Raw genomic sequence first — 189,968 nt, 5'->3', positions numbered from 1 at the left:
CGTTCGGTGGTTATGGCGGAGGGGAAACACCCGGTCCCATTCCGAACCCGGAAGTTAAGCCCTTCAGCGCCGATGGTACTGCATGGGAGACTGTGTGGGAGAGTAGGACACCGCCGGACATTTTGTGAGGAAGGCCCCGCCGTTCACGGCGGGGCCTTTCGCATTTCCATCTGCATCGGCCCGGAGCCACGGGATATTGAGATGCGCTCCAGCCGCCGGCCCTGGCAGGCTGCGGATATGCCGATCGCCGACGTGTCGCCCGGGGTGTCCATCGCCTACGAGAGCTTCGGCGATCCCGCTGACGCCCCCGTTCTGCTCGTCATGGGATTCGGCGCTCAGATGATCGCCTGGCATGAGGACTTCTGCCGTGCGCTGGCAGCTCGTGGCCGCTATGTGATCCGGTTCGACAACCGCGATTGCGGGCTGTCGACCAGGTTCGACGATCATCCGGTCGACATGCGGCGCTTCATCGGTGCCGTGAGTTCGGGGGACATCGCCTCCGCGGTGGCGATGGTCCCTTACAGGTTGAAGGACATGGCCGACGACGGCTTCGGGCTCCTGACCGCGCTCGGCGTCGAGCGGGCCCACGTCGTCGGAGCCTCGATGGGCGGAATGATCGCCCAGACGATGGCCATCACCAGGCCGGAACGGGTGCTGACGCTGACGTCGATGATGTCGTCGACGGGCGAGAACGAGTACGGTCGATCCAGCCCCGAGGCCAGGGCGGTGCTCTTCGCTCCGAAGCCCCAGGACCGGGACGGATATGTCGCGGCGGCGGAACGGGAACTGGTGTGGGCCTCCAAGCGCTATGGCGACGCGTCCGCACTGCGGGAGCTGGCTGCTGCCTCCTATGACCGGGCCTACTACCCCGCCGGCGTCGGGCGTCAGCTCGGAGCGATGATCCTGAGCGGCTCACGTGCCGATGCCCTCCGGGAGCTCCGGGTGCCGACCCTGGTGATTCACGGCCTGGACGACACGCTCATCGATCCCAGCGGCGGCCGGCGCACCGCTGAACTCGTGCCCGGCGCGGAGCTCCTGCTGATTCCCGACATGGGGCATGACCGCCCCCGCGAGCTCTGGCCTGTGATCATCGATGCTCTGGATGCGCACACGAGATGAGTACGCCCGGCGCGGCGTCCTTCACCCAGAGGTGGGTTGAGTGCGTTCGGGTGGATGTGCGCCCGTCAGGCGCTGCCATTGCGCGAGCTGTTCCGCGTGGGAGCCCGTGGAGGTCGCCTGGGCGACGGCGTTGGTCGACGCGGCCGTCGGTTCGGCGCCGTCGCGGTAGAGGAGGGTCAGCGGCCAGGCGGGGGTGCCGGTGCCGCCGTCGAAGGGGCGCCAGTCCCAGGGGGCGACGAAGCGCCAGGCGCGTCCGGCGGCGTCGGCCAACTCGTCGTCGGGGCGCAGGAACGCGTACGGGCGGAAGACGAGGTCCATGGCGATCGGCTGATCGTCGTCGGGGTCGATGACGTATCCCTGGTACTCCGCGTCAGGGTCCTCGGATTCGCCGTGGTGGAGGACGACGACGTGCCGGTGCGGGCGCGGGAGGCGCCCCGTCTCCAGCGGCGGGTCGAAGTGCTCGACGGACATGACGTGGACGATCATCGGCGGTATCCCGACCTTGCAGCGGTCGCCGGCGGCGAGGGCGTCGGCGTCCGGGATCGTCGCGAAGAACTGGTGTTCCGCGTCCAGGGAGGAGCCGCGGGGGAGCGCGACGTCGCCGTTCCAGTGGAAGAAGTCGCTGTCGGGGTCCACCTGCCACCAGGGCCAGCGGACGGCGATGGTGTAGGGGTGGACGGCGGTGACGGTCGCGTCGGTGAACGGGCAGGAGATCCGGAGGACGTCGCCGGGACGGAAGTCCTGGAGAGGCTCGCCGGTCATGAACCGAACGGCGCCAGCAGCTCGGCGAGGGCGGGGTGGGCGCGGCCGGGGACGATCGTGGTGATGGTGTAGCGGCCGACGCCGGCGCGCACGAACGGGTCGTCGCCCGCGATCTTCTCGGCGGCGGCGCGGTCGACGCCCGCCGCGATGATGAGGCCGCCCTGCTCGGACGGGACCGTCTGCCCGGAGACGAGGAAGGTGCCGGCGGCGTGATGCCGGTCGAGGAACGCCACGTGATCCTTGACGTGGGGTCCGGCGGCCTCCTCCGACTCCGTGTACTCCAGCCTCAGCAGATGCAGCATTCCCGCCCTTTCGGTGAGCGTCCGGTGCGCCGGTCAAGTCTTCCAGCGGGCAGGCGGGCCGTCGACTTCGCGGTGCGCGACGGCCGGGCGCGGGGTTCAGCGTCCGGACAAGGCCATGTCGAGGGTCGCCGCCCACTGGCGCAGGAGCCCGCCGCGGCGGGCCGAGTCGTCGGTGAGCAGGTCGGCGAGGCCGAGGCCGCGGACGAGGTCGAGAGTGGCCTGCACGGTCTCCCGGACGCCGGGCACGGACTCGTCCGCGCCGAGGGCCTCGACGGTGAGGCGGTGGGCCTCGCGCCCCACGCGGGCCTCGAGCGGCAGGACCTGCGCGCGGAGCTGCTCGTCGGAGCTGGCGGCGACCCACAGCTGGAGCGCGGCGCGGAACAGCGGCGAGGTGTACATCTCGCCGAGCAGGGTGACGACGTCGAGGGTGGACGGCCGGCGGTCGGCGAGCGCGTCCAGGCGCTCGCGCATCTGCGCCATCCGCACTTCCGAGCCGTACTCGACCGCGGCGGTGACCAGCTCCTCGCGGGTGCGGAAGTGGTGCTGGGCGGCGCCGCGCGACACCCCGGCGCGTTCGGCGACGGTGGCGACCGTGGTGCCGGCCCAGCCGATCGACGCGAGGCAGTCGACGGCCGCCTCGAGGAGGCGCCGCCGGGTCGCGCGGCTGCGGTCCTGCTGCGGTTCTCGGGGGATCGCCTGCGTGGTCATCTCTTCCTCGGCTCGGGTGGCCCTCCAGTCAACCAAATCCTGCCGCCGGAAAACAATCAAGCGCGATTGATTTTTTCAAGGCGGGCTGGCAGGGTGCTGGCCATGAGTCGACCCTTGCGGATCGGTAACGCCTCGGGCTTCTACGGCGACCGTTTCAGTGCGGTGCGGGAGATGCTGGAGGGCGGCCCCCTGGACGTCCTCACCGGCGACTACCTGGCCGAGCTGACGATGCTGATCCTGGGCCGGAGCCGGATGAAGGACCCCGGGGCCGGGTACGCGTCCACCTTCCTGCGGCAGATGGAGGAGTCCCTCGGGCTCGCCGCCGAGTGCGGCGTCACGATCGTCACCAATGCCGGCGGGCTGAACCCGCGCGGGCTCGCCGAGCGGCTGCGCGAGCTGGCCGGCCGGCTCGGCGTCGACGTGCGGATCGCCCACGTCGAGGGCGACGACCTGCTGCCGCGCGCCGGTGAGCTGGGGCTGGCCGATCCCCGCTACGGTGACCCGCTCACCGCCAACGCCTATCTCGGCGCATGGGGCATCGCCGAGTGCCTGCGGGCCGGCGCGGACGTGGTGGTCACCGGACGGGTGACGGACGCGTCGCTGGTCGTGGGGCCGGCGGCCGCGCATTTCGGGTGGGCGCGCGACGACTGGGACGCGCTGGCCGGGGCGACGGCCGCCGGCCACGTCCTGGAGTGCGGGGCGCAGGCGACCGGCGGCAACTATGCCTTCTTCGAAGAAATCTACAATGTAAAGCCACTGGGCTTTCCGCTCGCGGAGATCCATGCCGACGGCTCCAGCGTGATCACCAAGCATCCCGGGACGGGCGGTGCCGTGACCGTCGAGACCGTCACGGCGCAGCTGCTGTACGAGATCGGCGTGCCGGCCTACGCCGGCCCCGACGTGACCACGCGCTTCGACACGATCGAGCTGGCGGAGGACGGCCCCGACCGGGTGCGGATCGGCGGGGTCGAGGGCTCGCCGCCGCCCGCCACGACGAAGGTGTGCCTGAACCACCTCGGCGGTCACCGCAACGAGATGACGTTCGTCCTCACCGGACTCGGCATCGAGGCCAAGGCGGCGTTCGCGAAGGCCCAGCTCGAGGCCGCGTTCGGCGACGCGCCGCCGGCCCGCGTCGAGTGGACGCTCATCGGCGCCCCCGCGACCGATCCGGCCTCGCAGGGGGCGGCGACCTCGCTGCTGCGGTGCGCCGTCCTCGACCCGGACCCGGAGAAGGTGGGGCGCCGGTTCAGCGGGGCGGTCGTGGAGCTGGCGCTGGCCGGATACCCCGGGTTCACGATGACGTCGCCGCCCGGGAAGGGCGGCCCGTACGGGGTGTACAAGCCGGCGTTCGTGCCCAACGGGGAGGTCGAGCACGTCGCCGTCCTGCCCGACGGGAAGCGCGTGCCGATCCCCGCCGCGCCGGTCGTCGCGGAGCCGGGCGTCGGGACGCCGGAGGAGCCGAGGGCCGGGATGGGGGAGGAGCCGGAAGTCGAGGCGCATGGGAGGCGGCCCCCGCCCGCCCAGGGGGGCGACCCCACTTCCAGTGTCCAGCCCGCCGGGCGCGCCCGGGAAGTCGAATCGCGTTCTGTGGAAAACCCGCCCCCGCCCGCCGGGCGGACGGTGCGGGTCCCGCTGGGACGCGTCGCGGGGGCGCGGAGCGGAGACAAGGGCGGGGACGCCAACATCGGCGTCTGGGCCCGCACGGACGCGCAGTGGCGGTGGCTGGAGCCCTTCCTCACCGTCGAGCGGCTGAACGAGCTGATGCCCGAGACCCGCGACCACCGCGTCCGGCGCTACGTCCTGCCGAACCTGCGGGCCCTCAACTTCGTCGTCGAGGGCCTGCTGCAGGAAGGCGTGTCCGCCTCGACCCGGTTCGACCCGCAGGGCAAGGCCCTGGGGGAGTGGCTGCGGTCCCGCCTCGCCGACGTGCCCGAAACTCTGCTCGCCCCGCAGGCCGAGACCAGGACTGAGGCCGGAGCCGGGGCCGAAGCCAAGGCCGAGGCTCCGGCGGCGGAGAACATCGAGAACCCGGAGGGAGTCCGTTGACCCTCAAGAGCACGCTCGACACCGGCGGCCCGGAGTACCGGGAGCGGCGCGCGGCCATGCTGGAGAAGCTGGCGGCGCTGGACGCCGAGCACGCCAAGGCGCTGGAGGGAGGCGGCGAGAAGTACGTCACCCGGCACCGCAAGCGCGGGAAGATGCTGGCCAGAGAGCGGATCGAGCTGCTGCTCGACCCCGACTCGCCGTTCCTGGAGCTCAGCCCCCTCGCCGCCTGGGGCAGCGACTTCCCGGTCGGCGCGAGCGTCGTCACCGGCATCGGCGTCGTCGAGGGCGTCGAATGCATGATCGTCGCGAACGACCCGACGGTGCGGGGCGGCGCCAGCAACCCGTGGACGGTGAAGAAGAGCTTCCGCGCGTCCGACATCGCGCTGGAGAACCGGCTGCCCGTGATCAACCTGGTCGAGTCGGGCGGCGCGGACCTGCCGACGCAGAAGGAGATCTTCATCCCGGGCGGCCGGATGTTCCGCGACCTGACCCGGCTGTCGGCCGCCGGGATCCCGACGATCGCGCTGGTGTTCGGCAACTCCACCGCCGGCGGCGCGTACATCCCGGGCATGTGCGACCACGTCGTCATGGTCAAGGAGCGCGCGAAGGTGTTCCTCGGCGGGCCGCCGCTGGTGAAGATGGCGACCGGCGAGGAGGCCGACGACGAGGAGCTCGGCGGCGCCGAGATGCACGCCCGCACGTCCGGCCTCGCCGACTACATGGCCGCGGACGAGGCGGACGCGCTGCGCATCGGGCGGCAGATCGTCAAGAACCTCAACCACCGCAAGCTCGGCCCCGCGCCCGGCCCCGTCGAGGAGCCGCGGTACGACGCGGAGGAGCTGGCGGGGATCGTCCCCGAGGACCTGAAGATCCCGTTCGATCCGCGCGAGGTGATCGCCCGGATCGCGGACGGCTCGGAGTTCGACGAGTTCAAGCCGCTGTACGGGACGAGCCTGGTCACCGGCTGGACCCGGATCCACGGCTACCCGGTCGGGGTCCTCGCCAACGCGCAGGGCGTGCTGTTCGGCGCGGAGGCGCAGAAGGCCGCGCAGTTCATCCAGCTCGCGAACCAGGCGGACACGCCGCTGCTGTTCCTGCACAACACCACCGGCTACATGGTCGGCAAGGAGTACGAGCAGGCCGGGATCATCAAGCACGGCGCCCTGATGATCAACGCGGTGGCGAACAGCAGGGTCCCGCACATCACCATCGTGATGGGGGCGTCGTACGGCGCCGGCAACTACGGCATGTGCGGCCGGGCGTACGACCCCCGGTTCCTGTTCACCTGGCCGAGCGCGAAGTCGGCGGTGATGGGGCCGCAGCAGCTCGCGGGCGTGCTGTCGATCGTGGCGCGGCAGGCCGCCGAGGCGCGCGGCCAGGCCTACGACGAGGACCAGGACCGCGCGATGCGCGAGCTCGTCGAGACGCAGATCGAGGCCGAGTCGCTGCCGTTCTTCCTGTCCGGCCGGCTCTACGACGACGGGGTGATCGACCCGCGCGACACCCGCACCGTCCTCGGCCTGTGCCTGTCCGTTGTCCACAACGCGCCCGTGCGCGGAGCCGACGGCTTCGGCGTCTTCCGGATGTGAGTCGCAGATGATCAAGACTGTGTTGGTCGCCAACCGCGGCGAGATCGCCCGCCGGGTGTTCCGGGCCTGCCGGGACCTCGGCATCGGGACCGTCGCCGTGCACTCCGACCCCGACGCCGGCGCGCCCTACGTCCGCGAGGCGGACGCGGCGGTGCGGCTGCCCGGGGCGTCGCCCGCCGAGACCTACCTCGCGGCCGCGAAGATGGTGGACGCGGCCCGCCGGGCGGGCGCCGACGCCGTCCACCCCGGCTACGGGTTCCTGTCGGAGAACGCCGCGTTCGCGCAGGCCGTCCTCGACGCGGGCCTGACCTGGATCGGGCCGCCGCCCGCCGCGATCGCCGCGATGGGCTCGAAGATCGAGGCGAAGAAGCTGATGGCGGCGGCCGGGGTGCCGGTGCTGCCGGAACTGGACCCCGCGCAGGTCACCGCCGCCGACCTGCCGCTGCTGGTGAAGGCGTCCGCGGGCGGCGGCGGGCGCGGCATGCGGATCGTCCGGACCCTGGACGAGCTGCCGGACGCCGTCGCCGGCGCCCGCCGCGAGGCCGAGTCGGCGTTCGGCGACCCGACCGTGTTCTGCGAGCCGCTGCTGGAGAGCGCCCGCCACATCGAGGTGCAGATCATCGCGGACGCGCACGGCACCGTCGTCGCCCTCGGCGAGCGCGAATGCTCCATCCAGCGCCGCCACCAGAAGATCATCGAGGAGGCGCCGTCGCCGGCCGTCGACGACGCGCTGCGCGACGCGCTGTGCACGGCCGCGGAGAACGCCGCCCGCGCCATCGAGTACGTCGGCGCCGGGACCGTCGAGTTCATGCTCGCGCCGGACGGCCGCTTCTACTTCCTGGAGGTCAACACCCGCCTCCAGGTCGAGCACCCGGTCACCGAGTGCGTCTACGGGGTCGACCTCGTCCGCATGCAGATCGAGTGCGCCGAGGGCGGCGCCCTCCCGCAGGACGGCGTGGAGCCGCGCGGGCACGCCATCGAGGTGCGCCTGTACGCCGAGGACCCCGCGCACGACTGGCGGCCCGCGAGCGGCACCCTGCACACCTTCGAGGTGCCCGGGGTGGACGCGGCGTTCGCCGTCCCGCCGTCCGGCGGGCTGCGGCTCGACAGCGGCGTGGAGAGCGGCAGCGAGGTCGGCGTCCACTACGACCCGATGCTCGCCAAGGTCATCGCCTGGGCGCCGACCCGCGCCGCCGCCGCGCGCCGCCTGGCGGCCGCGCTGCGCGGCGCCCGCGTCCACGGCCTGACCACCAACCGCGACCTGCTGGTGCGCATCCTGGAGGAGCCGGCGTTCTTGGCCGGGGACACCGACACCGGCTACCTCGACCGGATCGGACTGGACGCCCTGGCCGCGCCGCTCGCCGGCGAGGAGACCGTCGCGGTGTCCGCGCTGGCCGCCGCGCTCGCCGGCGCGGCGCGGGAGCGCGCGTCCGCCGCGGTGCTCGGCGGGCTGCCGTCCGGGTGGCGCAACGTCCGGTCGCAGCCGCAGCGCCGGTCGTTCGACGGCCCGCACGGCACGGTCGACGTCGACTACCGCCTCGGCCGCGACGGCCTGGTCAGCGAGCTGTGCCCGGGAACGGCGCTGGTGAGCGCCGGGCCGGACCGCGTCGTCCTCGACCGGGACGGGCTGCGCGAGACGTTCACGGTCGCCGCCGCCGGAGACGAGGTGTTCGTCGACTCCCGGCTCGGCGCCGTCGCGCTGCGGGCCGTGCCGCGCTTCACCGACCCGAGCGCGCAGGTCGCGCCCGGCTCCCTGCTCGCCCCCATGCCCGGGACGGTCGTGCGGGTCGAGACCGAGCCCGGCGCGGCCGTCGCCGAGGGGCAGACCCTCGTCGTCCTGGAGGCGATGAAGATGGAGCACCGCATCGCCGCCCCCGCCGCCGGGACCGTCGCCGAACTGAACGTCGAGGCCGGACGGCAGGTCGAGTCCGGCGCCGTCCTCGCCGTCATCTCCGTGGAAGGAACCCCCGAATGAGCTTCGTCGAGACCGAGGAACGGCAGGCGCTGCGCGCAGCGGTCGCCGAGCTGGGCGCCAAGTACGGCTCGTCGTACTACGTCGAGAAGGCGCGCGCGGGCGAGAAGACCGACGAGCTGTGGGCCGAGGCCGGGCGGCTCGGGTACCTCGGCGTCAACGTGCCGGAGGAGTACGGCGGCGGAGGCGGCGGCATCGGCGACCTCGCCGCCGTCTGCGAGGAGCTCGCCGCGGCGGGCTGCCCGCTGCTGCTGATGGTCGTCTCCCCGGCGATCTGCGCGACGATCATCGCCCGGTCCGGCACCGAGGCGCAGAAGAAGCACTGGCTGCCGAGGTTCGCCGACGGGTCGGTGAAGATGGCGTTCGCGATCACCGAGCCGGACGCCGGGTCCAACGCGCACCGCATCACCACCACCGCCCGCCGCGACGGCGACGGCTGGGTGCTGAACGGGCAGAAGACGTTCATCTCCGGCGTGGACGAGGCCGACGCGGTGCTGTTCGTCAGCCGCACCGAGGACCAGAAGGGCAATCTGCGGCCGTCGCTGTTCATCGTTCCGACCCGTACCGACGGCTTCACCTTCACTCCCATCGACATGGAGATCGTGTCGCCGGAGAAGCAGTTCATCTGCCACCTCGACGACGTCCGGCTGCCCTACGACGCGCTCGTCGGCGACGAGGACGGCGGCCTGCTGCAGCTGTTCGCCGGCCTCAACCCCGAGCGGATCATGGCGGCGGCGATGGGCGCCGGGATCGGCCGCCTCGCGCTCGGCAAGGCGATCTCCTACGCCAAGGACCGGCAGGTGTTCAGGACGCCGATCGGCGCGCACCAGGGCCTCGCGCACCCGCTCGCCGCCGCCAAGATCGAGCTGGAGCTGGCCCGGCTGATGGGGCAGAAGGCCGCCTGGCTGTACGACGAGGGCGACGACATGGGCGCCGGCGAGGCCGCGAACATGGCGAAGTACGCGACGGCCGAGGCCGCGATCCACTGCGTCGACCAGGCCATCCAGACCCACGGCGGCAACGGCCTCACCACCGAGTACGGCGTCGGGATGCTCGCCGGGGTCGTCCGGCTGATGCGGATCGCGCCGGTGAGCCGGGAGATGATCCTCAACTTCGTCGCGCAGCACTCGCTGGGGCTGCCCAAGTCGTACTGACCCGCCGCGCCTTTGCCTACTTATGGCGATGACGGTGTTACAGAGAGTGCCCGCAAGGGGACCATCGCGGGGCGACCGCCGCATAACGAACGAAAGGGATGATCATGCGGAAGTTTCTCTCTGCCCTGGTCCTGACCGTCGCCGCGCTGCTCGCCGGCTTCTTCGGCCTCTCCACGGCCGCGTCGGCCTCCACGGCGTCCGCCGCCGCGCCCGCGGCCATCGCCGGGGGCTGCCACCACTGCTGCGGCGACCACAACACGAACGTCAACATCAACATCAACGGTTGACGCCCGCCGTGCCCCGCCGTGCCCGTCCGTCCCGGGCGCGGCGGGGCACGGCCGGCTCCGGAACCACCGGCCCGTAACCCACCGGGCCGTGACGCGCGCGGCCCGTAACCCACGCGGCCCGTGACGCGCGCCGCCCGTGACGCGAGCGGGCCGTGACGCGAGCGGGCCGTGACGCGCGCGGGCCGTGACGCGCGCGGGCCGTCAGGCGAGCAGCGCGTCCAGCTGCGCCTCCAGCGGGCGCGGCGCCGCCAGCCGGTTGTCGACGACCGCGTGCGGGACGGGAGGCGGCTCCTCCGGCCGCATCCGCGCGACGAAGGCGTCGAACCCGGCCAGCTTCCCCGCGTCGCGGGGCAGGCCGCGCCGCTCCAGGCGGTGCCGGAGCGTGGCGGCGTCCGTGCGGATCCACAGCAGCCGCACCCGCGCGCCGCCGAGCGCCTCCACCCACTCCGCCCAGCGGGCGGGGGAGCGGATCTGCCCGGTGAACGGCGCGCTCAGCAGCACCGGGCAGCCGTGCCCGCGGATCTCCCGCGCCGCCGCGGTGAGCCCGGCGTACTCGTGCCGCTTGACGTGCTCGTCGTACCAGGGGCCCTCGCGCTCACCGGGGTCGCGGCCGTGCGCGGCCAGCGTCGCCGCGACGAACGGGCCGAACAGGGTGTCCTTGTCGAGCAGCGCCGGGACCGGGCGCAGCCGCGCCAGCAGCAGGTCGCACACGGTCGACTTGCCGCCGCCGGGCGGGCCCGCCACGATCCAGACGTCCGCGGGCATCAGGCGGGCAGCCGCATCCGGCGGGTCGCCAGCCGCCCGATGCGCGCCTCGTCGATCTCGTGTCCGAGGCCCGGCTGGGTCAGCGGCACCCCGACGACCCCGCCGGACGAGCGGACCGGCGGCGTCACGAACACCGGACCGCCCGCCGGGTCCGACACGTCGCTCGGCAGCGTGCAGCCCGGCAGCGCCGCCAGCGCCACCGCCGCCGCCTGCCCGATGCCGAACGCGCCGCACCCGCTGCACCACACGTCCCAGCCCGCCGCGTACGCCAGGTCGTGGGCGCTGCGCGCCGCCGTCAGGCCGCCGAGCCGGTCCAGCCGCAGGTGCAGCGCGCGGCCCGCCTCCAGCGTGATCGCCGCGTCCAGGGTCTCCAGGTCGCCGACCGCCGGGGCGACCGCCGCGCCGAGGCGCAGCTGGAGCCGGGCGTGCGCCGCGAGGTCGTCGGCGGCGAACGGCCGCTCGATCGCCACCGGCCCGTAGGCGTCCAGCGCCTCCAGCACCGCCATGTGCTCGGAGGACTCGGTGTAGGCGTGGCCCGCGTCCGCGACGAGCGCCAGCGCCGGGTAGGCCTCCCGCAGCGCCCGGACGGGCTCGACGTCCCAGCCCGGCCGGATCGGCAGGGTCACCCGGGTGTGGCCCGCGCCCACCGCCCGGTTGGCGCGGGACGCGACCGTGTCCAGGATCGGCTCGGGGCCGAGCCGGGCGCCGGTGACGATGGACGTCCGCGTCCCGCCGAGCGCGTGCGCGAGCGGCAGGCCCCGCTCCCGGCACCACAGGTCCCAGCAGGCGACGTCGATCGCCGCGGCGGCCTCGTTCGCGCCGAGGTCGGCGGCGGCCGAGACGTCCTCGGGGCGGTCCCAGTCCAGCCCGATCAGCGCCGGCGCCATCCGCTTCTCGATGTCGGCCCAGCCGGGCCCGGGGTTCGCCGTCCCGGTCGGGACGGCCATCTCGCCCCAGCCCGCCGCGCCGTCCCCGCCGGAGAGCCGCACGAGAATGCTCTCCGGCCGCCGCCCGCGCGGCATCGCGACGCGGAAGGCGTCGCAGCCAAGGATCCGGGGCACCCGCACCCGCCCTCTCGTGGTCGGAAGTGTTCTCCTTCAATGATCCCCCCTCGCGGGACCTGCCCGAACACCGGACGGGCGGGAGGTCAGCGGCGGCCCCGCAGGAACGGCCGCAGGAACGGGCGCAGCGGGCGCCGCTCGTAGCCGCCGTCCGCCAGCCCCGCGAGCCGCTCGAAGGGGTTGAAGGACGCCCAGTCGCCGCACAGCGCCATCGACACGCCCGCGCACGCGAGATAGAGGGGGATCATGACGATGCCGAGGCACCAGGCGTACTGCGTGGCGTGCCGGGCCTCGTGCCGCAGCAGCCGGGGGTCGGACGGCAGGCCGGACGCGTCGCCGCGGACCAGGATCACGTTGCCGACCGTGAACGCCGACGCCACCGGCACCGGCGGCCGGTAGCCGCCCGCCACCAGCAGGCCGTCCCCGGCACCGCGCAGCCGGGGGCCGCCGCCGGAGGGGCGCGCCGCCGTCAGCGCGAGCAGCAGGCCCAGCGGCGTCGAGAGGTTGACGACGTTGACGACCGAGCGGACACGGTATGCGGGCTTCACCCGGCCAGTGTCGCGCCACCGCCGCCGCGCGACCACCCGTGAAGGACCGCCCGTGAGGGACCGCTCGTGAAGGACCGGTGCGAAGGACCGGCGCGACGATCAGGACGGGCAGGTCGCCGCGAGGGACGTCGGCTTGCTCTCCGGCGCCGGCGGCCCCGACGGGCTCGGCGACGCGCCGTCCGACGCGCCCGCGCTCGGCGTCGCGCTCGGCGAGCCGTTCGCCGCGAGGTTGGACGAGCCGGTCGGCGACGGGCTCGTCGAGCCGGTCGGGTGCGCCTGCTCCGGGGCGACGGCCTTGGCGGTCAGCCGGCGGATCAGCCCGAAGTCCGGGTTCCCGGAGTTGATCAGCGGCGGGACGAACTGCAGGCTGTTGATCTGCGCGCCGTCCTTGACCTTGCCGGACAGCTTGATCAACGCGGGCAGCAGCTCCTGCGGGATGTCGGTGGACAGCGTCCGCTTCGCCGCGGCGGCGAGCTTGTCGAAGCTGGTCAGCACGGTCTGCGGGTCGGCCTGCTGCGCGATCGCCCGCATCAGGCACTTCTGCCGGCCCATCCGCACGTAGTCGTCGCTGTCGGTGCGGGACCGCCCGTACCAGAGCGCCTCCTTGCCCTTCAGCGTCCGGTAGCCGGGCTGCAGCACCTGGCCGTCGAGCCCGTACGGGATGGGCTGGGTGACCCTGATCTTGACGCCGCCCATCGCGTCCACGATGTCGGCGAAGCCGAACATGTCGACCAGGATGTAGTAGTCGACGCGCTGCCCGAGGATCCCGGCGATGGTGGCCTTCAGCAGCTCGGGGCCGCGGCGGTTCTTCGGCACGCCCGGCACCACGTCCGGGTGGTTCTCGGCGTACTCGTACACCTCGTTCAGCAGCCCCGGGTTCTCCGGGCCGTCGCCGGTGAAGCCGTACGGGAACCGGTCGCGCGCCGGGCCGGGCGGCATCTGGAACTTCTCCAGGTTGCGCGGCAGGCTCAGCAGCACCGTCTCGCCGGTCCTGGTGTTCACGCTGGCGAGCGTCATGCTGTCGGTGCGCACGCCGGTCCGGTCGGCCGCCGAGTCGCCGCCGAGCAGCAGGATGTTCACCCGCGGCTGCCCGTCCCACGGGTCCGAGGTGTCGATCTGCCGGCCGTTCTGGCTGCCGGTGCGGAAGATGCTCGTCAGCGCGTCCCGGTAGACGTAGGTGCTGTGCGCGCCCCACGCCACGGGCACCGCGACGGCGAAGCACATCACCGCGACGGCGGCGGCGCCGAGCGTCCGGGCGCTGATCGACTGCCCGGCGGGGCGCACCACCAGGTAGGAGCGGATCACCACGGCGACCCACACGACCCCGAGGACGACGATGCCGGCGGCCAGGCGCTGCAGCTCGTCCGGCCGGACGGCGAGGTGGACGAGGCTGGAGCGGTAGACGGTGACGGTGACCGCCAGGGCCGCCACCGCCACGACCCACAGGCCGAGCAGGAGCCCGCCGGCCACCCGGCGCCCCGCGGCGAGGTGCGCCACGCCCCAGACGAGCGCCGAAGCCAGGGTCAGCGCCAGCGCGCGGGGGAGGCCCCCCGCGCCGTCCGAGGAACGGTCCACGTCATCTTCCGGGACGCGTCCGCCCGCCGATGGACTCGACATGTAACGCTCCGTCCCCCACCCATGGTGAATTAAGCCCCTGGCTCACATTATGGACGCGCAGAACCGGACAAAGGTTGCGTGGGAGTCGACCGCATGCGAGCGCGACGTCGATCAGTTGCAGCTCTCGATCAGGATAGGCAATCCGCTCGCGGGCCGGGCGGCCGGGACCGGGTCGCCGGGCTCCCGCGCCGCCAGGGCGCGCAGTGCGGGGTGGTCCGCACGGGGCAGGGAGGCGGCTGCCGCCGCTGGTCGCAGGCTCGTGATCTCGGCTTTCTCGATCTTGGCGGCCAGCCCGGCGAGCGCCGGGAGCAGCCGGCGGGGCACGTCGGTGTTTACCGAATTGATGAGAACCCGGGCGAGTCGCTGGTATCGCTTCAGCACCGCCAATGGCCCGGTTTCCCGAAGATTTGCCCAAAAAGGACAGCCTTTCTTGGCAGGTGCGGCGCGTGAGGTCGTCCCGGCGAGTTCCCGGACCCCGCGCGCGTCCACCTTCACGTAGTAGGGGACGTCCAGCCCGAGCATGTGGGCGACCGTCCGCTTCAGCAGCTCGGCGCCGGGGTCCCGGACGGGCCCGCCGCCCGCGAGCAGCTCCGGATGCGCGGCGCCCTCGCGGTACACGTCGGCCAGCGGACGCCCCGGAGGGAACGGGACCGGCTCCGTGCCCGACCACACCGGGACGCGGCGCAGGCCGTCCGGCAGGCTCAGCAGCGTCGTGGCGCCGGACCGGGCGTCGACCGCGGCCAGGGTGATGCCGCCGACGCGTTCGGGGGCCTGCGGCTCGCCGGGCTCGGCGCCGATGAGCAGCACGTTGAGGCGCGGCGCGGCCGGGCGCCGGGCCGCGTCCCGCGCCGCCCCGTGCCGGGCGGCGACCTGGACGGCGGCGGGCGCCACCGGCCCGTCCGCGAAGACCGTCCGGATCAGGTGCCGCTGCACGTAGCCGTACTGGGCGAGGCTCAGCGGCGGCACGATCACCAGCAGGCACAGCACCGAGACGGTGGTGCCCCCGGCCAGCCGCCACAGCGGCGCGAGCCCCTCCGGCGCCAGCACCGCGTACGAGTGGGCGATCAGCAGCGCCCACAGTGCCGCCAGGGCCACGCAGGCGGCCGCCAGGGCCAGCAGCCAGGACGGCCGCGCCGACAGCTCCAGGAACAGCGCCCGGTAGCGCCCGGCGGCGAGCGCCGCCGCGGTCAGCAACGCCGCCTGAGCGCCGAGCAGCGCCCCGCCCAGCCGGACCCGCCCGGCCCGCAGATGCGCGATGCCCGGCACCACCGGCGACACGGCCGCGACCAGCAGCGCCTCGGCGAGCCGGACGGGCGCCGCGCGCCCGCCCGCCGGCCGCCGCCCGGCCCCGCCGGACGCGCCCGCCGGATCCCCGTCGACCATGCTGCCGCCCCCTCCGGGGCGGCGGACCCCCCATCCCCGCCCCGCACCAAGAGCGTGCAGGTCACCGGGGTGGTCGGGAGGCCGTTCCGGGGCCGTGTCGCGTAAATCCGGCGCCGCGAGCCGGTCAGCGGCGGGTCACCAGCTGGTGGACAGCGGCATCCCCTCGGCGTAGCCGGACGCGCTCTGGATCCCGACCGTCGCCCGCTCGTGGAACTCCTCCAGGGTGCGCGCGCCCGCGTAGGTGCAGGAGCTGCGCAGCCCGGCCACGATCGAGTCGATCAGGTCCTCGACGCCGGGGCGCCGCGGGTCCAGGAACATCCGCGACGTGGAGATGCCCTCCTCGAACAGCGCCTTGCGGGCCCGGTCGAAGGGCGAGTCCTCGGCGGTGCGCAGCCGGACGGCCCGCGCCGACGCCATGCCGAAGCTCTCCTTGTACAGCCGGCCGTCGGCGGCCCGCTGCAGGTCGCCCGGCGACTCGAAGGTGCCGGCGAACCAGGAGCCCACCATCACGTTCGCCGCGCCCGCCGCGAGCGCGAGCGCGACGTCGCGCGGGTGCCGGACGCCGCCGTCCGCCCACACGTGCCGGCCGAGCCGGCGGGCCTCGGCGGCGCACTCCAGCACGGCCGAGAACTGCGGCCGCCCGACCCCGGTCATCATCCGGGTCGTGCACATCGCGCCCGGGCCCACGCCGACCTTGACGATGTCGGCGCCCGCCTCGATCAGGTCGCGGGTGCCCTCGGCGGTCACCACGTTGCCCGCCACCACCGGCACCGAGGGGTCCAGGCCCCGCACGGCGGCCAGCGCGCCGATCATCTTCTCCTGGTGGCCGTGCGCGGTGTCCACCACGAGCAGGTCGGCGCCCGCCTCCAGCAGCGCCTTCGCCTTGCCCGCGACGTCCCCGTTCACGCCGACCGCCGCGGCGACGCGCAGGCGCCCCGCCGTGTCGACGGCGGGCTTGTAGAGCGTGGCGCGCAGCGCGCCCGTCCGGGTGAGCACGCCGGTGAGCCGGCCCTCGGCGTCCACCACGGGCGCGAGCCGGTGCCCGCGCTCGTGCAGCCGGTTGAACGCCTCGCGCGGGTCGACGCCGTGCGGCAGCGTCACCAGGTCCCGCGACATGATGTCGCGCAGCTGCGCGAACCGGTCGACGCTCTGGCAGTCGGCCTCCGTCACCACGCCGACCGGCCGGTCGTCCTCCACCACGATCACGGCGCCGTGCGCGCGCTTGGGCAGCAGCGCCAGCGCCTCGCCCGCGGTGCTGCCCGGGTCCAGCCGGATGGCGGTGTCCACCACCAGGTCGCGGCGCTTCACCCAGCCGATGACCTCCGAGACGACCTCGACGGGGATGTCCTGCGGGAGCACCGCGACGCCGCCCCGGCGGGCGATGGTCTCGGCCATCCGGCGGCCGGACACCGCCGTCATGTTCGCCACGACCAGCGGCACGGTGGTCCCGCTGCCGTCGATCGTGGAAAGGTCCACCTCCAGGCGGGACCCGACCGCGGAGCGGCGCGGGACCATGAAGACGTCGTTGTAGGTGAGATCGTGAGCGGAACGCTCACCGTTCAGCAGGTGCACGGCTGTACTACACACCAATCGCGGATCAGAGTGGCTGGGCCACCGTACATTGTGATCCATACCCGCGAGTGCTCCGGCCAAGCGCTCGCCCGGGGCCGCGCCGGGCCCCCGCAGGCCCGTGACCGGGGGTGATGGTCGTGTGTCCCCGGGGATCGTCCGGGTGATCTCCCGCGTTGTGTCCGCGCCCTTCCAGGCGTTACGGAAGTGTCTTCGCGGACGAGGCTGAAAAGCGTGCAACGTGAGGCTTGGCTCTCTGTAAAGTTACCTCTTGACGTAACTGCGCCCCCGATGCACTTTTCTTACATGTGCGTCACGCGGACGGCCGACCCGCCGTAGGGGGCGCGCACATCAGAACACCGGGAGAAGGCGGAATGCAGGTCACGCACTCGAACCCGGTCAGCACCGTCCGTCCGCGCCGCGGGCCGCCCCGCCCGCACCGTCCCCCCGGGAGTGACCATCGCCACCCCGCGCGCCCGCCGCCCGCCCCCGCACGGGCCCGCGCGCGCCCGGGGGCCCGGCCGCGTTGCGCTCCCGGACCGGTCGGCGCGGCGTCGGAAACGGCGCCGCCCGGAACCCGGCGCCGACGCTTCGACGGTCGCCGGGCGGGGCGAACACGAGCAAGATCAATATTTGACGCCATACCGTCTTGAAATGGAATGATCTTGCAGTTGCCAGCAGAACGATTCATCACATGTCGAGGAGGACAGCCGTGCTGGATGCGGTCGACGCCGTGCTCGTCCGCGAGCTCCAGCGGGATGGCAGGGCGACGTTCCAGGCGCTCGCCGACCGTGTCGGGCTTTCCCGCACGGCCGTGCGGGCACGGGTGCAGAACCTTCTCGAGACCGGCGTCGTGCGCGTCGTCGGCATCGTGCACGCCGCCGTCGTCGGCGCGGAGGCGATCGGGCACGTCTCGGTCACCGTGGAGGGCTCGGCCCGGGAGGTCGCGGACGCCGTCGCCGGCCTCCCCGCGGTCAGCTTCGCCGCGCTGACAGCGGGCCCGCACGACCTGGTCGCGCAGGTCCGCACCCGCGACGACGCCGCGCTCGCGACCGAGGTGGACCGGCTGCGGTCCGTCCCGGGCGTGCGCTCGGCGGAGGTCTTCCGCTCGGTCTGCACCGTCCGCGACACCCATGCGGTGGTGCGGGAGCTCGGCGAGGTCACCCTCGACGACATCGACTGGCGGCTGCTCCAGGAGCTGCAGCGCGACGGGCGCGCCCCCTACACCCGGCTCGCCCACATCATCGGGCTGTCGCAGGCCGCCACCCGGGCCCGCGTCGTCCGGCTGATGCGCACCGGCGTCATCCAGGTCACCGGGCTGGCCGACCCCCTCGCCCTCGGCGCCGCCGAGCTCGGCGGGTTCGGGCTCCTGGTGACCGGCGGGCTCCGCAAGGCCGCCGAGGCGGTCGCCGCGCAGGACGGCGTCCGCTACCTGGCGACCGGGTTCGGCCGGTACGACATCGTCGGCCAGGCCGAGGCCGCCTCCCGCGCGGAGCTGGTCGCCGTCCTGGACGGGATCCGGTCCGTGCCCGGCGTGACGGTGCGGGAGTCCTGGCACCACCTGGACGTGGTGAAGGAGTCCTACGCCGTCGAACTCCCCGAGCGGCCCCTGAACGGGGCGTGAAGGAGAGCCGCCGAGGGCGCCGTTCCCGGCGCCCCGGCGGCGTCGACCGCGACCGCGACGGCCACCGGGGCCGGCGGCCGCGCCGGCCCCGGGCGCCGCCCGGCCGGCCGCGTCAGTCGCGTCAGTCGCGGCTGAGCGCGACCTCCTCGAGGTCCAGCTCGTGCAGGACCCGGTTCAGCACCTCGTCGTCGATCCGGCGGTCGTCGCGCATCTGCACGAACACCCGCCGCTCCGCCGCCAGCATCTCCCGCCGCAGCCGCCGGTAGGTGGCCGTCGGGACCTCCTCGCCCTCCGGGCCCGTCCCGCCGCCGAGCCGCTCCCACGCCCGCAGCTGCCGGTGCTCGGCCAGCTGCCGCAGCCGCCGCACGACCGCCTCGTCGAGCTCCTCGGCCGCGTTCAGCTCCTCCAGCCGGTCCAGCGCCGCCTTCGCCGCCGCGTGCTGCGCGCCCGCCTCCGCCACCGTGTCGGTGTAGCGCTCCCGCTCGCTGCCGATGCGCAGCACCCGGATCAGCGCCGGGAACGTCAGCCCCTGCACCAGCAGAGTCCCGAGCACGGTCGTGAACGTGAAGAAGATGATCAGGTCGCGGCCGGGGAAGGGGGCGTGCGACGCCTCGAACGGGATCGCGAACGCCGCCGCGAGCGACACCACCCCGCGCATTCCCGCCCAGGACACGACGGTCGCGCCGCGCAACCCGACGTCCTCGCGGGCGCGCTGCCGGCGCGACAGGAGCCGCGGCAGCCGGGACGCGGGGAACACCCAGACGAACCGGGCCGCGACCGTCACCGCGAAGATCGCCACCGCCCACCAGGTCAGCTCCGGCCAGCCGTGCCCGGACACCCCGTCCACCACCGGCGGCAGCTGCAGCCCGATCAGCAGGAACACCACCGACTCCAGGACGAAGACGACGACCTTCCAGAACGAGTGCCCGATCAGCCGGGTCACCGGCGCCGACTCGGTGAACCGGTGGCCGAGGTAGATCCCGCTGACCACCACCGCGATCACGCCGGAGGCGTGCACGCTCTCGGCGATCAGGTACGCCGCGAACGGCGCGAGCACCGCCACCCCGTTCTCCACCAGCGGGTCGTTCATGCGGGTGCGCAGCCAGTGCAGCGGCGGCCCGAGCAGCAGCCCGACCGCCGCGCCGGCCACCGCCGCGAACAGGAACCGCCACACCCCGTCCGCCAGCGTGAAGCCCGCGCCCGTCGCCGCGATCACCGCGACGCGGAACGCGGTCAGCGCCGTCGCGTCGTTGAACAGGCTCTCCCCGACCAGCACCGTCACCATGCGGCGCGGCAGCCCGAGCCGCTGCGCCACGCTGACCGCCGCGACCGCGTCCGGCGGCGCGACGATCGCGCCGAGCACGAACGCCGCCGACAGGGGCAGCCCCGGGACGAGCGCGTGGGCCGCGTACCCGACGGCGAACGTGGTGAACAGCACCAGCCCGACCGACAGCAGCCCGATCGACCAGGCGTTCTCCCGCATGTTGGCGTACGAGCTCTGCCACGCGGCCGAGAACAGCAGCGGCGGCAGGAAGACGTACAGGACGAACTCCGGGTTCAGCTCGAACTCCGGAACGCCCGGCACGAACGAGAACAGCAGCCCCGCGATCACCAGGACCAGCGGCGCCGGCGCCCCGCCGCGGCGCGCCGCCGCGGCCACCATCAGCGCGCCGACCGGCACGGCCAGCAGCCAGAGTGCGTGCGTCGTCTCCACGCGCAGATCATGGCACGGCCGACCGGCCACTCCGAACCCGGCGGCCGGCCGGGGGAGGGACGTGATCAGCGGGGCTCGCGCCCGCGCGGCTCCCGCCCGTCGTCCTTCGCGAAGGCCAGGAAGTCGCGGGCGGACGGCGGGAGCCGCCGGTGCGCGTGCACCAGCCCGACCAGCCGGGTGATCGGCGGCATGAACGACCGGACGGCCAGGCCGTCGGTGTCCTCCAGCTGGTTGCGGTACCACAGCACCGAGCCGAGCCCGGCGCGCACCCAGCCCAGCCAGGCGGCCCGGTCGTCGGACTCCGCGACCGGCACCGGCTTCGCGCCGGTCCGCCGCAGCACCGCGTCGACCTCCGCGCGCCGGGCGCCGCCCCGGGCCGGCAGCACCAGCCGCATGCCGTCCAGCGCGGCGGGCGGCACCGGCTCGCGGACCCGCAGCGCCGGCGGCGAGACCAGCACCATCTCCCGCTGCTCGAACGGGTGCGCCGTCAGGTCGCCGGGGACCGGCAGGTCGGTGAGCGCGAGGTCGGCGCGCCCGGCCCGCAGCAGGGCGGCGACCTCCTCCCGGCCCGCGCACCGCACCACCCGGACCCGCACCGCCGGCTGGTCCCGGGCGAACCGGGGGAGCAGCCGCCCGGTCAGCTCCGGCTCCAGCGACGGCGTGGTGGCGACGCGGAGCTCGGCGCCGCGCCCGTCGGAGCGGGCCGCCGACATCCCCTCGATCGCGTCGACGGCGTCCAGTGCCGCCCGCGCCTCACGGACCACCCGCTCGCCGACGGGAGTGAGGACCACGCCCCGGCCGGAGCGCGCGAACAGCTCCACGCCGAGCTCCCGCTCCAGCTCGCGGACGGCGCGCGACAGCGCCGGCTGCGCGACATAGAGAGCCTGGGCCGCCGACGTCATCGTGCCGTGGTCGGCGGTCGCCACGACGTAGCGCAGCTGCCGCAGATTCATGCCACGACCGTATGACAACGAACCGCTCCGGTCCTGGACATAGCCGGAATCGGCCCGGAACGGCCGCGCGGTCACGACCGCGGCGGCGCCGCGTTCCGGTCGTCCGGCCCGGGAGAGCCGGCGGGGACGGCGTCCGGTTCGGGCTGGAGCTGCGGGGCGCCGACGGAGCAGTGCCGCCGGCACTCGGGTTCGACCTGCTCGCCGGTCGGCGCGCGCAGCGCGTCGCTGGACACGGTGAAGAACGTCAGGACGGCGCCCGCGGCCAGCAGCCCCGCGCAGGCCGTCATGGCGATGCGGAAGCCGTGCGAGAAGAGGGCGGGGTCGTTGTAGGCGTCGCCGGTCAGCCCGGCCAGCGGCGGGATCGCCGCGACCGCGAGCAGCCCGGCGGCCCGCGCGACCGCGTTGTTGACGCCGCTGGCGACGCCCGCGTGCCGGACGTCCGCCGTCGCCAGCACCGTCGCGGTCAGCGGTGCGACGACCGCGGCCAGCCCCAGCCCGAACACCACCACGGCGGGCAGCACGTCCCGCACGTAGGAGGAGTCCTTGTCGATCCGGCCGACCAGCAGCATCCCGAACGCGGCGACGACCAGCCCGGCGGTCATCGGCAGACGCGGGCCGATCTTCTGCGCGAGCGCGCCCGCCCGCGCCGACAGCAGCAGCATCAGCGCCGTGACGGGCAGCAGCGCGGTGCCCGCCGCGATCGGCGAGAACCCGCCGACGACCTGGAGGTTCAGCACGAACAGGAAGAACAGCACGCCCATCCCGCCGTACATGATGAACGTGACGACGTTGACCGCGGAGAACTGGCGGGAGGCGAACACGTCCAGCGGCAGCATCGGCTGCGGCACCTCGCGCCCGCCCGGCCGGACCCGCCCGCCGAACAGCCGCCGGCCCCGCCCGCGCGCCCGCTCCAGCAGGACGAACCCGGCCGCCGCGGCGACGCCCGCCACGGCGGCGACGGCGATCACGGCGCCCGGCGTGCGGCCGGCCGGCGCCTCGGTCAGCGCGTACGTCGTCCCCGCCAGGGCGAGGGCGGCCAGCGCGGCGCCGGGCACGTCGAAGCGCCCGCGGGCGGCCGGATCGACGCTCTCGGGGACGTGCCGGGCGGCGACGAGCACCACGACCACCGCGAGCGGGACGTTGAGCAGGAACACCCACCGCCAGCCCGCCGCCTCCACCAGCCAGCCGCCCGCGAACGGGCCGACCGCCCCGGCGACGCCGCCGAGCCCCGACCAGGCGCCGACCGCGCGCGGCCGGTCGTCGGACGCGAACGACGCCTGGATGATCGCCAGCGAGCCGGGGGTGAGCAGCGCGCCGCCCATCCCCTGCAGCGCCCGCGAGAGCACCAGCATCTCGACGTTCAGCGCCATCCCGCACAGCACCGACGCCACCGCGAACCACACCACGCCGATCAGGAAGATCCGGCGGCGGCCGTACCGGTCGCCGAGCGACCCGCCGAGCAGGATGAACCCGGCGAGGGTGAGGGTGTAGGCGTTGACCGTCCACTGCAGCCCCGCCATGTCGGCGTGCAGGTCCCGCGCGAGCCTCGGCAGGGCCACGTTGACCACCGTCGAGTCGAGCATCGCCACGCTCGACCCGAGGACGGTCGCCAGCAGGATCCAGCGCCCCGGCGCCGTGCCCAACCGGACGTCCGGCATCAGCGCCTCCCGCCGGAGGTCGCCCTCCCGCCCGGCTTCGCCGCCCGCATCACACGATCAGTTCGTCGGCGAAGCACCAGCGCCAGTCCTCGCCGGGCTCGAACGAGCGGACGATCGGGTGCCCCTCCTTCTGGTAGTGCGCCGTGGCGTGCCGCATGGGGGAGGAGTCGCAGCAGCCGACGTGCCCGCAGCTCAGGCAGAGCCGCAGGTGCACCCACCGGGTGCCCTGTTCCAGGCATTCCTGGCAGCCCTGCGGCGTGTTCGGCGCCGGATCCTCGAGCGGAATGGACTGCACGTGCTCACAAGTGGCCATACGGGCATCGTGCCACGCCCGCCGTCAACGGATCACCAGTGGTCGGGACTGAACGGCTCGTCCTCGGGGCGGGCGGACCCGGCGAGCAGCCGCAGGTCCGACTCGACCATCATGGTCACCAGGCCCTCGAAGTCCACCTCGGGCTCCCAGCCGAGCTGCTCGCGGGCCCGCTTCGGGTCGGCGCACAGCAGGTCGACCTCCGCCGGGCGGGTGTACCGGTCGTCCAGGACGACGTGGTCCTCCCAGTTCAGCCCGGCGGTGCGGAACGCGAACTCGACCAGCTCGCGCACCGACTGGGTCTGGCCCGTCCCGATCACGTAGTCCTCGGGGGAGTCCTGGGCGAGCATCATCCGCATCGCGCGGGCGTAGTCGCCGGCGAAGCCCCAGTCGCGGCGGGCGTCGAGGTTGCCGAGCCGCAGCTCCTCGGCCAGGCCGAGCTTGATGCGGGCCGCGCCGAGCGACACCTTCCGCGTGACGAACTCGGCGCCGCGGCGCGGCGACTCGTGGTTGAACAGGATGCCGCTGACCGCGAACATCCCGTACGACTCGCGGTAGTTCTGCGTGATGTAGTGCCCGTAGCTCTTGGCGACGCCGTACGGGCTGCGCGGGTGGAAGGGCGTCTTCTCGTTCTGCGGGGTCTCCCGGACCATCCCGAACATCTCCGAGGACGACGCCTGGTAGAACCGGATCTGCTCGCTGCCGGGGGTGCGGGACGGGCTGATGCCCGAGACCACCCGGATGGCCTCCAGCATCCGCAGCACGCCCATGCCGGTCACCTCGGCGGTGAGCTCCGCCTGCTGCCACGACATCGGGACGTAGGAGATCGCGCCGAGGTTGTAGACCTCGTCGGGCCGGACCCGCTCGACCGCGGAGATCAGGCTGCCCTGGTCCAGCAGGTCGCCCGTGGTGATCTGGACGTCGCCGATGTGCTTGCGCAGCCGCGACACGTGCGGATTCGCCTGCCCCCGGACCAGGCCCCACACCTCGTACCCCAGCTCAAGCAGATGCTCGGCCAGGTACGAGCCGTCCTGTCCGGTGATGCCGGTGATGAGTGCTCGCCTGGACAGCGGATCCTCCATGGGCTGGTCGGTGCGACGCGGGGCCCACCGCGGGGCGAACCCGGGCGAGCGTGAAATATGAGGTTAGCGACCCGGTGGTGATGCTGACGAGGGAGGGCGCCGTTTGAACCGAATTTGCTTCAGGTTCGATGTCCCGGCCCCGGCGGGCCGCCCGGGGAGGCGCTTCCGGGCGCCGTGCCGCATGGCGTCCGGGCCCCCGCATGTGCCACGGTGTGGGGCATCATGACCTCTCCGGACGCCGCGCCGCTGCGGCTGAACGGGCGCGACCTCGGCCGCCACGCGATCATGGCCGTGGTGAACCGGACGCCCGACTCGTTCTTCGACAGGGGCGCGACCTACGGCTTCGAGGCCGCGCTGGACGCGGTGGACCGCGCCGTCGCGGACGGCGCGGACATCATCGACATCGGCGGCGTCAAGGCCGGCCCCGGCGAGGACGTCGGGGTCGCCGAGGAGCTGCGCCGGGTGGTGGACCTGGTCGCCGCCGTCCGGGACCGGCACCCCGGCGTGGTGATCAGCGTCGACACCTGGCGGGCGGAGGTCGGCGCGGCCGTCGCCGAGGCGGGCGCCGACCTGCTGAACGACACCTGGGGCGGCCCCGACCCGGAGCTGGCGGAGGTCGCCGCCGCGCACGGCGTCGGGCTGGTCTGCGCGCACGCCGGCGGGCTCGACCCGCGCACCCGGCCGCACCGGATCGGGTACGACGACGTGGTCGCGGACGTGATCGGGCACGTCACCGCCGAGGCCGAGCGGGCGCTCGCGCTCGGGGTGGCGCGGGAGGCGATCCTCATCGACCCCGCGCACGACTTCGGCAAGAACACCCGGCACTCGCTGGAGATTACCCGGCGGCTCGGGGAGCTGACCGCGACCGGCTGGCCGGTACTGGTCGCGGTGTCCAACAAGGACTTCATCGGGGAGGCCCTCGGCCGTCCCGTCGACAGGCGCGGCGTCGGCACGATGGCCGTGCTGGGCGTCTCGGCGCTGCTGGGCGCCCGCGTCTTCCGCGTCCACGACGTGGCCGCCGCCCGCCGCGCCCTGGACGCCGTCGCCGCCATCGCCCCCGAGTAAGCGACCGAACGAACGAAAGGCGCCCTACGCACTAAGAACGGTCCACCTCCCACGCGAGGGCGAGTGCCCCGCCCCCGGCGCGCGAGCGCGACGGCCCCGGCCCTCGCGCGAGCGCGTTATCTGAGCGGTGGGGCGATGCCGGAGGCGAGCCGCACCGCGAAGCTCGCGAAGCGAGGTCGCGCTCGCCCAAGCACGGTCAAGGGCCGAGCCGCTAGGCGAGGCCCTTGGGCCGTGATTGCAGAATCACAGTGCCGCTTCGCGCTGGCGGGCCCGGTAGGCGGCGACGTGCATGCGGTTGCCGCACGTCCGGCTGTCGCAGTAGCGGCGGCAGCGGTTGCGCGACAGGTCCACCAGCACGCGCGAGCAGTCGGGGGCCTCGCAGGTGCGCAGCCGGTCCAGCTCGCCGGCCGCCACCACGTACGCCAGCGCCATCCCGCAGTCGGCCGCCAGGTGCTCGCCCACCGGCGCGCCCGGCGCGAAGAAGTGCACGTGCCAGTCGTAGTCGTCGTGGTCGGTGAGGTGCGGGGTGGTGCGGACCTCGCCGACGATCTCGTTGATCAGCCGGACCGCGGTGGGCACGTCGCCGGTCCGGAACACCGCGTGGAACCGGTCGCGCAGCTCCAGCACCCGGGCCAGGTCGGCCTCGGTCAGCTCGCCGACGTCGCTGAACGCGCTGCGCCCGACGAACGCGCGCAGCCCCGGCAGCCCGTCGAGCTCCTCGGTGCCGGACGCGGCGGCACCGGTGTTGATCAGGTCGACGACGACGGCGAGCGCGTGCTCGGTGTCATGGGTGAAGATCACTGTGGCTCCAGTCTCGGGGGACCGGGGTCGTACTGCTCCTGGGGGGCGACCCCCAGACCGCCCCGACGAGGGCAGGACGGTCGTGCGCCCGGCAGCGCCGCCGGGGCCGGAACGCGGCCCGGCCCCCACCATATGACGACCGGCGGCCCCGGTAACGCCGACCCTGCCGGCACGGCGCAGCCGGTTCCGGCCCCACTGCCTGCGGGAACGTTCCATATCGGGCCCGGCGCCCGCGGCGGTTCCGCCGCCGCGCGCGTACCGCGCCGCGATCCGGAGAGGATCACGGCGTGGAGGGGGACCGGCTGTTCATCGTCTTCCTGGTCGTCGCCGTCGTGGTGCTGGCGGCCCGGGCGCTCTCCGGGCGCCTGCACCTGCCGGACGCCATCCTCCTGGTGCTGCTCGGGATGGGGGCTGGGTTCGTGCCCGGGCTGCCCGCCGTCGTCGCCCCGCCCGATCTGGTGCTGATGGGTTTCCTGCCGCCGCTGGTGTACCACGCCGCGTTCTTCACCGCTCCGCGCGAGGCCCGCGCCGACGCCGTGCCGATCGTCACGCTGGCGTTCGGGCTGACCACCGTCACCACCGGGGCCGTCGCCGCCACCGTGCACGCGCTCCTGCCCGGGCTCGGCTGGGCCGCCGCGCTGGCGTTCGGCGCCGCGGTCGCCCCCACCGACGCGGTCGCCGCGACGGCGGTCCTGCAGCGGCTCGGCGCGCCCGCCCGGCTGGTCACCATCCTGGAGGGCGAGAGCCTGATCAACGACGGCGTCGCGCTGACGATCTTCGGGCTCGCCATCGAGGCGATCGGCGTCGGGTTCGCGCCCGCGCACGGCGCCGTCCGGCTCGTCCAGGTGGTGCTCGGCGGCGTCGCCTACGGGCTGGTGCTCGGCGTGGTGATCCGCCGGATCCGGCGCCGCATCCAGGACCCCATCAGCCAGGTGATCGTGTCGCTGGTCACCCCGTACGCGGCGTTCATCCCGGCGGAGAACTTCGGCGCGTCCGGGGTGCTGGCGACGGTGGTGGCGGGCTTCTCCATCGGCACCCACGGCGAGGGCGTGCTGCAGCCCGCGTCCCGGCTGGCGGGCGACACGTTCTGGCGGATCCTCACCTTCCTGCTGGAGTCGGCGCTGTTCGTGCTGCTCGGCCTCGAGATCCGAGAGATCATCCGGCAGCCGGGCGGGCACACCTGGCACGAGGTGCTGCTGACCACGCTCGCGGTGTCGGCCGTCGTCATCGGCGTGCGGCTCGCCTGGGAGCTCGGCAACGGCCCGCTCGCCGGGCTGCTGCCGGGCGGGCGGCGGAGCCAGGAGGGGCTCGGGTGGCGGCAGCGGCTGGTGATCGGCCTCGGCGGGATGCGCGGCGCGATCTCGCTGGCGATCGCGCTGTCGCTGCCGGCCGCGGTCGGCCCCGACCGGGGCGTGCTGGTGCTGCTCACCGCCCTCGTCGTGCTGATCACCCTGGTCGGGCAGGCGCCGCTGCTGCCGCCGCTGCTGCGCGGCCTCGGGCTGATCGAGTCCGACAAGCGGCGGCTGGAGGTGATGACGGCGCGCAAGGCCGGGCTGCAGGCCGCCCTGACCCGGCTGGACGAGCTCACCGACGACGAGCAGGTCGACGACCAGACCGCCGAGGCGTTCCGGCAGATGCTGGAGCTGCGGCTGGAGCGCGTCCGCTACCTCATGGACGAGGAGGAGGCCGGCACCGAGGCGCCGCCGCCCAACAGCCGCAAGGTGCGCGCCGAGCTGGTCAGGGCGCAGCGCGCGAAGCTGACCGCGCTCTACCGCAAGGGCAGGATCGGCGCCGGCACGCTCCGCCAGATCAGCCGCGAGCTCGACTTCGAGGACCCGGTCGTCATCCGCCGCAGCCGCTCCTAGGGGCCGTCACGGCCTCAGCGGGCGTAGTGGGGGTCCGCCACGACGGGGTAGTAGGCGTCGGTGTGCTGCACGCGCATGGTGACGGCCGACCCCTCCAGCGTGTAGTCCGCCTTCACCTGGCGGAACATCGAGTCGCTGGCCCACGGGTTGTAGAGCCGCCCCACGGTCGCGCCGTAACGCAGGTGGACGACGTCGTAGCCGCCGGACGGCATCGCCTCCAGGGCCAGGCCGTCGGCGAGGGACACCGGGAAGCGGAACTCCGAGGGGGCGTCGGGCCCGTGGACGACCGTGAGCAGCCGCACGCCGTTGTCGGTCGTCTGCGCGACGATGTCGGTGTCGACGTCCACGCCGACGAACACCCGCAGGCTGGGCCGCAGCACCTGGGCGACCGTGTCGGCCGCCGCCACGTCGATGCCGATGTGGATCCGCTGCCCGTCCTTGGTCGGCACCCACACGCCGTCCCGCGCGCGCTGTCCCCAGGCGACGTCGGGGTTCTCCATCTCCTGGGGCTCGTTCTTCCCCCGGGCGACGAGAATCCTCGAGGCCGCGCTCATCGCGGCGGCAGCCCCGTCCCGTGCGTGCCTCATGGCGGGCCCCCTCGCCTTCTTCTTTCATCACATACCGTGATGTCACGCTTGTCCTGGGTTTCACCACGGGGGCGCCCTGCAGGAAGTCCTCGGCCTGCCGTGCCTGCCAACGGGCGGGTTCGCGGTGTTCGCCCCGTGCGTCGTTGGACCTTACACCACGCTTATACGTGCCGTACGGGCGCATATTGATCGTTCCTCTCCGTGCCCGGACCGCCACTTACCGCGCCCGGACGCGTCGCCGCCGGCCGGGCGCCGTTCGCCGGTAAATGCATTGCGAGCGGGGCGCGAAAAGGCGCATGATCGAACATGTCGGACGGAAGTGCGAAGGGGCGAGCCACCGGATAGGCGGCCGGTCTCCAAAACCGGCGGAAAGTGGGTTCGACTCCTACCGCCCCTGCTGAGCACGATCGACGGGCCTGTGGTGCAACGGAAGCACACTTCTCTTGCAAGGAAGTGATCAGGGTTCGACTCCCTGCCGGTCCACGCGGTCCCGGCCGCCGCCGGACGCTCCCCCGTCCGCGCGAGGAGGGTTGGCCGAACGGTAAGGCAGCAGTTTCGAAAACTGACGTCGAGGTGAAACTCGAAGGGGTTCGACTCCCTTACCCTCCGCCATTCACGGGGACCGCCGCGGGCGGGATGGCCGAGCCCGGCCATCCCGCCCGCGGCGGTCCCGCGGTGTTCCCGCGCAGCCCTCTTCCTTTGTGCCCGCGTCCCTTCCGCGAGGCGGACGCGGATCGTGTCAGGCGAGCGCCGCCTGCCCGGCCCGCGCGCTCTCCCGCAGATCGGCGAGCACGTCGGAAAGGCGGTCCAGGCCGCCCGCGATCCAGGGCAGCGACGCCGGGTCGGGGGAGGCGAGCGCGGCGAGCCGCTGCTCGTCGGTCTCCCCGTACAGCAGGCTCGGCGCGACCCGCAGGCGCAGCGCCACGGGCGGCTCGCCGAACGAGCTGCCGGGCAGCACCCCCACCCCGTAGCGCTCCAGGAGCAGCTCGGACAGCTCCACGGACGTCCTCACCCCGTGCCCGCGGAGCAGCGCGTCACGGAGCGGGTCGAGGTCGGGGTAGACGTAGAACGCGCCCTGCGGGGCCGGCACCCGGGCGCCCGCCGCGGCGAACCGGGCCGCGACCGCGCGGGTGACCGCCCCGTGCAGCCGCCGGCTGCGGTCGATGTGCTCGACCAGCTCCGGCGGCTCGGCGAACGCGTACGCGGCGGCGTGCTGCACCGGGGCCGGCGCGCTGGACCAGACCTCGCTGGCGATCCCGAGCACCGAGGCGCGCAGCGCCGCGCCGAACGGGCCGTCCGGCAGCCGCGCCACCCCGAGCCGCCAGCCGCCGGCCGCCAGGCTCTTGCTCAGCGCGGTGGTCACCACCGTCCGCTCCGGCGCGTACCGGGCGGGGGTCGGCACCGCGCGGCCGCGGTCGTGCACCAGGTCGCGGTAGATCTCGTCAGAGACGATCACGAGGTCGAGGTCGCGCGCGGCCGAGCAGAGCCGGCGGACGGTCTCCTCGGAGGCGAGCGTGCCGGTCGGGTTGTCCGGCAGCGTGACGATCACCGCCCGGACGGTGCGTCCGGCGGCCCGCGCGCGCACCACCGCGTCGGCGAGCAGCGCGGGACTCGGCACCCCGCCCTCGCCCGGCGGGGTCGCCACCCGGATCGGCCGGACCCCGGCCAGCGGCGCCTGCGCGGCGTAGCTCACCCAGCTCGGCGCGGCCACCACCACGTCCCCGCCGATCGCCATCAGCAACGCGAACAGCAGCGGCTTGCTGCCGGGGCCGCACACGACGGCGGACGGATCGGTCGGCAGTCCCCGCCGCCCCCAGTACCCCGCCGCCGCCGCGCGCAGGGCGGCCGACCCGGCCACCGGGCCGTAGCCGCCGCGTCCCGAGGCGGAGGCGAGCTCGCGGGTCAGCGCGGGATGGATCGGTATGCCCGCCTCGCCGAAGCCGAGGGGCAGCACCCGCACTCCCTCGCGGCGCTTGCGGGCGAGCGCCTCGTTCACCGCGAGCGTCGGCGACAGCGGGACGGCACGCGGCGCGAACGACACCGGCCGGGCCGGGCCGCCCGCCGCCGACGGGACGGAGGGAGCGGAGGGGCCGGAGGGGCTAAGGGCGGAGGGGACGGGATCGGAGGGGCTGGTCGGGCGGCCGGCCGGGCGATCGTGCGCGGGCGGGTTCTGGGCATGCATCGACGCTCCAAAGGCATGGCGAAATAACGGTGGGTGTCGGAAAGATCCCCCTGCGTGACCCGGCCGGGTTCGCTTCATGCTTTCCCGCATTCAGCATCATCACAAGCGAGTCTCGGCGATGGTGACCGTAAGCTGAGCTGATGCTGGAACTGCGCCGCCTGCGGCTGCTCGCCGAATTCGCCCGCCGCGGCAGCATCGCCGCGACCGCCGCGGCGCTCGGCTACACGCCGTCGGCCGTCTCCCAGCAGCTGGCCGCGCTGGAACGGGAGGCGCGCATCCCGCTGCTGGACCGGACGGCCCGCAGCGCGGAGCTGACCGACGCCGGACGGCGCCTGGCCGCGCGCGCCGAGGAGATCCTGAGCCTGGTGGAGACCGCGGAGGCGGAGCTGTCCGCGCAGTCCGACACCCCCATGGGCCGGGTGGTGGTCACGGCCTTCCCGACCGCCGCCGTCGCCTTCGCGCCCGCGCTGGCGCACAGCCTCGGCGACCATCCCGGGCTGACCTTCGTGCTGCGGCAGACCCGCCCGGGGGACGGCATCCGCCAGGTCCAGAACGGCGAGGTCGACATCGCGCTGATCGACGACTGGACGGGCAAGGTCCCCGACCAGTCCCCGGCGGTGCTGGAGTTCTTCCACCTGCGCCGCGACCCGCTCGTCCTGGTCGTCCCGGACGGGCACCCGATGTCGGACCCGGACCGCCCCGTGGAGCTGCAGATGCTGCGGAACGAGCCGTGGATGGCGGCGCCCCCGGGGGAGCCGTCCCGGCAGGCCGTCGAGCGGCTGCTGGACACCGTGGGGGGCGCGCGGCCCGTCCCGTGGGAGTTCGAGGGGCTGCACACGATCCTCAGTCTCGTGGCGCGGGGGATCGGCATCACCGCCGTGCCCGCGCTGGCGCTGGCCGCCGGCGACCAGGGCGTGGCGGTCCGCCGGATCCCCGAATGCACGCTGGCCAGGGAGGTGTACGCGGTGACGCGGCGGGCGAGCGTGCGCCGGCCGTCGGTGGCGGTGACGCTGCGGGCGATCTACGCCGCCGCCCGGGAGGCCCAGCCCGCCGCGCCGGAGTCCTGACCGGTTCCGGCCGCGGCTCGGCCAACTGCGGGACAAATCCGAACTAAGAGACAAATCACCTCAATAGATCGCACTGTGCTGGGAAGTCGCAGATGAGAGAGCAATCCGGCGGACGGCCTGAACACGGACGCCTCCAGGTTCGTCAAAACGGGAGGACGCACGCGGATCATCACGTACGGTGGTGCGAATCGTGACGCCGTCCCAGGCCATGCAGCAGTCCATGCACACCGATCGGGGAGCGCAGCACTCGATGGAACCACCAGCGACGACGCCGGCCGTCTCGGCGGCCGGGCCCTCGGGCGCCACGGCCGCGGCCGTGGTCGCCGAGGGCGGCGGGCACCACTTCGAACTGCCGCGGATCCGGGCGCTGCTCCTGCACGCGCTGCCGCGCTTCGCCGAGGGGGTGGTCGCGCCCGTCGCGGTGTTCTACGCCGCCCTGGCGCTGCTGGGGCTGAACGGCGCGCTCGCCGCGGCGGTCGCCTGGGTGTACGGGGGCATCGTCTTCCGCTACCTGCGCGGGCACCCCGTCTCCGGGATGCTGATGCTGGCCGCGGTCGGCGTGACCGTGCGGGCGGCCCTGGCGGCGGCCACGCACAGCGCCGTCGTGTACTTCCTGCAGCCGACGCTCGGCACGCTGATGGTGAGCATGGCCTTCCTCGCCTCCGTCCCGCTGCGGCGGCCGCTGGCGATGAAGCTCGCCCGCGACATGGTGCCGATCCCCGAGGCGTTCTTCCGGCACGACAAGGTGCACCAGTTCTTCCTGCGGATCTCGCTGCTGTGGTCGATGGTGCTGTTCGTCAACGTCGCGCTCAGCCTCTGGATGCTGTTCAACGAGTCGATCGGCACCTACCTGTGGCTGCGCACCAGCATCGTCGCCGGGCTCGGCGCGCTGGGCGTCGGCGTCTCGGTACTGGGCTTCAAGCGGCTCCTGCGGCACATCAACCGCGAGCCCGCCCCCGCGGCCTGACCCGCTCCCGGCCGCTCCGGCCGCTCCGACGGCCTTGAGCTGCGATTCCCTGATCCCGGCCCGAACTTTTCCGGGTCCCGGACCATCTTTCTTTGCACAGGCGTTCGCCGAAGCAGGGTGAGTCTTGGGACTGGGGGAGTTTCGTGGCGATCAAGGGGCGGCCGGCAGTGGCGGCGGCGGGCGGAGCGGGCGCCGTGGCGCTGCTCGCGGCCGGATGCGGCATCGGCGGCACGGGGGTGCTGTCGGCGGGCGAGTCCGACACCACGGTGACGATCACGCCGGCGAGCGGGACGCAGCGGGTCGCGCCGGACGCGGTGATCCGGGTGAAGGCGTCCGGCGGCAAGCTGGCGAAGGTCGCCGTCCAGGGCAGCAAGGGCTCGGCCGTCACGGGCGAGCTCGCTGGGAACCGCAAGACGTGGCACTCCACCCGCACGATGACGCCCGGCGCGTCCTACACCGTGACGGCGCAGGCTAAGAGCGGAGGGAAGCTCCGCACCGTGACCAGCGCGTTCACCGTGCTGACCCCGGAGCGGACGCTGTCGATCAGCGACGTCACGCCGAACCTGCCCGGGGAGAAGGTCGGCGTCGGGATGCCGATCATGCTGCGGTTCGACCGGCCGGTCGCCGACAAGGCCGCGGTGGAGAGGGCCCTGCACGTCACCCCGGACAAGCCGGTCGAAGGCGCCTGGCGCTGGATCGGGTCCGACCAGGTCGTCTACCGGACGAAGACGTACTGGCAGCCGCACCAGACCGTCCGGTTCCGGGCGGACCTGGCGGGCGTGAACGCCGGAGGCGGCGTCTACGGCGCAGCGGACGTCGCCGAGACGATCACCATCGGCGCCGCGCAGATCACCACCGGCGACATCGGCGGCCACCACATGACGGTCACGCGGGACGGCCGGAAGCTGCGGACGGTCCCGTTCAGCGCGGGCAACGGCGAGACGCGGGAGTTCACCACCACCAGCGGCGTGCACCTGCTGATGGACAAGGGCAACCCCGTCACGATGACCTCGCCGGGCCGGCAGCCGGGTGACCCGGGCTACTACCAGCAGGTGGTCGACAACGCGGTGCGGTTCTCCGACAGCGGCGAGTACGTCCACTCGGCGCCCTGGTCGGTGGGGTCGCAGGGGTCGGCGAACGTCAGCCACGGGTGCCTCAACGTCAGCCCGTCCGACGCCGCCTGGTTCTACGGCATCGCCCAGCGCGGCGATGTGCTCAAGCTCACCGGCTCGAACCGCGAGGTCGAATGGGACAACGGCTGGAGTTTCTGGCAGCTGCCCTTCGCCAAGTGGAAGGAGGGCAGCGCCCTTGGCTGACCGCGCCTTCCCGCCCGGCGGCGGTTCCGGGCGCCGCGCCGCGCGGCCGGAACTACGGACCGTGTCCGCTTGCAACGCTTTGATCTCGGACTGCCGCCAAAACCCCGGGTCATGGCGTCATCACCCAAATTTGTCGCTAATGTCACTGAGATAGACGGCGGGGTTCTGGAGGTTTGAGGTGCAGCGGAGGGTTTCCGCGGGTGTCCGGGCCGGTGCGGGGATGGCGGGGGCCGTGCTGCTCCTCACGACCGCCTGCTCGGGCGGCGAGAAGGAGCACGGCGTCCCGGTGGGCGAGCAGGGCGACTCCGCCGCTCCGCAGGTGACGATCAACCCGGGCAACGGCAACGGGAAGGCGGCGCCGGAGGCGGGCGTCACCGTCACGGCGGCGGGCGGCACGCTGCAGCAGGTCACCGTCACCCGCAAGGGCAAGCCGGTGGACGGGGCGATGGCCGCCGACAAGAAGAGCTGGAAGTCGCGCACGCTGCGCCCCGGCTCGCAGTACCAGGTCTCCGCGGTCGCCGTCGGCCCCAAGGGCAAGTCGGCCACCGTCAACTCCACCTTCACGACGCTGAAGGCGGCCAACGAGCTGGACATCGCCGACGTCTCGCCGACGAAGGGGGAGAAGGTCGGCGTCGGGATGCCGATCATCGTCACCTTCAACCGCCCGGTCGGCGACAAGAAGGCCGTCGAGCAGGCCCTGGAGGTCACGTCGACCAAGCCCGCCACCGGCGCCTGGCGCTGGGTCGGCGACACCCAGGTGATCTTCCGGACGGAGAACGGGCACTACTGGCAGCCCAACCAGAAGGTCACCTTCACCGCCAAGCTGGCGGGCGTGAAGTCGGGCAAGAAGACCTACGGCATGACCGACTTCAGCCGCAAGTTCACCATCGGTGACGCGCACATCATCAAGGCGAGCACGAAGACCCACCACCTGACCGTCACCAAGAACGGCAGGAAGGTCAAGAGCTGGCCGATCAGCGCCGGCCGGGGCGGCCGCGTGGTCAACGGCGTGGACACCTACGCCACCACCAGCGGCATCCACCTGACCATGGGCAAGGAGAATCCGGCGATCATGACGTCGGAGTGGATGGGCGTGAAGCCGGACGAGCCGGGCGGCTACAAGGAGGTCATCCCGTTCGCGGTGCGGATCTCCAACAGCGGCGAGTACATCCACTCGATGGCCTCGACGGTGTGGGCGCAGGGCCACCAGAACGTCAGCCACGGCTGCGTCAACTCCCCGCCCTCCGCCGCCCGCTGGTTCTACAACTTCTCCTACCGCGGCGACCCGGTGATCATCACCGGCACCAGCCGCAGGCTGGAGCCGGACAACGGCTGGGGCTTCTACCAGATGTCCTGGAAGAAGTGGGTGAAGGGCAGCGCCCTGGACCGCACCGTCACCACCGGCTGACGGCGCGCTGAGACGCTTCGTGGCGGCGCCCCCCGCTCGGGGGGGCGCCGCTCGCGCTTCTCAGGCGCGCTCGATCAGGCCCCGGACGTAGGCGGCCTGCCCGGCGTGCTGGAGGTCGTCGGAGATCACGCTGATCAGCCGCACCGCGAGCGTCACGGGCGGGTCCCAGGCCGTGTCGACGATCCGCTCGAGGTCCTTGTCGGTCAGCGTGCCGACGTACTCGACGGTCCGGTCGTGCACCGCGTCGTGGTAGCCGGTGAGCAGGTCCGCGGAGTCGACGCGGACGGCCGCGACCTGCCCGGGGTCGTGGCCGTAGCCGGTCTCGGCCGTCGCGAGCGGCAGCGCGAACCGGTCCGCCCAGCCGCCGGACGTCCAGACCTGCTCGGTGCCGGCGGCGTCGGCGACGTGGTCGTCCTGGACGCGGGTGAGGTGCCAGACGAGCCAGGCGATCGTGTTGGCCTCGGCGTCGGGGCGGAGGACGAGCTGGTCCGGGGTGAGGCCGTCCACGGCGTCCCGGACGACCTCCTGGATGCGGTCGAAGGCGTCGGCGAGCAGTTGCGCACTGGTCATTTCCCCGACGCTACCCGTGCGCGTCCGCTCGATGCGGGGCGCCCGCCGAACGCGGAGGGCGTCCGCTCAGAGCGGAGGGCGTCCGCTGAGAGCGGAGCACGGGGTGCGGGGCGGCGGGGCCGCGCCAGGATGGGGCGATGGTGAGCACACGCCTCGAAGACGCGACCGAACTGCCGGGCGGCCTGCTCGTCAGGGGCCGGGGGCTGCGCCGGCCCGCGCCGGGCGGCTCCGCGCCCGACTACGGCCTGTACCTCGGCTCGGGCCGGCTCCGCGGCCGCCACGACGCCGCGCTGGCCTGGCCGCACGCGTGGATCGACTGGCCGGACTTCCTGCTGCCCCGCGACCGGGAGGGCGCCGTCGCGCTGATCCGGGACCTGCACGCGCGGGCCGCCGCCGGCGAGCGGGTCGAGGTCGCCTGCGGCGGCGGCGTCGGCCGCACCGGCACGGTGATGGCCTGCCTGGCGGTGCTGTCCGGGGTGCCGGCGGACCGCGCCGTCGCCTGGACCAGAGCGAACTATCACCGCAAAGCGGTCGAGACGCCCTGGCAGCGGCGCTGGGTGCTGCGCTTCCCCCTGGAGTAGCGGCCCCCTGGAGTAGCCGCCGCTGAGCGGGTACCTGTCCCGGCATGAGCACACCCGCGACCGGCCGGAGCGGCGCCGCGCCCGACCGCGGCTTCGCCGCGGAACTGCGCGACGCGGTGACGCTGCGCTCGTTCAGCCTGGTCGTGGGCGTGCTGATCCTGCAGCTGGCGTTCATCGTGTCCTACATCGGCGCGTTCCACTCGCCGACCCCGCACCGCATCCCGGTCGCGGTCGTCGCGCCCGGGCAGGCGGCGGGGCAGGTCGCCGCGCAGCTGAACGCGCTGAAGGGCGACCCGCTCAAGGCGCGCACCGCGCCCAGCGAGCAGCGGGCCCGGCAGCTGATCCTGGACCGGACGGTGGACGCCGCGATCGTCGTCGCCCCGCGCGGCGGCACCGACACGCTGCTGGTGGCGTCCGCGAGCGGCCCCGCCGTGTCCAGCACCACCCAGCAGATCGCGGCCGGGATCGAGCAGTCCCGGCACCGGCAGGTGCGGACCGTCGACATCCGCCCGCCGGCCGCCGGGGACGGCCGCGGCCTGTCGTCGTTCTACCTGGTCATCGGCTGGATGGTGGGCGGCTACCTGGCGGCGGCGATCCTCGGCGTCGCCGGCGGCGCGCGCCCGGCGAACCTGCGCCGCACGGTCATCCGGCTGGGCGCGCTCGCGCTGTACGCGATCGTGTCCGGGCTCGGCGGCGCGATCATCGCCGGGCCGGTCCTCGGCGCCCTGAACGGGCACTTCTGGGCGCTGTGGGGCATCGGCGCGCTGGTCGTCATGGCCGCCGCCGCGACGACCGTCGCGTTCCAGATCCTGCTCGGCATGATCGGCGTCGGGCTGGCGATCCTGCTGTTCGTCGTCCTCGGCAACCCCAGCGCGGGCGGCGCCTACCCGATGACCCTCCTGCCGGCGTTCTGGCGGGCCATCGGGGACTGGCTGCCGACGGGCGCGGGGACCACCGCCGTCCGCAACACCGTCTACTTCTCCGGCCACGCGACGGCGCAGGCCCTCGGCGTGCTGGCGGGCTACGCCGTCATCGGCTCGGCGGTCGCCCTCGCCGCGTCCGCCGCGCACCTGCGATACATGAGGCTCGTCCCGGACGCCCCGGCGACCAGCAGCACGCAGAGCCAGGCGAACCAGTCGCCGAAACGCGAGTAGACGGTGCGGACGCCGCTCGCCGGGAGCGTCGCGGTGACGGAGGCGAACCCGGCCCCGCCGGTGGCGCGCCCCGCGAGGACCCGGCCGTAGGGGTCGCTGACCAGGAGCGTCCCGGCCCGCGCCGCCCGCGCGACGGTCAGCCCGCTCTCGACGCCGCGGACGAGGGCCATCCGCCCGTGCAGCCGCCCGTCGCCGGTGAAGTCCCACGCGGGCGCGTACAGCACCGTCGCGCCGCGGGCCCGGTAGCTCCGGACGAGACCGGGGAAGTCCAGGTCCTTGCAGACGGCGAGGCCGCGGCCGGGAGAGAGGAAGGCGAACTCCGAGCCCGGCGCCAGGCCGTCCTCCAGCCCGGGGATCAGGTGCCGCTTGGCGTAGCGGACGGGCGCGCCGCCGTCCGCGCGGATCCCGAGCGCGACGTTGCGCGCGGTTCCCCCGGTCGTCAGGACGAGCCCGACGACGATGTCCTCGCGGCGTTCGGCGGCGAGCCGCCCCAGCGGTCCGGTGAGCGCGGGCAGGGCCGCCTCGTCCGCGGCGAAGGTCTTCTCCGGCAGGACGACCGTGCCGGCGGGCGGCGTCGCGCGGATCGCGGCGACGTAGCGGCTCAGCAGCTCGCGGCCCTGCGGCGTGGCGAGGTCGATCGTGTCGTCGGGACGGTCGGTGTCGAGCAGCGTGACGGCCGCCCGCGACGGGTCGTGGGGCTGCCGGAGCCGCCAGCCGCCGTAGGCCAGCGGGAGGACGAGGACGAGCGCGCCGGCGAGCAGCACCCGCCACCGCCGCACGGTGCCGGGCGCGGCGGCCGCCGCGACGGCGGCGGGCACGCCCATGACGAGGAACGTGATCCCCCACGGGCCGGTCAGCGACGCGGTCTGCACGACCGGCGGGACGTCCGCCTGCGTGTAGGCCAGGCTCAGCCACGCGCCGTGCGGGGCGGCCACCGACAGCGCGTACTCCAGCGCCGCCCAGCCCGCCGGGACGGTCAGCGCCGCGAGGAGCGGGAGCCCGCGCAGCAGCAGCCGCCGGAAGGCGAGCGCGAGCAGGCCGAACACCAGCGCGGTGCCGACGATGATCCCGGCCGCCGCGGGCGGCGGCATCTCCAGGGTGCCGAGGTAGTAGGGCCACATCCGGCTCTGCCCGGCGAGCCAGGCGAGGGACGCGGCGGCGAACGCGGCCCGCCCGCCGGCCCGGGGCGCGAGCCACAGGACGGGCAGCGGGCCGAACCAGGTGAGCCAGGCGACCGGGTGCAGCCCGGTGCCGAGCAGCAGCAGGACGGACGACAGCAGCGTCGAGACGATGGCGGTCATGGAACGAGCGTCGGCCGGGCGGGCCGTCCGCCGCGTCGCCGGGACGAGTGAAACCCCGCCTCACTCCTCCGGAGCCGCTCCGCCCGTCAGTCCGCGGGGTCGCCCGGGACGACCAGCCCGGACTCGTAGGCGAACACGACCGCCTGCACCCGGTCCCGCAGCCCGAGCTTGCCCAGCACGTGGCTGACGTGCGACTTCACGGTGTGCTCGGAGACGACCATCGCCTCGGCGATCTCCGCGTTGGACCGGCCCCGCGCCACCTGCCGCAGCGTCGCGGCCTCCCGCTCGGTCAGCCCGGCGAGCCGTGCCGCGAGCCGCGGGACGACGCCGTGGCCGGGCCGCCGCACCAGGTCCTCGACGAGCCGCCGCGTCACCGCGGGCGCGAGCAGCGCGTCGCCGGCGGCGACGACCCGGACGGCGTCCGCCAGCTCGTCGCGCCGGATGTCCTTCAGCAGGAACCCGCCGGCGCCCGCCCGCAGCGCGTCGTAGACGTGCTCGTCGGAGTCGAACATCGTCAGCACGAGCACCCGGGCGGGCAGCGTCGCGCAGATCCGCTCCGTCGCCTCGATCCCGTTCATCACGGGCATCCGCACGTCCATCACGACGACGTCGGGCCGCAGCTGCGCGGCGGCGCGCACGGCGGCGGCCCCGTCCGCCGCCTCCCCGACGACGGTCATGTCCGGCTGCGCGTCCAGGATCATCGTGAACGCGGCGCGGAAGAGGTCCTGGTCGTCGGCGACGAGGACGCGGAGGGCCGGCTCGTCCGTCACGGGCTCATTCAACCGGAAGCCGGGCCAGGACCGTGAACCCGCGCGGGCCGGGCCCGGCGCGCACGTCTCCGCCGCAGGCGGCCGCGCGCTCGCGCATCCCGGCCAGCCCGTGCCCGGACGCGGCGGGCCCGCCGCCCCGCCCGTCGTCGGCGACCTCGATCTCCAGCGCGTCCCGCCAGCGCACCGCGACGGTCACCGCGCCCACCGGCCCGGCGTGCTTGCGGACGTTGGTGAGCGCCTCCTGCACGATCCGGTACGCGGCGACCCCGGCGTCCGCCGCGACCGGGCGCGGCTCGCCGTCCACGGTCAGCGCGGCCGGCAGCCCGCAGTCGCGGACGAGGTCCGGCAGCGTCGCGAGGCCGGGCTGCGCGCCGCCGGGCGCCGCCGCGTCCTCGCGCAGCGCGTCCAGGATCGCGCGCAGCTGCGCCAGCGCGCCGCGTCCGGTGTCGGCGATCCGCGCGAACGCCTCGTCCGCCCGGTCCGGGCCGGCGAGCGGCGCCGCCTCGGCCTGCACCACCATCAGCCCGACGGAATGGGTGAGGACGTCGTGCATGTCGCGGGCGATGCGGGCCCGCTCGCCGGCGGCGGCCGCCGCCCGCTCCTGCTCCAGCCGGCGCGTCCGCTCGGCGTGCTCGGCGGCCTGCGCGCGGCGGGCCTGCTCGGCCGTCCCGAGCGCGAACGCGGCGGTGAAGGCGGTGCCGAGCAGCGGGTAGACGTCGGAGTCCTCGCCGGGCAGCACGATCGAGACGTACACGGTGGCGGCCAGCAGCGGGACCGACAGCAGCCGCAGCACCGGCCGGCTCAGCGCGGCGATCGTGTAGACGGCCACCAGCGGCCCCCACGGCAGCAGCAGCGGCTTCTGCCACACGACCAGCGCGGTCATCGCGAGGCCCACGACGAGGCCGACGCGCAGCGGGGCGCGCCGCCGCCACAGCACCGGGACGGACGCGAGCAGCGCCAGCGCCACCACCCACCACGGCCGCGCCGCCCACAGCGCCGGCGCCACGGTCGCGGCGGTGACGGCGGCGGCCACCGCCCGGTCGGCGGTCCTCGCGTCGCGCATGCCGCCAGTGTCGGGGACCGGGGCGCCGCGCACCTCACTCGCGCGAGTGAGACACCGCCTCGTCCCCGAGGAGGGGACGGCCGCCCTGGACCGGCCGCCCGCCCTGCGCGGGGGTGCCGTTCCCGGGTGCTCCGTGCCCGGACGCTCCGCTCCCGCGCACGCCGTGCGCGGCGAACGGGGCGGGCATGCGGGACGGCAGCCGGGCGGTGACGACGAGGCCCCCGCCGGGACGCGGCTCGGCCGTCACGGTCCCGCCGTGCGCGCCCGCGATCGCGCGGACGATCGACAGGCCGAGCCCCGACCCGCGGTCCGAGCGCACCCGGTCGTTGCCCAGCCGGCGGAACGGCTCGAAGATCGTCTCGATCTCGTAGCCCGGCACGGCGGGCCCGGTGTTGGCGACCCGCACCTCCGCCCAGCCGTCCCGGCCGCGCGTCGACACCCACACCTCGCCGCCCTCGCGGTTGTGCCGGATCGCGTTCTCCACGAGGTTCTGCACGAGCCGCTCGACCAGGACCGGGTCGCCGGTGGTCGGCGCCGGGCCGAGCCGCCGGTCCGCGGTGACCCCGTGCCCGCGGGCCTCCGGCGCGGCCTGGTCCAGGACGTGCCCGGCGACGTCCGCCAGGTCCAGCGGGTCCGTGCCGGCCTCGGCGTTCTCCGTCCCGGCGAGCGTGAGCAGCCCGTCGATCAGCCGCTCGTGCCGGGTGTTGACGACCAGCAGCGACTCGCCGAGCCGCTTGACGTCGTCGGTCGCGTCCGGGCGGCGGACCGCCACGTCCACCAGCGTCCGGTTGATGGCGAGCGGGGTGCGCAGCTCGTGCGAGGCGTTCGCGACGAACCGGCGCTGCCCGTCGAACGCGCGGGCGAGGCGGCCGAGCATGGTGTCGAAGGCGTCCGCGAGCTCCTTGACGTCGTCGCGCGGGCCCTCGTAGCCGATCCGCTCGGTGAGGTCGTGGCTGCGCGCCACCCGCCCCGCCGTCTCGGTGATCTTGTGGACGGGGCGCAGCGCCCGGTCCGCCAGCAGCCAGCCGAACCCGAGCCCGGCCGCGCCGACCAGGCCGAGCGCGATCCCGCCCTGCGTCAGCAGCGCGTTCAGCGTGTCGTCCTTGTAGTCGCGTTTCGCCCTCACCAGCACGCCCTGCAGCTGGCCCGGCGTCAGCGCCTTGCCCGCCTGGGGGGCGGTGACCCCGGCGGGCCCCTCCGTGAACACCCGGTCGGTGCCCCCGGTCGGCGCCGAGCCGCTGATCTCCGCCGGGCCGCCGCGCTGCGCCAGGTTGTTCTGCACCAGCAGGTACGTCAGCCCGAGCAGGACGATGCCGGCGCCGAGGAACAGGCCGGTGTAGAGCAGGGTGAGGCGCATCCGGATGGTGGGGCGGACGCGTTCGGCGAGGCGTGTCACGGGATCCGGTACCCCGCTCCCGGCACGGTCTCGATGACCTGCGGCTCGCCGAGCTTGCGGCGCAGCTTCATCAGCGTCACCCGCACGGTGTTGGTGAACGGGTCGGTGTGCTCGTCCCACACCTTCTCCAGCAGCCGCTCCGCCGACACGATCGTCCCGTCCGCGCGCAGCAGCTCGGCGAGCAGCCCGAACTCCTTGCGCGCCAGCCGCACGTACCGGCCGTCCCGCACGACCTCCTGTCGGGACGGGTCCAGCCGGATGCCCGCCCGCTCCAGCGCGGGCGGCGCCGCCGGGCGGGCCCGCCGGCCGAGCGCCAGGATCCGCGCGACCAGCTCCTCGAACGCGAACGGCTTCGTCAGGTAGTCGTCCGCGCCGATCCGCAGGCCGTCGACCCGCGCGGGAACCGCCGCCGCGGCGGTGAGCATCAGCACCCGCACCAGCGCGCCCGACTCCACCACCGCGCGGCACACGTCGTCGCCGTGCACCACCGGCAGGTCGCGGTCCAGGACGAGAACGTCGTAGTCGTTGACGCCGAGCCGCTCCAGCGCCGCGTCCCCGTCGTACACCACGTCCACCGCCAGCGCCTCCGCCCGCAGGCCCTCGGCGATCGAGTCGGCGAGCATCCGCTCGTCCTCGGCGACCAATACGCGCACCGTGCCGTCCTCCGCCTCGCCCGTCACCCTTCGGCCACAGCCTCCGGCATCGGGCGTAACGCCGGCATAACGAGTTCCGGTTACGGCGGGGTTACCCGCCGGCCGCTGGACTTGCGGTCGCCGCCGGCGTCCGCCCGGCGGCCCGGAGGAGACCGACCGATGAGACGGAACACGCTCGCGATGCTGGCCCTGCTGCCCGCCCTCGCCCTGGGGCTCCAGGGATGCGGCGGCGGGAACGACGGCGGGACCGGCGCTTCCAAGAAGGCGAGCGACGAGGCCAAGATGCGCAAGTTCGCCCAGTGCATGCGCGACAACGGCGTCGACATGCAGGACCCGAAGGACGGCCGCGTCGAGATCAGGGCGAGCGCGAAGCCCGGGGGCGGGCCGGCGCGCACCGACCCCAAGATCGAGGCGGCGCAGAAGAAGTGCGCCCACCTCATGCCGAACGGCGGGAAGCCGCGCAGGCCGTCCGCGGCGGACCTGGCCAAGATGCGCGCCTACTCCAAGTGCATGCGCGACAACGGCGTCACCGCCTTCCCCGACCCGAAGCCCGACGGCGGCATGCAGCTGCGGGTCGGCGAGGGCACCGGGATCGACCCGCAGAGCCAGACGTTCAAGAACGCCGACGAGGCGTGCAAGAAGTACCAGCCGGGCGGCGGCAAGGGCCCGCGGTTCTCCAGCGGGGGCGGGAAGTGAGCCGCAGGCGCACGGCCGCGCTCGGCGCGGCGGGCGTCGTGGTCGTCGGCGGCGCCGGCCTCGCCGCCGCCGGGCTGGGCGGCGGCGACGGCCCGTCCGCCCGGCACGGCGCGCTGCCGCCCGCGACGGCGGCGGTCGAGCGCACCACGCTCGTGGAGACCCAGAAGGTGGACGGGACGCTCGGCTACGGCTCCGCCCGCACCGTGTCCGCCCAGGGGCGCGGCACGCTGACCTGGCTGGCCGGGGAAGGGGCCGTGGTCACGCGCGGCCGGCCGGTGTACAAGGTCGACAACGAGCCCGTGCCGCTGCTGTACGGGAGGCTGCCCCTCTACCGGACCCTCGCCGACGGGACGAAGGGCGCCGACGTCCTCCAGTTCGAGCGGAACCTCGCCGCACTCGGCTACACCGGGTTCACCGTCGACAAGACCTACAGCTCCGCCACCGCGGACGCCGTCAAGCGCTGGCAGGACGATCTCGGCGTCGACGAGACCGGGAAGGTCGCGCCGGGGTCCGTGGTGATCGCGGCCGGCCGGATCCGCGTCGCCGACCACAAGGCGCAGGTCGGCGACAAGGCCGGCGGAGCCGTCCTCACCTGCACGGGCACGACCCGCGTCGTCGGCGTCGACCTCGACGTCCGGTACCAGCGGCTCGCCAGGACGGGCGCCAAGGTCGAGATCGTCCTGCCCGACGACCGGACCGCCCAGGGCACCATCACCTCCGTCGGGAAGGTCGCCGAGCAGGGGCACGGCGACGACCCCACCACCGTCCACCTCACCATCGCCGTCACCGGCCGGCGGTCGCTCGGCTCCTACGACAAGGCGCCCGTCGGCGTGAACCTGATCGCCGGCCGGCACCCGGGCGTCCTCGCCGTGCCGGTCGCCGCGCTCCTCGCGCAGGGCGACGGCGGCTACGCGGTACAGGTCGTCCAGAACGGGACGGTCCGGACGGTCCCCGTCGAGACCGGCGTGTTCGCCGGCGGGAAGGTCGAGGTCTCCGGATCCGGGCTGGCCGAGGGCATGAAAGTGGGGGTCCCCGCGTGACACCGGTGGTCGAACTGCGCGAGGTCACCAAGACCTACCCCGGCGGCGTCACCGCGCTGGACCGGGTGTCGGTCACCGTGCGGGCGGGCGAGCTCGTCGCGATCGCCGGGCCGTCCGGCTCCGGCAAGTCCACGATGCTGCACCTGCTCGGCACGCTCGACCGGCCGAGCGCCGGCACCGTGCTCGTCGAGGGCCGGGACGCGTCCGCGATGAGCGACCGCCGCCTGTCCGCGCTGCGGGCGAGCCGCATCGGGTTCGTCTTCCAGCACTTCCACCTCGCGGCCGGGGTCGCCGCGCTCGACAACGTCGCCGACGGCCTGCTGTACGGGGGCGTGCCGCTCGCGCAGCGGCGCCGGCGGGCCCGTCTCGCGCTGGAGCGCGTCGGCCTCGGGCACCGCCTCGACCACCGGCCGCACCAGCTGTCCGGCGGCGAGCGGCAGCGGGTCGCGATCGCCCGCGCCGTCGTCGGCGAACCGGCGATCCTGCTCGCGGACGAGCCGACCGGCGCGCTGGACTCGGCGTCCGGCGCCGGCGTCCTCGGCCTGCTGCGCGAGCTGGCCGGCGGCGGCACCGCCGTCGTCGTCATCACCCACGACCGCGACATCGCCGCGTCGCTGCCCCGGCAGGTGCGGATGCGCGACGGGCGGATCGTCCGCGACGACGCCGGACTGGAGGCCGCTCGATGACCCCCGCCGCACCGCCCCGCCGAGGCGGCGACGCCCCGGCCCGCCTCAGCCCGCCCGACGTCCTGCGCGTCGGCGCCGCCGGGCTCCGCGCCCGCCCGCTGCGCGTGTTCCTGTCGGCCCTCGGGATCGCGATCGGCATCGCCGCCATGATCGCCGTGGTCGGCATCTCCACGTCCAGCCGCGCCCAGCTCCAGGCCACCCTGGACCGGCTCGGCACGAACCTGCTGACCGTGGCGCCCGGCAAGGACCTGTTCGGCGACAACAGCGAGCTGCCCGAGGAGTCCACCGGCATGGTCGGGCGGATGCCCGACGTCGAGTCGGCGTCCGCCACCGGCAAGCTGGAGGACACCGACGTCTACCGCAACGACCACATCCCCGAAGGCCAGACCGGCGGCATCTCGGTGCTCGCCGCCCGGCTGGACCTGCCCCGCACCATCGGCCTCACCATGGCCGCCGGAACCTGGCTCAACGCCGGCACGGCCCGCTACCCCGCGGTCGTCATCGGCTCGGACGCGGCGCAGGCGCTCGGCGTCTCCACGCCCGGCGTCCAGGTCTGGCTCGGCGCGCAGTGGTTCACCGTCGTCGGGATCCTGAACCCGAACCAGCTCGCGCCGGAACTGGACAGCGCCGCCCTCGTCGGCTGGGACGCCGCCGCGACCCACCTCGGCTTCGACGGCCATCCCACCACCGTCTACGCCCGCGCCCGCAAGGACGCGGTGGAGAAGGCGCAGAACCTGCTCGCCGCGACCGCCAACCCGCAGTCGCCCACCGAGGTCGAGGTCAGCCGCCCCTCCGACGCGCTGGCCGCGCAGAACGCCGCGAACGCGACGTTCACCGCGCTGCTGCTCGGCCTCGGCGGCGTCGCGCTCCTGGTCGGCGGCGTCGGCGTCGCCAACACCATGGTGATCTCCGTGCTGGAGCGCCGCGCCGAGATCGGGCTGCGCCGCTCGCTCGGCGCGACCCGCGGCCAGGTCCGGCTCCAGTTCCTCACCGAGTCGCAGATGCTCGCGGGGCTCGGCGGCGTCGGCGGCGTCGCCCTCGGCACCGCCGTCACCGCGGTGTTCGCGGTCGTGCAGGGCTGGCCGACGGTCGTCCCGCTCTGGGCGATGGCGGGGGGCGTCCTCGCCACCCTCCTCATCGGCGCCGTCGCCGGCCTCTACCCGGCGATCCGCGCCGCCCGCCTCCCCCCGACCGAGGCCCTGGGGGCCGTTTGATCCAGGGGGGACGACCCCCCTGGAACCCCCCGTCACGACCGAGGGGCTGTTTCGCCGCTCCGCTGGAGCTCCGCGGCGAAACAGCCCCTCGGTCGGCGGGCGTGCCCGCTGCGCTCGCTGGCGCTCGCTCCGCGTGCCCGCCCGTGCCAGCCCAGAGGGCGACCCCTGGAATCCCCGTCACGACGGATGGGCCGTTTCACGCTCCGCTGGAGCTCCGCGTGAAACGGCCCGTCCGTCGCTGGGCGTGCCCGTGTGGCTTTTACCTCACGCCGTAGAGGTGTTCCAGGGCCAGCTGGTCGAGGCGTTCGAAGGCGGCGCCGCGGGTGGCGAGGGCCTCGATGTCGGGGGACGCGTCGCGGACGGAGCGCCAGTCCTCGCCGTCGGCGAGGGTCGGGACCGCCAGCTCGTCGAGCTTCGCGTCGCGCAGAGCCTCCTGGACCTCGGGGTCGGCGCGGAAGGCGCGGGCCTTCTCGCGCAGGATCAGCCAGTTGCGCATGCAGGCCCGCGCCGACTCCCAGACGCCCTCGTCGTCCTCGGTGCGCGGCGGCTTGAAGTCGAAGTGGACCGGGCCGCTGTAGTCGCTGTTCTCGATGAGGTCGACGACCCAGAACGCGCCGCGCGCGTTGCCCGCGCCGAAGCGCAGGTCCTGGTCGTAGCGGGGGCCGTGCTGGCCGTTCAGGTCGATGTGGAACAGCTTGCCCTGCCACAGCGCCTGCGCGAGGCCGTGCGCGTAGTTGAGGCCGGCCATCTCCTCGTGCCCGACCTCGGGGTTGAGGCCGACGTTCTCGGACCGCTCCAGGGTCTGGATGAAGGCGAGGGCGTGGCCGATGGTGGGGAGCAGGATGTCGCCGCGCGGCTCGTTCGGCTTCGGCTCGATGGCGAAGCGCAGGTCGTAGCCCTGGTCGGCGACGTAGTCGCCGAGGACGTCGAACGCCTCCTTGTAACGGTCCAGGGCGGCGCGGACGTCCTTCGCGGCGCCCGACTCGGCGCCCTCGCGGCCGCCCCAGCACACGTAGGTCTTCGCGCCCAGCTCGGCGGCGAGGTCGAGGTTGTCCATGACCTTGCGCAGCGCGAACCGGCGGACGTCGCGGTCGTTGGCGGTGAACGCGCCGTCCTTGAAGACCGGGTGGGAGAACAGGTTGGTCGTCGCGGTGGTGACGACCAGGCCCGTCTCGTCCAGGGCCTTCTTGAACGCGTCGATCCTCTCCTGGCGCTCGGCGGGCGAGGCGTCGAAGTCGAACACGTCGTTGTCGTGGAAGTTGACGCCGTAGGCGCCGATCTCCGCGAGCTTCCGGACGGCGCGGTCGGCGGGCATCGGCGGCCGGGTGCCGGGGCCGAACACGTCGACGCCCTGCCAGCCGACCGTCCAGATGCCGAACGAGAACCGGTCTTCCGGGACGGGCGTGTAGTCGCTCATGGGTCTCCTTGTCAGATCTGCGGGGCGGAGTCGCGCAGCGCGGCGTAGCGCGCGCGGACCGGCTCCGCGTCCGCCGCGCGGTCGGTGGTGTGCTCGGTGGCGGGCGGCGCGGGCCAGCGCGGCGGCTCCGGCGTGCCCGCGAGCGCCCAGGCCGCCTGGCGGGCGGCGCCGAGCGCGACGTATTCGGCGGGCTCCGGGACGGTGACCGGCGTACCCAGGATCGCGGGGGCCAGTGCCCGGACGGCCTCCGAGCGCGCGCCGCCGCCGATGAGCAGGGTGCGGCGGGGCGCCACGCCCTGGGCCGCGAGATGGCCGACGGCGTCGGCGAGGGAGCACAGCAGCGCCTCGACCGCGGCCCGCGCGACGTTCTCGCGGGTGGCGTTGGACGTGGTGAGGCCGGCGAGCACCCCGGTGGCGTCGGGACGGTCGGGGGTGCGCTCGCCGTCGAGGTAGGGCAGCAGCGTCAGGCCGCCCGCGCCCGGCTCGGCGGCGAGCGCGAGCGCCGACAGCTCCGCCAGGCTCGCGCCGGTCATGGACGCGGCGGCCGACAGGATCCGGGCGGCGTTCAGCGTGCAGACGAGGGGCAGGAACCGGCCGGTCGCGTCGGCGAACCCGGCGACCAGGCCGGACGGGTCGGCGGCGGGGGCGCCGGCGACCGCGAACGCCGTCCCGGACGTGCCGATCGACACCACGACGTCGCCGGGCTCCAGCCCGAGGCCGAGCGCGGCGCCCATGTTGTCGCCGGTGCCGGGGCCGAGCGCCGCGCCCCAGGAGGTCTCGCCGACCGCCTCGCCGGGGGCGGCGACGCGCGGCGGCTCGGCGTCGCGGCCGAGCGCGGCACGCAGCAGGTCGGGCAGGTAGGCGCCGGCGGCGGGGGACCAGTAGCCGGTGCCGGACGCGTCGCCCCGGTCGGTGACCGGTTCGCTCGCGCCGAGCCGCCAGGTCAGCCAGTCGTGCGGGAGCATCACCCGCTCGGTGCGGCGCGCGTTCTCGGGCTCGTGCTCGGCCATCCAGCGCAGCTTGCCGACGGTGAACGAGGCGAGCGGCACGCTGCCGGTCCGCTCCGCCCACGCCTTCGGCCCGCCGTGCTCGGCGACCAGCGCGCGCGCCTGCGGCGCGGAGCGGGTGTCGTTCCACAGCAGCGCGGGCCGCACGACCTCGCCGGCGCCGTCGACCGCGACCATGCCGTGCTGCTGCGCGGCGACGGCGACCGCGTCGGCCCGCTCCAGCAGCTCGCGGACCCGCGCCAGCGCGTCCCACCAGTGCCGGGGATGGCATTCGGTGCCGTCCGGGTGGGGCGCCGACGCCTGCGCGACGACGGTGCCGTCCCCGGCGCGGCAGAGCACGACCTTCGTCGACTGCGTCGACGAATCGACGCCCGCCACCAGGGTCTCGGCCATGCGCCCTCTTTCGTAAAGAGTTTGGACTAATTAACGTAGCAGATGACATCGCCCCTGCCCAGGCACCCGATTGAATTAGGGTTGGTTCATGACGAAGTCCGGGAACGCCCCCGTCCGGCACGCGACGATGCGCGGGCGCAACCTCGCGGTCGTGCTGGAGCACATCGCCCGGCACCAGCCCGTCACCCGGGCCAGGCTCGCCGAGCTGACCGGCTTCACCAAGACCACCGTCTCCAACCTCGTCGGCCTGCTGGAGGGGGCGGGCCTCGTCCGCGACGGCGCGCCCGTGCACGAGGGGGAGCGCGGCCGGCCCGGCGTCGGCGTGTCGATCGCCGGGGACGGCGCCGCCGGGCTCGGCCTGGAGGTGAACGTCGACTACCTCGCCGCCTGCGTCCTCGACCTCGGCAAGCAGGTCCGGTACCGGCACGTGGTCAGCGCCGACAACCGCGGCCGGCCGCCCGCCGACGTCCTCGCCGCGCTGTCGGCGCTCGCCGCGGAGGCCGTCGCCGCCGTCGCGGGCCAGGGCCTCGCGGTCGCCGGCGCCGCCGTCGCGCTGCCCGGCCTGCTCGACCGCGAGCACGGCGTCGTCCGGCACGCCCCGAACCTCGGCTGGGCGGACGTCCCGGTCGCCGTGCCGACCGGCCCGGCGCCGCTGCCCGCCGAGTACGACAACGAGGCGAACCTCGCCGCGCTCGGCGAGCTGTGGTTCGGGGGCGGCGCGCGGCTCGGCGACTTCGTGCACGTCTCCGGCGAGATCGGGATCGGCGCCGGCATCGTCGTCGACGGCCGGGTCTTCCGCGGCGCGCACGGCTTCGCCGGCGAGCTCGGCCACCTGGTCGCCGACCCGTCCGGCCCGCCCTGCTCGTGCGGCGGGCGCGGCTGCCTGGAGCAGATCGCCGGTCAGGAGGCGATGCTGCGCGCCGCCGGGATCCCGCAGGCGAGGACGGTCACCGGCCCGGACGGCTCGGTCAACGCGCTCCTCGACCGGCTGAACGGCGGCGACGCCGCCGCGCTCGCCGCGGTGGACCGCGCGGGCCGCGCGCTCGGCGGCGCGCTCGCCTCCGTCGTCAACCTCGTCGACCCGGACGCGATCGTCCTCGGCGGGGTCTTCTCGCCGCTGGCCGCGTGGATCCGGCCGCCGCTCGAAGGGGTCCTCGCCGCCGGGACGGGGTCGCTGCGCCGCGGCGTCCCGCCGGTGGAGGTGTCCGGCCTGGCCGAGGGCGCCGCCGTCCTCGGCGCCGCCGGCCTCGTCATCGAGCGCGTCATCGCCGACCCCGCCCGCCTCCTCTAGAGCGGGACGTACTCGAACCAGTCGAAGTCGGCGTGGTTCCCGCCGGGCCGGCCGTTGGAGGTGGCGTAGAGGCCGACGAGGACGCCCGTGAAGCCCCCGGCGACCTGGCTGGTCAGGAAGTCGCCGTCGATCGGGTCGCCCAGCGGCTCCCAATGCCCCGGACGCGGGGAGTAGGACGCCCGGTACCAGCGGCCGTGGGCCTCGAAGCCGAGCCCGACGACCCCCGGCGGGGCCGGCGCCTCGGCCAGGACGGTCGTGACGCCCTGCTCCCGCTTGGCCAGCCGCAGCCCCCGGTCCGTAGCGGCCAGCACCACGTGGAAGTCGTTGTTCTGCATGAGCGCGAGCCCCGCCTCCTCGTCGTCGCCGGGCGCGAAGTCGAGGGCGGTGAAGGCGGCGAACTCCGGGTGCCGCTGCCGCCGCCCGACGAAGGACGGGTTGGCGACGTCGGCGAGGCCCTCCGGGCGGAGCCGCAGCCGCAGCCGGCCGGGACGGTCGGTCAGGCTCCACCACCGCTCGCGAGGCGTCCGCAGCATGGTCCAGGACGGGTCGAGCTCCGGCCCGTCGAACTGGTCGCACGCCGGGACGGCGGGCCACGGATGCTCCGGCAGCGACGGCGCGGGGCACTCCGCCTCGACCCGGCCGCCGGCGACCGGCCAGCCGTCCTCCCAGGTGACCGGGGTGAGGAAGGTCTCGCGGCCGAGGGCGCACCGGTCGCCGTGGTGCGGGCGCATGGCGAGCAGGACCATCCACCACTCGCCGTCCGGCGTCTCCACGAGATCGGCGTGCCCCGCCCCGACGATCGGGTGGCCGGCGCCGAGGTCGCGGTGGGTGAGGATCGGGTTGCGGGGGTTCCCCTCGTAGGGGCCGGTGACGCGGTCGGCCCGCGCGATCACCACCGCGTGGTCCATCGCCGTGCCGCCCTCGGCCGTCAGCAGGTAGTACTCGCCGCCGATGCGGTAGAGGTGGGAGCCCTCCGACCAGACCGCGCCCTTCAGGGCTCCGTCCCAGATCACATGCTCCTCGCCGACGAGGGCCAGCGACCGCGGGTCGAACTCGCGCAGCCAGATCTCGGTGTGCCCCTCGTACCGCCCGGTCGGCCGGGTCCCGGTGCACCAGGCGCGGCCGTCGTCGTCGAAGAACAGGGACGGGTCGATGCCGTCCCCCTCCAGCCGCACCGGGTCCGACCACGGCCCGGACGGGTCGGCGGCCGTCATCACGAAATGGCCCGACCATTCCGGGCCGTCCACGAGGGTGCAGACGAGGTAGAAGGTGCCGTCGTGGTGCCGCAGCGTGGGCGCGTACAGCCCGCCGGACGCGGGGACGCCGTCCAGCGGGAGCTGCTCCGGCCGGTCGAGGGCGTGCCCGACCGGCCGCCAGTGCACCAGGTCGCGGCTGTGGTGCACCGGCAGGCCGGGGAACCACTCGAACGTCGACGTCACGAGGTAGAAGTCGTCGCCCACGCGGCAGACCGACGGGTCCGGGTGGCAGCCCGGCAGCACGGGGTTGCGGAACCGCCTCACAGCCGCGTCACCTTCACCGGGACGGTCAGGACGCGGTCCCGGCCGGGCTCGCGGACCGGGCCTTCCAGCGTGAACGAGCCGCGCAGCGGCAGGTCGGCGCTGGAACCCCCGACCGCCACCTCGATCACTCCCGGTTCGACGATGCGGCGCAGGTCCGCGCCGGTGAAGGAGGTCCGGTCGGCGTGCACCTCGAACGCGACGCGGGCCGCCTCGCCCGGCTCCAGCCGGACCCGGGCGAACCCGGCGAGCCAGCGCGCCGGCCGCACCACCGACGCGACCGGGTCCGACAGGTACAGCTGGACGACCTCGGTGCCCGCGCGGCCCCCGGTGTTGCGGACGACCGCGCTGACCGTGACCGTGCCGTCGGTGGTGGTGCGCTCCTCGGTCCTCAGGTCCTCGTAGCCGAAGGACGTCCAGGTCAGGCCGTAGCCGAACGGATAGAGCGGGACGGGGTCGACCACGCTCCAGTCGTGCCCGCCGTCCATCAGCGACCGCAGGTAGGTGACCGGCGGGCCGGAGGCGCGGCGCGGCACGCTGATCGGCATCCGCCCGGACGGCTCGGCCCGTCCGGCGAGGACCGCCGCCACCGCCCGGCCGCCCTCCTCGCCGGGGAAGAAGGCCTGCACGACGGCGGCGGCCCGGTCGGCGACGGACTCGAGCGCGTAGGGGCGCCCGCTGAGCATGACGATCACGGTGGGCGTGCCGGTGTCCAGGACGGCGGAGGCCAGCTCGGCCTGCCGTCCCGGCAGCGCGAGCGTCTCGGTGTCGCAGCCCTCTCCGGACGTGCCCCGGCCGAAGAGCCCCGCCCGGTCGCCGAGCGCGAGCACGCACACCTCGGCGTCCCGCGCCGCCGCGACGGCCTTCTCGATGTCGGCGTCGTCGGCGACGAACACGTCGTCCGTCGCGGCCACCCGGACTCCGGGCAGCTCGGCGGCCAGCGCGTCCGCCAGCGTCGGGACGTCCACGCCGAGCCGCAGGTCCGGATGCTCGCGGCCGACGTGGCTGGGGAAGGTGTAGCAGCCCAGCATCCCGAAGGGGTCGTCGGCGAGCGGGCCGGTCAGCGCCACGCCGGAGCCGGAGCGCAGCGGCAGGGCGCCGTCGTTGGCCAGCAGGACGACCGACTCCTCCGCCAGCCGCCGCGCCAGCGCCCGGTGCTCGGGGGGATCGAGGTCGAGCGGCGCGCGGTCGTCGTCCGCGGGCAGCGGGTCCAGCAGGCCGAGTTCGGCCTTCAGGGCCAGGACGCGGCCGGCGGCGCGGTCGAGCAGTTCCTCGGGCACCTCGCCCTGCCTGACCCGGTCGATCAGCGGCGCGCCGTAGCACCGGACGGTCGGCAGTTCCATGTCGACGCCGGCCTGCAGCGCGAGCACGCCGGCCTCGGCCCGCGACCCGGCCACCCGGTGCCGGCTCTGCAGGAACGAGATGCCGAAGTAGTCGGCGACGACGACGCCCGCGAAGCCCAGCTCCTCGCGCAGCAGCCCCGTCAGCAGGCGCTCGTCGGCGGCGGCGGGCATCCCGTCGACGTCGGTGTAGGAGTGCATGACCGCGCGGGCGCCGCCGTCGCGCAGCGCCATCACGAACGGCTCCAGCACCACGTCGGCGAACTCGCGCGGTCCGATCGGCGTCGGCGCCATGTTCCGCCCGGCGCGGGACGCCGAGTAGCCGGCGAAGTGCTTCAGCGTCGTGACGATGCCCGATCCCTCCAGGGCGCTCACGTAGGCCGTGCCGAGGACCCCGACGAGATACGGGTCCTCGCCGATGCACTCCTCCGTGCGGCCCCAGCGGGCGTCGCGGACGACGTCCAGGACGGGTGCGAGGCCCTGGTGGACGCCGGCCGCCCGCATGCTCGCCCCGATCGCGGACGCCATCTCGGCCACCAGCTCCGGGTCGAAGGTCGCGCCCCAGGCGGGTGGGCTGGGGAACACGGTGGCGCCCCACGTCATGAAGCCGTTGAGGCACTCCTCGTGCGCGATCGCCGCGATGCCGAACCGGTTCCCGGCGGCGACGCGGTCCTGCAGCTCGCGGAGCCGGGCGGCGCCCTCGGCCGCCGGCACCGGCAGGGTGCCGAACACGCGGGTGAGCTGGCCGAGGCCGTAGGGCAGCACCTCGTCCAGGCTCGGGACGTCCTCGTCGAAGTCGTCCTCCATCGGCGCCACCTGCGCGCCCGGCTCGGCGGGCATCACCCAGAAGCCGGCGAGCTGCCCGGCCTTCTCCTCCGGCGTCATCCGGGCCAGCAGGCCGGCGACCCGCTCGTCCGCGGGGGAGAGCGGGGCCGGGGGCTGCGGACGCGGGGGCGGCGGGGCGGTGGACCCGCGGACGCGTAGATCGGTGGCCAGTTCCACGCGCGGCGTCAGCGGCGGGCGGCCGTCCAGCAGCTGGAGGAGGGTGCGGGCGGCGACGCGGCCCATCTCCTCCAGCGGCTGCCGGACGGTGGTCAGCGGCGGCGACAGCCACTCGCAGGTCGGCAGGTCGTCGAAGCCGACGACGCTGAGGTCCTCGGGGATGCGCAGGCCGGCGAGCCGGGCCGCCTGGTAGGCGCCCATGGCCTGCTCGTCGCTGCCGGCGAAGATCGCGGTCGGCGGGTCGGGCAGCTCCAGCAGCTCGCGGGTGCGGGCGAAGCCGCCGCGGTGGTGGAAGTCGCCGTACCGGACGAGATCCCGGTCGACCTCGATCCCGGCGCGCTCCAGGGCCGTCCGGTAGCCGTCCACGCGGGCCTGCGTGCACAGCATGTCGGCGGGCCCGCCGATCATCCCGATGCGGCGGTGGCCGAGGCCGATGAGGTGCTCGGTGGCGGCCAGGCCGCCGGCCCAGTTGGTGGCGCCGACGCTGGCGATGTCGGTGTCCGGCAGGTTCACCGGGTCGACCAGCACCAGCCCGACACCCGCCTTCTCCAGCTGCGCGCGCTGGCGGTGCGTCATCCGGGAGGTCACGAGGATCACGCCGTCGCTGTGGTGCAGCGCGGGCAGGTTCTGCCAGCTCGGCGGACGCGCGTCGTCCTCGCGGACGAGCGAGACCACGACGCCGGTGCCCTGCTCGGCGCACTCGGCCTCGACGCCGCGCAGGATCTCCACCGCCCACGGGCTGTCCAGCCCGGCGAGCACCAGGTCGATCAGCCCGGACCGGCGGGCGCGCCGGGCGACGCCGCCGGGACCCGGGTAGTTGTGGGTGCGCAGCAGCGCCTCCACCCGCTCGCGGGTCGCGGCGGCCACGTCGGTGCGGCCGTTGAGGACCTTGGACACCGTGGCGGGGGAGACCCCCGCCTCGGCGGCGATGACGGCCAGGGTCGGCCGGGACGGCGGCTCCGGCATTTCGTCGGTGGTGCGCACGGGCACGCTTCTCTCCTCCCCGAGGAAACGATTGCGAACAGTATCGCAATCTTTCGCGCTCTCCTAGTCCCGAGATTCGAGTTCATCCGCCATGCGCGGCGTGGTCAAGTGTGTGCCGGATGCGGCGAAGTGCCCTCAGGGCCTTGACCGAAAGGGAACGCGTTCTTAGAGTTCCACGGCAACGGAGCCTCGAAGAGTTTCGAAATGTTTCGAGCGGATCGCCGTCCGCTCCGGCCGCCGCCCACCCCATCCAGGAGACCACCATGGGCATCCCCCACCTGTCGCGCCGCTCGTTCCTGACCGCAGTCTCCGCAGGGGCGGCCGCGGTCACCGCCGCGCCGCTGCTCGCCGCCTGCGGCGACGGCGGCTCCGGTTCGGACGGCAAGGTCACGATCGAATGGATGGACATCGCCACCACCGAGCCGTCCAAGACGATCTATCCGAAGATCGCCAAGGCGTACGAGGCCGCGCACCCGAACGTCAGGATCAAGCTCACCAACCTGGAGAACGAGGCGTTCAAGTCGAAGATGACGGCGCTCACCGCCTCCGGGAAGGTGCCCGACATCTTCGTGACCTGGGGCGGCGGCGTGCTCAAGCAGCAGATCGACGCCGGCCTCGTCAAGGACCTCACCTCGTCCGCGTCCAGCCTGCTGAACACCGTCACCCCGGTGTCGCTGAAGCCGTACCAGTTCGACGGGAAGACCTACGCCGTCCCGTACGACATGGGCATGGTCGGGTTCTGGTACAACAAGCGGCACTTCGAGAAGGCCGGCATCAAGGCGCCGCCGAAGACCTGGGCGGAGTTCCTCGACGACGTCCGCAAGCTCAAGGGCGCCGGCATCACCCCCATCGCGCTCGGCGGCAAGGACAAGTGGCCCGGCATGTACTACTGGGCCTACCTCGCGATGCGCATCGGCGGCCTGACCGCGATGCAGCAGGCCGCCAAGACCAACGACTTCACCGGGCCCGCGTTCATCGGCGCCGGGCAGCACCTCAAGGAACTCGTCGACCTGCAGCCCTTCCAGCCCGGCTTCCAGAACGCCGGGTTCGACAGCCCCGGCGGCGAGGCCGCCACCGTCGGCGCGGGCAAGGCCTCCATGGAACTGATGGGGCAGTGGGCCCCGGCGGTGGAGAAGGACGCCTCCGGCAAGGGCATCGCCGACGACGAGGGCTGGTTCCCGTTCCCGGCCGTCGACGGCGGGCAGGGCGCCCTCACCGACGTATTCGGCGGCGGAAACGGCCACGCCCTCGGCAAGGACGCGCCCAAGGAGGCGATCGACTTCCTCGCCTTCCTCATCAACACCGAGAACGAGCACGAGCTCGTCTCCTCCGGCGCCTTCATGCCGGTCGTGAAGGGCGCCGAGAGCGCGCTCGCCGACCAAGGCCGCAAGCAGGTCGCCGAGGCGCTCGGCGCCTCCACCGGGTTCCAGCTCTACCTCGACCAGGCTTTCCCGCCCGCCGTCGGGCAGCAGGTCAACGACAGCGTCGCCGCGCTCATCGGCGGCAAGGCGACGCCCGAGCAGGTCGCGCAGCAGGTCACCAAGGCGGCCAAGAGCCAATGACCGAACCGCTGACGCTGCCCGCCGCGGCCGGCGACCGGCGGCGTACCGCCCGGGCCCCGCGCGAGCGGGGCTCCCGGGCGCCGCTCAGCCGGCGGCTGCGCGGCTGGGCGTCCGCCACCTGGTTCCTGGTGCCGGCCCTGCTGCTGTTCTTCCTGTTCGTGCTGATCCCGATCGCCGTCGCCCTCTACACGAGCCTCTTCAAGTGGGGCGGCTTCGGCCGCCCGGAGGACTTCGTCGGCCTGGACAACTACCGCAAGCTGTCCGGCGACCCGGTCTTCCGCGGCGACCTGTGGCGCGGCCTGCTCATCGTCGTGCTGTCGCTGGTCGTCCAGCTGCCGATCGCGCTCGGCACCGCCGTGCTGCTGAACCAGCGGATGCGGGGACGCGCGGTGTACCGGGCGGTCTTCTTCGCGCCCTACATCCTGTCCGAGGTGATCGCCGGCGTGCTGTTCGGCATCATCTTCCTGCCCGGCAGCGGGCTCGCCGACGAGCTGGTCAGCGGCCTTCCGCTGGTCAGCGGCCTCGCCGGAAAGTGGTTCTCCGATCCCGGCACCGCGCTGCCCACCCTGTTCGCCGTCATGACCTGGAAGTACTTCGGCTTCCACATGATGATCTACCTCGCCGGGCTGCAGGGCGTCCCGGCGGAGGTGCTGGAGGCGGCCGCCATCGACGGGGCCGGGCCGTGGCGCCGGTTCCGCTCGGTCACGCTGCCGCTGCTCGCGCCGACCCTGCGGATCAGCGTGTTCCTGTCCGTCATCGGCTCGATCCAGCTGTTCGACCTGGTGTGGGTCACCACGACGGGCGGGCCGACCAATTCCACGGAGACGATGGCCGTCACCATGTTCCAGTTCGGATTCAAGCGCTACCAGATGGGCTACGCGAGCGCGATCAGCGTGGCGATGTTCCTCATCAGCATGGTCTTCTCGCTGCTGTACCAGCGGTACGCGCTGCGCCGCGACCTGCAGGGCGCGGTCACCTCGGCGGGAGGCCGGCGATGAGGGCGGCGGCCGTCCGGGGCGCGTCCCGCCACGTGCTGGTGTGGGTGCTCGGCTCCTTCGTCGTCGTCCCGCTCCTGTACGCCGTCGTGTCCGGCTTCAAGACCACCGGCGACCTCACCACGGACCCCGCCGGGCTCCCGCACCCGTGGAAGGTGTCGAACTACACCGGCATCCTGTCGTCGGACACCTTCTGGCGGCAGATCGGCAACAGCGTGCTGATCGCGGTCGCCACCACGCTGATCACCGTGGCGGCCGCCGCCCTGGCGGCGTTCGCGTTCGCCCGCTACGCCTTCCGCGGCCGCGAGTTCTTCTTCACGCTGTTCGCGGCGGGCCTGATGTTCCCGCCCGCGGTGGCGGTGCTGCCGCTGTTCGTCCTGCTGCGCTCGTTCGGGCTGCTCGACAACCCGCTGGGGGTGATCCTGCCGCAGGCCGCGTTCGCGCTGCCGATGACGCTCATCATCCTGCGGTCCTTCTTCCGGACGATCCCCGCCGAGCTGGAGGAGGCCGCCGTCATGGACGGCTGCGGCCGGTTCGGGTTCTTCTGGCGGATCCTGCTGCCGATGGCGCGGCCCGCGCTCGGCACCGTGTCGGTCCTCGCCATCGTGACGAGCTGGAACAACTTCCTCCTGCCGCTGCTCGTGCTGGGGGGCCAGAAATGGCAGACGATCCCCGTCGGCATCCAGCAGTTCCAGGGGCAGTACGCGACGAACTACGCGCTCGTCATCGCCTACATCGTGCTGGCGATGATCCCCGCGATCGCGTTCTACTCCCTCGCCGAGCGCCAGCTGATCGGCGGCCTGACCGCCGGCGCGACGAAGGGGTGACGGCACGCCCCCGGCGTCGCGGAACGATCGGCCCGCCGTCGCCCGGCTCGCGGACGCCCGGCTCGCGGACGCTCAGTCCGCGAACGCGAACAGCGTCTTGGCGAACAGGTCGGGATCGTCGGCCATCGCCATGTGCCCCTGCCCGGGCAGCTCGACGACCTCGGCGCCGGGGACGATCCGGGCCAGCGCGTCCGCCGTCGGCCGCTGGTACGCCGGGCCGGCCGTCCCGACCAGCAGCTGCACGGGCACGCCTATCCCCGCGAACCGGGCGCAGTCCTCGATCCGCGGCACGCTCTCGCTCTCCCGGGCGAGCGGCGGCGCGTTGTCCAGGCAGGCGGCCCAGAACCGCCGCGCGCCGCGCAGCGCGTCGACCTGCCGCCGCGACAGGCCCATCAGGTCGCGGAAGACCGTCGCGAGGAGCCGGTCGTGGTCGCGCCCGTCCGCGAGCTCGCGGAGCCGCGCCAGCATCGCGGGGGAGGCGACCTCCCGCCAGGGCGTCGTGATCGGCGGCTCGTACAGCACGAGCCGCCCGATCGCGCCGGTCGCCGAGGTCGCGTGCAGGGAGCACAGGGCGCCGTAGGAGTGGCCGACGAGGAACACGTCGCCTCCGGCCGCCTCGGCGACCGCCGCGATGTCCTCGCCCTCCCGCTCGATGGCGTACGGGCCGCCCTCCCGGGCGCTGAGGCCGCGGCCCCGGCGGTCCATCGCGTGGACGGTGAACCGCTCGGCGAGCCTCGGGAGCACCGGCGCCCAGCACCGGCGGTCGACGGCCGCGCCGTGCACGAGGACCAGCGGCGGGCCCGCGCCCCGCGTCTCGTAGCCGACGATCGTCCCGTCGCTGGACTCGGCGAACCCGGTCTCGGTCACGCGGGGAGCGTACCGGCCCAGGTCGGGAACCGGTATGCGAACATATGTTCGTGTCCCGCGCCGCCACGATCCTGCACGCCGACCTCGACGCCTTCTACGCGTCGGTCGAGCAGCGCGACGACCCCGCGCTGCGCGGGCGGCCGGTGATCGTCGGCGGGGGCGTGGTGCTGGCGGCCAGCTACGAGGCCAAGGCGCACGGCGTCCGCACCGCGATGAGCGGCGGGCAGGCGCGCCGGCTGTGCCCGGGCGCCGTGGTCGTCCGGCCCCGGATGGACGCCTACGCCGAGGCCAGCAAGGCCGTGTTCGCGCTGTTCCGCGCGACGACGCCGCTCGTCGAGGGCCTGTCGATCGACGAGGCGTTCCTCGATGTGGACGGCCTGCGGCGGATCTCCGGGTCGCCCGCCGGCATCGCGGCGAGGCTGCGGCGCCGGGTGGCCGAGGAGGTCGGGCTGCCGATCACCGTCGGCGTGGCCCGCACGAAGTTCCTGGCGAAGGTGGCCAGCGGCGTCGCCAAGCCCGACGGGCTGCTCGTCGTCCCGCCGGACGGCGAGCTGGAGTTCCTGCGCCCGCTGCCGGTGCGGCGGCTCTGGGGCGTGGGCCCGGCGACCGCCGCCAAGCTCGCCGCCTACGGCGCCGTCACGGTCGGCGACGTCGCCGACATGCCGGAGGCGACGCTGGTGTCCCTGCTCGGTCCCGGCGCCGGCCGCCACCTGCACGCGCTGGCCCGCAACCGGGACCCGCGGCCCGTCCGCACCGGGGTGCGGCGCCGGTCGATGGGCGCCCAGCGCGCGCTCGGGCGCCGGCGGCGGCCGCCCGAGGAGCTGGACGCCCTCCTCGTCGGCCTCGTCGACCGGCTCGCGGGACGGCTGCGCGGCGCGCACCGGGTCTGCCGGACGGTCACCCTGCGGCTGCGGTTCGGCGACTACGCGCGCGCCTCCCGCTCGCACACGCTGCCGCAGGCCACGGCGGAGACGTCCGTCCTGCTGGACGCGGCGCGCCGGCTGCTCGGCGGCGCCGCCCCGCTCGTCGCCGAGCGCGGGCTGACGCTGATCGGGGTGTCGCTGGGCTCGCTGCACGACGACCGGATCGTGCAGCTCGCGCTGCCGTTCGACGCCGGCGGGGCCGCGGACGCCGCCGTCGACGGCGTCTGCGGCCGGTTCGGCTCGTCCGCGATCACCCGCGCGGTGCTGCTCGGCCGCGACCCGGGCATCGCGGTGCCGACGCTGCCCGACGAGCCGCCGGACTAGCGGAAGTCGGCGGCGTGGTCGCGGGCCCACTCGGCGAACGTGCGCGCCGGGCGCCCGGTGATCCGTTCGACGTCCCCGGTGACGGGCGGCGGCGCGTCGATGGCGGCGACGGAGTGCCGGATCAGCGCCTCGGCGACCTCCGGCGGTCCCCACCGGGCGAGGTCGCGGCGGTGCTCGTCCAGGTCCTGCCGTTCGACGGCGACGGTACGGCCGATCGCCTCGCCGATCCGCTCGGCCTGCCGCCGCCGGGTGAGCCGCTCCGGCCCGGTGAGGACGGGCGCGGTCCCCGCGTGCCCCGGTTCGGTCAGGGCGCGCAGCGCGACCGCGGCGATGTCGGCCTCGTGGATCGGCGCCGTCCACGACTCGGGGAACGGGTCGCGGACGGACTCCTCCGCCTCGCCGTGCAGGCGGGCGATCGGGTCCGCCGAGGAGGCGTCGGCGCCCGCCGCCGACAGCAGCACGACGTGCTCGACGCCGGCGGCGCGGGCCCGCGCGGCGAACCCGTCGAGGCCCTGCAGCTCGGCGTACAGGAAGACGCGTGCGGCGCCGTCGAGGGCCGGGCCGAGCGTGCCCGGTGCGAGCGGCCGCTACCCCGGCGACCCGGCCGTGCGCGCGATCATCGCCGAGCTGTCGGCCGCGAGCCCGGAGTTCGCCGGGATGTGGGCCGCCCGCGAGATCGAGGTGCAGCGCACGATCACCAAGCGCGCCGTCCACCCGGTGGCGGGGGAGCTCGAACTCGACTGCGAGATCCTGCCGGTCCCGGGCGGCGAGCACCGCGTCGTGCTGTACACGGGGGCGCCGGGCAGCGCGTCCGACCGGGGGCTTCAGAGGCTCCGCGGCACCTGAGCCGGGCGCGGCACCTCGATCCGGCGCGCCGCGGCCAGGGCCGCCAGGCGCCCGATCGCGGGGACCTCCAGCGGCAGCAGCGAGGGCCGGGGGTGGACGCGGCGGCGCCGGCCGCGCTCGACGGCCCGCACGACCGCCCGCGCGGCGGACTCGGGGGAGACCGGCGGGAGCGTCCGCACCGGCCGGCCGCGCCAGGGCAGCAGTCCGACGTCGCGGGCGTCGGTGTCGGTGGCGCCCGGTACGTACTCCAGGACGGTGACGCCGGTGCCGCGCAGCTCGTTGCGCAGCGTGCGGGTGGCGTGCGCGAGCGCGGCCTTCGCCGAGCCGTAGTGGCCGAGCATCGGGACCGGCAGCGCCTGCAGCGTGGAGGTGACGTTGACGACCGCGCCGCCGCCCCGCATCCCGGGCAGCAGCGCGCGGGCCAGCGCGAGCGGCGACCAGAAGTTCGTCTCGAACAGCGCCCGCGCGGCGTCGCCGTCGCCGAGCTCGCCCTGGGCCGCGACGAGGCCCGCGCCGGCGTTGCTCACCAGGACCCGCACGCCGCCCAGCGCCCGCGCCGCCGCGCCGGCCAGCTCGGCGGCGGCGCCCGGACGCGACAGGTCGGCCTCGATGACGTGCGGGCGCGTCCCGCCGCGGGCCGCGATCAGGTCGGCCGCGTCCTCCAGCGCGTCCCGCCGGCGCGCCGCGATGGCCAGCCGCGCCCCGCGCCCGGCCAGGGCGAACGCCAGGGCGCGGCCGATCCCGCTGGACGCGCCGGTGAGCAGGACCGGCGCGTCCGCCAGCTCGATCCGGGCCATCATCGCCTCCCGATATTGACTGATTATCAATCAGTTTCGGAGGCTAGACTCGTCCGCGACCGCACGTCAATGCGAGGGAGCCGCCGATGGCCCGGCCCGACCGCCGCCAGATGCTGATCGACGCCGCCGCCGAGCTGTTCGCCGGCCGCGCCTACGACGAGGTCACCACGACCGAGATAGCGCGGCGGGCGGGCGTCGCCTACGGGCTGATCGCGCACCACTTCGGCAACAAGCGCGGCCTGTACCTCGCGACGATCCGCGCCGCCGCCGACCGGCTGCGCGTCGTGCACGAGGCGGAGCCCGAGGGCGCGGCGCCGGGGGAGCGGCTGCGCGCCGCCCTCGACCGGCACATCGCCTTCATGGAGGCCAACGCCGCCGGGTTCCTGGCGGTGATGCGCGGCGGCAACGGCTCCGACCCGGAGGTCCGCGCGATCGTGGAGGACCTGCGCTGGCAGGGCGCGCGGCGGCTGCTGGACGCGCTCGGCGCCGCCGGCCCCGCCCGTCCCGTCCTGCGCACCGCGATGCGCGGCTGGGTCGGCTACCTGGACGAGGTCGTCATCGACCATCTGCGGCACCGCGACGTCCCGCGCGACCGGCTGGCGGCCCTCGCGGCGGCGACGCTGGCGGGCGCCCTGCGCGCCGCGCGCGCGGCCGACCCGGACATCGGCCTCGACGCCGGGCTGATCGACCTGCTCGACGCCTGACGCCGGCGGACCGGACGCGGTGCGTCCCGGCGCGAGCACGGCGCGTCCCGTGAGACGATCGTCTTCCCCGGGACGAAGCGGAGAGTGCCATGGCCGAGGAGAGGTGGTCCCCCGCCCACGTCGACCTGACGACGCCCAACACCGCGCGGATCTACGACTACCTGCTCGGCGGCAAGGACAACTACGCCGCCGACCGCGAGGTGGCCGAGCAGCTGATGGCCGTCATCCCCGAGGCGCGGACGGCCGCCAGGGCGAACCACGCCTTCATCGGGCGCGCCGTCCGGCACCTCGCGCGGCAGGGCGTGCGGCAGTTCATCGACGTCGGCAGCAAGCTTCCGGCGGACGGCAACGTGCACGAGGTGGCCGCCGCCGTCACCCCGGACGCGACCGTCGTGTTCGCCGACGGCGACCCGGTCGTGCTGGTGCACGCGCGGGCGCTGCTCGCCGGCACCGAGCGGACGGCGGTCGTGCACTGCGACCTCGCGCGTCCCGAGACGCTCCCGGACGACCCCGAGGTCCGCGAGCACATCGACTTCACCGAGCCGGTGGCGATCGTGCTCGACCGCGTCCTGCACTTCATCGGCGACGCCGCCGACGCCCGGCGGTCCGTCCAGCGGCTGCACGACGCCCTCCCGCCCGGCGGCCACCTGGTGTTCACGCACATCACCCAGGACCCGCAGCCGGAGTCCAGCGGCGACGTCGGGCAGGTGTTCAAGCCGACCAGCGGGCACTTCTGGGGCCGCACCCGCGCCGAGATCGAGTCGATCGTCGAGCCGTTCGACCTGCTCGACCCCGGCCTCACCTACACCCCGCTGTGGCGGCCCGATCCCGGCGGCGAGGAGGTCCGGCACCCCGAGCGGACGTTCACCCTCGCGGGCGTCGGCCGCCGCGCCTGATCCCGCCGCGCCCGATCCCGCCGCACGCGGCCCTTCCGCCCGGCCGCCGCACCCGGACGGGTCAGGCGGCGAACGCGGGGGACGGCAGGCCCTGCGCCGCGTCCGGGACGACGAACAGGGATCCGGCGTGGGAGTCGTCCTTCGGGGCGCCCGCGGCCGCCGTCGTGACGTAGAGGTCGCGGAGGTCCGGGCCGCCGAACGCGCAGGCGGTGGTCTGGGCGGCGGGCACCTCGACGGTGCGGTCGAGACCGCCGGCGGGGGTGTAGCAGAGGACGCGGCCGCCGCCCCACAGCGCCACCCAGAGCCGTCCCTCGGCGTCGACGGTCAGCCCGTCCGGCAGCCCCGGGACGGAGACGAACACGCGGCGGCCGGTGGCGCCCTCCTCGGGGCGGAAGTCGAAGACGTCGATGCGGCGCGTGGGCGTGTCCACGTAGTACATCAGGCGCCCGTCAGGGCTCCAGGCGATCCCGTTGCTGACCGTCACGTCTTCCAGCACCGTGGTCGTCCCGCCGTCGGGGAGGACGCGGCGCAGCCGGCCGCCTCCCGGCGCCTCGTCGTAGCGCATGGTCCCGGCCCAGAACGCGCCGTCCGGGCCGACGGCGGCGTCGTTGCCGCGGCAGCCCGGGACGGGATGCTCGGCGAGCCAGCGGAACGAGCCGTCGGGATCGTAGAGCCCGACGCCGTCGCGGAGGTTGACGACCAGCCCGCCGCCCGCCCGGGGCCGGGCCGCGCCCACGTGCTGGGCCGTGTGGCGGACGGTGTCGGCGCCGGTGGCCGGGGCGTAGGCGTGCACCTCGTTGCCGAGGATGTCGACCCAGAGCAGCACGCCGCCGGCGGCGTCCCAGTTGGGTCCCTCGCCGAGCCGCGCGCGGGAGGGCAGGGCGATCTCGATGCGGTGTTCCATGCGGATCCTCGGTCGCTCCGGACGGGCGGGAGCGGGCACCGGGCCGGCGGTGGCCCGGTGCCCGCTCCCGGCCGGGGTCAGGACGTGGAGAAGGAGTAGACGCTGGTGGAGTCGTAAGTCTGGCCGGGCCGCAGCGTGGTGCTCGGGAACTGCGGCTTGTTGGGCGAGTCGGGGAAGTGCTGGGTCTCCATGGCGAACCCGTCGCCCTGCCGGTACATCGTCCCGCCGGTGCCGACCAGCCGGCCGTCGAGGAAGTTGCCGGAGTAGAACTGCAGGCCGGGCTGGTCGGTGCGGATCTCCATCACCCGGCCGGTGGTCGGCTCGGTGACGCGGGCGGCGAGCTTCATGCCGGTGCCGTCGAGCACGAAGTTGTGGTCGTAGCCGCGCCCGTAGACCATCTGCTGGTCGCCCTCGCGGACGCGTTCGCCGATGGTGTGCGGGCGGGTGAAGTCCAGCGGCGTGCCGTGCACCGTGGCCAGCCGCCCGGTCGGGATGAGGGTGGAGTCGACCGGCGTGTAGCGGGACGCGTTGATCTGCACCTTGTGGCCGTAGACCTCGCCGGACCCCTCACCGGCCAGGTTGAAGTAGGTGTGGTTGGTCAGGTTGACGACGGTCGGCTTGTCCGTGGTGGCCTGGTAGCGGATGCGCAGGTCGTTCCCGCGCGTGACGGTATAGGTGACGGTGGTGCGGAGGGTGCCGGGGTAGCCCTCCTCGCCGTCGGGGCTGACGTACGACAGCCGGAGCGACACCGCGTCGCCGCCCGTGACCGGCTGCGCCGTCCACACCCGCTTGTCGAAGCCGGTCGTGCCGCCGTGCAGGCTGTTCTGCCCGTCGTTGGCGGGGACCTTGTAGGTCGTGCCGTCCAGGGTGAACCGAGCGCCGCCGATCCGGTTGCCGTAGCGCCCGATCAGCGCCCCGAAGTACGGGTTCTCGTCCTTGTAGGTGTCGCTGAGGTAGCCGTCCAGGGTGCGGAACCCGAGCGCCACGTCGGCGGAGCGGCCGTGCCGGTCGGGGACGTCGAGGGACTGGACGATGCCGCCGTAGGTGAGGATGCGGACCTTCATCCCGTGGCCGCTGCCGAGCGTGTACCGGTCGATCTTCGTGCCGTCCGGCAGCGCGCCGAACGGCTCCTTGGCGATGGTCGGCCCGGAGGACGCGGCCGTGGCCGGGACGGTCATCAGGCCGCCGGCGAGCAGACCGCCGGCGAGCAGGGCGGCAGAGGCCAGCGGGACGGTGAGGGGTGGGACGCGCTTCATCGGTGTTCCTCTCGCTTGGGGGGAGGGAGGAGACGGACTGGCGTGTTCTGGTAGGGGACGGAGGCCTTTCCGGTGGAAGAGGGAGAGCACGGGGTCGTCCGGACGGATCGGTGGCGGGGCGGGTGCCCGCCGGGTCAGCGCAGCAGCGGGGAGCCGGACCGCCGCTTGGTCCACACGTCGAACGCGACGGCCGCCAGCAGGACCAGGCCCTTGACCAGCATCACCCGCTCGCTCGGCGCGCCCATCAGCGACATCCCGTTGTTGATCACGCCCATGATCAGGCCGCCGGTGATCGCGCCGACCACCTTGCCGACGCCGCCCTGCACCGCCGCGCCGCCGATGAACGCGGCGGCGATCGCGTCGAGCTCGAAGGTGTTGCCCGCGGTGGGGCCCGCCTGGTTGAGCCGCCCGGCGAAGATGACCCCGGCCAGCGCCGACAGCACGCCCATGTTGACGAACAGCCAGAACACCACCGACTTGGCCCGCACGCCGGACAGCACGGCCGCCTGCAGGTTGCCGCCGACGGCGTACACGTGCCGGCCGAACACCGACCGGCTCGTCAGCAGCGAGTACGCCAGCACCAGCACGGCCAGCAGCACCAGCACCCACGGCAGGTTGTGGAACCGGGCCAGCTGCACGGTCACCGCCATGATCAGCGCGCCCGCCGCGACGATCTTCAGCAGGAACACCGGCACCGGGTCGACGGTCTGCCCGTAGCCGAGCCGCGTCGCGCGGGTGCGCCACCGGGAGACCGCCAGGCCCGCCACGACCACGATCCCGACCAGCAGGCTGAACAGGTCCGCGCCGCCCAGCGGCCCGAGCCCGACGTTGCCGAAGTAGCCGGAGGTGAACCCGTTCGACAGCGTGCGGACCTGGTCGGGGAACGGGCCGAGGCCCTGGTTGCCGAGCACCGTCATGGTCAGCGCCCGGAACAGCAGCATCCCGGCGAGCGTGACGATGAACGACGGGATGCCGAAGAAGGCCGTCCAGTACCCCTGCCACGCGCCGATCGCGGCGCCCGCCACGAGCGTCAGCAGCAGCGCGACCGGCCACGCGACATGGTGGCTGACCATCAGCCAGGCCGCGATCGCGCCGGTCACGCCGACCAGCGAGCCCACCGACAGGTCGATGTGCCCGGAGATGATGATGAGGATCATCCCGATCGCCAGGATCAGGATGTAGGAGTTCTGCACGATGATGTTGGAGATGTTCTGCGGCTGCAGCAGATCGCCTCCGGTCAGCACCGCGAACAGCACGACGATCAGCGCGAACGCGATGTAGATGCCGCTCTGCCGCACGTTCACGGTCAGCCGCGGCCGGCCGGCGGCGGGCGCCGCCGCGCCGCCGCGCGGCGCGGTCGCGGCCTGCGCGGCGTCGGTCTTCGCGGGCGCGGTACGGCTCATCCGGCCTGCTCCCTTCCCATGGTCATGTAGGACATGAGGCGCTCCTGCGTGGCCTCCGCCCGCGGCACCTCGCCGGTGATCCGGCCGGCCGCCATCGTGTAGATCCGGTCGCACATTCCGAGCAGCTCCGGCAGCTCGGAGGAGATCAGCAGGATCGCCCGGCCCTCGGCGGCGAGCCGGTTGATGATCGTGTAGATCTCGTACTTCGCGCCGACGTCGATGCCGCGGGTCGGCTCGTCCAGGATCAGCACGTCCGGATCAGTGAAGATCCACTTGGACAGCACGACCTTCTGCTGGTTCCCGCCGCTCAGCTGCCCGGTGGTGGCCAGCACGCTCGGCGCCTTGATGTTCATCCCGCCCCGGAACTCCTCGGCGACCCGGTACTCGTGGTACTCGTTCACCCACCCGGCCCGGGACAGCTTCCCGAGCCGCGCGGCCGACACGTTCCGCCTGATGTCCTGGATGAGGTTGAGCCCGTAGCGCTTGCGGTCCTCGGTGGCGTAGGCGATGCCGTGCCGGATCGCGTCCCGCACCGTCCTCAGCCGGACCTGCTCACCGTCCTTGTAGACGCGGCCGGAGATGTCCACCCCGTAGGACCGCCCGAACACGCTCATCGCCAGCTCGGTGCGGCCGGCGCCCATCAGCCCGGCGAGCCCCACGATCTCGCCGCGCCGCAGCGTCAGGGCGGCCCCCGACACCACCGCGCGGTCGCGCTGCGCCGGGCTGTGCACCGTCCAGTCCTCGATCCGCAGCGCCTCCTCGCCGATCTCCGGCTCACGGGGCGGGAAGCGGTGCTCCAGGTCCCGCCCGACCATCCCGGAGATGACGCGGTCCTCGGTGACCCCGCCGCCGGACGGGTCGAGCGTCTCGATCATCCGGCCGTCGCGCAGCACGCTGACGGTGTCGGCGATCGCCAGCACCTCGTTCAGCTTGTGCGAGATGATCACGCAGGTGATGCCGTCGTCGCGGAGCCCGCGCATCAGGTCCAGCAGGTGGGCGGAGTCCGCGTCGTTCAGCGCGGCGGTCGGCTCGTCCAGGATCAGCAGCCGCACCCGCTTGGACAGCGCCTTGGCGATCTCCACCAGCTGCTGCTTGCCGACGCCGAGGTCGGCGATCGGGGTCACCGGGTTCTCCGGCAGCCCGACCCGCTCCAGCAGCAGCCCGGCCTCGTGGTTGGTGCGGTTCCAGTCGACCAGGCCCCGCCCGAGCAACCGGCCCCCCAGGAACCCGCGCGACGCCCGCTCGTTGCCGAGGAAGATGTTCTCGGCGATCGACAGCTGCGGGCACAGCGCCAGCTCCTGATGGATGATGACGATCCCGCGCTCCTCGCTGTCGCGGATGCCGGAGAACCGGCACGGCTCGCCGTCGAAGAGGATCTCCCCGTCGTACGAGCCGTGCGGGTAGACCCCGGACAGCACCTTCATCAGCGTGGACTTGCCGGCCCCGTTCTCGCCGCAGATCGCGTGGATCTCGCCGCGGCGCACGGTCAGGTCGACGTCCGCCAGCGCGTTCACCCCGGGGAACGTCTTGGTGATGCCGCGCATCCGCAGGATCTCGTCGGCCCCCGCGGCGCCGGCCGCGCCGGCGCCCTCCGCGAGGGCGCCCGACGCGTCCGTGCCCGTCGTGTCGGTGGTGTCGTCGGTGGTCACGGCGTCATCCCAGCTGCGCCTGCGTGTAGTAGCCGGACTGCACGAGCTCGGTCTGCACGTTGGACTTGTTGACGATCACCGGCTGCAGCATCTGCGTCGGGACGACCTTCTTCTGGTTGTTGTAGTCGGTGGTGTTGTTGACCTGCGGCTTCGCGCCCTTGAGGATCGCGTCGGACATCTTCGCCGCCTCGTCGGCGAGCTTGCGGACGTCCTTGAAGATGGTGGAGTACTGCTCGCCCGCCAGGATCGACTTCACCGACGCCCGCTCGGCGTCCTGCCCGGTCACCACCGGGTACGGCTGGCTCGGGGTGCCGTAGCCGTTGCTCTTGAGCGCCGACAGGATGCCGATCGACAGGCCGTCGTACGGCGAGAGCACGCCGTCGACCTTGGCGCCGCCCCGGTAGGTCTTGGTGAGGATGTCCTCCATCCGCTTCTGCGCCGTGGCCGGGTCCCAGCGCAGGATCGCCATGGTCTTGAAGTCGGTCTGGCCGCTCTTGACGACCAGGGTCCCCTTGTCGATGTACGGCTGGAGCACCGACATCGCGCCCTTGTAGAAGAACGGGGCGTTGTTGTCGTCGGGGGACCCGGCGAACAGCTCGATGTTGAACGGGCCCTTCGCCTTGCCCTCCGACCCGTCCGCGTTCTTGATCTTCAGGCCGGTGAGCAGCGAGGTCGCCTGCTCCACGCCGACCTTGTAGTTGTCGAACGTGACGTAGTAGTCGACGTCCGGGCTGCGCATGATGAGCCGGTCGTAGGAGATCACCGGGATGTGGTTCTGGTGCGCCTCCTGCAGCTGGCTGGTCAGCGCGGTGCCGTCGATGGACGCGACGACCAGCAGCTTGGCGCCCTTGGTGATCTGGTTCTCGATCTGGCTGACCTGCGTCGGGATGTCGTTCTCGGCGTACTGCAGGTCCACCTTGTAGCCGAGCTTCTCCAGGTCGGCCTTCAGCGTGTTGCCGTCGCGGATCCAGCGCTCGGACGACTTCGTCGGCATGGTCACGCCGATCAGCGCGCCCTTGGTGTCGCCGGACTTCCCCTTCTTGTCGATGCTCTTCTCGCTGGAGCCGCACGCCGTCATGGCGGTCGCCAGGACCAGCGCGGACAGTACCGTGGTGATGCGCCGGAGTCTCATCTCGTTCTCCTTCGGGGTGGGGGAGGGCAGCGGAGCGAATCAGCGTGGGACGGCGGACGTGGGCAGGGCCTCGGGCGCGGACGGGAACCGCCGCAGCGGCCCCGGGTCCCGGGACCCGATCGGGGACATGCCCTCGCCCGCCCCGAGCCGGGCGAGGGTGTCCAGGACGAGCCGGCCGCGCCGCACCCGCTCCCGCGCGCTCGCCACGGCGGCGGGCAGCAGGTGGAGGCCGACCGGATACAGCGCGGGCGCGTTGCGCAGCCCGAACTTCAGATAGAGCGGCGCGCCGCAGCGGATCAGCTCCGCCGCGTCGTAGAAGCGGACGAACCCGCCGAGGTCGTCGGGCGCCTCGACGTAGAAGTCCATCGGCGCGGCGCTCACCGCGCGGATCTCGGCGAGCTGGGCGACGGTCAGGTCGCTCGGCACGTTGACCGAGTCGGCGCCGAGGCCCTCCCACACCGCGAACGAGGCCGGGTTCACCGGCCCGACCAGCGCGGACACCTTGAACGTGGTGTCGGCGGGCAGCCGGCCGGCCTCGCGCAGCCGGTGCAGCGTCCACAGCACGCCCTCGTCGGCGACCAGCAGCGACCGCACGCCGAGCCCGGTGGCGCGCTCGGCGTCCTCGACGCACTGGGCGAGCTGGTCGCGGCCGCGGGCGCGCGGCCCGGAGGCGTTGTAGGAGCGGCCGCCGGCGCCCGGCTCCCAGGTGCCGCGCGGGCCGAGGAACAGGCACAGCTCGATGCCGCGCGCGTCGCAGGCGTCCACCATCTCGCCGATCTCGGCGTCGGTGAGCATCCACACGCCGCTGCCCTGGCTGATGCGGTGCAGCGGCACCTCCAGGCGCTCGCTCTCCTCCAGCACCGCCGCCAGCACGGCGGGCCCCTCGCAGGACGGCAGTTCGGTGCGCCACGTGCCGCCGTCCGGGAACCGCAGGCCGGACGCGGGCGGCGGCGCGGCGCGTCCGGGCAGGCCGAGGGAGCGCAGCGCGTCCTCGCCGGGCGCGCGGCCGGCCTCGGCCGGGTCGTCAGAGAAGGGGTCCATCGGTCCTCCCGCCGGTCGGGGGCGTGTCGAGGTCGGGGCGCAGCAGCACCTTCCCGGCGTCGGGGGAGCCGCTGAGCCCGAGCGCCGCCGCGAACGCGGTCAGCGGCAGCTCGTGGGTGATCAGGGACGCCGGCCGCAGCACCCCGCTGGCGAACGCGCGCACCGCGTACGTCCAGTCGGCGGGGCCGGAGCCGAACACGGTGTGCATCGACAGGGCCCGGGTGACCAGCAGCGACGTCGGGACGGCGTCGGCCGGGTCGGCGGGGATGCCGGTGAGCACGACGCGCCCGCCGCGGCGCGCCAGCCGCACCGCCGAGCCGGCCGTGCCGGACGCGCCGGCGGTCTCCACGACCACGTCGAACGCCCCCTCGGGGGCCTCGCCCGGGCGGCTGAACGCGGTCGCCCCCGCGTCCAGCGCCGGCTCGCCGCGCTCCACCCGCGGGTCGATCGCGACGAGGCGGGCCGGCGACGACGCGGCGAGGAACTGCAGCGCGAGCATCCCGAGCGTGCCGGCGCCCACCACCGCGACCGTCTCGCCGGGACGCGGCGCCGCGTGCCGGACGGCCCCGGCGATGACCGCGGCCGGCTCCAGCAGCGCCGCCGCGCGCAGGTCCGCGCCGGGCGGCAGCACGTGCAGCAGCCGGGCCGGGACCAGCAGGTGGTCGGCGAACGCGCCGGGCCGGGTGAAGCCCGTCTCGTCGTAGCGGGCGGCGCACAGGTTCGGCGCGCCCTCGCGGCAGCGCCCGCACGCCATGCAGCCGCGGAACCCCTCGCCGACGACGGGCGCGCCGACCAGCGACGGGTCGGTGTCGGGGCCGACCGCCTCGACCGTGCCGGACCACTCGTGCCCGGGGACGACGGGGTAGCGGGAGAAGCCCTCGGGGCGCGCGCCGTCGAACAGCTCGCGGTCGCTGCCGCACAGCCCGGCCGCGGCGATCCGGACCCGGGCCTCGCCGCGGCCCGGCTCCGGCGGGTCGCCGGCGTCGATCCGCCAGCGGCCCGGCGCCTCCACGAGCACCGCGCGGCTCAACGGCGCGTCCCGCGGAAGTGCCAGCCTTCGGCGTACAGGTCGAAGTCGGCGTGCTGCTGGGGGAAGGCGGCGACCGCGTCGAGGTCCAGCTCGACGCCGAGGCCGGGTGCCTCCGGCAGGGCGAAGTGGCCGTCGACGACCTGCGGGGCGCCCTTCGCGACGTCCTTGACGGCGGCGTCGGCGAAGTCGTTGAAGTGCTCCAGGATCTTGAAGTTGGGGGTGCAGACGCCGAGCTGGAGGCTCGCGGCGGTCAGTACCGGCCCGCCGACGTTGTGCGGCGCGACCTGCACGTAGTAGGTCTCGGCGGTCGCGGCGAGCTTGCGGACCTCGGCGATGCCGCCGCTGTGCCCGACGTCGGGCTGCAGGACGTCGGCGGCCTGCAGCTCCAGCAGCTCGCGGAACTCGATGCGGTCGTGGACGCGCTCGCCGGTCGCGATCGGCAGCCCGGTGTGCGCCGACACCTTGGCGAGCGCCTTGAGGTTCTCCGGCGGGACGGGCTCCTCCAGCCACGCCGGGTCGAACCGGGCGAGCAGGCCGGCGAGCCGGATCGCGGTGGCGGGGGAGAACCGGCCGTGCATCTCGATGAGCAGCTCGACGTCGGGGCCGACCGCGTCCCGCACCGCCTCGACCAGGTCGATGGCCAGCACCGTCCCGGCGTGGTCCAGCTCCATCCGCCCGGCGCCGAACGGGTCGAGCTTCAGCGCGGTGTACCCGCGCTCCACGACGCGCTTGGCCGCCGCGTGGAAGTCCTCGGGGGTCCGGTCGACGGTGTACCAGCCGTTCGCGTAGGCCTTGACGCGGTCGCGCACCTTGCCGCCGAGCAGCCGCCACACCGGCTGGCCGAGGGCCTTGCCGATGATGTCCCAGCACGCCATCTCGACGCACGCGATGCCGGACATGACGATCTCGCCCGCGCGGCCGAAGTCGCCGTACTTCATCCGGTGGACGAGGTCCTCGACGTCGAACGGGTCGCTGCCGGCGATGTGCCGGCGCTCCGCCTCGGCGAGGTAGCCGACCAGCGCGTCGGTGTGGCCGAGCATCCGCGCCTCGCCGACGCCGGTGAGGCCCTCGTCGGTGCGGACGGTCACGAACGTGAGATTCCGCCACGGGGTCCCCAGGACATGGGTGCCGATCTCGGTGATGCGCAACGTGCCGCCCCTCTCGAATCAACCTGGCACTAGCTTGTGTTAGCGCTAACATTCGCGCCCTGCGGAACCGGTCCCTCCCTCGCCCGGGGTTAGCGGCCGCCGGGCCGCACGGCGGTGCTCTCCCTCACCACGAGCTCCGGTTCCACGGTGCGGCGCGCCGGCGGGCCGGCGCCCTCGCCCGCAGGGTCGTCGACGCGTTCCAGCAGCAGCTGGAACGCGTGCCGCCCGACCTCGCCGAACGGCTGCCGGACGCTGGTCAGCGGGGGCGCGAAGTAGGGCGCCTCCGGAACGTCGTCGAAGCCCACCACGCTCACCTCCTCCGGGACGCGGCGGCCCGCCTCGCGCAGCGCGCGCAGCAGGCCGAGGGCCATCGGGTCGTTGGCGGCGAACACCGCGGTCACCGCCGGGTCGGCGGCCAGCCGCCGGCCGAGCTCGTACCCCGACCGGGCGCTCCAGTCGCCGGACAGCGGCTCGGGGACCTCGCGGCCCTCGTCCGCGAGCACCGAGCGCCAGCCGTCCACGCGGGCGCTCGCGTCGATCCAGTCCGCGGGTCCGGCCATGTGGAACACGGTCTCGTGCCCGAGGCTCAGCAGGTGCCGGACGGCCCGCACCGCGCCCGCGCGGTGGTCCACCGACGCGACCGGCACCGGCAGGTCGTCGCCCGCGCCGACCGCCACCACCGGCATGTCCGGCGGGAGGCGCCGCAGCCCCTCGGCCGCCGACTGGTGCGGCGCGATGATGACGATCCCGTCCACCGACTGGGCGCGCAGCCGCTGCACGCCGTCCTCGATGGAGCGCTTGGTGAGCGAGCCGAGGCTGGCGATGTTGATCATGTAGTCGGCGCTGCGCGCGGCCCGCTCGATCCCGTACAGGGTCGAGGCGGGCCCGTACAGCGTCGTGTCGAAGCTGACCACGCCGAGCACCCCGGACCGGCCGGTCGCGAGCACGCGCGCCGCAGAGTTCGGCCGGTAGTCCAGTTCGCGCATCGCCGCGAGCACCCGCTCGCGGGTCCGCGGCGCGACCTTGCCGGGGTCGTTCAGCACCCGCGACACCGTCATCGCCGAGACGCCCGCGAGCACCGCGACGTCCTCCATGACCGCCGCGCGCGGCCGCGCGCCGCCCGGCCCGGAACCGGACGGGCCGGTGCCGGACGGGGGAGGGGGCGCCGCGGTGGTCACTGTGATCTGCTCCACATCGATCGGGTGCCCTGAATGTTTGCGCTAACGCAAAACGATGTCAATACCCAGGAAACAATCGTGGTAGCGCAAACATCAAGCGCGGAGGAAAGGGGCGGTCGGAAACGCGCGTCGCGATCCGGTAACGGCGCTCTCCCCGGCGGGGCTGAGCGGGGACACTTCCCGTGCGTCCGGGAAAGCACGGTGCCCGTGCCCGTGGGTTCCCGGTACCGGGGGACCGCCACGGGTCCCAGCATGGAAAGGATGGTCGTGGTGATATCCGCCCCGCGGAGGCGCAGGTCGCCACCGTGGTTCGGTGCGGAGACGAGGCGCGCCCTCGCCGCCGGCCTCGCGGTGGCCGCGCTCGCGCTGGCCGCGGGATGGCCGTACTGGCGCGACCATGCCGCCGCGGCGGCGCTCGGCCTGGTCAGCACCGGCGGGATCGCGGTGGTCGGCGCGCTGCTGGCGACGGGAAACCGCAGCCGGCGCACCGGGCTGCTGTTCCTGGCCGCGTCGCTGTTCTGGGCGCTGAACTGGCTGGCGAGCTGGAACACCGGGCCCGGACCGCTGCTGTCGCCGTACGCCCAGGCCGACTTCTACCTCACCCTCGCGGTGGGCGTCCTGCTGTACCCGGCCGGACGGCTGGAGTACCGCGCCGACCGGATCTGGACGGTGTTCGCCTGCGCGGTCCTGTGGGGCTGCCCGACCGCGCTGTGGGTCACCTCGCGCCCCGCGTGGGCGGCGTTCCGCGGGCGGCACGTGTGGTGGCCGGCGCCGTTCCCCGACCACGCGGCGTTCCGCGCCGTCCTGGAGGTCTCCGCCGCGCTGTACCTCGTGCTCGCCGTCTCCTTCGCCGTCGTCCTGCTGCTGCGGCTGCCGAAGATGAGCCGGATGCGGCGGGTGGTGGCGCTGCCGGTCACCCTGGCCCTGGCGTTCGTCGGGCTCTCCGCGGCGCTGACGCAGCGGCCGATCATGGAGGAGTCCATCTCGCTGGACGCGCTGCTGCGGGTGTACGCGATCCAGGGCGCGGTGTCCGCCCTCATCCCGCTCGCGCTGCTGGCGTCCGGGCTGCGCGTCCGGCTCGCGGAACTGGCCGTCGCCGGCCGGATGCTGCGGCTGACCGCCCCGGTGTCGGTGGAGCGGATCCGCGACGCCCTCCGCGACGTCCTGCAGGACCCGTCCTTGGAGCTGTGGTTCTGGGCGCCCGCCGAGCAGGTCTACGTCGACACCGCGGGGCGCCCCGTCGCAGTGGACGCCGGCGACGCCGGACCGGCGGACGGCGATCCGCCGGCGGGAGACGGGGGGCGGTGGCGCCGCCGCGTCGAGACCGCCGCCGGCGAGCCCCTCGCGATCGTGGAGCTGGGCGCGGCGCTGCGCGACCACGGGTCGCTGGTCGAGGCGGCGCTGGCGGCCGGCGGCCGGGCGCTGGAGACGGCGCGGCTCCAGTCCAACGTCCAGGCCGGCCTGGAGCAGGTGCGGTCGGCGTACGAGCGGCTGCTGCGCGCCGAGACCGTGGAGCGCGAGCGGCTGGCCCGCGACCTGCACGACGGCGCGCAGCAGCGGCTGCTGGCGCTCGGCGCGATGCTCGGCACCCTGGAGGCCCTCGCCGAGGACCCGGCCGTGAAGGAGCACGCGCGCACGTGCCGCGCGGAGCTGATGGCGGCGCTGGCCGAGCTGCGCGCGCTCGCCCGCGAGGTGCAGCCGGCCCTGCTCGTCCAGGACGGCCTCGGCCCGGCGCTGGAGGTCGTCGCCGAGCGGCTCGGCACCCGGGTGCTGCTGGACGTGACCGCCGAGCGCTACTCCCGCGAGATCGAGTCCGCGCTTTACTCGGTGCTCTGCGAGGCTTTGTCGTACGCTGTCGACCGCGCGCGTGCGACCCGCGTGACCGTCCGGGTGCGTCCGGACGGCCGCCGGCTGGTGGCCGAGGTCATCGACGACGGGGAGCGGCCGGGCGAGCCCGGCACGGTGCCGGACGCGCTGGCCGGGCGGATCAGGGCGCTGCGCGGGCATGTGGAAGTCGACGGCGAGCCCGCCCGGGGCACGACGGTGAGGATGGTCCTGCCATGCGAGTAGCCGTGGCGGAGGACAGCGGGATCTTCCGGCAGGCGCTGGTCACCCTGCTCACCACGGTCGGCATCGAGGTGACGGTGTCCGCGGGATCGGGCGAGGAGCTGCTCGCCCGCGTCGCCGAGGACCCGCCGGACGTCGCGATCCTCGACCTGCACATGCCGCCGACGCACACCAACGAGGGCGTGGTCGCGGCGCGCGAGCTGATGCGGCGCCACGCCGGGATCGGCGTGCTGGTGCTGTCCGCCTTCAACGAGACGCCGCAGGCCATGGAGCTGTTCCGGGACCAGCCGCGCCGCGTCGGCTACCTGCTGAAGGACCACGTCACCGACGTCGACAACCTGCGCGGCGCGCTGGAGCGGGTGATGCGCGGCGAGGTCGTCATCGACCCGGACGTGGTGAGCCGGCTGGTCGAGGCCCGGCACCGGGAGCGGGAGCTCTCCCGGCTGTCCGGCCGCGAGCGGGAGGTCCTGGGCCTGATGGCGGAGGGGCACTCCAACGCGGGGATCGGCAAGCGGCTGCACCTGTCCGCCCGCACCGTGGAGGACCACGTCCGGGCCATCTTCACCAAGCTCAAGATCACCTCGTCGGGCGGGCCGCCCGGCCCGCAGGACAGCAACAAGCGGGTGCTGGCGGTGCTCACCTGGCTGCGCGCCGCCGAGACGCAGTGACACGGGCGCGCTGACACGGACGCGCTGAGACGGACGCGGTGACACGGACGAGATGAGACGGACGCGCTGAGAGGGCCCGCGCGCGGCCCGGAGAACGCGTGAGGGCGCGCCCGCACCGCCCGTTCCGCGCATCGATCGGGTAACGGGCTTCCGCGCACGGCGGTGCTGTGGGGAGAATCCTCTGTACGAGTCCGGTCGCGGTACGTGACGCCGGTGGTGGCCCCCGCACGCCACCGGGGCGCGCCTCGGGCCGTGCCCGTGGCCGTCCGGTGCCCCCATCGTCCCGCCGGCGCGCCCCGGGCGCATCCGGGGAAACCCGAGGCCCGCCCGGTGGTTCCCCGGGGCCGCGTCCGCCGGCTCGCCGTGTGCGCGGTCTCCGGCGCGGGCCCCCGGGCCCTCGACAGGAAAGGGACGGCTGGCTGTGAGGACGGTGCGCCTGCGGGCGCCGTCGTGGTTCGGCGCTCCGCTGCGCCGCGCCGCCGCGGGGGGCGCGGCGGTGGCGGCGGGGGCGCTCGCCGCGGGCTGGCCGTACTGGCGCGACCACCCGGCCGCCGCCGCGGTCACGCTGGCGTGCTGCGGCGGGTTCGCCGTCGCGGGCGGGCTGCTGGCCGCCGGGAGGCTCGGCCGGCGGACCGGCGCGGCGTTCACCGCCGGCGCGGCGGCGTGGGCGGTGACCTGGACGGCGAGCTGGAACGCGGGCGCCGGCCCGGTGGTGTCGGTGTTCGCGCAGTCGGTCTTCTTCGTCGCGATCGGGGTGGGCGTGCTGCTGTACCCCGACGGCCGGCTCGACGGCGCCGTCGCCCGGGCGTGGACCGGCGTCACGGCGGCCGTCATGCTCGGCGGGCAGGCGCTGCTGTGCGCGCTGTCGCGGCCCGCGTGGAACGGGTTCGACGCGGCGGTGGCCTGGCCGTCGGTCGCCCCCGACCGGGAGGCGTTCGGCTCCGCCTACCGCGGCGTCACGACCGTGGAGGCGGTGCTGGCCGGCGTGCTCGTGGTCATCCTGCTGCTGCGGCTGCCGGGCACCGGCCGGCTCGACCGCCGGTACACCGTCCCGGTCGCCGTCGCCGTCACGGTCGGCGTCGCCGGGGCGCTCGCCGTGCAGGGCTCGCTCATCGGCCGCGACGTGACCCTGGACGACGTGATGGAGGTCTACCTCGTCCAGGGCGTGTTCGCGACGGTGCTGCCGCTGGCGTTCCTCGCCGCGGCGCTGCGCGCCCGGCTGGCCGAGCTGTCCGCCGCCGAGCGGATGCAGCGCCTCACCGACCCGGTGTCGGTGGAGAAGGTGCGGGACGCGCTGCGCCGCGTCCTGCGCGACGCCACCCTGGAGCTGTGGCTGTGGGCGGAGGGCGGCTACGTCGACGTCACCCGGCGCGGCGCCGCGGTCGGCGACGGGCCGGCGCCGGGCCGCTGGCGGCACGAGGTCCGCACGTCCGCCGGGGAACCGCTCGCCGCCGTCGACACCGACGACCGGCTGCGCGGGCACGAGCAGCTCGTCGAGGCGGCGCTCGTCGCGGGCGGCCGCGCGCTGGAGACCGTCCGGCTGCAGGCCGCGGCGCGGACGCACCTCGAACGGGCGCGCGACGCGCGGGAACGGCTCGTCCGCGTCCAGGCGGCCGAGCGCGAACGGCTCGCGGCCGAGCTGCAGCGCAGCGCCCAGCAGCGGCTGCGCGCGCTGGAGGAACTGCTGGCGGAGCTGGAGCGGGCGGTCGGCCCGCAGGCCCGCGAGCATGCGCGCGCCTGCCGCCGGGAACTGGCGGAGGCGGCCGCGGAGCTGGACGGCCTGGCCCGCGGCGTGCACCCGGCGATCCTCACCGACGCGGGGCTGGACGCCGCGATGCGGCTCGTCGCCGGCCGGGCGCCGGTGCCCGTCCGGCTCGACCTGCCCGGCCGCCGGTACCCGCCGGAGATCGAGTCGACGCTGTACTTCGCCCTCTGCGAGGCGCTGGCCAACGCGGCCAAGCACGCGGGCGCCGACGAGATCCGGCTGAGCGTGCGCGACGAGGCGGGCCGCGTCGTCGCCGAGGTCCGCGACGACGGGGCGGGCGGCGCGGGCGCCGTCCCCGGCGGCGGGCTCGCGGGCCTCACCGACCGGGTCCGCGCGCTGCGCGGGCACGTCGACGTCGAGAGTCCCCCCGGCCGGGGCACCACCGTCCGGATCACCCTGCCGACGCCCCGATGACCGGCCGGGCGGCACCGGCGGGTCCGGCTGCTCCGACCTCGCCGCGGACCTGACGTGGGAGGCCGTGCTTCTGGAACACTGGAACGCCCCGCCGCGCCACCCGGATGACCGGGCGGCGGCGGGCGAGGACGGCGCGGACAGGGAGACATGGGCGAGCGGGTACGGGTGCGCAAGGACCGTGACGAGCGGCGCGAGCAGATCCTGGTGTGCGCGCGGGAGCTGTTCAGCGAACGGCCGTACGAGGAGGTCTCGAACACCGAGATCGCGGCGGTGGCGGGCGTCAGCCGGGGCCTCCTGAACCACTACTTCGGCACCAAGCGGGAGCTGTACCTGGCGGTCGTGGAGCGGATGCTGCACATCCCGCCGGTCCCGGTGCCCGCCTACGAGCCGGGGGCGAGCGTCCGCGAGCGGGTCACCGAGAGCATCACCGGCTGGCTGGAGCTGCTGGAGCGCAACGCCGGGACCTGGCTCGTCGCGCTGGACATGGCGGCGGGGACCGCGGGCGACGACGACCTCGCCCGGCTGGTGGACGCGGCGCGGGAGGGCGCGGTCGACCACATCACCGAGGTGGTCGGGCTGTCCCGGCTCGCCGCCGAGCATCCGGAGGTGCGCTCGGCGCTGCGCGGTTTCAGCGGGATGGCGGAGGCCGCGACCCGCGAGTGGCTGCGGCACGGCCGGCTCACCCGGGCGCAGGTGCACCTGCTGCTGGAGGAGACGATCATGCATCTGATCGAGGAGACCGTGCCGAGGATGACGGCCCGGGGCTGAGTGGCGCAGGGCTGAGCGGCGGAGGGGTGAGCGGTGCAGGGGCGCGGCGGCGGTCAGACCTCGATGCACTCCATCGACGCGTCGGCGATGCGGCGGGCCGGCTCCTCCCAGCGGCGGCGCAGCTCCCACAGCACGCACTGGCCGCGGACGGCGGGCCAGCCGTCCGGCAGGTGCTCCACCGGCAGCCGCGGGTCGGCGCGGACGAGCTCCAGCCACTCGGTCGACATCCACAGGTAGCGGGCCAGATCGTCGGGCGCGCCGGGCAGCGGCTCGGGGCGGTCCCAGCGGCGGAGGAAGGCGCGGTGGCCGGCGGCCAGGGGACCGAGGTCGAACGCCTCGCGGAGCATCGCCGGGACGTCGGTCGGCGCCTGCGCGGGGCCGGCGAACACCTTGAGGCGCCCGTCCAGGCCGAGCCCGTCGACGAGCGCGGGGACGTCCACCGCCGACGGCGCGATCCACGTGCCGTTGCCGAGCGACCCGAACCCCGCCCAGGCCAGCCGGGCGCGCAGGTCGTGCCGGACGCGCCGCCAGGACTCCGGCAGCGAGAACGCCAGCACGGTCCAGGTCCCGTCCCAGTCGGTGTTCAGCACGCCGCGCCGCCACACCCGGTCCTCGCCGTCGAGCAGGATCGCCTCGGAGCGCGGGGTGAGGCCGAAGTGCATCCGGCGGCCCGCCCGGTGCCGCGCCAGCAGCCCGCGGTCGACCATGCGGGCCAGCGTCGAGCGGACCGCGTGCTCGCCGACGCCGAGCCGGCCGAACGCGTCGATGAAGCTGCCGGAGAACACCGCGACGCGGCGGCCGAGCACGTAGTTCCCGAGGTAGGTCAGCATCAGCGACCGGGGCCGGAGCCGCGGCGGCGCGTCGGCGCCGTCCAGGGCCTCGCCGTCGTCCAAGGCCTCACCGCCGCCCGGCGCGTCCGCCGCCGGGCGGCCTTCTCGTCCCATCCGCTCGGCTCCCGTCGTCCCGCCGCGCAGCGCGGCCCGGAAGGCGCCCGGGACCTCGTTGTTCGGCACATGCTTGACCGCTGTGAAGCATACGCCTAACTTCGAACGCGACGCCCTGGGAGGACCGCCGCATGCTCGACGAAGGACCCGGCACCCCGCCGGCCGCGCGCGGAGCCGCGCCGTCCCGGCCCGCCGCGCCCGGGCGGCGCCCCACCGTGACCAGCCGGGTCCTCGGCATCCTCGAGGCGTTCACGCCGGAGCGCCCGGCCCTGACCATCACCCAGATCGCGCGCCGCGCCGCGCTGCCGCTGTCCACCGCGCACCGGCTCGTCGGCGAGCTGACGTGCTGGGGCGCGCTCGAGCGCGACGACGCGGGCCTCTACCGCGTCGGGCTGCGGCTGTGGGAGGTCGGCGCCCTCGGGCGGGGCCCGGCCCTCCGCGAGGCCGCGATGCCGTTCCTGGAGGACCTGTACGAGGCCACCCACGAGAACGTCCATCTCGCCGTCCTGGACGGCCTGGACGTCGTGTACATCGAGCGGATCTCCGCCCGCGACGCCGTGCACGTGTTCTCCCGCGTCGGCGGCCGCTGGCCGGCGCACGCGACCGGCGTCGGCCTGGCCATGCTCGCGTACTCCGGCCGGGACCTGCAGGAGCGCGCGATCGCCGGGCCGCTGCGCCGCTTCACCCCGAGGACCATCGCCACCGGTCCCGAGCTGCGCCGCGTCCTGGCGGAGGTCCGCCGCACGGGGGCCGCGGTCAGCGACGGGCAGGTGGAGACGTTCGCGATGTCCGTCGGCGCGCCGGTGTTCGGCCCGGACGACCGGGTGGTGGCGGCCGTCGCGGTCGTCGTCCCGGCGTCCGGCTGGGAGGCGCGCTCGCTCGTCCCCGTCGTGCGGGCCGGCGCCCGCGGCATCTCCCGCGCCCTCGGCGCGCCGCGCGCCCTGCGCCCGCCGGAGTCGGCGATGCGCGAGATCTGACCGGGGTCCCTTCCCGGAAGGGCGGATTCTTCCGCTGGACGGAATCGGTGTGGCCCGGCCTCGCGGGCGGCGGCGAGGGTCGTCTCCACGGTCCTTCGTCCACCCCGAGGAGCAGCCCATGGCCGTCGCACGCAACCAGTGGTACGTCGCCGCCTACAGCGAGGAGGTCGGCGACGGCCTGCTCGCCCGGACGATCTGCGGCGAGCCGCTCGTCATGTACCGCACGGGGGCGGGGCAGGCCGTCGCGCTCGCCGACCGCTGCGTGCACCGGCGCTTCCCGCTGTCGGCGAGCAACCGCGACGGCGACCGGATCGTCTGCGGCTACCACGGCTTCACCTACGCCCCCGACGGGGCGTGCGTCGCCGTGCCCGGGCAGACCCGGATCCCGCGCACCGCCCGCGTCCCCGCCTACCAGGTCGTCGAGCAGGACTCGCTGGTCTGGGTGTGGATCGGCGACGGGACGGGCGACGCGGCCTCCATCCCGCGCGCCCCCTGGCTGAGCTCGCCGGACTACGTGACCGTCCGGGGCATGGAGCCGCTCGCCGCCCGGTACGAGCTGCTCGTCGACAACCTCCTCGACCTGTCCCACGAGACCTACCTGCACGCCGGGTACATCGGCACGCCCGAGGTCGCGCAGACCCCGATCACCACGGAGGTCGACGACGAGGCCGGGATCGTCTACGTGAGCCGCCGCATGAAGGACGTCGAGTGCCCGCCGTTCTACTCCGAGTCGACCGGCGTCGAGGGCCGGATCGACCGGTGGCAGGACATCGAGTACCACCCGCCGTGCTTCTACCTGCTGCACAGCCGGATCGCGCCGACCGGCGTGGAGCCCGGCCCGGACGGCGACGACCCGCACGCGTTCCACGTGGAGGTCGGCTACGCGATCGTCCCGGAGACCGACACGACCACCCACGACTTCTGGTGGGTCGCCCGCGACTTCGCGCTGGACGACGAGGGCGTCTCGCGGTTCCTGCACGACAGCAACCGCACCGTCGTCCTGCAGGACGTCGCGGCGCTGAACCTGCTGGAGACGGTGATCGCCGCCGAGCCCGAGGGCTACCAGGAGCTGTCCATCAACATCGACACCGGCGGGCTGGCCGCCCGGCGCGTCCTCCAGCGGCTCACGGCGGCGCGATGAGCGCCGGCCGCCTGCGGGTGGAGTGGTCCCCGGGGTCGGACCGGCTCACCGGCATCTGCCACTGCGGCGCCCGGCGCACCGCCGATGACCCGGCCGACATCTGGGCGTGGCTGCTCTCCCACCCCGACCACGACGCCTCCTGAAGCGCCGGGGGGCACCGGGACGTCCCGGTGCCGGGGGGCACCGGGACGTCCCGGTGCCCCCGTCGCTTCAGCCGATGTCGCGGCGCCGGAAGCCGAGCAGCGCGACCGCGGTGACGGCGACCGCCACGGCGGTCAGGACGGCGACCGGCAGGACGTCGAAGCCCCCGCCGGGCAGCTTCGGCGTGTGCGTGAACGGCGAGACGTCCATCACCGCCTGCGGCAGCTTCAGCAGCGGACCGACCTGCCCGAGCAGCAGGCACGCCGCCAGCACGCCCCACCCGGCGGACGTCGCGCGGGGGAGGAGGCCGAAGATCAGCGCGGCCACGGCGGCGACGACCCACACCGCCGGCAGCTGCACGAGCGCGGCGCCGAGCTCCCGGGGAAGCCGGCCGCCCAGGTCGTGGGAGCGGGCTCCGTGCACCAGCCCGACGGCGAGCCCGCTGAGGCCGAGGAGGACCACCGTCCCCGCGACGGTGACGGCGAGGCTCGCGACGGCCCAGCGGGTCCGGCCGACGGCGGTCGCGAGCACCGGCTCGAGGCGCCCGCCGCTCTCCTCCGCCCGCATCCGGAGCACGCTCTGCACCGCGTAGGCCGACGTGAACAGCGCCATGAGGCCCATGGCGGTGGCGAGGAACGCGTCCGCGACGTCCTCCTGCCCGCCCATCCTGCGGATCTCGTCGAGGACGGAGTCGCTGCCGTTGACCAGGTCGCCGACGCCGTCGGCCACGCCCCCGATGGCGAGCCCGTACACCAGGAACGCGACGGACCAGCCGAGCAGCGAGCCGCGCTGCAGCCGCCACGACAGGCCGAGCGGGCCGCGCAGCGACGCCGCGGCCCGGGCCGGGCCCGGCGAGGGGGCGAGGATCCCGGCGCCGAGGTCGCGGCGCCCGGCCAGCGCGTACGCGGCCGCGACCAGGAGCGCGGACGCGAGCAGGGGGAGCAGCAGCACGGCCCACTGCTCGCCGGCGTGCGGGCGCACCCGCTGCGCCCAGCCGATCGGGGACAGCCAGGACGCCCAGTGCGCGGAACCGGCGTCGGCCACGCTCCGGACCAGGTACGCGGCGGCGAGCACGGCGAACGCCAGCCCGTTGGCCAGCCGGGACGTCTCGGCGAGCTGGGCGGTGACGGCGGCGACCCCGGCGAACACCAGGCCCGCACCGAACCAGGACAGCCCGAACGCGACCGAGCCCGCGACCGGCAGCCCGAAGAGGACCATGACGAGCGCGGCCAGGGACGCCGCGGCCGCGGCGGCCGTCACGGCGGTGGCGAGCGCGGCGGTCAGCGGGGCGCGGCGCCCGACGGCGGCGGCGCCGACCAGCTCCAGCCGGCCGGTCTCCTCCTCGGCGCGGGTGTGCCGGACGACGAGCAGCACGCACATGACGGCGGTGAGCGCGGCGCCGGTCGTGCCGACGCGCCACGCGCTGACGCCCGCGGCCGTGTGGTCGTTCAGCACCGGCCCGTACAGCGCCCGCATGGACGGGTTGCCGTCGATGCCGCGCGCGAAGCTCTCCAGCGCCGCGGGCGTGTCGTACCCGTTCTTGAAGCTGTACACGGTGCTGGCGACCAGCGCGGTGAGCACGTAGATCCAGGACGGCATCATGACGCGGTCGCGGCGCAGCCACATCTTCAGCAGCGTGCCCGCGCCCGCGAGGCCGCCCTCGGCGCGGGCGGCCCGCGCCGTCGGCCGCAGGGTGGTGGTGGTCATGACACGCCGCCTTCCTGCAGGGTCCGTCCGGCGTGGTCGTTCTCGTAGTGCCGCAGGAACAGTTCCTCGAGCGTGGGCGGCCGGCTGGTGAGGGAGCGGACGCCGATCTCGGTGAGCTGCCGGAGCGCGGCGTCCAGCTCGGCCGTCTCGACCTCGAAGGAGATGGTGTTGCCGTCGATGCGCACGTCGTGCGCGCCGGGCAGCGGAACGCCGCCGGGCGGCGCGGCGAGCTCCGCGTGGATCGACGTGCGGGTGAGGTGGCGCAGCTCGGCGAGCGTGCCGGTCTCCACGGTGCGGCCCTTGCGGATGATGGTGACGCGGTCGCAGAGCGCCTCCACCTCGCTGAGGATGTGGCTCGACAGCAGGACCGTCCGGCCGGCGCGCCGCTCCTCCCGCACGCACTCCTGGAACGCCTCCTCCATGAGCGGGTCGAGGCCGGAGGTGGGCTCGTCCAGGATGAGCAGCTCCGCGTCGGACGCGAACGCGGCGACGAGGGCGACCTTCTGCCGGTTGCCCTTGGAGTAGGCGCGCCCCCGCTTCTTCGGGTCCAGCTCGAAGCGGTCGAGGAGCTCGTCGCGGCGGCGGTCGTCGAGCCCGCCGCGCAGCCGCCCGAGCAGGTCGATGACCTCGCCGCCGGACAGGTTGGGCCACAGCGTGACGTCGCCGGGGACGTAGGCGAGGCGCCGGTGCAGGGCGGTCGCGTCGTGCCACGGGTCGCCGCCGAGCAGCCGCGCGGTCCCGGCGTCGGCGCGCATCAGCCCGAGCAGGACGCGGACGGTGGTGGACTTCCCGGCGCCGTTCGGGCCGAGGAAGCCGTGCACCTCGCCGGACGCCACGTCCAGGTCGAGCCCGTCGAGCGCGCGCGTCCGTCCGAACGTCTTGACCAGGCCCTCGGCCCGTACTGCCTCAGTCATCCTGCCTTCTCTCCCGGGTCTTCCTCGATGGGGGCGGTACGCCCGAAGTTCCCGCTCTCGTACTCCCGCATCGCGGCGCGGGCGCGCGCCGCGAGCTCCCGGCTCAGCAGGCGGTCGTCGAAGATGTCGAAGAAGGCGCGGCGCAGCCGCAGCGAGCCTTCCGGGGTGAAGGTGTCGACGCCCAGCGCCCGTGACAGGTGCTCGTGCAGGACCTCCATCCCGATCGTCATCGCGACGAGCGCGGCGGAGTAGGCGTGCATGTCGGTGGTGGTGGGCATGATGACCCCGGGCGGCAGCGGCCCGGCGAAGTAGCGCTCGGTGGTGTCGACCAGGTCGTCGAACACCCGCGCCGCGGCCGGGGAGCCGTCGACGAGCGCGCGGGCGAGGTAGCGCCGCACCGGCAGGTCGATCCGCATCGCCTTCGCCAGGAACCCCGGGTCGCCGATGCCGTCGATCTTCTCGGCGCTGAGCCGGTGGATGGTGTCCAGCGCGTAGGCGTCGCACGCCTCCCGCAGCTCCTGCTTGGACCCGAAGTGGTGCTGGACGAGCCCGACCGACACTCCGGCCGCCTCGGCGATGCCCCGGAACGTGGCCCCCTTGATCCCGTGCTCGGCGAACATCTCCAGCGCGGCGTCCCTGATCCGCGCGCGCGCCGTCAGGTCCTCCGGTGCCGCGCCCGTCTCCGTCATGCTTCCGACCCCCCTCCAATACAAGCGTTCAGTTCCCAATACCGATGTATACCATACGCATGTATTGGCCGGAGGGTGCGGCGCTCCGAAGACGGGAGGCGGCGGGGGCTGGAAGCGGCAAGTTAGCTTAGGCTAGCCTTATTTATCGTGCTGTCCCTCGCGCGGAGAACCCCCCGCACACCCCCGGCGAAGGAGGCCGCCGCGCCCCCCGCCCGGCATCCGGCGGGACGCTGGGCCGGGCTCGGCGTCCTCGCCGCCCTCCTGCTGCTGGCGGCCGCCGCGAGCCTGGCCGTCGGCGCCGAGCACGTCCCGCTCGGCCGGGTCTGGCCGGCCGTGCTCTCGCCGGACGGGTCGCGGGACGCGCTGATCGTGCACGGCCTGCGGCTCCCGCGCACCCTGCTCGGGATCGGCGTCGGCGCCGCGCTCGGCCTCGCCGGCGCGGTGATGCAGGCCCTCACCCGCAACCCGCTGGCGGAACCCGGCCTGCTCGGCGTGAACGGCGGCGCCGCCCTCGCGGTCGTCGTCGTCATCGGGGCGTTCCGCGCCGACGACGTCCTGGTCTACGTGTGGGCGGCGTTCGCCGGAGCCGCCGGGGCCGCGGTGCTCGTCCACGCGATCGGCGCGCGGGGGCGCGGCGGCACCTCGCCCGCGCGGCTGGTGCTCGCGGGAGCCGCCGTCAACGCCGTGTCCAGCGCGCTGACCGCCGGCCTGATGCTGCTCAGCCCGCGCGCCTTCAACGGCTTCCGGTTCTGGCAGGTCGGCACCCTCGCCGGGCGGGACGCCGCGGTGCTCGCCCGGGTCCTGCCGTTCATCGCCGCCGGGACGGCGCTGGCGCTGCTGCTCGCCCGCCCGCTGAACGCCCTCGGCCTCGGCGACGAGGCGGGCCGGGCGCTCGGCGCGTATCCGGGGCGGACGCGGGCGCTCGGCGCGCTGGCGGTCGTGCTGCTGTGCGGGTCGGCGACCGCGGCCGTGGGGCCGATCACGTTCCTCGGCCTCGCCGTCCCGTACGCGGTCCGCGCGCTCGTCGGGCCCGACCAGCGCTGGGTGCTGCCGTACTCGCTGCTGCTCGCGCCCGTCGTGCTGCTCGCCGCCGACATCGCCGGACGCGTCGCCGCGCCGGGCGAGCTCCAGACCGGGATCGTCACCGCGTTCCTGGGCGCGCCGCTGTTCATGGTCATCGTCCGCCGCGGAAGGACGCGGGAGCTGTGAGCCGGGTGATGCGGGCGGGCGGGGCATCGGTCCGGTGGGAGCCGCGGGCGGCGCTGGTGTGCGGGCTGGTGGCGCTTGTCGCGGCGGGCGCCGCGGTGCTCGTCGTCGGTTCCGGCGAGTTCCCCGTCTCGCCCGGGGACGTGGTGCGCTCGCTCGCCGGGCAGGGCGACCAGGCGACCGGCTTCATCGTCCGCACCCTGCGGCTGCCGCGCGCCGTGACCGGGCTGCTCGCCGGGCTGGCGCTCGGCACGAGCGGGGCGATCTTCCAGAGCATGTCCCGCAACCCGCTCGGCAGCCCCGACCTCATCGGCTTCACCACCGGGTCCGCGACCGGCGCGCTGCTCCAGATCCTGGTGTTCGGCGGCGGCGCGGTCGCGATCACGGTCAGCTCGGTCGCGGGCGCCTTCCTGACGGCGGCGGGCGTGTACGCCGTCGCGTACCGCCGGGGAGGCGGCGTGCACGGCGTCCGGCTGGTGCTGATCGGTGTGGCCGCCGCCGCGATGCTGGAGGCGGCGAACTCCTACCTCATCACCCGCGCCGAACTGCGCGAGGCGTACGAGGCCGCGTTCTGGCTGACCGGGAGCCTGAACGGGCGCGGCTGGGCGCAGGCCGTGCCGCTCGCCGCCGCGCTCGCGGTGCTCGTCCCGATGGCGCTGCTGCTCGCCCGCCCGCTCGGGATGGGGGAGATGGGGGACGACGCGGCGCGCGCGCTCGGCGTGCCCGTCCAGCGGACACGCGCGCTGCTCATGGTCGCGGGCGTCGGCCTCGTCGCGGCGGCGACCGCGGCGGCCGGCCCGGTGCCGTTCGTCGCGCTCGCGGCCCCGCAGCTCGCCCGCCGGCTGACCCGCCGCCCCGGCGCGCAACTGCTGTCCGCCGGGCTGACCGGCGCGGCGCTGCTCGCCTGCGGTGACCTCATCTCGCTGCACCTGCCGGTGGCGATGCCGGTCGGGGTGGTGACCGGCGTGCTCGGCGGCGCCTACCTGGCCTGGCTGCTGCTCACGGCGGGCCGCCGCGCCGCCGCCTGACGGCCTCGGGCCGGTCCCGCGCCGACGTCGGCGGACCCGGCGTTGACGCCGGACTGGCGATCAATTTAGGTTAGCCTTACCTAAGTTGAGGGGAGTTCCGTGCTGACCCGAGAAGAGCTGCACGCCGCGCTGACCGACGTGCTGGGCGAGGACGCAGGGCCCGGCGACAATCTCATCGAGCTCGGGATGGACTCGATCCGCCTCATGCAGCTGACCGGCCGGCTCCGCCGCCGCGGCGTCGAGGTCCGGTTCGCCGAGCTGGCCGAGCGGCCCACCCTCGCCGGCTGGTGGGACCTGCTCGCCGAGCGCGGCCAGATGGAGGCCCGCGCGCCGGAACCGGGACCCGAGGCGGGCGGCGAGCCGGTCGACGGCGGGGAGCCGGCCGGCCCGTTCCCGCTGGCCCTCATGCAGCACGCGTACTGGATCGGCCGCGACTCCGGCCAGTCCCTCGGCTCGGTCGCCGCGCACCTGTACGTCGAGCTGGACGGCCGCGCCATCGACCCGTCCCGGTTCGAGGCCGCCGTGCGCGCGCTCGCCGACCGGCACCCGATGCTGCGCGTCGCGGTCGGCGACGACGGGACGCAGCGGATCCTGCCCGAGCGACCCGGGCCCGCCGTGACCGTCCACGACCTGCGCCGCGCCGCCGACCCCGGCCCCGAGCTGGACCGGATCCGCGCCGAGATGTCGCGGCAGCGGCTCCCGATCGAGGACGGCCGCGTCTTCGACGCCCGCCTGAGCCTGCTCCCCGGAGGGACCGCGCGGCTGCACCTCGACGTCGACATGGTCGCCGCCGACGCGATGAGCTACCGCGTCATGCTGGCCGACCTCGCCGCGCTCTACGAGGGCGAGGCCCTTGCCCCGATCCGCTACGGCTACGCCCGCTACCTCGCCGACGACCCGCGCGCCGGCGCCCGCGAGCGGGACCGCCGGTGGTGGGCCGACCGGCTCGCCGACCTGCCGGGCCCGCCCGAGCCGCCGGTCGTCCCGGACCCGGGCGACGAGGTGGAGCGGCTGCACCACTGGCTGCCGCCGGAGGACAAGGCCCGCCTCATCGCCCGCGCGCACGCGGCGGCCGTGACCCCCGCGATGGCGCTCGCCGCCGTGTTCGCCGAGGTCGTCGGCGCGTGGTCGGCGACCCCGCGGTTCCTGCTGAACCTGCCGCTGTTCCACCGCGAGCCCGTCCACCCGGACGTGGACTCCGTCGTCGGCGACTTCACCGGCTCGATCATGCTGGAGGCCGACCTCTCCGAGGACCTGCCGTTCGTCGAGCGCGCCCGCGCCCTCCAGGCGAACCTGCACACCGCCGGCGCGCACGGCGACTACTCCGGCCTGGAGGTGCTGCGCGACCTGTCGCGGCTGCGCGGCGAGCAGGTCCTCGCGCCGATCGTCTACACCAGCGCGCTCAACCTGGGCGAGCTGTTCGGCGACGCGGTCCGCGAGCGGTTCGGCGAGCCCGCCTGGATCATCTCGCAGGGCCCGCAGGTGCTGCTGGACGCGCAGGTCACCGAGCTGGCCGGCGGGCTGCTCCTGAACTGGGACGTGCGCCGCCCCGCGTTCCCCGACGGCGTCGCCGAGGCGATGTTCGCCGCCTACACCGGCGCGATCGCCCGGCTCGGCGCGGACGGTGCCGACTGGGACGCGCCGCTCGGCATCGGCGCGCCGCCGGAGCAGCTCCGCGTCCGGCACCGCCTCAACGCCACCGGGGCTCCGCCGCCCTCGACCCTGACCAAGGGGTTCTTCGAGCACGCCCGCCGCACCCCGGACGCCCCGGCCCTGCACTGGGGCGACGACGGCACCCTCACCTACGCCGAACTCGCCGACCGGGCGCTGCGCGTCGCCGCCGCCTTGGTCGCCCAGGGCGTCCGGCCCGGCGACCGGGTCTCGATCGAGCTTCCCAAGGGGCCCGGCCAGGCCGCCGCCGCCCTCGGCGTGCTCGCCGCGGGCGCCGCCTACGTGCCGATCGGCCCCGAGCAGCCGGCCGCGCGCCGCGAGCGGATCCGCGCGGGCGCCGCCGTCGCCGCGTCCGTCGCCCCCGGCTTCGAGCCCGCCGCCGAGCCGCTGGCCGAGCCCGTCGCCGTCCGTCCCGACCAGGTCGCGTACGTGCTGTTCACGTCCGGGTCCACGGGCGAGCCGAAGGGCGTCGAGGTCTCGCACGGCGCCGCGATGAACACCATCGGCGACCTCGTCGAGCGCTTCGCCCTCGGCCGGGGCGACGTCACCCTCGGCGTCTCCGCCCTCGACTTCGACCTGTCGGTGTTCGACCTGTTCGCCCCCTGGACGGCGGGCGGCGCCGTGGTGATCCCCGGCGAGGACGAGCGGCGCGACGCCGCCCGCTGGAACGCGCTCGCCGCCCGGTGGTCGGTGACCGTGCTGAACAGCGTCCCGTCCGTGCTGGAGATGCTGCTGCGGTCGGGGCCCGTCCCGTCCCTGCGGCTGGTGCTGCTCGGCGGCGACTGGGTCGGCACCCACCTGCCCGGGCTGCTCGCCGAGCGCGCGCCGGGCGCCCGGTTCGTCGCGCTAGGCGGCACCACCGAGACCGCGATCCACTCCACGGTGCAGGAGGTCGCGGGCGAGGTCCCGGCCGACTGGCGCGCCGTCCCGTACGGGGTGCCGCTCGGCGGCGTCGCCTGCCGGGTCGTCGACGACCTGGGCCGCGACCGCCCCGACTGGGTCGCGGGCGAGCTGTGGATCGGCGGCGCGGGCGTCGCCGACGGCTACACCGGCGACCCCGAGCGCACCGCGGACCGGTTCGTCGTCCGCGACGGCGTCCGCTGGTACCGGACCGGCGACCTCGCCCGCTACCGCCCGGACGGCACGCTGGAGTTCCTCGGCCGACGCGACGACCAGGTGAAGGTCCGCGGGTTCCGGATCGAGCTCGGCGAGGTCGAGGCCGCGCTGCGCGACCACCCGGCCGTGGAGCGCGCCGTCGCCCTGCTCGCCGGGAACCGGCTGTGCGCCGCCGTCACCCCCGGCGGCGTCCCCGCCGACGCGGTGCTGGCGCGCGCCCGCGACCTCGTGCCGCCGCACATGGTGCCGGAGGTGCTCGTCCCGGTCGCCGAGCTGCCGCTCACCGCGAACGGCAAGGTCGACCGGAAGGCGCTCGCCGCGCTCGCCGCCGCCGAGGCGGGGGAGGACGCCGCCCCCTACACCGAGCCCGCGACGTCCCTGGAAAGGGTGCTGGCCCGGATCGCCGCCGAGGTGCTGGGGAGGGAGCGCGTCGGCGCGGACGCCGACTTCTTCGCCCTCGGCGGCGACTCCGTCCTCGCGACGACCGTCGTCGCGCGGCTGCGCGAGGCGCTGGACACCTCCGCCCTGCCCGTCCGCGTCCTGTTCGCCGAGCGGACGATCGCCCGCATCGCCCGCCGCTTCACCGAGCTGGAGGACGCCCCCGGCCGCCTGGAGGCCGTCGCCGCCATCCGGCTGGAGGTCGACGCGATGTCCGACGACGAGGTCGAAGCCCACCTCGCCCGCTGACCCGGCCCCTGTCCACTCGCGGCGAGCCGCCGTCATGGGCCGCCCATGACGGCGGCTCGCCGCGACTCACCGGTCGGGTTCGGCGGCGGGGGTGAGGGTGGCGGTGCGGAGGGTCGTCAGGGTGAGGGCGAGGACCAGGGCGAGGACGGCGCTGACCGTCCCGTAGGCGACGATCGCCGGGCCCGGGGCCAGGTAGCGGCCGAGGGCTCCGGCGCCGAGCGAGCCGATGGCGGTCCCGCCGGTCTCCTGCGCCGCCCACAGGGAGTTGACGCGGCCCAGGTGCGAGTCGGGGGTGTGCGACTGGATGAGGCCGTACCGCAGGATCTCCTCGACGGACGCGGCGAACCCGTACCCGAACAGGATCGCGACGGCGAGCGCCGGATGGCGCGCCAGGCCGGTGCACGCCAGCAGGACGAACCCGGCGACCGACGCCGCGAGCAGCGCGAGGCCGGGGGCCCGGACGGAGCCCGCCCAGCCGCTGGTGACGGAGGCGAGGACCGCGCCGCACGCGGGCGCGGCGTACAGCAGCCCGACCGTGGACGGGCCGCCGCCGAGGCCGTGCTCGGCGAACGCCGGCATGAGCACCGGGATGCCGCCCGCGACCATGAACAGCAGGCCGAGCAGCATCAGCGACCCGACGACGCGGTGGGAGGCGACGAACCGCAGCCCGCCGCCGATCGACCTCAGCGGGTGGCCCTCGGCGTCGTCCTGCCCGTCCGCTCCGTCGGTCCCGTCCGGCCCGCCGGCGCGGGCGGGTTCGAGCGGCGGCAGCGACGTCAGCAGGCCGAGGGTGCCGAGGGTGCCGGCCGCGGCCGCCGCGTAGTTCCAGCCGACGCCGAACGCCGACACGACGAGGCCGCCGAGCGCGGGCGACAGCATCGACCCGAGCCGGACCGTCAGCGCGTTCAGCGCGCCCGCCGCGACGAGCCTGTCCGGGCCGGCGAGCGCGGGCGTCGCGGCGAGCAGCGCGGTGATCGCGACGCCGGTGGCGAGCCCGTCCCACGCGGCTAGGACGTACAGCGCGGCGGACGACGGGGACGGCAGGAACGCGTTCAGGGCGAGCAGCGCGAACGCGATCCCGGAGGCGGTGCGGGCGCGCAGCATCAGCCGCCGCCGGTCCCGCCGGTCGGCGAGCACGCCGCCCCACAGGAACCCGGCCAGCAGCGCGAGGCCCTCGGCGGCCGACACGGCGCCGACCTGCACGGTGGAGCCGGTCAGGTCGTAGACCTGCACGGGGACGGAGACGGCCAGCATGCCGATCCCGAAGACCGAGACGGTGCGGGCGATGAACACGTTGCGGAACGGCCGGCTGTCGCGCAGCGGGCCGACGTCCAGGGCGAGGCGCCGGGGCATCGTCGGGGGTTCTCCTCGGAAGGGGGAGTGAGTAAGGTAAGCCTATCCTTAGTTGATCGTGAGAGAAGGGCCCTCCCGGTGCAGCGCACGCTGATGAACGGAAAGATCCACCGAGCGACCGTGACCCAGGCCGACCTGCACTACGTGGGATCGCTGACGATCGACGCCGAGCTGATGGAGGCCGCCGGCATCGCCGAGGGGGAGCAGGTCCACCTCGTCGACATCAACAACGGCTCCCGCCTGGTCACCTACGCCATCACCGGCGAGGCGGGCAGCGGGGTCATTGGCGTGAACGGCGCGGCGGCCCGCCTCGTCCAGCCCGGCGACCTCGTCATCGTCATCACCTACGCCGCCCTCGACGACGCCGAGGTGGCCGCCCACGAGCCGCGCGTCGTGCACGTCGACGCCGCGAACCGGATCGTGGCGCTCGGCTCCGACCCCGCCGAGCCCGTCCCCGGCGCCCCCGCCCAGCTCGCCGGGCGCTGAGCCATGCCGGACACCGCTCCGGCCGTCATGGACGGCTTCACCCCCTGGCCCGCCCACCTCGAACAGCGCTACAAGGCGGAGGGCTACTGGAAGGACCGCGTCCTCGGCGACGTCCTGCGCGGCGACCCGGACCGGACCGCGCTCGTCGCCGGCGGGGACCGCCTCACCTACGCCGTCCTCGACCGCCGCGCCGAGCGGACCGCCGCCGGATTCCTGCGGCTGGGCGTCCGCCGCGGCGACCGCGTCATCGTCCAGCTGCCCAACACCACCGGTTTCGTCGTGGCGTTCCTGGCGCTCGTGCGGATCGGCGCGGCGCCCGTCCTCGCGCTGCCCGCGCACCGCGAGAGCGAGATCCGGTACCTGTGCGAGCTGGCCGAGGCCCGCGCCTACGTGTGCGGCGAGACGGACGGCGGCTTCGACTACCGTTCGATGGCCAGGACGCTGCCCGTCGAGCACGTCGTGGTGGACGGCGACGCCCAGGAGTTCACCGCCCTCGCCGATCTGGACGCCGAACCCGCGGAGTACCCGCGCCCCGATCCCGCCGACGTCGGCGTCCTGCTGCTGTCGGGCGGCACGACGGGGCTGCCGAAGCTGATCCCCCGGACGCACCGCGACTACGTCTACAACCTGGAGGCCAGCGCCGAGCTGTGCGGCTTCACCCGCGACACGGTCTACCTCGTGGTGCTGCCCGCCGCGCACAACTTCGCGCTCGCGTGCCCCGGGCTGCTCGGCGCGTTCGCGACCGGCGGGACGGTGGTGCTGGCCCCGTCCGGGGCGCCGGACGACGCGTTCCCGCTCATCGAGCGCGAGCGGGTCACCGCCTGCGCGGCCGTCCCGCCGATCGCGCTGCTGTGGCTGGACGCGGCCGCCTGGTCCGAGGACGACCTGTCGTCCCTGGAGCTCCTGCAGGTCGGCGGCGCGAAGCTGGCCGCCGAGCGCGCGGCGGAGGTGCCGGGCGTGCTCGGCTGCCGCGTCCAGCAGGTGTTCGGGATGGCGGAGGGGCTGCTGAACTTCACCCGCCTCGACGACCCGCCCGGCCTGGTGGAGCGGACGCAGGGCCGCCCGCTGTCCCCGGCCGACGAGATCCGGATCGTGGACGGCGACGGCGGGACGGTCGCGCCCGGCGAGGTCGGCGAGCTGCTCACCCGCGGCCCGTACACGCTGCGCGGCTACTACCGGGCGCCCGCCCACAACGCCCGCGCGTTCACGCCCGACGGCTACTACCGCACCGGCGACCTCGTCCGCGAGCTGCCGTCCGGGCACCTGGTCGTGGAGGGCCGCGAGAAGGACCAGATCAACCGGGGCGGCGACAAGGTGTCCGCCGAGGAGCTGGAGGATCACCTTCTCGCCCACCCGGCGGTCCATGACGCGGCCGTCGTCGGCGTCCCCGACCCGATGATGGGGGAGCGGACCTGCGCGTTCCTCGTCCTGCGGGACGCGGCGAAGGCCGCGCCGCCGACGCTGCGCGACGTCAAGGACTTCCTCCGCGACCGCGGCCTGGCCGCCTACAAGTGGCCCGACCGCCTGGAGACCGCCGACGCCTTCCCCCGCACCCCGGTCGGGAAGGTCAGCAAGAAGGCGCTGGCCGCCCGCCTGCATGAGGGAACCGCGCGTTAGCGAAGAGGCGCGCCGTCCTCGCGGAGACCTCCGCGGGGGCGGCGCGCCGCATGCGGGGCCGGTCAGGCGAGAGGGACGACGTACGGGGAGATGCTCGACAGCTTCTCGCAGGTCTCCTCGTACTCGCGATCGGGCGTCGAGCCGCTGACGATGCCGGCGCCGGCGCGCAGCCAGGCCCGCCCGTCCTGGCTGTAGAGCGCGCGAAGGACGAGCGCCGAGTCGAGCGCGCCGGTGTGCGACACGGCGACGACCGCGCCCGCGTACAGGCCGCGGCGCTCCTCCAGCCCGCCGATCGCCTCGATCGCGTCGGCCTTCGGGATGCCGGAGGCCGTCACGCCGGGGAACAGCGCGTCCAGCGCGTCCCAGCAGGTGCGGCCGGGCGCGAGGACGCCGCCGACGCTGGAGCCGAGGTGCTGGACGCTGCCGCGCTCCTTCACCGTCATGAACCCGGTGACGTGGACGGAGTCCGGATCGCACACCCGGTACAGCTCCTCCTGCGACGTCCGGACCGACACGGCGTGCTCGAAGATCTCCTTCGGGTCGGTCTCCAGCTCCCGGCGGGTGCGCGCGTCGGCGTCGCCGCCGAACCCGAACGCGCGGGTGCCGGCGAGCGGCTGCGTCATGACGCGCCCGTCCTCGTCCACGCTCGCGAGGACCTCGGGGCTGAACCCGGTGGCCTGGAACCCGCCGAGGTCGAGCAGGAACGACCGCGCGGGGGTGTTCGCGGCCCGGCCGCGCGCGTAGGTGGCGGCGACGTCGACCGGGTACGGGACGTCCAGCCGCCGGGACACGATGACCTTCTGGTACCGGCCCGCGGCGATGTCGCCGACGGCGCGGGCGACGCGCGCGCGGTAGGCGTCGCCGCCCTGCCGCACGTCCACCGGCGACGGCTCCGCGGTGCGGGCCGGGACGTCCGCCGCCAGCAGGTCCGCGACGCGTTCGACCTCGCGGGGGTCGGTGCCGGCCACGCGGGCCTCGCCGCCCTCGACCGTGACCTCGACGCGCGGGACGACGAGATGCGCGAGGCGCCCGGACGGGCTCGCCGAGGCGAACTCGAAGGCGATCCATCCGTAGGCGTTCCAGGCCGGGAGCGGCGCGGCGGCGAACGCCTCGCGCAGCGCGACGGCGGGCCGGCCGCCATAGGGCGCCGTCACCGGCTTCCGGTCGGGCCAGCGGGCGTGCACGGCGCCGGCGTCGAGGACGACCTCGCCGAGGACGCCGCCGGCGAACGTCCACCGGCCGGGCCGCTCGTAGACGACGTGGTCGGTGAAGAGGCCGGATCCGGCCAGCCGGGTCATCAGGCCGAGCGGTGCGCGGGCGGCCTCGACCACCCGTTCCGTGGGCTCTTCGTCAGTGCGCAGACCGGGGGACAAGGCAGTGGGCTCCCTTTGGGTGATGAAGTCCGACTTTGTCGTGATTCGAGCCGAACTTAGGTAAGGCTAACCTTGTGCGATTTTGATAGGCAAGGCTAACCTAACTTCCGCTGATCAAGCCGACGACGAAAGAGCTGAGGCGTGCAGGAGCGGACGACGACGACGGCGCAAGGTGCTCGACTGCGGCGCGAACTGATGCGGCGGATGATGGCGGAAGCCGGGCTCCCGGCGGACGGGCGCGGACCCGGCGCCGGACGCCCCGCCCCGCGCGCGGCCGGCGGCCCCGCCCCCCTGTCCTACGCGCAGCAGAGCATGTGGCTGCATCACCGCGCCTTCCCGGCGAGCCCCGCCTACAACGTGTGCCTGCTCGTGCGGATGTCCGGGCCGCTCGACACCGCCGCGCTCCGCGAGGCGCTGCGCGGACTCATCCGGCGCCACGCCGTCCTGCGCACCGTGTACGCCGACGGGCCCGGCGAGACCGCCGTCCAGATCGTCACCGGCGACGACGCGCTCGACCTCCCCCCGCTCGACCGCGCCGACCCCGACGCGCGCGCCGCGGAACTCGCGGCGACCCCGTTCGACCTGCGCGCGGAACGGCCCGTCCGGCTGGAACTGCTGCGCACCGGCCCGGACGAGCACGCGCTGGTCCTGGTCGTCCACCACATCGCCTGGGACGGCATGACCTGGGGCTCGATCTCGCGCGACCTGTCGGCCCTGTACCGCGCGGCCGTGACCGGCGAGCCGGACGGCCTCCCCGCGCTGGACGTGCAGTACGCCGACTTCGCCGACTGGGAGCAGAAGCGGCCCCTCGCCGAGGACGACCTGGCGTACTGGCGCGCCCGGCTCGACCCGCCGCCCGCGCCGCTCGACCTGCCCGCCGACCGGCCGCGCACCGCCGCCGCGTCCGAGCGCGGCGGCCGGCGCGCCCGCCGCTTCGGCGACGACGTGACCGAGGGCCTCGCCCGGCTCGCCAAGGAGGAGAACGTCACCCCGTACACGGTGATGCTCGCCGCCTACTCCGCCCTGCTGCACCGCTACACCGGCTCCGCCGACGTGGCGGTCGGGTCGTCGGTGATGAACCGCGAGCACGCCGAGGTCGAGCGGCTCGCCGGCAACTTCGGCAACACCCTCGTCATGCGGACGGACCTGTCCGGCGCTCCGACGTTCCGCGAGGCGCTGCGCCGCACCGGGCGGACGGTGACCGACGCCTTCGCGCACCAGTCCCTGCCCTACGACGCGCTCGTCCGCGAGCTGCGGCCCGCGCGCGGCCGCGGCCGCTCCCCGTTCTTCGACACCATGCTGCTGTTCCTCGCCCAGGAGATCGGCGAGCTGGAGCTGCCGGGCCTCACCACGTCCTGGACGCACGTCCACAACGGCATGACGCACTTCGACCTGTCGCTGGAGGCGTTCGTCCGGCCGCGGGGCATGACGGTCGAGGCCACCTTCCGCCGCGAGCTGTTCGACGACGCGCGCATCGACGCCCTCCTCCGCCACCTGGAGACGCTGCTGCGCGACGCGATCGCCGACCCGGACCGCCCGGTCCGCGCGCTCGCGCTCATGGACGCCGAAGAGGCGGCCCGGCTGGAGGCGCCCAACGCCACCGACCGGGACGTCGCGGCGACCGGCGTCGCCGCGCTGTTCGCCGAGCAGGCGGCCCGGACGCCCGCCGCGCCCGCCGTCGAGACCGAGTCCGGGGACGTCCTCACCTACGCCGAGCTGGACCGGCGGTCGTCGGCGCTGGCCCGCGCGCTGCGCGCCCGCGGCGCCGGGCCGGACGCCGTCGTCGCGCTCGCGCTGCCGCGCACCGCGGACCTCGTGACGGCGGTCCTCGCCGTGCTGAAGTCGGGCGCCGCCTACCTGCCGCTCGACCCGGACCATCCGCGCGACCGCGTCGCCTACATGCTGGAGGACGCGAGCGCGCTCTGCGCCGTAGCGGCACCGGAGACGGCCGGCCTGCTCCCGGACGGCGCGGACGTCCTCATCGTTGAAAGCGCCCTCCTCGACGGCGCCCCTGACGCGGACGGCCCCGCCCCGGTCACCGCCGAGCCGGACCCCGACGACCTCGCCTACGTCATCTACACCTCCGGCTCGACGGGCCGCCCCAAGGGCGTCGCCGTCCCGCACCGCGCCCTGGCGAACCTCGTCGCGCGGATGCGGGCCGAGCACCCGCTCGGCCCCGGCGACCGGTGGGCCGCGGTGACGACGATCGCGTTCGACATCGCGACGCTGGAGGTCTGCCTCCCGCTGCTCGCCGGTGCGACGGTCGTCCTCGCGTCGCGGGAGACCGTCCGGGACCCGGCGGCACTGGCCCGCCTCCTCCGCCGCGACGTCACGCACCTGCAGGCCACCCCGTCGCTGCTCGGCTCCCTCGACCCGGCCGCGCTCGACGGGCTCCGGGTCATCACCGGCGGCGAGGCGCTCCCCGCCGCGCTCGCGCGGGAGCTGACCGCGCGCGCCCGCGCCGCCGCCAACATGTACGGGCCGACCGAGACGGCCGTCTACGCGACGGCCGCCGACCTGCCGGAACCCGGCATCGGCCGCCCGCTGTGGAACACCCGGGCCCGCATCCTCGACGCGTCGCTGCGACCCGTCCCGGCGGGCGTTCCCGGCGAGCTGTACCTGTCGGGGGCCCAGCTCGCCCGCGGCTACGTCGGCCGCCCCGACCTGACGGCGGAGCGGTTCGTCGCCGACCCGTACGGCCCGCCCGGCACCCGCATGTACCGGACCGGCGACCTCGCCCGGTGGACGCGGGACGGCTCCGTCGAGTACCTCGGCCGCACCGACGACCAGGTGAAGATCCGCGGCTTCCGGATCGAGCCCGGCGAGGTGCAGGCCGTGCTCGCGGCGCTGCCCGGCGTCGCCCGCGCGGCCGTCGTCGTCCGCGAGGACCGGCCGGGCGACCCCCGCCTCGTCGGCTACTACGTCGCCGGCCCCGGCGCGCCTGCCGAGGACGGCCTGCGCGCCGCGCTCGCCGCCGAGCTGCCCGCCTACTTGGTCCCGGGCGCGCTCGTCCGCCTCGACGCGCTGCCGATGACCGTCAACGGCAAGCTCGACCGCCGCGCGCTCCCCGCGCCCGGCGCGCGCGCGGACGGTCGCGAGCCGCGCGACGCCCGCGAGGCCGCGCTGTGCGCGCTGTTCGCCGAGCTGCTCGGGTACGAGCGGGTCGGCGTCGACGACGACTTCTTCGCGCTCGGCGGCCACTCGCTGCTCGCCGCGAAGCTCGCCGCCCGTGTCCGCACCGTCCTGGACGCGGAGTTCTCCATCGCCGACGTGTTCGAGGCGCCGACCGTCGCCGCCCTCGCCCCGCGCCTGGTGGCGCGGCACGGCGTCCGCGTCCGGGACGTGGAGCGGCCGCGGCCCGTCCCGGCGTCCGCGGCGCAGCGCGGCATGTGGCTGGAGGAGCGGCTGCGCGGACCGTCGGCCTCCTACGCCCTGCCGTTCGGCCTTCGGCTCACCGGCGCCCTCGACCCGGCCGCGCTGCGCGCCGCGTTCGCCGACGTCGTCGCCCGGCACGAGGCGCTGCGGACGCTGCTGGTCGAGGGCGACGACGGCCTGCCCGTCCAGCGGATCCTGGACCCCGGCACGCCGGTGGACCTCACCGTCGCCGACGCCCGCGCCGAGAGCCCGGAGCGCCGCGCGGCCATCGAGCGGGACGCGGCGTCGCACGTCTTCGACATCGGTGCCGACCTGCCCGTCCGCTGCACTCTCGTCCGCACCGGCGACGAGGAGTGGTCGCTGACCCTGCTGCTGCACCACGCGGCGGCCGACGAGTGGTCGTTCACGCCGCTGCTCGCGGACCTCGCCCGCGCCTACGAGGCCCGCCGCGCCGGGGAGGCGCCCGGCTGGGAACCGCTGCCCGTCCAGTACGCCGACTACGCCGCGTGGGAGCGCGCGACCTCCGCCGACCTCTCCGAAGGGCTCGACCACTGGGAGCGGACGCTCTCCGGGCTCCCGCAGGAGACCGTGCTGCCGTTCGACCGGCCGCGCCCGGCCGAGCCGAGCCACCGCGGCGGCCTCGTCCCGTTCCGGCTCCCGGCCGCCGGGGCGCGGCGGCTCGCCCGCGCGACCGGCACCAGCGTGTTCATGGTCCTGCACGCCGCCGTCGCCGCGCTGCTCCAGCGGTCCGGCGCGGGCGACGACATCGCGCTCGGCACGCCCATCGCCGCGCGCGCCGACGAGGACCTCGCCGGGCTGGTCGGCGTGTTCGTCAACCCGCTCGTGCTGCGCACGGACCTGTCCGGCGACCCCGCGTTCACCGAGCTGCTGGAGCGGGTCCGCGCCGCCGACCTCGCCGCGTTCTCGCACGCGGACGTCCCGTTCGAGCGCGTGGTCGAGCGCCTCGCGCCGGAGCGGTCGCTGGCGCGCAACCCGCTGTTCCAGGTGATGATCGTGCACCAGCGGCTGGACGACGTCCGGCTCGCGCTGCCGGGCGTGCGCGCCGAGCCGTTCCTGCCCGCGACCGGCGGCGTCAAGTTCGACCTCGACCTGTACTTCGCCGAAGGCCCCGCCCGCACGGGCGGGGACACAGGCGGGGCGGACGAGATCGAGGGGTTCGCCGCCTACGCCGAGGACCTCTTCGACGCCGCCACGGTCGAGGGCCTCCTGGACGACCTCGCCCGCCTCCTCGACCAGGTCACCGAGGATCCCGGCCGCCGCCTGTCCGCCCTCGGCGCGCCCGTCGCGCACCCGGACACGGCTCGCGACCTGCCGGTCCGGACGGTCGCGGAACTGGTCGAGGCGCAGGCCGCGCGGACCCCGGACGCCACCGCCCTGGTGTTCGGCGGCACCGCGATCACCTACGCCGAACTGGACCGCCGCGCCGAGGCCCTCGCCGACCGGCTCGCGGCGGCCGGCGCGGGACCCGAACGCGTCGTCGGCATCGCCCTGCCGCGCTCCGACGCGTTCGCGGTCGCGCTGCTGGCCGTCCTCAAGACCGGCGCGGCCTGCCTGCCGGTCGACCTGGCCTACCCGCGGGCCAGGGTCGACGCGATGCTGGACGCCGCCCGCCCGCTGCTCGTCCTCGGGCGCGACGAGCCGCCCCTCGACGCGCCGCCCCGGGAACGCCCCGACGTCCGGCCCGGCCACCTCGCCTACGTCGTCTTCACGTCGGGCTCGACCGGCGCGCCCAAGGCCGTCGCGGGCACGCAGGAGGCCCTCGCCAACCGGCTCGCGTGGGGCGCCGGCCTCACCGCCCCCGGCGTCCGCGTCGCCAAGAGCTCTCCCGCGTTCATCGACGGGACCACCGAGCTGCTCGGCGGCCTCGTCGCGGGCGACACGGTCGTGATCGCCGACGACGCCACCGCGGCCGACGCCGTCGCGCTCGGCGACTTCATCGAACGGCACGGCGTGCGGACGGTCACGCTGGTCCCGAGCCTGCTCGCCGCGCTGGTGGAGCGCGGCCTGCCGCCGTCCGTCACGACCTGGATCAGCAGCGGCGAGGCGCTGCCCGCCGCCCTCGCGGCGCGGGTCCCCGCCCGGCTCGTCGACCTCTACGGCTGCTCCGAGGCCGCCGGGGACAGCCTGATCGCGGAGGGCGGAGGACTCGTCCCGATCGCCAACACCCGCGCGTACGTCCTGGACGCCGCGCTCCGCGAGGTGCCCGCCGGCGAGCTGTACCTCGCGGGCGACGGCCTCGCGCGCGGCTACCTCGGCGACCCGGCCCGCACCGCCGAGCGGTTCGTCGCGAACCCGTTCGGCCCGCCCGGTTCCCGCCTCTACCGCACCGGCGACCGGGTCCGGCGCCGCCGCGACGGCGGCCTGGACTTCCTCGGCCGCGCCGACGACCAGATCTCGCTGCGCGGGTTCCGGATCGAGCCGGGCGAGGTCGAGGCGGCCCTGACCGCGCAGGACGGCGTCCGCCGCGCCGCCGTCGCCGTGCACGGGACGCGCCTGGTCGGCTACGTCGCCGGCGACGCCGAGGCCGGCGCCGTGCTCGACGGGCTCCGCGCGCGCCTGCCCGCCCACCTCGTCCCGGCCGAGGTGGTGGTGCTGGACGAGCTGCCGGCCACCCCGAACGGCAAGACCGACCGGCGGGCGCTGCCCGAGCCGGGACGGCCCGCCGCCGGGCGCGCCCCCGCGACGGAGGCCGAGCGCGTCCTCGCGCGCCTCGCCGCCGCCGTCCTCGGCCGCGACGCGGTCGGCGCGGACGACGACTTCTTCCGCTCCGGCGGCGACAGCATCGGCGCGGCCCTGCTCGTCGCGCGCGCCCGCCGCGCCGGGCTGTCGTTCACCGTCCGCGACGTGTTCCGGCTCCGGACGGTCGAGGCCCTCGCGCGGGCCGCCAGTACCCCGGCGCCCGTGGCCGCCGCCCAGGACGGGACCGCCGGCGAGCTGCCGCTGTCCCCGCTCCAGGAGGGCCTGCTCTTCCACCTGATGATGGCGGGCGCGGGCCGCGACATCTACGTGCAGCAGGCCGTGGTGTCGCTGTCCGGGCCCGTCGACCCGGCACGGATGGCGGACGCGGCGCACGCCGTCCTGGAGAAGTTCCCCAACCTGCGCGCCGGGTTCCGTACCGAAGGCGACCGCGCCGTCCAGTTCGTGCCGGACGCATGGGAGACGCCCTGGACGCACGCCGAAGTCTCGGGTGAGGACGGCCTCGACGCGTTCGTCGACGCGCAGCGCGCCGAGCCGTTCGACCCGGCCGCGCCGCCGCTGATCCGGTTCGCGCTCGCGAGCCTCGGCGGGCACGACCACCGGCTCGTCCTGACGTCCGAGCTGATCCTGCTGGACGGCTGGTCCGGCGGCCTGCTCGTCACCTCGCTGCTGAACGCCTACACCGACGCCGCCGCCGAGGCCGCCCGGCCGGTCCCGCCGTTCCGCGCCTACCTGGACTGGATCGGCCGGCAGGACCGCGACGCCGCCGTGCACGCCTGGCGCCGCGCCCTCGACGGCTTCGACGAGCCGGCGCTCGTCCGACCCGGCCTGGCAGGCCGCCCCGCCGACCCCGCCGCGGCGGGGGAGGTGCACCGGGCGCTGCCCGCCGGGCTCGCCGACCGGCTCCACGCGGTCGCGCGCGACCACGGCGTCACCCCCGGCACCCTCTTCGAGACGGCGTGGGGCCTGACGCTGATGGCGATGACCGGCCGCGACGACGTCGTGTTCGGCGCCTCCGTCTCCGGCCGCCACCCGGACGTGGACGGCGTGGAGTCCATGGTCGGCCTGCTGTTCAACACCGTCCCGATCCGCGTGCAGGCCGGCCCCTCCGACCCGGTGGCCGGGGTGCTCGGACGGGTCCAGGCGGCGCAGTCGGAGCTGTTCGACCACTCCTACGTCGCGCTCGCCGACGTGCAGCGCGCCACCGGCCTCGGGACGCTGTTCGACACGCTGTTCGTCTTCCAGAACTTCCCCGGCATGCCCACGGGCCGCGGGTTCGGGCCGGACGGGGCCCTGCGCGTCACCGGGCGCGAGGTCCGCGACGCCACCCACTACCCGCTGACCGTGGTCGTCGACCCGGGCGCCGCCCTCCGCGTCATGTACCGGGGCGACGCGTTCACCGAGTCGGAGGCCGAGCGGGTCACCGACCGGTACGTGCGGGTCCTCGCGCAGATCGCCGACGCGCCCGGAGCGCCGTGCCACCGGCTCGACCCGCTGCTTCCCGAGGAACGCGAACGCCTGCGGCGCGACCGGGACGAGGCGTGGCACCCCGTCCCCGAGCAGACCGTCGCCGAGCTCCTCGCCGAACGCGCCGCGGAGCGTCCCGGCGACACCGCGCTCGTCTCGCTGCCGGACGTCCGCCTCACCTACGGGGAGCTGAACGCCGAGGTCAACCGTCTCGCGCGGCTGCTCCTGGCGAACGGGGCCGGCCCGGAGCGCGTCGTCGCGCTGGCCCTGCCGCGCTCCGCCGAGATGGTCGTCGCGCTGTTCGCCGTGCTGCGCACCGGCGCCGCGTACCTGCCGCTCGAACTCGACCTCCCGGCGGACCGGCTCGACTACATGATCGCGGACGCGTCCCCGGCGGTGCTCGTCTCGCACCGCGACATCGCCGGCGGCCTCGCGTTCACCGGGACCGCCCTCGCCCTGGACGACCCCGGCACCGCGCGGGCGCTCGCCGCCCTGCCCGGTACCGACGTCGAACCCGGCGAGCTGCGCGGCTTCGCGCCCGGCACCCCCGGACGCCTCGACCACCCCGCCTACGTGATCTACACGTCGGGCTCGACGGGCCGCCCGAAGGGCGTCGTCACCCCGTACCGGGGCCTGACGAACATGCAGTTCAACCACCGCGCGAACATCTTCGACCCCGTGGTGCGGGCCGCGGGGCGGCGGCTGCGGATCGCGCACACGGTGTCGTTCTCCTTCGACATGTCGTGGGAGGAACTGCTGTGGCTCATCGAGGGCCACGAGGTCCACGTCTGCGACGAGGACCTGCGGCGCGACGCCGAGGCGCTCACCGCCTACCTGCGCGAGCACCGCGTCGACGTCATCAACGTGACCCCCACCTACGCCCAGCAGCTGCTGGACGAGGGGCTCCTCGACGGCGGGCACCGGCCGCCGCTCGTCCTGCTCGGCGGCGAGGCCGTCCCCGCGTCCGTCTGGGACCGGCTCGCCGAGGCGGACGGCGTCCTCGGCTACAACCTGTACGGCCCCACCGAGTACACGATCAACACGCTCGGCGGCGGCACCGGGGACAGCGCCACCCCCACGGTCGGCAAGCCGATCTGGAACACCCGCGCCCACGTCCTCGACGCGTGGCTGCGGCCCGTCCCGCCCGGCGCCCCCGGCGAGCTGTACATCGCGGGCGCCGGGCTGGCCCGCGGCTACCTCGGCCGCCCCGACCTGACCGCCGAGCGCTTCGTCGCCGACCCGTTCACCGGCGGCCGCATGTACCGGACGGGCGACCTCGTCCGCGTCCGCGAGGACGGGAACATTGACTTCCTCGGCCGCACCGACGACCAGGTGAAGATCCGCGGGTACCGCGTCGAGCTCGGCGAGATCGAGGCCGCGCTCGCCGCCGAGCCCGGTGTCGGGCAGGCCGCCGTCGTCGCCGCGGACTCCGGCGTCCCCGGCGTCCGGCGCATCATCGGGTACGTCGTCCCGGACGGGACCCGTGACGGCGCCGCCGACGAGCAGCTCGCCGAGTGGCGGCAGATCTACGACGCCGAGTACATCGAGGTCGGCACGGTCGTGCACCACGAGGCGTTCGCCGGCTGGGACAGCAGCTACGACGGCGTGCCGATTCCGCTCGCCGAGATGCGCGAATGGCGGGACACGACCGTCGACCGGATCCGCGCGCTGCGGCCCCGCCGGGTCCTGGAGATCGGCGTCGGAGCCGGCCTGCTGCTCACCCGGCTGGCCCCGGAATGCGAGGAGTACTGGGGGACGGACTTCTCCGAGCCCGTCATCGCCAAGCTGCGCGCCGACCTCGGCCCGGACTCGCCCGTCCGGCTGAGCCACCGCCCCGCCCACGACACCGGGGGCCTTCCCGAAGCGCACTTCGACACGATCGTGATCAACTCGGTCGTCCAGTACTTCCCCGGCGCCGGCTACCTCGAAGACGTCGTCGCCAAGGCGATGCGGCTGCTCGCCCCCGGCGGACGGCTCTTCGTCGGCGACGTCCGCGACCTGCGGACGATCCACGCCTTCCACGCCGCGATCCGGCTCGGACGCGGCGACACCGACCTCCGCGCCGTCGAGCGCGCCGTGCGGATGGAGAAGGAACTCCTCCTCGACCCGGCCTTCTTCACCGCCCTGGACGGCCCCGCGCGCGTGGACGTCCTCACCAAGCGGGGCGTCCACCACAACGAGCTGACCCGCCACCGCTACGACGCCGTCCTCTGGAAGCCCGGACCGGACGTCCCGCCGGTTCCCGAGACGCCCGCCGTGGACTGGGCCGCGCTGGACGACCTCGACGGGCCTCCCGCCGTCCGCGCGCTGCTCGCGCTGCGCGACGGCGTGCCCGCCGACGCGGCGCGCACCGCCGGCGCCGAGTCCGCGTGGACCGGGGGGCCGCTGCGCGTGACGGGCATCCCCGACGCGAGGCTGTCCGGCGAGATCGCGGCGCTGGAGGCGCTGCGTGCGGGCGCGTCCCCGGACGAGGCGCGCGAGGCGCTCGCCGCCGCGCCGGCGGGGATCGAACCGGAGGCGCTGCGCGCGCTGTGCCCGGACGCGGTCCTGACGCCGTCCGCGCGGGCCGGGTGCTACGACGCCGTCTTCGGCGGGGGAGCGGCGCACCTCCCGGCCGAGCCCGGCCGTCCGCCGTCGGCGTACGCGAACGATCCGGTGGCGGCCCGCGACCACGGCGTGCTGGGCGCCCGCGTCCGGGAGAGCCTGAAGCGGAAGCTGCCCGGCTACATGGTGCCGAGCGCCGTCGTGACGCTGGACGCGCTCCCGCTCACGGTGAACGGGAAGCTCGACCGCCGCGCCCTGCCCGACCCGGGCCGGGACGGTGCGCGCCGCGCCGGGGGCCGCCCGCCGCGCACGCCCGTCGAGCGGGTGCTGTGCACGCTGTTCGCCGAGGTGCTCGACGCGCCGGGCGCGGGAATCGACGACGACTTCTTCGACCTGGGCGGGCACTCGCTGCTCGCGACCCGGCTCGTCGGCCGTGCGCGCGCGGCGCTAGGAGCGCGGCTCGCTATCCGCGACCTGTTCGAGGCACCGACCGTGGCGGAGCTCGCCGAGCGGCTGCGCGGCGACGGCGACGAGGCGCCGCGCCCCGCCCTGGCGCCGCGGGAGCGCCCCGAGCGGGTCCCGCTGTCGCCGGCGCAGCGCCGCCTGTGGCTCCTCGACCAGCTGCTCCGCGAGGACGACGGGCCGCGCGACGCCTACCACCTGCCGCTCGCCGTCCGGCTCCGCGGCGACCTGGACCTGGCCGCCCTCGAAGCGGCGATCGGCGACGTCTCCGCGCGGCACGAGGCGCTGCGGACGGTCTTCCCCGAGCACGACGGCACGCCCTACCAGCGGATCCTCGACCCGGACGACGCCCGTCCCGTCCTGGAGGTCGCGGCGTGCGCGCCCGAGGAGGTCATCGCCCGGCCGTTCGACCTGGCGCGCGACGTCCCGCTGCGCGTCGCGGTGTTCCCGGAGGGGGAGCGGGAGCACCTGCTGCTCGCGGTCTTCCACCACATCGCCTTCGACGAGTGGTCGTTCGGGCCGTTCGCGCGGGACGTCGCCGAGGCGTACGCGGCGCGGCTGGAGGGGAGGCCGCCCGGCTGGGAGGCGCTGCCCGTCCAGTACGCCGACCACACGCTCTGGCAGGCCGAGCTGCTCGGCGACCCGCTCGATCCGGGCGGCGTCCACGCGCGGCAGCTCGCCCACTGGGTGCGGGCCCTCGCGGGCGCGCCGGAGGAGATCGCGCTGCCGGCCGACCGGCCGAGGCCCGGCACGGCGGGGCAGCGCGGCGGGACCCTCACCGCGGACCTGCCGCCCGGCCTGGCGGGGCGGTTGCGGGGCGTCGCGCGGGACGCGGGCGCCAGCGTGTTCATGGTGTGCCAGGCGGCCGTCGCGGCGCTGCTGCACCGGATGGGCGCGGGCGACGACGTCCCGGTCGGGAGCCCGGTCGCGGGCCGCACCGAGGAGGCCGCCGCGGACCTGGTCGGCTTCTTCGTCAACACGCTCGTGCTGCGCGCCGACGTGTCCGGCGAGCCGACGTTCGCCGAGCTGCTCGGCCGCGTCCGCGAGGCCGCGCTCGCCGGCCTCGCGAACCAGGACCTGCCGTTCGAGGCCGTCGTGGAGGCGCTGCGCCCGAGGCGCGTGCCGGGACGGAACCCGCTGTTCCAGGTGATGGTCGGCTACGAGAACCAGGACCCCGGCGAGGTGCGCTTCCCGGGCCTGGAGCAGCGGGAGGCGTCCTTCGGGCCGTCCGCCGCGAAGTTCGACCTGGACTTCGTCTTCCGGGAGCGCGGCGGCGACATCCGGCTGATCGTCGACTACTCCGCCGACCTGTTCGACCGCGGCACGGTCGAGACGATGGCCGCGGGGCTGGTCGCGCTGCTGGAGACCGTCGCGGACGACCCGGGCACGCCCGTCGGCGCGCTGCCCGCCGTGCTCACCGCCCGCGCCGTTACCGAGGCGGACGGCTCGCCCGTACCTGCCGGGGTGCGGCGCGGTGACGATCGGGAGGCGGTTCTCTGCCGCATCTTCGCGGAGGAGCTCGGCGTGCCCGAGGTGGGACCCGACGACGACTTCTTCGACCTCGGCGGCCACTCGCTGCTGGCGATGCGGCTGGTGCGTCGGATCCGCCGCGAGCCCGGCTGCGCGGGCGCGCGGATCGCGGCGCTGATGGCGGCGCCCACCGTGGCGGGCCTGCTGGCCCGGCTGGACGGGGCCGGAGAGAGGGGTGAGGCGGGTCATACCCCGCAGAGCATTGATTAGTTAGGTAAGGCTAACCTAAGATCACTCCCCGACACCCCGGACCACCTGGAAGGACACCGGCCCTCATGCGCACACTGACGCGGCGTCTGGCCGCCACCGGCGCGCTCGTCCTCGGTCTCGCCCTGACCGCGGCGTGCGGCGGCGACGACGAGCCCGCCACGGCCTCCTCCGGCGGCGCGGCCGGATCGTTCCCGGTCACGATCACCGGCAGGCTCGGCAGCGCCACCGTCAAGTCCGCGCCGAAGCGGATCGTCGCGCTCGGCGAGGTCGACCAGGACGCGCTCCTCGCCCTCGGCGTGCGGCCGGTCGGGATGGTCGAGCTCACCGGGATCCAGAAGGACGGCCTCGCCCCCTGGAGCGCGCCGAAGGTCACCGGCGAGAAGCCGGCGCTGCTCACGGCCGGCGACTCCGGCTTCGACCTGGAGAAGGTCGCCGCGCTGCGGCCCGACCTGATCCTCGCGGCCGGCGACTTCACCATCGACAAGGAGTACGGCAAGCTCTCCAAGCTCGCGCCGACCGTCGCCTACCAGACCGGGCCCGCCGAGGACTCCTGGCAGCAGATCACCCGGCAGGTCGCCAAGGCCGTCGGCCGCTCCGCCGACGGCGAGAAGGTCGTCGCCGCCGCCGAGGCGAAGATCGCGTCGGTGAAGACGTCCCACCCCGGGCTCCAGGGCAAGGGCTTCGCGCTGACCAGCGTGTTCCCCAGCGGCAACATCGGCGTGATGAAGTCGAAGGACGACACCAGCGTCAAGCTGTTCGAGCAGTTCGGGATGGTGCTGCCCGACAAGCTGAGCAAGCTGCCCGGCGACGGGTTCGCCGCCGAGCTGAGCATGGAGAAGCTGCCTGTCCTCGACACCGACGTCCTGCTGAGCTACTACAACGACGACCCGGCCACGCAGAAGAAGTTCGAGGGGAACAAGCTCTTCTCCGGCCTGCCCGTCGTCGAGCGCGGCTCCTACGTGCGCCTCGACCTCAAGGAGTTCTGGCCGCTGCGCACCCCGACGGCCCTGTCCGTCCCCTACGTCGTCGACCAGGTCGTCCCGCGGATCGCCAAGGCGGCGGACGCGGCGAAGGCGGCCTGATGCCGGAGGACCTGACCGCGGCGGAGACGCAGCCGCCCGTCCGCGACGTCATCGGCATCGGGTTCGGCCCGTCCAACCTCGCGCTCGCCGTCGCGCTGGAGGAGGCGCACCCGTCGGCGGACGCCGTGTTCTTCGAGAAGCAGCCCGCGTTCGGCTGGCACCGCGGCATGCTCATCGACGGCGCGACGATGCAGGTCCACTTCCTCAAGGACCTGGTGACGCCGCGGAACCCGGCCAGCCCCTACTCGTTCCTGTCCTACCTGCATGCCAAGGGCCGCCTCGTCGACTTCGTCAACCACAAGACGATGTTCCCGACGCGGGTGGAGTTCCACGACTACCTCGAATGGACCGCCGCCGCGTTCGCCGGGCGCGTCCGGTACGGCGCGGAGGTCGTCGCGCTGCGCCCGCACGACGCCGGGACGCTCGAGGTCGTCGTCCGCCGCGACGACGAGCTGGAGACCCACCTCGCCCGCAACGTGGTGATCGGCGCCGGCCTCGACCCCGTGCTGCCCGCCGGGGTCCGGCCGGGGGAGCGGATCTGGCACACCGAGGACCTGCTGACCCGGCTGGACGAGCGCCCCGGCTGGCGGCCGCGCCGGCTCGTGGTCGTCGGCGCCGGGCAGAGCGCCGCCGAGGCCGTCGAGTACCTGCACCGCACCCACCCGGAGACCGAGGTCTGCGCGGTCTTCGCCCGCTACGGGTACTCGCCCGCCGACGACAGCGCGTTCGCCAACCGCATCTTCGACCCCGCCGCCGTGGACCACTACTACGCGGCGCCGGACGAGGTGAAGGAGATGCTGTTCGGCTACTCCCGCAACACCAACTACTCCGTCGTGGACCTCGACCTCATCGACGAGCTGTACCGGCGCGCCTACGCCGAGAAGGTCGCCGGCACCGAGCGGCTGCGGATCCTCAACGTCTCCCGCGTCCTCGGCGTCCGCGAGGACGCGGGCGGCGTGCGGGTGCGGGTCGCGTTCCTGCCCACCGGTGAGACGACGGACCTGGACGCCGACGCCGTCGTCTACGCCACCGGCTACCGCGAGCGCGACCCGTTCGACCTGCTCGGCGAGGCCGGGGCCGGGTGCCGGACCCGCCCGGACGGCCGCCCGGTCGTGGAGCGCGACTACCGCATCGCCACCGAGCCGGGCCGCGAGTGGGGCGTGTACCTGCAGGGGGCCACCGAGCACAGCCACGGCATCGCCTCGTCGCTGCTGTCGATGACGGCGGTGCGCACCGGAGAGATCGTCCAGTCCATCGCGCGGCGCTCCGCGCGCCTCGCGAATGTCCCGCAGGAGGCGTGATGACCAACCCGTTCGACGACCCGGACGGCACGTTCCTCGTCCTGGTGAACGCCGAGGGCCAGCACTCGCTGTGGCCCGGGTTCGCCGACGTCCCGCCCGGCTGGACCGCGGCGTTCGGGCCTGCGTCCCGGGCCGACTGCCTGGCCTACGTCACCGAGAACTGGACGGACCTGCGTCCGCGGAGCCTCACCGCGTAACGCGACGACCCGAGGGCGGGCCCGGGGGTGGGCCCGCCCTCGACCCGCCGGCGGCCGGCGGCCGGGCCCGCGCTCAGGCCGCCGGCTTCGGCAGCGACGGGCGGGCCGCGAAGAACTCGCCGATCAGCTTGCTGGCGTAGTCGGGCCATTCGTGGCCGCCCTGCTGCTTGGTGCAGAGCGCGACCTCGACGGGCCCCGGTCCGGTGCCGACGCAGCCCTCAGGGCCGTCCCGCACGGGCCACGAGAGGGCGGGCAGTTTGTCCACCCATCTCCAGAACTCCATCAGTAACCGCACGCCGATGAACGGGAAATGCACGTCGGCGTCCATGTTCCCGCCCCCGTCGTAGGGGACGGACGGATCCCACGTTCCATGGAAGGCCAGCACCGACACCGGCCGCTTCGGGGTGCAGCCGATGGCGAGCGCGCCCGACACCACGGCGATCCCGGCGACCCTGTCGGCCCGCTCGCACGCGTACCGGTAGGCCATCCCGCCGCCGTTGGAGAACCCGGTCATGAACACCCGGCGGGGGTCGGCGACGCCCTGCTTCACGAGGGTGTCGATGAGCTTGTCGAGGAAGCCGACGTCGTCGACGCCCGCCCAGCGGGCGAACCAGCAGCAGGCGCCCGCGTTCCAGGTGCCGAGCAGCCCGTCGGGGTAGGCGACGGCGTAGCCGTCCTGGTCGGCGATCTTGTCGAGGCCGCTCTGGTTCTCCACGTACGCGGCGTCGTTCAGCCCGCCGTGCAGCGCGACGATGAGCGGCAGCCGCGCGCCGGGCTTCGCGCCCGGCGGGAGGTGCAGCAGGTAGGGGCGGTTCCAGTCGCCCATGGCGACGGAGTGCTCGGTGGTTCCGGGAGCGTCCTGGGCCGCTCCGGCGGGCAGGGGGTGGGCGATGAACGCGGCGAGCAGCGCCGCCACGATCATCGCCGCCCGCACGGCGATCTTCATGGGGTGATCCAACCCCGTCGCCGAGCCGCCCGGCTACGCATCCGGGGGCACAAAAGATCGCGATCTTTTGTGCCCCCGGAGACAGGGACCACGCAGTGCTACGAACCGGATCCGGAACCGGCCTCCGCCGCCTCCGTGACCTCCGCGTCCGCGCCGCCCGCGGCCGCCTCCGCGTCCACTCCGGCCTGGTTGCGCTCCGCGCGCGCGAGGTCGCGGTGCCCGATGGCGAGGACGCCGATCCCGAGCGCGATCGCGGCGGCGCCGACGGCGAACGGGACGTGGATGTTGGCGTGCTCGGCCATCTTGCCCGCCGCGAAGGGCGCGAGGCCGCCGCCGATGAACCGGACGAACCCGTACGCGGCGGACGCGACCGGCCGCTCCACGGGCGCCACCATCATCACGGCCTGCGTCGTCACCGTGTTGTTCACGCCGATGAACACGCCCGCGACGATCACCGCGACGATCAGCGTGGCCTGCGAGTTCACGAAGACCGCGATGACGAGGACGTCGACGGCGAACAGCGCGAGATTGAAGTACAGGGTGCGGGCGAGGCCGAGCCGCCGCTGCAGCCACGGCGCCCCGAACACCGCGAACACCGCGACCAGCAGGCCCCAGCCGGTGAACACCAGGCCGAGCTTCAGCGCGCTCAGGTGCATCGGGAACGGCGCGTAGCCGAGGACGGTGAAGAAGCCCCAGTTGTAGCAGAGCGCGGTCAGGCTCATCACCAGCAGGCCGCGGTGCCGCAGCGCCTTGATCGGGTCCGCGATCGAGGTCCTGCGCGCCGGCTTCGGCTGCGGCCGCACCAGCGTGATCGTCGCGAGCAGCGCGATCGCCATCAGCACGGCGACGCCGTAGAACGGGCCGCGCCAGCTGACCTCGCCGAGCAGCCCGCCGAGCAGCGGCCCGACGGCGATGCCGAGGCCGAGCGCGGACTCGTAGGCGATGATCGCGCCGCCGAGCCCGCCGCTGGCGGAGGCGACGATGACGGCCAGGGACGTCGCGATGAACAGCGCGTTCCCGAGGCCCCAGCCGGCCCGGAAGCCGATGATCCCCGAGATGCTGCCGGACGTCCCGGCGAGCGCGCTGAACACCACGATCAGGACCAGCCCGGCGATGAGGGTGCGCTTGGCGCCGATCCGGCTGGACACGAAGCCGGTCACGAGCATCGCGACCGCGGTGACCACGAGGTAGCTGGTGAACAGCAGGGTGACCTGGCTGGGCGAGGCGTGCAGGTCCGCGGAGATCGCGGGCAGGATCGGGTCGACCAGGCCGATGCCCATGAACGACACCACGCACGCGAACGCCACGGCCCACACGGCCTTCGGCTGCTTGAAGGGGCTCTGCGCGCCCGCGGACGGCTGACTCATTCGCACTCTCCGGAAGCAGGTGTGTCGGGACCGCCGAGGGCGGCGCCGGTCAGCCGGTCCAGGGCCGGCAGCGCGGCGGCGATCGCCTCCCGGTCGGACGAGGGCAGGCCGGCCAGCAGCTCGGCGAGCCGCTTGGCCTGCCCGGCGCGGCGGCGCGCCAGGTCGGCGCGCCCTGCGTCGGTCAGGTGCACCGCGACGACCCGGCGGTCGCCGGCGAGCGCGCGGCGCTCGGCGAGCCCCTCCCGTTCGAGCCGGGACACCAGCTGCGTCATCGCCGGCTGCGTGACCCCCTCCAGCGCGGCCAGCTCCGTCACCCGGCACGGGCCGCGGCGTTCGAGGGTGGCCAGCGTCGACACGGTGGTCATCGACAGGTCGCGGGGCAGCGACAGCGAGCGCATCAGCGAGTACAGGCGGCCGAGGCCGGCCGCCAGTTCAAGCTCGTCGAGAGGGGACCGCTCGTCCATGTCCCGATATATATCACTTGCTTCTATAAGATGCCTATAGGTTCGCCTGGCTAGGTTTTCTGCGGACCCCGGAAAGTGGCGATCCACCGGCCGGGACGTCCCGGCCGGTGGATCGGCTCATGCGGTGGTGTCGGTGCGGTGCGGAGCGCGGTCAGGAGAGCGCGGCCATCTCCTTGTCGATCGCCCTCTGGTGCGCCTCGGCGTCCTCGCGCGCCTTCCGCGGGCTCCAGCGCCCGCTCATGACGAAGATGAACGGGATGAACACGACCTGGCCGCCCAGCGCCACGTACCACCAGGTCTGCCACTGCTTCGGCCCGTCCTTGGCCGCCTTCTGCACGTCCGCGCCGTGCTCCTTGAGGATCTTCAGCTGCGGCTGCGCCTTGGCGACCGTCTGCAGGCCGGCGACGCCGACCTCCTGCGCGGCCCGCGCCTGCAGCTCCGGCGGCGCCTGCCCGGCCGGGTACTTCGCGAGCTCGGCGAAGATCTGCGGGTGCGCGGTCGTGATGGCGAGGGCCTGCTGCGCCTGCGCGGACGCGGCCTTCACCTCGGCGCCGTGCTCCACGATCGGCGTCACCGAGTTGACCACGATCGGCACGAACAGCGCCGAACAGGCCACGACGATCCGCAGGATCCAGCCCCACACGGCCAGCCCGGTCGCGGTCGCCGCCGGGTTGTGCTTCTCCACGGTCTCGGTGAAGCCCGCCATCCACGGGGCGTACGCGAGCCCGCCGAAGATCCCGATCCCGACGAACAGCCAGGCGAAGTCGTAGTAGCCGGTCTTCGGCTCGGTCGCCCACGCCGCGAAGACCGCCGTGCAGACCACCGAGCCGATGCCGCCGACGAGCATCAGCGGCTTGCGGACCCGGAGCCGGTCGGAGATCAGGCCGGCGACGACCAGCGCGATCGCGTTCGCCGCCCAGTACCAGTTGCCGAGCGCGTTGGTGCGCTGCTCGCTGTAGCCGAACGTCGCGGAGAAGTAGACGACGAAGTTGCCGACCGCCGCGTAGTACAGCAGCAGGTACACGCTGATCGCGAACGCCGAGCCGACGACGTCCAGCCGCAGCATCTGCCGCCAGCTGCCCTTGAGCTGCGCCTCCGGGTCCAGGCCGCGGGCGCGCGCCTCGATCAGGGCGCGGTCGCGCATGGTGACCATGACCTGGTCGCGCAGCGCCGGGGACAGCTCGCGCAGCCCGAACAGCGCGATGACGAACACCGCGAGCGCCGCGACGCCCGAGTAGGTCAGCTCGTCCTGCCAGCTGGAGCTGTCGAGGGTGTGGCTGGTCACGACGGTGACCACGAGGCTGCCGATGACCGGGCCCATCGTCCAGTAGCCCATGGCGGTGGCGCGGCCGAGCTGCGGGGAGAAGTCGCGGATCAGCGCCGGGGTGGCGACCAGCACGATGCCCTCGATGAGGCTGAGCACCGCGAACAGCGCCAGGTACACGCCCTTGTTGGGGGAGTGCGGCAGCACGAGCACGATCACGCCCGCGACCAGCAGGCCGTACACGACCAGGTTCGCGCGGCCCCACCGGTCGGCGAGCCCGGCGAACAGCGACGCGAACGCGCCGATCGCGTTGCCGATCACCGACAGCATGATGAAGTAGGTGAACGTCATGCGGTAGTGCTCCATGATGGAGGTCGCCACCGCGTACTGGATGTAGAGCAGGTAGTACAGGACGATCGTGGTGATCACCACGATGCCCAGGTAGAGGTAGCGGCGTCCCGTCTCCGGGTAGTGCGGCAGGTCCCGCCGCCAGAGCCGTGCCGCGAGGCCGGGCGGTGCGGCCGCGCCGCCGGGCGCGACGCCGTCGTTGGTGGACGATGAAACGGACATGTCAGGGACTCCTCCGGGCGCTGGTCTCCCCCGAGAACCGGTCCTAGAAAGGGCGCGGGGCGGCGTCGGCGAACGCGGCGGCGCGCTCGCGTCCGGCGGCCCGCACCGTGCCGGGCGGCCCGTACCGGGTGCCGCCGGCGATGGCGAGTGCCGCGTCGTCGCCGCCGTCGTGCGGGACGGCGGCGCGGACGGGGCCGAAGACCTCCTCCTGCTCGGTGCTCGTTCGGGCCTCGGCGGCCTGCGCCTCCGGTCGCGTGCGGAGGCGGGCCGGCGGCGCGGCGGGCCGGTCGCGCCCGCCGCGGGCGGGCCGGACGTCCTCGTCCGGCGCGGTGCCGATGCGGCCGCGCGCCCGGTCGCGGGTCTGCCGGGGGTCGGTCGTCGTCATCGGTCGGTCCTTCGGCCAGGGGTGGCGAAGCTCACACCGCTCCGCGTCGTGCCGCAAAAGTAATGCCGCCGACCGAGAATGGCAATGGGAAATCGGCTATTGCATACCAACTGGTCGGTATGGTGTCATCGGCGCACCGATGCCTGCCTGGTGGGGGCGCGGCCCGGGGCCCTCCGGCCCTGGACGGCGAGGGTTCCCATCTCGTTATCGTGCGCCATACCGACCGGACGGTACAAGGGCTCGGATCGGCGAGGAGGGGTGCATTGCGGGTATTCGAAGACGGCGACCTCCCGGGCCTGCCGCTGGACCGGTTCCGGCGCCACGTCGACCGGTTCCTCCCCGGCGCCCTGTGGCCGGCGGACGCCGGGCCGCTGCGCGCCCGCGTGGTCGCCGGCGGCCGCTCGAACCTGACCTACGAGGTGACCGACGGGGCCCGCTCGTGGATCGTCCGGCGCCCGCCGCTCGGCCACGTCCTCGCGACGGCGCACGACATGTCCCGCGAGCACCGGGTCATGACCGCCCTGGCCGGCACGGCCGTCCCCGTCCCCCGGACGTACCTGCTCTGCGAGGACCCGGACGTGCTCGGCGCGCCGTTCTACGTGATGGAGATGGTCGAGGGGACCCCGTACCGCGGCGCGGACGAGCTCGTCCCGCTCGGCCCCGAGCGGGTCGCGGCGATCGCCGGACGGATGGTCGACACCCTCGTCGACCTGCACCGCGTCGACCCCGCCGAGGTGGGGCTGGCCGACTTCGGACGGCCGCGGGGCTTCCTCGAACGCCAGGTGCGCCGCTGGAAGAAGCAGCTCGACGCGTCGCGCAGCCGGGACCTCGACGGCGCCGCCGAGCTGCACGCGCTGCTGGAGGCGAACGTCCCGCCCGAGTCCGCCCCGGCGATCGTGCACGGCGACTACCGGCTCGACAACCTGCTCGTCGGCGCGGACGACCGGGTGGCGGCCGTCCTGGACTGGGAGATGGCGACGCTCGGCGACCCGCTCACCGACCTCGCACTCCTGCTCGTCTACATGAGGCGGACGGCGCCGGTCCCGGGACGGGCCGAGGCGACGCGCGCGCCCGGCTTCCCGTCGCCCGACGAGGTGGTGGCCCGGTACGCCGAGCGCAGCGGCCGCGACCTGTCGGCGATCGGGTTCTACGTCGGGCTGGCCTGCTTCAAGCTCGCGGTGATCTCCGAGGGCATCCACTACCGCTACCTGAGGGGCCAGACCGTGGGGGAGGGGTTCGACGCCATCGGCGCCGCCGTCGAGCCGCTGCTCCGCTCCGGCATCGCCGCGCTCAAGGGCGCCTGACCCCCTCCGAGGCCGGCGGCCCGGCCTCTCGCGTTGCATACCAACCGGTCGGTATGTTGTCATCATGGCGTCCACGGAGCGGGCGCGCGCCCGGCGGAGGAGGTAACGCGATGAGGACGTTCCACGGCATCGACGAGTACGAGAAGGCCGTCGGCACCCATCTCGGCCACAGCGACTGGCACACGGTCACGCAGGAGCAGGTGAACGGGTTCGCCGACGCGACCGGCGACCACCAGTGGATCCACGTGGACCCCGAGCGGGCCGCGGCCGGCCCCTTCGGCGGCACGATCGCGCACGGCTACCTCACCCTGTCGCTGATCCCCATGCTGATGTCGGAGATCTCGCGCGTCGAGGGCCTGGCGATGGGCGTCAACTACGGCTCGGACAAGGTCCGCTTCCCCGCGCCCGTCCCCGTCGGGTCGCGGCTGCGCGCCGGCGCCGAGCTGCTCTCGCTGGAGCGCACCCCGCAGGGCGCGCGGGCCAAGGTCCGCGTGACCGTGGAGCGCGAGGGCGGCGACAAGCCGGTCTGCGTCGCCGAGGTCCTGTCCGTGCTGGTCGGCTGACTCCCCGCCCATCCCGTCCGTCATCCCGGAGACCGTCATGATCCCCAGCACCATGCAGGACTTCCCCCTCTCGGTCGCCGCGATCCTGCGGCACGGCCGGCGCGTCTACGGGCGCAGCGAGTGCGTCACGTGGACCGGCGGCGGCGAGCCGCGGCGCGCCACCTTCGCGCAGGTCGCCGACAACGCCGAGCGCCTCGCCGCCGCGCTGCAGCGGCTCGGCGTCCGCCAGGGCGGCCGCGTGGCGACCTTCTGCTGGAACAACCAGGAGCACCTGGAGGCGTACTTCGCGGTGCCCGCCATGGGCGCCGTGCTGCACACCCTCAACATCCGGCTGTTCCCCGAGCAGCTCGCGCACATCATCAACCACGCCGACGACCAGGTGATCATCGTCGACGACAGCCTCGTGCCGCTGCTCGCCCGGGTGGTGGACGAGCTGCCCGCCGTCGAGGCGTTCGTCATCGTCGGCGACGGCGACGGCGCGCCGCTCGAGGCCAACCGCAACGGCGCCCCCGTCCTGCGGTACCGCGAGCTGCTCGCCGCCGAGGAGCCCGGCTACGAGTGGCCCGAGGTGGACGAGCGGTCCGCCGCGTCCATGTGCTACACCAGCGGCACCACCGGCGACCCGAAGGGCGTCGTCTACTCGCACCGCTCGACGTTCCTGCACGCGATGGCCGTGCAGTCGGCGTCGCTGGTCGGCATCACCGAGGCCGACCGGGTGCTGACGATCGTCCCGATGTTCCACGTCAACGCCTGGGGCCTGCCGTACGGGGCGTTCCTGTCCGGCGCGACGCTGCACATGCCCGGCCCGTTCATGCAGCCGCAGCACCTCACCGAGTTCGTCGCCCGGGAGCGCAGCACGCTCGCCTCCGCCGTCCCCACCATCTGGAACGGCATCCTCTCCTACGGCGAGCAGCACGAGCTGGACCTGTCGTCGCTGCGCGCCGGGACGTCCGGCGGCGCCGCCGCGCCCCGCTCGCTGCTGGAGGCGTTCGAGGAGCGGTACGGGCTGCGCATCATCCAGGGCTGGGGCATGACCGAGACCAGCCCGCTCGGCGGCATGGCGTTCCCGCCGCCCGAGGTGGAACCCGGCACGCCCGAGGAGATGGACTGGCGGCTGAAGTCCGGCCGCGTCGCCGCCGGCGTCGAGATGCGGATCGTCGACGACGCCGGCCGCGAGCTGCCGTGGGACGGGGAGTCCGTCGGCGAGATCGAGGTCCGCGGCCCGTGGATCACCGGCTCCTACCACCGCGACCCGGCGCCGGAGAAGTTCGACGACGGCTGGCTGCGCACCGGCGACATCGGCACGATCGACGACCGCGGCTTCTACCAGATCACCGACCGCGCCAAGGACGTCATCAAGTCGGGCGGCGAGTGGATCTCCTCGGTCGAGCTTGAGAACCTCCTGATGGGGCACCCGGCGGTCGCGGAGGCCGCCGTGATCGGCATCCCCGACCCGCGCTGGGACGAGCGGCCGCTCGCCTGCGTCGTGCTCCGCCCGGACGCCGCCGCGACCGCCGCCGAGCTGGCCGACCACCTCGCCGCCCGGGTGGCCCGCTGGCAGGTCCCCGAGTACTGGACGTTCATGGACGAGATCCCCAAGACGACCGTCGGCAAGTTCGACAAGAAGCCCCTCCGCGCCCGCCACAGGAGCGCCGACCTGAAGATCGAGCACATCGAGCGCTGACGGACCCTGGACCCGGCTGCACGAACGAACGGAAGACCGGACCTCGGCCGCCACCACGGGCAGGCGCGCGGAGCGAGCGCCGGCGAGCGCAGCGGGCCTGCCCGACGGTTGACAGGCTGTTTCGCGCGGAGCGCCAGCGGAGCGGGAAACAGCCTGTCAACCGCGACGGGGTTCCAGGGGGTCGCCCCCTGGGAGAAAACAGAAGACCCCTAGTGCTCCTTCAGCCCGTTCAGGAACAGGTCGACGTAGTGCTCGGCGATGGTGCGGGTCTTGAGGCGGCCTCCCGGGTGGTACCAGGTGCCGATCTGGTGGACGGTGCCGAAGAAGAAGAGGGCGGCGATGTCGGCGGGCATGCTCGTGCGGAAGGACCCCTCGCGCTGGCCCTCCTCGACCAGGTCGCGGAACCGCTCCTGGTAGCGGCGCCGTTCCGCGCGGACGGCCTCGCGGCGGTCGCGGGGGAGCAGGTGGGTGGAGCGGAAGAAGACGGTGAAGTCGTCCAGGTAGAGGAACGAGGTCTCCAGGACGTCGAGGGCGGCGGCGCGCAGCCGCTCCTCGGCGCTGCCGGGGCCGTCGGCGATCTGCTCCAGCCGGCGCATCTGCAGGCCGAGGAGCCGGTGGTAGATCTCGTAGAGGAGATCGTCCTTGGAGCCGAAATAGTGGTACATGGCGCCTTTGGTGACGCCGGCGGCGTTGACGATCTCCTGGACCGAGGTGCCCTCGAAGCCCCTCTCGGCGAACAGCCGGGTGGCGACGGCGAGCAGCCGGTCGGGAAGGGGCACGTCGTCGGAGAGCCGCCCCACCGAGGCCTGTGTCACGACTCTCCACCTCCGTCCGCGGCCGCCCCCGCGCCGCCGCCCCTGATCAGCCGTCAGCCTACCGGGCGGGAACCCGGTCCAAGAACGGCCGTCGTCGAGGCGGGTGAAACCGGCTGTCGACGGCGCCGCCCCCCGATTCTATCTTCAAAAGAATCCGACCAGTCGGTATGTACAAATGGCCTCGGGGAGAAGTCGAGCGAGTTCCGACCGGCGGGACGGCGGCGGGCCCTCACCAGTCGTCGATCTCCGGATGCTCGTCCCGGATCCGCTTCTCCAGGAACCCGAGGTCGGAGCGGCGCCAGCCGATGACGCGCAGCAGGGAGATCTCGTCCTCGTCCTGCACGTCGATCCGCGCCCCGGCGTCCAGCAGGGCGCGGACGAGCGCGGGCGGGCCCTCCTCGAACACCACCACGTGCAGCGGCGTCCGCCCGCAGCCGTCGCGGGCCTCCAGGTCGAGGACGGGCAGCAGCCGGGGCAGCAGCGGCTCCCAGTCCAGCATCGGCAGCGCGTGCAGCAGCGTCCGGCCCCGCGCGTCCCGGACGCGCGGGTCGACCCCGGCGTCCAGGAGGGCGAGCACGCCGGGGGTGTCGCCGTGCTGGACCCGCGCGAGCAGCTCGCGCCGCTGGGCGTCCAGCGCCTTCGGCAGGCGGCCGCCCGCCCGCCACCCCCGGTCGGCGGCCTCGCAGCCGCCGACCGCGCCGCCCAGCGCGAGCAGCGCCTGCTCGCGCCGCCGCTCGCCCTCGCCGTGCGGCATCCGCAGGGCGCCGTCGCGGAAGGCGACCTCGTGCCACTCGCCGCGGCACCGGATGCGGACCGGGCCGGGGCGGTCCGGTCCGGGCGGGCCGCCGGGACCGGTGAACGCGCGGGCCGGCGCGAGCGCGGCGCGGACGAGCGGGTGCAGCTCCTCGGCCGGGACGACGCCGTGCCGCAGCGCCTCGACGTCCGGCGCCATCCGCCACGCCGCGTCCGGGAGCACCGGCGTCCCCCCGCCGAGGTCGTCCCGGGGCGCCAGCTCCACGCCGAGCCCGCCGTCCGCGCGGCGCAGGACGACCCCCACGTGCTGGTTCGCGGGGATCCAGTACGCGTCGCCGTGCCCGTGCTCCGACAGCCGCCGGACCTCGTCCGCGAGCCGCGCGGGGGCCAGCGGCAGCCGCGCGAGGACGCCGGCGGTCTCGACGACCCCGCCGCCGAGGTACTCCTCCAGCTCGACGCCCGTCTCGTCGACGGCGATCCCCGCCGCGGCGAAGGCGCCCAGCACGTCGCCGGCCTCGTGCAGCAGGATCGCCCGCTCGGCGCGCGCGACCGGGTCGTCCCCGCCGGGGGCGGCGGACGGGAGCAGGCCGGGCGTCCGGGGCGTCCCGTCCGGCTCCAGGAACGGCGCGCGGGTGCCGTCGCCGCCGCAGCGCTCCCGCAGCTCATCGGTGCGGCGGACGTCCCACAGGTGGCGTGCGGTGTCCCACTGGTGCTGCAGGTTGTGCCACACCGACAGGTAGGGCAGGTCGGTGTTCAGGTACGTCCAGCCGGTGTCGGTCGAGATCGAGCCGAACCGGAGGGTGAGCCGCTGCGGCCCGTGGACGAGCTGCCGCGGCGTCGTGACGTGCAGGGTGCGGCGGGGATCGTCCGGGTCGGCGGACAGCACGAGGGCCTGGTCGGGGACCAGCGTCGTCCGTCCCCGGCCGACGCGCGGCGCGTGCCAGCGCAGCAGGTCGGGCGCGAGGTGCCGGAGGTCGTCCTCCAGCGCGTCGGCGACCTCGCGGCCGTGCTCGCGCGCGACGTCCGCGAGGTCGAAGTCCACGTCCACGTTCGCCGCCGCGCACGCCCCGCGCCAGTCGCCCGCGAGCCGCCGCTCGGCGGCCCGCTCGATCATCCAGCGGGGGACCGCGTAGCGGCGGATCCGCCGCAGGCGCGACGCCTCGTCCGGCCGGAGCGCGCGCGGGGCGGTCCGCGTGTCGATCACCGTCACCGCGTCCCCCGTTCCCGCGCGCCGTGCCCCGCGGCCCCGGCACGGCGCACCGGGGGGCGGGGGGTGGCAAGGCCGGTCGGATTCGAACCGACGTCCTCCAGCCCGCTGTAAGGCGCGACGACCTCTGCGCTACGGCCTTGCCGCAGCGCAGCCTAGCGGTCCGGGCGGCCGCGCGCCGCCCGTTCGCGATCTTCGCGGGCCGCGCGCCCCGGCCGGGTCGCCCGTGGAATCATGATCGTGTCCGGGAGGGCGCGGGACGGGAGGACCCATGTGCTACGAGCCGGTCGCCGATCCGGGCGAGGTCGCCTTCGCCGCGCCGCGGCCCGACCCCGCCCGCGAGACGCCCGACCGGGTGCCGCTCGAACCGGTCGACGCCGTCACGCTCACGACGCTCATCGACAACCAGAGCGACCTGCTGCTCGCCGACCAGGGGCCGGTGCGGCGCACCGGGATGCGGCAGGCCGCCGCGGGCCGGCGCCTGCCCGCCGGGGTGCTGGACACGGGGGAGTCCTACGACGTCCCGCTCGCCGAGCACGGCTTCTCGATGCTGGTCACCGTGGTGCGGAACGGTCGCGAGCACCGCTTGCTGTTCGACGCGGGCATGACCCCGGACGGCCTCGTCGGCAACATGCGGCGGCTCGGCGTCGACCCCGCCTCGGTCGAGACGGTCGTGCTCAGCCACGGCCACGCCGACCACGTCACCGGCCTGGACGGGCTGATCCGCGCGGTCGGCGCCGCGAACACCCCGCTCGTCGTCCATCCCGGCGTATGGACGGGCCGCCGGATGAACGTACCCGGCGCCGAGCCGCTGCGGCTGGCCGCGCCGAGCCGCCGCGCCCTCGCCGGCGCCGGCTTCGAGATCGTCGAGCGGGCGCAGCCGTCGCTGCTGTTCGGCGGGTCCGTCCTGATCACCGGTGAGATCGACCGCGTCACGCCGTTCGAGCGCGGCATGCCCGCCTACCACGAGGCGCTCACGGACGGCGCCTGGGCGCCCGACCCGCTCGTCCGGGACGACCAGGCGCTCGTGCTGAACGTCCGCGGGCACGGCCTGGTCGTCCTCACCGGCTGCGGGCACGCGGGGATCGTCAACATCGTCCGGCACGCCCGCCGCCTCACCGGGGAGCCGCGGGTGGCGGCCGTCGTCGGCGGGTTCCACCTGAGCGGCCCCGCGTTCGAGCCGATCATCGAGCCGACCGTCGGCGCGCTCGCCGGCCTGGACCCGGCGGTGGTCGTCCCGGCGCACTGCACCGGCTGGCGCGCCGCCCACGCGCTCGCCGCGCGCCTCCCGGAGGCGTTCGTCCCGAACGCGGTCGGCTCCCGGCTCGAACTTCGCGCCGCCTAGGGATGGATCCCTCCCGGCGGGGGAAGGATCCCGGCGCACGGGCCGTCCGGACGAACAGGAGCGGGGGATGGGCATCGTCTCGCCCGGATTCCACGGCAGGCGGCGGCAGGGGGACGTGAAGCTGCCGCCCGGCCAGTACCTCACCGACGACTTCCCGGTCCTGTCTGCCGGGCCGACGCCCCGCGTCGACACGGACGAGTGGGAGTTCGTCGTCACCACCGAGACGGGCGAGCGGCGCCGCTGGACGTGGGAGGAGTTCCTGGCGCTCCCGTCGGAGAACCCGACGGTCGACATCCACTGCGTGACCAAGTGGTCCAAGCTCGGCACGTCCTGGACGGGCGTGTCCCTGGACGTCCTCCTCGAAGACGTGGAGACGACCGCGGACTACGCGCTCGCCCGCTCCTACGGCGGCTACACCACCAACCTGCCCCTCCAGGACCTGCTGGACGGGCAGGCATGGCTGGCCTACCGCTTCGACGACGAGGACCTGCATCCCGAGCACGGCGGCCCGGTGCGGCTGCTGGTGCCGCACTTGTACTTCTGGAAGTCGGCCAAGTGGGTCCGCGGCCTCGACCTGCTCACCCAGGACGAGCCCGGTTTCTGGGAGACGGCCGGCTACCACGACTACGGGGACCCATGGCTGGAACAGCGGTACCAGGGGGACTGAGCCGGCTCCGGTGGCGGGTGGCGCGGCTCGCGGAGACCCGCGACGAGACGCCCACCGCGCGGACGCTCGTGCTGGACGTCCCCGGATGGCCCGGCCACCTCGCGGGCCAGCACGTCGACGTCCGGCTCACCGCGGCCGACGGGTACAGCACGCAGCGCAGCTACTCGCTCGCGGCGCCGGCGGACGGCGACCGCGTCGAGCTGACCGTGCAGAACGTCCCGGACGGCGAGGTGTCGCCGTACCTGACCGAGGTCTTCTCGGTCGGCGACCCCGTCGAGATCCGCGGGCCGGTGGGCGGCTGGTTCGTGTGGCGCCCGGACGACCCGGCGCCCGTCGCGCTCGTCGCGGGCGGGGCGGGCGTGGCGCCGCTGATGGCGATGGTGCGGGCCCGGCGGGCGGAGGGCTCGCACGTCCCGTTCCGGCTGGTGTACTCCGCGCGGACGCCGGACGAGCGGTGGTACGCCGCCGAGCTGCGGCGCCCCGACCCGGGCGTGGAGGTCTTCCCGCTGTACACGCGCGCCGCGCCGGACGGCTGGCCGCGGCCGCCGGGCCGGCTGGCGAAGGGCGACCTCGCCGCATGGGCGTGGCCGCCGGAGTTCGACCCGGCCTGCTTCGTGTGCGGGCCGACGGGGTTCGTGGAGGCGGCGGCCGATCTGCTGGTCGCGCTGGGGCACGACCCGCGCAGGATCAGGACCGAGCGTTTCGGGCCGAGCGGAGGCTGACATGGGAGCGGACGGAACGGAGGCGGGCGCGGACGCCGTCGTCTACGAGGACGCCGGCGCGTACCAGGACGGCAACGCGCTCGCCGGGCCGCTGAGCGAGGTGTTCGGCGTGGACGTCACGAGGGCGGCGGTGCGGTGCACCGCGTGCGGGCTGGCGGGCCCGCTGCCCGGCCTGCGCGTCTACTCGCACGCCCCGGGCGCCGTCGCCCGGTGTCCGGGATGCGAGCACGTCGTCCTGCGCCTCGTCATCGGGAACGGGACGGCCTGGCTCGACCTGCGCGGCACCGTCGGCCTCCGCATGCCGCTCGCCTGACGCCCCGCTCACCCGGCGGCCCGCTCACCTGACGGCCTGCTCACCCGGCGGCCTGCTCACCCGGCGGCCTGCTCACCCGGCGGCCTGCTCACCCGGCGGCCCGCTCACCTGACGGCCTGCTCGCCTGGCGGTCCGCCGCGCGGCCGGGCCAGGGCTTGCGGGCGACGCCGGCGAACTCGTCGACGTCCTCGCCGTGCGCGCCCGCGGGGTGCGGGCGCCAGCGGTTGCACGGGACCACGCCGGGCTCCAGCAGGTCGAGGCCGTCGAAGAAGCGGGCGATCTCCGCGCCGCTGCGCAGCGTCATCGGCGGCTTGACGCGCTCGTTGCGCAGCCGCACGACCTCCTCCGTCGCCGCGCCGTGCACCTCGCTGGTGCTGTGCGCGATGACGAGGTGGCCGCCCGGGGGCAGGGCGTCCTTCAGCGTCCGGACGATCGAGTACGCGGCCGGCGTGTCGTCGATGTAGATCAGGACGCCGAGCAGCAGGACCGCGAACGGGCGGGAGAGGTCCAGCGTCCGCGCCGCCTCGGCCAGGATCCGCTCCGGGTCGTGCAGGTCGGCGTCGATGTAGGCGGTGGCGCCCTCGGGCGTGCTGGTCAGCAGCGCGCGGGCGTGGGCCAGCACCAGCGGGTCGTTGTCGACGTACACGATCCGCGACTCGGGGGCGAGCTCCTGCGCGATCTGGTGGGTGTTGCCGGCGGTGGGCAGGCCGGTGCCGATGTCGAGGAACTGCCGGACGCCCTCCTCGGCCACCAGGTACCGGACGGCCCGGCCGAGGAACTCCCGGTCGGCCCTGGCCAGCCGGACGATGCTCGGGTACAGCTCGGCCATCTGGTCGCCGACGCGGCGGTCGGCGGCGTAGTTGTCCTTGCCGCCGAGCCAGTGGTTCCAGATCCGCGGGGCCGCCGGCACGTGCGGATCGACCCCCTCCGGCGCCGTCTCCTCCGGGGTCGGGGTGTCGGTCACGGCTGCGGCCCTTCCGGTCGGCGGGCGCGTCCCGCCCGGGGGCTCCCAACGTAGATCATCGGCTTGCGCCCGGCCATCGACTTCACCGAAACGCACTGGTCGAAGCGGTTTTGTGGGGCTCCGCCGTGGAAAAGGCGGCGATCGGCCACCCCGGGCGTGGTCGTCGCGATCGATCGTGGGGAGGATGATCGGAGGGGGTGGTGCGATGGGCGAGGCGGGAGGAGCGGCGTGACCCGGGGCGAGGCGGCCCCGCCCGGCGCGCGCGGGCAGGGGCGCGGGCGCGCGGCGTCGGGCGCGCGCGAGATCGCCGCGGGGCTGGTCGTGCTGGCGGTGTACCTGGCGTTCACGCACGCGTTCGCGGGGGACCGGGCCGTCAGCGACGCCCACGGCCGGTCGCTGCTGGAGCTGGAGCGCTGGGCGCACCTGGACGCCGGGCACGGGCTCAACGGCGTGCTGGTCCGGCACGGGTGGCTCGGCGCGCTGGCCGCGTGGGAGTACGCGACGACGTACGTGCTCGCCACCTTCGGGTTCCTCGGCTACCTGTGGTGGCGGCGGAGCCCGGCCTACCCGTGGGCCCGCAACACGCTGATCTGGATCACGCTGATCGCGATCTGCTGCTTCGCGGTGTGGCCCTCGACCCCGCCGCGGCTGCTGCCCGGCGAGGGGTACACCGACATCATCGCGCTGCACCACCCGCCCGCCACCTGGGGGACCGGCGCGGTCTCGGCGGGCGCCAACCCGTACGCGGCGATGCCCAGCCTGCACATCGGCTGGGTGGCGTGGATCGGCGCCACCGCCGTCCGCGCCCGCTGCGGCGCCGTCGTCGCCTGGCTGTGCGCCCTGCACCTGGTGGTCACCGGCCTGGTGATCGTCGCGACCGCCGCGCACTACGTGGTGGACATCCCGGGCGGCCTGCTGCTGATCCCGGCCGCGGCGGGCGCCGAGGCGCTGCGCGCGAGGCTCGTGCGGCGGCGGGGCGCGGCCGGCGCGTCGTCCCCGTCCGGCGAGAGCGCGGAGGCGCCGCAGGTCGTCGGGGGCGTCGCGGAGTTCAGCGGGCCCGGCCCGACGGCCGTGCGTGTGCGCGCGCTGCTGGCCGAGCGGCTCCCGGACCTGCCGCGCCTCACCCGCCGGCTCCGGCGGCCCGGCCCGGCGGGACGGGCGCGCTGGGAGGACGCCGGCGAGATCGACCTGGCCTGGCACGTCCGGGAGTCCGCGCTGCCCGCGCCGGGCGACCGCCGCGCCCGGGACGCCCTGGTCGCGCGGCTGGTCGCGGAACCGTTCGGCGCCGGCCGCCCGCCATGGCGGCTCCACCTGGTCCGCGGCGGCGGGACCGCACCGGACGCCGTGGTCGTCCTGCTCCACCGCGCCCTCGTGGACGGCGGCGGCCCCTTCGACGTGCTGCGCGGCATCCTCGACCCGGCCGGGGACGCCCCCGCGCCCGGCCGGGCCGCGGTGCTGCCGGCGCCCGCGCCGCCCGCCCTCGCGGAACCCCCCGCGATCACCGGTCCGGCCGTCCCCCGGCACGTTTTCGGGACCGCCACGCTGCCGCTGGACCGGGTCCGCGAGGTCGCCCGCGCCGCCGGCGTCCGGGTCACCGGCCTGCTGGCCGCCCTGACCGGCGACGCCGCCGCCGAGGCCGCCGCGGAGAAGAGCGCCGCGCCGCCGGGCGCGTGGACGCTGCGCGTCGCCGTCCCGGAGCCGCCCGGGACGGCCCCGAGACCCGCCGCCGCGCTCGACGGCCCCGGCGGGCCTCGCCGACTGGACGTCCCCGTCGACGGCCGCCCCTTACGGGAACGGCTCGCGGACATGCGCCGGACGGCCGGGGAGCGGCCCGGTCCGCCCGCCGGTCCGGCCCCGTTCGCTGGCGCCGTCGTCGCGAACCTGCGCGGCCCCTCCGGCCCGCTGGCGCTGGCCGGCGCGCCGCTCGGCGCCCTCCACCCGATCCTGACGCCCGCCGGCGGCGTCCCGATAGCGGTCGGCGCGCTGAGCCGGGGCGGGGCGCTGCACGTCTCCGTGACCGCCGACACGCGGGCGCTGCCCGGCGCGGACCGGTTCGCCGGCGGCCTGCTGCGGGCGTTCGAGAAGCTCGCGGCCGAGTTGGGCGTCGACGCCGATCCCGGCCGCAGCGGCGCGCAGACCGGAACGCCTTGATGGCGTGGTCGGCCGCGTTCAGCGTGCTGGCGGCGCTGCTGTTCGCGGGGGCCGCCGCGCTGCAGTACCGGGCGGCGCGCCGCGCCGTGGGGGAGGGCAAGGGCCGCGTCCCCGCCGTCCAGCTGATCGGCGCGCTGCTGCGCGACCCGGTGTGGCTGGCGGGCTGGGCCTCGAACCTCGGCGGGTTCATGAGCCAGGCCGCCGCCCTGCACCTGGGCTCCACCGCGCTCGTCCAGCCGCTGCTGGTCACCCAGCTGGTGTTCACCATCCTGCTCGGCGCCGCCGTGCTCGGCCGCCGCCCGGCCCGCGGCGACGTGGTCGGCGGGATCGCCGTCACCGCGGGCCTGGCGGTGCTGTTCACCGTGCCCGGCGCGATCCCCTCGCAGGGCGAGCCGTCCCGGCCCCGGCTGATCCTCGCCGGGCTGGTCGCCGTCCCGTTCGTGCTGGCGCTGTCGCGCGCCGCGAACATCCGCCGCGGGACGGTCCGGGCCGTGCTGCTCGGGATCTGCTCCGGGCTGATGTTCGCGGCGACCGCCGTGCTCATCAAGCTCACCACCGCCGACCTGGTCGAGCGCGGCGTCGCCGCCACGGCGCTCGACTGGCCCGGGTACGCGCTCGCCGGGTCCACGCTGCTCGGCCTCGTGCTGGAGCAGAAGGCGTTCGCCGCCGGATCGCTGCCCGCCGCGATGACCGCGATGACGATGACCAACCCCGTCGCGTCCTACGTGCTGGCCGTCTTCGCCTTCCACACGCAGCCGCCGCGGTCGCTGTCGGCGTTCGCCGCGGTGGCGCTGAGCGCGGTCCTGCTCACCGCCGGGGTGACCGTCCTGTCGCACTCCCAGTCCGCGCCGGGCCGCGCCGACGAACCCGCCGCGCCCTGACTCGGACGGTTCCCGCCCTCCTCCGCCGCGAAATGCGATCTTCGCAGAACCTTCCGGACCTTTCGGAGGTCCAAGCGGGTGTCGGTCCCCTCCCGGAAGGACTCCTGTGATCTCCAGACGCGCGCTGCTGATCGGCGGCCTCGGCGGGCTCGGCGCCTTCGCGGCGGCCGGCGGGACCGGTTACGCCCTGGTCGAGAACGACGTCCTGCCCGGCAGGGTCCGCCTCGCCGAGGCGCTCGGCAGGTGCGGGGACGTCCCCGCGCCGCCCGCCGCGTCCACCGCCGTCCGGCGGATCGCCTGGCGTTCGGCGCGCCGCCGCACGGACGTCACCGCGACCGTCGTCCTGCCCGCCGCGACCACGTCCCTGCGCGGCCTCCCGGTCGCCGTGGCTCTGCACGGCAGCGGCGGCGACGGCGCGTCCGCCGTGCGGTCCCTCGCGCTGGACCGCTACCTTCCGGACGCGGTCGCGCGCGGCGGCGTCCCCCCGTTCGCGATCGTCGCCGTCGACGGCGGGCCCGACACCTACTGGCACGCCCGCGCGGACGGCGACGACCCCCTCGGCATGATCGTCGACGAGCTGCTGCCGCGGCTGCGCGGGCAGGGCGCCCGCACCGGCCGGATCGGGGCCATCGGCTGGTCGATGGGCGGCTACGGCGCGCTCGTGCTGGCGCGCAGGCTGGGCGCCCCTCGGACGGCCGCCGTGGTCGCCTCGTCCCCGGCCCTGTTCGCCTCCTACGAGGACGCGCGCCGCACCAACGCGCGGTCCTTCGACGGCGCCGCCGACTTCGCCCGCAACGACGTCTTCCACTCCTTGGACGCGCTGAACGGCGTCCCGATCCGCGTCGACTGCGGCACGAGCGACCCGTTCGCGCCGATGGTCCGCAAGCTGCGCGGGCGTATCCATCCGGAGGGGTCCATGGGCGGCGGATGCCACGACGGCGGCTTCTGGCGTCCCCGCCTCCCGGCGCAGCTCGCGTTCCTCGGCCACCACCTCGCCGGAACCTAGCCGCCCGCCGGGCGCTGAGCGGTCGGCGGGCGGGATCGGGAGGACGGGCGGGAGGGGTCAGGCGGGCTCCTCCGCGCGCCCGGACCGCACCAGCCAGCTCAGCATCAGCATCACGTCGAGCCGGCCGTCGAGGTCGGTGAACCGGCCGCCGGTCAGCTCCGCGATGCGCCGCAGCCGGTACCGGACGGTCTGCTCGTGGATGTGCAGCCGCTCCGCCGCGACCACGGCGTTGTCGCCGGACTGCAGGTAGGTCAGCAGCGTCTCGGCGAGCGGCTGCCGGCGCGCCGGCGCCAGGTCGAGCAGCGGGCCGAGCACGGCCCCGGCGGTCGCGCCGACCAGCTCCTCCGCCGCCAGCGTGGCCAGCGAGGCGATGTGCTCGGCGCACCGGACCGGCTCCCCGCCGGGGAGCAGGCCCCGCTCGACGAGCGTCAGCGCGTGCCGCGCCCACCGCAGCGACACCGCGCCCTGCGTGAGCGGCACCGTCGGCCCGATCGCGGCGGTGCCGAGCCGGCGCAGCGCCGGCCACAGCCGGTCCTGCCCGGGCCCCTCCGGGTCGGGGACGACCAGGAACGGGACGGGCGCGTCCCACGCGGCCAGCACCGCCGGCGGCAGGATCCGCGCGCCTGCGGGCGCCCCGGCGGGCAGCGCGACCAGCCCGACGCTGCGCGGCGGGTCCCAGCGCGCCGCGACCGCCAGCTCGGTGATCGCCTCGTGCCCGGGCGACGGCTCGGCGACCAGCGCGTCCCGCAGCCGCTCGCGGCGCTGCTCACGCTCGGTCGCCAGCTGCCCCTGCTCGCGGGCGTAGCCCTGCGCCGCCGCGTCGGCGACGCGCGCCACCAGCATGAACAGCGAGTCGGTCAGCCGGCCCAGCGTCTCCCGCGACCAGCCGAGCCGGTAGGCGTCCTTGATGAAGCGGCGGCAGGCGATCTGGCTGCTCACCCGCATCGCGTTCTGCAGCGGCTCCAGCCCGCGCCCCTGCCGGGCCTCCTGCTCGCCGAGGCGCATGTACAGCTCGGTCAGGTGCCGCGCGTCGGCGTCCGGGTGGTCGACGGAGTCGACGAAGAACGCGACCGTCTCGCTGACCGTCCGCTCGACCCGCAGGGCGTACGCGCCGCCGCCGTCGCCGGCGTACTCGGGCACCTGGTCGCGGATCTCCCGCTCCATCTCCTCGACGGCGGCCTGCAGGTGCTGGCGCAGCAGGTCGGGCAGCTCGGCGGGCATCGACCCTTGTGCCATCCGGTGTCCGTTCGGCAGGGGACTGACCATGGAGCCTCCCTCCGGAGGGGGGACCGGCCTCACCCTAGGCAAGAAAGTGACCGCTGTCACCATCAGGTGCACTCGGGGTGAAGACGGGGGTCGGGGTGGAGATAGTCGGAATCCTCCTGTAATGCGTATCACGTGCCCCGGCGGTCCCGGCCCTCCCCCCGGCGGCTAGGACACGGCGGGTTCGGGCAGCGGCGCAGGCGGCTCCGCGGGAGGCTCGGGCGCGCGGGGCCTGCGGCGGGTCAGCCGGCGGCCGAGATGCTGCGCCGGGCGCTCGACGTAGCGGTGCGCCAGGCCGGCGGCGACGAGGACGGCGGCCAGCAGCACCCCCTCCCAGGCCAGCCGCACCCCCAGCGGCATGGCGTCGCGCTCCCCGGCGACCCGCCAGACCGTCTGGACGATCACCGGGTGCAGCAGGTAGACCGAGTAGCTGACGAGCCCGAGCCACATCAGCGCCCGGGGCATCCGGCGGTGCCGCAGGGCCAGGCCGCCGAGGAAGGTCAGCCAGGCGGCGGCCACGCCGATCGACCAGTCGACGCCGAGCGACTGGGAGTAGCCGTCCGCGGCCCAGGTCGTGGGCGGGCGCAGGCCCGCCAGCAGGGTCAGGACCGGGACGAGGGCGACCATCGCGGCGGCGGGCCTCGCCGGCATCCGGCCGTCCTGGATGCCCCGCACCGCCGTCCCGGCGAACATCGTGGCGATGATGCACAGGCTCTCGACGCCGCCGATCCGGCTGTCCAGGACGAGCAGCGTCAGCGCGAGCGCCGCGACGATCGCGACGCCCGCGCGGCGCACCGCCGGACGGCCGCTGACCATGGCCGCGATGCCGGCCGCGAGGGCGAACGCCGCGACCATCGGGGTCGCGCCCGGCCAGTGGGTGGCCAGCAGCCCGGACGGCAGCGAGACGCCGAGCATCGCGGCGGCCACGCCGAAGCCGAGCGAGACGCGGGCGCTCGCGCCCTTCACACCCGCGATGAACATCGCCGTGATGAGCAGGTAGAACACCATCTCGTAGGACAGCGTCCAGAAGACGTTGACGACGTTCGGCACGCCGAGCAGGTCCTGCAGCATCGTCAGGTGCGCGATCGCGGAGATCCACGGGCGGTCGCCGAGCCCGTTCGGCAACCCCCAGGACACGCCGGTCACGCCGAGCGCGAGCATGAGCCCGACGGACACGAACCAGGCCGGGTAGAGCCGGAACAGCCGGCCGACCCAGAACGCGCGGACGCTGCCCCGCCGGACCAGCGAGAACGGCACGACGTAACCGCTGATCAGGAAGAACAGGAAGACCCCGTACCGCCCGAAGTCGAACCACGGGCTCACGTTCCGGCGGACCTCGGGGAGCAGCACGTCCAGGGAGTGCTCGAACACCACCACTAACGCGGCCAGGCCCCGCAGGGCGTCCAGCCAGCCCATCCGGGACGCCGTGGCCGCCGGCGCGCCGTTCGCCTTCGTTTCCGTGGTGAGAGTGTTCGTCGGCATCCGGGCCACCCTAGGGGCCGCGCCTCCGCGTTCTCCGCAGACCCCCTGAACATCACCTGAACGCCGCGTGTCGGGGAACCGGCCCCGGAACCCGCCGTCCGGGGCTAGGAGCGGACACCGACGCCCGCGTACAGGATCGCCGCTCCGTCCGCCGAGGGCGGGGTCCCGGCGCGCCACCGCCCGGCGGGCACGAGGCCGGGGGGAAGCGGCGTGAACGGCCCGAACAGCCGCTCGATCTCGCGGACGCCGCGGGGCAGCAGCGGGCCGGCGCCCGCCGCCGCGTACCGCCGGGCCGCCTCGGCGACCGCCGCCGGCGCGTGGTCGGCGGTGGCGTGCGAGACGACGAGCGCGCTGCCCGGCGGCGCCGCGGCGCCGAGCGCGGCGAGCGGGACGAGCGGGTCCGGGAGGAGGTGCAGGACGGAGGAGAACACCAGCGCCACCGGCTCGGCCGGGTCGATCAGCCGCCGCACCTGCGGGGCGGCCAGGATCGCGGCCGGGTCGCGCAGGTCGGCGTGGAGCGCGGCGATGTTGCCGCCCTCGACCAGCAGCGCGCGGGCGTGCGCGATCACCAGCGGGTCGGCGTCGACGTAGACGACGCGGGGGCCGGCCGCGTGCCGCGCGGCCATCTGGTGCAGGTTGTCGCCGGCGGGCAGGCCGCAGCCGAGGTCGAGGAACTGCCGGATGCCGCGCTCGGCGCAGGCGCGGACCGCGCGGGCGAGGAACGCCCGGCCGTCGCGGGCGGCGTCCGCCGCCTGCGGCAGGACGTCCAGGACCTGGCGGGCGAGGTCGCGGTCGGCGGCGTAGTTGTCCTTGCCGCCGAGGAGGTGGTCGTGCACGCGGGACGAGGCGGGCCGGTGCAGGGCGAGCGCGGTACCGCCGGACGCCGGGACGGCGGTCGTCCCGGCGGGCCCGGACGACCGGGCGGGTGACGGCCCGGCCGCCGGGGCCTCGGTGCTCACGGCGCGCAGGGTCATGGCCGCGCCGTCCCGGCCTGGAACCCGGACCGGACGGGAGCGGTGCGGCGGCGCGTGCGGGACGGCGGGCGGGACGGCGTCATGGGCGCTTCACCAATCGTGGGGCGGCGTACCCTTCGACGGTAGGCCGCGCGGGCCGGGCCGGCGCGGCCGTGCCCGCCGGTCCGGCCGGAAAACGCCCCCGGCGTGGCCGCATGGGGTCAAGCGCGTTTGGCGGTGATCTCCGTCTCACGGGCGCGGGGGCGACGGGCATCAGGAGCGCGGCGAAACGGCGGACCGTCACCGGCCCGCCACGCACGCCGCGGCCGCCCTCGCGGAGCTGGCCGTTTCCGGCCATGACAGCGGCTTAACCGAAGGTGCGCCCGAGTGTCGGGATTCGGTCCCCGGCCCGGTCCTGTAGCGAATCATTGCCGCATACGCGGGGATCGTCCGGCGATGGGCACCTACCGCCTGCGCGCGCTGCAGAGGTTGTGCCCAGGGTGCGGGGAGCCATTGCCGACGCGCGCCCGTAAGGATGCGGTGTTCTGCAGTTCGGCGTGCTGGTCGCGGCATTCACGCTGGGTGATCCGTATGCGGCAGGCGGTCCCGCGGGTGATGGTGATGGTCACCTCCGCCGAGCGCACCGACCGCGACGCGGCACGCGAACTCCTGGCCCGGCTCCGCCTGGCCAGCCGGAACTGGCCTGCGCCTGGGCCGACCGGGCCTACGCCGGAACCTTTGTCGCCTGGGCCGGCTCCTTCCTCAACCTGACCTTGATGATCGTGTCCCGTCCAGCCGGAGCAAGTGGATTCGTCGTCGTGCCCCGTCGCTGGGTCGTCGAGCGTACGTTCTCGTGGATCGTGTGAGCGCGCCGCGATGTCCGCGACTACGAACGACTTCCGCAGCATTCTGAAGCTCACATCACCTGGGCTGCGATCACGTTGATGCCCCGCCGCTTGGCCCGCGGTTCGAGATCGCTCTACGAGTGAGAGGCAGGGCCGAGCAGGGCTTTGATCTCACCGAAGAAGGCCGGGCCCGGGGTGACCTGGAAGGGACGCAGATCGAAGAGGACGCTCTTGGGGCCATGGCGGTGCAGGAGCAGGTGAACGGGTGTGCGCCCGGGGTGGGTGGCGAGGGTCTGTTTGAGTTCTTGGACGAGTCGGGGGTTCAGCCGGTCTTCGTGGACGTGGATGACGACGGGCGGCTCGGTGGCCGCCTGGGAGAGGTCGAGGGTGGTGATGTCCTCGCCGTAGACGCTGAGCGTCTCGTCCCGGACATTGGTCCGGCCGCGTACGGAGATGACGCGGTCTTCGGCCAGGGTCTGCCCGTAGAGGGTGTAGGTCTTGGGGAAGATGAGGCATTCCACGGCGGCGTCATGGTCTTCGAGGGTGACGATCGCCCACGGGTTGCCTTGCTTGGTGACCTTGCGTTGCAGGCCGGAGACGATTCCGGCGACCTGGACCTTCGCGTCGGCGCGAGGGGAGGCCAGCAGGTCGGCGATCGTGGTGTCGCGGTTGGCCTCGAGGACTGGTTCGGCGCCGTCCAGGGGGTGGGACGAGACGTACAGGCCGAGCATTTCGCGTTCGAAGGTCAGCAGGGTGCCGGTGTCCCATTCCTGCTCGGGGACCTCGACCGTGAGGGTCTCGGTGGCTTCGGTGGAGGTGCCGAAGAGGGGGTCCTGACCGCGGGCGGCGTTGCGTTTGAGGTCGATGACCGCGTCGACGGCCTGTTCGTGGACCATGACCAGGCCCTTGCGGCGGTGGCCGAGGCCGTCGAAGGCGCCGGCCTTGGCGAGCGATTCGATGACGCGCTTGTTGCAGACGCTCTGCGGGACCTTGGCCAGGAAGTCGTTGAAGCCGGTGTAGTCGCCGTCTTTCCGCCGGGCGCCGACGATGGCCTCGACGACGCCTGCGCCGACGTTGCGGATCGCGCCCAGGCCGAAGCGGATGTCGTGCCCGACGGCGGTGAAGTTCAGATCGCTCTGGTTGACGTCGGGTGGCAGTACCTTGATGCCCAGGCGGCGGCAGTCTGCCAGGTACACCGCCATCTTGTCCTTGTCATCGCCGACCGAGGTGAGCAGGGCGGCGAGGTACTCGGCGGGGTGGTTGGCCTTGAGGTAGGCCGTCCAGTACGAGACGACGCCGTAGCCGGCGGTATGGGATTTGTTGAAGCCGTATCCGGAGAAGGGGACCAGCACGTCCCAGACGGCTTTGATCGCCTCGTCGGAGAAGCCGCGGTCCCGCATGCCGGTGGAGAACCTGCCCCATTCGGCGTCCAGGACCTCTTTCTTCTTCTTGCCCATCGCGCGGCGCAGCATGTCGGCGCCGCCGAGGGAGTATCCGGCGAGTTGCTGGGCGATCGCCATGACCTGTTCCTGGAAGACCACCAGGTGGTAGGTGTCGCCCAGGATGGGTTCCAGCGCGTCTTTGAGTTCGGGGTGGATCGGTTCGACCTTCTGCCGGCCGGTCTTGCGCAGCGCGTAGTTCGTGTGGGCGTTCATCTCCATCGGTCCCGGCCGGTACAGGGCGGAGACCGCTGCGATGTCGGTGAACTCGGTGGGGCGCATCAGCCGCAGCAGGGTCCGCATTCCGCCACCGTCGAGCTGGAAGACCCCGAGGGTGTCGCCGCGGGCGAGCAGTTCGTAGGTTCGGGTGTCGTCGAGCGGGACCTTGAGGATGTCGATGTCGATGCCCTTGTTGGCCTTGACGCCGGCGATCGCGTCGTTGATGACGGTGAGGTTGCGCAGCCCGAGGAAGTCCATCTTCAGCAGGCCCATCTCCTCGGCCTGGGTGAAGGGGAACCCGGTGATGACCGGACCGTCCTGCTTGGGTTTGACCAGGGGCAGCACGTCGATCAGCGGGTCGGACGACAAGATCACCCCGGCGGCGTGGACGCCGGTGCCGCGGGTCAGGCCCTCGACGCCCATGGCGGTGTCGATGACCCGCTTCACATCGGGTTCCTCGGTGTACATCTTCCGCAGTTCGGTGGCCTCACCGTGGCGGGGATGGCCGGGGTCGTGGACGGCGGCCAGGGGGATCTCCTTGCCGCCGGCGGCGGCCGGGAACGCCTTGGTGATCCGGTCGCCGAGAGCGTAGGGATAGCCCAGTACCCGGCAGGCGTCCTTCACCGCGGCCTTGGCCTTGATCGTGCCGAAGGTGACGATCTGGCACACCCGGTCGCCGCCGTATTTCGCGGTGACGTAGTCGATCATCTCGTCGCGGCGGCGGTCGTCGAGGTCGAGGTCGACATCGGGCATCGTGATGCGCTCGGGGTTGAGGAACCGCTCGAAGATCAGCCCGTGCTCGATCGGGTCCAGTTCGGTGATCCCCGTGCAGTACGCCACCATCGACCCGGTCGCCGACCCGCGCCCCGGGCCGAGACCGATCCCGCTGGCGCGGGCGTGCCGGCAGATGTCGGCGACCACCAGGAAGTAGCCCGGGAACCCCATCCCGTCGATCACCGACAGCTCGTAGTCGACGCGGTCCAGAACGTCCTGCGGCAGGTCACCGCCGTAGCGGCGCCTGGCCCCCGCCAGGGTCTCCTTGCGCAGCCACGACGATTCACTCTCCCCCTCGGGGACGGGGAACTCGGGCATCAGGTCGCGGTGGGCGAAGACCTCCGCGTAGTCGCCGACGCGTTCGGCGATCAGCAGCGTGTTGTCGCACGCCCCGGGCACCTCGCCGTCCCACAACGCCCGCATGTCGGGGGCGCTCTTGACGAAGTAGCCCGACCCTGAGAACCGGAACCGGTTCTGGTCGGCGAGCCGCTTGCCGGTGCCGATGCACAGCAGCGCGTCGTGCGCCGCGGCCTGGTCCTCGGTCACATAGTGCGAGTCGTTGGTCGCCAGGGGCGGGAGGTCCAATTGCTTGCCGAGTCGCAGCGGGTCGTCGCGGACGCGCCGCTCGATGGCCAAGCCGTGGTCCATCAGCTCCAGGAAGTAGTCGTCCTTGCCGAAGATGTCCTGGTAGCGCGCGGCGGTCTCGACGGCCTCCTCGTACTGGCCCAGGCGGAGCCGGGTCTGCACCGCGCCGGACGGGCAGCCGGTCGTGGCGATGATGCCCGCACCGTGCTCGGCGAGCAGCTCGTCGTCCATCCGCGGGTATTTTTGGACGTGGCCTTCCAGCCACGCGCGCGACTGGAGGCGGAACAGGTTCCGCAACCCGGCGGCGTCCGCCGCCCACATCGTCATGTGCGTGTACAGGCCGCGGCCCGACACGTCACCGCCCTCCCCGGTCTCATCATCGGACCGGCGCAGCGCGAGGTCCTCGCTCCAGTACACCGCCTGCTTGTGGAACCGCGATGCCGGCGCGACGTAGGCCTCGGTGCCGATGATCGGCTTGACACCGGCTTTGGCCGCCGCGTGGAAGAACTCGTAGGCCCCGTGCACATTGCCGTGGTCGCTCATCGCCACCGCGGGCATCCGCTGCCGGGCGACCTCGTCCAGCAACGGCGCGATCTTGGCCGCGCCGTCCAGCATGCTGTACTCGGTGTGCACATGGAGATGCACGAACGACCGCACAACGACCACGCCCTCCGGTTGTAGGTTCATCCGCGAACCCGAGCATTCGACTGGAGGGCGAGCAGCGGTGTCCAACAACCAACACGCCGCATCATCACAATCGTCAGTTGTGCATGCAGCTGCGGCGGATCTGGACCTGGGCGCGGTGCGGGCTTTCGTCGCCATCACCGAGGACCGCTACTTCAGCGAGGCCGCGATCAGGCTGGGCATCAGCCAGCAGGCCATCTCCAAACGCATCGCCAACCTCGAAGCCGCCGCCGGAGTGAAATTGTTCGCCCGCTCGCGCACCGGCGCCGAGTTGACCGAGGCCGGCAAGGCATTCCTTCCCCATGCGCGCGCCCTGGTCGGCACCGCCGACCAGGCACTGGCGACGCTGAGCGGCCGGCGCCGCGCGCTCCGGATCGATGTGCTGGACACCCGAACGGCCGCCATCGACCTGGTCCGCGCATTCCACGACACCTGCACGGACGTGGACATCGAGATCATCACCTCCAACGGACTCCGGTCCGCGCGCGACGCCCTCACCCGCGGAGTCGTGGACGTGGCCTTCTGCAGGGTCACCCAAGCCCTGGAAGACCAACTGATGCGCCTACCGGCCTACTTGGAACCGGCGCATCTTCTGGTCGGCCGCGACCACCCCCTGGCCGGCCTGCGGCAAGTGGAAATGGCTCAGCTCTCCGGAGCCACTGTGTGGATGCCCGGCAACGCCGAAGGAAGCGAATGGGCCGAATACCACCGCTTCCTCGGCAGCGTCTTCGGCATACGGATCGACACCACCGGACCCGACTTCGGCTACGAACATTTCGTGCAGGAGGTAGGCTCCAGCACGCTCGCAAGCATCATCGGCGAGAGGTCACGGATGCCCTGGCACCCGGACACCGTCCGGATCCCACTGGTCGACCCCACCCCGGTCTACCCATGGTCCCTGCTCTACCCTCGCGCCAACCAGCACCCGGCCTTGGACCTGCTCATCCGCCACGTACAGGCCGACTATCAGCCCTTCGACCCGGACAACCAATGGCTCCCCGCCCCCGACCAGTACCTCTTCACCACACCAAAGAACGCCTGAGGCTCCAACTCCTCAAGTGACCGTGCAGGGATTGAAGACAGCCTCTGAACGCCCGCCGCGCGGAACGCTCGGCCCCGCGCTCGCGGGGATCGTCCGGAGGGGACCGCGACCGCCTGCAGCCCGAGGACCCGGCCCCGCGCGTGCGGGGGTCGACCGAGAGATCAGAGAGCGAGGGAGGAGCGGGCAGTGGGCGCTGGCGCCGGTTGTGTCGCCGCGCTGTAGTTGGTGGTCCCGGGCGATCGGCATAGATCAGACGTCGTGGATGGATGGAGCCTGGAGGTTGCGCTAGCCGAGTTGGGCCGCGAGGCGCAGTTGGGGCAGGTGCATCTCCACGCGTTTGCGGGCCGTGGCAATCTCGCTTGCGCTGCGGTGCGCCACCTCGATCACGGTCTCGACCAACTGGACGGTCATCTTTGGGCCACTCATCGACGGCTCCTTCGGAGAGAGCGGACGTACGACCAAGGGGTAGGGATGACCTCCTTCCTCTCGCGTTATCGCTGGTCAAGGGCAGATAAAGATCCGGTGGGCCGCTTCGGCGGCCCACCGGCGGCGGCTCCACAGCCAGCTCAGGGCGCGCCTCACTCTTCTGAGATCTCGTGGTCCGCGTGCGCGAAGACGAACCTCCGGGCGGGCGCCAGGCGGATGCCGTCGATGAGGCTCGCGTGGTTGAGGGCGTCGCTGAAGACCGCATCGTCCGGGCCGAGCAGTGCGGCGAAGACGCCGAGGTTGGCATCGAAGCACCAGGAGGAGAGCACGGCGTCCTCGGCTCCCGCCGGCTCCGCTCCCTGCGCAGCCGCTCCGGGAACGTGCCGCTCACTCTTACCGTCCCTCTGGCCAGCCGGCGCAGGTGACGACCTCGAACCCCCGGCTGGGGAACACGGCGTCCATGAAGAAGTCGTGCATCGCCGCGTCGCCATCGGCGCAGCCGTCGCGCAGGACGGTCACCCGGTAGCCGCGGTCCGCCGCGTCGTAGCACGTCGCGGCGACCATCGCGCTGGTCGCGACTCCCGCGACCGCGACCGTGTCGACGCCGCCGGCGCGGAGCACGAGGTCGAGGTCCGTGCCGGCGAACGCGCTGGCGCGGCGCTTGAGCACGACGACGTCCTCTTCGGCGACCGGCAGATCGATCTCCGCTCCGGCCGATCCCTCAAGGAAGGCGTCCCCGGCTTCGTAGAACGACCTGAACATGGCATTGCCCGGGGGAAGGTCGGCCCCATTGGGCCGGAAGGCGAAGTGCACGAACGCGACGAGCGCACCGGCCGCGCGGGCGCGCGGGAGCAGCTCCGTGAGCGGCGGCACGACCCGCCGGGCGAACGGGTAGCCGCTCGTGATGCCCCGTTGGACGTCTCCGATGATCAGTGCTGTGGTCATGACAGGCTCCCGTCGAGTCGTTCCATCCGCCGTCCCGTGCTCAGCAGGACGGTCATCCCGGCCACCATGATGATCGCAATGGCCGGCAGCGCGTAGGTGAGGCTGCCGGTCGCGTCCTCGATGCTCCCGGTGATGTAGGGTCCGATGAATCCGCTGAGGTTGCTGACGGAGTTGATGAGCGCGATCCCGGACGCCGCGGCGGCACCGGTCAGGCCGATGGCCGGTATCCACCAGAACTGGGGCATCGCGGACGTCCTGCGGGCCTGGACCCTCGCGCCACCTCATCGCGGCGCAGTGCGCGCGTCGGCCGGCGCGCCAGCGTGTGCGGTGGTCGGTTCCGGGGGCGACATGGCGGGTCCCGTCATCGTCATCGCGCGCGGCGCGCGTGCGGGGTTACTCGGCTCGGGCCGCGCGTTCGAGGGCCTGCGCGCGTTCCTCGGCGACACCGGCGCGCTCGGTGGCGGTCCGCTCCCGCGCGTGCAAGGTCGGCACCGGGCCTCATCCGCCCCGAGGGCCGAACACGGGGCCTCGACCGAGCCCCCCCACCGGCCGCCGCCGGCGCGTCTGGCGCAGCTGACCGCCACGGGCCCCGGCCGAGCCGGGGCCCGTGCGTTTTCGCCCAATGGGTCCGCCGTCGTCCGCCACGGTCCGGTCGACACGAGACGGCAGGTCACTCGGGCTCAGGGCTCGGAAGGCTCCGGCCGGAGGGTCAGCGAGTTGCTTGAGCGACTTCGCCTTGGGCCTCTGCCGACAGGTCCAGCCAGTCGGCCCATGTCTTGAGCCGGTCGGCGTAGGCCTGCTGGAGCATCGGGTAGAAGCCCAGACCGAAGAGCACTCGCAGCGGCGGGTCGTCGGAGTCGACGAGCTTGACGAGTGCCTGGGCCGCGGCGGCGGGGTCGCCGGCGGGCTGCTTCCCGGCGACCGCGCCGAGGCGTCGGCGGAGACCGTCGTAGGCCGGGTCGGTCCGAGACATGTGGCCGTTGGCGAGCGGGTCGGGGTTCTTGCCGTCCCTGGTGGCGAAGCCGCCGGGCTCGACGATGGTCACCTTGACCCCGAACTCGGCGACCTCGCTGGCGAGTGCCTCGTTCAGTCCCTCCAGAGCCCACTTGGAGGCGTGGTAGGCGCCGCCGAGCGGCATGGCGATGACCCCGGCGGCCGAGGACAACTGGATGATGTGCCCCGCGCGTTGCTCGCGCAGATACGGCAGCGCGGCCTGGACCACCCATACCGCGCCGAACAGGTTGGTCTCCAGTTGGTCGCGCAGTTCCCGCTCGGTCAGCTCTTCGACCGCGCCGATCTGGGCGTAACCGGCGTTGTTCACGATGACGTCGAGACGGCCGAAGTGCTCCTTGGCCCGCCTCACGCCCTCGAAGACGGCCGCCTTGTCGGTCACGTCCATCTGGAGCGGAAGCACCGCCTCGCCATGGGCGGCGACCAGATCGGCAAGGCCGCCGGTGTTCCGGGCGGTCGCCGCGACCTTGTCGCCGCGGGACAGGGCGGCCTCGACGAAATTGCGGCCGAGGCCGCGGGACGAACCAGTGACGAACCAGACCTTGCTCATGAGGGCCTTCTTCCTTCTATCCAGTGATGTTGCCGCCGGTGATCAGCACCGAGGTCGGGGCCGAGCTCTTCTCATCCGCTGAGAGGTGGGCGATGACCTTCCGTTCTTCGGCGTGGCCGTTTGAACACCAGACACCGACGCCTCGATCCCCGTAACAGGCCGGGCCATGTGACCAGCCCCACAGATGCCTCGGTCCGCGTGCCGGCCTGCCGGGCGAGGGTGGCCAGGCTGACCCGCAGCGTGTGCCCGGACAGGCCCTCGACGCCGGCGCGTTCCCCGCAGGCCCGCACGCGCTCGCTGATCGCAGGACCGGGCAGTCGCTGCCGACCACGGTCAGGTCCTGCCGGGGGCTGATTGACCTGATCACACCCGGTCAGTACAACTGGAAGACCCCGATAAGGGTGGAGATCTGGACCGGTGAGCCACCGGCCGACACCAGCGAGTGGGACAACGAGGTCGACATCGATTTCGACGCCCCAACGGGCGGCATCACCTTCGAGCCCTCCGGCGGCAGCGCCCACATCAGCGGCGCTCCACCGTCAGTACCTACGAGTTCTGGCCCAAGCCGGGGCAGGCGCGTGGGGTGCAGATCGATCTGAACGCCGACCGTATCGCTCTGCGCTATCCGGTAGAGGTCGGCCCGGGCGGTCACGCCCGCGGGGTGCTGGAGGCGTTGCTGCCGCACCGCCGCGACCAGCACGATGTCGACGGGCCTGGCCAGCAAACCTATCGACGGCAGCCGCCCCCACCTCGTGTCGATCGTCGCAGGTCGGTTGGTCTCGTTTGGTTCACGTCCGGTAACGGCACGTACTGCCGGGACCCCTGAAGGGGCGGCCTTAACGGTGGTGCTCCGGTCGATCCACGGTGGCTGACCACTTCAGGTCCGCGGAATGGGAGGACACAGTCTCGTTGTCCGACCTTAATAGGTTGAGTGGGGAACGCTTCGGGCAACGAGTCGGCCGACGGCGGCGATGGTTCCGAGCAGAGGAACGAGTCGTTTGAGGACCCTCTGTACCGGCTTTGGCGGCGGGTGCGGTACCCGTTGCGTCGGCGTCTTGGCTTCGTCATGGGCCTTAGCGCCGGATCTGTGGTGGCATGGCCGTGGGTGAGCCAGGGGTACTGGTGGTACGCGATTCCCATCGGACTGGGCCTCGGTATCGCCGTCTGGGCGTTGGTCACGTGGCTCAGTCCCGCGATGCGGGAGATGCGCCGAGCACGGGCGGCCGAACTCGCCACACTGCCGCTGAAGGAGCGCGAAGATCTCCGGGTGCAGCGCACTCAGTCGCTGGCTCAGATGCTGAGCAGCCTCGGGGTGCTGGTCGGCGTGGCGTTCACTGCGTTGAGCCTGGTCTACACCGCGCAGACATTGCGAGCCACGCAGGAGGCGCAGATCACCGACCGCTACTCGCGGACGGTGGAACAACTCGGCAATCGCGAGTCCCGCGACGCACGGATCGGTGCGATCTACGCACTCGGCCGGTTGGCCCACGACTCCAACCGCGACCGGACGGCCATCGCCAACGTGCTGGCCACCTACGTGCACGAGCACATTCGCACAGACGCACGGCGGCCGGCCGGCGGGGGGCGGCCAGTCCCGTCGGTGGACGTACGCGCCGCGTTGCACGTCTTGGACGATCTCCAAGAATGGTGGGGAGTGGAGGAGCCACTGGATCTGCACGGGATGGAGTTGGGCGAGACGATCCCTCTGCTACTGAAAGCGCGCGCGTTTCTCGACGGCGCGAACCTCTCTGAAGCGGGACTGCGCGGAGTCGACCTCAAAGGGGAACATCTGTCCAAGGCCAACCTCTCCGGCGCGGACCTCACAACGGCCGAACTGGAGGGAGCTGACCTTTATGAAGCCGACCTGTCGGGGGCCGTGCTGAGCGCGGCCGTTCTCCGGAACGCCAACCTCGACGGATCCGACCTCCACGGGGCGGACCTGAGCGCCCTGGTCATCTGGAAGAGCAAATACGGCTCCGAGGCAACTCCTACCGATCTCCAGGGGGCCGACTTGGCCAATGCCGACCTTCGGGGAGCCAAAGGGATGTCACCAACACAGATCCGCCGCGTGGCCAAGACCGTGAGCGGCGCCAAGTTCGATTGACCGGCACCCGCCATGCCCTGCGGAGGCCTGTTCGACCACTCGCGCCCAACGCGGCTGCCCACGGTCGATGACGTGCGGTGGGGTTGATACGTGAGGCGCTGTCAAGAGAGCGACGCTCCACAGTGCCTCATCGCCCGCCCGTCAGCCCTGCGGAACGCCGATGACGGCGGCGATCAGCGCTCCGGGAACGGCGGCCAGAGCGAGGGCTGCGGCGACCAGGGCGGCGGGGATAGCGACGATCAGCAAGGCGGGCGAGAAGAGCGTCTGCCAGAAGGGCCGTAGGCCGGGATGCCTGCCGTTCGCGACCCAGAAGCGGCGCTGCGGCCGTGCCTTGGAGTTCTCGTAGAAGCAACCGCGCGTGCCCGTCAGCGTCCGCCCCTCGGCGTTGACATAGATATAGCGCTGCTGCCAGGGGGCTTCGGGGTTGCGGCCCCCTACCGGCCGGTAGATCCGGACGGTCTTGCTGTACTCGGCCTTGATAAGCCCTCCGCTGAAGGCCCGCAGCAGTTCCCACGCCGTCACTCCCGTGGTGTAGGCGATCCCGCCGCACAGCACGCCCGCGAACAGGGCCGAGGCTCCGGCGATCGCCAGGTCCCACCCGCCGGCGACGGCCACGGCGAGGAAGTACAACGCCAGCGCCGCGCACCCCGCCCATTGCACGGCTCGTCGCCTGTCCCGCGACCACTTGCCGATCGGCACCACTCTGCCATTCTGCTCCGAAGATCGTCTCCGGAACAGGGACGGCCACCGGACCGCCGGGATGCGGGCGGGAGGCGATCGGGACGCTCGCTTCCCGCTGCCGTGCTGGGCTTCGCCAGCTCAGCGGCCGACCGGCCGGCTCCGTCGGGACCAACCAGGACGGCACCGTCGCCGACGGCCCAGTGCACTGACAATTACTCCGCGGTTCCGCCGACGTTTGCTGGCTCTGGCCCGCTCTCGATGAGCAGGTGACTTTGAGTTAATTCTGCGCTCTCGGATGGTCGACATCGGCGGCGCCGATACCGCCATTCTTCTTTGGATCGCCGAGCGCGACAGGGAACCACCGACGTCTCCTGCTCCAAGGTGTTGACCTGGCGATATATCGGACACTCCGTGCCTCGTCGATCGCAGTTGTGCAACGGACCGCTACCGGCGGACCCTGCGGGATCTGGAGGCGTGCGGACGGCCGCTGCTGATCGAGCTCGAAGTGCGCCGGTTCTTGTGCGGCAGGACCAGGTGCGAGCGCGAGATCTTCGCCGAGCAGGTCGACGGACTGGTCCAGCGGTATGCCTGTCGCACGAGCGCGTTGCGCGGTGTGCTCACCTCGATCGCCATAGCGCTGGCCGGGCGCGCCGGGACCCGCATGGCCGGCCCGCCACGCACGCCGGGACCGCCCTCGGCGGAGCTGGCCGTTTCCGGCCATGACAGCGGCTCAACCGAAGGTGCGCCCGAGTCTCGGGATTCGGTCAGCCGCCGTCCGGATCCCGCCACATCAGCCACACCGGCGGGCAGCCCCGGCCCGGCATGGCGAGCTCCCGCGTCACCCGGAACCCGAACCTCTCGTAGTACGGGACGTTCCCTCTTCTCGTTTGTCAAGGGTTCTTTGGACGCTGCGATACGCGTCCTCGACGGGACCATCCCCGCAGGTGCGGGGCCGCCCGCAGCCCCGCTGGCTACTACTACCTGATCAAGGAACCATCCCCGCAGGCGCGGGGCCGACTGACGGTCTTGCGGGACGTGGTACTGCTCGTGCGAACCATCCCCGTAGGCGCGGGGCGACGCGCCGGCGAAGCCAGTCGGGATGATGATCGCCGAACCATCCCCGCGTGCGCCGGGCCGACACGCTGCCTGGACAGCGCCCGTCACGTAACGAGGAACCATCCCCGCGGGGGCGGGGCCTGCGGCGGGGGCGTCATAGCGGCCATATGGGCGGAAGAACCATCGCCGCGGGGCGGGGCCGACTACGGGAGCACGGGGGACACTCGGAGCAGGGCGAACCATCCCCGCGGGCGCGGGGCCGACGCCTTGACGGGCGTGTCCTCGCCCTTCTCCGCCGAACCATTCCCACGGGCGCGGGGCCGACCATCCCTCCGGCAGGTCCGCCGCCGCGGCGGGGGAGCCATCCCCGCAGATGCGGGGCCGACACCGCCACCGTGTTCCACGCGGAGCGAATGCCCGAACCATCCCCGCGGCCGCGGGGCCGGACCCTTCCGAACCGCAGTCCTCAGCGGCCGCCATGGAATCATCCCCGCGGGCGCGGGGCCGACCTCCGCTTCGACCAGTGGAGCCGGTCGTTGGCGGAACCATCCCCGAGTGTGTGGGGCCGACCTTCTCGGAGTCCCTAGGAAGACCGCTACGTGGGGACCATCCCCGCGGGCGCGGGGCCGACTGCTCGGGAGCTAGCGTCCACGGCAGAGCCCACGAACCATCCCCGCAGGCGCGGGGCCGACGAGGGCCGGACCAAGGACGAGGTCGTGAGCGAGGGGCCATCCCCGCAGGCGGGGGCCGACAGCAGAAGCATCTGGCGGGAACCGTCGACCAGCGGGCCATCCCCGCAGGCGCGGGGCCGACGGCCAGGCGGACGAGCGCGTCCAGCCATACGGCGGGCCATCCCCGCAGGCGCGGGGCCGACCAGGACGCATCCCGCTTCGCCGTCGCCTGCGCGGGGCCATCCCCGCAGGCGCGGGGCCGACGGCCGGCCCGTGGTGTCGGTGGCGAGCAGCAGCGGGCCATCCCCGCAGGCGCGGGGCCGACGACTGGGCAACCCTCATCCGCTCCCTGTCGCGGGGGCCATCCCCGCAGGCGCGGGGCCGACACGGGCGGCGGGTACGGCGGCGGCCCGACGAGCGGGCCATCCCCGCAGGCGCGGGGCCGACATGAGGCACCTGGCGCTGCTGTACGGCGACCTCGAACCATCCCCGCAGGCGCGGGGCCGACGGCGTTATGGCGGTCATCAACTTCATTGTGCCGGAACCATTCCCGCAGGCGCGGGGCCGACGGTCCAGGCGTTGCCGGGCCGGGTGGAGCACGGGAACCATCCCCGCAGGCGCGGGGCCGACGAAGAGGCAGCCCTCCTGCAGATCCCAACCATCGAACCATCCCCGCAGGCGCGGGGCCGACGGGGCGGCGGGTCAGGCGTCGGTCATGTGCGCGGAACCATCCCCGCAGGCGCAGGGCCGACCTAGTGCGTGGCACGGTCGGCGGCGGGCAGTGCGAACCATCCCCGCAGGCGCGGGGCCGACCTTCGACACCGCGCCCGCGAGGCTGCGCGCCCAGAACCATCCCCGCAGGCGCGGGGCCGACCTCCGCGATCCCCCTGACGTGGACCAACCGGGAGAACCATCCCCGCAGGCGCGGGGCCGACTCCGCCATCGCCACGGCTACGGCGGTGGTGGCGGAACCATCTCCGCAGGCGCGGGGCCGACGAAGAACAGGATGTCGCCCGGCTGCAGGTCCGCGAACGATCCCCGCAGGCGCGGGGCCGACAGCGACGCCGGCGAGATCTACATCGCCCGCTACGAACCATCCCCGCAGGCGCGGGGCCGACGTGTCAGCGTCCCCCGCGGGCGTGGACGGCTGCGAACCATCCCCGCGTGCGCGGGGCTGACGTGAACCCGGTCTCCCGGATGCCGTACAGCAGGGGACGATACCCGCGTGCGCGGGGCTGACGCCGCCGCCAGGTTCGACACGATCTTAACGAGGCGACGATCCCCGCAGACGCAGGGCCGAGGCCACCGACCGCAAGGCGACGGTGAAGGCCACCGGACGATCCAGCGGGCGCGGGGCCGAGGGGGCAGGTATAGGCCCAGGAGAAGGACCTCGCGGACGATCCCCGCGGGCACGGGGCTGACTGGTCTCAATCTCGGGGTTGGGCTCGTCAGGGGAACGATCCCCGCGTGCGCTGACATCCAAAGGGCCTGCGCGCCGGCCTCCCCCGAAGGAAGATCCCGCGTGCGCGGGGCTGACCCGGTTCCGGGTACTCATACAGATGAGAGCCCGGAAGATCCCCGCGTGCGAGTGCGGGGCCGACGCCCGCGATCAGGACGCGCCGCTGGCGAAGTACGAACCATCCTGCCCGGTCGACTGAGAGATCAGTGCCAGGGAGGAGCGGGCAGTGGGCGCTGGTGCTGGTTGTGTCGCCGCGCTGTATTTGGTGGTCCCGGGCGATCGGCATAGATCAGACGGGATGGAGCCTGGAGGTTGCGTTAGCCGAGATGGGCCGCGTTTCTGCGGGGGAACGTCCGTTGTCGTGGGGCGGCTGGTGGTGGCTCAGGGTTTTCTGGCGACGCCGCCGTAGGCGTCGACGGTGTCTGGGGGCATGGGGGAGAGGTCGGGGCGCCAGTGCGGTACGGGCACGACGCCGGGGTCGATGAGGTCCAGGCCGGTGAAGAAGCCGCGGAGTTGGTCGGGGCTGCGGAGCCGGTGTGCAGGTCGCTGATGCTGCGGCCCGAACGCGGCCCGGTTATCGCCTGAGTCGTCCGCGACCGCCCCGTTCAGACCGCTAGCAGGGGACCGAACACTTCCTGCATCGCCTCGGCGCCGCCGTGAACCACCGGCCGCAGCTGATGCCGGTATACCTTCTCGGTGACGTCGGTGGAGGCGTGACCGACCAGGTCGGCGATCGTCTCGATCGCGACGCCGTGGTCGCTGAGGATCGACACGAAGCTGTGCCGCAGCTCCCGGGGCGTCCACGAGGCGTCCAGACCGGCCGCACCTGTCATCTCCCGGAACTGCTCCCGCACGTGCCGGTCGGTCAGCGGCCGCCCGTCAAGATGGCCGGCCGACATGTCGTCGGGGCCGGTTGGGGCCTGTTGATCTGCAGGGTGGACGCCACGACGGTCAGGGCAATGGTGCCGCTGTCTTGGCCGATGGCGTTGATGCCAGCGGCGGCCCATCGCACGCTGAGCGGGCTGGGAGTGCCGGGGTCGATGGCGAGCGGGACGGGTTCCAGTGCCACCCTGGCGTGAGCCCGAAGATCAACCGCATCGAAGACGATCTGCAGCCAGTCCGGGCGTTGTTCGGCACACCAGTGTCGGTGCACTGGAAACTTAGGAGGCTGAAGCCGGCAGGTTGGCCGGACGTCCCAGTCGGCCCGAATGCGAGCCGTTCGCAGCCGGCCTATGTCATCTTCGAGCCGCCAGCGCCAACGGCGTTCAGGGGGCAGGTCCCGGTTCGAGCAACCCTCTCTGACAGGGGATAGGAAAGTACTGCGCACTCTGAGCCAGGCCACCCGATGTAGCCGCATCTGGCCACACCTCATCGCTGGCCATGTCCCAGCAGGGTGCCCTCCGCAACTCGCTCAACGGGCAGCCCTCTCTTACCCGATGAAGCCTCGACCTACTCAACACGAAATGTGACGATCTCCCAAGGGATGCGGTCAAATCCTTTCTCCGCCTCCAGCCTTCGCACTTGGGAGGTGCCATGGCCTACCTGGGCGAATGCCCTGACGAGTCCACCCAAGTCAAAGCCGCGCTCGCCGCGCTCGGCCTGGCATGGCCTGAACTGTGGCAGGCGATCCGCGATGGGGAGGAGCAGCGTCAGACCGCCAACCGGTACCAGCCCAGATCCGCGGGTGGATTGAAGGACTGGATCGCCCGGGTCGGGACCCTTCGGGAGACCCTCGACGGCAGAGACTGGCGCTATGTCGACGACTACCAGATCCCGTTGTCGATCAACCCTCATAACACCCTAGGTGTCGGTGTTCTCCTCGGAAATGAAAAGACTGGTCAGGAGCCAGCCTCTGCTCAAGGGCCTCGCAGTAGATACCCCAAGGGCCCCAAGGTCGCAGAAGTCGCCGCACGCAATGAGCAACTCGAGCTCCCGCTCACCGAGCTCAATGACCCCGCCCAAGACGACCAGGACGTCAACGACGTCCTCTACCCCGAACTGGAGGTCTGGTTCCTGGTGACCTACCGGGTGATTGACCTCCAGCCGCCCGACCTAGAGGCTGCCGTCCGGGTGTACAGCGAGCTATCCCTGCCCGGAAGAACCAGCGGCACCACCACTCCCGTCTACATCGACCGGTGGCTCAAACGCATCCCGCTGCCCCCCTCCACATTCCGGCTCAATCCACAGACCCCACCGGACGCAGACGAGAACCTGGGCGACATCCCAGAAGGACTATGACCGTACCCGAAGCGATTCACCGGCCCGAGCGCTCTGCCAGTACCAACGCCGGCTGCCGGGCATGCGGCTCCGGAAGGTAATCAACCTCGTCGGTCACCAGCACCCTCAGCCGCGGCCGCGGCCTTGGCGGACCAGACGGCGGCATCCTCCAGTTCTCATCCACCCACCGGTACAACCGCTCCCAATCCGAATCGATGTACCGCGCCAACACCCCACCGCGATTCGCGGCCGGCACCGGCGCCGGCGGCCGCGCCCGGATCTCCCGCCACAGCGCCTCTCCCGCAGCCCGATGCCGGTAGCAGAACTGCCGCGGGAACTGCTCGCCTGTCCGCGGATCAGGCTCCCAAAACGACGGGCCCGTACCGATCGGTCGGCCACACCGCTCTTTGCGCGGCGTCCGCGCCATACACCCCGACCCCGGCCCCTCCAACCGGTGACACGGCCGCTCATACCGAGGCAAATCCGCCTTGATCACCCGCCGCAACCAGCCCACATGCCCACCCGGAAGACTCAACCGTTCCCCGTCCAACACCGTCGTCGATCCCAAAATCCCTGGAGCCGCACCAACCGCCGCCCGCGCCGCATCCCGCCACCGCACCTCACTCCGCACCGCATGCAACTGCACCGCCGCCAACCCGAGCAGCAACCGGTCACCCACCAAGTCGCCGTCCCGCAGCATCTCGGTCATCACCTCAGAGTGATCACCCTTCGGAACCATCATCCGACCACACCCCCAACTCGAACCACGTTCTAAGACAACAGTCCCCACACCTTGAGATCGACACGCCGCACTTCACCCACCCGCAACCCGCCCGAGACTGACCTGACCACAACAGGCCCACTCCTTCTAGCCTGGCTCCGCTTGGCCCACCCCGATCTGGCCTGCGCCTGGGCCGACCGCGCTTACAGGCGCGGGGCCGACCCTGGCGTACCTGGCCGGGGCGACGCCGATCGGGGAACCATCCCCGCAGGCGCGGGGCCGACTTGACGACCGGGTCAGCGGATCGGGGAAGAGGTGGACCATCCCCGCAGGCGCGGGGCCGACCGGTAGAACCACGGCTCCGGGGCGTCCTCGGGGGAATCATCCCCGCAGGCGCGGGGCCGACCGCTGGTTGATCGCGGCCTGATCGGCGTCCATGGAACCATCCCCGCAGGCGCTGGGCCGACGGGCCCGAGCACCGGAAGCTCCGCGGCAGCCGAGGACCATCCCCGCAGGCGCGGGGCCGACGCGGACTACACGCCGGACGAGCGTGCGGAACTGGGGCCATCCCCGCAGGCGCGGGGCCGACGCCTGCACTACTGGGCGGACCGTCGGGAGCCACGGGCCATCCCCGCAGGCGCGGGGCCGACAGCCCGCGCAGCCACGCGGCGAACTGGTCAGTGGGGCCATCCCCGCAGGCGCGGGGCCGACTCCGTCGACGAGGGCACTGCCACGGAACTGCGGGGGCCATCCCCGCAGGCGCGGGGCCGACGCCCGCACCAGCGCCTGGCGGCCGTCGATGTTGGGGCCATCCCCGCAGGCGCGGGGCCGACTTGACCTGCTTCACCTGCCGCCGGATCATCACCGGGCCATCCCCGCAGGCGCGGGGCCGACCTCGATCCCGCCGACGCTGCGGCCGTAGTCGCGGGGCCATCCCCGCAGGCGCGGGGCCGACAGAGAACGTGAGGCGCCGGGTGCGCTTGAAGAAGGGCCATCCCCGCAGGCGCGGGGCCGACACCACGCGCGGGCAGTTCAGGGCCTCCGCCAGCGGGCCATCCCCGCAGGCGCGGGGCCGACGCCCTACGCGACGACTTCCTCGACGCCATCATGGGGCCATCCCCGCAGGCGCGGGGCCGACCACGTTCACCACGAGCGGGACCTCACGCTGGAGGGACCATCCCCGCAGCAGCGGGGCCGACGGGCGCGGGCGGCCGCGCCCGTTCTGGCAACGGGGACCATCCCCGCGGGCGCGGGGCCGACATCACGCCGAACGGCTGGCTCCGCGGCCTGTGGGAACCATCCCCGCGGGCGCGGGCCGACTGGAACGTCGCGCCGATGGCGGTGATCAGCGGCGAACCATCCCCGCGGGCACGGGGCCGACACGGCGGCCGCGGCGCCCGCTGTCTCGAGCACGGAACCATCCTCGCGGGCGCGGGGCCGACCCTAGTTAGGCGGCGCGCTCGTAGCGGCCGTACGAACCATCCCCGCAGGTGCAGGGCCGACTACGCTACCCGGCCAACGAGACCGGCAACAAGGGACCATCCCCGCGGGCGCGGGGCCGACGCGACCCGACTGCGACAGGAAGGGCCGTCATGGGGACCATCCCCGCCAGTGCGGCGCCAACCCTCCCCCAACGACGACGATGGCGGGCGGGACGGAACTATCCCCGCGAGTGCGGGGCCGACCCTGAGTCGCTATGGACGTCGACATCACGACGAGAGCCATCCTCGCGTGTGCGGGGCCGACCCGGTACCGGGGTGGTACCAGTGCCAGGTCGAGGAACCATCCCCGCGCATGCGAGGCCGACCGCTACCTGAACGGCCAGCGGGCGTGGGCGGAAGAACCATCCCCGCGCGTGCGGGGCCGAGCCGGGCGGTCAATGACTTCACTGAACCATCTCCGCGCGTGCGGGGCCGAGCGTTCAGCCCGAAGCACATGTACGACAGTTGGCGAACTATCCCCGCGCATGCGGGGCCGACGCAGCCCGCAGCGCGTCCTTCGCCTTGAACCGGGAACCATCCCCGCGTGTGCGGGGCCGACAACTCCTGCGCAGTCGCCTCCGCGAGCGCCTGCGAACCATCCCCGCAGGCGCGGGGCCGACGTGGACATGACCCCGCTGGAGGAGTCGGAGGGGGAACCATCCCGCATGCGCGGGGCTGGCCGGACCTGGACGTCGAGGTCGTAGGCGTGGTCTGAACCACCCCCGCAGACGCGGGGCCGACACCGAGGCCGAGTACGAGAAGATCGCGTGCAGGGGACCATCCCCGCAGGCGCGGGGCTGACATCAGCGAGGCGGACGCGTCCACATGCTGCTGCGAACCATCCCCGCGGGCGCAGGGCCGACGATCGGTACGGCGACCCGGTGAAAGCCTGGGCGGAACCATCCCCGCAGGCGCGGGGCCGACTGCAGTGAGACCCTCACCGACTCCACCAAGAGAACCGTCCCCGCAGGCGCGGGGCCGACGCGTACGGGCCGTTCTCCATGCCGTGCCAGATGGGACCATCCCCGCGGGCGCGGGGCCGGCGCGCTGCTGATTACCGGCGGCAAGGGCATGGTGGGACCATCCCCGCGGGCGCGGGGCCGACGACGCCAGCAGGTTCCCCCACGAGGCGACCTGGGGACCATCCCCGCGGGCGCGGGGCCGACCGCAACCGCACCGCCGAGCCGAGGAGCACGACGGGACCATCCCCGCAGGAGCTCGGCCGACAGGATGCCCGGGTAGGCGCCGTCCGCGTGCGCCGGACCATCCCCGCAGGAGCGGGGCCGACGCCTGCGGGATGCCGTACGCGCCGGAGGAGGGGGGACCATCCCCGCAGGAGCGGGGCCGACAGCGGGATCGTCTCGGCCGTGATCACCTTGTGCGGACCATCCCCGCAGGAGCGGGCCGACGTGATGTTCCCGGCCATCGCGCTGTAGACGTCCGGACCATCCCCGCAGGAGCGGGGCCGACCCCGTGAGGGTGATGGTGACCATGTCGAGGGACGGACCATCCCCGCAGGCGTGGGGCCGACGCCCGGGTGAACGGAACGACGAGGACGGGCGCCGGGCCATCCCCGCAGGCGCGGGGCCGACTCGAGCGCGAGCTTGTACATGCGCGCCGCGCGCGGGCCATCACCGCAGGCGCGGGGCCGACGCGGACTCGTACTCGTCCATCTCGATCAGCAGGGGGCCATCCCGCAGGCGCGGGGCCGACGACACCGCGACCACCGAGTACGGCAAGGCCCACGGGCCATCCCCGCAGGCGCGGGGCCGACATCTGCTCGAACCGTAGTGCAACCCTGTCTACCGGGCCATCCCCGCAGGCGCGGGGCCGACGCCGTGGCGATGTGTCCCAGACACCGCTACTCCGGGCCATCCCCGCAGGCGCGGGGCCGACGCTCCAGACATACGGCGAGAGCGGCACCATGCGGGGCCATCCCCGCAGGCGCGGGGCCGACCCGCCGGGGTGTCCGCGGCCGGGATCACCTGGGGGGCCATCCCCGCAGGCGCGGGGCCAACGGTGACCTCACCCTCGAAAACGACGCGGTCAGCGGGCCATCCCCGCAGGCGCGGGGCCGACGTGATCTCCGAGCGGTTTGGAGGCGGATGACGAGAACCCTCCCCGCAGCGCGGGGCCGAGCTCTCGCGCGCCGTGGACGGGACGTTCGTGGTGGAACCATCCCGGCAGGCGCGGGGCCGACCTGTCGGGCGGGCACCGCAACGGCACCCACTCCGAACCATCCCCGCAGGCGCGGCGCCGACGTGGCGCGGGCCGAACAGCTGGCGTGGCAGGACGAACCATCCCCGCAGGCGCGGGGCCGACCTGGGTGGCTCCAGGGGTGGCGCCTCCGCGAGGGAACCATCCCCGCAGGCGCGGGGCCGACGGCAGGGCTTGCTATGGCGCCCCGAAATAGCGGGAACCATCCCCGCAGGCGCGGGGCCGACCGTGGGGCGACGCACGCCACCCACCCGAACATGGAACCATCCCCGCGGGCGCGGGGCCGACGCCTGATCATCCTGTACCGGCTGGTGGACGGGGAACCATCTCCGCAGGCGCGGGGCCGACGGTACGCGTCGCAATCGTTCGGCGCTAACTCGGGAACCATCCCCGCGGCGCGGGGCGGACGGCGTCAGCTTTCCTGTGGCAGGGAGGCCGTACGAACCATCCCCGCAGGCGCAGGGCCGACCCCTCGAGCACGGCCAGTACGTCCTGGTCGCGAAACCATCCCCGCAGGCGCCTGCTAGGTCACGCTGTGCCGCGCCACGAGGTCGAACCACTCTCGCAGGCGCGGCGCCGTCGAGCCGGCCGCGGCCGCGCCGTCCGGCCGCGCGGCCCCATCCCTGCAGGCGCGGGCCGACACTAGAACCCGAACACCACGAGGGCACCGGTACGAACCATCCCCGCAGGTGCGGGCCAACCCGAGCGGACGGGGAGCGCCAGGCATGACCCCGGGACCATCCCCGCATGCGCGGGGCCGCCCCGTCTCGATGAACACAACGCCGTCCTCGAAGGGACCATCCCCAGGGGTGGGGCCAACGCCATCGTCGTCCTGCTTCTGCTGCGCACCGGCGGACCATCTCCGCAGGCGGGGCCGACTGGCGAGATGAGGTGAAGCGGCGCCCGCTTCGGGAACCATCCCCGCAGGCGCGGGGCCGACGGAGATTGCGGGTCTCGAACCCGCCACCGCTAGGAACCATCCCCGCAGGTGCGGGGCCGACACGATCGCGTAGAAGTACGAGTCGTCGATGAGGGAACCATCCCCGCGCGTGCGGGGCCGAGGAGACCCCAAGACTCCGCCCGTGTTCGAGCAAAGAACCATCCCCGCGCTCGCGGCCCGAGCGGCGGCCGCGCGCGGCCAGAGCCGCCCCGAGAGAACCATCCCCGCGCGTGCGGGGCCGACCAGACGACAAGCCGTGTTGGAAGCCGTCCGAACGAACCATCCCCGCGCGTGCGGACCGCATGGTGCCAGCGGTCAGGCCTTTGCTTGAACCATCTCCGCAGGTGCGGGGCCACACCATGGGCGTCCGCTCCGCCGGCAAGACCTACGGACCATCCCCGCGGGCGCGGGGCCGACCTGATCTCTCGAGTCGCCTCGTTCAGCACCCGGGAGCCATCCCCGCGGGCGCGGGCGACGTCCACCCGCACTGGCTGAACAGCACGTGTAGCGAACCATCCCCGCGGGCGCGGGGCCGACGAGACCGCCAAACGGGGGCTGACCTGCGATGTCGAACCATCCCCGCGGGCGCGGGGCTGACATCGACCCGCTGGAGCCCGGCGACCCCCGCGTCGGACCATCCCCGCAGGCGCGGGGCCGAGAGGATCTGCCGGTCGAGGATGTCACCGAACAGAGAACCATCCCCGCAGGCGCGGGGCGGACTTTCCAGGATTCGCATTTTGTGAGCCGATCGCGGACCAACGATCGCCGCAGGCTCGGGGCCCGACCGGCGAGCCGCTCCGCTGTCGTCGAGCTGTCGCGGGCCATTCCCGCAGGCGCGGGGCCGACGCCCGCTCGCACGCCGTCGCGATCGATGGGCGGGAACCATCCCGCAGGCGCGGGGCCGACTTCACCGGCTACGACTGGATGTGCATGAACAAGGAACCATCCCCGCAGGCGCGGGGCCGACATGCTTCTCCGCCCCGTCGAGATGTTCTTCCTCGAACCATCCCCGCGGGCGCGGGGCCGACGCGTCCTCAACATCCCCGCCATGCCCAGTCATAGAACCATCCCTGCAAGCGCGGGGCCGACACGCACTCGTCCCACCCTTCGAGGTCACCGGTGGAACCATTCCCGTAGGCGCGGGGCCGACCGTACCGGCCGGTTCCGTTGCAGCGGCGGCAGGGGCCCACCCCGCAGCAGCGGGCCGACAAAGCGGCACCGATGACGTTGACCAGGTACCACGGACCATCCCCGCAGGCGCGGGCCGACGATCGTGACCCCGACCGAGCCCGCGCCCAAGCCGAACAGTCCCCGCAGGCGCAGGGCCGACTTCCTGGAGCCGAGCTTCGGGGCCTTGCCCTTCGAAGCATCTCCGCAGGCGCGGGGCCGACGCCATCGGGTCGGGCCAGTCCGCCGCGCTGCCCGAACCATCCCCGCAGGCGCGGGGCCGACCGCACTCCGTGAAGGTCATGACGCCTCGCTCAGGAACCATCCCCGCAGGCGCGGGGCCGACACGGGTATCGGCCGGGGCGCACACACCTATGGCGAACCATCCCGGCAGGCGCGGGGCCGACCCCTACACGGCGCTCAGAGCGCCGCGGCACGAACTATCCTCGCAGGCGCGGGGCCGACCACGCGGGGATGACCTTCTCCGAGGTCGGGGTGGGACCATCCCCCGCAGGCGCGGGGCCGAGTTGCCGCTACCTCATCAGCAGTGGCATAGGGCAGGACCATCCCGCAGGCGCGGGGCCGACCCGAGCGCCGACTTGATCCGGCCCGGGAGACCCGGACCATCCCCGCGGGCGCGGGGCCGACCCTAGTTAGGCGGCGCGCTCGTAGCGGCCGTACGAACCATCCCCGCGCGTGCGGGGCCGACTACGCCTCATCGGCGATCGCGAGGCTGTTGCCCGAACCATCCCCGCTCGTGCTGGGCCGACCGCTCGGCCGGGTCGGTCTCCTTCATGCCGAGGGAACCATCCCCGCGCGTGCGGGGCCGACCTCCGCGGCCTTCCCGTGGATCTTGTCCCACTCGAACCATCCCCGCGCATGCGGGGCCGACTGGCGGAGCTTCTTCAGCAGTTCGGGCGTCAGCGAACCATCCCCGCGCGTGCGGGGCCGACCCCTTGAGGTCCTGCGCCTGGGGCTCCCACCAGGAGCCATCCCCGCGCGTGCGGGGCCGACGTCTTGGCGAGGAGCGCGGCGCCGTAGCTGGTCGAACCATCCCCGCATGCGGGGCTGACGCCATCGGCCGCAAGAAGTACGGCAAGGCCGCCGAACCATCCCTGCGCGTGCAGGGCCGACGCTCGAACCTCGATCGCGCTCAGACCGTCCTGCGAACCATCCCCGCAGGCGCGGGGCCGACGACGTGTGCGCGCAACTGCCCGTGCCCGAGGAGGAACCATCCCCGCAGGCGCAGAGCCCACGACCAGGTTCCGGTCGCCGGACGGCCGAGAAGGAACCATCACTGCAGGCGCGGGGGCGACTTGGTGACGAGTTCCGAGGCGATCAACCAGACGGAACTAGCCCTGCAGACGCGGGGCAGACGCGCGACTGGGACGGTTAGCGCATGATCTTCACGAACCATCCCCGCGGGCGTGGGATGGCGGGAGGTTGCCGGAGGCCTTTGTTCAAGGCGCGGAACCACCCCGCATGCGTGGAGCGATCAACCGTCCCAGCGCCCGCGCTGCTTGTCGTCTGGCCCACCCCCCGGGGCAGATGACGCGCCGTGGCTGGCCGTCCATGGCTTGGAGCCTGAGTTGTCCCCGCGTGCGGAACTGATCTGGCGGTGCCCTCGTCAGTCGGAAGTGAGCGGGAACTCTAAAGACTAGGACTTTGGCTTAGCCATGGGCGTTGGTAGGGCGGGCGAGAGTGAGTAGGCCGCAGCCGTAGGCGCGGGCGCGGCCTATGCCGTAGGTAAGGGTTGCTCGTAGGGCAGACTCGTCGGCTACTTCTAGCAAGCCTTGGAATGTAACTCGGTGGAGGGCTACGTTCTCTCCGCGTTCCCTGGCGAACCTGATCCGGTTGCGATCCACTAGGCGGAGGTTATGGGCCTGTTCGGTGGGAAGTGGATGTGGATTGGCGGCAGGTAGGATATTGAACCCTTTCTTGGTGGATTGCTCGAGGAGCCACGAGGTCTGCTGTTCGGCCGTGACATGGGGTCGGCGGATTCCGCGTTGGCCACGCCGAGCCTCGACGTAGGTGGGATTCGCGGTGAGGCGGAACGCGTACTGTTGCCCGGCTTTCAGTTGCCGAAGGAGCGGCTCGTAGGACTTCGTTGCCCAGGACGGGACGTCGGAGCGGGGCCATCCGGCCTGTTCAACCAGGTGTGTGAGGTCGGGACGGTGAGCGGAGACGATGTAGAGGGACACCCTGTGGCTGGATTCGGCGTCCAGACGCCATAGAACGCGATCGTCGGGCGCCAGGATGGGTGGGAAGCCCGCCATTACGGCCGCGTGCATGCGTTGAGGGCTGCCCAGCAGGTGGATCGCGCCGGCTCGGCGGGGGTTGAGGAAGGCACGCGTCAGATACATGGGGCGCTCATCCCAGCAGGTCCATGGGGTCGTGAGGGGTGGTGGCAGGGTGCACGGGTATGGGGTCTCGCCGGTGTTCGGCGTTGCGTTTGCCGAAGCGGCGCTGGAAGGGAGGGGAGGGGAGCGGTATGTCGGTCAAGAAGTCGTCGCCGTGCCGGTTGTCGATGATGATTTCGCAGGTGACGTGGGTTTCGTTGCGGTGGCGGCGCCGTTCGGCTGGGCCTGCCTGCCATTCGAGCTGGGCGAGGGCCGCCGCGACCGTTGGATAGCGGTCAGTGTGGCCGATCAAGATCGGGCGGGAGGGCGGGCAGGAGCGTCGTCCGAGGTAGAGAGGATGGCGGGGCGTCTTCAGCGCCTCGGCCAGTTGCCCGGTGAGCGGGCCTTGTAGAGCGGCTACGAAGACGGCGTCGGCGATGTAGTGGCGGCGGGTGACCTTGGTTGATTCGTGGGGACGGAGGGTGGAGCCTGCGGCGGTCGGCATCCGCTGCAGCGCCCGGTCCGCGCTGCGAGAGGCGGCGGTGACGGTGTGGTAGTCGACGAGAAGTTGTCCCGGTTGGTCGACGCGGACGCCGAAGTCGAGTGCCGCGAGGTCGGACAGGTCGGCCCCGCGGGGGCGGCCAAGAGCAGACGCAAGCAGGCCGACCACTCCTGACTTGGTGGGTGCCGTGCGGGTGCTGCGAGTGTTGTGCCGGCTGGCGATGCCCCAGGACTGCAGTGGGCCTGCCAGCCGTAGAAGCAGCACTTTCATGCTGTGATCCGTTCCGCGAGCTGGGCGCGGACGGTGTCCAGGGCCTCCTTGAGGGGCTGGGCGGGTGGCAGCTCGATCTGCTTCTCGTCGCGGACCCGCTCCCCGAGCCAGGGGGCGTACACCAGGGCGCTGGTGAGCGGGCTGGTGCCGTACATCTGGTCCTGCTGACCGTGATAGGTGACCAGTTGGGCGACGGAGGCGGGCACGATCCCGCCCTCGGGGGCGCGTACCGGTTCTTCGAAAGCGCCAACGAGGCTGACCGGTTGGTCAGAGCGGATGCTGAGCATGATCAGGTCGGGGCGGGTGAGGGCGGCGAAGGTGTTCTGTTTGCCGGTGGGCATGGCAGTGGCGAAGGTTTCGGTGAATGCCACGGCGAGGTCCAGAGCGCGGTCTGCCTCGCCGTCGAGGTTGGCGATCAGGTCTCGCATGGAGACGGTGGCGAACCGGTACAAGGTGGCGGAGTTGAACTCGATGGTGCCGATCATTCCCGCGCCGGTTTCGTCTTGGCGGCGGGATTCATCGTCGACGGCGGTGAAGTAGTCGAACTGGTCGCCGACGACCTTGTGGGTGGAGATGGCGTGGGCGACCTGGCAGGCGGCATCGACGTTCAACTCGGGCGCATCGGCGATCATCCTGCCGAAGAGCGCGACGGCGCCGGCGTGCCCGGTGATACCGAGTTCGTGGAGGTTGAGACCGGTGATGCGTTCGCGCATCAGGTCGACGTCGTCGGCGACCTCTTCCAGGTTGGCGGCCACCAATGCGTCGGCGACGCGTTCGACCTGGTCGTGGCCGAGGAAGAGCAGGTATTCGGTGGTCGGCTTGTTCTTGGCGAGTTTCACCTTCTTGAACAGCGCGAGTGTGGCAGCGGCGCCGATGGTGTCGGAAACCGCGCCCAGCGCCGGGCGGCGAGCGGTAACAGCGTCGCCGATGACGCGGGGGAGTTGCCGAGTGCGCAGGCCACCGTCCTTGGCCCGGTCGGGGTCGTTGAGGAAGGCGTCGCGAACGGCACGTTTCCAGGCCTGAGAGGATACTCGGGCCCGCAGTACACCCCCGTAGGTCGCGGTCTTCGGGCTTCCGGACTCGTCTCTGTTCAGGTTGGAGGGCGGTACGGACTGCAGGACGTGGACGTCGAGGAAGGTCATTGATCAAGCCCCTATCTGTCGGTTGCTGCGGTGTCGTCTTGGTCTTCTTTGGTGCTGGGAACCCACCGGTAGTCCAAGCCCCAGCGGCGGCGAATGCGTGCGCGGCGTTCCGGATCGGGCCAGCCCTCTAGGTCGGCGGCGAGCGCGAGGTAGTCCAAGGGGATGGCGTGCTGACGGAGTTGGGGGACTAGAGCACGCAGGTGGCCGACCACTTCTTCGACGCTGTCGGCGGTCGCGGCTGCCAGGAACCGGCGATCCACTCCCTCGGGGGAGGTGCTCATGAGCGCTTGGTGCAGGCGCCCAGCGGCCCTGCCGACGCTGGTTCCGCGTCGTTTGCCGGACGTGTGGTGCATCCGTTGGTCTTGTGACTGCTGGTGGAAGGCGTACAGGGCCAGCGTGTAGTGGACAGCGGCCTCCACATGTTCCTGCGCCTGTGGGCCCCAGTGCGGGGGAACCGCCAGGCTCACCGGAGCGATGTACTGGAACATGGCGGGGACGTCCATCGGCTTCTTGCTCAGCCCTCGCCGGCAGGCCGCCAGCCCGGCCCGGTCGAAGTCGACGACATGGTTCCGGTGGACAACGAAGTTCTCCAGAACGGCCGCCAGTTCGTCCTGCCAGCGAGGTCGTGGTGCTGAGGTGGGCGATGTCACGAGTCGGCCTCCTGAGGTGGCTGGGGGAGATCGGTGTCCAGTGCCCTGCGAAAGCGGCTTTCGGCCAATGCCGCGTCGAGCCACTCGGTGCGGTCACGGGCCAGGTTGACCAGACGCCCCCGGATCGCCGTCGGAGGCACTCGCCAAAGCAGTTCATCGGCGATCTGGTGGGTCCGGTGCCGGACCGTGGACCGCCATTGATAGGCGGCCTCCTGGGGCAAGCCGCCGCCATCGAGAGTGGCGATCCAACGGCGAAATCGTTGATCCAGTGTCGCGTACAGACTCATTCGCGCGTTGTCTCGGCGACCGTTCAGCAACCGGTCGTCCTTGCACCCTGCGGCCTTGGCGAGGTTGGCCGCCAAGGTGCCGAGATGGCGAGCGGCGCACTCGGCATCACGCACCCCGTCTAGCGCCGCTTTCTCCCAGCGAAGGTCGTTCAGGCCCAGGACCGCGACTGGCACCGGGAGGTCATCGACATAGGTCTCCTCGATGGTCGCGTTCTGATTGCCGTAGGTCATGCCGATTGCGCGCAACAGCAGAAGCTTTCCGGCCAGTGGCCCGCTAGCCAGCATGCGGAGCTGCACCAGCACATCGGGAGGCTTCAGCTCGTCAGGTGCAGTGTCGGTCACCGACTGGTGGGCGAGGATCGCGCCCAGCCCGCGCCACAACTGCCGCCCCGGCTGATGAACGATCGGCATGAACACCGTTCGTCCGAGCTTCTTTTCTTGAGCGATGCTGCGCCGCCACGCAGTGTGCGGCTCTGTTTGGTAGAGGTCGGCAGTGCGGAGCCGATCGCCCGCGCACAGGACAAGCCGCCGGACCCGCGGCCCGTCGAGAGTGGTCTCGGCGACGAGGCGGATGCGTCGTCCGAGCCAGGTGTACAGCTCCAGCAGCCCGGCAGGGATGTGCTCTCGCCAGCGCGCATCGGCAGGGGGGCGTTCCCAGGACGGCATGTCACCTGAGCCGCTGTTGTCATTGTCCAAGATCATCAGGTTGTACATCAGCGTGTGCCAGAGCGTCGTCCCTGTCGGCATGAGTACACCCAGCTGGCCAAGGGGACCGGTCGGATTTCCGGTCGTCTTGCCCGCCTTGGCCTTGGGGTCGCCGGCTGCGGCCGTTTTGATGGCAGCGGTGTCCCATGCGAGTGCGTGCAGCAGCCAGCGTGCGGCCTCGGCCGGAGTCAGCGATGGCGGCTCCTGGTCGCGGACCGAGGAGAATATGGGTGCGTTGTTGCCGGCGGCCAGAAACGGGATGGCCAACGCGATCGTCTTGGTTTCGTCGTTGCTGCTGCGCAGTCCGGCGACCTGCCCGAAGGGCGTCTGCGGATGGAACAGGTCGAACCGGTGACGGACGTCATTGAGGTAGAGGTTGATCGGGTCGGCGGGCAGATGTCCCTGCTCCCACAGCAGGATCCATTCCTTGGCGGAACGGGGGCCAGGGTGGGGCCCGTTCCCGGCGGCGCGGTGGATCGCCGCCAGCATCAACCGCAGGATCGGCGGGTACTGAGTAGCGGTGTCAAGCGCCAGATCCTGGATCTCGTGGGCGCGAAGGAGAGCTTGCCTCAGCGAAAGGGACGTGGCAGTGCCATCGATCAGCAGGCACGGGAGCCACGGATCGTCCACGAGGTTGAACGTCAACAAAGGAGATGTTTGCGGGGGCGTGCCGGTCGAGATATCAGGCACGGGTGACCTCCAATCCAGTGTCGGGGCTGTAGCTGATCTGGCGGTCGGCCATGCGGAGCGGTTCTCCGGGCGGTAGCAGCAGCACCCGTGCCCGTGCCAGCCAAGGCGTTGTGCGCCAGGCCACCGGAGTGAAACTCTGGTTCAGGGCCGCGTCTGTCAGTTGCTGCGGAAGCCGGATGGCCTGGTCCAGGATCGTGTCGATCTGCTTGGAAGTGGGACGGCGCCGCAGCGGAATGAGCGACTGGTCGCCCGCCGCAGAGACCGGGAAAGCGTGCTCGGGCACCTTGGCGTCCCGTTGGGACTCGGGTACCTGCAGCAAGATGACCTCGATGGCGCGGGCCCCGAGGCGCACGGTGGCCTGAACCTCCGGATCGTCCTCATCCCGGGCATCTCCGATACTGCCGATAGCGGTCAGGGAGTCGCAGTCGGGAGGCGGCAGGATGATCTGGCGTGCCGCGAGTTCCATCGACGCCAAGGCGTCCTGGTGATCCTCGGCGGCACGCTGGAGGTCACGCTGCCAGGAGCCTGGGCCTATCGGCTTGTCTCCATATACCTTCTCGATCAGGGTGGGGATGTCCTTGGGGATGTTCACCAGCTCGCGGCGGCGCAGCGCCGCCGCCGTCCGCCACAGCAGATGCTCGCCATAGACCAGCGCGCTACCGAACGGCAGCCGCGGTGGCCCATCTGGCACCCACGCGCAGCCCGCCACCAGCAGGCGAGGTTCTCGCAGAGGCTCAGGCCGGTGGTTTCCGCGGTGACGATGCACTCGTCCAAGCCGTTGCAGCAGCAGGTCCACCGGCGCCAGATCGCTGATGCCGACATCGAAGTCGACGTCCAGGGATTGCTCCGCCACCTGCGTAGCCACGACCACACGGGCGCTGGGCTGAGCTTTCCGCTTCCGACCGAACTCGTTGATCAAAAGTTCGTCACGAGCCCGACGATCCGCAACTGTGAACCGGGAGTGGGCCAAGGTGACCGCTCCTGGGCCGAACTTATCTGTCAGCGCCTGCCAGGTTCGTTGCGCTCGCCCGACGGTGTTACGGATGATCAAGGCGCTGCCGCCAGCGACTAGCAACTCCGTGATCGCGTTAACAACGGGGCCAGGGGCCTCACCCGGTTCATCAAGAAACTTCAACTGTGCAGAAATATCGTCAGCGGATCGTGCCGGCATCACTCGTAGTCTGGAAGCGCCGTGACCGACACGAGTGATTTGCGGATAATGCCTCTTCGCCGCTGACTCGATAGCTTCACCCGAATAGGCAGCCAGGAGTTCTCGCCGTGTCTGCTGCGGCAGCGTCGCCGACAACAAGACCACCGGCACCTGCAACGCGCCGAGCCACGACAGTACGCGCCGCAAGATGACCGACATGTAAGCGTCGTACGCATGAACCTCATCGATGATCACCACTTTGCCGATCAATCCGAGCATCCGCAGAGCCACATGCCGCGCTGCCACTCCCGCCAACAGCACCTGGTCGACCGTGCCCACCACCACCGGGGCCAAGAGCCGTTTCTTGCCGCCCGACAACCACTGCGAGGCGCTGATCCCGCCGTCACCCTCATCGACTCCGACGCCGTTCAGAAGCAGCTGCCGATACTCCTCCTGGCGAGCCGCCTTGCCGTGTGCCAGAACAACCGTGGTCTGACCGGCCTGCCTTGCCAGCCACTCGGTCACCCGGCTGAACATCTGGTTCGACGTAGCCTGTGTCGGCAGACCAACGAAGACTCCATGGGCTTTGGACCGAACCGCCAGGACCTCCGCCGCTGCGAGGGCCGCTTCGGTCTTGCCAACCCCCATCGGCGCCTCAATGATCACCAACTCGGGTCCCTCGGCTCGTTGCGCCTCCTGAAGCGCTTTTGCTTGAACCTCGCGGGGCTCGCTGATGTCCGGCCACCGAGCGGCGAAGAATTCCGATGGCTCAGCCCCAGCCAGGTCCGGATCCGGCCGCCAGACATCCCGCAACTCGATCACATCGTTCGTCCGTGCCGCTGTCGCCAAGGAATCCTGCGGGTAGTCGTCCGCGAACGGCGCTCGGTAGCCATACAGGGCCTCGGTGCTGGCCAACCAGTCCGCCAGGATGACGACCCCAGCGACGCCCATCTGTACTGGTACAGGCGGGTGCACCTGCCTCCATGCCGCCGGCTCGGCACTCAGATGAGCGGAAACCGCCTGGAACAGCTCCTGCCGGACCCCGGCCCACCCCGGATGCTCGTAAGCCAGCGCCCGTTCGGCGACCTCCCGCCACAGGGGACCAGGAAAGACGCCATGGTGACCAGCAAGTACGAGCGCCGGCCAGTCCGCCTCTTCCCACCCCGCTGTAGCCAGCAACTCCCGCAACGAGTAGGCCGACACCAACGAGTGCGGGGTCCGTGTCCGCTCGGAGAACGGCAACCCGGCTCGACGCCCAAGCCGAGCGTGCCACGCGGACTTGGACTGAAAGTCCGAGGCCTTGCCGAGGTCGTGGAGTGCCGCCAGCCAGCAGACAAGGCGCCCGGCCTCTGCCTCCCCGCCCGGAACCAGATCGCTAAGCTGGGACTTCAGAGGCTGCGGCAAGAACTCCCGCCACAACCACCTGGCCACATTGCCTGTGTCGACAAGGTGGGAGACCAGCGGATGCCACGCCAGGGCCGGGACTGACTTCTTTCTACTGGCTTGCCCGGTCTTACCCCACACGGCAGACGCCGCGTCCGACAACTCCATGAAGACCCCCTTAGACAGCCGCCTTCGTTGTACAGCCGGCCACCGACAAAATTCGGCCGGGTCTCAGCAGTCACCTCTGACTGGTCGGCAAGATCCAAAATCACTGCATTCGATCCCCGCAGGAGCGGGGCAGGTGTCCACCGATACGCTCAACAACGGACAATCTCCGCATAAGCGAAGCATGGCAAAGAAACTGATGATCGACTTGGCGCCGGAAGTGAGGCCGGTGTCAACTCCAACTTGTTGAGCGTATCGGCATACGTCGGTCGATGCCGCCACTCATGCACAGTCGGTCGTCCGCCTGACGGACGTCATCTAGGTGCGGTAGACACCTCTTGAGTGCTTCGCGCACAGCGATGCAAAGCGAGGGGAGACGTGTGCCTGATCGAGAGTCGCCGAGTAAGATCAACTGGAAGTTATTGATCTCTGAGCGGCCAAAGCTGCTGGGTAGTACCGGATTCTGGCGTGAGTCGATAAGGGCGATCCTGATCGCCCTGGGCACACGGCTGTGCTGGGAGGGGCTCCGCCGCCTCTTTATGTGACGGCTGGAATGGCAACCTCGTCAAAGGCCGACGGAGCCCCCGGTCTCCCGCCTACGGGCGGGAGACCGCCTCCATCATGGAGGAAGAACCTCCTATCGCTCCACAGAATCCACAGACAAAGGAGCCGCCAAGGCTTCGACCGGCCACGCAAGAAGATCTTCACGCGCGGAGGCGGCGATGACGATGAGGCTCAGGCCGTCGGCCCCGCGGCCGCGGGGATGCTCCTTGACGGCGTGCCGCACGCCTTCCTGGAACTCAGGCGGCCCGCGCGTACGGAGATGGCCCCACGACCTCGGCCTGATGCTCGACCTGTCCGGCGTCGGCCCCGCGTGCCTGCGCGGATGGTCCCACGGCGGGGGCCGCGTACGCACGGGAAGACATGTCGGCTCCGCGCCCGCGGAGTTGGTCCGCTCGACGGAATCATCAGCGGCATCGGTCTCGCGTCGGCCCCGCGCCCGCGGGGATCGTCCTGACCCTCACCTATTACGACCGGCGAGGAAACCCTCGGCCCCGCGCCCGCGGGGATCGTCCCTGCTCCTACCAGCGCGGCGTCCACCGCGGCGAGTCTGCCTCTCGCCCGCGGGGATCGTCCCCCGACCAGCGCCGCGGTGCTGACGGCCACCATGTCTGCCCCGCGCCCGCGGGGATCGTCCCCAGTAGGCCACTACGGGCACTTGTGGAAGCATGTCTGCCCGCGCCCGCGGGGATCGTCCGCACGCCCGGCACCTTGCGCGGCTCGGCCAGCAGTCGGCCCCGCGCACGCGGGGATGGTTCCCATGATGAGAGGTCAATGCGTAGTGCCGTTCGGTCGGCCTCGCGCACGCGGGGATGGTTCGCGCCGCGCGCTGCTCGAGGTGTCCACCGTCGAGTCGGCCCCGCGCACGGGGGGATGGTTCGCGGCGGGGGTCCGGGAGGGGCGGAGGCTTGGGTCGGCCCCGCGCACGCGGGGATGGTTCTGGAGCGTGCACGCGCGCCACGCCGCCCCCGGTCGGCCCCGCGCCCGCGGGGATGGTCCTCCGGCGGTTCCGGTCGCGTCGGCGACGTCGGAGTCGGCCCCGCGCCCGGCGGGATGGTCCGGGCCCCGGCTGGGTCTGCTCCTGCGAGCCCTCGTCGGCCCCGCGCCCGCGGGGATGGTCCGGACAACGGGCAGGAACGGGTCCCGCGACGGCATGTCGGCCCCGCGCCCGCGGGGATCGTCCGCAGGCGCAGGCCCGCGCCCGGATCGCCGCGGCGTCTGCCCCGCGCCCGCGGGGATCGTCCTCAGCTCGGGCTCGCGTACGGGTGCGCGATCCTGTCTGCCCCGCGCCCGCGGGGATCGTCCGACGAAGAAGCCCGTCCAGTTCGTCGTCGTCACGTCTGCCCCGCGCCCGCGGGGATCGTCCGGAGGCGCCGTGCTCCCACATGAGCGGCTCGACGTCTGCCCCGCGCCCGCGGGGATCGTCCGTGGGTATATCGCTCGGCGTCTCTACACCGAGCGTCTGCCCCGCGCCCGCGGGGATCGTCCCCGGTTTTCCTGCAGAGCCCGCGCTGCGCCTCGGTCCGCCCCGCGCCCGCGGGGATCGTCCGCTTGCTGGCGGCCTGAAAGCTCTCGCCGACATGTCCGCCCCGCGCCTGCGGGGATCGTCCGGCGCTGCCCTGGCCCGGCCCGTCCCGGCCGGGGTCCGCCCCGCGCACGCGGGGATCGTCCGGTGTAGCCCTCGTCCAGGTAGCGTTCCAGCCAGTCCGCCCCGCGCCCGCGGGGATCGTCCGCCGTCCGCGCGATCGAGCAGCGGCTGATCCACGTCCGCCCCGCGCCCGCGGGGATCGTCCACCGCCTGATCCCTCGCGGGTGCGGGGATCGTCCGCACGGCCAGTCCGTGCCCGAGGCCGAGGGCAAGTCCGCCCCGCGCCGCGGGGGATCGTCCGCGGGACGCCCCCGGGTCCCAGCTCCGATCGCTGTCCCCCCCGCGCCCGCGGGGATCGTCCGGGCGAGGACGCCCCGATCAAGGCCGACGACCAGTCTGCCCCGCGCCCGCAGGGATCGTCCCACACTGAGACGCGGACCCACCCGCACCATGAAGTCTGCCCCGCGCCCGCGGGGATCGTCCCCGGCCGGCCGGGCCGCTCGTCGGGGAGCTGCAGTCTGCCCCGCGCCCGCGGGGATCGTCCCGAGGAGATCGCGCCGTGGACGATCGAGAAGGTGTCTGCCCCGCGCCCGCGGGGATCGTCCCCACCACGAGCACCAGGACGCCGAGCCCCAGGAGTCTGCCCCGCGCCCGCGGGGATCGTCCCGGCTGGCCGAGCAGATGGCCACCGATGCCAAGGTCTGCCCCGCGCCCGCGGGGATCGTCCCGCCGTCGGCACCTCCTCGGGCGTCACAGCGAGGTCTGCCCCGCGCCCGCGGGGATCGTCCCCTGGAGTTCCAGACCTACGTCCCCACCGACCGGTCTGCCCCGCGCCCGCGGGGATCGTCCCCTGGAGTTCCAGACCTACGTCCCCACCGACCGGTCTGCCCCGCGCCCGCGGGGATCGTCCCACCGCCTCGCCCATGCCCGGACGAGCCTGGCCGTCTGCCCCGCGCCCGCGGGGATCGTCCCCCGATCAAGTTCGCGACCGGCGGTGTCCTGGAGTCTGCCCCGCGCCCGCGGGAATCGTCCCGTCATCGAGGACGTTGCCTCGCGGGTCCGCTAGTCTGCCCCGCGCCCGCGGGGATCGTCCCCTCGTGGTCCAGGGCGACCCGATCACCACCTGGTCTGCCCCGCGCCCGCGGGGATCGTCCAGTTGCGGGTGTATTCGCGGTGGAACTTGTCGCGTCTGCCCCGCGCCCGCGGGGATCGTCCCCGCCTGGCGGCCCTCCAACTCCCCATCCCCGGGTCTGCCCCGCGCCCGCGGGGATCGTCCCGCTACGTCAACCCGCCGCCGCCCCGGCCGGTGGTCTGCCCCGCGCCCGCGGGGATCGTCCCCCGGCGCCGCCGCGCCCGGCGGCCCGGCCGGTGGTCTGTCCCGCGCCCGCGGGGATCGTCCGCTCGGGAAGCACGGCCTGGCGCTCCGCGACGAGTCTGCCCCGCGCCCGCGGGGATCGTCCTGGCGCCATTCGCCGCACCCCTCACCGCCACCAGTCTGCCCCGCGCCCGCGGGGATCGTCCCATCATCCCGGACCACCGGCCGCCCGTCGCGGCGTCTGCCCCGCGCCCGCGGGGATCGTCCGTGCCCGGACTGCCGGTGGGAAGCCGACCCGGAGTCTGCCCCGCGCCCGCGGGGATCGTCCGCCAGCACGCCATCGTTTGCGAGCACACCCAGCGTCTGCCCCGCGCCCGCGGGGATCGTCCCACCACGTCCGCACCCCGCGCGGCCTCGGCGGCGTCTGCCCCGCGCCCGCGGGGATCGTCCGAGCTTCGAGGCGTACTGCCGGGAGCGCTGGACGTCTGCCCCGCGCCCGCGGGGATCGTCCGAAGATTTCCTTGGGGAACTTCGGCTCGTTCATGTCTGCCCCGCGCCCGCGGGATCGTCCGTACTTCCGGGTTGTCCAGGACTCCCGGAAGGAGTCTGCCCCGCGCCCGCGGGGATCGTCCGACGTCATGTTCCGCTTCGCTGCCCTCGCAGATGTCTGCCCCGCGCCCGCGGGGACCGTCCGGCCGAGTGGGTCGCCTGGGCGGTCGCCAACGGGTCTGCCCCGCGCCCCCGGGGATCGTCCCTGGCACCGGATGCTGACCGCCGGCCCGGTGCCACCTGCCCCGCGCCCGCGGGGATCGTCCCGACTGCGCCCACGGCGCCGCCACCTCCTTCACGTCTGCCCCGCGCCCGCGGGGATCGTCCTCGACTGGACGGCGTCCGGGATCGACAGGCCCTGTCTGCCCCGCGCCCGCGGGGATCGTCCTGTGACGACGCGACCCACCAGCCGCCCGGCGCGGTCTGCCCCGCGCCCGGGGGGATCGTCCTGCTCGGACCGCTCGATCACCGGTTGCGAGGCCGTCTGCCCCGCGCCCGCGGGGATCGTCCTCCTTCAACACGTTCTGCGCAGCACCGACCAAGGTCTGCCTCGCGCCCGGGGGATGCTCCCTGGCTGAACTAGATCCTCAACCAGATCGGCGCGTCGCCCCGCGCCCGCAGGGATGGATGGTCTGCAGTGGGACGGTGTCACCTCCGCCGGCGTCACGTCGGCCTCGCGGTTGTGCGAGGAGGACTCGTCGTTGGCGATCGAAGGTACAACGAAGGGCGCCCGGAAATGGGTTGGCTGTCGAGACGAATCCGGGCGGTGGCGCTCGCACTGCTGCGGAAGCGGTCGTTGTGGTGGCGTTCGACCAAAGTTAGCCGCGTGCGCTCGGCACTTGGTTCTCGTTGCGCACGGTGCCCCATTTGACCGGTCAAACCGAAAAACGTGCATGCGCGGCCTGATGCTTGCGGGTCAGCGCTTTGGTTAGGAGTAGATTTTGCGATCGCCGCCGACCGGTACCGGCGATTGGTCACTGCTGATGTCAACTGGATGCCTCGCAGTCATGGCTGTCGGAAGACTGCGTACTCCTCGCGCCGGTTGAGAAGGTGAGACATCCGCGTTTACGTCATAGTGGAGATTCCGCTCCTTCGAGCTCTCCAGGTAGGCCGGGACGCCCTCGGCGTCGCAGCGGTCCAGCCGGGAGCGCAGCAGCGCCCCGCCGAGCCCGTTGCCCTGCGCGGGCGGATCGGTGCCGAGCACCGCCAGGTACCAGTGCGGCTCCGGCGGATGGTGCTTCTCGATCTCGCCGAGGGCGCGCAGCGCCGCCGGCACCCGGCGGCCGAGCGCGCGCAGCAGCGGCCCGGCCTGCGCCGCCTGGGCGCGCGCGGGGACGCGCCAGAGCCCCGGCGGGTCCCACAGCGCGGCGGCCTCCACGTCCGGTCCGCGGCCCGCCGCCTCGGTGCCCTCGTGCCGCAGGTGCACGTGCCGCAGCAGGATGCCGAACACGCCGGTCAGCCGGCGGACGCGGGACGCCTCGTCGGGCAGGATCCAGCGCCAGACCGGGTCGTCGTCGAACGCGCGCCCGAGCACCGCGGCGATCGCGGCGGCGTCGGCGCCGCCCGCCGCGCGGACGAGCGGGGAGGGCTGGGACTGGGACGTCATGGCGCGGCCTCCTCGGGACGCGCCGATCCTCGCCGGGGCCCGGCGCCCCCGTCAAGACGCGCAGGACCGGCGAGGGCCGGAGGCGGTCAGTGGCGGCGGCCGCGGCGCCCGCGGCGGCCGCTGCGCTCCTCGCGGGCCCGGCTCAGCTCCTCCAGGACCAGCGTGGCGCCGATCCCGATCAGCCAGGAGTCCTTGGCGAGCGGGATCCCCTGCTGCGTGGGGCGCAGCCCCTCGCGCATGCCGGGCAGCCGCAGGTAGAGGCCGATGAGCCCGCCCGCGAACGCGGTGAGCGCCCCGCCCGCCAGCAGCGTCGGGACCAGCGGGGTGACCAGCGCGGTGCCGAGCGCCACCTCGGTCGCGCCGAGGTTGCGGGTGAACTCGCCCTTGTCCTGCGACTCCAGGAACGGGTAGGCGGTCTTGGCGGTCCCGTGGATGTAGTCGGCCGTCCCCTCGTCGCCCTTGAGCTTCGACAGGCCCGAGTTCAGCACGAACGCGCCCACGATCAGCCGGACGGGCATCTGGTGCGCGCGAGCAAGAAAACGCATCGTTCCCCATAACGATCGGGAGATTCAGGGCGCAGGGATCATTCCCGCGCGTCGCCCGCTACACCTGAAGCCGCGGTCAAGTCTCGGCCACGGCTCGTCGTCCTCCGCCGCTCAGGACGCGAGGCGGTCCTCCGTGAAGCGCTCGGCGGCGGCACGCAGCGCCTCGACGCACGCCTCGACGGCCGGGCCCGCGGCCCCGGTCCGCCACGCCACGTAGATCTTGCGGCGCACGACCGGGCGGGTGGCGAGCATCCGGACGCCGGCGGGCACGGGGTCGCGGCCGAGCCGGGGGATCATCGCGGCGGCCAGCCCGGCGGCGACGAACGCCAGCTGGGTGGGGTAGTCGGCCACGTTGCAGGCGATGTCGGGGTCGACGTTGTGCTCGCGCAGCGTCTGGACGATCTGCTTCTCGCAGGTCCCGCCGGCCGTCCAGGCCGCCCACCGCAGGCCGCGCAGCTCGTGCAGGTCGACGGTGCGACGGCGGGCGAGCGGGTGCGCGGCCGGGAGCGCCAGGTCGATGACGTCGGAGGACAGCAGGACGTTCGACACCGAGGCGGGGAACGGGGTCGGCAGCGTGTCCCAGCTCTCCACCATCGCCACGTCGAGGTCGCCGCGCGCCAGGGCGGGCAGCACGTTCTCCGTCTCGCCCTCCCGGAGGGTGGGGGACAGGCCGGGGTGCCGCTCGCGCAGCGCGGCGAGCGCGGGCGGCAGCACCGACCGGGCGGCGGTGACGAACGCGCCGAGCCGGACCGGCCCGGTCACGTCCGCGCGCAGCCCGTCCAGCTCGGCGGCGGCCGCCGACAGCTGCGCGAGCACCCGCCCGGCGTGCTCCGCCAGGACCCGGCCCGCGCGGGTGAGGCGCACGCCGCGCCCCCGCGGTTCGAGCAGCCTGTGGCCGGTCTCGCGTTCCAGCTTGGCCAGCTGCTGCGAGACGCCGGACGGCGTCACGTGCATCGCCTCGGCCGCCGCCGCGATCGATCCGTGCACCGAGACCGCGTGCAGGGCCCGGAGCCGTTCCAGGTTCATCGTCACGGTAGAGATGCTACCGATTTCCGCTAAAGAACATTCGCTTGTGCTAATTGATCGTGCGCGGCAGCGTGGAGGGCGTGCGAAGGATCGACCCGCGTCTGCTCGCGATCGCCGGGGCCGTGTTCATCTCCGTCTCCGCGATCCTGTTCCGGCTGTCCGGCGTCTCGTCGGGGACGGCCGCGTTCTTCCGCTGCGCGCTCGCGCTGCCGGTGCTGGCGCCGCTCGCCCTGTGGGAGCGGCGCCGCGCCGGGCCGCGCCGGCGCGGGGCGGTGGACGTCGCGGCCGGGCTCCTGCTGGGCGCCGACCTCGTGCTGTGGGGCGCGTCGATCGACCGGGTCGGCGCCGGGATCGCGACCGTCCTGGTGAACGTGCAGGTCGTGGTGGTGCCGCTGCTGGCGCTGGCGGTCTTCGGCGAGCGCCCGTCCCGGCCGTTCGCGCTCGCCGTCCCGGTGATGCTCGGCGGGGTGGCGCTCGCCGGCGGGGTCGCCGAGCACGGGACGGGCACGGACCCGGCCGCCGGGATCGCGTTCGGGGTGGGCGCCGGCGCCGCCTACGCGGGCTACCTGTTCCTCACGCGCGTCGCCGGGCGGGGGCAGGAGCACCGGGCGCAGCCCGTCCTGCTGTCGACCTGCGGCGCCGGCGCCATGGCGGTCGTGATCGGCGCGCCGTGGCAGGGCGTCGACCTCGCGCCCGGCTGGGCCGCGCTCGGCTGGCTCGCCGCGCTGGCCGTGACGGGCCAGGTCTGCGGGTGGATGCTCATCGGCGCCGCGCTGCCCCGGCTGCGCGCCGAGGAGGGCGGGACGCTGCTGCTCCTGCAGCCGGTCCTCGCCGTCGTGTTCGGCGCGGCGGTCCTCGGCGAGCGCCCCGGGATCTCGCAGGTCGCGGGCTGCGCGCTCGTCCTCGCGGCGGTCCGCCTGGCCGGACGCCCCCGCGCGGCAACGGCGCTGCACCACGCGCGGTTTGGTGTGGACGGTGGGAGGTGATGGTGGGCGTATGAGCCCGCTTCGCACCGGAGGAGGCCGCGATGACCAAGCGACTCGTCGTCTGCTGCGACGGCACGTGGAACGTCGCCGACCAGGCCACCGCGGGGCGGCCTTCCCCGACCAACATCACCAAGATCGCTCTGTCCGTCGCCCCGGAGGACTCCGCGGGGGTGGAGCAGCGGGTCTACTACCACAGCGGTGTCGGGACCACCCGGTGGGAGCGCCTGCGCGGGGGCGCGTTCGGCCTGGGGCTCGCCGGGAACGTCTTCGACGCGTACCGCTTCCTCATCGACAACTACGACGCCGGTGACGACCTGTTCCTCTTCGGTTTCAGCCGGGGCGCGTACACCGCCCGCAGCCTTGCCGGACTGATCCGCAACTGCGGCGTCCTGCGCGGGGAGAACGCCGACCGCGTCCAGGAGGCCTGGGAGCTGTACCGGAATTCGGCCGAGATGCCGTCCGGGGTGGCTTCGGCGCTGTTCCGCCAGGCGTACTCGTATGATCCGCGCATCCGGTTCCTCGGGATGTTCGACACGGTCGGCGCCCTGGGCGTCCCGGCGATGGGGCCGCGATGGCTCAGGCCGCTGGTCAGGCGGCTCAACCACCGCTGGGAGTTCCATGACACCAGGCTCAGCTCCCGGGTCGACGGCGCGTTCCAGGCGCTGGCGATCGACGAGCGCCGGGAGGCCTTCGAGCCCGCGCTCTGGCATCAGAGACCGGGCGTCGACGGCCAGGAGATGAGGCAGGTCTGGTTCAGCGGGGCGCACTGCGACGTCGGCGGCGGCTACCCCGACGCGTCCCTCTCCGACATCGCCCTGCTCTGGATGGCCGACCGGGCGCGGGCCTACGGCCTCCGGTTCCGTCCGGGCGCATTCGGTCCCGACGGCCCTGCGGACATGACTCCGAGCACGAGCACCCTGTTCAGGGTGGCGCCGGACATGACGGCCCGTCCGCATGACTCGATGACGGGGTTCTACCGCCTGATGGCGGCCGTGGACCGGCCGATCGGCAAGTGCGCCGACAGCCGGTCCCACCGACTCGACGGGAACGAGTACGTCGCCTCGACGGCCAAGGAGCACTTCGAGGAGGACTTTACGTACAGGCCGCCCCAGCTGGCGGAATACCTGAGCTCGAACGGTCGCGTCGAACCCGTGGCGGGCATCCTGGACGGAGCCGCCGGCCGAGCGAAGGGGCAGGCCCGGGAGGCGAAGGCTCGCCGGTGACCGCTCGGCCTGATCGAATGGGTACGGTTCGTCGGTGTGACGACTCCGCCGCCGGCGCCCCCGCCCGCTCCCGAATGGGAGGCCGAACACGAGGTGACGGAGGAGGCGGCCGCCGCGCTGGTCGGCGCCCGGTTCCCCGGTCTCGCGGGCGCCCCGGTGGAGGCGCTCGCCACCGGCTGGGACAACACGGTCTTCCTGGTCGGCGGCGAGTGGGCGTTCCGCTTTCCCCGCAGGCGGATCGCCGTCCCCGGCGTCGAGCGCGAGATCGCGGTGCTCCCCGCGATCGCCCCGCGCCTGCCGCTGCCGATCCCCGAGCCGTGCTTCATCGCGGGGCCGTCGAAGGAGTTCCCCTGGCCGTTCTGGGGCGCGCGGATGATTCCCGGACGCGAGCTCGCCGAGGTCAGGCCTCCGGACGAGGACCGGGCGGCCCTCGCGGAAGGCGTCGGCGCCTTCCTCCGCGCGCTGCACGACCCGGCGCTCGCCGCGGAGGCGGGGGAGGGGCTGCCGCTCGACCCGATGAAGCGGGCGGACCCCGCCGTCCGCGCCGCGCGGACGCACCCGCGGCTGGACTCGCTGGTCCGCCTCGGCGTCTGGGAGCGGGACGCCGCCGTCATGGACCTCCTCGCCGGCGCGCGGCGGCAGGACGCGCCGGACGGCGGACCGGTGATCGTCCACGGGGACCTGCACGTCCGGCACCTGCTGCTCGACCGGGACGGGCGGGCCGCCGGGGTGATCGACTGGGGCGACCTGTGCCGGGCGGACCCGGCCGTCGACCTGTCGATCGCCTACGCCGGATTCGCCGGCCCCGCCCGCGCCGCGCTGCTCGCCGCGTACGGTCCCGTCCCGCCGGAGCGGGAGGCCGCCGCCCGTGTGCTGGCGCTGAACCTCAGCGCGACGCTCGCCGAGTGGGCAGCGTCCACCGGACGCGCGGCCCTGCTCGCCGAGGCGCTGGCCGGCATCGGCCGCGCCGTCGCGGACTGAGCGGGCGTCCGAGCGGGCCGCCGGGCGGGCCGCCGGGCGGGCGGCCGGGCGGGCCTCAGACCCGCATGTACACGCGGATGGCGGTGCCTTCGGGACCGGTGTACACACGGACGAGGTCCGCGAGGTGGTTGACCAGCAGGATCCCGCGCCCGCCGAACGGGCTCATCGCCGCCGGGCGGCGCCCGGCGAGCGGGTCGTCGATGGTGCCGGCGTCGCTGACCTCGCAGACGACCTGCCCGTCCTCGGACCAGATCCGCGCCGTCCCCTTCCCGCCGCCGTGCAGGCAGGAGTTGGCGGCCAGCTCGTGCACGGCCACCTCGAGGTCCCCCGCCGGGTCCGGCGCGAGGCCGAGGTGCCGCGCCCAGTGGCAGGTGAACTCGCGGACGCGGGGCAGCGCGTCCAGGTCGAAGCTCATCCGCGCGGCGTCGGACGGCTCGGGGAGCGGCAGGTTGTAGGACTCGATGACGCGGCCGGGCGCGTAGTCCTCGCTGGCCCGCGCGCCGTCCCGGTCGATGACGACCGGGTGGGTGGCCCGGGCGTCGGAGATCACGGCGTCGTCCAGGCCCGCCACGTCGTAGGGGCACAGGATGGAGACCTCGCGGCCGGCGAAGGCCAGGTTGATCAGCGCCTCGTGCTGGGCGCAGGCGGGGTACTCGGTGTCGGTCCGGCCGGGCCAGATCGGCTCCCCGATGATCCGGACGCGCCCGGCGGGGTGCCGGTCGGCGAACGCGCGGAGCACGCCGGGGATGATCCGGCCCGGGTTGCGGCCCGCCTCGGTCATGTCCAGCCATTGGACGCCGTCGGCGGCGGCGCCGAGCGCGGCGCGCAGCACGCCGAGCTGCGGCCCGGGGACGGCGACGGCTACCGGTTCGCCGGCGTCGAGGCCGTCGCGGAGGAACGGGACGGTCCCGGCGAGGTACTCCTCCTCCCCCCGGTAGAAGAGGGCGGGATGGACGAACGGATCCCCCGGTGGCGCGTCGTCCGGATCCATGTCGTCGGGGCCCCCAAGCCGTCAGTGAACGCCGTTCATCCCACGGTTACCCGTGAACGAGCAGGTGAAAACGGGGTGAATCATCTCATAGCGCTCGCTGGCGGAGGAGGGCGGCGTCCACCACATCGGTGAGCCGGCCCCTGCGGCGGTACGCGGCGCGCTGCCGCTCCGCGCCCGTCCCGCCGGTCATCAGCCGCCGCACGCCGGCCGCGACCCGGTCCAGGTCGCCGCTGTCGCGCAGCGCCGGCAGGACGTGCGCGAGCAGGTCCCCGGCCAGCTCGCGGAACGCCGCCGGGCGGCCCGTGCACACGTCCACGCCGTCGCCCGCCAGCCCGTCGCGGGCCGCCAGCCAGTACGCCGCGCGCAGCATCTCCTGCGGCGGATCGGGCGGGGGCTCCCCGGCCTCCACGGCGCGCACCGACATCTCCACCAGCGCGCGGATCAGCGCCGCGAACACCGACGCGTCCGCCGCGGTCGGCGCGACGTCGCCCAGCCGCACCTCGACCGTGGGCAGCCGCGCCGACGGCCGGACGTCCCAGAAGATGGTGCCGGTGTCCATCAGCGCGCCGCAGCCCAGCAGCGTGCCGACGAGCTCCTCGTAGTGCGCGTACGACTCGAAGTACGGCGGCGGCCCCGCGACCGGCCAGCGCGCCCACGTCATGACCCGCCAGCACGCGTGCCCGGTGTCGCGGCCCGCCCAGTACGGCGAGTTGGCCGCCAGCGCCAGCAGCGTCGGCAGCCAGGGCCGCAGATGGTTGCTGACCGCCACGGCCCGCTCCCGGTCGGGCATCTCGATGTGGACGTGGCAGGAGCAGATGCTCTGCTCGTCGTCCAGCGCCCGGTAGACCGCGAGGCTCTCGGCGTAGCGGGCGCCCGCGCCGATCGGCGCGGGCACGAGGTCGCCGAGCACGGGCGTGCCGGTCGCGGCCAGCCGCACCCCCTCGGCGGCCGCGGCGCCCGCCATCGCGGCGCGCATCGCCTCGACCTGCTCCTCCAGCTTGTCGAGGTCGTCGCAGGGCGGGGTCTTCGCCTCGGCCAGGAAGTCGACCAGTTCGGTGGAGGCGCGCTCGCCGAGCGCCCGCTCCGCGCGCCGCACCACGGCGGCGGCACGGGGGACGACCTCCCGGGAACCGGGATCGACGACGAAGTACTCCTCCTCGATTCCCATTCGCAGGGCCATCCCACCACCTCGGGGTCGGGGGCTCGCAGGCGGCCGTGTCACTTCGACGGTACGTTCTCGCGGCCCGCTTCGCACCCGCCGGAGGTGGCCGCTCCCGGGACCGGATTCCTCTTGACCCTCTTTTGACCCGCCGCTCAGCGGGCAGTGCCGAGGGGGAGAGACCGCGCAACGGCGAAGGAAGGTGGTCCGGATGACCGGCTCGACCTCGGTCGGCGTGCTCGTGCTGGTGCTGGCGATCGCGGCCCTGGTGCTCGTCGGCCTGATCTACTTCGGCGGGCGGAGGAGGGGCCCGCACAACGGGCTGGACAGGGACCGCCGCTGACCGGCCCGGCGGACCGGGCCGGCCGGACGGGTCGGACGGGGCAGACGGGTCGGACGGGGCTTCAGGGGCCCTTGTCGACGAAGTACATCGACAGGGCGATGATGTGGGTCACCACCACGACGCCGATGCCGAAGAAGAACAGCATCTTCGCGGGCCCGTGGGGGAACACGGTCCCGGGCTTCAGCGGCCCGCGCTCGCGCTGGCGGGCCGCGATCCGCTCCTCGATGGGCGGCCGCCCGAACACGGCTACTGGCGCGGGTCGTCGACGACGACGTCGGTCATGATGTCGACCGCGAGGGCGATGATCCCGCCGATCACGGCGACCGCGGCGCCCGCCCCGAAGACGATCCAGTCGGGGCCCATGACGATGCCCACGCCGCCGATGACGAAACCGACGAAGATGATGGCCACGGCGATCCAGGACTTCGGGCGTCCGGCGTGGCTGCCAGTCGACATGCGCAGTCTTCTCTTTCCGCGTTCGGTGGGGGACGGAGACCCGTCGTGATCGGGTCCTCGACGCCGAACTCTAGCAACGACCGGCCCGCCGGCCCGCAGCGGGGCCGCGGCGCGCCGACCGGCTCCGGTCCGGACGCGGCGCGGCGCCGGCCGGAGCGGTGGCGCGCCGTCACACGAACGCGCCGTGGCCCGTCGCCGCGCGGCCGACGATCAGCGTGTTGATCTCCCGGGTGCCCTCGTAGGAGTAGAGCGCCTCGGCGTCGGCGACGAACCGCCCGATGCCGTAGTCGAGGACGATCCCGTTGCCCGCCATCAGCTCGCGGCCCCAGCCGACCGCCTCGCGCATCCGGCTGGTGCAGTAGGCCTTGGCGAGCGCCGAGTGCTCGTCGCGGTAGAGCCCCTCGTCCTGGAGCTGCGCCAGCCGCACCACCATGCCGAGCGAGGCCGTCGCGTTCCCGAGCATCCTGACCAGCAGGTCCTGGACGAGCTGGAACTTGGCGATCGGCCGCCCGAACTGCTCGCGCCCCACCGCGTAGTCGCGGGCGATCCCGTACGCGGCGAGCATCACGCCGACCGCCTGCCAGGCGACGCCGCTGCGGGTGCGGCGCAGGATCGCGGCGGTGTCCTTGAAGCCCTTCGCGCCGGGCAGCCGGTCGGACTCGGGGACCACGCAGTCCTCGAACGCCAGGTCCGCGTTCTGCACGGTGCGCAGCGCGATCTTGTTCTCGATGCGGGTCGCGGTGAAGCCGGGCGCGTCCTTGCCGACGACGAACCCCTTCACCTGGTCGTCGGCCTCGTCCCTGGCCCACACCACGACCAGGTCGGCGAACGTGCCGTTGCCGATCCACCGCTTGGCGCCGTTCAGCACCCACGAGTCGCCGTCGCGCCGGGCGGTGGTGCGCAGCCCCAGCGCGACGTCGGAGCCGCCCTCGGGCTCGGTCAGCGCGAACGCGCCGATCTTCTCCATCCGCGCCATGGCGGGCAGCCACCGCTCGCGCTGCTCCGGCGACCCGCAGCGGCCGATGCTGCCCATCGCCAGCCCGGTGTGCACGCCGAAGAACGTGGCCATGGACGGGTCGACGCGCGCCATGTCCATGGCCAGGAACCCGCTGAGCAGGCTGCTCGGCCTCTCCCCGGGGCACTCGTCGTGGGCGAGCCCCGCGATGCCCAGCTCGCCGTACCCGGGGACGAGGTCGAAGGGGAACTCGGCCCGGTTCCAGCAGTCGTCGGCGATCGGCGCGACCTTGGACTCCAGGAAGGCGCGCACGCGCTCGACGATCTCCTTCTCGCGCTCGTCGAGCAGGTCCTGCATGTGGTAGAGGTCACCCGGCAGCGCATCCAACGTCATGCGGGTGCCTCTTCCCCGTGCCCCGACCGCTAACCGGCGGCGGATCCGGGCCTCCCGGCGGTTCTGGTGACCGGGACCCGGTCTCGGACGCGTTGTAGGCGTGCGCTTACCATCCAGGGCATGACGGTGCCGCCTGAAGAACTCGAACTGGCCGCCGCCTTCCCCCCGGCCGAGCGGGACCGGTGGCGGGAGATGGTGAAGGGGGTGCTGCGCAAGTCCGGCGCGGCGACCGAGGAGACCCCTCTCGGCGAGATCGAGTCCCTGCTGACCCGCGAGACCTACGACGGAGTGCCGGTCGCCGCGCTCTACACGCGCGACGACGCCCCGCCCGGACGGCCCGGGCTCGCCCCCTACGTCCGCGAGGTGCGGCCCGACGGCGAGGGCCTCGCCGGCTGGGACGTCCGGCAGCAGCACGCCCACTCGGACCCGGCCGTGACGCGCGAGGCGGTCCTCGCCGACCTGGAGAACGGCGCCACCTCGGTGTGGCTGCGGCTCGGCGAGGGCGGGACGCCCGTCGCCGCGCTGCCGGAGGTGCTGCGCGGCGTCCTGCTCGACCTGGCGCCCGTCGTGCTGGACGCGGGAGAGCGGACGGCGGAGGCCGCCGAGGCGTTCCTCGCGCTGGTCGCCGAGCGCGGGAACGGGCCGGACGCGTCGGGCAACCTCGGCGCCGACCCCCTCGGCCTCCAGGCCCGCACCGGTACCGCCGGGTCCCTGGACGAGGCGGCGGCGCTGGCCGTCCGGTGCGCCCGGGAGTTCCCGAGGCTGCGCGCGGTCGTCGCGGACGGCACCCCGTACCACGACGCGGGCGGCGGGGACGCCGAGGAACTGGGCGCCGTGGCCGCCGCCGGCGTCGCCTACCTGCGCGCCCTCACCGGCGCCGGGCTGGGCGTGGACGAGGCGTTCGGGCAGATCGAGTTCCGGGTGGCGGTGAGCGCCGACCAGTTCTCCTCGATCGCCAAGCTCCGCGCCCTGCGCCGGCTGTGGGCCCGGATCGCCGAGGTCAGCGGCGCCGCGGAGGGGACGTCCGCGCGGATCCACGCGGTCACCTCGTCGGCGATGATGACGCGCCGCGACCCGTGGGTGAACATGCTGCGCACCACCGTCGCGGCGTTCGCCGCCGGGGTCGGCGGCGCCGACGCCGTCACCGTCCAGCCGTTCGACGCGCGGCTCGGCCTGCCCGACGACTTCGCCCGCCGCATCGCCCGCAACACCCAGACGCTGCTGCTGGAGGAGTCGAGCCTCGCCCGCGTCGTCGACCCCGCCGGCGGCTCCTGGTACGCCGAGAGCCTCACCGAGGGCCTCGCGCAGGCCGCCTGGGCCTGGTTCACCGAGATCGAGAAGGCCGGCGGCCTCGCCGCCGCCCTCGGCTCCGGCCTCGTCGCCGACCGGCTCGCCGCGACCTGGGCGCGCCGCCGCAAGGACCTCGCCCGCCGCAAGGCCCCGCTGACCGGCGTCAGCGAGTTCCCGAACCTCGCCGAGACGCTGCCCGAGCGCGACGCCGCCCCCGCCCGTCCCGGCGGCGGGCTCCCCGTCGTCACGTACGCGCAGGACTTCGAGGCGCTCCGCGACCGGTCCGACGCGCACGCCGAGGCCACCGGCGCCCGCCCGAAGGTGTTCCTCGCCACGCTCGGCCCCATCGCCGTCCACACCGCGCGGGCGTCGTTCGCCGCGAACCTGTTCCAGGCCGGCGGCATCGAGACGGTCGCCGGTCCGCCCGAGGAGTTCGCGGCGTCCGGGACGACCGTCGCCTGCATCTGCTCCAGCGACAAGCTGTACGAGGAGCAGGCCGCCGAAGCGGCGCGCGTCCTGAAGGACGCCGGTGCGGTGAAGGTCTGGCTCGCGGGTAAGGGAACCTACGAGGGGGTCGACGCCCGCGTGCACGCCGGATGCGACGCGATCGAGGCGCTGGAGACCACCCTGCACGATCTGGGAGTGAACGAATGATCCCCGACTTCACCGAGATCGACCTCGGGACGGCGCCCCCCGCCGACGCGACCGCCAAGCGGTGGCGCGCCGCCGTCGCCGACGCCACCGGCAAGGACCCCGAGGCCCACACCTGGGACACCCCGGAGGGCATCGGCGTCCCGCCGCTGTACACCGCCGACGACCTCGCCGGGCTCGACTTCCTCGGCACCCTGCCCGGCATCGCCCCGTACCTGCGCGGCCCGTACCCGGCGATGTACGCCACCCAGCCGTGGACGATCCGCCAGTACGCCGGGTTCTCCACCGCCGAGGAGTCCAACGCCTTCTACCGGCGCAACCTCGCCGCCGGGCAGAAGGGCCTGTCGGTCGCGTTCGACCTCGCCACCCACCGCGGCTACGACTCCGACCACCCGCGCGTGGCCGGCGACGTCGGCATGGCGGGCGTCGCGATCGACTCGATCTACGACATGCGGCAGCTCTTCGACGGCATCCCGCTCGACCGGATGAGCGTGTCGATGACCATGAACGGCGCGGTGCTGCCCGTCCTGGCGCTGTACATCGCCGCGGCCGAGGAGCAGGGGGTGAAGCCGGAGGGCCTCGCGGGGACCATCCAGAACGACATCCTCAAGGAGTTCATGGTCCGCAACACCTACATCTACCCGCCGGCGCCGTCGATGCGGATCATCTCCGACATCTTCGCGTACACCTCGCAGCGGATGCCGAAGTACAACTCCATCTCGATCTCCGGCTACCACATCCAGGAGGCCGGGGCCACCGCCGACCTGGAGCTGGCCTACACCCTCGCCGACGGCGTGGAGTACATCCGCGCGGGCCGCGAGGCGGGCCTGGACATCGACGCGTTCGCGCCGCGCCTGTCGTTCTTCTGGGCGATCGGCATGAACTTCTTCATGGAGGTCGCCAAGCTGCGCGCCGCCCGCCTGCTGTGGGCGAAGCTGGTGAAGCAGTTCGACCCGAAGAACCCCAAGTCGCTGTCGCTGCGGACGCACTCGCAGACGTCCGGCTGGTCGCTGACCGCGCAGGACGTGTTCAACAACGTCGCCCGCACCTGCGTCGAGGCGATGGCCGCCACGCAGGGCCACACCCAGTCGCTGCACACCAACGCGCTGGACGAGGCCCTCGCGCTGCCGACCGACTTCTCCGCCCGCATCGCCCGCAACACCCAGCTGCTGCTCCAGCAGGAGTCCGGGACGACCCGGACGATCGACCCGTGGGGCGGCAGCACCTACGTCGAGCGCCTCACCTACGACCTCGCCCGCCGCGCCTGGGGCCACATCGCCGAGGTCGAGAAGGCCGGCGGGATGGCCAAGGCGATCGACGAGGGCCTGCCGAAGCTGCGCATCGAGGAGGCGGCGGCCCGCACCCAGGCCCGCATCGACTCCGGCCGCCAGCCCGTCATCGGCGTCAACAAGTACCGTCCGGACGTCGAGGAGCGGATCGAGGTCCTCAAGGTCGACAACGCCGCCGTCCGCGCCCAGCAGATCGAGAAGCTGCGGCGGCTGCGCGAGGAGCGCGACGAGTCCGCCACACAGGCGGCGCTCGGGGCGATCACCGCCGCGGCCGAGGCCGCCGAGAACGGCACCCGCCCGTCCGACCTGAGCCACAACCTGCTGGCCCTCGCCATCGACGCCGCCCGCGCCAAGGCGACCGTCGGTGAGATCTCCGACGCGCTGGAGAGGGCGTACGGGCGGCACGCCGCGCAGATCCGTACGATCTCCGGCGTGTACCGGGAAGAGGCGGGGAAGGTGTCGAGCATCGAGAAGGCGCGCGCCGCGACCGCCGCGTTCGAGCAGGAGGAGGGCCGCCGGCCCCGCATCCTCGTCGCGAAGATGGGCCAGGACGGCCACGACCGCGGCCAGAAGGTGATCGCGACCGGCTTCGCCGACCTCGGCTTCGACGTCGACGTGGGCCCGCTGTTCCAGACGCCGGGCGAGGTCGCCCGGCAGGCGGTCGAGGCCGACGTGCACATCGTCGGCGTCAACTCCCTCGCCGCCGGGCACCTCACGCTGGTGCCCGCGCTGCGCGAGGAGCTGGCCGCGCTCGGCCGCGACGACATCATGATCGTCGTCGGCGGCGTCATCCCGCCGCAGGACTTCGACGAGCTGCGCGCCGCCGGCGCCGCCGCGATCTTCCCGCCCGGCACCGTGCTCGCCGACGCGGCGATCGGCCTGCTGGACGAGCTGACCGCGAAGCTGGGGCACTCGGCGCGGTGAGGCCGGCCCTGGAGGACTACGTCTCCGGGGTCCGGGACGGGTCGCGGGCGTGGATCGCGCGGGCGATCACGCTCGTCGAGTCGGCCCGTCCCGACCACCGGGAGCTGGCGCAGCGGCTGCTGGTCGAGCTGACCCCGCACACCGGGGACGCCCGCCGCGTCGGGATCACCGGCGTGCCGGGCGTCGGCAAGTCCACGTTCATCGACGCGCTCGGCACGAAGCTGACGGGGGAGGGGCACAAGGTCGCGGTGCTGGCCGTCGACCCGTCCTCGACCCGCACCGGCGGCAGCATCCTCGGCGACAAGACCCGCATGCAGCGCCTCGCGGCCGACCCGGACGCCTTCATCCGCCCCTCCCCGACGGCCGGGACGCTCGGCGGCGTCGCCAAGGCCACCCGCGAGGCGATGGTCGTGATGGAGGCCGCCGGGTACGGCGTCGTCCTCGTCGAGACGGTCGGGGTCGGGCAGTCCGAGACGACGGTCGCCGAGATGGTCGACTCGTTCCTGTTTCTCACCCTCGCCCGCACCGGCGACCAGCTCCAGGGCATCAAGAAGGGCGTCCTGGAGCTGGCCGACGTCATCGCCGTCAATAAGGCCGACGGCGACCACAGGATGGAGGCCAAGCGGGCCGCCCGCGAGCTGTCCGGGGCGTTGCGGCTGCTGCGCAGCGACGAGCGCGCCCGCGCCACCCCCGTGCTCACCTGCAGCGCGCGGGAGGGCACCGGCCTCGACGAGGTGTGGGACGAGATCGTCGGGCACCAGGAGCGGCTCCGCGAGTCCGGCGAGCTGGAGGCGCGGCGGCGCCGCCAGCAGGTCGGCTGGACGTGGGCGATGGTCCGCGAGCGGCTGCTCGGCGAGCTGCACGCCCACCCCGCCGTCCGCGACATCGCGCCCGGCCTGGAGAAGGGCGTCGCGGACGGGACGCTCACCCCGGCGCTCGCCGCCGAGCGGATCCTCGAGGTGTTCTCGCGCGGCTGCTGAGGGGCCTTCCAGACGTCCGAAATCCCGGGTTGCCCGGGCTCCCGGTCGCGGCGGACGGGGATCAGGTACAACAGTCGGATGGACGTCATCGCGCTCGATGATCCGACGGACGCGCAGATCCGGGAGTGGCACGCCGTGCTGTCCGCCGTGCACGCCGCCGGTCCGGCGGGGGAGCCCGCGCCGGAGCCGGAGCAGACGGCCGAGCGGCTCCTCGGCGGCGATCCGGGCTCGCGGCAGCGGCTGTGGGCGGTCACCGGCGGCCGGGGCGCGGCCGGCGGCGGGGGACTGGCCGGCGTCGCGGCGCTGCGGCTGCCCGGCGAGCCGGGCGCGGACCGTCCCGCCGAGATCGACATCCAGGTCCGGCCCCGGGACCGGCGCCGCGGCGTCGGCCGCCGGCTGCTCGCGGCCGCCGCCGAGGGCCTGCGCGCCGACGGCCGCACCAGCGTGATCGCGCAGGTCCACGCGGGCACCCCGGCGGTGCCGTTCCTGGAGTCGCACGGCTTCGAGTGCGTGCTGGTGCTGCGCGGCATGCTGCTGCGGCTGGACGAGGTCCCGCCGGAGCGCATCGCCCGGCTGGTCGCGGCGGGCCCGCCGGGCTACCGGCTGATCCGCTGGCGGGGCGTCGTCCCCGACGAGCACGCCACCGCCCTCGCGCACGCCAAGTACGCCATGGCCGACCTCGCCGAGTACGAGGGCGCCCCCTGGGACGCGCACCGCGTCCGCGAGACGGCCGAGGTGGTCGCCAAGCGCGGGGACGACCTCTACACCGTCGCCGCCCTCGACGCGTCCGGCACGGTCGTGGCCGGCTTCACCGAGGTCGTCGTCCCGCACGACGCCGCCGGCCGGGCCGCCCAGTACGACACCGCCGTCGCCCCCGAGCACCGCGGCCGCCGCCTCGGCATCTGGGTCAAGGCCGCGATGCTCGAGTGGCTCGTGGCGGAGCGCCCCGAGGTCCGCGAGATCGAGACCGACAACTCGGGCGACAACGAGCACATGCTCGCGGTCAACGAGGAGCTCGGCTTCCGGGTCGAGCGCGAGTCCCTGGAGTACCAGGCGCCGACCCACGCCCTCCCCTGATCCCGCCCAGAGGGCCGTCCGGCCGCGCCTTGTCCACAGAATCCTGTTCTGGTTCCGTCCGCCACCGTCGGCGGCCACGCTGAGACCCCGGGCGCGGCAGGGGGCCGCGCCCGCGGAACGGGGGAGGCGGGCCCATGGGCGGGCGGTTCGTGCTGGAGGTCCCGGCGTCGGTGACCACGCGGTTCCTGGTGGCGACCCAGGAGAGGACGCTCCCCGGGCCCGGCCGCCTCCCGGACTCCCTCGGCGGCGGAGCGCTCGCGCGCGAGGCCGCCGCGATGCTCGCGTCCGCCGTCCTCGCCGTCGAACCCGTCACGCGCCCGTCCGCCGACCTGAAGGCCCGCTTCCACCGGCTCGCCGCACCGCACGGCCGGCTCGGGGCGGTCGTCGCCGCCCGCCGGCACATCGCGGTCACCGCCGAGGGCCCGCCCGCGGGGCAGCCGCGGTCCGCGCAGGCCGCCCGGCTCGCCGCCCGCGCCCTCGCCGCCGCCGTCGGCGGCACCGTCGCCGACCTGGACTCCCGGCAGATCCTCGCCGGCACGCCACCGGACGCGGAACCGGACGCGGAACCGGAGCGGTTCGCCCTCGGCCGCGGCTGGGTGTCGGTCTTCGTCACGCTCGACCCCGGCGACGGTGCCCGCGCCCGCATCGACACGGCCGGCCTGCACCGCTTCGGCCTGCCGGAGGTCGCCGCGCGGCACGTGCCGTACGCGAGCGTCCTCGCGGCCGCCCACCTCGTCCGCGGGCTGGCCTGGCAACTGGTCGCCGAGCAGACCGCGTGGCTCGGCCGGGGCCACCGCGACCGCACCCGCGCCACCCGCCGGGAACGCGCCGTGTCCGC

144 protein-coding genes, 4 tRNA genes, 1 rRNA gene and 2 CRISPR repeat arrays (1 of these 151 running past the window's edge) are annotated in these 189,968 nt (G+C 73.9%); of the genes, 68 read left to right on the top strand and 81 right to left on the bottom strand.

The genetic code is table 11. The features are described 5' to 3' along the window. Positions 1-2: 2 nt before the first annotated feature. Positions 3-119, top strand: a 5S ribosomal RNA gene (gene rrf / locus amrb99_RS08660). 118 nt (positions 120-237) lie between these two features. Then, positions 238-1,119, top strand: a complete 882-nt coding sequence (locus amrb99_RS08655; protein ID WP_190854418.1) for an alpha/beta hydrolase — start codon at positions 238-240, stop codon at positions 1,117-1,119. A gap of 21 nt (positions 1,120-1,140) precedes the next feature. Here the strand turns inward: amrb99_RS08655 and amrb99_RS08650 are convergent, their stop codons facing one another. From amrb99_RS08650 to amrb99_RS08640, 3 genes are all read right to left on the bottom strand, one after another. Beyond that, positions 1,141-1,881, bottom strand: coding sequence for a hypothetical protein (locus tag amrb99_RS08650; RefSeq protein WP_190854416.1), 741 nt, complete (start codon positions 1,879-1,881; stop codon positions 1,141-1,143). Then, positions 1,878-2,183, bottom strand: coding sequence for a YciI family protein (locus amrb99_RS08645; RefSeq protein WP_190854414.1), 306 nt, complete (start codon positions 2,181-2,183; stop codon positions 1,878-1,880). Before amrb99_RS08645 ends, amrb99_RS08650 begins: the two co-directional genes overlap by 4 nt. 96 nt (positions 2,184-2,279) lie before the next feature. Next, entirely contained in the window at positions 2,280-2,891 is a 612-nt protein-coding gene (locus amrb99_RS08640) for a TetR/AcrR family transcriptional regulator (RefSeq protein WP_190854412.1), read from the bottom strand. A 102-nt stretch (positions 2,892-2,993) separates the two neighbouring features. Between amrb99_RS08640 and amrb99_RS08635 the strand changes: the two genes are divergently transcribed. The 5 genes from amrb99_RS08635 to amrb99_RS08615 all read left to right on the top strand — a co-directional run bounded on the left by amrb99_RS08635 (position 2,994) and on the right by amrb99_RS08615 (position 9,939). Then, the gene (locus amrb99_RS08635; RefSeq protein WP_190854410.1) at positions 2,994-4,937 is read left to right on the top strand and encodes an acyclic terpene utilization AtuA family protein; all 1,944 of its coding nucleotides are present in this window, start codon (positions 2,994-2,996) and stop codon (positions 4,935-4,937) included. 56 nt (positions 4,938-4,993) lie between these two features. Then, positions 4,994-6,526, top strand: coding sequence for a carboxyl transferase domain-containing protein (locus tag amrb99_RS08630; RefSeq protein WP_241755390.1), 1,533 nt, complete (start codon positions 4,994-4,996; stop codon positions 6,524-6,526). Positions 6,527-6,533: 7 nt separating this feature from the next. After that, positions 6,534-8,501, top strand: a complete 1,968-nt coding sequence (locus tag amrb99_RS08625; RefSeq protein WP_190854406.1) for a biotin carboxylase N-terminal domain-containing protein — start codon at positions 6,534-6,536, stop codon at positions 8,499-8,501. Continuing rightward, a complete protein-coding gene (locus tag amrb99_RS08620; protein WP_190854403.1) occupies positions 8,498-9,652 on the top strand; it encodes an acyl-CoA dehydrogenase in 1,155 nt (384 codons plus the stop codon). Before amrb99_RS08625 ends, amrb99_RS08620 begins: the two co-directional genes overlap by 4 nt. Before the next feature lie 104 nt (positions 9,653-9,756). Further along, positions 9,757-9,939, top strand: coding sequence for a hypothetical protein (locus tag amrb99_RS08615; protein WP_190854401.1), 183 nt, complete (start codon positions 9,757-9,759; stop codon positions 9,937-9,939). A 201-nt stretch (positions 9,940-10,140) separates the two neighbouring features. Here the strand turns inward: amrb99_RS08615 and amrb99_RS08610 are convergent, their stop codons facing one another. The 6 genes from amrb99_RS08610 to amrb99_RS08585 form a co-directional block, all read right to left on the bottom strand. Then, the gene (locus amrb99_RS08610; RefSeq protein WP_190854400.1) at positions 10,141-10,704 is read right to left on the bottom strand and encodes an AAA family ATPase; all 564 of its coding nucleotides are present in this window, start codon (positions 10,702-10,704) and stop codon (positions 10,141-10,143) included. Continuing rightward, the gene (locus amrb99_RS08605; protein WP_190854398.1) at positions 10,704-11,765 is read right to left on the bottom strand and encodes an enolase C-terminal domain-like protein; all 1,062 of its coding nucleotides are present in this window, start codon (positions 11,763-11,765) and stop codon (positions 10,704-10,706) included. The genes amrb99_RS08610 and amrb99_RS08605 overlap by 1 nt, the downstream gene beginning before the upstream one ends. Before the next feature lie 86 nt (positions 11,766-11,851). Then, complete coding sequence (locus tag amrb99_RS08600; RefSeq protein ID WP_190854396.1) at positions 11,852-12,313, bottom strand: hypothetical protein; 462 nt, start codon at positions 12,311-12,313, stop codon at positions 11,852-11,854. A 99-nt stretch (positions 12,314-12,412) separates the two neighbouring features. After that, complete coding sequence (locus tag amrb99_RS08595) at positions 12,413-13,930, bottom strand: LCP family protein (RefSeq protein WP_190854394.1); 1,518 nt, start codon at positions 13,928-13,930, stop codon at positions 12,413-12,415. A 111-nt stretch (positions 13,931-14,041) separates the two neighbouring features. After that, positions 14,042-15,313, bottom strand: a complete 1,272-nt coding sequence (locus amrb99_RS08590) for a hypothetical protein (protein WP_190854392.1) — start codon at positions 15,311-15,313, stop codon at positions 14,042-14,044. 135 nt (positions 15,314-15,448) lie between these two features. Continuing rightward, positions 15,449-16,885: a GuaB1 family IMP dehydrogenase-related protein gene (locus amrb99_RS08585; protein ID WP_347256600.1), complete on the bottom strand. Its 1,437-nt coding sequence runs from the start codon at positions 16,883-16,885 to the stop codon at positions 15,449-15,451. 709 nt (positions 16,886-17,594) lie between these two features. On the opposite strand from amrb99_RS08585, the gene amrb99_RS08580 reads away from it, so the two are divergent. Next, a complete protein-coding gene (locus amrb99_RS08580; protein ID WP_190854388.1) occupies positions 17,595-18,506 on the top strand; it encodes an Lrp/AsnC family transcriptional regulator in 912 nt (303 codons plus the stop codon). 121 nt (positions 18,507-18,627) lie between these two features. Here the strand turns inward: amrb99_RS08580 and amrb99_RS08575 are convergent, their stop codons facing one another. The 5 genes from amrb99_RS08575 to amrb99_RS08555 form a co-directional block, all read right to left on the bottom strand. Beyond that, entirely contained in the window at positions 18,628-20,220 is a 1,593-nt protein-coding gene (locus tag amrb99_RS08575) for a Na+/H+ antiporter (protein WP_347256599.1), read from the bottom strand. A 65-nt stretch (positions 20,221-20,285) separates the two neighbouring features. Further along, positions 20,286-21,173, bottom strand: coding sequence for a LysR family transcriptional regulator (locus amrb99_RS08570; protein ID WP_190854386.1), 888 nt, complete (start codon positions 21,171-21,173; stop codon positions 20,286-20,288). 71 nt (positions 21,174-21,244) lie between these two features. Continuing rightward, a complete protein-coding gene (locus tag amrb99_RS08565) occupies positions 21,245-22,831 on the bottom strand; it encodes an MFS transporter (RefSeq protein WP_190854384.1) in 1,587 nt (528 codons plus the stop codon). Between the two features lie 49 nt (positions 22,832-22,880). Next, positions 22,881-23,144 carry a UBP-type zinc finger domain-containing protein gene (locus tag amrb99_RS08560; protein WP_190854382.1) on the bottom strand — a complete coding sequence of 88 codons (264 nt, stop codon included), beginning with the start codon at positions 23,142-23,144 and terminating at the stop codon, positions 22,881-22,883. A gap of 32 nt (positions 23,145-23,176) precedes the next feature. After that, complete coding sequence (locus amrb99_RS08555; RefSeq protein WP_190854483.1) at positions 23,177-24,211, bottom strand: GDP-mannose 4,6-dehydratase; 1,035 nt, start codon at positions 24,209-24,211, stop codon at positions 23,177-23,179. A 234-nt stretch (positions 24,212-24,445) separates the two neighbouring features. Here amrb99_RS08555 and folP point away from each other — a divergent pair, with 234 nt between their 5' ends. After that, entirely contained in the window at positions 24,446-25,288 is an 843-nt protein-coding gene (gene folP, locus amrb99_RS08550; RefSeq protein ID WP_190854380.1) for a dihydropteroate synthase, read from the top strand. 243 nt (positions 25,289-25,531) lie between these two features. Here the strand turns inward: folP and amrb99_RS08545 are convergent, their stop codons facing one another. Continuing rightward, complete coding sequence (locus tag amrb99_RS08545; RefSeq protein WP_190854378.1) at positions 25,532-26,089, bottom strand: CGNR zinc finger domain-containing protein; 558 nt, start codon at positions 26,087-26,089, stop codon at positions 25,532-25,534. 287 nt (positions 26,090-26,376) lie between these two features. Between amrb99_RS08545 and amrb99_RS08540 the strand changes: the two genes are divergently transcribed. Then, entirely contained in the window at positions 26,377-27,954 is a 1,578-nt protein-coding gene (locus amrb99_RS08540; RefSeq protein ID WP_190854376.1) for a Na+/H+ antiporter, read from the top strand. A 14-nt stretch (positions 27,955-27,968) separates the two neighbouring features. Here the strand turns inward: amrb99_RS08540 and amrb99_RS08535 are convergent, their stop codons facing one another. Next, positions 27,969-28,541: a hypothetical protein gene (locus amrb99_RS08535; RefSeq protein ID WP_190854373.1), complete on the bottom strand. Its 573-nt coding sequence runs from the start codon at positions 28,539-28,541 to the stop codon at positions 27,969-27,971. Positions 28,542-28,866: 325 nt separating this feature from the next. Between amrb99_RS08535 and amrb99_RS08530 the strand changes: the two genes are divergently transcribed. From amrb99_RS08530 to amrb99_RS08520, 3 genes are all read left to right on the top strand, one after another. Beyond that, positions 28,867-28,938 (top strand) — tRNA-Trp (locus amrb99_RS08530). 15 nt (positions 28,939-28,953) lie between these two features. Continuing rightward, a tRNA-Ala gene (locus amrb99_RS08525) sits at positions 28,954-29,024 on the top strand. A 41-nt stretch (positions 29,025-29,065) separates the two neighbouring features. Next, positions 29,066-29,153: transfer RNA gene (locus amrb99_RS08520), tRNA-Ser, on the top strand. Between the two features lie 127 nt (positions 29,154-29,280). On the opposite strand, the gene amrb99_RS08515 is transcribed toward amrb99_RS08520, so the two are convergent. Beyond that, positions 29,281-30,582, bottom strand: a complete 1,302-nt coding sequence (locus tag amrb99_RS08515; protein WP_347256598.1) for a pyridoxal phosphate-dependent aminotransferase — start codon at positions 30,580-30,582, stop codon at positions 29,281-29,283. 281 nt (positions 30,583-30,863) lie between these two features. On the opposite strand from amrb99_RS08515, the gene amrb99_RS08510 reads away from it, so the two are divergent. From amrb99_RS08510 to amrb99_RS08495, 4 genes are all read left to right on the top strand, one after another. Beyond that, positions 30,864-31,790 carry a LysR family transcriptional regulator gene (locus tag amrb99_RS08510; protein ID WP_190854369.1) on the top strand — a complete coding sequence of 309 codons (927 nt, stop codon included), beginning with the start codon at positions 30,864-30,866 and terminating at the stop codon, positions 31,788-31,790. 178 nt (positions 31,791-31,968) lie between these two features. Further along, positions 31,969-32,757 (top strand): VC0807 family protein, encoded by a 789-nt coding sequence (locus amrb99_RS08505; RefSeq protein ID WP_347256597.1) that lies wholly within the window; start codon positions 31,969-31,971, stop codon positions 32,755-32,757. 143 nt (positions 32,758-32,900) lie between these two features. Next, positions 32,901-34,073, top strand: coding sequence for an Ig-like domain-containing protein (locus tag amrb99_RS08500; RefSeq protein ID WP_190854367.1), 1,173 nt, complete (start codon positions 32,901-32,903; stop codon positions 34,071-34,073). 220 nt (positions 34,074-34,293) lie between these two features. Beyond that, positions 34,294-35,481: an Ig-like domain-containing protein gene (locus tag amrb99_RS08495; RefSeq protein ID WP_190854359.1), complete on the top strand. Its 1,188-nt coding sequence runs from the start codon at positions 34,294-34,296 to the stop codon at positions 35,479-35,481. 60 nt (positions 35,482-35,541) lie between these two features. Here amrb99_RS08495 and amrb99_RS08490 read toward each other — a convergent pair whose 3' ends face one another. Continuing rightward, on the bottom strand, positions 35,542-36,051 hold the full coding sequence (locus amrb99_RS08490) for a DUF664 domain-containing protein (protein WP_190854349.1): 510 nt from the start codon (positions 36,049-36,051) through the stop codon (positions 35,542-35,544). Between the two features lie 137 nt (positions 36,052-36,188). On the opposite strand from amrb99_RS08490, the gene amrb99_RS08485 reads away from it, so the two are divergent. Then, complete coding sequence (locus amrb99_RS08485) at positions 36,189-36,632, top strand: protein-tyrosine phosphatase family protein (protein ID WP_190854345.1); 444 nt, start codon at positions 36,189-36,191, stop codon at positions 36,630-36,632. 1,021 nt (positions 36,633-37,653) lie between these two features. Here the strand turns inward: amrb99_RS08485 and amrb99_RS50015 are convergent. From amrb99_RS50015 to amrb99_RS08460, 5 genes are all read right to left on the bottom strand, one after another. After that, positions 37,654-39,087: a nitrilase-related carbon-nitrogen hydrolase gene (locus tag amrb99_RS50015; protein WP_206699870.1), complete on the bottom strand. Its 1,434-nt coding sequence runs from the start codon at positions 39,085-39,087 to the stop codon at positions 37,654-37,656. 86 nt (positions 39,088-39,173) lie between these two features. Next, positions 39,174-39,857, bottom strand: a complete 684-nt coding sequence (locus amrb99_RS08475; RefSeq protein WP_347256596.1) for a response regulator transcription factor — start codon at positions 39,855-39,857, stop codon at positions 39,174-39,176. A gap of 4 nt (positions 39,858-39,861) precedes the next feature. Then, positions 39,862-40,920: a histidine kinase gene (locus amrb99_RS08470; RefSeq protein ID WP_190854340.1), complete on the bottom strand. Its 1,059-nt coding sequence runs from the start codon at positions 40,918-40,920 to the stop codon at positions 39,862-39,864. A 34-nt stretch (positions 40,921-40,954) separates the two neighbouring features. Further along, complete coding sequence (locus amrb99_RS08465; RefSeq protein ID WP_347256595.1) at positions 40,955-42,316, bottom strand: HAMP domain-containing sensor histidine kinase; 1,362 nt, start codon at positions 42,314-42,316, stop codon at positions 40,955-40,957. After that, positions 42,313-42,969 carry a response regulator transcription factor gene (locus amrb99_RS08460; protein WP_190854338.1) on the bottom strand — a complete coding sequence of 219 codons (657 nt, stop codon included), beginning with the start codon at positions 42,967-42,969 and terminating at the stop codon, positions 42,313-42,315. Before amrb99_RS08460 ends, amrb99_RS08465 begins: the two co-directional genes overlap by 4 nt. Positions 42,970-43,128: 159 nt before the next feature. Here amrb99_RS08460 and amrb99_RS50800 point away from each other — a divergent pair, with 159 nt between their 5' ends. Genes amrb99_RS50800 through amrb99_RS08440 form a run of 4 tightly spaced genes read left to right on the top strand, consistent with a single transcriptional unit; the run spans position 43,129 to position 46,605 of the window. Continuing rightward, a complete protein-coding gene (locus amrb99_RS50800; protein WP_190854337.1) occupies positions 43,129-43,665 on the top strand; it encodes a hypothetical protein in 537 nt (178 codons plus the stop codon). After that, a complete protein-coding gene (locus tag amrb99_RS50795) occupies positions 43,662-44,705 on the top strand; it encodes a peptidoglycan-binding protein (protein WP_190854335.1) in 1,044 nt (347 codons plus the stop codon). The genes amrb99_RS50800 and amrb99_RS50795 overlap by 4 nt, the downstream gene beginning before the upstream one ends. Before the next feature lie 5 nt (positions 44,706-44,710). Beyond that, positions 44,711-45,391 (top strand): ATP-binding cassette domain-containing protein, encoded by a 681-nt coding sequence (locus tag amrb99_RS08445; protein ID WP_190854475.1) that lies wholly within the window; start codon positions 44,711-44,713, stop codon positions 45,389-45,391. Beyond that, the gene (locus amrb99_RS08440; RefSeq protein WP_190854325.1) at positions 45,388-46,605 is read left to right on the top strand and encodes an ABC transporter permease; all 1,218 of its coding nucleotides are present in this window, start codon (positions 45,388-45,390) and stop codon (positions 46,603-46,605) included. The genes amrb99_RS08445 and amrb99_RS08440 overlap by 4 nt, the downstream gene beginning before the upstream one ends. Positions 46,606-46,864: 259 nt before the next feature. On the opposite strand, the gene xylA is transcribed toward amrb99_RS08440, so the two are convergent. After that, positions 46,865-48,022 carry a xylose isomerase gene (xylA, locus tag amrb99_RS08435; protein WP_190854322.1) on the bottom strand — a complete coding sequence of 386 codons (1,158 nt, stop codon included), beginning with the start codon at positions 48,020-48,022 and terminating at the stop codon, positions 46,865-46,867. 11 nt (positions 48,023-48,033) lie between these two features. Continuing rightward, positions 48,034-49,422 carry a xylulokinase gene (xylB, locus tag amrb99_RS08430; protein ID WP_190854319.1) on the bottom strand — a complete coding sequence of 463 codons (1,389 nt, stop codon included), beginning with the start codon at positions 49,420-49,422 and terminating at the stop codon, positions 48,034-48,036. Between the two features lie 88 nt (positions 49,423-49,510). Between xylB and amrb99_RS08425 the strand changes: the two genes are divergently transcribed. Beyond that, positions 49,511-50,713 carry an ROK family transcriptional regulator gene (locus amrb99_RS08425; protein ID WP_190854317.1) on the top strand — a complete coding sequence of 401 codons (1,203 nt, stop codon included), beginning with the start codon at positions 49,511-49,513 and terminating at the stop codon, positions 50,711-50,713. Here the strand turns inward: amrb99_RS08425 and amrb99_RS53015 are convergent. Continuing rightward, on the bottom strand, positions 50,710-52,233 hold the full coding sequence (locus tag amrb99_RS53015) for a family 43 glycosylhydrolase (RefSeq protein ID WP_190854315.1): 1,524 nt from the start codon (positions 52,231-52,233) through the stop codon (positions 50,710-50,712). The two genes, amrb99_RS08425 and amrb99_RS53015, sit on opposite strands and share 4 nt — an antisense overlap. Continuing rightward, the gene (locus tag amrb99_RS08415; protein WP_190854308.1) at positions 52,230-55,562 is read right to left on the bottom strand and encodes a glycoside hydrolase family 3 N-terminal domain-containing protein; all 3,333 of its coding nucleotides are present in this window, start codon (positions 55,560-55,562) and stop codon (positions 52,230-52,232) included. Before amrb99_RS08415 ends, amrb99_RS53015 begins: the two co-directional genes overlap by 4 nt. 257 nt (positions 55,563-55,819) lie before the next feature. On the opposite strand from amrb99_RS08415, the gene amrb99_RS08410 reads away from it, so the two are divergent. From amrb99_RS08410 to amrb99_RS08400, 3 genes are read left to right on the top strand one after another with little or no spacing between them, the layout of a single operon-like run. Next, the gene (locus tag amrb99_RS08410; protein WP_190854299.1) at positions 55,820-57,118 is read left to right on the top strand and encodes an extracellular solute-binding protein; all 1,299 of its coding nucleotides are present in this window, start codon (positions 55,820-55,822) and stop codon (positions 57,116-57,118) included. Beyond that, positions 57,115-58,116 carry a sugar ABC transporter permease gene (locus tag amrb99_RS08405; protein WP_190854293.1) on the top strand — a complete coding sequence of 334 codons (1,002 nt, stop codon included), beginning with the start codon at positions 57,115-57,117 and terminating at the stop codon, positions 58,114-58,116. The genes amrb99_RS08410 and amrb99_RS08405 overlap by 4 nt, the downstream gene beginning before the upstream one ends. After that, complete coding sequence (locus tag amrb99_RS08400) at positions 58,113-58,940, top strand: carbohydrate ABC transporter permease (RefSeq protein ID WP_190854290.1); 828 nt, start codon at positions 58,113-58,115, stop codon at positions 58,938-58,940. Before amrb99_RS08405 ends, amrb99_RS08400 begins: the two co-directional genes overlap by 4 nt. A 72-nt stretch (positions 58,941-59,012) precedes the next feature. Here the strand turns inward: amrb99_RS08400 and amrb99_RS08395 are convergent, their stop codons facing one another. Beyond that, positions 59,013-59,807 carry an alpha/beta hydrolase gene (locus amrb99_RS08395; protein ID WP_190854286.1) on the bottom strand — a complete coding sequence of 265 codons (795 nt, stop codon included), beginning with the start codon at positions 59,805-59,807 and terminating at the stop codon, positions 59,013-59,015. Positions 59,808-59,857: 50 nt separating this feature from the next. Here amrb99_RS08395 and dinB point away from each other — a divergent pair, with 50 nt between their 5' ends. Then, complete coding sequence (gene dinB, locus amrb99_RS08390) at positions 59,858-61,054, top strand: DNA polymerase IV (protein ID WP_347256594.1); 1,197 nt, start codon at positions 59,858-59,860, stop codon at positions 61,052-61,054. Here dinB and amrb99_RS50790 read toward each other — a convergent pair. Then, positions 61,051-61,515, bottom strand: coding sequence for a hypothetical protein (locus amrb99_RS50790; protein ID WP_241755369.1), 465 nt, complete (start codon positions 61,513-61,515; stop codon positions 61,051-61,053). The genes dinB and amrb99_RS50790 overlap by 4 nt on opposite strands. A 106-nt stretch (positions 61,516-61,621) precedes the next feature. Between amrb99_RS50790 and amrb99_RS50785 the strand changes: the two genes are divergently transcribed. Continuing rightward, complete coding sequence (locus amrb99_RS50785; protein ID WP_347256593.1) at positions 61,622-61,900, top strand: hypothetical protein; 279 nt, start codon at positions 61,622-61,624, stop codon at positions 61,898-61,900. Here amrb99_RS50785 and amrb99_RS08380 read toward each other — a convergent pair. After that, entirely contained in the window at positions 61,879-62,700 is an 822-nt protein-coding gene (locus tag amrb99_RS08380; protein WP_190854273.1) for an SDR family NAD(P)-dependent oxidoreductase, read from the bottom strand. The genes amrb99_RS50785 and amrb99_RS08380 overlap by 22 nt on opposite strands. 83 nt (positions 62,701-62,783) lie before the next feature. Here amrb99_RS08380 and amrb99_RS08375 point away from each other — a divergent pair, with 83 nt between their 5' ends. After that, positions 62,784-63,401, top strand: a complete 618-nt coding sequence (locus amrb99_RS08375; RefSeq protein WP_190854271.1) for a TetR/AcrR family transcriptional regulator — start codon at positions 62,784-62,786, stop codon at positions 63,399-63,401. 89 nt (positions 63,402-63,490) lie between these two features. Continuing rightward, positions 63,491-64,297: an SAM-dependent methyltransferase gene (locus amrb99_RS08370; protein WP_190854270.1), complete on the top strand. Its 807-nt coding sequence runs from the start codon at positions 63,491-63,493 to the stop codon at positions 64,295-64,297. 61 nt (positions 64,298-64,358) lie between these two features. Here the strand turns inward: amrb99_RS08370 and amrb99_RS08365 are convergent, their stop codons facing one another. The 9 genes from amrb99_RS08365 to amrb99_RS08325 all read right to left on the bottom strand — a co-directional run bounded on the left by amrb99_RS08365 (position 64,359) and on the right by amrb99_RS08325 (position 75,038). Next, positions 64,359-65,201, bottom strand: a complete 843-nt coding sequence (locus tag amrb99_RS08365; protein ID WP_190854268.1) for an SMP-30/gluconolactonase/LRE family protein — start codon at positions 65,199-65,201, stop codon at positions 64,359-64,361. A gap of 77 nt (positions 65,202-65,278) precedes the next feature. Continuing rightward, positions 65,279-66,457, bottom strand: coding sequence for an aldose epimerase family protein (locus tag amrb99_RS08360; RefSeq protein WP_190854266.1), 1,179 nt, complete (start codon positions 66,455-66,457; stop codon positions 65,279-65,281). A gap of 134 nt (positions 66,458-66,591) precedes the next feature. Continuing rightward, on the bottom strand, positions 66,592-67,860 hold the full coding sequence (gene mmsB, locus amrb99_RS08355; RefSeq protein ID WP_190854261.1) for a multiple monosaccharide ABC transporter permease: 1,269 nt from the start codon (positions 67,858-67,860) through the stop codon (positions 66,592-66,594). Then, positions 67,857-69,404: a multiple monosaccharide ABC transporter ATP-binding protein gene (mmsA, locus tag amrb99_RS08350; RefSeq protein WP_190854473.1), complete on the bottom strand. Its 1,548-nt coding sequence runs from the start codon at positions 69,402-69,404 to the stop codon at positions 67,857-67,859. The genes mmsB and mmsA overlap by 4 nt, the downstream gene beginning before the upstream one ends. 109 nt (positions 69,405-69,513) lie before the next feature. Beyond that, complete coding sequence (gene chvE / locus amrb99_RS08345; protein ID WP_190854259.1) at positions 69,514-70,641, bottom strand: multiple monosaccharide ABC transporter substrate-binding protein; 1,128 nt, start codon at positions 70,639-70,641, stop codon at positions 69,514-69,516. Between the two features lie 39 nt (positions 70,642-70,680). Continuing rightward, positions 70,681-71,682, bottom strand: a complete 1,002-nt coding sequence (locus amrb99_RS08340) for a hypothetical protein (RefSeq protein ID WP_190854257.1) — start codon at positions 71,680-71,682, stop codon at positions 70,681-70,683. Then, positions 71,666-72,712, bottom strand: a complete 1,047-nt coding sequence (locus amrb99_RS08335) for an alcohol dehydrogenase catalytic domain-containing protein (protein WP_190854255.1) — start codon at positions 72,710-72,712, stop codon at positions 71,666-71,668. The genes amrb99_RS08340 and amrb99_RS08335 overlap by 17 nt, the downstream gene beginning before the upstream one ends. Then, complete coding sequence (locus amrb99_RS08330) at positions 72,709-73,860, bottom strand: mandelate racemase/muconate lactonizing enzyme family protein (protein WP_190854253.1); 1,152 nt, start codon at positions 73,858-73,860, stop codon at positions 72,709-72,711. The genes amrb99_RS08335 and amrb99_RS08330 overlap by 4 nt, the downstream gene beginning before the upstream one ends. 89 nt (positions 73,861-73,949) lie before the next feature. Continuing rightward, positions 73,950-75,038, bottom strand: coding sequence for a LacI family DNA-binding transcriptional regulator (locus tag amrb99_RS08325; RefSeq protein ID WP_347256592.1), 1,089 nt, complete (start codon positions 75,036-75,038; stop codon positions 73,950-73,952). A 261-nt stretch (positions 75,039-75,299) separates the two neighbouring features. Between amrb99_RS08325 and amrb99_RS08320 the strand changes: the two genes are divergently transcribed. The 4 genes from amrb99_RS08320 (at position 75,300) to amrb99_RS08305 (ending at position 80,720) form a co-directional block, all read left to right on the top strand. After that, a complete protein-coding gene (locus amrb99_RS08320) occupies positions 75,300-77,108 on the top strand; it encodes a histidine kinase (RefSeq protein ID WP_190854251.1) in 1,809 nt (602 codons plus the stop codon). Continuing rightward, a complete protein-coding gene (locus amrb99_RS08315) occupies positions 77,099-77,773 on the top strand; it encodes a response regulator transcription factor (RefSeq protein WP_190854247.1) in 675 nt (224 codons plus the stop codon). The genes amrb99_RS08320 and amrb99_RS08315 overlap by 10 nt, the downstream gene beginning before the upstream one ends. Before the next feature lie 421 nt (positions 77,774-78,194). Continuing rightward, complete coding sequence (locus amrb99_RS08310; RefSeq protein ID WP_190854244.1) at positions 78,195-79,952, top strand: ATP-binding protein; 1,758 nt, start codon at positions 78,195-78,197, stop codon at positions 79,950-79,952. A gap of 147 nt (positions 79,953-80,099) precedes the next feature. After that, positions 80,100-80,720, top strand: coding sequence for a TetR/AcrR family transcriptional regulator (locus amrb99_RS08305; protein WP_190854241.1), 621 nt, complete (start codon positions 80,100-80,102; stop codon positions 80,718-80,720). Between the two features lie 53 nt (positions 80,721-80,773). Here the strand turns inward: amrb99_RS08305 and amrb99_RS08300 are convergent, their stop codons facing one another. Beyond that, positions 80,774-81,733 (bottom strand): PaaX family transcriptional regulator, encoded by a 960-nt coding sequence (locus amrb99_RS08300; RefSeq protein WP_347256591.1) that lies wholly within the window; start codon positions 81,731-81,733, stop codon positions 80,774-80,776. A 62-nt stretch (positions 81,734-81,795) separates the two neighbouring features. Here amrb99_RS08300 and amrb99_RS08295 point away from each other — a divergent pair, with 62 nt between their 5' ends. From amrb99_RS08295 to amrb99_RS08285, 3 genes are all read left to right on the top strand, one after another. Then, positions 81,796-82,641 (top strand): IclR family transcriptional regulator, encoded by an 846-nt coding sequence (locus amrb99_RS08295; protein ID WP_190854238.1) that lies wholly within the window; start codon positions 81,796-81,798, stop codon positions 82,639-82,641. Between the two features lie 118 nt (positions 82,642-82,759). Continuing rightward, positions 82,760-83,782, top strand: coding sequence for an aromatic ring-hydroxylating dioxygenase subunit alpha (locus amrb99_RS08290; RefSeq protein WP_190854235.1), 1,023 nt, complete (start codon positions 82,760-82,762; stop codon positions 83,780-83,782). Continuing rightward, positions 83,779-83,925, top strand: a complete 147-nt coding sequence (locus amrb99_RS08285) for a hypothetical protein (protein WP_190854231.1) — start codon at positions 83,779-83,781, stop codon at positions 83,923-83,925. Before amrb99_RS08290 ends, amrb99_RS08285 begins: the two co-directional genes overlap by 4 nt. Before the next feature lie 67 nt (positions 83,926-83,992). Here the strand turns inward: amrb99_RS08285 and amrb99_RS08280 are convergent, their stop codons facing one another. From amrb99_RS08280 to amrb99_RS08270, 3 genes are read right to left on the bottom strand one after another with little or no spacing between them, the layout of a single operon-like run. Continuing rightward, positions 83,993-85,630, bottom strand: coding sequence for an ABC transporter permease (locus tag amrb99_RS08280; protein ID WP_190854228.1), 1,638 nt, complete (start codon positions 85,628-85,630; stop codon positions 83,993-83,995). Next, a complete protein-coding gene (locus amrb99_RS08275; RefSeq protein ID WP_190854224.1) occupies positions 85,627-86,544 on the bottom strand; it encodes an ABC transporter ATP-binding protein in 918 nt (305 codons plus the stop codon). The genes amrb99_RS08280 and amrb99_RS08275 overlap by 4 nt, the downstream gene beginning before the upstream one ends. Then, positions 86,541-87,233 (bottom strand): TetR/AcrR family transcriptional regulator, encoded by a 693-nt coding sequence (locus amrb99_RS08270; RefSeq protein ID WP_241755368.1) that lies wholly within the window; start codon positions 87,231-87,233, stop codon positions 86,541-86,543. The genes amrb99_RS08275 and amrb99_RS08270 overlap by 4 nt, the downstream gene beginning before the upstream one ends. Before the next feature lie 147 nt (positions 87,234-87,380). On the opposite strand from amrb99_RS08270, the gene amrb99_RS08265 reads away from it, so the two are divergent. The 3 genes from amrb99_RS08265 to amrb99_RS08255 all read left to right on the top strand — a co-directional run bounded on the left by amrb99_RS08265 (position 87,381) and on the right by amrb99_RS08255 (position 92,941). Beyond that, positions 87,381-88,442 (top strand): iron chelate uptake ABC transporter family permease subunit, encoded by a 1,062-nt coding sequence (locus amrb99_RS08265; RefSeq protein WP_347256590.1) that lies wholly within the window; start codon positions 87,381-87,383, stop codon positions 88,440-88,442. Then, positions 88,439-89,467, top strand: a complete 1,029-nt coding sequence (locus amrb99_RS08260; protein WP_347256589.1) for an iron chelate uptake ABC transporter family permease subunit — start codon at positions 88,439-88,441, stop codon at positions 89,465-89,467. Before amrb99_RS08265 ends, amrb99_RS08260 begins: the two co-directional genes overlap by 4 nt. Before the next feature lie 99 nt (positions 89,468-89,566). Beyond that, complete coding sequence (locus amrb99_RS08255) at positions 89,567-92,941, top strand: non-ribosomal peptide synthetase (RefSeq protein WP_190854221.1); 3,375 nt, start codon at positions 89,567-89,569, stop codon at positions 92,939-92,941. Between the two features lie 66 nt (positions 92,942-93,007). Here amrb99_RS08255 and entS read toward each other — a convergent pair whose 3' ends face one another. Further along, a complete protein-coding gene (gene entS, locus amrb99_RS08250; protein ID WP_190854218.1) occupies positions 93,008-94,294 on the bottom strand; it encodes an enterobactin transporter EntS in 1,287 nt (428 codons plus the stop codon). A 78-nt stretch (positions 94,295-94,372) separates the two neighbouring features. Here entS and panD point away from each other — a divergent pair, with 78 nt between their 5' ends. Both panD and amrb99_RS08240 read left to right on the top strand, forming a co-directional pair. Further along, positions 94,373-94,780 (top strand): aspartate 1-decarboxylase, encoded by a 408-nt coding sequence (gene panD / locus amrb99_RS08245; RefSeq protein ID WP_190854216.1) that lies wholly within the window; start codon positions 94,373-94,375, stop codon positions 94,778-94,780. A gap of 3 nt (positions 94,781-94,783) precedes the next feature. Next, positions 94,784-96,397 (top strand): AMP-binding protein, encoded by a 1,614-nt coding sequence (locus amrb99_RS08240; protein WP_241755367.1) that lies wholly within the window; start codon positions 94,784-94,786, stop codon positions 96,395-96,397. A gap of 62 nt (positions 96,398-96,459) precedes the next feature. Here the strand turns inward: amrb99_RS08240 and amrb99_RS08235 are convergent, their stop codons facing one another. Beyond that, complete coding sequence (locus tag amrb99_RS08235; RefSeq protein WP_241755366.1) at positions 96,460-97,770, bottom strand: salicylate synthase; 1,311 nt, start codon at positions 97,768-97,770, stop codon at positions 96,460-96,462. 141 nt (positions 97,771-97,911) lie between these two features. Between amrb99_RS08235 and amrb99_RS08230 the strand changes: the two genes are divergently transcribed. The 4 genes from amrb99_RS08230 to amrb99_RS08215 all read left to right on the top strand — a co-directional run bounded on the left by amrb99_RS08230 (position 97,912) and on the right by amrb99_RS08215 (position 112,656). Continuing rightward, a complete protein-coding gene (locus amrb99_RS08230; protein WP_190854214.1) occupies positions 97,912-110,076 on the top strand; it encodes a non-ribosomal peptide synthetase in 12,165 nt (4,054 codons plus the stop codon). Positions 110,077-110,141: 65 nt separating this feature from the next. Continuing rightward, a complete protein-coding gene (locus tag amrb99_RS08225) occupies positions 110,142-111,158 on the top strand; it encodes an iron-siderophore ABC transporter substrate-binding protein (protein WP_190854212.1) in 1,017 nt (338 codons plus the stop codon). Further along, positions 111,158-112,459: a lysine N(6)-hydroxylase/L-ornithine N(5)-oxygenase family protein gene (locus amrb99_RS08220; RefSeq protein WP_190854210.1), complete on the top strand. Its 1,302-nt coding sequence runs from the start codon at positions 111,158-111,160 to the stop codon at positions 112,457-112,459. Before amrb99_RS08225 ends, amrb99_RS08220 begins: the two co-directional genes overlap by 1 nt. Further along, positions 112,459-112,656, top strand: coding sequence for an MbtH family protein (locus amrb99_RS08215; RefSeq protein ID WP_194736645.1), 198 nt, complete (start codon positions 112,459-112,461; stop codon positions 112,654-112,656). The genes amrb99_RS08220 and amrb99_RS08215 overlap by 1 nt, the downstream gene beginning before the upstream one ends. Positions 112,657-112,729: 73 nt before the next feature. On the opposite strand, the gene amrb99_RS08210 is transcribed toward amrb99_RS08215, so the two are convergent. The 5 genes from amrb99_RS08210 to amrb99_RS08190 form a co-directional block, all read right to left on the bottom strand. After that, entirely contained in the window at positions 112,730-113,602 is an 873-nt protein-coding gene (locus tag amrb99_RS08210; protein WP_190854205.1) for a PHB depolymerase family esterase, read from the bottom strand. Positions 113,603-113,700: 98 nt separating this feature from the next. Continuing rightward, positions 113,701-114,969, bottom strand: a complete 1,269-nt coding sequence (locus tag amrb99_RS08205; RefSeq protein ID WP_190854202.1) for an MFS transporter — start codon at positions 114,967-114,969, stop codon at positions 113,701-113,703. Next, complete coding sequence (locus tag amrb99_RS08200) at positions 114,966-115,433, bottom strand: MarR family transcriptional regulator (protein ID WP_190854199.1); 468 nt, start codon at positions 115,431-115,433, stop codon at positions 114,966-114,968. The genes amrb99_RS08205 and amrb99_RS08200 overlap by 4 nt, the downstream gene beginning before the upstream one ends. Before the next feature lie 151 nt (positions 115,434-115,584). Then, positions 115,585-117,267, bottom strand: a complete 1,683-nt coding sequence (locus tag amrb99_RS08195; RefSeq protein ID WP_190854197.1) for an MFS transporter — start codon at positions 117,265-117,267, stop codon at positions 115,585-115,587. Positions 117,268-117,310: 43 nt separating this feature from the next. After that, entirely contained in the window at positions 117,311-117,652 is a 342-nt protein-coding gene (locus amrb99_RS08190) for a hypothetical protein (RefSeq protein ID WP_190854195.1), read from the bottom strand. A 263-nt stretch (positions 117,653-117,915) separates the two neighbouring features. Between amrb99_RS08190 and amrb99_RS08185 the strand changes: the two genes are divergently transcribed. From amrb99_RS08185 to amrb99_RS08175, 3 genes are all read left to right on the top strand, one after another. Beyond that, entirely contained in the window at positions 117,916-118,956 is a 1,041-nt protein-coding gene (locus amrb99_RS08185) for a phosphotransferase family protein (RefSeq protein ID WP_241755365.1), read from the top strand. A gap of 110 nt (positions 118,957-119,066) precedes the next feature. After that, positions 119,067-119,519, top strand: coding sequence for a MaoC family dehydratase (locus amrb99_RS08180; protein WP_190854189.1), 453 nt, complete (start codon positions 119,067-119,069; stop codon positions 119,517-119,519). A gap of 37 nt (positions 119,520-119,556) precedes the next feature. Beyond that, on the top strand, positions 119,557-121,203 hold the full coding sequence (locus amrb99_RS08175; RefSeq protein WP_194736644.1) for a long-chain fatty acid--CoA ligase: 1,647 nt from the start codon (positions 119,557-119,559) through the stop codon (positions 121,201-121,203). Positions 121,204-121,412: 209 nt separating this feature from the next. On the opposite strand, the gene amrb99_RS08170 is transcribed toward amrb99_RS08175, so the two are convergent. The 3 genes from amrb99_RS08170 to amrb99_RS08160 form a co-directional block, all read right to left on the bottom strand. Then, positions 121,413-122,018: a TetR/AcrR family transcriptional regulator gene (locus amrb99_RS08170; RefSeq protein WP_347256588.1), complete on the bottom strand. Its 606-nt coding sequence runs from the start codon at positions 122,016-122,018 to the stop codon at positions 121,413-121,415. Positions 122,019-122,247: 229 nt separating this feature from the next. Then, positions 122,248-123,981, bottom strand: coding sequence for an ankyrin repeat domain-containing protein (locus amrb99_RS08165; protein ID WP_206699868.1), 1,734 nt, complete (start codon positions 123,979-123,981; stop codon positions 122,248-122,250). Positions 123,982-124,045: 64 nt separating this feature from the next. Next, positions 124,046-124,120, bottom strand: a tRNA-OTHER gene (locus amrb99_RS08160). Between the two features lie 129 nt (positions 124,121-124,249). Here amrb99_RS08160 and amrb99_RS08155 point away from each other — a divergent pair. The 4 genes from amrb99_RS08155 to amrb99_RS08140 all read left to right on the top strand — a co-directional run bounded on the left by amrb99_RS08155 (position 124,250) and on the right by amrb99_RS08140 (position 127,025). Beyond that, on the top strand, positions 124,250-125,323 hold the full coding sequence (locus tag amrb99_RS08155; protein WP_190854186.1) for an MBL fold metallo-hydrolase: 1,074 nt from the start codon (positions 124,250-124,252) through the stop codon (positions 125,321-125,323). Between the two features lie 67 nt (positions 125,324-125,390). Further along, positions 125,391-125,990, top strand: a complete 600-nt coding sequence (locus amrb99_RS08150; RefSeq protein ID WP_190854183.1) for a sulfite oxidase-like oxidoreductase — start codon at positions 125,391-125,393, stop codon at positions 125,988-125,990. After that, a complete protein-coding gene (locus amrb99_RS08145) occupies positions 125,960-126,712 on the top strand; it encodes a ferredoxin reductase (RefSeq protein ID WP_190854181.1) in 753 nt (250 codons plus the stop codon). Before amrb99_RS08150 ends, amrb99_RS08145 begins: the two co-directional genes overlap by 31 nt. A 1-nt stretch (position 126,713) precedes the next feature. Further along, positions 126,714-127,025: a DUF6510 family protein gene (locus amrb99_RS08140; RefSeq protein ID WP_190854178.1), complete on the top strand. Its 312-nt coding sequence runs from the start codon at positions 126,714-126,716 to the stop codon at positions 127,023-127,025. Positions 127,026-127,113: 88 nt separating this feature from the next. Here amrb99_RS08140 and amrb99_RS08135 read toward each other — a convergent pair whose 3' ends face one another. After that, positions 127,114-127,989, bottom strand: coding sequence for an SAM-dependent methyltransferase (locus amrb99_RS08135; RefSeq protein ID WP_190854176.1), 876 nt, complete (start codon positions 127,987-127,989; stop codon positions 127,114-127,116). A gap of 228 nt (positions 127,990-128,217) precedes the next feature. Between amrb99_RS08135 and amrb99_RS08130 the strand changes: the two genes are divergently transcribed. The 3 genes from amrb99_RS08130 (at position 128,218) to amrb99_RS08120 (ending at position 132,027) form a co-directional block, all read left to right on the top strand. Beyond that, entirely contained in the window at positions 128,218-130,140 is a 1,923-nt protein-coding gene (locus amrb99_RS08130) for a phosphatase PAP2 family protein (protein WP_190854174.1), read from the top strand. Further along, entirely contained in the window at positions 130,140-131,021 is an 882-nt protein-coding gene (locus amrb99_RS08125) for a DMT family transporter (RefSeq protein WP_190854172.1), read from the top strand. Before amrb99_RS08130 ends, amrb99_RS08125 begins: the two co-directional genes overlap by 1 nt. A 106-nt stretch (positions 131,022-131,127) precedes the next feature. Beyond that, on the top strand, positions 131,128-132,027 hold the full coding sequence (locus tag amrb99_RS08120; RefSeq protein ID WP_206699867.1) for an alpha/beta hydrolase-fold protein: 900 nt from the start codon (positions 131,128-131,130) through the stop codon (positions 132,025-132,027). 57 nt (positions 132,028-132,084) lie between these two features. Here amrb99_RS08120 and amrb99_RS08115 read toward each other — a convergent pair whose 3' ends face one another. The 4 genes from amrb99_RS08115 to dnaE all read right to left on the bottom strand — a co-directional run bounded on the left by amrb99_RS08115 (position 132,085) and on the right by dnaE (position 140,274). Next, on the bottom strand, positions 132,085-133,293 hold the full coding sequence (locus amrb99_RS08115) for a PucR family transcriptional regulator (protein ID WP_241755363.1): 1,209 nt from the start codon (positions 133,291-133,293) through the stop codon (positions 132,085-132,087). 165 nt (positions 133,294-133,458) lie between these two features. Continuing rightward, a complete protein-coding gene (locus amrb99_RS08110) occupies positions 133,459-134,772 on the bottom strand; it encodes an acyltransferase (RefSeq protein WP_190854170.1) in 1,314 nt (437 codons plus the stop codon). A gap of 104 nt (positions 134,773-134,876) precedes the next feature. Continuing rightward, the gene (locus amrb99_RS08105) at positions 134,877-135,731 is read right to left on the bottom strand and encodes an SAM-dependent methyltransferase (RefSeq protein ID WP_190854168.1); all 855 of its coding nucleotides are present in this window, start codon (positions 135,729-135,731) and stop codon (positions 134,877-134,879) included. A gap of 973 nt (positions 135,732-136,704) precedes the next feature. Then, a complete protein-coding gene (gene dnaE / locus amrb99_RS08100) occupies positions 136,705-140,274 on the bottom strand; it encodes a DNA polymerase III subunit alpha (RefSeq protein WP_190854165.1) in 3,570 nt (1,189 codons plus the stop codon). Between the two features lie 37 nt (positions 140,275-140,311). Between dnaE and amrb99_RS08095 the strand changes: the two genes are divergently transcribed. Beyond that, a complete protein-coding gene (locus amrb99_RS08095; protein WP_206699866.1) occupies positions 140,312-141,313 on the top strand; it encodes a LysR family transcriptional regulator in 1,002 nt (333 codons plus the stop codon). Positions 141,314-141,598: 285 nt separating this feature from the next. Here the strand turns inward: amrb99_RS08095 and amrb99_RS52275 are convergent, their stop codons facing one another. The 6 genes from amrb99_RS52275 to amrb99_RS08070 all read right to left on the bottom strand — a co-directional run bounded on the left by amrb99_RS52275 (position 141,599) and on the right by amrb99_RS08070 (position 144,969). Next, positions 141,599-141,724: a hypothetical protein gene (locus amrb99_RS52275; RefSeq protein ID WP_277819866.1), complete on the bottom strand. Its 126-nt coding sequence runs from the start codon at positions 141,722-141,724 to the stop codon at positions 141,599-141,601. Positions 141,725-141,891: 167 nt separating this feature from the next. Further along, positions 141,892-142,068, bottom strand: a complete 177-nt coding sequence (locus amrb99_RS53010; RefSeq protein WP_347256587.1) for an aminotransferase class I/II-fold pyridoxal phosphate-dependent enzyme — start codon at positions 142,066-142,068, stop codon at positions 141,892-141,894. Between the two features lie 64 nt (positions 142,069-142,132). Further along, complete coding sequence (locus tag amrb99_RS08085; RefSeq protein WP_190854160.1) at positions 142,133-142,684, bottom strand: isochorismatase family cysteine hydrolase; 552 nt, start codon at positions 142,682-142,684, stop codon at positions 142,133-142,135. Further along, positions 142,681-142,929, bottom strand: coding sequence for an MFS transporter (locus amrb99_RS08080; protein ID WP_206699864.1), 249 nt, complete (start codon positions 142,927-142,929; stop codon positions 142,681-142,683). The genes amrb99_RS08085 and amrb99_RS08080 overlap by 4 nt, the downstream gene beginning before the upstream one ends. Before the next feature lie 464 nt (positions 142,930-143,393). Continuing rightward, complete coding sequence (locus tag amrb99_RS08075; RefSeq protein ID WP_190854158.1) at positions 143,394-144,245, bottom strand: SDR family NAD(P)-dependent oxidoreductase; 852 nt, start codon at positions 144,243-144,245, stop codon at positions 143,394-143,396. Positions 144,246-144,618: 373 nt separating this feature from the next. Beyond that, a complete protein-coding gene (locus amrb99_RS08070) occupies positions 144,619-144,969 on the bottom strand; it encodes a hypothetical protein (protein WP_190854156.1) in 351 nt (116 codons plus the stop codon). 381 nt (positions 144,970-145,350) lie between these two features. Here amrb99_RS08070 and amrb99_RS53005 point away from each other — a divergent pair, with 381 nt between their 5' ends. Continuing rightward, positions 145,351-146,349, top strand: a complete 999-nt coding sequence (locus amrb99_RS53005) for a pentapeptide repeat-containing protein (RefSeq protein WP_190854154.1) — start codon at positions 145,351-145,353, stop codon at positions 146,347-146,349. A 141-nt stretch (positions 146,350-146,490) separates the two neighbouring features. On the opposite strand, the gene amrb99_RS08060 is transcribed toward amrb99_RS53005, so the two are convergent. The 3 genes from amrb99_RS08060 to amrb99_RS08050 all read right to left on the bottom strand — a co-directional run bounded on the left by amrb99_RS08060 (position 146,491) and on the right by amrb99_RS08050 (position 151,115). Further along, positions 146,491-147,051 carry a hypothetical protein gene (locus tag amrb99_RS08060; RefSeq protein WP_190854152.1) on the bottom strand — a complete coding sequence of 187 codons (561 nt, stop codon included), beginning with the start codon at positions 147,049-147,051 and terminating at the stop codon, positions 146,491-146,493. Between the two features lie 3,546 nt (positions 147,052-150,597). Next, positions 150,598-150,825 carry an SAM-dependent methyltransferase gene (locus amrb99_RS52265; protein WP_194736656.1) on the bottom strand — a complete coding sequence of 76 codons (228 nt, stop codon included), beginning with the start codon at positions 150,823-150,825 and terminating at the stop codon, positions 150,598-150,600. Further along, on the bottom strand, positions 150,822-151,115 hold the full coding sequence (locus tag amrb99_RS08050) for a tyrosine-type recombinase/integrase (RefSeq protein WP_206699863.1): 294 nt from the start codon (positions 151,113-151,115) through the stop codon (positions 150,822-150,824). Before amrb99_RS08050 ends, amrb99_RS52265 begins: the two co-directional genes overlap by 4 nt. Before the next feature lie 634 nt (positions 151,116-151,749). Between amrb99_RS08050 and amrb99_RS08045 the strand changes: the two genes are divergently transcribed. After that, positions 151,750-152,454: a hypothetical protein gene (locus tag amrb99_RS08045; protein WP_190854147.1), complete on the top strand. Its 705-nt coding sequence runs from the start codon at positions 151,750-151,752 to the stop codon at positions 152,452-152,454. Between the two features lie 16 nt (positions 152,455-152,470). On the opposite strand, the gene amrb99_RS08040 is transcribed toward amrb99_RS08045, so the two are convergent. From amrb99_RS08040 to amrb99_RS07995, 9 genes are all read right to left on the bottom strand, one after another. Next, positions 152,471-153,142 carry a hypothetical protein gene (locus tag amrb99_RS08040; RefSeq protein ID WP_190854145.1) on the bottom strand — a complete coding sequence of 224 codons (672 nt, stop codon included), beginning with the start codon at positions 153,140-153,142 and terminating at the stop codon, positions 152,471-152,473. A gap of 268 nt (positions 153,143-153,410) precedes the next feature. Beyond that, positions 153,411-160,030: a CRISPR direct-repeat array (repeat unit 25 nt; unit sequence CCATCCCCGCAGGCGCGGGGCCGAC). 1,299 nt (positions 160,031-161,329) lie between these two features. Continuing rightward, positions 161,330-162,070, bottom strand: a complete 741-nt coding sequence (cas5e, locus tag amrb99_RS08030; RefSeq protein ID WP_190854141.1) for a type I-E CRISPR-associated protein Cas5/CasD — start codon at positions 162,068-162,070, stop codon at positions 161,330-161,332. Continuing rightward, complete coding sequence (cas7e, locus tag amrb99_RS08025; protein WP_190854139.1) at positions 162,067-163,212, bottom strand: type I-E CRISPR-associated protein Cas7/Cse4/CasC; 1,146 nt, start codon at positions 163,210-163,212, stop codon at positions 162,067-162,069. Before cas7e ends, cas5e begins: the two co-directional genes overlap by 4 nt. 11 nt (positions 163,213-163,223) lie before the next feature. Beyond that, positions 163,224-163,862 carry a type I-E CRISPR-associated protein Cse2/CasB gene (gene casB, locus amrb99_RS08020; RefSeq protein ID WP_190854137.1) on the bottom strand — a complete coding sequence of 213 codons (639 nt, stop codon included), beginning with the start codon at positions 163,860-163,862 and terminating at the stop codon, positions 163,224-163,226. Continuing rightward, positions 163,859-165,499 (bottom strand): type I-E CRISPR-associated protein Cse1/CasA, encoded by a 1,641-nt coding sequence (gene casA / locus amrb99_RS08015; RefSeq protein ID WP_190854135.1) that lies wholly within the window; start codon positions 165,497-165,499, stop codon positions 163,859-163,861. Before casA ends, casB begins: the two co-directional genes overlap by 4 nt. Positions 165,500-165,536: 37 nt before the next feature. Continuing rightward, positions 165,537-168,245 carry a CRISPR-associated helicase Cas3' gene (cas3, locus tag amrb99_RS08010; protein WP_190854132.1) on the bottom strand — a complete coding sequence of 903 codons (2,709 nt, stop codon included), beginning with the start codon at positions 168,243-168,245 and terminating at the stop codon, positions 165,537-165,539. A gap of 927 nt (positions 168,246-169,172) precedes the next feature. After that, positions 169,173-172,826: direct repeats of the CRISPR family, unit length 24 nt; unit sequence GCCCCGCGCCCGCGGGGATCGTCC. Positions 172,827-173,183: 357 nt separating this feature from the next. Beyond that, on the bottom strand, positions 173,184-173,861 hold the full coding sequence (locus amrb99_RS08005; protein ID WP_190854130.1) for a GNAT family N-acetyltransferase: 678 nt from the start codon (positions 173,859-173,861) through the stop codon (positions 173,184-173,186). Between the two features lie 86 nt (positions 173,862-173,947). After that, positions 173,948-174,406 carry a hypothetical protein gene (locus amrb99_RS08000; RefSeq protein ID WP_190854128.1) on the bottom strand — a complete coding sequence of 153 codons (459 nt, stop codon included), beginning with the start codon at positions 174,404-174,406 and terminating at the stop codon, positions 173,948-173,950. 111 nt (positions 174,407-174,517) lie between these two features. Beyond that, on the bottom strand, positions 174,518-175,432 hold the full coding sequence (locus amrb99_RS07995; RefSeq protein ID WP_190854444.1) for a LysR family transcriptional regulator: 915 nt from the start codon (positions 175,430-175,432) through the stop codon (positions 174,518-174,520). Between the two features lie 80 nt (positions 175,433-175,512). Between amrb99_RS07995 and amrb99_RS07990 the strand changes: the two genes are divergently transcribed. The 3 genes from amrb99_RS07990 to amrb99_RS07980 are packed head-to-tail and all read left to right on the top strand — an operon-like array spanning position 175,513 to position 178,622. After that, positions 175,513-176,418, top strand: coding sequence for a DMT family transporter (locus amrb99_RS07990; RefSeq protein WP_347256586.1), 906 nt, complete (start codon positions 175,513-175,515; stop codon positions 176,416-176,418). A gap of 41 nt (positions 176,419-176,459) precedes the next feature. After that, positions 176,460-177,641: a DUF2235 domain-containing protein gene (locus amrb99_RS07985; RefSeq protein WP_190854124.1), complete on the top strand. Its 1,182-nt coding sequence runs from the start codon at positions 176,460-176,462 to the stop codon at positions 177,639-177,641. A 36-nt stretch (positions 177,642-177,677) separates the two neighbouring features. Further along, positions 177,678-178,622: a phosphotransferase gene (locus tag amrb99_RS07980; protein ID WP_190854122.1), complete on the top strand. Its 945-nt coding sequence runs from the start codon at positions 177,678-177,680 to the stop codon at positions 178,620-178,622. A 55-nt stretch (positions 178,623-178,677) separates the two neighbouring features. Here the strand turns inward: amrb99_RS07980 and amrb99_RS07975 are convergent, their stop codons facing one another. Beyond that, a complete protein-coding gene (locus tag amrb99_RS07975) occupies positions 178,678-179,613 on the bottom strand; it encodes a sensor histidine kinase (RefSeq protein WP_190854120.1) in 936 nt (311 codons plus the stop codon). Between the two features lie 85 nt (positions 179,614-179,698). Next, the gene (locus amrb99_RS07970) at positions 179,699-180,793 is read right to left on the bottom strand and encodes a glutamate--cysteine ligase (protein WP_190854118.1); all 1,095 of its coding nucleotides are present in this window, start codon (positions 180,791-180,793) and stop codon (positions 179,699-179,701) included. 190 nt (positions 180,794-180,983) lie between these two features. Here amrb99_RS07970 and amrb99_RS52260 point away from each other — a divergent pair, with 190 nt between their 5' ends. Then, positions 180,984-181,115 (top strand): hypothetical protein, encoded by a 132-nt coding sequence (locus tag amrb99_RS52260; protein ID WP_277819865.1) that lies wholly within the window; start codon positions 180,984-180,986, stop codon positions 181,113-181,115. Between the two features lie 61 nt (positions 181,116-181,176). Here the strand turns inward: amrb99_RS52260 and amrb99_RS07965 are convergent, their stop codons facing one another. From amrb99_RS07965 to amrb99_RS07955, 3 genes are all read right to left on the bottom strand, one after another. Continuing rightward, entirely contained in the window at positions 181,177-181,359 is a 183-nt protein-coding gene (locus amrb99_RS07965) for a hypothetical protein (RefSeq protein WP_173091808.1), read from the bottom strand. A gap of 2 nt (positions 181,360-181,361) precedes the next feature. Then, positions 181,362-181,571, bottom strand: coding sequence for an HGxxPAAW family protein (locus tag amrb99_RS07960; RefSeq protein ID WP_151542630.1), 210 nt, complete (start codon positions 181,569-181,571; stop codon positions 181,362-181,364). Between the two features lie 169 nt (positions 181,572-181,740). Then, entirely contained in the window at positions 181,741-182,919 is a 1,179-nt protein-coding gene (locus tag amrb99_RS07955) for an acyl-CoA dehydrogenase family protein (RefSeq protein ID WP_190854115.1), read from the bottom strand. Between the two features lie 120 nt (positions 182,920-183,039). Here amrb99_RS07955 and amrb99_RS07950 point away from each other — a divergent pair, with 120 nt between their 5' ends. The 5 genes from amrb99_RS07950 to amrb99_RS07930 form a co-directional block, all read left to right on the top strand. Continuing rightward, positions 183,040-184,863 (top strand): methylmalonyl-CoA mutase subunit beta, encoded by a 1,824-nt coding sequence (locus amrb99_RS07950; RefSeq protein WP_190854113.1) that lies wholly within the window; start codon positions 183,040-183,042, stop codon positions 184,861-184,863. Next, on the top strand, positions 184,860-187,073 hold the full coding sequence (gene scpA, locus amrb99_RS07945) for a methylmalonyl-CoA mutase (protein WP_190854111.1): 2,214 nt from the start codon (positions 184,860-184,862) through the stop codon (positions 187,071-187,073). Before amrb99_RS07950 ends, scpA begins: the two co-directional genes overlap by 4 nt. Continuing rightward, the gene (meaB, locus tag amrb99_RS07940) at positions 187,070-188,053 is read left to right on the top strand and encodes a methylmalonyl Co-A mutase-associated GTPase MeaB (protein ID WP_190854108.1); all 984 of its coding nucleotides are present in this window, start codon (positions 187,070-187,072) and stop codon (positions 188,051-188,053) included. The genes scpA and meaB overlap by 4 nt, the downstream gene beginning before the upstream one ends. Positions 188,054-188,131: 78 nt before the next feature. Further along, the gene (locus amrb99_RS07935) at positions 188,132-189,130 is read left to right on the top strand and encodes a GNAT family protein (protein WP_190854106.1); all 999 of its coding nucleotides are present in this window, start codon (positions 188,132-188,134) and stop codon (positions 189,128-189,130) included. Positions 189,131-189,264: 134 nt separating this feature from the next. After that, positions 189,265-189,968, top strand: the 5' portion of a protein-coding gene (locus tag amrb99_RS07930; RefSeq protein ID WP_190854104.1) for a hypothetical protein. It continues 325 nt past the right edge of the window; only the first 704 of its 1,029 coding nucleotides appear in the window; the start codon lies at positions 189,265-189,267; its stop codon lies beyond the right edge, outside the window.

Source organism: Actinomadura sp. RB99 (assembly GCF_014706005.1).
In the GTDB taxonomy this organism is placed as follows: Bacteria; Actinomycetota; Actinomycetes; order Streptosporangiales; family Streptosporangiaceae; genus Spirillospora.
The sequence above is the reverse complement of the archived record's forward strand: the minus strand, read 5'-3'. Positions and strand labels throughout refer to the sequence as shown.

What these genes read in the sequence shown, in the direction of transcription:
- amrb99_RS08655 (WP_190854418.1), top strand. Translation starts at nt 238, where the DNA reads ATGCCGATCGCCGACGTGTCGCCCGGGGTGTCCATCGCCTACGAGAGC.
- amrb99_RS08650 (WP_190854416.1), bottom strand. Translation starts at nt 1,881, where the DNA reads ATGACCGGCGAGCCTCTCCAGGACTTCCGTCCCGGCGACGTCCTCCGG.
- amrb99_RS08645 (WP_190854414.1), bottom strand. Translation starts at nt 2,183, where the DNA reads ATGCTGCATCTGCTGAGGCTGGAGTACACGGAGTCGGAGGAGGCCGCC.
- amrb99_RS08640 (WP_190854412.1), bottom strand. Translation starts at nt 2,891, where the DNA reads ATGACCACGCAGGCGATCCCCCGAGAACCGCAGCAGGACCGCAGCCGC.
- amrb99_RS08635 (WP_190854410.1), top strand. Translation starts at nt 2,994, where the DNA reads ATGAGTCGACCCTTGCGGATCGGTAACGCCTCGGGCTTCTACGGCGAC.
- amrb99_RS08630 (WP_241755390.1), top strand. Translation starts at nt 4,994, where the DNA reads ATGCTGGAGAAGCTGGCGGCGCTGGACGCCGAGCACGCCAAGGCGCTG.
- amrb99_RS08625 (WP_190854406.1), top strand. Translation starts at nt 6,534, where the DNA reads ATGATCAAGACTGTGTTGGTCGCCAACCGCGGCGAGATCGCCCGCCGG.
- amrb99_RS08620 (WP_190854403.1), top strand. Translation starts at nt 8,498, where the DNA reads ATGAGCTTCGTCGAGACCGAGGAACGGCAGGCGCTGCGCGCAGCGGTC.
- amrb99_RS08615 (WP_190854401.1), top strand. Translation starts at nt 9,757, where the DNA reads ATGCGGAAGTTTCTCTCTGCCCTGGTCCTGACCGTCGCCGCGCTGCTC.
- amrb99_RS08610 (WP_190854400.1), bottom strand. Translation starts at nt 10,704, where the DNA reads ATGCCCGCGGACGTCTGGATCGTGGCGGGCCCGCCCGGCGGCGGCAAG.
- amrb99_RS08595 (WP_190854394.1), bottom strand. Translation starts at nt 13,930, where the DNA reads ATGTCGAGTCCATCGGCGGGCGGACGCGTCCCGGAAGATGACGTGGAC.
- amrb99_RS08590 (WP_190854392.1), bottom strand. Translation starts at nt 15,313, where the DNA reads ATGGTCGACGGGGATCCGGCGGGCGCGTCCGGCGGGGCCGGGCGGCGG.
- amrb99_RS08570 (WP_190854386.1), bottom strand. Translation starts at nt 21,173, where the DNA reads ATGAATCTGCGGCAGCTGCGCTACGTCGTGGCGACCGCCGACCACGGC.
- amrb99_RS08565 (WP_190854384.1), bottom strand. Translation starts at nt 22,831, where the DNA reads ATGCCGGACGTCCGGTTGGGCACGGCGCCGGGGCGCTGGATCCTGCTG.
- amrb99_RS08560 (WP_190854382.1), bottom strand. Translation starts at nt 23,144, where the DNA reads ATGGCCACTTGTGAGCACGTGCAGTCCATTCCGCTCGAGGATCCGGCG.
- folP (WP_190854380.1), top strand. Translation starts at nt 24,446, where the DNA reads ATGACCTCTCCGGACGCCGCGCCGCTGCGGCTGAACGGGCGCGACCTC.
- amrb99_RS08535 (WP_190854373.1), bottom strand. Translation starts at nt 28,541, where the DNA reads ATGAGGCACGCACGGGACGGGGCTGCCGCCGCGATGAGCGCGGCCTCG.
- amrb99_RS08510 (WP_190854369.1), top strand. Translation starts at nt 30,864, where the DNA reads ATGCTGGAACTGCGCCGCCTGCGGCTGCTCGCCGAATTCGCCCGCCGC.
- amrb99_RS08495 (WP_190854359.1), top strand. Translation starts at nt 34,294, where the DNA reads ATGGCGGGGGCCGTGCTGCTCCTCACGACCGCCTGCTCGGGCGGCGAG.
- amrb99_RS08490 (WP_190854349.1), bottom strand. Translation starts at nt 36,051, where the DNA reads ATGACCAGTGCGCAACTGCTCGCCGACGCCTTCGACCGCATCCAGGAG.
- amrb99_RS08485 (WP_190854345.1), top strand. Translation starts at nt 36,189, where the DNA reads ATGGTGAGCACACGCCTCGAAGACGCGACCGAACTGCCGGGCGGCCTG.
- amrb99_RS50015 (WP_206699870.1), bottom strand. Translation starts at nt 39,087, where the DNA reads ATGACCGCCATCGTCTCGACGCTGCTGTCGTCCGTCCTGCTGCTGCTC.
- amrb99_RS08470 (WP_190854340.1), bottom strand. Translation starts at nt 40,920, where the DNA reads ATGCGCGACGCGAGGACCGCCGACCGGGCGGTGGCCGCCGCCGTCACC.
- amrb99_RS50800 (WP_190854337.1), top strand. Translation starts at nt 43,129, where the DNA reads ATGAGACGGAACACGCTCGCGATGCTGGCCCTGCTGCCCGCCCTCGCC.
- amrb99_RS08440 (WP_190854325.1), top strand. Translation starts at nt 45,388, where the DNA reads ATGACCCCCGCCGCACCGCCCCGCCGAGGCGGCGACGCCCCGGCCCGC.
- xylA (WP_190854322.1), bottom strand. Translation starts at nt 48,022, where the DNA reads ATGAGCGACTACACGCCCGTCCCGGAAGACCGGTTCTCGTTCGGCATC.
- xylB (WP_190854319.1), bottom strand. Translation starts at nt 49,422, where the DNA reads ATGGCCGAGACCCTGGTGGCGGGCGTCGATTCGTCGACGCAGTCGACG.
- amrb99_RS08425 (WP_190854317.1), top strand. Translation starts at nt 49,511, where the DNA reads ATGACGAAGTCCGGGAACGCCCCCGTCCGGCACGCGACGATGCGCGGG.
- amrb99_RS08410 (WP_190854299.1), top strand. Translation starts at nt 55,820, where the DNA reads ATGGGCATCCCCCACCTGTCGCGCCGCTCGTTCCTGACCGCAGTCTCC.
- amrb99_RS08405 (WP_190854293.1), top strand. Translation starts at nt 57,115, where the DNA reads ATGACCGAACCGCTGACGCTGCCCGCCGCGGCCGGCGACCGGCGGCGT.
- amrb99_RS08400 (WP_190854290.1), top strand. Translation starts at nt 58,113, where the DNA reads ATGAGGGCGGCGGCCGTCCGGGGCGCGTCCCGCCACGTGCTGGTGTGG.
- amrb99_RS08380 (WP_190854273.1), bottom strand. Translation starts at nt 62,700, where the DNA reads ATGATGGCCCGGATCGAGCTGGCGGACGCGCCGGTCCTGCTCACCGGC.
- amrb99_RS08375 (WP_190854271.1), top strand. Translation starts at nt 62,784, where the DNA reads ATGGCCCGGCCCGACCGCCGCCAGATGCTGATCGACGCCGCCGCCGAG.
- amrb99_RS08370 (WP_190854270.1), top strand. Translation starts at nt 63,491, where the DNA reads ATGGCCGAGGAGAGGTGGTCCCCCGCCCACGTCGACCTGACGACGCCC.
- amrb99_RS08365 (WP_190854268.1), bottom strand. Translation starts at nt 65,201, where the DNA reads ATGGAACACCGCATCGAGATCGCCCTGCCCTCCCGCGCGCGGCTCGGC.
- amrb99_RS08360 (WP_190854266.1), bottom strand. Translation starts at nt 66,457, where the DNA reads ATGAAGCGCGTCCCACCCCTCACCGTCCCGCTGGCCTCTGCCGCCCTG.
- mmsB (WP_190854261.1), bottom strand. Translation starts at nt 67,860, where the DNA reads ATGAGCCGTACCGCGCCCGCGAAGACCGACGCCGCGCAGGCCGCGACC.
- mmsA (WP_190854473.1), bottom strand. Translation starts at nt 69,404, where the DNA reads ATGCGCGGCATCACCAAGACGTTCCCCGGGGTGAACGCGCTGGCGGAC.
- chvE (WP_190854259.1), bottom strand. Translation starts at nt 70,641, where the DNA reads ATGAGACTCCGGCGCATCACCACGGTACTGTCCGCGCTGGTCCTGGCG.
- amrb99_RS08340 (WP_190854257.1), bottom strand. Translation starts at nt 71,682, where the DNA reads ATGGACCCCTTCTCTGACGACCCGGCCGAGGCCGGCCGCGCGCCCGGC.
- amrb99_RS08320 (WP_190854251.1), top strand. Translation starts at nt 75,300, where the DNA reads ATGGTCGTGGTGATATCCGCCCCGCGGAGGCGCAGGTCGCCACCGTGG.
- amrb99_RS08315 (WP_190854247.1), top strand. Translation starts at nt 77,099, where the DNA reads ATGCGAGTAGCCGTGGCGGAGGACAGCGGGATCTTCCGGCAGGCGCTG.
- amrb99_RS08305 (WP_190854241.1), top strand. Translation starts at nt 80,100, where the DNA reads ATGGGCGAGCGGGTACGGGTGCGCAAGGACCGTGACGAGCGGCGCGAG.
- amrb99_RS08295 (WP_190854238.1), top strand. Translation starts at nt 81,796, where the DNA reads ATGCTCGACGAAGGACCCGGCACCCCGCCGGCCGCGCGCGGAGCCGCG.
- amrb99_RS08290 (WP_190854235.1), top strand. Translation starts at nt 82,760, where the DNA reads ATGGCCGTCGCACGCAACCAGTGGTACGTCGCCGCCTACAGCGAGGAG.
- amrb99_RS08285 (WP_190854231.1), top strand. Translation starts at nt 83,779, where the DNA reads ATGAGCGCCGGCCGCCTGCGGGTGGAGTGGTCCCCGGGGTCGGACCGG.
- amrb99_RS08280 (WP_190854228.1), bottom strand. Translation starts at nt 85,630, where the DNA reads ATGACCACCACCACCCTGCGGCCGACGGCGCGGGCCGCCCGCGCCGAG.
- amrb99_RS08275 (WP_190854224.1), bottom strand. Translation starts at nt 86,544, where the DNA reads ATGACTGAGGCAGTACGGGCCGAGGGCCTGGTCAAGACGTTCGGACGG.
- amrb99_RS08270 (WP_241755368.1), bottom strand. Translation starts at nt 87,233, where the DNA reads ATGACGGAGACGGGCGCGGCACCGGAGGACCTGACGGCGCGCGCGCGG.
- entS (WP_190854218.1), bottom strand. Translation starts at nt 94,294, where the DNA reads ATGCCCCGGCGCCTCGCCCTGGACGTCGGCCCGCTGCGCGACAGCCGG.
- amrb99_RS08240 (WP_241755367.1), top strand. Translation starts at nt 94,784, where the DNA reads ATGCCGGACACCGCTCCGGCCGTCATGGACGGCTTCACCCCCTGGCCC.
- amrb99_RS08225 (WP_190854212.1), top strand. Translation starts at nt 110,142, where the DNA reads ATGCGCACACTGACGCGGCGTCTGGCCGCCACCGGCGCGCTCGTCCTC.
- amrb99_RS08220 (WP_190854210.1), top strand. Translation starts at nt 111,158, where the DNA reads ATGCCGGAGGACCTGACCGCGGCGGAGACGCAGCCGCCCGTCCGCGAC.
- amrb99_RS08215 (WP_194736645.1), top strand. Translation starts at nt 112,459, where the DNA reads ATGACCAACCCGTTCGACGACCCGGACGGCACGTTCCTCGTCCTGGTG.
- amrb99_RS08210 (WP_190854205.1), bottom strand. Translation starts at nt 113,602, where the DNA reads ATGAAGATCGCCGTGCGGGCGGCGATGATCGTGGCGGCGCTGCTCGCC.
- amrb99_RS08205 (WP_190854202.1), bottom strand. Translation starts at nt 114,969, where the DNA reads ATGAGTCAGCCGTCCGCGGGCGCGCAGAGCCCCTTCAAGCAGCCGAAG.
- amrb99_RS08200 (WP_190854199.1), bottom strand. Translation starts at nt 115,433, where the DNA reads ATGGACGAGCGGTCCCCTCTCGACGAGCTTGAACTGGCGGCCGGCCTC.
- amrb99_RS08195 (WP_190854197.1), bottom strand. Translation starts at nt 117,267, where the DNA reads ATGTCCGTTTCATCGTCCACCAACGACGGCGTCGCGCCCGGCGGCGCG.
- amrb99_RS08190 (WP_190854195.1), bottom strand. Translation starts at nt 117,652, where the DNA reads ATGACGACGACCGACCCCCGGCAGACCCGCGACCGGGCGCGCGGCCGC.
- amrb99_RS08180 (WP_190854189.1), top strand. Translation starts at nt 119,067, where the DNA reads ATGAGGACGTTCCACGGCATCGACGAGTACGAGAAGGCCGTCGGCACC.
- amrb99_RS08175 (WP_194736644.1), top strand. Translation starts at nt 119,557, where the DNA reads ATGATCCCCAGCACCATGCAGGACTTCCCCCTCTCGGTCGCCGCGATC.
- amrb99_RS08155 (WP_190854186.1), top strand. Translation starts at nt 124,250, where the DNA reads ATGTGCTACGAGCCGGTCGCCGATCCGGGCGAGGTCGCCTTCGCCGCG.
- amrb99_RS08150 (WP_190854183.1), top strand. Translation starts at nt 125,391, where the DNA reads ATGGGCATCGTCTCGCCCGGATTCCACGGCAGGCGGCGGCAGGGGGAC.
- amrb99_RS08145 (WP_190854181.1), top strand. Translation starts at nt 125,960, where the DNA reads ATGGCTGGAACAGCGGTACCAGGGGGACTGAGCCGGCTCCGGTGGCGG.
- amrb99_RS08140 (WP_190854178.1), top strand. Translation starts at nt 126,714, where the DNA reads ATGGGAGCGGACGGAACGGAGGCGGGCGCGGACGCCGTCGTCTACGAG.
- amrb99_RS08125 (WP_190854172.1), top strand. Translation starts at nt 130,140, where the DNA reads ATGGCGTGGTCGGCCGCGTTCAGCGTGCTGGCGGCGCTGCTGTTCGCG.
- amrb99_RS08115 (WP_241755363.1), bottom strand. Translation starts at nt 133,293, where the DNA reads ATGGTCAGTCCCCTGCCGAACGGACACCGGATGGCACAAGGGTCGATG.
- amrb99_RS08110 (WP_190854170.1), bottom strand. Translation starts at nt 134,772, where the DNA reads ATGCCGACGAACACTCTCACCACGGAAACGAAGGCGAACGGCGCGCCG.
- dnaE (WP_190854165.1), bottom strand. Translation starts at nt 140,274, where the DNA reads ATGAACCTACAACCGGAGGGCGTGGTCGTTGTGCGGTCGTTCGTGCAT.
- amrb99_RS52275 (WP_277819866.1), bottom strand. Translation starts at nt 141,724, where the DNA reads ATGACCGTCCAGTTGGTCGAGACCGTGATCGAGGTGGCGCACCGCAGC.
- amrb99_RS08085 (WP_190854160.1), bottom strand. Translation starts at nt 142,684, where the DNA reads ATGACCACAGCACTGATCATCGGAGACGTCCAACGGGGCATCACGAGC.
- amrb99_RS08080 (WP_206699864.1), bottom strand. Translation starts at nt 142,929, where the DNA reads ATGCCCCAGTTCTGGTGGATACCGGCCATCGGCCTGACCGGTGCCGCC.
- amrb99_RS08075 (WP_190854158.1), bottom strand. Translation starts at nt 144,245, where the DNA reads ATGAGCAAGGTCTGGTTCGTCACTGGTTCGTCCCGCGGCCTCGGCCGC.
- amrb99_RS08050 (WP_206699863.1), bottom strand. Translation starts at nt 151,115, where the DNA reads ATGTCGGCCGGCCATCTTGACGGGCGGCCGCTGACCGACCGGCACGTG.
- amrb99_RS08045 (WP_190854147.1), top strand. Translation starts at nt 151,750, where the DNA reads ATGGCCTACCTGGGCGAATGCCCTGACGAGTCCACCCAAGTCAAAGCC.
- amrb99_RS08040 (WP_190854145.1), bottom strand. Translation starts at nt 153,142, where the DNA reads ATGACCGAGATGCTGCGGGACGGCGACTTGGTGGGTGACCGGTTGCTG.
- cas5e (WP_190854141.1), bottom strand. Translation starts at nt 162,070, where the DNA reads ATGAAAGTGCTGCTTCTACGGCTGGCAGGCCCACTGCAGTCCTGGGGC.
- cas7e (WP_190854139.1), bottom strand. Translation starts at nt 163,212, where the DNA reads ATGACCTTCCTCGACGTCCACGTCCTGCAGTCCGTACCGCCCTCCAAC.
- cas3 (WP_190854132.1), bottom strand. Translation starts at nt 168,245, where the DNA reads ATGGAGTTGTCGGACGCGGCGTCTGCCGTGTGGGGTAAGACCGGGCAA.
- amrb99_RS08005 (WP_190854130.1), bottom strand. Translation starts at nt 173,861, where the DNA reads ATGACGTCCCAGTCCCAGCCCTCCCCGCTCGTCCGCGCGGCGGGCGGC.
- amrb99_RS08000 (WP_190854128.1), bottom strand. Translation starts at nt 174,406, where the DNA reads ATGCGTTTTCTTGCTCGCGCGCACCAGATGCCCGTCCGGCTGATCGTG.
- amrb99_RS07995 (WP_190854444.1), bottom strand. Translation starts at nt 175,432, where the DNA reads ATGAACCTGGAACGGCTCCGGGCCCTGCACGCGGTCTCGGTGCACGGA.
- amrb99_RS07985 (WP_190854124.1), top strand. Translation starts at nt 176,460, where the DNA reads ATGACCAAGCGACTCGTCGTCTGCTGCGACGGCACGTGGAACGTCGCC.
- amrb99_RS07975 (WP_190854120.1), bottom strand. Translation starts at nt 179,613, where the DNA reads ATGGATCCGGACGACGCGCCACCGGGGGATCCGTTCGTCCATCCCGCC.
- amrb99_RS07970 (WP_190854118.1), bottom strand. Translation starts at nt 180,793, where the DNA reads ATGGCCCTGCGAATGGGAATCGAGGAGGAGTACTTCGTCGTCGATCCC.
- amrb99_RS52260 (WP_277819865.1), top strand. Translation starts at nt 180,984, where the DNA reads ATGACCGGCTCGACCTCGGTCGGCGTGCTCGTGCTGGTGCTGGCGATC.
- amrb99_RS07960 (WP_151542630.1), bottom strand. Translation starts at nt 181,571, where the DNA reads ATGTCGACTGGCAGCCACGCCGGACGCCCGAAGTCCTGGATCGCCGTG.
- amrb99_RS07955 (WP_190854115.1), bottom strand. Translation starts at nt 182,919, where the DNA reads ATGACGTTGGATGCGCTGCCGGGTGACCTCTACCACATGCAGGACCTG.
- amrb99_RS07950 (WP_190854113.1), top strand. Translation starts at nt 183,040, where the DNA reads ATGACGGTGCCGCCTGAAGAACTCGAACTGGCCGCCGCCTTCCCCCCG.
- scpA (WP_190854111.1), top strand. Translation starts at nt 184,860, where the DNA reads ATGATCCCCGACTTCACCGAGATCGACCTCGGGACGGCGCCCCCCGCC.
- amrb99_RS07935 (WP_190854106.1), top strand. Translation starts at nt 188,132, where the DNA reads ATGGACGTCATCGCGCTCGATGATCCGACGGACGCGCAGATCCGGGAG.